The organism is Sphingobacterium sp. UBA3549, from assembly GCF_002376635.1.
Taxonomy (GTDB): Bacteria; Bacteroidota; Bacteroidia; order Sphingobacteriales; family Sphingobacteriaceae; genus Sphingobacterium.
This window is the reverse complement of record NZ_DFOE01000037.1, coordinates 1-230,686: the sequence shown is the minus strand read 5'-3', so window position 1 is coordinate 230,686 and position 230,686 is coordinate 1. Positions and strand designations below refer to the sequence as shown.

The following is a 230,686-nucleotide window of genomic DNA, read 5'->3' as shown; positions in this document are numbered from 1 at the left end:
AGAAGTCTACTTCTTACGTGCCGAGGCGGCTTTAAGAGGCTGGAACAATGCAGGGGGCACAGCACAATCACTTTATGAGAAAGGAGTGGAGACTTCCTTCACGCAATGGGGTGTAACGTCAGGGTTGAGCAACTATTTGAATGATAATACAAGTACTGCCGCAGACTATGAAGATCCAGTCAATAAAGAAAACAATGCTAAATCGCCAAGTACATTAACCATCAAATGGAATGAGGGTGCTACCAATGAAGAAAAATTGGAACGTATTATCACACAAAAATGGTTGGCGATCTTCCCTGAAGGACAAGAGGCTTGGAGTGAATTCCGTCGTACCGGTTATCCACGCCTATTCCCGGTTGTGGTCAACAATAGCGGTGGACTGATCGATACTAAAATACAGATCCGTCGCTTACCGTTCCCACAAAATGAATACAACACTAATGCAGCTGAAGTACAATCTGCAATCTCGTTGTTGGGCGGACCTGACAACGGGGGTACCAGACTTTGGTGGGATTTAAATAAGGGTAATTTCTAATCGAGAGATCATCCGGGATAAATTCTCAAACGGGGCTATTCAAGTTTTGAATAGCCCCGTTTTTATATAATTTTTACTGTCCCGTTCAACGCAAGATCCCAATGTGGGAAGCGGGTCAATGATCCAGCGGGAATACTAATATAAAAATCCGAATAACCATAGCGGAATCTTTGCGCCAAAACCTGTTTCTATACCATCTGCCGCAATCAGATAACGATCCGCATTTCGAACCTGCTGACTACCTTTATTTTTACCGCCCACTTCGATATGAACCTGCTCGACTAAAAAGTCGCCAGTCTGCGGTTCGGATACTTCCAGCCCTGCATGAAGCAATTGATTCAATAAAAAAGTTTCCCGTAGATTTCCTTGGTTTGGATCTGGGTGAATTGCATAAGAAAGGTTGGTATTTTCCAAGAAAAGTTTGTCCGGCTTTTGTAGCCGCGATACGCCTTTCCCTTGTGCGGATAAAACATTTAAGAGTCCTGCGTCCTTCAATTGATAGATGTATTCTAATATGCGATCTCTGGAAATATCCATTTTGGCTGCTAAGGCGGAAATATTAGGCTTGAAAGGAGCGGATTCTGCTATTACTGCTAATAAGCGTTTTACTTTCACAGCCGTACCAGCATTGTAAGATGCAATGTAAGCAAGATCAATATCAACGACCGCATCTATAATTTGCTCTAGTTTAGGCAAATATTCGTTTTCACCTTCGGTAAATATAGGCAGATAACCCGATCGCAGATACTTTGCAAATAGTGGCAGCGGTCTTATGGAGGAAGTAATATTCACACTGATCTCGCGATGTTGCTTTTGAATGTCTTCAAATGTCATCGGAGAGAATGAGGCCACTCCCGAGAACTGGAGATATTCTCTAAAAGAAAGTCCTGCCAATGTATAGCTCACCACTCGCCTGCTTAAATCGGCTTGACCACGATAGATGTCTAAAGCCGATGATGCCGAAAATATAACGCGCATACCGGGAATCCCATCATAAATATTTTTGAGTTCCCTGGACCAGTTAGGATACTTATGTACTTCATCAATCAGAAGGAGTTGCCCCCCCTGTTGATACCAATCCATTGCGGTATCTAATAAACTATGGTTGTAAAACCAGGTATGATCAGCGGTAATATAGAGACTTTTATCTTTTAATGCGCCCACGTCATATTTCATATGCTGCAATAAAATCGTCGTCTTACCTGCCCCACGTGCACCTTTGATCCCTATCATCCGTTGATTCCAGTTAATTTTTTCATGAAGGTATCTCCTGAAATCATTGTTGATGCCCTGCAAAAGAATATCTTGAAAATTGATCAAAGTTTCCATATTGTCGTTTCTATATTACAAAAATAACTAAATAATGTTGTTTTAAAACTACATTTTTACTAACATATTGTTGTTTCAAACCTACAATCTAATGAAAATTATGCGCAATAGAGTTCAAAATCAAATTTCTCTTGACAAAAACTTAATGGAAATCCTTTGTAGCAAAGACCAAGAATTACCCGTTTGATTAATAAAACCAAGAAGAAGATTATGAAAAATCTCTCCATTTTGAGTATTACGACCCTATTGGCATGTTGCATGCTATTTGTTGTTTGTAAATCGGAGTCACATTTAGAAAATCCTTACAAGGATAAAACAGAAAAGGAACTTGAGTCGCTTTCCAATGAGAAGTACAGCAAAATCGTTGCCTTTGCTAGCCCAAAATCATGTACTGACGCCACAGAATGGGAAATGATGGAAATACGGACAGTATGTGGGACAAGTTACCTTCCCTATCACAAATCCGTTGACAAAACAACCTTGCAAAATATGATCAATGACAACAACCGGTTGATGGAGATATACCAGCCAATGGTGGCTCCCCAAATAAATTGTATACCTTATCGCAAACCATTGGGCGTGATCTGTAAAGAAGGAAAAGCAGACATTAAATATGAAGAATCTGCTTCAAAATAGTCACACTAGCCCAAGAAACGGCTCCATAAACGCATAAATTTTTCGTAATTTAGCCATTCAAGAAGAATGGCTGAATTAAGTTTAATTACCCCCATAGAATACCTCAAAGGTGTAGGTCCACAAAAGGCAGATGTGCTCAAGAAAGAGTTACAGGTATTTACCATTGGTGATCTACTGACGCAATATCCTTTCCGTTATATCGACCGTACAGAGTTTCATAAAATCCGGAAACTTCATCCCGATATGATGGCGGCACAGGTACTGGGGCGATTGGTTTCGCTACAACTCGTGGGCGAGAAAAGAACGAAACGTCTTGTCGGTTCTTTCAAAGACGAAACGGGCTCCATGGAGCTGGTCTGGTTCCAGTCCATCCCATGGCTCCAAAAATCATTAAAAGTCGGCTCAGCCTATATTATTTACGGCAAGCCGAGCGAATTCAATGGGCAGCTTTCCATTACGCATCCCGAAATGGATTTATATAATCCGCAGGTTAAACAGATCGGCAACATGAGTTTGCAGCCGGTGTATTCGTCGACAGAAAAACTCAAAAAGTTCAATCTGGATACCAAAGGGATCCAACGCTTGCAGCAGACTGCACTGGAAACCGTATTCCGTGGTATTGACGAATTGCTTCCTCAGGATGTCATCATTAAGCATCGTTTGATTTCCAGACAACAAGCTTTTGCATCCATACATTTTCCAAGCGATCAAAAGGAGCTGAACCAAGCGATTAAACGCATCAAGTTTGAAGAGCTATTCTTTATACAGCTCAAGTTGCTCAACAACAAACAGCTCAATACCCAGAAGTTTAGAGGCCAGCGCTTCAATAAAGTCGGTGAAAAATTCAACACGTTCTTTAACGAGCGCCTTCCATTTCCTTTAACAGGAGCGCAGAAACGCGTTGTGAAGGAAATTCGCCTGGATACCAACACAGGCGCGCAGATGAACCGCCTCGTACAGGGCGATGTAGGATCCGGGAAAACTGTTGTTGCCCTGATGAGCATGCTGCTCGCTGTAGACAATGGATTTCAGGCCTGCATGATGGCTCCGACAGAAATCCTGGCGACCCAGCATTATCATGGACTTAAAGATCTTGTTGGCGAAGATATTGTTACGATAAAGCTTCTCACTGGCTCCACCAGTACGAAAGAACGTCGTCTGATCCACCAGGCCCTGGAGGATGGTAGCCTGGATATTTTGATTGGCACCCATGCCCTGATCGAGGATAAGGTAAAATTCAACAACCTAGGCTTCGTAGTAATTGACGAACAGCACCGTTTTGGTGTAGAACAGCGGGCAAAACTCTGGCGCAAGAATGTCATTCCACCGCATATGCTGGTTATGACAGCGACACCAATCCCACGGACACTAGCCATGACCATGTACGGCGACTTGGACATTTCCGTCATAGACGAATTACCTGCAGGACGTAAACCAATCAAAACTGTCCACTTTTTTGAAAGTTCGCGTTTACGAATGTTTGGTTTTATGCGTGAGGAGATTGCCAAAGGCAGGCAGGTCTATGTGGTGTACCCGCTCATCAAGGAAAGCGAAAAACTTGATCTGATATATTTAGAAGCAGGCCTAGAAAATTTGCAACGTGAATTTCCGCTACCACAGTATAAGATCAGCATTGTCCATGGCAAAATGCCCGTAAAAGATAAAGACTTTGAAATGCAGCGCTTTGTCAAACACGAAACGCAGATCATGGTTGCTACCACCGTTATTGAGGTCGGGGTCAATGTCCCGAATGCTTCGGTCATGGTCATTGAAAATTCCGAACGTTTTGGGCTATCCCAGCTGCACCAATTGCGTGGCCGCGTAGGCCGTGGTGCCGAACAGTCTTTCTGTATCCTGATGTCGGGGAATAAACTGAGCAAAGAAGGACGGTTGAGACTGGATACCATGGTGCGTACCAACGATGGATTTGAAATTGCAGAAGTGGATCTGCAGCTCCGTGGGCCGGGCGATATATCCGGGACACAGCAGTCGGGTGTTCTTGATCTCAAAATGGCAAATCTGGCCACAGATCAAGCGCTGCTCACCGAGTGCCGAAATACCGTTATCGAAATCTTCAAAGAAGACCCGATGCTCCAAAGCGAAAAAAATCATTTGCTCCGAAACTTCCTCGCAAGAAAATCAGATGGTATCGCCTGGGACAAGATTTCTTAACCGCATGTCATTTTCGCTAGGAAAATTGATCCATCAGGGCAGGGCTTCCTAAAAGCCCCTTATCTTTTTTGTATATAAAACCAAATTTATTTACTTTTGCATCATTATGAACATGATATAGAAAATATCCCTTCTTTTACTAGGCAAAAGATGGCGACCGAACGCTTACATATTTTGAGTTGCCCTGGTAAGCAAATCACAGGAAATTTATTGGTTAATGGAGAATTATGTCATAATCGGCATCAGTCTTGTGTGGTGTACAAATACATAAATTCTTAAATTTACCTTTTCAAACAAACATCGAGCTTTCGGGCTCATTGAACAATAATTAAAAAAGTGAATGAATAACAAGAGTTAGGTAATAAATAGTTTGCAGAGCACTGCTCAATGACCTTTCGATTTCACTTAAAAGACTTAATAGTACAAAATGGCCAGATTTAAAATACACGATACAGCTATAAAACCCGAAACAGCCGTCTTGGTGAGTGTCATCACCCCAAGCGTAACGGAAACAAAAGCAAAGGAATACTTGGAGGAACTTGAATTTCTTGTGCAGACTGCCGGTGGGGAGACCAAAGGCATGTTTACACAAAAGTTGGGTTTCCCAGACCGTGCCACATTTGTCGGCAGCGGAAAGCTGGAAGAAATAAAAGCTTATGTTGAAGCTGAAGAAATTGACATCGTTGTTTTCGACGACGAGCTTTCACCTTCCCAGCTGCGCAATATTGAAAAAGAACTCAAACGCAAGATACTGGACCGTTCCAATCTGATCTTGGACATCTTTGCCCGTCATGCCAAAACTGCACAGGCAAAGACACAAGTAGAATTGGCCCAATTGCAATATCTTTTACCACGTCTGACCCGTATGTGGACCCACTTGGAACGTCAGCGGGGGGGTATTGGTATGCGTGGTCCGGGTGAATCACAGATTGAAACCGATAGACGTATAATCCTGGACAAAATTTCTTTGTTCAAAGAACGCCTAAAAGCAATCGACAAGCAAAACGAGACGCAACGGAAAAACCGTGGTGAGATGATCCGTGTAGCTTTGGTAGGTTATACCAACGTAGGAAAATCGACGATTATGAATATGATCTCCAAGTCTGACGTACTGATCGAGAATAAACTTTTTGCTACACTGGACACCACAGTACGCAAAGTTGTGATCGACAACCTCCCCTTCCTGCTTTCAGATACGGTCGGATTTATCCGTAAACTACCGCACCATTTGGTGGAATGTTTCAAATCGACATTGGATGAAGTTCGCGAAGCCGATGTACTGATCCATGTAGTCGACATCTCACACCCCAACTTTGAGGACCATATCCAAGCAGTAAATGAGACATTGAAAGATCTTAAGGCATTGGACAAACCAGTGATTACGGTATTTAACAAGATTGATCTTTACAAACCGGCTATTGAAGAAGGGCATGATGGCGAAGAGATCGAGGTCACATTGGATGATTTCCGTAATTCATGGATGGCAAAAAATGCAGATCCCGCAATCTTCCTATCAGCAACAAATAAAACGAATATCGAAGAGTTCAAACAAAAACTGTACGATATCATTGTGAAGATGCACAATGAACGTTATCCATACAATAACTTATTGTATTAATTTTGACAAACAATGCTGTGAATGGGCCTTATGCCCATTCACAGTTTAAAAAAATACGAAATGAACAAAGAGGTGCAGTTTCAAGATTGGGGTCTTGTCGATTACCAAGAAGCATGGGACAGACAAGAATCCATCTTTAAGGGAGTATTGGATATCAAGCACGACAATAGGGTCAATGCGACAACGACCATTACCCCAAATTACTTGATCTTCACAGCACATCCGCATGTTTACACCTTGGGGAAAAGCGGGCACGAGGAATACTTGCTATTAGATGAAAAAGGGCTCGAAGAGAAGGAGGCCAAATTCTATAAGATCAACCGCGGTGGTGACATTACGTATCACGGCCCCGGGCAGATTGTCGGTTACCCGATTCTGGATCTTGACAACTTCTTTACGGATATCCACCTTTATCTGCGCACACTGGAAGAAGCGATCATATTGACCTGTGCTGATTTTGGTATTGAAGCCGGAAGATATCCCGGGTTTACGGGTGTATGGATTGAACCGGATAAGCCAACAGCGCGCAAAATATGTGCGATGGGAGTACGCGCTTCACGCTGGGTGACCATGCATGGCTTTGCCTTCAATGTCAATACAGATCTTGACTATTTTAGCAATATCATTCCTTGTGGCATAGACGATAAAGATGTTACGTCATTAAAGCGGGAACTTGGCAAAGAAGTCGACATGACAGATGTGAAAGAAAAACTGAAAGGCCATATTGCGAAACTCTTTGAAATGCAAATAGTGTAATTTAAGTTTTCAACAACATACTAAGGCCCTTTGAAAGCGGAATTTTAATTTCCCTTCAAAGGGCCTTATTTCTGAGCATCCCCATTCCTCCTGTTTAATAAAACTCCTGCTAAGGACACAGACGAAGGACATTTTCAGACACTTAATGGTCTTTACGTGCCCCCGACGCTATTTTCGAATATTAACAGTAAAACATACATTCGTAGCTGGCGAGTTTCCCATCGGCAAATCTGAAGATAAATAGCCCAGCATCGCCGTTCTGGATATAATATACATGCGGATCAGTGATCCAATTCGCCGAAAGCAGGTCGCCAAAGTGGTCTACAAAGTCTTTTTCTGCATAATTAGCATCCATCCGCTCACTCCCCATGACAATGGTTTCGCCTTCACTAAAAAATAGCTGGTACAGACTACCCACCACTCGCCCTTTATTATTTTTTTCAAAGGCGACGATCATATTGGGTGTTTTATAATAGTACTGTGGCTCCCACCCACATTCGGGCATATCCGGAATTTCGGAAACCCGTTGTAAAGCCAGTTGCTTCATTTGGGCATCTGTGATCTTTCCGTCAAATAAAGACACGCCTTTCCACTCGAAATGAGTGTTTAAAGCTTTTAGTTTCTTTGCATATACTTCAGACTGGAGTTCATTGTGAAACTTATCGGCCAAGACCAATTCAAAATCGATATCAACTTTGGGATCCACTACTCCTGCTTTGGTGTAGGTTTCCTTCCAGTAAGTAAGGGCTTCTTTCAATTTGGAATACTTGGTCCAGCCTATTTCCCGTAGACGGCCTACCGCCGCCAGCTCCTTTTCCTGATCCTTTCCTTTGACGTCCAAATAATCTTTTAAAACCTTTTCATAGGTGAGTTGGGCCCCCAGATATTTCATCTGAATATATTCAGGTCGCTCATGAAAGTGATCGCCAATGTACACCCATCCGTCAGCATACAGCGGTACATAATCGATGCACACCATTTCATTGAGACCTGCCCTACGCACAGCGGTACTTGTTGTATTGGGTGCCTTACGCACGCGCAATTGCGAGACCTGTATATAGAAATGTGGGCATTGAGCACCCGTTGTTCCGCGATAGAAATATTGCTGCGGCTCCCCGGCCGACTTCTTTCCATACATAGCGCTTTTCAGGGGCTGACGGTCTATAAAACCAATATCGCCATTACTCACCTGCACCTTATACTGTGTATTGGTGGAATCTAGCAGGTAGACAGGTGCCTCAGTCGGGAAAACTCCCAAGAGATCTTTATTATTTCCTGCTTCACGGTAAAGGTGCCCCCATGTTGAGGTATACATTGGTCGCTGACCTGCTGGCTGTGCTACTGCGTAATTGATAAACCAACTAACAAAAAAGCAGAGTATAAGTAATCCTTTTTTTGACACAAATTAATTCTTTGAATGCATGACTAGTTGCCGTTCCATTGCGATCAATAGCAGGTAATACCTTTTCTACAAATGCAATTGCAGCCTTCATTGATGCTGGTTAAACAAACACCATTTCGATAACCAAATTAAACAAAAAAGGGGCCAATGAAATCACCGGAATCAGGTATTTTTTGAGCTAGGGAACGATCAGATGTATAAACTACCGGATGTCACTATTTGCGTTGCAGTAAACTCACCTGACCTTCCAATGAGAGGATTGTCTTTTCTTGTGCTTTGACCGTTTGCTCTAAAGCATTGATCAACTGCTTATAAATTCCGAGGCCCTCGGCTGTGGCTGGAGTTGTTTCGACAGGCGGTGCACTTACCTCTACTTTCTCATACTTCCGCATCATGGTTCCTTCGCCCATCAACAACCATGCGGGACTAATATCGGGATGTTTGGACAATATAGCGATCATGGCATCCGAACTAAGTGCGGTATTCTTCTGCCCTCCTTTAAAGTTTGCATAGGAAAGTTGCACATCTCTGAAAAATTCGGTTTTACTGATGCCTTTGGTTTCGGCGATCAGCAGCACGCGTTCCTTTACATTCACTTTTGCCCCTTTTTTAAAAAATGTTTGTGCTTTATTTGTTCCTTAAAGATTTTATTTCTTGCTCTTGTATCGACAATAATCGCTCTAACGAAATAATTGTCTTTTCTTGAGACTTAATAGTGATATTTTGTGACGATATAACCTGTTTTAATGAATTGACTACTGCATTGGTTATGCCATCTATTTCATTAGTTACATAGCCTCTCTCGTCCTCCTCCTGAGCAAGAGCGGGTTTTAACATCTCACCTTCACCCTTTAATAACCATTCCGAAGAGTACGCTGGAAATTTTTCAACAATACTCACTAACCACTTTGCCTGCACATCAGTGTTATTGCTTAAAGCACGTGTAAATACACCCCTACTCGCTCCTACTGCAGTTTCAAAGGCTGTTACACTCAGTCCTTCTCTATCTGCAATAACTTTAATTCTCGTTAAAAAAGAACTCATAATCAATAATTATCAATATAAAATTTGTTTAATCGAAAATTAGTGTTTAAATTAGCTTTACCATTGATAATTATAAACACAACATTTAATCAAAAACCTTAAATATGAAACCGAAAAGGCTTTAGATCAGTGCACGGATCAGTATTTGCCCTAGTAGCAGTTTCATCAACTAAAAAAATATAATCTGATGAAAAATACGCAAAAGAAACTAAAAGCGAAACATTTTCGCTATTTAACCCAAGAACACATCGACGATCCGATGAAATATCTTATAGAGTTCTTTGAAAGCGAAACGTCCATACGGGACTGGTTAGCAGACTTAAATATGTTAATCAACGCGGCTTCAAACGCAAAGATGAGCCCACCGCGTTCCTCTAACGGATATCTCACCAAAAAATTAATTGAACAGGTAGAATTGGCGTATGTCATTTTTAGGAGATGTAAACTAAAAACAATAGAACAACCGTTGAAGTTCAATAAACGTGTTTCAGACTACTGGAGTCAGCTATTAGCAACAGACTCATCGACACGTAATATTGACACAGCAGCAGACAGCATTAGTCGATTTTTTTCCTATCAGTCTTTGCAAAAATGGTACGACATTCTTGATGATTTATGGATAAGTTTAGGAGACAGGTATAATGATTTTTTAGGCAATAACGGCCATGCAATACTTGCTGTAAAAGAATTCTTAATGCGTCTGGCGGCTTCTCTCGGAAAGATTTATGAAAATAAAATACTTCCCGACAATGTTATAGAAAATCAAGAAGACATTGCAAATGAGCAGTGCCAAACCCAGCAATCTTTGGACGAAACGGAAGACGAAATACTTCACACCAAAAAATGCATCATATTGCCTGACTGGCTTGCTTCCCAACCTTATTCCATCTCAGCATTAAAAGATTTCTTTGATAGAGACGATCTAAATGGTTGGCGAGAAGACATCCGATATTGGTACCAAACGGTCATCGACGAAAAAGAATTCTGGTCGGCGGACCACAAAAACAGTAAATTTTCTGGCGCAAATTTACTCTTTAACTATACCTGCGTTTACGCCTTATTGGAAATGTTATCCAATAAATCTGAGGAATCACCTATTCTTCCAGTCGGCATGGACGATTCATTTTCGATATTGCCCGAATGCCAATCAGTTTTGATTGGGCACATGAATAAAGAGATCGTGCTTTATTATGTTTCAAATGAAGAACTGGACAATCCTTTGTCAGCACTATTGGCAACAGTTAAATTATACGATCAGCAAGAGTGGAATGAAATCTTGTTTGAATGGATCAACTATGGGCTCGCCAAAAACCGATATACCGGCGCCTATTCAGATTACAGTACACGAATTTACCAGACTATGATCAAAATAATAGAACTCGCCTATTTAACAGCTTTTTCTGAAGAGATAGAATCTCTCAATCAAAAACAAACAGCTCCTCTAGAAACAGAAATATAAAGCCCATTTATTCAATCCATATTATGAACACCGATATTAACCCTATTATTGAGGCAATCCTTCGTGCCGTTGCTGTCGATGAAATCTACCATTGGACTTTTGACCACGATAATAAAAAGTTTCAGATGCTACAGATTAATATAGCATCAAATAAAGGAATGCGACATTCGGATCCGAGTAGCCTGATTAACAAAATTGTCAAAAACCGCCCATCAGACTTATATATCAAAGTGTGCCTTACGCACGAAGCACAAAAACAACTGGATCTCGGACAGGCTCGCACTCATCTTATCTACCAGCCTAAAAACCGCGTTTATCAAAATCCGGCGCAAGAAATCCCACTGATCTTTCCGGATTATACAGCTACAGAGATTATCGAAAAAACAAGATCATATATCGACAAAGAAAAAAGTAAAATCAGATCGTTTATAGATGGACACTTTTACTATTTGGATAGTAACAACCATGCTCACGCAGCCTTTATGCTACATCAGGCCATCGAACTATCCCTGAAAACTGCAGAACATATCCTTTTGAATGATGATCGAAAATCACATTCGCTTACAGGTAGTATGGGCTACCTTAAAAATTTTGATTCTAAACTGGCGATACTAATCGACAACAAAGAAGAAAAACAAGCCTTAGCTAAAATCGATGAAGCTTATATTGGTTATCGCTATAATCAAGATTATCTTATCGATGAAGATGTATTAGAAACAGGCTATCAGATTGCTATCAATACATTAAACTGGATATACGATTATTCGAATATTTTATTCAAAGAAATTAAGTCAAAACTTAACTCGCCTGCAGTCAATAACTTCGAAGTTGAAAATTGCAAAAACAACAATGAAATATACAATCAAAGTTACTGTAACGCTAATTATCGAGACCTCATTTTAAACGCTATAGAGCGCTATTGCACTCCTGCGCTGGTCGTATGTTTCGGTTATGATTCTGATCATCACAACTATCATAATGCGCTGAAAAGGGTAAAAAATGATTGCATCACGCATGCTTACTATATCTTAGTCGCTTATGATATTTTAAGCATCGAGATCAATAATCTAACGCAGCTCATAACAGGTATGCTTCCCAAAAATGTATCGCTTACGATGGTCGCGGAAAACACGAAAGCTTTCACCAAACAGCTCTCAAACGGGCATCCATTTTTTGTGTCGCTCCTCAAAGTGGGCGACATCTGGTTTCAGAATCCATCCATAGCCAATATCGATCGGGAAAGCATTGCTGCTCCACAGTTACATCTTGAATATGTATGTCAACAATGGAAGACGCGCTATAATAACGCGCGTACATTATACTTACCTTATGAGGAAGACTGGTCGTCAATAAGCGTAGAGGCCATATATTATATGCTATCGCAGGCGTTGGAGCAGACTTGTCTCGGTGTAATCAATAGCGTACTTCAATACAAACCGCAACGGGTCAATCTCACTTTCCTCATGCAACTCTGCAAATTGATAGTTCCTGATGTCTACGCCACATTTTGCTTAGATCATGAAGAGCCGCTTAAGGCCTTTAAAAACATAACGGAAGCACAACAACAATTTACGCACAATGCAAATTATAAAGGAGATCCATTAGCAGTTATAGAATTGCAAAAACGCACAAAAACTTTTATAGAAAGGTGTAACCAAGAGATGGAAAGCTATTTTGAGAGGATTTCTAGCCAACAGCTGGTCGAACAAGTTGAATAGAAGAGATTATTAAAAATAGAAGCCTGAGACCCCTTATTTCAACGATTATTCAAGACCAATAAACGCTCTAAAATTATCCTTTGAGATTACCTGAACATCTGCGCTATAGGCTTCTACAAAATTTGACGGTATTTTTGCTTTCGCCTTAGGGTTCCATTTAAATTCGTAACCGGTTATTTTGCCGTCCGCTTCTTCTACATAATCGATTTCTTGCTGCTGTTTAGTCCGCCAGAAGTATTTATTGACAAAGCGCCGGCTATAACTGTTGTGTTTTAAGCGTTCTGAAATCAGAAAATTCTCCCAGAGTGCCACCACATCATCCCTTAATTCGATTGGATTAAAGTTTTGTATCACAGCATTGCGGATTCCGTTGTCATAAAAATATATTTTTCGATTTGTCTTTATTTCATTACGCAGGTTTCGGCTAAAGGAAGTCAAGGGGAATATAATGTAAGAAATTTCCAAGAGATGAATATAATTGGCAACAGTGTTTTTATCAACTCCTGTAAGCTGGGCAATTTCATTATAGCTCACTTCGGATCCAATTTGAAAGGCTAAGACTTGAAGGATCTTCTCGAGAACTTCTGGTTTTTTTATATTCGCTAAGGTCAAAATATCCCGATACAAATAACTTTGAGAGATCTCATTGAGTACTTCCCGTTCGTCACCGCGGCTAGTAATCGATTCTGGATAAAATCCATAAACCAGTCTAGTTTCCAGATCGCCTGCAGCATTAAGAAAGCCAATACTATGCTCATATTCTGCATAAGAAATAGGGAAAAGATTGAACTCTCTCTTACGTCCTGTCAATGGCTCATGTGTATGGGTTTTCAACTCAAGCGCCGAGGATCCGCTGAGGATAAGCTCGACATCTTTAAATTGGTCATGTATAATTTTTGCTGTTAAACCAATATTTTCGATACGCTGTGCTTCATCAATAAATACCACTTTAGCTTGACCAATAATTGTTTCAATCTCTTTTGTGTTAGGACTGTTGAGATAAGTCCTTACCAAGGGATCATCCCCATCCAAAAATAAATAATCGTCACCAGAAAGTATCTCTTTGATCAGGGTAGTTTTACCTACTTGCCGCGGACCAATTAGTAGGATAGTTTTCGCCTTAAAAAGTGCTTGCTCCAACTTATTTTTGATTAATCGCTGTATCATAGTACATTTTGTATTCACCAAAAGCAATGCTTTTCGGTGAGTATATTCACCAAAAAGCATTACTTTTGGTGAATTATAATATCATATAACTTTTGTATACTATTAAATACTGCCTTAAATACGATGGGACCCCCAGAATTCATCAGTCGAAGCCTTAAAGAAATCACCAAAATATTTATCGAAGAATGTAACTAGGAGATGGAAAGCCACCATTTCTTCATCTCCCTAAACAAAACTGACCAAGAAGCCTCGCAAAGCAAGGGCGGCAGAAAAATGAGAAAGATGACATCCGGATCAATCGTAACTACGGGTAAAGTGGGAATAGTGTAAAGATCTCAAATGGAAATTACAAAAATCACAGGACAACCTAATTTTTTTCTGTACCCCTATTTTAACGGCACTCTGTACCTAAACAGCATCCTGTACCCTTCTTAAATTAGCAAAAAGATTTATTCTTATGGCGACAACTGCACATCAACCGTATCTGATCAGACAAGTGGAACTTTCTGATTTAGCGCTTATCAAAGAAATGCAAAACAAAAAGCAGGTAGATACAGCACGCATAAGCATGCCTTTCCTAGTGCTCGACCAAGGCAATCAATTAAAAGCCTTTTCATCTGTAATACTCTGCAAAAAGAATTTACTGTCGGTCGAAATGACCTACGAGGGTCCTATTTCGGATACGCTTTCCATCGTATTTATGGACAAAGCGCAATCCTTCTTTGAGCAGCAGTTGATGGACCTATTTGGTTCGGAAGAATCGCTCAGAAAAGGAATCCACCGATATAATAACTGGTTAAATCAAAACAGAAACAGTAAATTAGCATAAGGATGGAACAGCAACTGTTATATAAAAAAATAGCCAATATTGTCGAGAACCAGATCAAAAATGGTTCTTTGGTCTATGGCGATCGTTTGCCTTCTGTCCGCAGCGCTCAGAAATTATACAATGTAAGTTTAAATACGGCAAAAAGTGCCTATATGGAACTAGAGAGTCGATCGCTCATTGAATCACGGCCAAAATCAGGCTATTTCGTTAGCCGGTCTGGGCTTCGTCGGATGGCGATTCCCTCCATTTCTACCTTCAAAATCGACGAAAAGAAACAAGATCCCGCGGCATTGATCGATAAAGTTTTCCACTCCTTGGAAGACAAGGAAATTACACGCTTTTCACTGGGTTTACCGAGTGCATCATTACTTCCGATTCAGAAACTCAATCGATGCATTATAGAGTCGGTTCATGACCTGCATGATTATGGTGATCAATATGGACAGGTACAGGGAAGTCCGAGCTTGCGGAAAGAAATTGCCAAATGGTCATTGGTACTTGAAGGAAAAATAAGTGACGAGGATCTTATTATCACGTCGGGTGCCATGAATGCCATCTACAGCTGCCTTCGTGCCGTCACTAAACCCGGCGACACCATAGCGGTGGAAAGCCCCCTTTATTTTGGTTTTATTCAGGCCTTTCAACTACTGGGTCTCAAAACCATCGAGATTCCGACCCACCCTATTACGGGAATTGAATTAGATGCCCTGAAAAAAGTTATTCATAAAATTGATGTCTGTTGCTTCGTTACCAACTTTAGCAATCCACTGGGTGCGCTCATGCCCGATGAGCATAAAAAGGAACTCGTCAAACTGCTCGCACACTACCATATTCCATTGATTGAAGACGACCTGTATGGAAACATCTATTTCGGTTCGTCACGGCCCAAGCCGTGCAAATATTTTGATGAAGAGGGACTGGTGATGTGGTGTGGATCATTTACCAAAGTATTGGCGCCAAGTTTTCGGCTTGGATGGGTTGAGCCCGGGCAATACAAGGATAAAATCCTAAAACAAAAACTCATACAGACGATTTCGCAGCCTGCTATTTATCAAGAGGCGGTTTCCAAATTCTTACAGATCGGCAGGTACGACCATCACCTCAATAGCTTCAGAAAAAAATTGTACAGCAATTATGTCAATTTTAGAAACAGCATTGAGGCCCATTTTCCGGAAAACACAAAAATGTCACAGCCTGAGGGCGGATTTGTACTTTGGCTAGAACTAGATGCTAAGATTGACTCAACGATGCTCTACGATTATGCCCTCAGACAAAAGTTGAGCTTTGCTCCCGGAAGAATGTTTACACAGCACGATCAGTTTAAGAATTGTATTCGGCTCAACTATGCCGTAGACTGGAACGAAAAGACGGCACAGGATCTGATGCGCCTTGGGCGATTTTTCAAGGCCGTATTGTAAGAGGAATACCATTGGGACCTTCTTTGGGAAATATTACCACTTTTCCATCTCGGCTCAACTCCGTATCAAATATTTCCGCGATCATCAGTTTGGTATCATTGGATAAGAATTGTTCTGCGCCGTGAGTAGTTTATCTACCAGGATCTGACCTTAGAGGTATTTAACCCGTATCCAATACACGTTTCAAGGGCACTTTGTGAGCGCGCTGAAAATTGAAAAAACGAAGTATATTTACTCGCAGAGAAAAGAACCCTTGCTAACGAATAGTTTCAAAGAATTTTTTGGTCTTGTTATAGGCGATTATACCAATAATACCTATCATAAGCCATAAAAAATCGACGACAAAAATATCACGTTGTCCATTGTGAAACGTATCCCAAATCCAGCTTCCGGTCATAAAACCGTTGACTAATGGGATAAAAAATGCTAAGACACTTCCAATCAGCAAGGTTTCGCGATTGGTTCTTCTAATGCTTTTTCGAAGTATATAGTACAGAGAAAACAGCAACCAACTGTAAAAATACACCCGATAGATAAAGTCCTGATTGACTGCTGGGCTCAATTTGATTGCAATGAAAGCCAAGGCTGTGACAGGCAGCATCGTCAGACATATAGCGGTAAAGATATTGGCTGCCCAGAAATTGAATTTTCGTTTTCGTGGAATTACATTGTTTTTGTCACGCGCAACTAACCAGATTAATATACCTGAGATAATGACCAGACAACCCATAGCTCCCAAAATAAAGTACACCATCTTAAGCGGATAGCCTCCATAATCGCCATAATGCAGCCGATATATAATGCTGCGGACCCCGTCTGCATAGGTAGCTTCGCTTACAGGGGATTTTTCGGCAACAATTGTATTATCGGCAACTCTAACGGATAATATACCCGATCCGGCAAAACTTTTATTAAAATGCGGCTCAAGCTCCATGACAACATGCATATTGGAATCTGCGTAATTTTTGATCGTGATGCGCTGAAAATCGGATTCTGGCCATTTATATTTTGCCAAATCCAAAAATGGAGCGATCTTAACATGTGCATCAAGGGGCTTATAGGTATAGGGGAAATTTATATCCGCACTAACACCTATATCTTGATACATTTTTTGTTGATCACCGTCATAAAGCAGCTTACTAAGTGGTAAAGCCAATACCGAATTGATAATCAAAAAGGTTCCGGTCACGGCAAAGATAAATTGAAACGGGAAACCAATAACACCTAAGGCAGTGTGCATATCGGTCCATACTGTTTTCCATTTGCTAAAAGGCCTGAATACAAAGAAATTTGACACAATCTTGTCCCAATGTAGCAGTAACCCAGTGATAAGAGCAAATAGAAAAATAAAAGCTGTTATGCCTGCGATAAGATAACCAAATGGTGCTATGCCTACCCTAATCGGTACTTGATTAAGCTGGGCCAAGAAATGTAAACGGAATAAAAACTCTCCCATATCATAATTCTGTACATAATCACCATATTTTTTATTGGCGAAATTGTAGGTAAAGTTTTTCGAATCATCCTCTCCTCCTCTTCTTCGGCCATTTTTCTTTGCAGCTTTTTGTTCGGGCGTTATCTTGGCTAAATTTTCTTTGTTTATGATTGTGTCGTTAGATGCACTCAGTGCTACGTAAGCTGCTGTGCCTTCGCGGTGCATATAAAAGGTAATATCACGTCCGTGTAAATTGGTCTGTCCCTTAAGTGAATCTAGCAATCGGTCAAAGTTTTGATGATCTTCACGGTAGGTTTTATAGGATGTATTATTCTGCCAGGCAGCAATTTCATGTCTAAAAAATGCAAATGAACCCGCAAAGAATATCACATAGAGGATAGCACAAATGGTAATGCCACTGATGGTATGTGTATTGAAGTAGATATTATAATTTCGGTTATTCATGACGAATTACAGTTTAAAGAAATAAGGCAAAGAGAAAATTACTGCCAAAAGCAAGTATATCCCCCATATCTTCCATCCGCTCTTAGCAAGGAAAGCCAATAAGAGCAGTACCGCCCATAATAGATAACCGGTGAGACACGCTGTAGCAACAACATCTTTTTTTTCAAAAATATGTGTGACTAAGACATGAAATGAGAGCATCACAATATAACCACCGACAAAACCGGCTGTAATTTTCAGGAACCGTTGAAAGGGTGTACTGAGGTATTTTTTATTAGCAGGCATATTTTATCGGTTAGGAAATCAACAATTCAACACAAAGGCTAAATAAATAGAGGCCCAAAATCGGATACAATTTAAAATAGCGATATGGATTCAATAAAACCACGAGACTCATCATACACATGAAATAAGCAAAAAAAGCAAAAAAGCCTGCTCCGAAACCTTGCAGATAAAGCAAGGCGGCAAAGGGAATGAGTAGCAGCAATATGCTTAAAATGCGCACAAACTTCGTTTGTGCGCACATTTTTTCTAGCCATGGTGGTCTAGGCCCAAACTTTACTTTTTTACTTGAACTGTAAAAAAGATAGGTTCCACAGAGTATCACGATTAGCAATGTACTATACATCGGTTCTATATTTTATCTAGATCGTTTGTTTAAAACTTATAGGTAACTCCCATACGGAAATTACGTCGCGCTTCTACGATATAGGTATAATAGCTCACACTTTCTGCTATTTTAGCATTTTTTGCAGTGATAGAGCCTGCTGTAAGCAGCTTTCTATTGTCCAACAAGTTATTAACCATTACAGAGATATTATATCTCCCTTTTTGGTAACTAATACCACCATCGGTTCGCAAATAATTCTTGAAATTACTTTCTTTTGTGGTTCCGATAGCACGATCAAACATTCCTTGAACGCTACCGACAAAGCCAAGACCACGAACCATTCCTTCTTGAATACGATAGGAGACAAATGCATTGGCAGTATGTTTTGCGGTATTTGGCGTAATATCCCCAATCTTCTCTTCTCTTGAATCTTTTGATATTTTAGAGTCAGTCAACGCATAGTTGGCATTCACATTCAATCCGGGTAGCACTTCGCCAGTTACATCAAATTCGATACCTTTCGATGTTGTCTCACCTATAGCTATTTTGAAGAAACTATTTGTGCTTCCTGGTATTGGATGGTCAAAATCGTCAGCTAGGGCATTTTTTCTTTTTATCTGATAGGCACTTAATGTCGATATCCACTTTCCACCTCCCCATTCTTTTTTCACACCAGCTTCAAAATCGTTCCCACGAACCGGTTTGAAAGGATTTCCATCCCAATCAGAACCAGCCTGTGGAACAAAAGATTGATCAAACAACCCATAAACACTTGTAGATTTGTCAATAGAATAACTCAACCCAACGCGTGGAGAAAATGCCTTATCATTTTGGTCTGGTATTACCTGCGTGCCTACTGTTTTTCCCAGCGTCTCAGCCACAGTATAACGTAATCCTAAAGAAAGACGTAACTTTTCATTTAAAAAAGCCATCTCATCATGTGCGTAGAAAGACATATAGCTAGTTAAATTCACATAGTTGGAACCTCCGGCGCGCACCTTGATATTCTTTGAGCGGTCAACTACAGGAAAAACTGTTCCAGGAATATTATATTGTGGATTATAGACGTTCAATGCCGTACCTGGAATTTCAGCGAGTAAAGTTCCAAAATCGCCCCAAAACTTCTTGTTACCGTAATCTGCGCCCACTAAGATTCGGTGACGAACACTACCTGTATATTCTTCTCCATTTAAAGAAACCTGACCGAAGCGATTTTCACCATGCTCGTCCGCAATACTGTAATAACGAGGCATATCACCATTCGCAGTCATGTAGTTCAACCAAGTGCTCGTCGCCTTCATATCAAAATTGAAATAAGCCATTTGCGCATGTAATTTCCAACGGTCGTTCAGCTGACGGTCTAAATAGACATATGCACTGTGGTCCTTCAGCTTACCTGGTTCCATCGAAGGGTCACCATAGAAAAAATCATTGGAAATATCTGGATCAGCAAATCCCTTAGGCGAAAAAGTATAATTACCATTTGCCAGATAGGTAGATCCCTGATAGGTGTATTCAAATGTTAAACTCGTCAAAGAATCGACCTTATACGTCACAACTGGAGCCACAACAACACGATTGTTGTAGTTGTATTTTGTAAAATAATCCTTTTGCTGCGCAGCCATATTTAAACGGTATAACAACTTGCCATCTTTCCGTAATTTACCATCAAAATCGACCGCAGCGCGATAGGTACTGAAACTTCCCACATTAAATGTTGCCGACCCTTTAGTATTCCCTGTTGGTTTCTTGGTAACAACATTATAAAACCCTCCTGGCTCACCATTCGCTAGCATAAAACCTGCTGGTCCTTTTACAAACTCGATTCGTTCGATCATGCTCGCATCTTCGGCAGTTGGTCCCCAAGAGGCCTCGATATTCATACCGTTACGAAATGCCGGAATCTTAGATCCGCGCATGCGTATGTTAGCGTACTGATTGTCCCAGTGACCTTGGCGTGTAGCCCCGCTAATATTCCGGGTGATACCATCGACAATATCAAATACTTGCTGATCGGCCATTAAATCGGATGAAATAACCTGTATATTCTGAGGCAACTCCAAGATTGGTGTTTTAAGACGCAAAGATCCCGATATACTATCGAATTTATAGTGTTCATAGTATTTACCATAGACCGTTACCTCATCTATCGACTCGAACTGATCCTTCATCCTAATTTGCCCCAACTGTATACGCTCATCATTCAATACAACTTGCATGGTATGCTTGCTATAACCGATCGCTTTAATCTCCAAATGGTAGGTCTTCGAAGCAAGCTTATCGAAGATGAAGTGTCCCTCACTATCCGTACTTGTCGTGACACCAGTATTCGTCAATTTTACGGTCGCCCCGGAAATGGGCTCAGATTTTTCATTGATAAGAAATCCTTCAATAACTTTGTTCGTCTGTGCCTGCGCAACAGAAAAAACCGAACTTATCAAAGGAATGGCTAAAAAGGATAAAGATTTATTCATGAATGTAGTATGGTAGATGTTTTTTTTAGATCTTCTTTTTTCAAAAGGATCCATTACTGTTTCGATGTTTCAAATGGATCCTTTAATTATTCAGTATATTTCAGGCCTGCAGCTATTTCACGGTAATAAAAGTCGTACTACCCTGCCATGCTGATGCATAGGGTTTCCCTTCATGTTCACCCGCAACCTCAACAAATGTACTTGCTTCCAAAACATAAGGACCCGACCAGAGGGCATCAAATGTTAGCAGGCCATTCTCATCGGCAACAAACTCTTTCCCCCAACCTGTCGCAGAAAAAACGGATACTTTGGCTTGAGGCACAACTTTGCCGTGGCTAGTAATCTTTGCTTGCAAGCTTTGACCTTTTTTTAAGTTATTCGCTGTAAGCAGTTCAATCTGCAATGGATTTTTTACGACGCTATAATCAAGTACTGTCGGTTTTCCAACGATAACCGGTACAAGCGAAGAAAATTCATATTTCGTTTTACCACCCAAATCTTTAGGTGCCTTGACAATGGATAGAAAATAGGTTCCCGCTACGACAGGTTGAAATGACCCGCTAAAGTGATCACCTTTATTCGTCAGCTGTAGTTTGATGGGCTCCTTTCCAGGAGTATGCAACATTAGTGAGAAGTCCTTCACGTCGGAGTACCATTTGTCGACCTGATCTCTTTCGTTTGTTGCAAATTCACCGTAATATACTTTTACTTCATGGGCTTGGTTGAGTGTCCCATAAGAAGATGTTTCAATCCAGAGTGCGTGTGCATAACCATTATTACTACACAGCAGTACCGCTAAAAAGGTAAAGAATGAAATTAAAATTTTCATAATATGTTGATTGATGTTTAGTTTTTCTTCAACTTATTATGGGAGAATTCCAGGTTTGTTGGAGTCCAACAACGAATAAATGATAAAATTCGTTATCTTGTAAATTCTTCCATATCGTATATCGGGAGTAACTGATACAGCATACTGTTTCAGTCACCTACATGCAGTTGCCGCTGTATGTAGATTTGTACCATGTAATAGATTGCCGTCTATTGCATGGTATTTGTTAGCCGTCTTTTATTACACCGATGTAATTTAGACTGATTAAAAACAGAGCAAATATAACAGGAAATCTTTTTAAATCAAGTATATTTTTTATTTTACAGTATTTTATCTTCTTGGGTTAAGAAAAACTGCGAAGCGAATGGAGTTAAAGTTTAAGAAGAAAGAGCCACAGGCATTGAAAACGCAGCTAAATGTTGTTCGAGCACATGTTTCAGATCGAACAATTCAGTTTCCTGATATCGTGTTGCGACATGGAGCTTGATGCGTTCGCAATGCGGTTCGAAAGTTTGCTGTACAAGATCAACCGTATTGTTTTCACCGGAGAGGTGAGTGAGAATAAGATGTTTAAGACGTTTTGTTTTATGGGCATTAAACAGTTCAACGGCGACCCGATTTGAAAGATGGCCCCATCCACTACTAATCCTGTTTTTAAGAAAATAGGAATATCGGCCTATCCGCAACATATCTTCATCATAATTTGATTCCAGAAGCAATACATCCGAATGCTGGATAACATGTTCTACATTTTCACAGGGCCGTCCTATATCGGTCAATATACCAATATTGTATGTGCCATCCGAAACAAGAAAGCTGCACGGTTCTTTGGCATCGTGATATTTGGGAATACCATACACTTTGAGCCCTCCTATTTCGACAACTTCATCGTGATTTATGATATGTACCAAATGAGATGGAAGTTGCAACCTGGTACCCTCATAACTACCTTTAGTGATATAAACTGGTAGATTATACTTTTTAGCGAATACGGATAGCCCCCTTATATGATCAGAATGCTCGTGTGTAATGAAAATTGCTTTGATCTGCGTGGGTAAAATACCCAAATTATACATCCGAAGGTGAATATGTTTACTGTTGATACCAGCATCTATCAAAATGGCAGAATCGTCTTTAGCGACATAATAACAGTTCCCATTACTTCCGGAGGCGATTGCGCAATATTTCATTCGTGACTTTATTTATAAGAATATATATTATCGCCTCAAAGATACAAAAAACAAAAAGACTCAGACAATCATTAACATTCCGGCAAACTCAAAGGAATATTGACGGCAAGTCCGCCATCGGCTGTTTCTTTATATTTAGCGTTCATATCAAGAGCCGTCTCCCACATCGTTTTAACCACAGTATCCAAACTAACCTTTGCTTTATCCGGATTCGATTGTAACGCCAACTGTGCTGCAGTTATCGCTTTAATAGCCCCCATCGTATTGCGTTCGATACATGGGATCTGAACCAATCCGCCGATTGGATCGCATGTCAATCCAAGATGATGCTCCATGGCAATCTCGGCAGCCATCAATACCTGGCGCTGCGATCCACCCAGCACTTCGGTCAACGCTCCGGCAGCCATGGCCGAGGAAACGCCGATCTCTGCCTGACAGCCTCCCATTGCAGCAGAAATAGTTGCATTTTTCTTAAAAATTGAACCAATTTCAGATGCCGTAAGGATGAACTGTATAATTTTATTTTCACGCATTCCGTCGTGGAATGTAATATAATACTGCAATACAGCCGGTATAACACCTGATGCACCGTTAGTAGGAGCTGTCACCACACGTCCGAAAGATGCGTTTTCTTCATTGACGGCAAGTGCAAAACAACTTACCCAATCCAGAATATATTGAAAGTTTTGTCCTCCTTCGCGAATTGCGCCTACCCAAGATGTATAATCTTGATAGGTACGCCCTTGCATTAACTTCTTATTTAGCTTAGCCGCTCTTCTTTCAACATTTAGTCCCCCGGGCAATGTCCCTCCTGTATGGCAGCCCCGGTAGATACACTCCTGTATCGTTTGATAAATAGTTAATACCCCCGCCAGCGTTTCGCTTTCTTCACGCCATGCACATTCATTTTCGAGGACCAGCTCGGAAATTTTCAATCCGGTTTTCATCGTCCAATGCAGGAGTTCCTGCGCAGTATCTACAGGAAATGGAAGGTCTACTTCCGATAAAACACCTTCGGTATCATTTTCTTGCACGACAAAACCGCCACCTATAGAATAATAGGTTTCACTAATTGCTTTCCCATTGGATAGAAAAGCCTGAAAAGTAACAGCATTCGGATGAAAAGGCAAGCTTTCAGCATATAAAAAAAGTAAATCTTCTGGGTAGGAAAATGGAATGGTTCGTTCCCCAGCGACTTGGAGTTTACCGCTTGCCTTGATATGGTCCACTTTAGGCGTAACTTGATTAACATCAAAGGTGACAGGATCATCTCCGCTCAATCCTAATAGAACAGCAATATCAGTACCGTGCCCAGCCCCCGTCTTAGCTAAAGAACCATAAAGCAAAATTTTAACCTGTTCGACCTCGTTTAATACACCATTTGACTTGAGCACAGCTGTAAATTGCTGCGCCGCACGCCACGGTCCTAAGGTATGCGAACTAGAGGGTCCTATACTAATCTTAAACATATCAAAAACGGATATTTGTTCTTTGCTCATAATTTTTTTTATTGCGGTCAGCCGATCAAGTCACTGCTTTATTAAAAACCGCATCTAAATTAGTACAAATAAAGTACAATGTTACCTGCAATTGCATTATTATCAATTTCAAAACCAAGCTCACGTTCTTTTAGCAAGTATCCAACAAACATCTTACATTTTTTAGCGAAAAAGTAAGAAATGCTTCCCTATCTTTGTTGGCTATAATTTATAGGATGACGGGAAAAACAGTTTTATATTCTTTTTTTACATTTTTTATTTGTTTCTTTTCGATTAGATCGTATTCTCAGCAGCTCCCTAAGCGGGAGTTTCGCGGTGTATGGGTTGCAACGATAGGTAACATAGACTGGCCCTCCGTAAAGGCTGGCAATAATGTGGCAAAGCAAAAACAGGAATTCATTGATTTACTGGACCAACATCGTAGTGCGGGACTGAATGCGATTATTCTGCAAGTGCGTCCTGCGGCAGACGCCTTCTATGCAAAAGGCAGAGAGCTTTGGAGTAGATACTTAACTGGAAAACAGGGATTGGCGCCTTCTCCATTTTATGATCCTTTGGAATTTGCAATCAATGAGGCTCACAAGAGAGGAATGGAACTTCATGCCTGGTTCAATCCGTATCGTGCTTCAACTACGTTAAATCCCGCTCATTTTTCGGAAGACCATATTACCAAGCGTCACCCTGAATGGTTCTTCACTTATGCCGGCAAAAAACTTTTCAATCCGGGGATTCCCGAAGTACGTAAATACATTATTGATGTGATTATGGATGTGGTTAAGAACTACGATGTAGACGGGATCCACTTCGATGACTATTTCTACCCCTATCCTGATAACAGAAATACACCCGTACCGGATCAGATTACTTTTGGTCAATATAATAATGGGATTGAAAAAATTGACGACTGGCGACGTAACAACGTCAACCTGTTGGTACGTGACCTCGGTCTCGCTATCAAAAAGGTAAAGCCCTATGTCAAATACGGTATCAGTCCTTGTGGTGTATGGGACAACAAAGAAAACAATAGTGCTGGCTCGGAGACCCGTGGACTGAGTGCTTATCGGGAATTATATGCTGATGGTGTCAAATGGATGCAGGAAGGTTGGATTGATTATATCAATCCGCAGATCTACTTTCCTTTCAAAAATCGAGCAGCGGCGTATGAGATCTTAGTTGACTGGTGGCAGAAACACACCTATGGCCGCCATTTTTATGTGGGCCATGGAGCTTATCGTGTTACCGAAAATAAGATCGGCTGGACAGACCGAAGTCAAATTCCGAGACAGGTACGTCACTTAAGGGCGGAACACAATGTGGAGGGAAGTATTTATTTCAGTTCCAAATCGCTTACTGATAACCTTGCTGGATTGCAGGACTCTATGCGGAATGACCTATACCGAAGCCCTGCTTTACCGCCTGCGATGCCCTGGTTAGACAGTATTCCACCGAATGCACCTTTTGGTCTTTTAGTGAAAAAATCGCCCAATGCTAAAATGAACACCCTATTTTGGCAAAAGCCAGATATGGCAAGCGATGGGGAGTCTGCTTATGGTTATCTAATCTATCGATTCAACCTCGATGAAAAAGTCGGTATCCAGGATCCGGGAAAAATTATTTTTATCACCTTTGACGGAGATAAGCTTCAGTATACCGATGACGACATCAAACCGCACCAACAGTATAAATATGTCGTGACGGCAATAGACCGAATGAAAAATGAAAGTAAGCCGTCTGATAGTAGGACAGCCATCGAAGAGAATTAAACCAACCCTTAAAAAAACACCTCTTCCTAAATGGTTTTGCTTTGCAGGGAGACCATTTTGGGAAGAGGCGCTTTTGGGTGTGATGCTATAAACTTTATTTGCCCTGCCCGTATTTAAATTTCTTATTAATTGTTACAGGGAGCTTGCCTTTGGGGATATTTTGCCCTAAAATCGTTTTTACTGCTGCTTTCTGCATGAATGCATCATTCTGATAGGCAAGCAAAATGGTCTTCGCCTTTTTCGCTGCTTCAAAACCATCTAATGCATAAGCGTTAGTGAATAAGGTCAAGATTGATTTTTTTGCAAATTTCTTCATCAACCCTTGCACATCTTTATTCAACAGCATCGTTGGGCGTGGACGAAGTCTTGTATCGTGTACAGCGATAATAAACTGCTTATTCTTTTTAATTTCTTTTGTCAAACGCTTAATGTCATCTTTACTCATGCTATCGGTAATGAAATATTGTGTTTCATTGGTCAGCGCAGCTCCTAATTCATTTTGAAAAGTTTGGTTGGCGGTGATTCCGATATTAATAATAGCAGTGGGTAAATCATTTTTGAATGACTTCAATTTGTCTGTTGAGTTCAATGCGGTTATTGCTGCATTTGAAAGTTCATCAATAAGCTGAACTGCCGAGGCACGGTGTAATTCACTATATAGATTCTGTAAGGCAGTCGCCTGGTATTTATCTAAACCAAGCCATAGTTTAGCGGCGAGCACTCTTTTGACGCGCGCATCAATATCCGCCTGAGCAATACGTCCCGCTTCAATCGCTTTTATTATTAAATCGATTGCGCGTTTGCTATTTTCCGACACTTCAAGTAAATCATGGCCTGCAATAATGGCCTGTACATCGGCTTCACCGTTTGGAAAAAATTTCTTCACGCCTTTCATGTCCATTGCATCTGTAACCGTTAGCCCTTTGAAGCCAAGTTCATTGCGTAAAAGATCGGTAACAACTTTCTTGGAAATAGAGGATGGCATATTAGGAGTGTCGTCCAAACTCGGAATATTCATGTGAGCCACCATAACAGCGGGAGCACCAGCCTTGATCAACTCTTTGAAAGGATACATTTCAAGGCTATCCAATCGCTTTTTATCAAAAGGAAGCTGCGGCAGATCGTAATGTGAATCCACGTCGGTATCACCATGGCCAGGGAAATGTTTGATGGAAGCCAATATTCCGCCATCCACCATACCCTCCATATAAGCCTTTGCCTTTTGCGTCACATTATATTTATTATCACCAAAAGAACGGATACCTATTACTGGATTTTTGGGGTTATTGTTGATATCTACGTCGGGCGCAAAATTAAAATGCATCCCTATGCGATGGAAATCTAAGGCAACCTCACGTCCCATACGATAGATTAACTTATTATCCTGCACGGCGCCTAATGTCATTTGATAAGGGAAAGACAAGGTAGAATCCGGCATGCGCATACCCAAACCCCATTCGCCATCAAATGTCATCATCAAAGGAACCTTAGCTAGTGACTGATACCGATTAAACATCTCCACATGTCGTACTGGACCGCCCTGAAATACGACCAGTCCCCCCAAATGCTCGTCTTGTACCACTTGTGCGACGGAGTCAATATACTTTTGCCCCAGATTGGTGTGTGCACGAACTAAAAATAACTGAGCAACTTTTTCTTTTGGGGTCAAAGTATTGAATACCGAATCGACCCATTCATGCTGAGAGTTAATATAGCGCACAAAATCTTTTTTATCCTGAGCTTTCAAAAAAGGAATTGTGCCGACTAGTGCCAATATTGCCAGACCGAATTTTTTGAACATAAATTAGTTTGTATAATGTATTTAAAAGTACTAAGAACGCTATTATTTTGGAGAATAAGAAATTGTTTTTGCAATATTTTTATATAAAAACGCATAAAACGGCATTTTTATTACATAACTGGCTGTAAAGAACTTCTCAAGATTTGGAAGGGGCAGCAAAAGTACTGACGCTACGGATTAAGGGAGCAAAACGCGGGGCGGCAATTGATTACCGCGATTAACGAAACAGTTCTTTGGCAAAAACCAATCACTGAATCTTGTATGCTAAATAAGGTTATACTTTTTCTCTAAAAACAAGGTCAGTTCCATGGTATTCTCCAATTCGCCGATAGCTTCTTTTTTCCATAAGGTATCTATAATCAGCAATAAGAATTCGGTTTCAAACTCAGGACTTTCATAACCTAACTCTTTAAAAGCACGATGAATAATGGGCTGAACCGGTTTCATAAACTGTTCATGCTGCTGTCTTGAAAATGGATGATGAGACAAACGCTCCTGTAATCGCCAAAATATGGGTTCTGCACTCACCAGCTTACTTGGGAGATTGATCATTGTGCGCAGAAATTCTTTTGGTTCACGATAGGTCATCATGCCGCGGTGATGGGTAAGCACTTTGCGATATCCTGATTTAATCAAATAAACCAGCAACGCATCTTTGTTTCCAAAATGTTTAAAGATCAAGGCTTCAGAAACTCCAGCATTTTGGGCAATCGTTTTGGTAGAGGTATTCGTATAGCCTTGATCTGAGAAAAGCAGCAATGCTTCTTTCATAATACGCTCTTTTCTACTCAAAACACTTTCTTTCATCTTTTATTCCTTTTATCAAAACCTTATAACACTACATCTGCTATACGGTTTTGTTTAGCTGACTTTTAATTCCACTGCAAATATATCTAATCTTTCCATTCCCTTGGGGGTATTGTAACCAAAATGATAATAATTCGTAACAAATAGTACCCTATTTTTGACAAATCAATTTATGTAACCATTAACCGAATATTAAAACACATTCGCTGCTCAATCAATGAAGATCAACTTGTGGACTATCTCGCTCCTAGCGATCAGTATGTTGTTATTGGGAAAAAATGTCTTAGCCCAGCACTATATTATGGGCACGCTGCTGGATGATAGAACATCACGCCCTATCCAGGCTGCAAGTATCACGTTCATCGCGGTGAAAGATTCAATTAAATTTCAGGTTCCTACAGATATTTTAGGGAAGTTTAGCAGCAGCAAACTTTCCGACGGCGACTATTTGGTTACAGCACAAGCGATGGGCTATACGACAGACCTTCGGCGCGTTAAGCTGCTTGGTAAAACCGTTGACCTTACGTTTAAACTCAGTAGCACTGAAATTGTATTGGATGAAATCAGTATCGCCGCGAGCAGTATACAGGTTAAAGGAGATACGCTCGAATTTGATACGAAGAAATATGTTACACAAGATTTTGCAGATGCCGACGAATTGATCAAACAGATTCCTGGGGTTGAAATTGATGACGATGGCAATGTTAAAGCTCAGGGTGAGTCCGTCAATAAGATTATTATTGATGGTCGGGAGTTTTTCAGCACAGATCCTAAAGTGGCGTTGAAAAATCTTCCTGCCGATGTCATTGCTAAGATCCAAATTATCGATGATAAAACAGAACAAGCGAAATTTAGTGGTTTTGATGATGGAAAACGGATGAAAGTGATCAATATTGTCACCAAACCCGATAAAAGAAAATCCTATTTCGGTAAGCTCTCTGGGGGGGCAGGTCCTGACCGAAAATATGCCATCAATACACAGGTAACCAAAATGAATCCTAAACGGCAATATTCAATTGACATTAATACCAACAATGTCAATCAGCCCAATGGTTTTGCCCCTCGCGGAAACACAAGAGGCCGCACCGGACAGGGAGTGACCACACGTTTCAATGCGGGGTTTAATTATTTGGACCGTTTTTTTGATGACCGGATGGACTTCAATGCAAATTACACCTACAACTATACTGACAACAATGTACTCAGCCAAAGCAAAACAGAATATACTGCAGGCAACCGGGCCAACCAAATCAACAACCAGAATCAATTTAACAATACTTACAGCAACAGCCATGCGCTGTCGGTCCGCGCGAATTGGAAGATAGATTCTATTCAAAAGCTGGACTTTCAACCTAATTTCTCCTATCAAAATAATGACAGGAACAGTAGCTCGACGGGCAATACCTTATTAAATCTTGCCGAGATGCTAAATAGTTCTGACCGCAGGAATAAGAGCTTTGTAGAAAATTTCAACTGGGGCGGAGACCTCACGTATATGCGAAGACTTAACAAACCCGGTCGCACGATCAGTTTTAATATCAATGGCTCATTTAGCAGCAATAAAAGCCATGCTGAAAATTTCGCGCTAAATTCGTATTATAAAGATGGGCTATTCAGCCGGGTCGATACGGTCAACAATAGAAATTATTCCCTTGGTGACAATAATGGTTTTCGTTCCAAAATTGCCTATACAGAAATGTTAGGTAAATATTCCCGAGTGCAGGGGAATTATACTTTTCGGAATACTGCACGTTATTCGGACCGGAAGACCTATGAATTCCTAGCTGAAACAGGTCAGCTCGGGGAATTAAAAAACCGTCTTTCCAATGAATTTCGAAATGATTTTGTCTACCATAGCGGTGGTGTCTCCTACTTATTTAGCAAAAAAGACAGCATAAGGTTTCAGATTGGCTTAGATTATCAGACTGCAGCGCAAGTCAATGACAAATTATTCCCCAATACGCTGACAACAAAAAGTCACTTTACCAGTCTGCTGCCTAATCTGAACTTCCAGTATAATTTCAATAAGGACACACGGGTTGAGTTTCGGTATAATACAAAGACAAACACACCTTCAATCGAGCAATTGCAGGATTTTATAGACAATCAAAACCCACTTCGTATCAGCTCCGGAAACCCAAATCTCAAACAGGAGTATGACCATAACCTTGTTTTGCAATTCAGATCAATCAATAAGGGCACGGGGAAAAGCTTCACCTCTGATTTTACAGCAGATTTCATTCAACATAAAATCTCCAACACCATTTTCACCATAGATTCGGCATTCACAATTACGGAGGACGTCGTATTGGGACCAGGAGGACAGTATATCAGGCCAGAAAACTTCGATGGAGTTTATAACCTGAAATGGCAGAACAGTCTTGGGTATCGCTTTGAACCGTTGAAGCTCAACTTAAACCTGAACAACAATATGTATTTCAACCAAAATTACACTTTGTTAAATCTCGAAAAGGTCAACGCGCAAACATATGGAATGGGTCAACGCGTTGGCGTCAATACAGCATTCAGTAAAGACGTTATCATTGGATTGGATTACAATGGAAATATAGCATTTTCCAAGAACTCAGCGACCGAGAAGTCCAATTATTCAGTCTATAAGCATACCATCGGTAATTCTATCGCTTTAACCCTGTTAAAAACCTGGACGCTCAATTCAACGTTCAACTACCTCTACAATGGTAGTATCCTGAATTCACCGAGTACAACAAGTTTGCTATGGAACGTTTCTGTGGGCAAAAAACTATTTAAGCGCAGGAACGCTGAAATCAATCTTACGGTATTTGATCTATTTAATGACAATAAAAATATCAATCAGCAGGTCAACGATCTTTGGATACGCGTTTCGGAGTCCAATGCCATAACGCGCTACGCGGTATTAAGTTTCATTTATCATCTTCGGGGTCTTGGCGGAAAAGGAGAGATGAAAACTCGTCGTTAGCCTAAAATGCCCATTAGATCAATCCACGTGGAACACTTCGGTCAATCAACGGTAAGCATATAGCCAACTCCCCTGACATTGATAATCTTGATCCGTTCATCTTGACTGAGGTATTTTCGTATCCGGCTGATAAACACGTCCAGGCTACGTCCTGTAAAATACTTATCATGGCTCCAATAGGCCCGCATGATATCCTCCCGTGGAATGACTTTATCCTTCTGTTCGTATAGCTTCCGCAGTAGTTCACTTTCGCGGAAAGACAACTTGAGTACCTCCCCCTGATACGTTAACTGATGTTTTAGGCTATCGAGGCTATAGTCTCCGATCATAAGTTTCTGACCGAAGAGCATCTTTGGGCTATTTTTTAATAAGGACTCTATACGCACAACGAGTTCTTCGATCTTAAATGGTTTTTTGACGTAATCGTCTCCGCCCAGACGAAATCCCTTCACAACATCCTCTGTCTGCACTTTGGCGGTCAAAAATATAATGGGTATTTGGGTATCTGATTCCCTTATCTTTGTTGCCAATGTAAAGCCATCCATGACGGGCATCATCACATCAACAACCAAAATATCTGGCCGAGTCGCTGTAAATGCTTCCAGGGCTTCGTGCCCATTGCTGCAATGGGTGACATGAAACCCATTTGCTTCTAGGCTATCGGCAACAATCATTCCGAGACTCGGCTCATCTTCTACATATAAAATTTCAATCATAGCGTAAATGATTCAATTAAAATATATTTTTTCCTCGTTTCAAAAACCATTTGGTGCAATTCACTTGTTAACAACTCACTATATAATGGCATTTGCTTTCAGACGTATATATCACTATTTATTAATGAGGTAAGAGAATACGAAAGGTACTTCCTTTGCTAAGCTCACTTTCGACAGTAATTTTCCCATCGTGCCTTTTTACCACCTGCTTGACATAGGCAAGGCCCAAACCAAATCCTTTTACATCGTGTAGATTACCGGACGGGACCCGAAAAAACATATCAAAAATCTGATTATGGTATTCGGAGCTAATCCCTTTGCCATTATCTGTAATACGAATATGGACATTTTCCTTCATTTCCTTTACTTCCACCTCAATATAAACTTCCTGTCCAGCATATTTTATCGCATTTTCAAGCAAATTATTGACCACATTTTTTAAATGGGCTTCATCGCCATTGATCATGATCTTATCCGGTATCGTAATAAGGTTAAAATCCACTTTTTTGGCTTTATTCAGTTGGGCAACTTGAATAGCTCCTTCCACCATGGCTACAAGATCGAAATCCGAACGTTGTAAAACAATCCCCCTGTTGGCATCAATATCCATCTGAAGAACCTTTTCGATCATATTGGACAGATGTTCCAGCTCTCTTTTAGAAATATCCAGATACCGATTCATCTTTTCCTTATCATCCTTTACACCATACATTTGTATAGCTTCTATGGCTGCCATGACTGTAGATACTGGTGTTTTAAGCTCATGTGTCATGTTGTCGACAAAATTCTTACGGAGCTCGGCCATTTTATTTTGGTTTAGAATCGTTTTCATCAGATAGAAGAATGTGCCCAGCAGCAGCCCTATCAATAGCAACGAGATGAGTAGCTGCCAGCTCAAGCTATACAAGAGATACTTCCAATCCTCCTGAAATTTGATAACAAGAAATTCATTTTTTTGCGGATTGACCATCATCGGCCTCGTCCAAGCGAGATTTGCTTCACGGTACTTGCGGCGCACGTCTTTGATTTGATCATGAGGAATCGTAACAATAGCCATTTCAAATGGCACTGATATGCTCTTATTATTTAAAGATTCTTTGAATTTTCTTTCGATCAAATTGAGATTAGCTGTATTCATATCAAAGTCACGGAACAAAAAGGGCGGAATGATTGCACCCTGTCCTTCGCGATCTTTAGGAAATATTTTTTCTCGTTTGTTGTGGCTCTCACGTTCAAAACGCTCGTTTTTAGGCCGTTCGGCATTTACTCGTTGTAAAGCCCTATCGAGCTCTGAAGCGGGCAATAATCCCGAAAGCTCTCGTTTTACATCTTGTAGGAGGCGATTCCGATCAGCCTCCCGCCCATCCAATTGCCGGTCTCCATTGCGAGCCTGGTACGCCTCCTGAACTGCGTTGAATAGTGAACGCTCAGCTGTGGATAGAAATAGATCCCGCCGATTGGTATAACTTCCATAAAGCCAAATCCCCAGAACTACAGTAATTCCTACCCCGATTAAAACGATCAAACTGATCAGTAATTTAAATCTTCTACCCATAACTAAAACAAATTTAAATTACTAGATTTGCAATCGCTGTGGTAATTAACCATATTTAACAAAATATAACACTGATTAACAGTTGTCATTGATTACTTTTGCACTATTCAAAAATTAATATGATTAAAGACTTTAAGAGACGTAGTATACAATTTTTACTTCCACTTTTTACATTGGCCGCTTTTGTTGGTTGTAATAAAGACGTTTCACTCTCCTTGGATAGTTCGAGAAATGAAACAATCGGCTTAGTACCTATTGATAGCGTTTCCGTCAAAGTTTCTACTTATCAATTGAATATCGTCCCATCGTCTGCTACCGGGATGATTTTAGTCGGGAAGAATAAAAATGATGTCACAGGAAGCGTGAAATCGACTTCTTATATGCGTTTGGGAATCGGTACGATTAACAGTGCTACCTTACCGGATGATGCGGTACTGGATTCTGTTTCATTGGTGATGCCGCTCAACAAATATTATTATGGTGATACGACTCAAATGCAAAAAATTTCGGTTCACCGTGTTTCGGAAGATATCACGCAAACTCAGCTCGACCCTACTAAACCTATTTATGAGCGTCCTTATTATCTGCCTTCACTAAGTATTGCAAGCACGAAAAAATTTGCTTACGAGACTAATAATCTAGCGGAAATTTCATTCAGACCCCGTGTTAGATCGATTGATTCACTTCATTTTAGATTCAACGATATGATCAGTAATGAATTGTTTTCACTGATCAAAAATAAAGATAATAGAGTTTCTACTAGTTCAAGTTTTCAAGAATATTTTAAAGGTTTAGCGCTCGTTCCTGATGCAGGGAACACAACAATGATCGGACTTAAAGATACAATTTATCTACAGGTACATTACTCCTTCATGAATGCGCAGGGCGCAAAGACTTCAGGGAAACAATATTTTAACATTGATAATAGAGGTTTTCAGTATAATCATGTTGAAGCGGATCGTTCAGCAACCAAGTTTGCTTCAATGACTTTATCAAACCCGGAGATAGCTAGCGGCCAAACAGATGGTTATACCTTTATAGAAGGATCTACAGGGGTTGTAGCAAAAATAGAATTTCCTACGTTACTACAGTTAGTGAATGATCCGACGATTGCAATCAATAAAGCTGAATTAGTCATTGAGGCAGAAAATAGCGCTCAAACGAATTTTGCCCAACCAAGAAGTTTGGTACTCATGATTGCAAATAGTTTAGGTAACCCAATTGGTCTACTGCATCCACCTTTCGGTAATCCTAATGAAGTTCAACAAGCAGTTGCTGTCTCCGACAATACAAATTATGGTAAATATACTTTTAATTTGATTGAATATTTAACCAGATTTAAGACAACTTATAAAAATACGTCGTTATACGTATCTCTACCGTTGCAGAATCTTTTTGCAACAGGCGACAGATTGATCTTGTCCAAACAGGGTAATGAACCAAAAATTAAATTAAACATCCTTTATACTAAATTTCAATAATTTATGAACAAGAAAAATTGGCTACTCATTCTATCAGCTCTTGTATTGACCGTTTCATCTTTTTCTTCTTGTAAAAAAGATAACAACGATGAAACCGACAAAACTACAGAGTGGTCTGCTCAAGCAGCATTTAGTGGTGATCCTAGATCTGGTGCTGCGAGTTTCGTGATCGATAATAAGGTATATGCAACGACTGGATTAATCAACAATAAGGTTAGAGCAGTTGATGTGCAAAAATTTGACGCAGATAAAAAATCATGGATATCTCTTCCAACTTCGTCTAATTTCCCGGGTATCGCAAGAAGTGGCGCAGTGGGGTTCTCTATAGGAAAAATTGGCTATGTCGGTAGCGGAACTGATGATGGTACAAACGCTTTAAGTGATTTTTATTCATTTGACTCCGCAACAGAAACATGGAAGAAAATAGCTGATTTACCAATCGCATTAAATGGTGCAGTTGCTTTTTCGGTAGGTGGAAAAGGATATGTAGGTACTGGTGCCACAAACGGTACGCAGGGTGGTTCAAAAAATGAAAATAGATTTTTTGAGTATAATCCAGCAACCAACGTATGGACAGAAATTGATGCTGTCACTTTTCCTAATAAAGTAACTGGTGCATTTGCTTTTGTAATCAATAACGTAGCTTACGTAGGTGGTGGTGTTTCTTCTTATGGTTATGGAGAAGCTCTTCGCCAATTCGATGGCAAAAGCGGATGGATTACTAGAAATTCACTTAAACGTTCGGACGGAACTTATTCATACGATTTGACGCGTTCTAATGCTTCTACATTTGCGATTGGTGGCAATGGATTTTTAGTAGGTGGATTGAAGAACTCTGTTGCTCAAAACACAACATATAAATATGTAGCAAGTGGAGATTATTGGACGACAGAAAATACTGCTTTAGCTGGCTCCGCAAGGTATAACGCAATCAGCTTTGCTATTGGTTCAAATGGATTTATCTCTACCGGATTAAATGGTACAAATCCACTTGACGACACATGGATGTTTACACCTGTGTACTAGTAAATAATTAGGAATCAAAAGAAAAAAGGAATGTGGTCTATCTGCATTCCTTTTTTAATGTCGGTACGTTTTTACATTAGCTTTACCTATCAAGTGGTATATAGACGACTTTTTAGGGGAATGCATATATCAAATGGTGAATGCAAAACTTCTCGAAGTAAAAGGGGTTATCAAATGCCATTTGGATAACCCCTTTCACTTTTATTAAAACCACACCTCCATTCCGTTTTTATAAATTGATTGCATCACATGATGTTTATGAGGAAAGTATATTGTTGGAACGCTATTTTTCAACGGTTTTGATTTCATACAACGTATTCCATAGCTTACCTGTTACAAATAGGCGTTTGCCCACCTCATCATAAGCGATGCCATTCAATTCATTATCGTAAGCAGACGTATGCTCATAAATGCCCACCAAATTAATCCGCTCCTCTACTGCTCCTGTTTGTGGGTTGATGATAACAATAACATCTTTCTGATAGACATTTGCATAGACTTTGCCGTCTATATACTCCAGTTCGTTAAGTTCATCCACTGGCCCGGCTTCGTCGTAAACTCCGATAGCATTCAACTCCTTACCGGTTGTTGCATCTAAAAAGTATAGCTTATTGGAGCCATCAGATTTAATCAAGTGCTGACCATCGTAGGTTAGACCCCAACCTTCTTTACTATTTTCATATTTAAAGGAACTTTCCTTTACAAAAGAGTTTTTATCAAAGACATATCCTTCTCCTTGTTGCCAAGTTAACATAAATAACTTATTACCAACCAAGGTCATTCCTTCTGCGAATGTCTTTTCATCAAATTTAATCTCTTTCAGTACTTTACCTGTTTTTAGATCAACTTTTCTCAGGTTAGACTCGCCATAGCGCCCATTCGATTCATAGAGAACACCATCTGCAAACTGTAGACCTTGTGTAAATGCTGTCGTATCGTGCGGATATTTGTTCACTACCTCAAAACCATAGTTTTTTGCGCTTGCGGGTACAACGTAAAAGGTACTGGAAACAGAATCAGGTTTTCCGGCGTTGTATACCAAAGCGGAAATATTCCGTGTACCATAAGCCATGTCCTTTGTATCTACGGTAATCGCCGTGGTGTCGGTTGATGAGCCCACATGTTTATCGTCTACAAAATAAGCTACAGAGTCCATTGTCACTGATTCAAATTTCAGTTTCAATTGCACTTGAGCACCTTTTAAAACAGCTTGATTTGCTCCAGGAGATGCAAATTCCAAACTGGATTTTTTTGACTTACAAGAAGCAAAAGCAAGTGCTGCAATTGCCATAAAATAAGTAATTTTTCTCATCTATGTATAATTATTTATAAGTACGTATTCAACTATCCCAAAACGCATCTTTGATATAATTGAGTTCAACTTTGGGGGATCTCGTTATGGAGACAACATCAAATCGAAGCTCACCGGTGTAATGGGTTTTAAGGATATAAGCCTGGGCAGCACGAATCAGTCGACGTTGCTTTTTTACATCTACAAATTCGTAAGGTTCGCCGAAATCAGTTCCCGACCGTGTTTTAACTTCAACAAATACAAGTGTATCCTTGTCCCTCACGATCAAATCTACCTCTAAATTCTTAAATCGCCAATTTCTTAACACTATTTTATAGCCTTTCTCTACGAGGTATTCCATCGCAATTTGTTCACCCCAATTGCCCGTTTCAAGATGCTTGGCCATAACAGTTGATCACTTTACAATAGTATTTCCCAGAAACCCACCCAACAACCTTTCAGCTTCTTTTAGCTTCTGATATTTAAAAATAAGGACTTCCAAATTTGCCTCATCTTTTTCGTGTTTCATCTCTTCACGAATATGATGCATTTCGGTTTCAATTTTACGTTTTTTAATTCGATAGATCGCCGTAACAACAAGCGGTTTTAAATGCTCATATTCTTGCGTTACATAAATTTTACGTTTATCGTCGTTCCAATTTTCACTGAGCGAATATTTACTGGCAACACTATTAATTGCCAAATCCGAGATTGACGGATCCGGATTGGAATAGAACTGCTTGGCATCAGGAATCTCGTACTTTGCTGCAGCCTCTCGATACACTTTCAAAATATAGGCTGCGGCTTTGTCTTTAAACTCAATATCGCTTATATTTCCCAATAATACGCCTGCTACAGGAATATCTCCATCGCCTTCCCAAGTAGCTAGATAGTCACCATAGTTGATTAAAATACGTACAATCTCACGTTCCTGGAGAATTTCCGATGTCAGCTGTGCCGGCTGCTCAATGGACTCCATAGGGGCAACTCCGCCTCGCTCATCGTCAGTCATAAAGAAATCCGGAGGCGGACCATCCATTCCAACATGCGACACGCCGGCGTTTGGCAGTGAGCTTTGAGGTTTCCGTGCTGCATCCTTATCTGCTTTTCTTGCCCGATTTAGCCGTATTTTATTGAGCTCGGCCAATAAAATCCGTTCTTCGATATCCAAAAGGCTGCTACATTCCCGAATAAAAACAGAGACCTTAATCTCATCTGGAATCAATGCAATACTTTCGACCACATCACGAATTACCTCAGCCCTCTTTATTGGGTCATTATTGGCATCGCGAAGTAGAATATTAGTTTTGTAAAAGATAAAGTCCTGCTGCTTGGATTTCACATAATCCTTAAAGGCTGCAGCACCAAACTTCTGCACGTAAGAATCGGGGTCATTGCCATCAGGAAAAAGCAATACCTTGACGTTTAAACCTTCCTCGAGCAGCATATCTGTACCGCGTAGAGAAGCTTTAATACCCGCTTCATCTCCGTCATAAAGAATGGTCACATTTTTTGTAAACCTAGAAATAAGCTTGATCTGACCGGTTGTCAATGACGTTCCAGAGGAGGAAACAACATTTTCTACTCCAGCTTGATGGACAGAAAGAACGTCTGCATAGCCTTCTACCAAATAGCAATTATCCTCCTCCATAATTGCCTTTTTTGCAAAATTCAATCCATATAGAACATCTGATTTATGGTAGATTTCGCTTTCCGGAGAATTTACATATTTGGCAATCTTTTTATCGGTCTTTAGCGTCCGCCCCCCGAAGCCAATGATGCGCCCCGTCAAGTTATGTATAGGAAACATAACCCGACCACGAAATCGGTCATATAATGATTTATCGTCACGTTCAATGGCCAAGCCACTTGCTGCTAAATAATCGGCATGAAAGCCGGCTACTTGTGCCTTGTCGACCAATGCGGTCCATTCCTCCGGCGAATAGCCCAATTCAAATTTTTTAATGATATCCTCAGTGTAGCCCCGCTCTTTAAAATAGTTGAGTCCAATGACCTGCCCCATTTCAGTTTTCCAGAGCTGTTCGGCAAAAAACTTACCGGCCCACGCACTCAGTACATACAGACTTTCCCTTTTATCTTGTGCTGCCAGCTGAGCAGGAGAACGCTCAACCTCTTCTATTTGAATCGAATATTTATCGGCTAAATAACGGATGGCCTCCGGATAAGAAAACTTTTCCAGTTCCATCACAAATTTAAGGGAATCTCCACCAACACCACATCCAAAACACTTATAGATACCCTTCGAAACAGAGACGTGAAAGGACGGTGTCTTTTCATGATGAAAAGGGCAATTTCCTATCAAAGACGTCCCCCGTTTCTTTAAATCAACGAAGTCGCCCACCACCTCTTCTATCCGTGCTGTTTCCAGTACCTTGTCAATAACTTCCTGCTTTATCAAACCGTTTGCTTTTTAATGTAAAATTAGATAAAAATGTTTTAAAAAGCTATGCCATTATATTGAATGGCACCATCTATCTGCTTAAAAATTGATACTTCGGAAACATACAAAGAATTATAGATATAAATAAGAACCCTCAGGATATATCCGCATGAACTTATGCAAGTATAACTGAGGGTTTTGTTTGTGCCTGTTGTCAACGCATAAGGAAAGAGAGATGAAACACAAGCGATGCAACAGGACTTTTTATCTTAATTATTCAGCATTCCATAAAACTCATTCATATAATAAGATTCTTGGAGTGCGTCTCGAAAATTTTGCCATTGTTCTTCGTCAAAAGAAAATACAATATCTGGATAGGGTGTCTTCATGATTAATCGAAATTCGCCGTCCGGAAAAGAACTAAAAAAGAGCTCATCACCCGTGCTTCGTGTCATGTTCAAAAAATCAACAAACTTATTCTTTGTAAATGTCAGTACAAAACTTTGTTGCCAGATATAATAGGTTTGACACTTGAGACAAACACTGATATGGGTATCCCCTCTTTGGCTTAGTATCTTCGTATCACACATATTTATTTATTTAGACTTGTTATAAATAATATTCAAATGTAAGAATAGTTTTTATAATAACAAGTACATCAACAAAAAAAAGGCGATATATTTCTATATCGCCTTTTAGTCATTAAAGATTAGTTTAAACCTCTCTTCTTCAATAGATATTTTGGATCTGGGTCCGCACCCCTAAACGTGCGGTACATTTTGGCAGGATCATCTGTACCTCCTTTTTCAAGAATGTTTTTGCGGAAAGAATCTGCTGTTACCTGATCGTATAATGATTTTTCTTTGAAAGCTGCAAAAGCGTCCGAGTCTAATACTTCAGACCAGATATAGGCGTAGTAACCGGCTGAATATCCACCCGCGAAGATGTGCTGAAAGTAGGTACTTCTATAGCGTGGGATAATCGCATCAATAATACCTATTTTCTTCATTGCAGCTTTTTCAAAGCCATTGATATCTTTTGAAATCTGCTTTGTCGTAGCGTGGTAATCCATATCTAACAATGCTGCCGAAAGGTATTCAACTGTTGCAAATCCCTGGTCAAAAGTACCAGCTTTCTCCATCTTCTGAATCAATGAATCTGGCATTGCCTCTTTGGTTTTAAAATGTTTTGCATACGTTTTGAGCACCTCAGGATCTGCAGCCCAATTTTCCATCACCTGCGAAGGCAGTTCAACAAAATCACGTGGTACGGAAGTTCCGGCCATCGATCTGTATCTCACATTGGATAGGAGCCCATGTAAAGCATGCCCAAATTCGTGAAACAGCGTAGTAGCCTCATCAAATGTTAAAAGTGCTGGATTCTTTCCTACTGGCTTTGTAAAGTTACATACGATGGAAATTACCGGCGCGACACGTTTTCCGTCTTCTGTCGACTGGCTACGGTAAGAGGTCATCCAAGCTCCACCGCGTTTAGACTCGCGCGGAAAGAAATCAGCATATAGAAGACCTAAATGTGAACCGTCTTTATCTTTGACTTCATATACTTCCACATCTTTATGATAAGTTGGGACATTGTTTAAAGCGACGAATGTCAAACCGTATAATTTATTAGCTACACCAAATGCGCCTTCTCGGACAGCAGGCAAACTTAAATATGGTTTAATCTCATCCTCATCCAAGGCAAATCGCTTTTTGCGAATAATCTCTGTATAATATCTCCAATCATAGGGTGCTACTGCAAAATTCCCACCTTCAGCGGCTATTTCTTTCGCAATATCTGCTTCCTCACCTTTCGCTTTCGCCAACGCTGGACTCCATAACTTATTTAACAACGCATACACATTGGCTGGATTCTTGGCCATGGACTCCTCCAGGACATAGGCTGCATGGGATGAATAGCCCAACAATTTTGCCTTCTGGAGACGAAGGTTGACAATTTTTTGAATAATTGCTTTGTTATCGTTTGTATTATCTTGATTCCCACGAAGCTGATATGCTTCCCAAAGCTGCTTTCTCAACTCGCGATTTTTTGAATATTGTAGGAAAGGCATAATTGAAGGATTCTGTAAAGTGAAAACCCATTTGTCCTTCTTACCTTTTGCTATGGCCTCCTCAGCAGCCGCTGTTTTCAACGACTCTGGCAATCCTTCCAATTGACTAGCTGAATCAACTACGAGCATATACGCATTTGTTTCAGCAAGCAAATTTTGTCCGAATTGGGTTGTTAATGTTGAAAGTTCAGCATTAATCTTTTTCATTTTTTCCTTATCGGCATCCTTAAGATTTGCTCCAGAACGTACAAAGCTCTTATAAGTTTCCTCCAGGAGCTTATTATCCTGTTCATCAAGTGCCAATGTATTTCGGTTACTCCATACGGTTTTAATACGGTCGAATAATTTACTATTCATCGAGATTTCATCTGAATGACTCGATAAAATAGGCGCCAGATCTTTTGCTATCGCCTGAATACTGTCATTTGTATTGGCGCTATTTAGATTATAAAATACAGTAGATACATTGTTCAACAACCTACCTGCATTTTCAAGTGCAACTATCGTATTTTGAAATGTTGCTTTATCCGAATTATTGACTATTGTGTCAATCTCCAAATTATGTACTTTTATAGCTTCATCAAAAGCTGGCCTAAAATCCTCTGTCTTGATCTTGTCAAAAGGAGGGACGTTAAATGGGGTCTCATAAGCCAATAAAAGAGGATTATCTGTCATCACTTTTTTTTCCTCACAACCAACAAATGCAGTTGCCACTATCGCAAAGAAGGGCAAAAGTTGTCTTTTCTTCATATTATCTGATTATTCCTGTTATTTTTCAAAGATAATAAAATTAGACAAATGAACGGCTTTGAACTGGCACTGTAAAATTAGAACGGTAAAACGTCATCCTATTGTAAAACAAAAACTTATTCGCAATCTTGTTAAAAATAATCTGTCAATTTGAGTAAAAATATTTTAATGAGCGATATTAACCGTTTCTTTTGGAGATGTGCCGGAGTGCATCAAGAAACTCTTGAAAAATATCCAGAAGAACATAGTAAGTACACAGCCATAGGTGCTACTATTTTTTTCACGGGATTATTTGCCAGCCTTTCTGGCGGCTATACCATGTATTTTGTATTTAGTGGGGGAGCTTTTGACTGGCTTTTAGCACTTGTATTTGGTATTATTTGGGGATTAGCGATATTTAATATGGATCGCTATATTGTCCTAAGTATAAATAAATCGAAAAGTGGCTTTATGCAACTTCTGCAGGCTCTCCCTCGCATTCTATTGGCTATTTTGATTGGATTGGTAATCTCAAGGCCATTAGAATTAAAAATCTTTGACAAAGAGATCCGGGAAAACCTCCGAGTTCGATTTCTCGCCGATCAACGTGCTAAAATTGATACGCTTAATAGTACATTCAATAAGAAATATGCCAATGAGGTGGCCCTTTTAAAATCGATCACAACCGAACGGGATTCGTTGGAATCTAGCATAAAAAATGACCGAACAAAATTGAATTATGAAATTTTTGGAAACAAAACGACCGAAACATCGGGTGTAATGGGCTATGGTCCTTATGCAAAGATGAAAGAAGAGGAATTGAAGAAAAAAGAGGGCTACTTGGACACGCTACGCAACAAAATAACACTCCAGCAGAACGCGATACGCCAAAAGCAACAATTTGAAGGTATATTGGATCAAAAAGTTTTATCGAACGCTTCGCTGGATAGCGCCGTGAATGTAGCTGGTTTTGCCGATCGCAACTCGGCCTTAGGCAATCTCCGGTATGATGCCAATGGTAAAGTCAACGAGTCAAATGCGAACGCTGTATTTTTTATTGCTTTGCTTTTTGTCTTTCTTGAATGCTTGCCGGTAATTGTAAAACTGTTAGCAGGGAAAGATCCCTATGATAATGAACTCCAAAACCAAAGGACTATTCATGATTATGAGTCAGACACCAATGTAACGGTTCAGAAAGAAGCTATTGACCGATTAAAGGATACATATGTTGATGTTTCCATCAATAAGCGAATGAAAGAGTTCTAATGAAAACCACTATTATTAGTAGACAAACAGATTTTAGAACTGACAGATAAAATTATAAACGGGCTTACTATTTGTTAAGCCCGTTTATGTTAATCTTCTTCGTCCAGGAATTTAGCATCTATTTGTTTATTTGCTTTAGCCCCCAGCCGTTTTAATTTCTCCACTTTACCAATCACATTCCCTGCTCCGGTGGACAGTTTTTTGGTCGCATCTTCATGGCTTTTTAATGCACGTTCCAACTGGTTTTGTACCTGTTCCATATCATTTAGGAAGCTTACAAATTTGTCATAAAGACTTCCTGCTTCTTTGGCGATTTCAATCACATTTCTAGTTTGACGTTCTTGCTTCCATATGCTAGCGATGGTACGAAGGGTTGCCAATAACGTTGAAGGGCTAACAATGACGACTTTGCGATCCCAGGCATCACTAAACAAATCTGGTTTCTGAACCACTGACATACTTAAAGCTGATTCGATCGGCATAAATAACAATACAAATTCCGGTGATTCAATACCATATAACTCGTGGTAGTTTTTTGCGGAAAGTTCTTTCACATGGTTTTCTACGGATTGTATGTGCTGTTTTGAAAAAATTGCTCGATCTTCATCTGTCTCGGCATTGACCCAACGTTCGTAGGCAACCAATGAGACTTTTGAATCTACAATTAAGTGTTTATCTTCGGGGAGATCAATAATTGCATCCGGCTGCATTCTCCTTCCCTCAGCATCCATAAGAGATACCTGTAATCTAAATTCACGATCGCGCATAAGTCCCGAACGTTCCAACACCCTTTCTAAAATTACTTCGCCCCAATTTCCCTGTTTTTTGGTATCTCCTTTTAAGGCTTTGGTCAAGCTATTGGCTTCATCCTTGATTTTCAGACTCTGTTCAACCAGCTGGAGAACAACTCCCTTTAAAGAATTCCTTTCTGCTGCTTCTTGATTGTAATTTTTTTCAACTTTTTCTTCAAAAAGTTTGATCTTTTCTTTCAATGGGTCCAAGATCAAGCCCAGTGAACGATGGTTAGTTTCTGTAAATTTCTGCGTCTTTTCTTCCAATATTTTATTGGCTATAACCTGAAATTCATTATTGAACTGCCGTTTGATTTCGGCGATTTCATTTTTTTGCTCTTGGTATTTATCAAGCTGCGCTTCATAAAATGAACGTGTACTTTCTAAAGAACGTTCGGCAACCAAAAGATTTTCTCGTTCCTTTTCCAGTTCATTTCTTAGCATCGAACGCTCTTCCAACAAGCTTTGCTCCCGCTGTTGGGATCTAGCGAGCTCAATTTTCAGTGTTTCCACTTCTTTACTATACCCAGGCTCAATAGTGGCTTGGTTATTCTTTTTGAGCACCAAGACTATCAAAATGACTAACAACAGGACGATTCCTGCAAAGAAAACTATTTCCATGATTTGTATTTCTTAAGATGGCTAAAATTATCCTTGATGATATTTTGCCATTACGTTTAATTACATATAACTGACCATATTTTAAGGGTGGAGCACGATTCTAAAGAGCAATAAAGTTTAATCCTTTATCGGCGCACACAGCATGTCAACACTCCTCTTAATCTAAAGCTACCCTTTATGGGAAAGTATAACAGCGAGATTTCATTCAAAGCCACATTATTGTAACTTTTGATGTGTTTTCCACCACAGGTCAGGCATTTCGCCAGAAATCGCCAATTGGTAGTCCTCATAACGGCATGGGACGAGATAATAGCGCTCATTGACCGATTTTGAACCAAAATAGGGAACTTGGATCCACCAACGGTCTGATTTTTTACTCTTCACAAAGACCAACTCGTGAGCTTCGTGTTCCAGTGTTGTACGATAGATGATATAAGATGATTTGGGATACAAAGGCGTATCTTGCTTACGGTTATAGTAGCCATCAATAAAGCACCATATCATTTGAGATACTAACATCGCTGTCTGCTCCATTGGATCAAATGTTGGATTGAATTCATAAAAACCAATGGAAGAACATTTATCCGACATCCCAGCATAACGTGCAAGTTGGCAAGCTTCATCGCCATATAAGCCATTCGGAATTGCATTGGCATTTCCTGGCGCTTCGGAAGATCGAATGGCACCAATGTCAAAGCTAATGAGGTCGGCTGCGCGAATGAGCGGTTCTGACTGATCCATTTTACCAGCAATCATACCTACTCGTGTTGCGTTGAAGAATAGCTTATCATACATATTGATAGATTCCTTACTGACGAGGTAGGTTTGATAGGCTATGGAATTCAAATTGAACAAATAGTCTGGCTGATGTAGGATAATATGATTCACATAAGAGCGAGACGTCAAGCTTACATTTTCAGCATTTTCCTGATCAATATCAAAACGTGCATCGATAACCGCTAGCTCTATTTTCCGTTCCAAATTTTGATACCCCAAATATTGTGCATAAGTAAGATCCTGCCCTCCTCCAATGATAATAGGGACAATATTTTCTTTCACCAGCTCTTCAACTACGGATTTTAAAGCAATATAGGTATCTTGAATTGTATTGCCTGCTTTGATATTTCCCAGATCAACAATATTCATCTTGTAATCCCCCTGATACAGCGCATATAGATGTTTTCGTACGGCATCTGGCGCTTTATCTGTTCCGTTATTATTCAGAGAAGCCCGGTCTTCTTCTACCCCGACAATCGCTAAGTGAGGCTTTTTATCTCCTTCCCAGTTTGGAAAGTCTGTTTCATAGGCTTGAATAACGTTTCCTAGTTGAGAATTTAAGAAGCCATGCTCGGGCGCAAAACTTATAACTGAAATTGGACGAAAGAATACGGACAGTGATGACATAAGCTATAATTTGTAAAATATCTTATTTTTCAAGATACAATTCACACAAATATCCATTTATTAACTAACTTTTGAAAACATTATTTTTAACAGTATCTTTATAAAGTGATATTAATAACTGGAGGAACAGGTTTTTTAGGGTCTACACTAATTAGGCAGTTGATAGACCAAGGAATTGACGTAATTGCCATTAAAAGAGCTCAATCGACTATTCCCACCCCGTTGTTATCTTCTTCTTTGATTCAGTGGGTCGACGCAGATATCAACAACTATTTTGAACTCGAGGATGCTCTCGAAGGGGTCACCAAAGTGTATCATTGTGCTGCAATGGTTTCCTACCAAAAAAAGGATGCTAAATCACTGTTTAAGGTGAATGTTGAAGGAACGACAAACGTAGTCAACCTTTGCCTTGAAAAGGGCATTCGTCTCTTACATGTAAGCTCTATTGCCGCTTTGGGTACAAATAGGGACAACATTCCAGTATCCGAAGAAGATCAATGGGAACACAATTCACTGACATCTAACTATTCGCTATCCAAATATCAGGCAGAGATGGAGGTGTGGCGCGGTATAACAGAAGGTTTGAATGCAGTTATTGTCAATCCTTCTGTAATTTTAGGGGCCTCAGCTAGCGATAAAGGCTCTGGAGCTATATTTTCGATGATCGATAAAGGCTTACGATTTTACCCAACAGGAAGCGTTGGCGTTGTTGATGTAGAAGACGTTGCTTCCATCATGATTCAGCTGATGGAAAGAGAAGATGTTACTGCGGAACGCTATATCATCAATAATCTCAATATTAGCAACAAAGACCTTTTGAGTGTTGCGAGTGTATTAATGAACAAGCCTGAACCGACAATCGAAGTGTCAGAGACCATGCTTCAAATTGTGTCTACAGTATCCAGCTTGCTTTCTATATTTAAAAAATCAAATGCAACCTTAACAAAAGAGACGGCAGTTGCTTCCAGTGCTAAATTGCACTATTCCAATGCTAAAATCCAAGCACTTCTTAATCACAGTTATCGTCCTTTGGAACAAACCTTAAAAGAAATTGCAGCATTATATAACAAACAGTAAACTATAATATATTAAACAACCAAACCTTGATTCATCGTGCGTAACAGTCATTCTATAACGATCCCTTAACTAGTTCTTATTTCCCTTAATCAATATGTTTTTAAGGGAAATGCCGATAGGGAAGATCAGTATTTGGATGCATTATTCACCATTGTTTCATAAAAAAATAATACAATGAAAAACTATTACATCATTGATTTTGATAGTACATTTACGCAAGTAGAAGCACTTGATGAACTTGCACGAATCTCTTTGGAACATCACCCCGATCGCGAGGCTATCTACCTCGAAATCGAGCGGTATACCAATCTCGCGATGGAGGGTAAACTATCTTTTCGCGAAGCTTTGGCTGGCCGCGTAAAGCTCTTAAATGCGAATAAAACTCATCTGGATAAACTTGTTTCACATCTTAAAAAGAAAGTATCCACCTCTTTTTCGCGAAATCGTGAATTCTTCAAAAAAAACGCTGACACCGCATGGATTGTTTCAGGAGGTTTTAAAGAGTTTATTACACCTGTCGTTACCCCTTACCATATAAAGACGGAAAATATCTATGCCAACACATTCAGATTCGATGATGAAGGCAATATTATCGGTTTTGACGAAGAGAATCCACTGTCAAATGAAGGTGGAAAAGTGCAATTATTGAGACAATTAAAAATTGAAGGAAGGTTATTTGGCATTGGCGACGGATATTCCGATTTCCAATTAAAAGAGTCGGGGTTGATTGAAAAGTTTTTTGCATTCACTGAGAATATCCAACGTAAAAGCGTGACTGAAAAAGCCGATTTCATTACACCAAGTTTTGATGAGTTCCTCTATGTCAATGATCTTCCCCGTGCAATATCCTATCCCAAGAATCGTATCCTATGTTTGATCGTAGGCGATGTACCAGAAATAGCAGCTCATATCTTAAAAAGAGATGGCTTTTCAATCCGGATAAAGGATACCATTGAAGAAAAGTACATCAAAGATGTCGGTATGCTACTATTGGGCGGCAATATTGATATCAGTGATGAGCTGCTTCAGCAAGCTGACAAATTAAAAACGATCGGGTATTTGGGCGATATCAAAGGTCACATCAATAAGGAGATCTGTAACGCCAAAGGTATTGTCGTTTTCGACGACAAGAAAAATAAAAAGAAGAATTCAGAGTTTATTCCTCGTCGAATGGCTGAATTCATTAATAATGGCGACACGTACCTTAGCCGTAATTTCCCGAATCTGATTTTACCCAAAGTGAAACAGGTAACCAGATTGCTCCATATCCATAAAAACGTTCCTGGAATCATGGCTCAAATCAATAAGGTATATGCTCAAAATAATATTAATATTGTTGCCCAATTTCTAATGACCAAAAGCGATATCGGATATGCGGTAACAGATATACAAGGAGAATACGATAAAGATCTTTTGAAACAACTCAAACAGATCGAGAATACAATAAAATTTAGAATCTTATATTAAACGATTGCTATAAATCAGGCTCCCCATAGCGGTGCCTGATTTATATTTCAATCGCTCTCTTTCACACAAAAAAACGCGTTATGTCCTTACATCAGGATCCCGAATTAAAGAAGGCTGTCCTAGACTTGCCCCAAAAGGAGAAAGACAAGCTTCTCGTACGTCTGATAAGCAAGGACAAAATGCTGATCAAACAATTGCATTTCCAATTATTGGAGAATGCAGATGACTTAGAGGAACGTATTGAAAAACTACGCAAGCAACTGGCACACCTGTTCGATACTAGTATAAGCCAGATTGGTAATACGCCACATCACAGTAATTTTATTGCGCTTAGTAAACTTGTCAAACAGGCGAGTGGCCTGGTCAATGAACACGAGAAAGTCACTAAGGATAAAGTTAGTGAGGTGGAATTTAGAATCTATATCCTGAAAAGAACGATCGTGGATTACGACAGACTTTTTGATTCCTCTTATCAATCTGCTGCGCACAAATTACATAAATATATAACAGGACGTATAAAGCATGCGGTAGGCAAATACAGCAAACTTCATGAGGACTTTCAGTTCGACTATCGGGAAGATTTCCAAAATACATTGGATAGCTTTGGTAATACGACGCTAAAAAGCTATATTAGTGAACAGAAGATTGATATCGACCTAAATTAATTATGAGAAATAGCAAAAACCGCGTTAAAATTGGATCCTTTCATGTTACTGCTTACGAGCAATATAAATTAATTTACCTAGCTACATTGCTAGTTTTACTCGCTTTCGCCTATACCTTTTACCTAGCGAGATAAATGTCCGCCTGCAGTCATCGGTTATACACTTCAGTCCATACAAAAGCCACACCTTTCATAACGAGCAAGTCTGCTATTTTTTTTACCAAAAAATTTAGCACTTCATACCCAATACTTAATAGTATTTCGCTAAATTCGCAATTATTCGAAATTTTTGCTCGTGGGAATTCAAGAAATATTAGAAAAATACAGCCAAAGCGAATCCATCCAGTCGCTAACCAAGGCTATGCAATCCAAAAATCCGAAAATTCAGCTTAAAGGACTTATTGGATCATCGGATGCATTTATAGCCGTATCTTCTTACAACTTACAGGAACGTCCAATGGTGTTTATCTTACCGACCCATGAAGACGCATCTTATTTTTTAAGCGATCTGGAAAGCCTACTGGATAAACAGGTCCTTTTTTTTCCTTCGTCTTATCGAAAAGCATTTGATTTTACACAGACCGACTCTGCCAACGTATTACAGCGTGCAGAGACGTTAAGTTCACTTAACCACACATCCGAATTGCCTAAAATGGTGGTTACGTATCCGGAAGCTATTGCGGAGAAAGTAATCAACCGAAGTGATTTGGATAAGAATACATTGGAGATAACAGAGAATACCGCTTTAAGTATTGATTTCATCAATGAATTCTTGATTGAATATGATTTTGATCGTGTAGACTTTGTGTATGAGCCTGGGCAGTTCGCGATACGAGGAGGCATCGTCGATATCTTTTCTTTTTCGAACGATCTTCCTTACCGTATTGAATTCTTTGGCGACGATATTGAAAGCATACGGACATTTGACATTGAGTCGCAGCTTTCCGTCAAAAAGATCCACAAAGTAACCATTGTTCCTAACGTTCAGGCCAAGTTCTTGACATCACAGCACATTTCGCTGCTAGAATATATTGATCAGGGCGCCACGATCTGGATAAAAGACGCTCAATTCACCTTAGATATTGTTAGAGAGGGCATAAAGAAGGCGGAAAAATTATGGGCAGGATTGAACGATAAGCAGAAAAAAGACAACCCCGAATGGCATAATCCAGCCCACGAATTTACAGACGAAAAAAACCTCAATGCGCTGTTTTTTGAGTTCCCAATTATTGAATTCGGCAAACAATTCTTTTATAAAACGGAGAATACATTCAAGTTTGATATCCATCCGCAACCCTCTTTCAATAAAGATTTTAATCTTTTAATCCATAATTTCAAGGAGAATGAAGACCAACGCATCCAAAACCTTATCTTTTCAGATTCAACGAAACAGGTTGAGCGTATTTATACCATTCTAGAAGATCTCGACAAATCGGCAACATTCATCCCAATTCATAAAGCTTTACGCGAAGGTTTTAGAGATGACAGTTTAAAGTTGGCCTGCTACACAGATCACCAAATTTTTGACCGCTATTATAAATATAAACGCAAGAAAGCTTACGAACGTTCGCAGGCAATTACACTGAAGGATTTACGGGATCTCAAACCAGGCGATTTTATTACCCATATTGACCACGGTGTCGGCCGATATGGAGGTTTGGAAAAAGTGGATGTCAATGGTAAATCCCAGGAAATGATCCGTCTGATCTATGCAGATAACGATCTTTTGTATGTGAACATCAATTCTTTAAACCGTATTTCCAAATATTCCGGTAAGGAGGGTACGGTTCCCAAAATGAACAAACTCGGGACCGATGCTTGGGACAAACTGAAGAAGACGACCAAGAAAAAGGTAAAAGATATTGCGCGTGACCTAATCATGCTTTATGCCAAAAGAAAGGCACAGCACGGAAATGCTTTTTCACCGGACAGCTACTTACAGAATGAATTGGAGGCCTCCTTTATTTATGAGGATACACCCGATCAGGAGAAAGCTACTGCCGATGTAAAAAAAGATATGGAATCTCCACATCCAATGGACCGATTGATCTGTGGGGACGTTGGATTTGGAAAAACGGAAGTTGCCATCCGTGCGGCTTTCAAAGCTGTAGCAGACAGTAAGCAGGTTGCCGTACTCGTACCGACGACAATTCTTGCATTGCAGCATTTCCGTACATTTTCGGAGCGACTAGAAGGTCTTCCATGCAATATAGACTACATCAACCGTTTTAAAACGACCAAACAGATTAAAGATACCTTAGCAAGGCTTGCCGAAGGAAAAATAGACATTATTATCGGTACCCATCGTCTTGTCAGCAAAGATGTTAAGTTCAAAGACCTCGGCCTGATGATTATTGATGAAGAGCAGAAATTTGGCGTTGCGGTAAAGGAAAAATTGAAAGTTATGCGTGCGAATGTAGATTCGCTAACACTGACAGCAACACCAATTCCCAGGACATTGCACTTCTCATTGATGGGTGCCCGCGATTTAAGTATTATCTCCACTCCTCCCCCCAACCGGCAGCCTGTACAGACAGAACTGCACGTTTTCAATGAAACATTGATCGGCGAGGCAGTCAGCTACGAACTTGATCGAGGTGGGCAGGTATTCTTTATCCATAATCGTGTGGCGGATCTTCCGCAGCTGGGCAATTTAATCCGTAAACTGGTCCCCGGAGCCCGGGTCGGTGTGGCTCATGGCCAGCTTGAAGGCGATGAACTTGAGGATGTAATGCTCAAATTTATCAACCATGATTTTGATGTCTTGATCGCAACAACGATTATTGAGGCAGGTCTTGATATTCCAAATGCCAATACGATCATTATCAATCACGCGCATATGTTTGGTCTGAGCGATCTACACCAAATGCGCGGTCGGGTTGGTCGTTCCAATAAGAAAGCATTTTGTTATCTCCTCAGTCCACCATTGTCAACCTTAACACCGGAGGCTTACAAACGACTTTCGGCGATAGAAGAATTTTCTGAACTGGGCTCTGGATTTAATGTTGCCATGCGCGATCTGGATATACGCGGTTCGGGAAACCTCCTAGGAGGCGAACAATCGGGTTTTATTGCCGAAATCGGTTTCGAAATGTATCATAAAATCTTAGACGAGGCCATTCAGGAGCTGAAAGAAGACGAGTTCTCGGAAGTATTCGCCGATGAAAAAGAACGAAAATATGTGTCTTTTACACAGATTGACACGGACCTCGAGGTATTGATTCCCGACGAATATGTGACAAATATTACGGAGCGATATAATCTGTATACCGAACTCTCCAAACTGGAAAACGAGCAGCAATTGGCAGCCTTTGAGCAGGAGCTTGAAGATCGCTTTGGCCCTATTCCACGTGAAGTGTTTGAATTATTCAATACACTCCGTCTGCAGTGGTTTGGTAAAACGATCGGCTTCGAAAAAATAGCTTACAAAAAACATACGCTGAAAGCTTACTTTGTCAGTAATCCTAAATCAAGCTACTTTGAGTCAGATCAATTCGGCCGCGTACTGTCTTTTGTACAAAGCCATCCAGAGATTAGCAACCTGAAAGAAGTTAAAGGCCAGCTCCGTTTGGCGTTGAACAATGTGAATACCATTGGATATGCACTGAACCTCTTGAGAGAAATGTTATAAGATATTTAAATACCCCGCGTATAAATAAAATCTACTCCATCTGTAGATTTTATTTATATTTGGTATGCAGGAAACACCTTATTCGTTCCGAATAGTACCAAAAGTACTTCCACACAAATGGGAATTTACTTACTCTCGCTATTGAGCAATCTTGTTATGGAGGAATAAGGCATCATAAGCATCAATAAACACCATTAGCATGACAAGCAATACTGAAACGATCCTCGTTCATGAAGGACAGCAATTCAACCAGACATCTGCAGTAACCACTCCAATTTATCAGACATCAACCTACGTTGCCGACCCAGATCCAATGGAGTATATTAAAGCCGCTACCGAACCAAAGCATCCTTATTTTTATCATCGCCATGGCAATCCAACGAATAGTCAAGTGGCTACCATCTTAGCGAAGTTGGAAAAAACCGAGGATGCACTGTTATTTGCAACTGGTATGGCAGCGATCAGTACGGCCATATTGGCCATCGTTAAATCGGGAGATCATATTGTCGCCCAACATGCACATTATTCCGGAACGGCTATTTTCTTTAAGGAGTTCTTAACGGATTATGGCATTACAGTTACTGCTGTGGATCAAACAGATGTTTCAGCTTTTGAAAAAGCTATTCAGACAAATACCAAGCTGATATATATAGAGACTCCATCCAATCCCAATCTCTATATCACGGATCTAAAAGCGATCGGAGAACTCGCCAAAAAGCATGGGATTCAGAGCATGGTCGATAATACCTTTGCCTCCCCCATTAACCAAACACCGACAGATTTTGGAATTGATGTCGTTGTACATAGCGCTACGAAATATTTGGGTGGACATAGTGATCTCACTGCAGGTATCGTGTGCGGCACACGAGACTATATTGCGCGTGTATGGAAACGGTCTGTCGCTTTAGGGGCATCACTTGCACCGCTTGACTCCTGGTTATTGTTACGCGGATTAAAAACGCTAAGTCTACGGGTCAAACAGATCAATACCAATGCGCTGAAGCTGGCCGAATTTTTGGATCAACATCCAAAAATCAAAAAAGTCAGTTACCCTGGATTAGCCAACCATCCACAACATGAGCTTGCAGCCCAACAAATGAAAGGCTTTTCGGGCATGCTTTGCATCGATGTTGATGGTAAAGATGAGGAGAAGGCATTTTTAAATGCACAGAAACTCATCAATGGCTTGCACATATTTATCAATGCTGCCAGTTTAGGTGGTGTTGAATCCCTTATTGTACACCCTGCGAGTATGTGGGGACGCCATCATACAAAGGAACAGAAAGAAGCTTCGGGAATCACACTTGGAATGCTACGCATCTCCGTTGGGATCGAACATATCGATGATTTAATCGCCGACTTAAAACAAGCCTTGGACCAGATTAACTAGGATCTATCCATTAGATCGTTATCGCGGAGAACAAAAAAGGGGGATAACATGAACTTGCTATCCCCCTCTTTAATACTATCCAATCACAGTACACGAGTACCATCCGCAATCCTGACCTGAATCACAGAGAGTTCTTTATCAAATTTCTGTTTGTACTCCTTTTCGAGTGTTGGCAAAATTGAAGGTAATACACCTTCTTTAACGATATTGATCGTACAGCCGCCGAAGCCGCCGCCCATCATTCGGGCTCCGATCACTTCGGGAAACTGCTTGACATAATCCACTAAATAATCCAGTTCCGCACAACTGACTTCATATACTTTGCTTAAACCTTCGTGGCTTTCGAAAATATATTGCCCCAACTGAACAACATCGCCAGAACGTAGTGCATCGCATGACTTTTCGACGCGCTCATTCTCACGGACAACAAAGCTTGCTTTAGCGTAAATATCGGCATCTTTTTCTTTCACCAATTCATCCAGCATCTCGACAGTTACGTCACGTAAGTTTTTGACTTCAGGGTATTTCTCCTGTATCCACGCAGAGGCCTGCTCGCACTGCTCTCGGCGTGTATTGTAAGCGGTAGAAGCCAATGAATGTTTTACGTTGGTATTCAATAATACAACTTCATATCCTTTCAGATCAAGCGGAACATACTCAAACCCTAACGTACGGCAATCCAGCTTAATAACATTTTTTTCTTTACCAAAAGCAGACGCAAACTGGTCCATGATACCACACATCACGCCAGCGTAAGTATGTTCAGCTTTCTGCGCGATCTGGGGAATATCAAGTCGTTCTACCTGCAGATTGAACAATTCGCTGAGGGCCAAGGTAACCGCACATTCAACAGCCGCTGAAGATGACAAGCCTGCTCCTAGCGGCACATCACCATCGATATAAAGATTAAATCCACCTAATACTGCTCCGCGTTTCTGATACTGATCGACCACTCCGAGGATGTAGTTTGGCCAATGTTTTTCCGAAATAGCAATCTCTGCCATTTTCACCTCGTGCCGTTCCTGATAGTCTTCTGCATACAATACGATCGTATCATCCGATCGCTTACTTACAGCAACATAAATTGCCTTATCAATCGCTGCAGGCAATACAAAGCCATCATTGTAATCGGTATGTTCGCCGATAATATTAATGCGTCCAGGCGAAGAAACCACAAGCGGCTCTTCTTGATAGTGCTCTTTAAATTTATTTACTATTGTATCCTTTGTTATCATCTTGTTTAGATTTATAATGTATTGTCGAACAATTTCGCAACTGTTCAGCGGCAACTTCTGGTGTAATATCACGTTGGGGGTTTGCTAACATCTCATAGCCGACCATAAATTTTTTCACCGTTGCAGAACGCAGCAGTGGTGGATAGAAGTGCATATGCCAATGCCACTCGGGATGTTCGCCGTCATTCACTGGAGCCTGATGCATTCCAGCGGAATAAGGGAAAGATGTCTTGAAAAGATTGTCGTAACGTGTCGTCAAAAGCTTGAGTATAGCCGCAAAATCGGCCTTTTCTTTATCGTCAAAGCCAGCAATATTCTGAATAGCCCGTTTGCTGACGATCATCGTCTCATAAGGCCAAGCCGCCCAAAAAGGAACCAAGGAAACAAATGAATCATTTTCATCGATAATTCGTTCTTCCTTACTTAGTTCAGCTTTAACATAATCTGACAGGATGGTGCGCTGATATTTATCGAAATACTTCTGTTGCTGAACACATTCTTTTTGAATTTCTACAGGCAAATGGTTTTGTGACCAAATCTGTCCATGTGGATGTGGGTTACTGCATCCCATAATTGCACCTTTATTCTCAAAAATCTGAATGTATTTGATCCATTCAACCTTGGAGAGATCCACAAATTCCTTTTGCCAAAGATCTACCACAGCTTTTATTGCCTCTTGATCCATTTCTGGCAGAGTGAGGTCGTGGCGGGGCGTGAATGCAATTACTTTACAGATTCCTCTTTCGGTTTCGGCTACAAATAATTCATCTTCATTAAATTCTTGCTGGCTTGTATCTTGGAGTAAAGCAGAAAAATCATTCACGAAGACAAAACTTTCTTTATAATCTGGATTAATATCGCCATCTGCCCGTTGATTGGTGGGACACAAGTAACATTTTGGATCATATTCAGGCCTATTATCTCCCGGAAGACCCTCCACTTGTCCTTGCCATGGTCTTTTACTACGATGCGGAGACACAAGTACTTTTTCCCCGGTAAGAATATTAACGCGTGTGTGGGGAGAGTCCCCAAAGTTTAAAGTTGATTGCATGTCATGTATAACTGGTGTACAGAATACACAATTATAGCTATATTAACTGAAAAGTCAAAGGGGATTTTTTATGCTTTAAACTTCGGGTCCTGCGCTTTTAACAATTCGAATATGGTAATTTCAGGAAGAATACCAACACGTCCCGGATAACCTAAAAAGCCATAGCCAACATTGACATAAAGTCGTTTATTCTGTTTTGCACGGTACAATCCCGCCCATTCTTTATAGATGTATTGTACCGGGCTCCATTGCAACATTTCAGACCTGACGCCAAATTGCATACCATGCGTATGACCGGCAAACATCACATCCACATCTGTGTCCAATACCTGAGCGCGCCAATGAGAAGGATCATGCGACAACAATAACTTAACAGGCTGTTCTTCGGTGCCCATTAAAGCTTTCTGAATGTCACCATGCTTCGGAAAACGGCCTGTACCCCAATTTTGAACGCCTACGATACAAAGTTCTTCCCCATCTACTTTAATTTTACGATTTTCATCCATTAAAAGATCCCAGCCCATGATTTTATGAACATCGATCACATTCTGGAGGTTCTTGCGCTTTGCAGGAGAATCTTCTTTACCATAATAATAGTCGCCATAATCATGGTTACCCAGTGTAGAAAATACGCCTAAATCAGATTTTACACGTGCAAAAATATCTTGATAACCGCGCATTTCGGAAGCTTGTGCATTCACAATATCACCAGTAAAAAACGTCACATCAGCCTTTTCTTTCAATAGCATATCAATCCCTCCGTTGACAGCTTTCTTATTGTAAAAAGATCCAGAGTGCACATCCGATATCTGCGCTATCGTCATACCGTGAAATGCCTTCGGCAAATTAGGCAAATACAAAGGAACTCTTCTGACACGATAATCGTAAGCTCCTGAAATAATACCCCAGCTCAGCGGTATCAAGGGCGAGGCGCCAACTAGAATACCTGCTTTGGTCAAAAACTCCGATCGGCTAATTCCTTTGACTGGATTTTCTGGTAAAGGGTCCCCGGCATCTTCGACCAAATCCTCGACTGATTTCTTCCTTGCAAAAAGACGTTTTACCCATACACCACCACGTCGGATATCATCAATTAACAAAATCAAAAAGAAAAATATCTTGGATGCCGCCGTTAGAAAAAAGGCCACCAAGATAACCGACCTTACGATTAAAGGAATACTATATTTTGCGGAGATAAAGACACCTAATAGAAGCAAAGCAGAATAAGACCACCACAAGATCGAAAATACTTTTGTTTTGGGGAACTTAATCTTCGTTGCACGGAGCGCAAAGAAAATATAAAAATCTAATAGGAGTAATACACACGCGTTTATTAACAACATCTTTTACCTGTTTTAATTTTTGGCATTGAGTGCCATTTGTTTTAAAGATTCAATCCATTTGGGATCATCATTAAGACTTTCTACCAAACACACTTCTTCTCCGCCCAACTGCTTAAATTCATTAGCATATTCCACGCCAATTTCATCAATGGTCTCGATACAATCTGCCACAAAGGCAGGACTGAAAATTAATAATTTCTTACATCCTTTGGCGGCAAGATCATGCAATAAATCGGAAGTATAAGGCTGTATCCAGGGTTCTTTACCCAGACGGGATTGAAAGCACTGCGAATATTGCTCCTTTCTTAAACCTAGTTTGGTAGCAATAGCACGTGTTGTTGCATAACATTGAGAAAGATAGCAGTATGAATTAACTGTCGCTTTACAGGACTCGCAGCCTGATTCGGGACATTTTAGCTGACCTGTAGGATCAACTTTTCCAAGTTGCCGCACAGGAAGGCCATGATAACTAAAAACAAAATGATCAAAACTTTCTAAATCATGCCTGCGGGCATGATCTGCGTAGGTCTCTACCATTAAATCATTCGTACAAAAATTGCTCACAAAACTGATTTCTGGCAAATAATTCCATTTGCGAATCAATTCCATAACACGGTCTATCACTGATCCCGATGTTGCTGAGGCATATTGAGGGAATAAAGGGATGACCCGAATAGATTCCAACAATAGACCTTCCATATTTTTCAAAGCAGACTCAATCGATGGATTCTGGTAGCGCATCGCCAATTCCACATGGTACTCATCTCCCAACGCTTTCTGAAGCAGGTCACGCTGCAAGATACTATAATGCATCAAAGGTGATCCAGTTTCTTTATCCCAGATTGATTTGTATACCTTTGCGGATTTCGGAGCACGTGTCAGTGCTATAATTCCTTTTACCAACAAGGTTCGTTGGACGTAAGGAATATCAATTACACGCGAATCCATTAGAAATTCCGTTAAATATCTTCTAACATCAGGAGTAGTGGGACTATCAGGTGTACCCAATTGTACCAAAAGAATACCTTTTTTGCCTTTATTGCTCATAGCTTACAAAGCTACACAAAAAGAATACACCAAGAACACACCCGGGATCTAAACCTTGGAATTATGAAATATCTGTGACGGGTAATTGCTCTTATAAGGCTTCTAAAGTTGCCTTTACATCTTTCATCAACCACATTGGCGTTGAAGTGGCACCACAAATACCAATACGATCGTTCTCAGCGAAGACCGATGCATCCAATTCGGCTGGATCAGAAATAAAATAACTTGCTGGATTTGCGTTTTGACAGACTTCAAACAGCACTTTTCCATTGGACGATTTTTTGCCTGACACAAAAACGATTTTGTCATATTGTTTCGCAAAAGCACCCAGATCTTCATATCGATTGGAGACCTGGCGACAAATAGTGTCATTTGCCTTCACTTCATACCCACGCTTGATAAGCTCGTCTTTGATCGCATAAAATTTATCCACACTTTTTGTTGTCTGGCTATATAGCGTAAATGAAGATGGCAACGCGACTTGATCCAGCTCAGAAAGATCCTGAAAAACCAAGGCTTCATTATTCGTCTGCCCCTGTAAACCAATCACTTCAGCATGTCCATGCTTACCGAAAATCAAAATCTTCTCCTTTTGATCGAAGGACGTCTTTATACGGTTCTGCAATTTAAGGACTACTGGACAAGAGGCATCTATCAAAGTAATATTATTTTGCAAAGCAATACGATAGGTATCTGGCGCTTCACCGTGGGCACGGATCAATACCTTTTCATTGCTCAAAGTGGGCAGAGCAGCATGATCTATAATTCGTAAACCTTTTGCTTTTAATCGAGCAACTTCCTCATCATTATGAACAATATCACCCAAACAATAAAGATAACCATCCTCTTCCAAGATCTCTTCCGCCATATCAATAGCGTATACTACTCCAAAGCAAAAGCCTGAATCCTTATCGATGTCTACTGTTAGATTTAATGCCATAATATCACAAAGTTACATATTCATATTGAACTTAGATCAATTGTTCTTTTACTTTTATACAATCGATAAAATGTAAAGCTTGTTACCGTCTGCACAAAAAAAGTCAATTGTAACGGATCAGAAAGAAACATTTATCTAAACATCAATAGCGATCGGAAGTGAAACAGAAAGATTTCACCCGTAAGAGCCTATTAAGTTTATCAAGAATTGTGTGTATATGAATCGTAAGGATATTGCATATGAAATGCAATTTATCTAATTTTGCATAAAAATTAAAATAATGGCAACTAACAGAACTTTTACGATGATCAAACCTGACGCTGTAGCGAACGGTCACATCGGTGCAATCTTAAACGATATCATTGCTGGTGGTTTTAAAATCATCGCAATGAAATACATTCAACTTTCTAAAGAGACAGCTGGTGCATTTTACGCAGTACACAAAGAGCGTCCTTTTTATGGTGAATTGGTGGAATTTATGACCTCAGGTCCTATCGTTGCTGCCATCTTGGAAAAAGACAATGCTGTTGAAGATTTCCGTACACTGATCGGTGCAACTAACCCTGCTGACGCGGCTGAAGGCACAATCCGTAATAAATATGCAAAATCAATCGATGCAAACGCTATTCATGGATCTGATTCAGATGATAATGCTGCTATCGAGGGTAACTTCTTCTTCTCGCAATTTGAAAGATTTTAATCTTTAGAACAACATAAAAAAAGGTCTTTACANNTGTAAAGACCTTTTTTTATGTTTTGCCCTCCACTCTCTCGACAAGCTCCAGCGTTCAATTCCGTTCTCATACCAGTAGTCGCAGTTTAAAAAGCCGCGTAGGAATCTTTAAAAGTTTCTTTTATCAAGATACTCATCCTCTTTGGCGGTCATCTTGGCTTTATCTGCCGGTTTTTTATCGGGATAACCGCACAGGTGCATGACACCATGAATAATAACCCGGTGAAGCTCGTCACGCACATCAACCTTAAACTTTTCAGCATTCTCCTGAATACGCTCCACACTAATAAAAATATCGCCGGCGATAGTGTCATCATATTCGGAAGAATCAAAAGTAACGATATCAGTATAGGTGTCGTGATTTAAATATTGCTTATTGATTTCAAGCAAGTAAGCATCCGAGCAAAGGATAAAGCTCAATTCGCCAACACGTTTAAATCCTTCTCCTTTGATGGCATCAGCAATCCATTGGCGAATCTTTCCCTTTTCTTTTAATTTGAAATCCGTATCCTCGGTAAAAAATAATATGCTCTTCATCCTTCTATTTTTTATTCATTCTTGTTTGACGTATTAGTCGTTGTGTATCTAAAAATTGCGGCTATCCATGTAGCTTTGCAAAATGATTGTTGCAGACACGGTATCAATCAACCCTTTCTGTTGACGGTCCTTCTTTTTTTTCCCACTTTGCGCGATCGCTGCAGAAGCCATTTTAGAAGTAAAACGCTCATCTATTTCAGCGACAGCAATGGCTGGATAAGTCTTTTTAAGTTTTCGAATAAAACCGACAACATGCTGTGCGGATTCAGAGTCGGTACCATCCAACTGACGCGGCTTGCCGACAACAAAAGTTTCTACCTGCTCTGTCTGTAAATACGCTGCTAGAAATGTCCAGATATCCTCCGGATGTACAGTCGTCAATGCCGTCGCAATAATTTGCATTGGATCGGTCACTGCAACCCCTATTCGTTTTGTACCGTAATCAAATGCCATCAGTCTCATGGATATGTTTTTTTACAAAAGTACAATTTAGATATGAGTATTGGGAGATATATGCATGAAGTTCCATTTATACGTTAACATAATCGGATTAAATTATTTACACTAAAATAACGTTCTTTTGTGTCCTATTTAGTTCCACGTTTACTTAGGTTTAGTTTAGGGTTTAGTTAGGGTTAGTTTAGGTATAGTATAGGTAAAACCTAAGTAAACCCTAACTAAAATCTAACTTATAGCTATACAAATCCTAAGGTAATGTAGGAACATACAGATCTTTACTATATCATTGTATACCTCATCAAATCCCAATGACGATTTTAAGCTTGAAGACATTGATCTTGAGAGCGAAATTTACTCACTGGGCAAATGAACACAGCTATTGCATGGAAATGGATGGTTGAATACGTCAAATTTCAACTCATTAAGATTGGGCACAATGGTGTTAAACAATGAAAAACAACGTTTTGAATAATCGAAATCAAGTAATAACTTTGATTGTCGATTTTGCTACGACAAAAGATATTGATTTTTGAAACTATAATCTCTTCCTTTACGCTTTGTCACATTCTAATGTTGGCAAGAAGTGGCACAGTATTAAATCATAAAAATCGGACAGAAAGATATTTAAACAAATGAAAAGAACACTTGTAGCCAGTTTCCTGTTGGCCTTATGCTTGAATACACATGCACAAACTAAATACGAGCAATACATTACCACTCTTCGTGAAGAAAAAGCCGCTGAATTGGCGAAAGAACAATATGGCCCATTGAAATCAGATCAAGTGGCATTTTTGGATTACTTTCCTGTAGACGTCAGCTACAAAGTCAAGGGCAAAATTGATGTTCTGTTTGATGAACCAGTTTTTCGGATGCCGACCTACGACGGCACAAGCAATGAATACAAAAGATACGGAATCATAACATTTATCCTTCAAGGTAAAAAACGTGTACTGAATGTCTACCAAAGCGTCGCATTATTTCAAAACCCAGCATACAAAAAGCATTTATTTTTGCCATTTCTAGATTTAACAAATGGCCAGGAAAGTTATAGTGGTGGCCGATATATTGATCTATCCACAGACGATATAAAAGGAGACAACGTTGAGATAGATTTTAACAAAGCATATAACCCCTATTGCGCTTATAGTAACGGTTACCGTTGTCCGGTTCCCCCAGTTGAAAACAATTTAGAAACAAAAATTATGGCAGGAGAAAAAGCATTTCAAAAGTCAAAAAACGAAAGGCCGGTCAATCTTAATGCAGGCCAGGAATTCAGTGCTGCCGACAAGAAAATCATTTCATCTGGAGGTGAAAATGCAATTCTTCGTGTATTGCAGACAACGGACGAAAAAGATCTGAAAGTTTTAAAAGCGACAAGCACTGATGTCAAATACAACGACCCATTGATTGAATCACTTTCCAAAAGAATGTTTGCGACGGTACGTGATCCCAATCACCCGGGTGTAGGCATCGCTGCGCCACAAATCGGTATAAATAAAAATCTAATCTGGGTACAGCGATTTGACAAACCAGATCAACCTTTTGAGTTCTATATCAATCCTAAAATTCTATGGCGCTCCAAATTAAAACGTATGGGTGCCGAAGGTTGCCTTTCTATTCCTAACCGTAAAGAAGACGTATTGAGGAGTTACGCGATCCGCTTGCAATACATCAATAAAGAAGGGAAAGTGATCGAAGAAAATATCGAAGGCTTTACTGCTGTTATTTTTCAACACGAAACCGATCATCTCTTCGGGATCTTGTTTCCGGATCGACTCGAAGAGCAAAGTCAAGAAGCATACTCCCCATTAAATGATAAGATTGAGTTTTCTATCAAGCCCAGCACATTGATGCCGTAATCTTTTAGGACACGATTCAGAGTCAACCAGTAAGTGCCCTAAATTATTAATCGCTTATAAAAAAGAGCCCCCATGAACGTCATCATGAGGGCTCCATATTTATTATGGAATCTACTTGAGTTAGATCAATCCTTTTTCAGCTAATAACTCGGCTACTTGAACGGCGTTGGTTGCAGCACCTTTACGTAAGTTATCCGCTACTACCCACATGTTAAGGGTATTTGGTTGAGATTCATCGCGACGGATACGTCCTACAAACACTTCATCTCTACCATGTGCATCTTTCGGCATCGGATATTGCAGTGAAGATGGATCGTCAACAACGATACAACCGCTTTGTGCCGCTAAAGCTGCACGTACATCTTTCAAATCAAAGTCATTTTCAAATTCGATATTCAACGACTCAGAGTGTCCACCCATTACAGGAATGCGCACTGTCGTTGCAGTGACTTTAATAGAATCATCACGCATGATTTTATTTGTTTCAAGAATCATTTTCATCTCCTCTTTTGTATAGCCGTTTTCTTGGAAAACATCAATATGAGGGATTACATTGAGATCAATCTGATAAGGATAAGCTTTCTCACCATCTTTTCCGGCACGCTCATCCATTAATTGGTTGACGGCTTTTACACCCGTACCTGTCACAGATTGGTAAGTCGAAACTACCACACGCTTAATTTTATATTTATCGTGTAATGGCTTCAATGCCACTACCATTTGTATCGTCGAACAGTTTGGATTTGCAATAATCTTGTCGTCAGCAGATAACACATCACCGTTTACTTCCGGAACCACCAGTTTTTTTGTAGGATCCATACGCCAAGCAGAAGAATTGTCGATCACCGTAATTCCAGCTTCAGCAAATTTAGGAGCAAATTCTTTCGATGTATCACCGCCAGCGGAAAATAACGCAACATCAGGTTTCAAAGCAATAGCCTCAGATGGTGTAACCACCTTATACTTCTTTCCCTTGAATTCAATTTCCTTACCCTTACTACGCTCTGAAGCTACCGGAATTAATTCTGTTACTGGGAAATTTCGCGCCGCCAACACGGTTAGCATTTCAGTACCTACAAGGCCTGTTGCGCCGACTACTGCCACTTTCATTTTTGTCTGTGTTTAAATTGTGTATATAAAATTTGTTATTTGATTTTGTTTTAGTTGATTCTCGAAGAATGAATTCTTCAAATTTAAAAAATATTCGGCAATTTCACTATTAAAATAACAAAATATTAGTCCCTCTACTAAAAATGTCACAACATTTAGAGTTTATTGGCGCTAATTGCCGAAGAACGATCTCTACATCACGGATCAGCCGATAAAATTTAATATTAAAGCAATTCAAAAAAAGTAAAAATTTTCGCTGCTTATTCAAAAAAAAAGAACAAACGATTGAAACAGTTTAAAATCTCATAAAAACAGCCCCAAGAGTCTATAAATTAACGTTTTTTACACACATCATCCAGCATCCCACAGTTGATAGATACTGAAAAGCCTTTATATTTGCATCATAAACCGCCATGGTTGAAATTTCATTTTCATTACACGATGAAACGTAAATTATGTCAGGCTAGATCCTGTCCTAATCGATGGGAACAAATGAGCGGAGCGATTCCTTTACACTGTTGAGCATGGACACTCAAGATGGTAAAAGTAGTAGCTTCATAAATTAAACTTACAAATGAAAGAAAGCATTATTATCATTGGTGCAAATGGCCAGATCGGCACAGAATTAGCTATCGCATTGCGCAAAAAGTTTGGTGCAGAGAATGTTGTAACCACTGACATTAGAGAACCACAGATTAAAAGCCCTGACGAAAGTTTCGAAATCGCTAATGTTCTTGACAAAAATGGACTTGAGAAATTATTTCAACAATATAAACCTACTCAAGTATACCTACTAGCGGCTATGCTTTCGGCTACAGGAGAGAAATACCCTGAAAAAGCTTGGGAATTGAATATGAATGGCTTATTAAATGTTCTTGATTTAGCTGTGAGCTATAAAGTTTCGAAGATATTTTGGCCAAGCTCAATTGCCGTTTTCGGACCACATTCTCCCAAAAATAATACCGAACAATATTGTGTAATGGATCCAAACACAATTTATGGAATCAGCAAACTTGCAGGCGAGCGCCTCATAGAATGGTATCAAGAACACCGTGGTCTTGATATTCGCAGCCTCCGTTATCCCGGTATCATTTCTTGGAAAACAGAACCAGGAGGTGGTACAACGGATTATGCAGTAGACATTTTTTATGAAGCATTAAAAACCGGTTCCTATGCTTGCTTCCTATCTGAAAACACAGCATTACCGATGTTGTACATGGAGGACGCCATTCGGGGTACACTCGAATTAATGGATGCACCAAAAGAAAGACTAAGCATTCGCCACAGTTATAATCTTGGAGGTATCACATTTACTCCAAAAGAACTTGCACAAGAAATTAAAAAAATTCTTCCTAATTTTGCAATCTCTTACGTAGAGAACGATCCGAGACAACAGATTGCCGATTCATGGCCTGCTAGTCTAGATGACTCCTATGCAAGAAAAGACTGGAATTGGACGCCAGAATTTGACATCCAAAAGATGACGGTCGACATGATTGAAAATCTTAAAAACAAAATATAACAATGGGAAGAGCTTTCGAATTCAGAAAAGAGCGGAAATTCAAACGCTGGGCCAAAATGGCCGTTCAATTTACACGTTTAGGTAAAGAAATCGCTATGGCGGTTAAAGAAAGCGGCCCTCATCCCGAAACCAACTCCAGACTTCGTACAGCAATACACAATGCCAAGGCTGTTAATATGCCCAAGGATCGTATTGAAGCTGCAATCAAACGTGCTTCAGAGAAAGATTCCAAGGGTTATGAAGAATATGTATACGAAGGCTATGGCCCTCATGGTGTACCTGTTTTAATTGAAACTGCGACAGATAATACCAACCGCACTGTAGGAAACATTCGCAGCTATTTTACGAAAGCTGGCGGTTCACTGGGAAAAACAGGATCACTGGATTTTATTTTTAACCGCAAATCCATTTTCCGTTTTGCTGCAACAGAAGAACTGGACTTAGAAGAGTTGGAATTAGAGTTGATCGATGGAGGCTTAGAAGAATTATACGTGGAATCTGATGAAGAGGGAAATGATGTTGCTGTCGTTCAAACTTCTTTTGAAGACTTTGGTAATATGCAAAAATTACTGGAAGAGAAAGGAATTGAGGTGAAATCTGCGAAATTGGAACGCATCGCCTTATCGCATTCAGATATTACCGAAGAACAAGCAGCGGATGTCTTAAAGATGATTGATAAAATCGAAGAAGATGATGATGTTCAAGCTGTTTACCATAATATGGCATAGTTAAGGAATCTGTCAAATAACAAAAAAGAGCGCTCGTCGCTCTTTTTTGTTTAAAACACCGTCTAGCCCCGTCAGAAAAATTACTACATTTGTAATAGACTAAATCAAACTCGTATCAGAATGACTTTTGAAGAATTTTTCATAAAAAAGAAAATTGATTTAAAAGCTTTACAAGCTGCAGATAAACCCTTATTTGAGGAGTTCAAAGCACATTATTCTGCGATGGGAGAAAAAAGCTTTGACCACAGCAAGAAGTTCTGGTTCAATAAGCTTCGAAAAAGCTTCCATCTGAAAGAGGAAGAAACTCCAGCCGCAAAACCTGCAGTAAAACAGGCCGTGGCTGATACTCCAACGGAGACTTCTGGTTCGAAGGCGATAAAACCCGCGGGCTTCAAACCTCGATTCAAAGCTACAATTACACCAGCAGTTGATGAGGCTAAAACCACCGAAGCACCAGATTCTGCTAAAACTGAGACCGCCTCTGCTCCTACAGGATTTAAGCCGAGATTCAAGGCCGGAGTCACTAAAGCCCCTGACGCAGCAGCAACTACTCCTGCAACTGACGAAACTACTCCATCGGCGCCAAAACCAACAGGATTCAAACCGAGGTTTAAAGCCGGAGTCACTAAAGCTCCTGACGCAGAAGCAACTACTCCTGTATCCGAAGAAACAACTGACAAAGCTACTCCATCGGCACCAAAACCAACAGGATTTAAGCCGAGGTTTAAAGCCGGAGTCACTAAAGCTCCTGACGCAGCAGCAACTACTCCTGCATCCGAAGAAACAACTGACAAAGCTACTCCATCCGCACCAAAACCGACAGGCTTTAAGCCGAGGTTTAAAGCGGGGGTGACGAAAACAGAAACTTCCGAACAAGCGCCGCAGGCCGCACCAATAGATAAAATCAGTTCAGAATCAACTATAAATGCTGAACCAGAAAATAACAATCCGGATACCCAAGAACCTGTTGCCAACAAGCCTACAGGCTTCAAACCACGGTTTAAAGCAGGCGTGACGAAAATAGAAACTTCCGAACAAGCGCCGCAGGCCGCATCAATAGATAAAATCAGTTCAGAAACAACTATAAACGCTGAACCAGAAAATAACAATTCAGATACCCAAGAACCTGTTGCCAACAAACCAACAGGATTCAAACCGCGGTTTAAAGCAGGTGTGACGAAAATAGAAACTTCCGAACAAGCGCCGCAGGCCGCACCGAAAGCCGCAGTCAAATCAGAAGAAGTCGTAAATGCGGAACAAAAAAACGAAGATTCAGACACACAGCAAACTCCGGCAATAGCGCCCGAAAACCATAGCATTGACGAACAGCAAACTGCAACCAGTAAACCCACGGGCTTCAAACCAAGGTTCAAAGCTGGCTTAACAAAAATTGACAAAAAGGAAGAATAATTTTCACTACATTTAGAGTGATTTTTTCAATTAATTTTTAAATTCCGATTAAAAACCACAGACCAATGTTAAAGGAAGAAAGACAAGCATTCATTATACATCAGATTAACCTACATAACAAAGTTTTATCTTCAGATCTAAGTGTCCAGCTGAATGTATCTGAGGATACAATTAGACGAGACTTAAACGAACTTGCAGAGAACGGTAAAGTTTTAAAAGTCTATGGTGGAGCATTATCCAAATCTTTTCAATTTCCCTTCCAGGATGGGAATGTGTATGCCAAGGAAGCAAAAAAAGAAATTGCTAAGAAAGCAAGCACATTAATCTCAAATGGCATGACAGTCTTAGTCGGCGGCGGGACAACATTAATCGAATTGGCAAGAACAATACCTGATCACCTTCAGTGTACATTTTTCACTATAAGCCCGTTAGTTGCATTAGAACTGGCAGAAAAACCAAATCTGGAAGTCATTTTGGTCGGCGGAAAGCTTTCACGCAACACAAACATTGTTTCTGGAGCTCAAGTGGCCAATGAATTGGCCGATCTTAAAGTCGATCTTTGTTTGTTGGGAACAAATTCTCTTTCCGTAGAAGACGGGGTTACTGACTCGGACTGGGAGGTCGTACAAATCAAACGCGCTATGATTAAATGCTCGAAAAAGGTAGCTATTCTGAGCATTGCGGAAAAACTTAATTCAGTTCAAAAAATGAAAGTAGTTCCGTTACGTGATATTTCCTATTTGATTACCGATGTCAATCCAACTGATGTTTCCCTAAAAGAATTTGCGAATACAATTGCAATACTTTAATATTGCCGCTCATTTAATTTAGCATGTCATCGCAAACGAAAAATGACTCTTTAAAATCAAAAACAACAAAAGGACTGCTATGGGGTGGTATGGCCAGTATCATCCAGCAGTTTTTGGGCTTCGGCTTCGGCATCCTTCTAAACCGTAAACTAACAGCGGAAGATTACGGTTTAGTAGCGATGATCACTATCTTTTCCGTTCTAGCTTCTGCCTTTCAAGAAAGTGGGTTTGTTTACGGTATCGTGAATAAAAAGCAGGTTGAACATAAGGATTATAACGCTGTTTTCTGGACAAGCGTCGGGATTGGAACATTCATCTATATCGTCTTATTTTTCGCAGCTCCTCTTATCGCTCTATATTATAATCAACCAGTACTTATAGAACTAAGCAGGTTTACCTTCTTGTCCTTTTGGCTAGGAAGTTTTGGTATCGCCCATAACGCCTACCTCTTCAGAAATCTAAAAATAAAAGAACGCGTTATTACGGGCACTTTTGCACTTATTGTATCCAATTTGGTCGGGGTTTATCTTGCTTATAAAGATTATGCTTATTGGGCATACGCTATTCAAATTGTATCCTACAGTGGCTTTAATATGCTCGGATTCTGGTATTTTTCCAAATTTAGGCCAACTTTTCAATTCGATTTCCGCCCCATTCGTGACATTTTAGGATTTAGCAGTAAAATACTGGTTACCAACATCTTTATCAACCTGAATAAAAATATCTATGCGGCAATCTTAGGACGCCATTATACTGCAGAAGAATTAGGTTACACGGTTAATCCAAACCGCTGGAGCATCATGGCCCAGAATATATTAACCAATATGGTCAATAATGTGACCCAGCCCATTTTAAAGGAGATAGAAGATGATAAAGACAGGCAAGTAAGGGTGTTTCGCAAACTGATTTCTTTTACTGCTTTTTTGGCATTTCCCATGTTATTGGGTTTAACCACTGTAGCACAGGATTTCATTTCGATTGCAATCACCGACAAATGGGCGCAAAGTGCCATATTTCTTCAAATATTTTGTATTGGAGCGGCATTTGATTCTGTTAGCAACGTTTTTTCTAACCTCATCATTAGCAAGGGAAAACCTCAAGTTTATATGCGGAATATAGTCATTTTTGGTTTGCTCCAAATCGCTATTCTCTTCTTTGGCAAATCATTAGGTTTAGAACTGCTCATTGGATTAACCTCGGGATTAAACGCGCTTTGGATATTCGTTTGGTATGCATCAGCCAAACCGTATATGAACTATTCATTCCGTTACCTTCTAGGGGATATTTTTGCTTATGCACTATTGGCAGCGATAAGCTGCTTAGCAGCCCATTATGCCACCGCAGCCATCGCCAACCTCTATCTTCGGTTTGTCAGTACAATTGGAGCTGCTGTATGCATCTACATCATCGTTAATAGAATCTTTAAACCAGGTATTCTATTAGAGCTCTCTCACTATTTCATCAAAGTTATCCGAAAAAAATAAATGGCTAAGATACTCTCGATTATCGTTTCTTATAATTTTGAGCCCTGGATCCACAAGTGCTTACCTAGCCTTGTGGCATCGACTTATCCAACAGATATTCTAGTTATCGATAATAATTCTGCAGATAATACAACACAGATCATCAAAGAAAATTATCCAACAGTAAGGTTAATAGAAAGTACTGAAAATTTAGGGTTTGGAAAAGCTAACAACATAGGCCTCGAAATTATTTTGAAAGAAGAATATGATTATGCTTTTTTGGTCAACCAGGATGCCTGGGTGGATCGGAACTGTCTCGCCAATTTAATCAAGGTAAATACAGACAATATCGGCATTATTTCACCGATTCACTACGACGGTACAGAAACCACACTGGACCATGGCTTTGCTGAGTACACAAAAGATGCCATCACCAAAAATTCCTATCGGATCTGTCCTTTTGTCAATGCCGCCTTTTGGTTGATCCCCAACACAGTTATCAGAAAAGTCGGTGGTTTCGCACCGATCTTTTTTCATTATGGGGAAGATAAGGATTATGCCAACCGCATCAATTACTACGGATTAAACATTGTTCTGGCTGAAGAAGCCAAGGCTTATCACGATAGGCAGCAACGCAAAACAGACCGCAAAGCTTTTATGAAAAGCGAATTTGTCTATCATCTGACTGAATATTGCAATATCAATTATACTTTTGTAAAAGCTTTTTCGATGGCGGTATTGGCAAGCCTAAAGAAAATGGCATCTTCATTTTTTAAAGGAGATCTTTTTGAAGCAAAGAGCTATTTAACTATTGTTTTTAGATTACTTGGAAAAACGAGTGCTGTTTATCGGACTCGTCAGGCCAACAAGAAAGCATTCAACACAATCTTTTGACACATGAACAGTATTGCTCCAGTCATACTTTTTGTCTATAATCGTCCTGATCATACGATAAGAACGCTTACAGCATTAGAAAAAAATAAACAGGCAGACCAAACTATACTTTACATCTATTCGGATGCTGCAAAAAATGAAAAGTCTGTTCAAGCAGTTGATGAAGTGCGAAAAATTATCAATAGGGCCTGGAAATTTAAAGAGGTGATTATCGTAGAACGAAAAGAAAATTGGGGTCTGGCAGCGAATGTAATTGACGGTGTTACGAAAGTGGTCAATACGCATGGAAAGATTATTGTCTTAGAAGACGATCTAGAAACTTCAGTTTTTGCCCTGGATTATTTTAACAAAGCATTGGAGCGGTATAAAGATCAAGAACAGGTCATGGAAATCAGTGGCTACAGTTATCCGGTAAAGGATTTAAATAAGCTGCCAGAGACGTTCTTTTTCCGAGTGGCAAACAGTTGGGGTTGGGCAACCTGGGATCGCGCCTGGAAATATTTCAACCCAAACATTGATGAAATTGTATCGGATTTTACAGCAGCGCAGATCCATCAATTTAGTATAGAGGGTAAAGAAAACTTTTGGAAACAAGTACGGGAATTGAAGGCGGGAAAGATCAACTCTTGGGCGATACGCTGGTATGCTTCCATATTCAGAAAAAATGGATTAGTTTTGTATCCTAGGAATTCGATGACCCAGAATATTGGGAACGACGGTTCGGGCACACATACAGCTTCTGAATCAACTTATCAGGTTGCACTAGCTGAACATCCTGTAGCGTATTTTCCAACGGAAATTTCAGAAAACAAACAAGCTTACGAAGCTATCAAGCATTTTTATGCACATCGCAAAGGATCATTGTTCAACCGTGCCATCCGATTCTTTAAAAAGAAAATAAACACATTCAATACATAAAGAAACATGTCTGCTCATCCTAAATTCTCGATTATAACTGTCGTTTACAACAATCTTCGTGACATAGAATACACCCTTAAATCTGTTGTTAATCAAAGCTATGACAATATAGAGTATATTGTGATAGACGGACAATCAACCGATGGTACATTAGATGTCATCCAAAAATATAGCAATCAGATCTCTGTCGTGTTATCCGAGAAAGATAAGGGCATCTATGATGCGATGAATAAAGGGTTGGCCCTAGCAACAGGTGATTATGTTCTTTTTCTAAATTCCGGTGATGAAATATATGATCTCAACAGCATTGAGAACCTTGCTAAACTGAGTGACAACGCCGATATTCTTTATGGCGAAACTATACTTGTAGACGAACATCGAAATATTGTTGGTGAACGGAGACATAAAGTCCCAGCTTATTTTAACTGGAAAAGCTTTCGCTATGGTATGAATATATGCCATCAGGCCATCTATATCAAGCGTGACATAGCCGAGTCATACGATCTCAATTATAAATTATGCGCCGATATTGACTGGGTTATTCGCTGTGCCAAAAAGTCAAAAAAATCCGTTAATGCACAGCAATATGTGGCCCGCTATCTTGTTGGTGGAATGTCAAAGCAAAAACATAAGGAATCTTTGAAAGAGCGTTTTGCTATTTTCAAACACTACTATGGGGCTATTCCTAATCTATTCAACCATGGGATTATTGCACTAAAAGCCATATGGCACCGTCTTAATTATGGAAAACCTCAAGACTAATGTTAAATCCTGAAATTTTAACCGAGCTTGTTACAGTCAAGATGCCGTTTGGCAAATACCAAGGCTACACCTTATGTAATCTTCCTGAGCCATATTTGGTCTGGTACAACCAAAAAGGTTTTCCGAAGGGAAAACTAGGTCAGCAGTTAGCGACACTCTACGAAATAAAACTCAACGGTCTGGAGTATCTTCTCGAACCTTTGAAGAAAAGGTGACGAGGGTCATTTTATTCCATTTATTATTTTTCGTAGCTTTGCAAAGAATTTATTTTTAGCATTAAACGCCGTTTGCAGCGGTATCAATGAATATCATGACACAATATCAAACTTTGCTGTACTATTGCTACAGCCCTATCGAGGATGCCGAAAAATTTGCATCAGATCACTTAGAATTTTGTAAATCACTGGGCCTAGTCGGTCGTATCATTGTCGCTGATGAGGGTCTTAATGGAACTGTTTCCGGCACTATTGAAGCGTGTAAAAGCTACATGGATGCAATCTATGCGGATGGACGTTTTAACAAAACAGAATTTAAAATTGACGATGTCGAAGAACCGTCATTCATTAAAATGCACTGCCGATATAAAGCCGAGATTGTTCACTCTGGGTTGCGTGATCCGAAAGAAATTGACCCCAACCGTCAAACAGGTGTTCACCTCGAACCCAAGGATTTCTTGGCGATGAAAGATCAGGAGGATGTTGTTGTTTTGGATGTACGTTCAAATTACGAGCACAATGTCGGTCATTTTAAAAATGCTGTTACTTTAGATATTGAAAACTTCCGCGAGTTCCCGGAAAAAATCAAAGAGCTTGAAAAGTATAAAGGCAAAAAAATATTAACCTACTGCACAGGAGGAATTAAATGTGAAAAAGCATCTGCTCTTTTATTAAAAGAAGGATTCGAGGATGTTTATCAATTACATGGTGGTATTATTAAATATGGGAAAGAAGCTGGTGGCGAGGATTTCGAGGGCCAATGCTACGTCTTCGACAATCGCGTTACTGTCGATGTAAATTCTGTTAACCCATCCGTGGTATCAACTTGTTTTAACTGTGGCAAGCAAACCACCAAAATGATCAACTGCGCCAACCCGACCTGTAATGAGCATTTCACACAATGTGATGAGTGCGGCTGGGAGATGGATGGATGCTGTTCGCCAGCATGTAAGGAAAATCCCAATAAACGTGAATATGACGGAACAGGATATTATGTCAAGGTACCTCAACCCGTCAATATTGACAAAATCAGCAAAAGAAAACATAAAAATTTCCCACCGAAAGTGTCGGTCGAAAATTAATACGAATTGGACAAAAAGTATGAGGTCGGAAGTGTAGAACTTCCGACCTCATACTTTTTAAGATCTGCATTATCCTAACTTAATCCCATACGAGCTTTTTATCAAAAAAACTAATAGCCTAACACAGCTTACTTCCCAAACATACCGACGATCGAATCAAGAATATTTCCCTTCGCCTGTCCATCGTTATTTTTATCAAAAAAACTGCCTGCTAGTCCACCCAACATGTCCGTAATGCTACCGCCCGCTGTGGGCTGCTCCGTTGTTTGCGCTTGTTCTTCTTGACCACCGCCCAAAAAAGAGCCTAAAATACCCCCCAACATACCGCCACCTGCATTCTGTTGTGTTCCACCTCCTAGCACAGAACCGATCAGATCGCCAATACCACCGCCACTTGAAGCCTGCTTTTGTTGCCCTAAATATCCCATTACGATAGGAGCCAGCGTGGCCAGTACCCCTGTTACCTGTGAGGAACTCAAGCCTGCTTTATCCGCAATATTCTGGGTTACTACTTCGGTATTTTGACCAAACATATGGTTAACAATTTTATTGCCATCTTCAGAACCATTATGCCCCGCTCCTCCTTGTCCAAATAGATCGCCAATTTTATCGAGTATCCCGCTATTGCTATGCTGATCAATAGCCCTATCAATATTATCCGCCTGGCCTTTGTTTTTTGCGTTGTAATTCAGTGCTGCAATCATCAAGGGAACTGCTGCCGCTACAATCCATTTTGCTTTAGATTCACTGACACCAGTTATTTTTGAAATAGTCTCTATCACTTTGGAACCTACTCCACCTGTAACTAAATCTGTTAAATTCATAAGTCTTCGTTTATAGTTATATAATGAAGATAACGATTTTTTCGGTGAGTTAAGAAAATGCATGATGATAAGAAAGCCGCTAACAATAACTATTAACGGCTTTAAATGTATTTATTACAAATCGAATTATTCAACTAGCTTTGTCGACAACTCATTTTCAACCTCCTGTAGTTTAGACTCTTTTGTTAACAAAACATTATTTTGCACGCGGGATTTTGTCCACCTTCCTAGTGTCATATTAAATTCCCCATTTAATTGAATAAAGGTATCCGCCGACGGAGATGCGTACACAAATGCCTTGGTATTATCTCCATTTCTATAGAATGGCTGATTAGTTAAGGTAACCGGGTTAACAATATCATAAAAATCAGTGTTAGCGATACGATACCCAGCATTGGCACTTACTAGAGACCCTCCTGTACTCACAAATACCAAATCCTCTGGAATAGTTGTAGCTGTTACTTGAATTGTTGAAAAAACAGCTACTCCAAAAGCATTTCCGCTATTGGCGAGTAAATTGCCAGTTTTCGTCCCGAAGTCATATCCCGCTTTGTTAGCATAATCGTAATTGGCAACCCAATGTGCGTCGGATATACTCGTAGATTTCTCACCAGCAATTAACTTATTTGTGCCACCTACATAGAAAAACTGTCCTTTTTTTACAGAACCAACTATCAGATTAATTTTGTAAGTCCTTAAGCCACCTGTGGCCCAACCGTTAATTGGTATACCGGTAGGAGTTGATGCATTTGCATTATTTGTTGTAACAACACTGAACGGTGTTTTGGAAAAATCAATATCCTCCGTTGCTAAAAACTGCATATACTCATAGTTTGCATCTGTTGAGCCGCTAGGATCATTCAGAAGCCCCGTTACAACCACCTTAGGTGTTTTGTATTCCGACCTAATCTGTACAAGATCAGATTTTGTTCTAAGGGACTGATAAGGAATAAGACTATCTCCTGATACCTCATTAAATAATATTCCCAGATAGTTCGCCATTTTATATTGAGGCAAATTCGCCAATTCAGATTCGGGATTAGTTCTTACCGTAATAAAACCGAAACCGTCATTTATTTTTTGATCACCAGAAAGTATTTGACCTTCCCTTGGGGTATAACTAAATCCCCCCTTGACAAGAACAATTAAAGTACTTTCATATTTTGTTGGCTCTTTCAAAATTTGATCAGCGGTAACGCGGAGCGCCTGATAGCGATTTCCATCAGAAATTTTTTCAATTTTATTACTGGAAATATCTGTTATCTGCAATATTCCATTTAACCGCTGCAATTTTCCTCCTATCAAATCTACTACAATAGAATCGCCTGGAGAATACTCGTTGGCTTTTTCTCCCATTTGAATTGAAATTCCGCGCAATAAATCCAATCTCCTACGATCCTGAAGCACTAACACACCATGCGGTAAATTACCTGCGCTATGATCTGAAGTAACAATCCCTGTTATTTTTGAAGATCCACCCAGAGTCTCTAAATTCAACTCAATTGGAGTTCCCTTGAATAGTGTACGCACGTCATAAATCCCAATGTAAGCGCTAACTTCACCTCCAGGGTAACTAGGACTGTCTTTTTTACAGGAACTGAAGCTGAATACTCCAAAAACTACTATTATCAAAAAAAATATATGCTTTGTCATGTCTTCTTAATTAAGGTTTTTGCCACCAAACTTTGGTATTAATTTCGTCTGGTCCTTGTTGCTGGACAGCAAGTTTATAATTCGTCGGATTAGCCGATTGCACAATCACTGGATAATACATCCTTGCTGGCATTTCTCCATTATTTTGTAACCCCTTACCTTTTGGCAATATAGGATGTCCTGTTCTGCGATATTCATACCACTGTTGCATATCAGCCATAAATAATGCTTGGTATTTTTGAAAGTGAATTTGTTCCATCTTTTCAGCAAACGGTACGTTATCTTTCCATTCTCTATCTGATTTCTCTAAATGCTCTTTCGCAGTTACTGTCCAAGTTGGTATCCATAATTTTATATTATTTTCAACCCCACTGTAAAAATAATCTTCTATATTCCCTTCAATCCATCCCTTTAATACCGCTTCTGCTTTGATAAATTGCAATTCAGCAAAAGGCATGATCATACCAGTTATTGGCTCCGTCTGCAAACTATTAACCCCATTGTTTTGATCAAAAGAATAGAAATAGGACATTTTTGAATAATCTTCTGATCCAGCTGCATATCCACTAGGAACACCCACATAATTACCTGAGACAGGAGCAATTCCCATTCGATTAATTCCTGCTGTTCCATAGGTTGGAATATCAATACGAGGATCGTTTGTATCCCTTAAATAATCTAAGAAAAAAGAGCACAACGCAACTGCTCTAAAATCCTGTGCGCGGGTTGACTTGAAAGGCGAGACATATGCTCCATCGTTCGTCCATCGTAAAATTGCAGAGTCATCGTTGCTAGCCATGATGGGATAACGATCTTTTTCAGTCGAAAGAATTGTTTTAATTTTGTCCAACACATATTCCTGATGAAGGCTTTTTTTATCAGCAACACGCAATAACAACCTTAAAAACAAAGAGTTATTAAACTTCCTCCATTTAACCAAATCACCTCTATAAATTGGGTCATTAGTCGCATCAATTGTTTCGGTAGTCGCTTTTATTTGAAGTAACGTATTTGCAGAGTCCAACCTTTGCAACATATCAAAATAAATATCTTCTTGTTTGTCAAATTTCGGCTCTACTATCAGTGAATCTCCCGCCAAGTTAGACTGCGAATAAGGGATATCCCCATACATATCTGTCAAAATAGAATAAAGCCATACTTGGCCAATAATGGCGATAGCCTGATAGGATCTATTGAAAGTGACCGGCTCTATCGCCTTTTTATACATTTCCTTGAAGTTTGTAATCTCCGAATAATGTGCGCCCCAGATGTAGTCTGCCCAACTCCTTCTAAAGTCATAGCGGAATACTTTTCCATCCCCATCCCCAATTGAAACAGTAACCTGCATTAATTCGTTATTAAATGACCTATTTCTGCTCATATTTGCAGAAACCGAATTAATAAATGCGCTTGCCATAAATTGGTAAGGATATGCATTTTCTGTTTCATTCGGGTTCGTATTGGTCTCTATGAAATTCTTTGTACAGGATTGCATTAATCCTACTACAAGAATTGCAATTAATATTATTTTAAAATTCTTCATGACTATCAGATGTTAAAAACCAACAATTAAGTTAAACCCATAAGTTCTGGTGGAAGGAAATTGAGCAATCTCAAATCCTTTGACGATATCCCCATTATCCAAGGTTCCAAATTCAGGATCAAAAGCGGGCCACTTAGACCATATAAATAAGTTACGACCATACAATCCTACTGTCACGCGCTGTAAGCCATATTTTGATATAATTTTCTTGTTGAAAGAATAATCTAGCCTCGCTTCTCTGAATTTAATAAAGTCAGTTGGATAGGTACTTCCTTCTGCATTATCCTGCCCAAAATGAGAGCGATAATACTCGTCAATATTAGTGGCAATAACATCATTTTTTCGATATGTTCCATCGCCGTTATCAATAACGCCATTGCCAATTATCCCACTATAACGACCTGGCAAGGTATTCTTGGTTTTACCCTGTTCTGCTAATTTGTAGTGGGTAAGTGAATGTCCCACACCCCCCCATTGCGTGTCAAAAAGAACATTTAAATTGAAGTTTTTATAGCCAAAAGTATTACCAAAACTAATTTTACCTTTGGGTAGTGTGTTACCTAAATAAATAATATTACTCGTTAATTTGGCATATCCCGTCGATGGATCGTAGATAACCTGACCATCGGGAGCTCTCTCGTAGCCTATCCCATAAAGATCCCCCATACTCCCACCTTGTTTTGCAACGATCTGCCCTGAACCTACAGACCGATATTGTAATACCAATGACGAATCCGGTAAATCAACTATTTTGTTTTGATTCGCTGTATAGGTAACTAAACTTGACCACCTGAAACCATCTTTTTGATTAATCTGATTGGTATTCACCGACACTTCAATACCTTGATTTTGAACCGCCCCCATATTAGTCTTAAACGTCCTGTAACCGGATGACGGATCTAATGAACGATTTAGTTGCTGATTAAAGGTTTTTGAACTATATAATGCTAGATCAAAGTTTAATTTATTCTTGAAAAGCTTTGCTTCAGTCCCAACCTCATAAGACCTCGTTTTTAATGGTTGTAAATTGGGATTCTTCAATAGACTTGACGAGGTAACAGAACCAGGTAATAATCCATTACCTCGTTCATACAATTGCTGTAGCATATAAGGATCTTGACCTCCGTTTCCAACTTCAGCAACTGAAATTCTCAATTTTGCATAATTAATGACTTTGGGCAATTTCACAACTTCAGAAAGAATAAAACTACCATTTAATGCAGGATAGATTAATCCCAATTTTTTTTGCGGGTTAACCGGTGTAGCCATAGTACTATTCCAATCCATCCGTCCAGTCGCATCTAAGTAAAGAAAATTCTTATAAGAAGCTGTGACCATTCCATACGCACTATTAGTGACAAACTTATAAAACTTTTGATCGGAGATTACGCCATACTTGCTATTGGCCAAATTATATACCCCTGGGTAGGTCAGGCCATCAGCAGTATATGCCTCCCTCTTATAATGATTGTGTAGTGTACTCCCGCCAAGCGTAGCTGAGAATTTAATATCTCTTTTTAGATCCTTTTCATACTTTAATAGAAAGTCCAATACTGTTTCCTTTGAGAACAAAGATTGCGAACGATAACTACCTTCAGGCAGCTTCGTCCCAGAATCATACGGTCTTTCTTGCGCACGATCTTCAACAAAGAAATCTAATGATGAACGCACCATTAAACTGAGCTCTTTGTTAAATTGATAGTTGGCCGATGCATTACCTGTAAATGTATTACGATCATTCCTGTTAATAAACTCATGAGATATTGCAAATGGATTTTCAGGATATGAACTAAATGGATATTGGATGGCTTTGTCTTCCAATCCCTGCTTCCAATAATTGCGCAGCCAGTTATAGTCAGCATTAGGTTGCCAAAAAATAAACCAATACATCAGTGATTGATTGCCATATCCAGCTCCAGGCAAATTATCAGACCACCGTCTATTGTAATTAATCTTTGCATTTATGGTTAACTTATCTGAAATTTTTGAAGTTGCCGATAGTGCGAATGCAGTCTTATCGAAACCCGTATTTGGAGTGATCCATTTATTTCGAACATCAGTATAAGAAAACCGTGCAGATGTTTTTTCCGAACCTCCGTCTATTGTTAGTGAATTTGTAAATGTTCTTCCTGTTTGGAAAAACTCTTTACTATTTGAATAGGGTTGCCATAACGTACGTTCGGTACCTTGGGCTTGCGTTAGCGGATCATACTGAAAAAAATATTGCCCATCAAATTTTGGACCATAAGCGGAGCTAGTCCCCCCCGTACTATTTCCATCAGCTGAACTTCCGAAGGAATAATAATTAGCTCCGCCAGTACCTTGCCCATATTCATACTGAAAATCTGGCCAGCGGTTGACCGATTCAAATGCTGTATTACTATTAAGAGTAATACCTAATCCCTTTCCCTTCTTTCCAGACTTCGTAGTTATAATAATTGCTCCATTCGCCCCACGCTGACCGTAAAGTGCCGCAGCGCCCGGACCTTTCAGAACGGTAATATTTTCAATATCTTCCGGATTTATGTCATCCATACCTGACCCGTAGTCGGCGGGCATGTTATCTGAACCTGTGCCGTAAACAGAGCCCGAAGATCCTCCTACCCGTCTACCACTTCCCCCATTTATCACAATTCCATCTACAACAATTAACGCTCCAGCATCACCATTTAGATTTGCTTCCCCACGCAAAATAATTTTTGTCGAACCTACTGGTCCTGCATTAGATCGCATTAGATTAACACCTGCAACTTTACCTGACAATGCATCCATCCAATTGTTAGAAAGTGCTCCTGTCAAGTCATCGCCTTTTAGTACTGTTGCTGAGTATCCCAAGGCTCTTTCTTCACGTTTAATCCCCAAAGCAGTGACAACAACCTCATCAAGTGCTTCAGATGTTGCGTTTAACCCAATATGGACATTGCCTTGAGCAGCCTCGTAAGTTCGCGTTTGAGCTTCATAACCGATCATCTGAAAACGGATCTTTCCCCCTACTTCAATATCTACCTCAAAATTTCCGTTACGATCCGTAGACCCCTTCGTCACTCCACCTGAAAGTATCGATACAGATGCTAGTGGCTCCTTCGTTTGATTATCGACAACTTTTCCTTTAATCTTAATCTTCCCTTGATTAAAATCATGAAAAACACGATGGCCTCGTTCTAATGGAACCATCGCCTTAGCTACATCCATATTGCACGCAATTGCTAAAGCCGCAAATAGCACTTTCGAGGAGGCGTGCCGCAGATTAATTTGGATAGGGTTAATACTAAACATAGTTATTGGTGTAAATTGTTAATTTTCAATTTGGCACAAAAATATATCCCTAACAAAAAGTTTGCTTTAACTTAATGTTTTCTTTTTGTTAACAATTATTTCGAATAGCATTTCTTTTCATCACACTATTATGGTTTCAATTGTAATTAAAATGCTTTGAGATCCACTTTGAAGGAATTTTCATGCATTAGGCTCGCTTTAATGCGACATCTCGTTGGTTATTTTTAATTTTCAAATCGAAAATAATTAATAATATTTACAAAACGAAATAAATCGAAATTATTTAAGTTGCCATCGAACAAAAAAAAGGGCCTCTAAAAAGCCCTATAAATCAATTTAAAACCAACAAACACAGCAATAAGTCATATCGCCACTAAACAAAAAAAGTCTAAACTTTCGTTTAGACTTTCTATTATGTAATAAATTCGTTCATTAGCTTTTTTCGAAACTCCATTTCACATAATTGATATTCTTATCATCAGCTAAATACTTTTTTTCATAGTAAGTTTTGATTGATAGAACATTATCCACTAAATCCGAATGGTAAAGATCGGTAGTCTCTTTATATTTTTTTAGATTCTGTAAATCGATCTGCTCCAGCGTATACGCATAAAAGCCGTCGTTATCTGTTTTCAGATTCATTATCCCATCAGGTTTCATAATGAATTTATAACGCTCCAAAAACTTTGGGCCTGTCAGCCGCTTTTTCTCTCTGCTATCTTGAGGCTGAGGATCCGGAAAGGTAATCCAGATTTCATCAACTTCATTTTCGGCAAAATATTCAAGGATTGTTTCAATCTGTATCCGAAGAAAAGCAACATTCCGAATGCCATCCTCCAAAGCTGTTTTAGCACCACGCCAAATACGATTACCTTTAAAATCAATACCAATGAAATTTTTCTCCGGAAACAGTCGCGCCAGATTAACAGTATATTCTCCTTTGCCACAAGCAAGTTCCAAAACAACCGGATTATTATTACCAAACTGTTTCTCGGCCCATTTCCCTTTATATTCTTTGCCTGCATCAAGTTGGATTACATTTTCAAAAGTAGCAACTTCAGCAAATTTACGTAGTTTGTCCTTTCCCATTTTCAATAAATATCCCGCAAAAATAACCTTATATTCCCGCTTAAAAAAATAAATCTTATCCTAGGAAATATACCATTGATTGGCGAATAATCATGAAGCCAATGGACTAAAGAGAGAGCAATCAATAAATCACTTTCATACGGGCGATTTATATTGCATATAAAAAGCAATTTATCTAAGTTTGCAGGACTCAATAACTTATCGTGGAAAAAGGCGCTAAAATTTACATAGCAGGCCATCGAGGAATGGTCGGATCAGCAATACATCGCAAATTAATAGAACTTGGATACAGCAACATCGTGACCAGGACATCTCAAGAATTAGATCTGCGCAATCAACAAGCAGTAGCTGACTTTTTCAACGAAGAAAAACCTGATTATGTTTTTCTCGCTGCCGCTAAGGTTGGTGGGATTATGGCAAACAATACCTATCGCGCAGATTTTATCTATGAAAATATAGCCATTCAAAATAATGTCATCAAATCATCCTACGACAATAACATTAAAAAGTTAATGTTCTTAGGATCTAGCTGCATCTATCCGAAGATGGCTCCCCAGCCTTTAAACGAAGACATGTTACTGACGGGCACCCTAGAACCAACGAATGAACCCTATGCAATCGCCAAAATTGCAGGTATAAAAATGGCAGAAGCCTTCCGGGACCAATATGGTTGCAATTATATATCCGTAATGCCAACAAATCTATATGGCATCAACGATAATTATCATCCTCAAAATTCGCACGTCTTACCAGCTTTGATCCGTAGATTCCACGAAGCAAAAGTCAATAAGCAAGATGATGTTGTTATCTGGGGCACGGGGACTCCTTTAAGAGAATTTCTTTTCTCTGATGACCTAGCAGAAGCTTGTATCTTTTTAATGAATCATTACAATGAAAAGCAATTTGTCAACATCGGTATAGGTCAAGATATAAGCATAAAGGATCTCGCAGAATTGATTAAAGATGTAATTGGTTACACAGGTAATATCACTTTTGACAGTTCCAAACCCGACGGCACACCACGCAAACTCATGGATGTATCAAAGATACATGCACTCGGATGGAAACACAAAGTTAACCTTCGGGAGGGCATTCAACTCGCTTATACTGACTTTTTGAAAAAAGAAGTAGCTGAATAGCGAAAACAATATCACATTAATATGTCTCGCTATAAGAAGGGATGCCGTATTCATTTACTTCGTCCTTTATAGCAGCATTTTCCGTTTGGGCAAATTTATTTTTCTTCTTCTTCTTAGGTCGAATAAAACTCGTTAACTTTCCAATAAGACCACTGATCTTATCTTGATTGATTTGCCCAACCGCACGTTCTGATAACAGCAGCATGAGCGCCTTTTTAAAAACCCCTGTATTTTTCAGAAACAATCTGTTCATTATAAAGGGTACGCCAATACGTAAAGTCTTTGTTAACCAATCAGAATCTGGATTATTACTCTTGGCAAACATCTGCTGTATAATATTCGCTCCCGGGATATTATTTTTTAAGGTATTGAAAAAACGAATGGGGGCCTCTATTTTATTATTAAGCAACGTAAATTGAGCCTTTAGGTATAGCTCCTGTTCATTCTTTAGCGTTTTTAAGCGCAATATTTCAGCTTTAAGCTCCTGTAAATTACGTATTTTGGTCTGTTTATTGTTCATTTGTAGCCCTTTCTCTATCAAGTTTTTCTTTATGCAGTTCTTCCTCTTCTTCCTCAATTTCATCGTTCCATTTAGCCAAAAAACGTCGAATGGAAAGATCCATAAATTTTGCTTCCAGCATAGGCTCAAAAACGCGTATTAAGATAATGATCACTAAAAAGATACCTGCTGTTGCCAAAAAACCCAATGAATAACTGCCCAATAACTCTCCTAGCCAAAAACCTAGAGCTAAACATAAGAAAAACAGAACAAATAAGGTAAAAATAAGCTTAGTTGCATCTACCACTAAGCTTGCAATTAAACGAGAAGACCGTTCAATGGTTTTTAATTTGACAAGTTTAAATTGGGAGTCAATATACTCCTTAGTCTTTTGAAACGTACCACTTAGTGAAAATTTTTCTTCTTCCATGCATCTAAAATTTATTCAGGCTATTTCAGCCCATAACTAACAAAACGAAAACGCTGTATCTTATAACCGCAACACAGCACTACTCTACACACATGAAGAGCGCGCAGCTATCGTAAAACAGCTATCTCGCGAAATAGCCTGATAATATGTACTCTACACCAATTACTCTTTTGAATAATCTGCGAACTATGCATGTTCGATGATATCATCATCCAGCACTTCTTCTGCCTGATTTAACTTACCCTTCAATGTAGAAACAATTTTCTCTTTGAAATCATTCAACTGATCAAATTGCTCCTCCGCTCTTTCCCGAATAGCATCACTCAAATCACTTAGTGAATCATTTATTTTATCTCTTGTATCCGACCCTTTATCCGGAGCAAACAAAACTCCCAAAGCTGCACCCGCGGCAAGACCGGCCAATAACGCCAAAGCTACTTTACTTGTGTCATTCATTTCTTTTTCTTTTAAAGTTCTAAATCTATTACGACGAATATAGTCCTCGTTAATAATACAATTACCAAAGCAAATCGTTTGCCAAACAATGCTTTTTATCCATTATTAATAAGGAACTATATTAACAATATAATCATTTTTTTCGGTAATCTTGGATCCGCCATCAATATCTCACCCAACAATTATTAACTTACTCAATTTTTTAGTATCTTTAAATCAATCGATTATGAAAATTATGCTAAATAAAACCTATTGCAGCGCCGTCTATGGGATAAATGCCTGCACAATTACCGTCGAGGTAATCGTATCTACTGGCCTCCATTATTATATCGTCGGCCTGCCTGACAATGCCGTTAAAGAAAGCTTAAGACGTATCGAAAGTGCCATTAATTCCTGTCAACTTCACATGCCGCGCCAAAAGATCGTTGTCAACTTGGCACCCGCAGATATTCGTAAAGAAGGTTCAAGTTACGACCTATCAATCGCAATAGGCATATTAGCATCTTCCGGGCAGATCACAAATATCCGTCTGGAAAACTATCTTATCTTAGGCGAGCTATCATTAGACGGAAGTATTAAGCCCATACGTGGTGTTCTACCAATTGCATTACAGGCGCGCAAAGAAGGATTTAAAGGAATAATATTACCTAAAGCCAATGCAAAAGAAGCAGCTATCGTCACCGAAATCGATGTTATTGGTGTAGAAAATCTGACCCAAGTAGTGGAATTCCTCAACAATACAGTAACAATCAAGCCTACAAAAGTTAACATACAAACGTTTTTTCAGGATGATACGGCCATTTATGACGTCGATTTCTCTGATGTACAAGGACAGGAGAATATCAAACGAGCGCTGGAAATCGCAGCAGCTGGTGGACATAACCTTATTTTAATAGGTCCGCCAGGCGCAGGAAAAACCATGTTGGCAAAAAGACTACCAACGATCCTTCCCCCGCTCAATATGGCCGAATCGCTGGAAACGACCAAAATACACTCTGTGTCTGGAAATCTAAAGGCGAAAGATTCCCTCGTCACTGCACGGCCCTTTCGTTCTCCACATCATACAATATCCGATGTAGCCATGGTAGGCGGCGGCTCAAATCCATTGCCGGGTGAAATATCTTTATCCCATCATGGCGTATTATTCCTTGACGAATTGCCAGAATTTAAACGGAGCGTCCTCGAAGTCATGCGTCAGCCGCTGGAATCGCGTCAAATTACGATATCAAGAGCTAAACTTACCGTCGAGTACCCCGCAAGTTTTATGCTCATTGCTGCTATGAACCCCTGCCCTTGTGGTTATTTCAATCACCCCGAGAAAGAATGCATCTGCGGCACTAACACCGTCCAGCGTTATCTAAGCAAAATATCAGGACCACTTTTAGACCGTATAGACCTGCACATCGAAGTCACCCCCGTGCTATTTGACGAATTGAGTACGACACGCTCTGTAGATGATAGCCGCACGGTACGCCGTCGGGTCATTCAGACACGCGAAATCCAGAAAGAACGTTTTAAATCTTTCCCAGACGTGCATTGTAATGCACAAATGAGTACCCGATTAACGCGAGAAATATGTCAGATTGACGAAGCCGGAAGGAAATTGCTCAAAACTGCAATCGAGCGTCTCAGCCTATCCGCAAGAGCATACGATAGAATACTGAAGGTTGCCCGCACAATCGCTGATATGGAAAATAGCCCAACAATTGATAACCACCATATCGCTGAAGCAATCCAATACAGAAATTTAGATCGGGAAACCTGGAACGGAAAATTTTAGAATTGTGCCAGACAATGTTTGATAACCCATGGAAAACAGATGATCGTCAGGATTAGTCCCGACAGCGCACCAAAGAAATGGGCATCGTGATTAATACCATCCTGTCCCTTTTTGGACGCCCATACACAATAACCTAAAAACAGAAATGCAAATAAGTAAGCTGGCATAGGAATAATCATCATTACCCCAATGGTCACTTTAGGGTCGAAAAGAATATAACTAAACAGCACCGCACAGATGGCACCTGAAGCACCCAAACTATAGTAACCTGGATTATTTTTCTGCTGTACGATGGTTGGAATATCGCTCAGGATCAAGCTGCCTACATAAATAACAGCAAATAAGATATGGCCATAGGGACTTGCAGCAGCAAGTATACGTTCTAAACCAAACCCAAAATAGTAAAAGGTAAGCATATTGAACAGCAGATGTCCCCAATCCTTGTGCACAAAACCACTTGTCAGGATCGTAAAGACATTGCGGTTGCGTGCAATACTGTAGGGATGCAACATCAGTTTGCCGAAAAGTTGTTCATGTGAAAAAGTATAGACGCTGACGGCGATCGTAAAAAAGAAGATAATACTCGCAACAGGCGTTTCGGTTAAATAAGTTAATAGCATAATAATTTCTAAAATCTATCCTCTAAAAGTAAAACATAAAGTTCTTTTGGCCCATGTGCTCCCAAAACCAACCCCTTCTCAATATCAGCCGTTCTGGACGGGCCGGTAATGGTGGAAATCATCGTCGGAATCTCCTGACCGTAACGTTTCTGCATATAAGCCAAAGCATCTTTCAAATCCCAGACCAATTGCGAAGCCTTGGCAACGACAATATGAATGGGGGGATATATACTCAACCGCCGTCCGGAAGCATTTGCATTACTCACCATAACACTTCCATTACGAGCTATTAAAGCCTCACAAGAGGTGATACTGGCATTTGCCAATTCAAAATCCTTCTCTGTTTTCAAAAAGGGAAAACCATAGGGACTGAGTAAGTTTTGAATACCTTGTTCCCAAGCATAGATATTTTTAATGCTATTTACTTCGGTCAATGAAATCAAATTTTCAATCAGACCAATCTCGCCATCACAATATAGAAATTTGCCTCCCGCAGCGGTCAATTCACGCACAAAAACAAGATCCACTAATTCATCTTCATCATGGTAAAGAGCAGTTTCCTTAAAATTCGGATGGGGATTATCATTTTTTTGTAGTAATGCCTGACGTACCCGTTTTAACATTACCTCCTTCGCAGTTGCGTTCTTCACGTTCATGGCGCAAATATATAAATGCAGCGCTAGATAATTCTAGCGCTGCAACATTCAAATTAATTCAAATTATTGGACGGATTGTCTGAAATCGGACCATCGCTGGATCGCGCTTCATCCGGATGAATATCTAAGGGTAAATCAGTTTGTGGTACACCACCACCGTCGGCACCATTCACAAACTCCTCGTAAGTAGTCTTGGTTTCAAATGGACGCTTCCCTAGTATCTCTTCCAAATCCGATTGAAAGAGGATTTCCTTTTCCAATAGCTTCTCCGCTATTTTGATCAGTCCTTCACGTTTATCCAGCAATAACTGTTTAGTACGTGCATAAACATCACTGATCAAGTTACGGACCTCTGCATCAATCAACTCTGCCGTTTTGTCAGAATATGGCTTCTGGAACGATGCCTCCGAGCTGTCTCTGAAAGAAACATTTCCCACTTTGTCATTCATACCGTATATCGCGATCATTGCATACGAAAGCTGCGTAATACGCTCCAAGTCGTTTTGAGCACCAGTTGAAATTCTTCCAAAAGTAATATCTTCAGCTACACGCCCTCCCATGGTCATACATAAGCTATCGATAAGCTGCTCTGTCGTATATAAAAACTGCTCTCGGGGAAGATACTGCGCGTATCCCAAAGCAGCCACACCGCGGGGCACAATAGATACTTTAACCAAAGGATCTGCATGTTCCAAAAACCAGCCAGCAATAGCATGCCCAGCTTCATGATAAGCAACAATACGTTTCTCTTCCGGAGAGATAATTTTATTCTTTTTCTCAAGACCACCGATCACACGATCAACTGCGTCCTGAAAATCTTGCATATCAATTTCTGGTTTATTTTTGCGGGCAGCAATAAGTGCGGCCTCATTACATACATTGGCAATTTCTGCTCCTGCAAAACCAGGAGTCTGTGCAGATAATTTTTTTGCATCAACCTCAGCCGACAACTTCAGTGGTTTAAGATGCACTTTAAAAATTTGCTCACGGCCGATCAAATCTGGTTTATCAATCGAAATTTGACGGTCGAAACGTCCCGGACGCAGCAATGCCGTATCTAATACGTCGATACGGTTAGTAGCTGCTAAAATAATAACACCCGAATCCGTGCCAAAACCATCCATCTCCACTAACAATTGATTCAACGTATTTTCACGCTCGTCATTTCCACCCATCATTGAATTCTTACCCCGGGCACGGCCAATTGCGTCAATCTCATCAATGAAAATGATACAGGGCGCTTTTTCTTTAGCTTGTTTAAACAAATCACGAACACGAGATGCACCTACCCCCACAAACATTTCCACAAAGTCGGATCCCGATAGTGAAAAGAATGGAACTTGAGCTTCACCAGCCACAGCTTTTGCTAGCAATGTCTTACCTGTTCCTGGAGGCCCTACAAGCAATGCTCCCTTTGGAATTTTACCTCCAAGATTTGTATACTTACGCGGATTTTTCAAGAAATCCACAATTTCCATAACTTCCTGCTTCGCCTCTTCAAGACCAGCCACATCGTTAAATGTAATATTGATCTGAGCCTCTTTATCAAATAATTGAGCTTTCGACTTACCAATATTGAAGATAGCACCGCCACCACCGCCGGCACCGCCGCCCATACGGCGCATCAAGAAAATCCAGATCGCAGCCAACACCAATAATGGCAACATAAAGGTGATAAACCAGCTCGCCCATGGATTAGAACGGTCATCATACGTTAACTGTACCTTTGGTGTACCAGGCGCTAACTCAGCTTGCGAAGCAGCTAACTTTTTCTCCAAAACATCGGGAGAAGCGTCTTTAAAAATATATTGTGGTCCTTTGTCCTCTTGCCCAGATAAACTTGGTAAAGGATCGGAGGTCTTTACAGCATCCTTAAAACTAGGATTATCTTTCCAGCCCTTCTTCAGATACACCTCAACCTCTACAAGATCATTTTTCTTATAAGCGACAAGGCGCTCTACAGAGCCTGTGTTCAACATGCGTGTCTCAAAATCGCTATAGCTAACTTCCTTAGCTGGGTTTTCTCCAAAAACGTACTGTAAGGCAAAAAAACCTAAAAACATGGCAATCATAAGCCACACAAAATTAAATTTTGGCGGTTTTGGGCTTACCTTACTACTCGGGATTTTTTTCATTATATCGTAATTATATTTTCTTGATAAATTTTAATTGAAGACAATTAGGCGCTCTGGAAATGCTGAATCTCTGCATCTCCCCATAAATCTTCGATACCATAATGCGCTCGTTTTTCGGTCTTAAAGATATGTACAACCACATCCACAAAATCCAAAATCAACCACTCACCATTGGATTGTCCTTCTTTATATTGGGGTTCTTGACCAAATGTCTTGTAAACTTCGTCTTCGACACTTTTTGCTATCGCATTGACCTGAATGTTGGAATCAGCATGACAAATAACAAAATAATCAGAAACAGAACTGTGAAGATCTCTTAAATCCAAACGAACAATCTCGTTTGCTTTCTTTTCTTGCATACCGTAAACGATAATTTCTGATAGACGTTGGGACAATTCTGTACTTTTATTTTTACTCATTAAAAAATATGATAGTTTTGACTTAATATTTATTTAATACTTTCAGTTTGCAAAATAACAATATTTCGGGACTTATCATCGGCCAAAATACAATATATCTTGACAAAGTCGCCTCTACAAACGATTATCTCAGGGAATTATTGTCAAAATTCAAGCCACTAGCGGAAGGGACTGCCATTTTAGCAGAAGAACAGTTCCAAGGTAAAGGCCAGCGAGGAAGCTCATGGATCAGTGAACCGGGGAAAAATCTCACGACATCTATCCTTTTGAGGCCCTATTTCTTACCAATAGCGCAACAATTCTCACTTTCGGCTACCATCGCCATTGCAACCGCCAACTGGTTGAAAACCAAAGTTGAGCATCCTGTTGCCGTAAAATGGCCCAATGATATCTACGTCAATTCAAAGAAAATAGCCGGTATTTTAATAGAAAATACATTAAAAGGCCATAATATCAATAGCGCTATCATAGGAATCGGTATAAATATCAATCAAACTAATTTTGACACAACATCAACAATAACCTCTTTAGCATGCCTAACCGATCGAACCGATTACGACATAAAGAACTTAGCGGATGAGCTGTATCAAAGTATACACCTGGAATATTTGAACCTCTTTCACAAGGGATCCCACTATCAGCTAAACAAATACAACGAATTATTATTCTGGAAAGGCGAAGAAAAACCATTTTTAATCGCTGGCACCAAGCAAACGGGCATTATTCAGCAGGTATCTGCCGAAGGTAAACTAAAGATTTTATTAGATAACCAATTACAAGAATTTGATATCAAAGAGATTACGCATCTCATTTCTTAATCTTTACAAAAAAAGCAGAACCCATTTTTAGAAATATCAAAGCTTTGTTCTAACTTTGTCAAAGCGTGATTAAACCTTTATTCACCCAACGTATCTAATAAAAACAACACACTGCAATAATTGTAGCGGAAAAAGAAAGAACAAATTAAAGTCTGATGAAAAAATTAATACTGTTAATGACTGCAGTGATTTTTGCAGTTACGGGAGCATTCGCTCAAATTCACAAACCAGTAAAATGGACAGTGGCCAGCAAAAAGCTAAATAGCAAAGAAGCTGTCGTATATGTAAAAGCTACCATCCAAAATGGATGGCACATTTATTCACAAAATATAAAGGATGGTGGACCAATCCCAACTTCTTTCACTTTTGCTAAAGCGGCTGATTATACCTTAGTTGGTAAAACTGCTGAGCCAAAACCAAAAGTGAAACATGAAGACGTATTTAAAATGGATGTAGGTTACTTTACAAATGAAGTGATATTTCAACAAAAAGTAACGTTAAACAAAGGTACTGCAACAGTTAAAGGTACAGTCGAGTGGCAAGCATGTGATGCTTCACAATGTCTTCCTCCAGATGAATATGCTTTTGCTGTGACAATCAAATAGTAAAAATGATTCTATAAGGATAAATTAATAAGGCGATTCTCATCGCCTTTTTTTATTTTTGAACCTAACATCTGAAATACATACGCATGTTAAAAAATACATTCATTTTACTTCTGATTGCTTTTTTCAGTCTTTCTTTAACAACAGCGACGCTTGCATCGACACAAGATAGCTTAGCAAGTACAGAAGGACTTCAATTTGAATCATCACCGGACACATCTAATGCAGTTGAAGCAGTACCGGAAGACCTTAATTTTACAGCCTCGCCCGACACGATGGTTAGCCAGGATAGCAGTAAAACCGCTCCAGCTAAAATAAACGCCTCCTCAGGCAATCCAGAAATGGGAAAGAAATCACTTTGGAGCATATTTATTGCCGGATTAGTAGGTGGTTTTGCAGCACTACTTATGCCCTGTATATTTCCAATGTTGCCCCTAACGGTGAGTTATTTCACGAAGCAAGCAGGAAGTCGGACTAGTGGTATCAGCAAGGCACTACTTTATGGCCTCTTCATCATTGTCATCTATGTCGCTTTAGGAATGGTCATCACCATTTCCTTCGGCTCCGACGCGTTAAATGCTTTATCAACAGATGGGATATTTAATTTCTTATTCTTCCTGTTATTGGTTGTTTTTGCCGCGTCTTTTTTTGGTGCCTTTGAAATCACTTTACCGAGCTCTTTCGTCAATAAAATGGATGCCAAATCTGATAAAGGCGGCCTAATAGGCCTCTTCTTTATGGCCTTTAGCCTTTCGCTGGTATCGTTCTCCTGTACCGGTCCCATTATTGGAACGCTATTGGTAGAAGCTGCCTCAAAAGGAGAGCGCCTAGCTCCCGCAATCGGTATGCTCGGTTTCTCCATAGCGCTTGCCATTCCTTTTGGTTTATTTGCGATGTTCCCATCGATGCTAAAATCCCTCCCCAAATCGGGCGGATGGCTAAATTCGGTAAAGGTCGTACTCGGCTTCTTAGAACTCGCACTAGCATTAAAGTTCCTTTCAAATGTAGATCTGGCTTACCATTGGAATTGGTTAGATAGAGAAATATTCTTATCACTATGGATTGCTATCTTTGGCCTGATGGGGTTATATCTTATTGGAAAAATTAAGTTTTCCCACGACAGTGAACTAAAATTTCTTTCTGTACCGAGAACTATCTTGGCCGTCATTGTATTCGCTTTCGTCATTTATATGGTACCCGGATTATGGGGTGCACCATTGAAGTCCATTTCGGCATTCCTTCCCCCTACGGCAACTCAGGATTTTGACCTGTCTACTGGAGTAGGCGGTTCACCAGCGCATAGCGATGGTAAGGTCAAAAAATACGCTGAAATCTTTCATGAACGGGGCACGCCAAAAGGATTTGATCCTTATTACGATTATGAGGAAGCTCTAGCAGCTTCAAAAGAGCAAAATAAGCCGGTACTTATTGATTTCACAGGCTGGAATTGTGTCAATTGTCGGAAAATGGAAGCCAATGTATGGACTGATCCCGCAGTTGCCAAACTATTGAAGGAAGAGTTTATTATGGCTGAATTATTTGTCGATGACAAAACTAAATTACCAGAAAGTGAGCAGTTTATTTCAAAATACAGTGGGAAAAAGATAAAAACGATAGGAAATAAAAACAGTGATTTCCAAGCCTCGACTTTCGACAGCAATTCGCAACCACTATACGTGATCGTCGATTCATCCGGAACCGTATTGGTCCCGAAAACAGGTGCAAACTATAACGTTACAGAATATATTGCTTTCCTTCAGAGTGGAATTGACGCTTTTAAGGCAAAGAAATAGTCCGTATACGATTGGAGACATTCGACAAGAATAGCATACATGAACAATATAGGTAATTATTAAATTTGCATTATCTTTAGCTTAACCTGAAATAAAGTGGAGTAAAAAAGCCATTACCAGTTGCCAATAGCATTATTGGCGATAGCTAATAAAGGAAATATAATTGTATATACGCTTGAAAAAAGCTAAGTTTGAGTACGTATGAGTAACATTAAAAAAATTGCTGTTCTGACATCTGGAGGAGATGCTCCAGGAATGAATGCTGGTATCCGCGCTGTTGTTAGGGCGGGAATCTACAATAATCTTGAGGTATTTGGTGTAAGAAGAGGTTATGATGGTCTTGTTAATGGAGAGATTGTCCCTATGGATGCCAAATCTGTAGCGAATATCATACAACGTGGCGGCACTATCCTTAAAACTGCCCGTAGCGAAGCCTTTAAAACGATAGAAGGACGTAAACAGGCTTATGAAAACTTACGCAGCCACGGTATTGATGCCATGGTGGTTATCGGCGGGGATGGTACATTTACGGGCGCATCCAAATTTATTGAAGAATTTGATTTTCCTATTATTGGCCTTCCAGGTACAATAGACAACGATTTGGCCGGTACAGACTTTACTATTGGCTATGATACAGCCATTAATACTGTTATCCAAGCTGTAGACAAAATTCGCGATACTGCCGAGTCTCACGATAGGCTATTTGTGATTGAAGTAATGGGACGCGATTCAGGTCTTATTGCCGTCCGTTCAGGAATCAGTACCGGCGCAGAAGCAGTCTTGGTTCCTGAGTTTGAAGTGGACTATGACGCAATCATGAAAAGGCTCGACAAGACGCGTAAAAATAAATCATCTCGTATCATTATCGTTGCTGAAGGTGATAAAGAAGGCGGTATGGTTGTATCAGAAAAAATCAAGGAAAATTTCCCACATTACGATGTTAGGCTTTCTATTTTAGGACATATTCAACGTGGTGGAAGTCCAACATGTATGGATCGTGTCTTAGCAAGCAGGCTTGGCGTAGCCGCCGTAGAGGCTTTACTACAAGGCCGCAGAGGTGAAATGGCCGGACTAATCTGCAGTGAGGTAAGATTTACTCCTTTTAAAAGCGCCATTAAACACCATGTGAAAATGAACGAAGATCTGCTTCGTATCATCGAGATCCTTTCGCTGTAAAAGATATCGTTTAGTCTCAACTTCATATAAAAAAACGTGGATTGTCCAACCTTTTGGATAGCCACGTTTTTTTTTTACTTTATACAGATCTCCCCAAAACACTATTGCAGCTATAAAGGAAACTGACTTGACTTTTAAACTCTTTCGCTTTATTAGCACAAAACGAACTATAGCACACGATCTTATAAAAACTACTACTTCAGCAAATTATTTAGGTATTGCTCAGACACAGGGGGCAATTGTATTGCCTGACCTGCTTTTGCCATCGAGTCAGCGAAATGATTCGTATTACTGATAGCCTGTTCATAGGCTTTAACCACCTGATCAGATAAGTGTAAAACCTCAGGGCTTTTAAGGTTAATGCGATATTGATTATCTTCTAAGGTGACATGCTGATAAAAGCGATAGGCAGCAGCTTTTAGTTTTCCCAGTTCTTCTTGGGAGAGCTGATCGATTCTGGCATTTGGCGGAAGCGTAACATCAATAAAGGTAGTGTCCTTCGCCAATTGATCAATAGAATGATCCAGAGGAATGGCATGAAGTGCTTCTAAGTTCACAACAGGAATACCCTTATCGTCATCACCACTACACGAGGCAATCACACTCCACAAAAATATACTCAGAAATACTATTTTATTCATTATTATAATTTTTTGTTCCCTTAAGAAGAAACCCCTAATTGCATCCTCATATCACATGAGTTGAACAATTAGGGGCTATTAAAGGCCTAATGGCGGCCGAAAACGAATTGAGTTATTTCAGCAATTCAGCCAGCTTCGCTTCCAAAGCTTCACCTCTTAAATTTGATGCGACAATTTTGCCTGACGGATCGATCAGGAAGTTTTGTGGAATACCACGCACTTCATATAATTTGACCGGAGCAGATTTCCACCCCTGTAAGTCTGAAACATGTGGCCATTGCTGTAAATTATCATCATGGATGGCTTTCACCCATGCATCCTTTTTACCAGGATTATCTAAAGATACACCAAATACCGTAAACCCTTTATCTTTAAACTTATTGAAAGCTGCGACCACGTTCGGGTTCTCGTGACGGCAAGGACCGCACCAGCTCGCCCAAAAGTCCAACAAGACATATTTACCTCTTAAAGATGATAAGGAAATATTTTTTCCTGTGGTATCCGGCAACGTAAAGTCCGGTGCTATTGCACCAACAGCCACGGCTTTCAATTTCTGAATGCGATCAGCCAACTCCTTCCCTTTTTCGGAACTTTTCAATTCAGGAGACAATTTCTCGAAAGAAGTTACATATTCAGTAACATTCTCTCCATTGAGATTGTCAGACAATAAATCCAATGTATACCAGCTCTTCGGGTTTTTGTTTATAAATTCTGCATCTGATTTTTCCATTTTTTCAGAAATCTCAGCAGCTTGCTTTTGCAAACCTTCGATGAAACTTGGATCCTGTTTTTGAGTATCAGAAGCAGCATAATATTGTTGATTCAACGCTTCGAATGCGTCCGAATAAGGTTTTACAAAAGCCTTATATTGCATCAGATCGTCGTTAAGCGTTGTACCCGAAACAGTTGCATCTTTAAACCCTTTGGTTGCATCGACTTTGATAACTCCTTTCGAAAGATATAGCTGTGCCGTTTCGGGCTGCTTTTGACTATTTCTAAGTTCAGCGAAAGATAAGCCTTCTGGTGAATAGATCATCATACCTTTGGTTGGTGAGGTCACCTGCCCATTGAACTTAAACTCACCTTTTACGACCATCGCAGAATCTGTCTGCCGGGTTGCATTGGTAATGTATTGCATAAACACCTTCGCTTTGTCCGACGTAGCGTTTACTTTCCCTGTCACGGTGTAGCTTTCTTGCGCCATTAATAAGGCTGGTAAAAAGCTTAAACCCATTAATATTCTCTTTTTCATAATTATATACTCCACATAAATGTAAAACATTTCCAGTTCATGGAAGCGCTATTTAACATTTTTTAGCAAAGATGTTACCAACGGCCAGATGCACCGCCACCACCAAAATCACCACCGCCGAAACCGCCAAATCCACCGCCCGATCCGCCACCGAATCCGCCGCCACCACTTCGCCCGCCACCGCCGCCAAGGCCACTCAGCAATGTCCACCAAAACACATCAGAAGCACCGCGCCCATTCATGACACGCCGGCCACCGCCACCGCCGCCGCCGCGATTCGAGAAAATAACGATCAAGATAATCACAATAATGATCACAAACATAACAGATCCCGAGCCCTTTCCTTTTGGTTGCTTTGGATCAGCTCTGTATTCACCTTTGGTATAGGATATTAAGGAACTGGTCGCATCATCCACTCCCTTGTAATAATCTCTTTGACGAAATGCAGGCTTAATATCATTCTCGATAATGCGGTAGGCAATCGCGTCGGGAACAGCTCCCTCTATCCCATATCCAGTCTGAATGGTCACCGCGCGATCCCCAAGTGCGACCAACAATAAAATACCGTTGTTGTATTTTTTATTGCCAATCCCCCATTTCTTCGCTAATTGTACTGCGTAATCAGAAATATCATAGCCTCCCGTAGAATTCATCATAACCACCGCGATTTGCGTGGATGTAGAATCCTCAAAGGCCAGTAGCTTTTGTTCCAATAATTGCTTTTGATTCGCTGTCAACGTATTGGTATAATCATTGACAAGTCTGTTTGATGCTTCTGGGAAATCTTGGCCCAATACTGAGGCTATCGACAACGTGCAAAGCAATATTGCCATAGCAGGTATTCGAATCAGGGAAAATAATTTCAATACAAATTTCATCCTATTATTTTTTTGTCCGCCTTAAGCAATTCTTCCTGCTTCTATAGGCAATCGGTAAACCTCGAAGTTTCGCGGCTATTTATATTTATTCATTTATGCCACAAGCAGTAGCTGCGTTGCTGTTGCCTGCTAATTGACGATTAACGATCCCCAAACACCACATCATTGGGCAGTTCATTGATATCATCATGCTCTCGGGGAAAGAATTTTGCCAACTGTTTGCCCGCATGTTCGATCCCTCTAACCAAGCCCTCAACAATACGATCCTCCCTAAACTCAGCCACCATCAGATCTTTGGTACTGTTCCAAAAATCACTTTCCACGCGCTGGTGGATTCCTTTATCTCCAATAATGGAAAACTTGTGATCTTCCAACGCGATATAAATAAGGACACCGTTTTTCAATACTGTTTTATGCATGCCTAATTTGGAAAAATAATAAGTTGCGCGATCATGTACCTCATCGGGGCAATGATTTTCTACTACCACACGAATTTCACCGGAAGTCTCATTTTCGGCCACATTAATGGCGTGGACGATTTTGTCTTGTTCTTCAGAATTTAAAGCCATAATCTATATATACATGTGTATTCTTTGACGAGTCACCAAAGGGTTGATCGATGTCCAAAAAATATTTCTTAATTAAAAAACGAAAAAAAATGGATGATGAGCTTCTACGAAAGCCGCATCATCCATCATCCCATTCATTGCTGTCAATTTGCTTAGAATGATACCGTTGGTGCTTTATCCGAACCTGGGGCAGCAGTAAATGTACCTTTTGCCTTAAATCCAAACATGCCGGCCATTAAATTGTTGGGAAAGCTACGTACTGTTGTATTATATTGCTGTACAGCTTCATTATAGGCTCTACGTTCTATCGAAATACGATTTTCAGTACCTTCTAATTGCGCTTGAAGTTCCAAAAAGTTTTGGTTCGCCTTTAAGTCAGGATAAGCTTCTACAGAAGCCAAAAGGCGACTCAATGAGCCACTGAACTCGTCTTGAACTTTTTGAAATTTAGCGATATTTTCTTCAGACAGATCATCAGCATTAATCGTTACAGAGGTTGCTTTAGCTCTTGCCTCGACAACTGCGGTCAAGGTACTTTCTTCATGCTTTGCTGCCCCTTTTACGGTATTGACCAAATTCGGAACAAGATCCGCACGACGTTGATACGCATTTTCAACTTGCGCCCATTTTCCTTTAACATTCTCATCCTGCGAGACCATTGTATTATAGCCGCAGGAGTTTAAGGATACTAATGCAAATAAACCACATAGGGCGACCAAAAATCTTTTAATTTTCATTGTTCAAAGAATTAAATACTATTCAAATTATACGGTTACACTATCAAAGCATATACCAAGCTCTTACTAAGATAAGAATATTTTTATTTCCAAATCTTCAAATAGTCAATATTCATTAACTTTGTATCGGTTTTGGGATAAAAACCCAGCCCCTTATACTATGCAAAAAGAAATCGAAATTGCGATACCACCTGAAAAAATGGAGGATGAACACTATATTCTACAACAAGGTATAAAAACCCTACGCGTTCAACCCCAGCAAATCAAAGGATACAAAATCAGAAAACGTTCAATTGATGCCCGCAGTAGGCAGGTAGTCTACCGCACCCGCATTATTTACTACATCGATGAACTGCCTATTCCTGAAATCTACGAAAATAATTTCAAGTCGGCCAAAGATGGAAAATCGGTTATCATCGTAGGCGCAGGGCCTGCTGGTATATTTGCTGCGATCCGTTGCATCGAACGTGGCCTCAAACCAATTGTCATTGAGCGTGGTAAGAAAGTACAGGACCGTAGACGTGATCTTGCGAAGCTGAACCGTGAAGGCATTGTGAATCCCGAATCGAATTACTGCTTTGGTGAAGGTGGCGCAGGGACATACTCGGATGGAAAACTATATACACGTTCCAATAAAAGGGGGGATGTAGAAAAAGTGCTCAAGCTTTTCGTCTCTCATGGTGCCACCACAGATATTCTGGTCAATGCCCGACCACACATTGGCACAAACAAACTACCGCATATTATTGAAGCCATGCGCGACAGTATCCTTGAGTTTGGTGGTGAATTTCACTTTGACCAGCGCGTGGACGACATTTTAGAATCTTTTGGGCAAGTTCGTGGCGTCAAGTTAGCCAGTGGCGAACACATCAAAGCCAATCACGTTATCGTAGCGACAGGGCACTCTGCTCGCGATATTTTCGAGCTTTTCCACCGTAATAATTGGCTGATTGAAGCCAAACCATTTGCTTTAGGAGTGCGCATCGAGCATCCACAGACAATTATTGATCAGGCACAGTATCACTGTCAGGTTAGAAGCGAGCATTTGCCGCCTGCCTATTACAGCTTGGTGGAACAGGTTAATGACCGTGGTGTATTTTCTTTCTGCATGTGCCCTGGAGGGGTCATTGCTCCCTGTGCGACCGATTTAAACGAAATTGTTGTCAATGGGTGGTCACCATCTAAACGAAATAACCCGCACGCTAATTCAGGCACTGTTATCCAGATAAACCTCGCGGATGTTGCCAACGCACAAACGGATCCGTTTGCATTACTCAATTTTCAGAAGGAGATTGAACGAAAAGCTTTTGTGATAGGCGGTGGCAATCTGGTCGCTCCAGCACAACGCATGGTTGATTTCGTCGAAGGACGAGTGTCTTTCGACCTACCAGAGAATTCTTACAAACCCGGAACAGCCTCTGCAGACCTGACCGAAGTATTGCCGTCTTTTGTTCACAAAGCATTACAAGGTGCCTTGCCTATCTTTGGCAAAAAGATGAAAGGTTATTACACCAATGAAGCTATTTTAGTTGGAGTCGAATCCCGTACGTCTTCACCGATCCGTATTCCTAGAAATAAAGAAGATTTACAACATCCTCAGGTCAAGGGACTTTATCCGTGTGGTGAGGGTGCTGGTTATGCCGGAGGTATCATTTCCGCTGCAATAGATGGAATTAATTGCGTTGATGCGATCGATTTAAGTTAACATTTTTTGCTTTTTCTCTTGCAGAATACGAATGAATGCGTTATTTTTGTAGCATCAACGCGAAAGTAGCTCAGTTGGTAGAGCACAACCTTGCCAAGGTTGGGGTCGCGAGTTCGAATCTCGTCTTTCGCTCTAAAAAAGCTTCCAAAATTTGGAAGCTTTTTGCGTTTAATAATAGTCTCCTTTCCCTTCTATTTACATCCAGTAAAGCTTTATCGTTTCTCTCCGTGCCAAATTTGAGTTTAAAATTTACGAAAGAAGTATTAGCACAACTTCGACTAGATACCAAAGAAAGTATAAATTTCAATTGTGATTCTATTTAGGGAAGAAAGAAAGACCTAAAGGGGATCAGATTCTACACTTCTTCGGCACTTGCTCGGTGCTTCTTCGGTACTTGCTCGGTACTTGCTCGGTGCTTCTTCGGTTACAAGCGAACGAGTAACGTTAAAACTCCGACTAAGATCCGTTGTAACACCGTGAGAAGGGCGAATTTGGTTCCTATGGATCATACCATATATACCCCGCGATGTACAACATCTTTTGGGCATTTCTTCTCAATACAATTAGAAAATCTTCCATCTAACTAAAAACAACAAAAAGAAAAATGTCAATTGATATAATGACTACGATTCCATCGGTCGCATAAAAAAAATATGGCGTCTACTTCATTAGTAAACGCCATATTTTAAAAGCGATATAATCCAATATGGATTTAACTTGTTCTCAGACTTTCCTCTACAAGCTCTTCAACATATTTCCGAACAACTTCGTTAGAGAAACGTGTGGTTACATCAAATGCAAAGGCATGAACCAACAGGATACGCGCAGATTCTTCACCAATCCCTCTTGCTCTTAGATAAAACAGCGCTTCGTTGTCAAACTGACCAATCGTACATCCATGCGAACATTTTACGTCATCTGCAAAGATCTCCAATTGAGGCTTAGTGTACACAGTGGAATTATCTGACATCAACATGTTATTGTTCTGTTGAAAAGCATTGGTTTTTTGAGCATCTTCGCGAACGAAAATTTTCCCATTGAAAACCGCTACAGATTTATCCTGCGTAATATTCTTATACCATTCGTAAGACTCGCAGTGCGGCTTAAGATGATCTACAACGGTATGATTATCGACCAATTGATCTCCAGCAGTTAAGTTAATGCCATATAAATGGCTTTCCACATTTTCTGCATCCAAACGTACATTGATATTGTTACGAATAAATGGTGCTCCGGGGAAATTACAATTGTAATTATTATAAAGGCTATATTTTTCTTGGTGTACTTCTGTATGATTAAAGTACCGGCTTACAGATCCAGCGAGTTGCAAATAATAATGCTGCATCTTTGCATTCTCTTTGACAATAATCTCAGAAACCTTGTTTTGAACGTTATTTGCAGTACCTTCTGCAGTGATGAAGCTTTCGATCAACTCTAGCTCTGCATTTGGTTCGACAACAATCAAATTACGTGTTTGTGCAAAGAAATCCTCCTTGCCTGTTGCGACATGAATAATCTGAATTGGTTTATCAATTACGGCTCCTTTCTTTACATGGATAAAAACACCATTCGTGAAAGCAGCGGTATTTAACGCAACCATAATATTGTCTGACTTATCGGCATATTTGGCAAAATGCGCTTCAAAAGCAGGGTCCGACACGGCTTCATCCATAGGAACAACCGAAAGTCCTTTCACACTTTCTAGTTCGCTTACTGCCAATACATATTGGCCATTTACCAAGATAATGCGATAGGCATCCAGCTTAGGGATCTCACCAGCACCAAAATCTAAGCCTTCGATATCCACATCAACATCAAGCGCATAGGTCTTATTGATAATACTGTGGATGTTTGTATATTTCCATTCTTCATTCTTAACGGTGGGAAAGCCTGCTGCTTCGAAACGTTCGAATGCAAGTTGACGGGCTTGTACAAAAAACGAAGGTTCGTCCGAAACGCCTTGCTCCTTGTATGCTCCCAACACTTGTTGAAGTAATGATTCTGAAACTAATGTACTCATGTTATATTTTAATCAAATCGCCAAAATTCTCTTCCAATCCTAATAACTCAGGTAAAAGATTAGGCGTTTTGTGCATCATATTCTTTTAACCAATCGTATCCTTTTTCTTCAAGCTCCAAAGCCAATTCTTTAGGTCCTGATTTCACAATGCGTCCATTATAGAGTACGTGAACAAAATCTGGAACGATATAATCCAACAAACGTTGGTAGTGTGTAATAACAATGAAAGCATTGTCTTTGGAGCGCAATTGATTCACCCCATTTGCAACGATACGAAGTGCATCGATATCCAAACCAGAATCGGTCTCGTCCAAAATAGACAATTTTGGATTTAACATGGCCAATTGAAAAATCTCGTTACGCTTTTTCTCACCGCCGGAAAACCCTTCATTTAAAGAACGGTTAGCTAAATTAGCTGAAAACTCTACTAATTTTTGCTTGTCTTTAACCATCTGTAAAAATTCCTTTGCTTCCATAGGAGGAAGTCCTTTGTATTCGCGGATATCATTTACAGCTGTTTTCAAGAAATTGATATTCGATACACCCGGAATTTCAATAGGGTATTGAAAAGCCAAGAACAGCCCTTCACGTGCACGATCCTCGGGCGAAAGATCCAATAAATCTATACCATCCAATAGTGCCGAACCTTCACTTACTTCATACGATTCACGTCCCGCCAATACATTGCCCAAAGTACTTTTACCAGCACCATTAGGCCCCATAATCGCGTGAATTTCTCCCGCTTTTACTTCTAGGTTTAACCCTTTTAATATTTGTTTGTCTTCTACAGACGCATGTAAATTTTTAATGCTTAACATTTTATTCGTATTGAGTATGGTGCAATGCAGTGTTATAAAACTACATTTCCAATGATTTTTTATCTATCCTACTGAACCTTCTAATGAAATTGCCAATAATTTCTGAGCCTCTACCGCAAACTCCATCGGCAACTGATTTAATACTTCCTTCGCATAACCATTGACAATTAGACCAACAGCTTTTTCTGAATCTATACCACGCTGATTCAAATAGAATACTTGGTCTTCACCAATTTTAGAAGTAGTCGCTTCATGCTCTAACTTAGCCGTCTTATTTCTATTTTCGATATAAGGGAACGTATGCGCTCCACATTTATCACCAATCAATAAGGAATCACATTGTGTAAAATTACGCGAGTTGTCTGCATTCGGCCCAATCTTTACCAAACCTCTATAACTGTTGTGGCTCTTACCGGCAGAGATACCTTTAGAGACAATTTTAGATTTTGTGTTCTTACCCAAATGAATCATTTTCGTACCTGTATCGGCCACCTGATAATTGCGCGTCATGGCCACAGAGTAAAATTCGCCAATCGAATTATTACCTTTTAAAATCACCCCCGGATATTTCCATGTAATGGCAGAACCAGTTTCCACCTGAGTCCAGGAAATTTTACTGTTGTCTCCTTTACAGATTCCACGTTTAGTCACAAAATTATAAATCCCGCCTTTTCCATCTTTATCACCAGGATACCAGTTCTGTACTGTTGAATATTTAATCTCGGCATCGCGTTCTGCAATCAGTTCAACGACCGCAGCATGCAGTTGATTTTCATCACGCATAGGCGCTGTACATCCCTCCAAATAAGACACATAAGCTCCTTCATCTGCAACGATCAACGTACGCTCAAATTGTCCCGTATTTTGTGCATTGATACGGAAATAGGTCGATAATTCCATCGGACATCTCACTCCTTTTGGGACATAAACAAATGAACCATCGGAGAAAACAGCAGAATTCAAGGCTGCATAGATATTATCGGTCTGCGGGACAACTGTGCCTAAATATTTTTTCACCAACTCTGGATGCTCTTGCACAGCTTCACCAAACGAACAAAAGATGACTCCTTGTTCTTTTAACTTCTCACGAAATGTTGTTTTGACGGAAACGGAGTCAAAGACAGCATCTACGGCAACAACACCAGCTAATATTTTCTGCTCGTCCAAAGGAATCCCTAATTTTTCAAAAGTAGCAATCAACTCAGGATCAACTTCATCTATTGAATTCAGCTGTGGTTTTGCTTTAGGAGCCGCGTAGTAAGAAATCTCTTGAAAATCAATTTCAGGAGCTTTAAAGTTCTGCCAAGTAGGCATTTTCAACGTCAAAAAATGACGGAAAGCTTTTAATCGCCACTCCAATAACCATTCAGGCTCATTCTTTTTTGCCGAAATAAAACGCACCGTATCCTCACTAAGGCCTTTGGCTGCAATTTCCATTTCGATATCTGTCGTGAACCCGTATTTATATTCTTCGAGCTCTAGCTCTTTTAACAAATCGTCGTCTTTAGTACTCATATTGCGCTCTCACGGTTTAACTAATTTGGGAGGGCTTCACCTCCCCACCTATCGAACTGCAAAGTTACAATTTCAAAGCCAATAAAACAGCATTTTATACGGCTATACGCTGGTATTTTTAATAAAAAATGATATTTGTCACTCTATTTAATTAAAATGAACACATTTCAAACGATTATGACAGTCAAATGATTTTTCATCAATTAAAGCTATAAATACGCATCAATGATATAGCTAAAATCTATTAATCGTCAATAATTTCGTATATTTTTAAATTTCCAAATTTAATTTTGTATATTTACAAATAGTATTGATTATTAAGACTTAAGATATGCCCTTTGCACCGGACAAAACAGATTTAAAAATTCTTAAACTATTACAAGAGAATGGTCGTATAACTAATTTGCAGCTCGCTTCCAGCATTGGACTTTCTCCCGCTCCAACATTAGAACGTGTGCGAAAGCTGGAAAATTCAGGCTTCATCAAAAGTTATCATGCATTTGTAGACGAAGAGAAGCTAGGTCTTGGAATCAAATCGTTCATCCAAATTTCACTCGACTTCCATACACACAATGCGATACCGGAGTTTGTTGCCGCAGTAAAAATGATACCTGAAGTAACCGAGTGCCACCACGTTACAGGAAATTGCGATTTCATTCTCAAAGTTTACGTGAAAGATATCAAAGCTTACGAAGGTGTTATTATGGAAAAAATATCCAAAATACCTTTTGTAAAGACATTCCAAACCATGATGATTATGTCTACAAGCAAAAAAGAGCCTATTATTCCTTTGGAATATTAAGTGGTATATGAATTATTAGGCAAAGACACCTAGTCTCTATCAAAAACATCTTTACCGGCAGCTTACCTTTAGAGAACATTTACTCTTCCCGGCGAACGCCGGCGATGGTATAATAAACTTCTCGCAAAATTTAAACCAGGCGCCAATCAATTGGAGTTTTACCCTGTGCAACCAAGTATTGGTTTGCTTTCGAAAAGTGTTTGCTGCCAAAAAAACCGCGATAAACAGATAAGGGTGAGGGGTGTACCGCCGTTAGGATAAGGTGTTTTTTCGCATCAATAAGCACATTTTTCTTTTGGGCATAACTTCCCCATAATAGAAATACTACGTGATCGCAATGCTCCGAAATGGCGTGAATAATGCTGTCTGTAAAAATCTCCCAACCTTTCTTTTGATGGGATGCTGCGCGATGTGCTTCTACGGTCAATGTCGCATTCAATAGCAGCACTCCTTGTTTGGCCCAAGAAGTCAAATTGCCAGATTGTGGCTCAACAAAACCAGGTATGTCATCTTGCAATTCCTTGAAAATATTTTTTAAGGACGGCGGCACCGCAATTCCTTCCGGAACAGAAAAAGATAGACCATGCGCCTGTCCATCATTATGGTAAGGATCCTGCCCTAAAATGACAACTTTCACTTGATCGAGTGGTGTGAGTTTAAAAGCATTCATCACAAGACCTGCCGGTGGAAACACTTTCTTTTGTCGACGCTCCCCTTGTACAAAAGTAGACAACTGTTTCATATAGGGTTGGGCGAACAACGGCTTTAACACAGGCGCCCAAGAATCATCATATTGCTTTTCCATAATTCAAACATAGATAAAGTTCAATACAAAGGCAAATTTATCCGCCCCCCCTCCTTTCTCTTTCGATATGCAAAACTAGTTTAAGGGCAGCTGACTTCTATAAAAATACATTTTTACAAAATAACCACCTGAACAAGTTGCTTAAACGGTGAAATTAACGGATATTTGCAAGATTAAATTGAATAAAAATATTTTAAACAAAGATTTATGTCAAATCTCGTTAGAATCATTATTTGCAGTGCATTGCTTATCGGAACAGTTGCCTTATTCTGGACTGGGAACTGGGGCTGGGGAATATTAGGTATTTTCGTCACGATTTTAGGCTTCGTTACTGTATTTTTCCATGAATATATGCTGATTGCGCAATGGCATATGCGTAAACAAAATATGGTCGCAGCAGAAAAATGGCTAGGAAAAATCACCAACTACGAAAAGCAATTGATTCCACAACAGCACGGTTACTACAATATGCTGATTGGGCTGATCGAATCACAACGTGCACCCATGCAATCTGAAAAATATTTTAAGAAAGCATTGGCGCTGGGTTTACATATGGACCATAATATTGCTTTAGCAAAATTAAGCCTGGCCGGGGTAGCAATGGCAAAACGCAATAAGCGTGAAGCAGAAAAACTTCTTCAAGAAGCGAAAAAAGCAGATAAAAACAAATTATTGGCGGACCAGATCAAAATGATGAAAGATCAGATGGGCATGATGGACAGGCAGCAGATCCGATATAATCGATAATATTGAATAAATAAAAAAGCTTCAAAGTTATAACTTCGAAGCTTTTTTTTAAACGATACCTCAATCAACTAATTCTTTAATGGAATAGGAACATCCAAAAACTCGCCTTCTTCTGTACTGCTCTCGAACACCAGCTTGATCATAAGTGGCTTATCCGTTTTCTTCCAATCCTTAACAACCACCTGTATATCCACAGGCTTATCTTCTTCTAATAAATAATGCAGATAATTCTGTTTATCCTCGAACTTAACTAAAACATTGCCCATTTGGATCCTTGAAAAAAAATGGGACTGTTTTTTCTGATCCAACACTTGCGTGGAAAAGGTATTCATTTTATATTCCCTCGGATCAGTACTGTACGATATAGCAAATAGATTAACCACCAATTCTTTCTTAGATTCATCTACATAATATCCCTTGACATCAAACTGAATATCGTCAACAACCAGCAACGAATCTGCAGACTGCGCATGTACTATTGTGCCACCAAGGAAAAGTATGAAGATGGACATATATCGAACAAAAACATTCATATCATATATACTTAAAAAAGCCACGAAAACCGTAGCTTTGACTATTATTGTATTATTATTTTAAAATTATGCCCGTAAGCGATCCGCAGATCGGATTAACTTTTCATCTTTTCGCACGCCTCCCATGGCTAACGCACAGAAAATAATCGAAATTGGCAATAAAAAGAATCCTACTCCGATATTTCCAGCACCCAAAAATTGGCTTACTGTAGCTAAATGGGTACTTGCAGATGAATATAACCATATTGCAAATAATATAATCGCCACGATCTCTACCCAGATAAGCAAAAGTTGAACTTTACGTTTTTTAAACTTAAATATCGTAAATATCGGAAGCCCTCCTAATAAAACGGTTGCTACAGTCTGAAGGATATACCCAAATCCCCCTTCATGTACAGCCTGGCCTGCAGCCACACCATACACGCCAGTTACTTTTACATTTTTCCCTAACCCCACTAAATCGCTATAATTAACATAGGGAAATAGAAACAAGCCGAATATGACTAATCCTGCTATCAGCAAATAAACAGTTTGGATACGTTGAATCATAGTTTAATTTTTGTACAGCAACAAACTTAGATAAATTGATCTTTATATGCAATATAATTGCTTCCGAAAAAACAATCAACTTTATAGCTCTTTAAGTAGAAAAACAATCAAACCAACATTTTGTTGCAATTTTTTACCGGATACCAAAGGGCATCTTTTTTAGAAAGCTTTATCTTTGCGAAAAAAAAACATGTTATATATATACGGTGCAACTGCCCACGCAAAAACTGCAGTCGATGTAGCAGAAGACCTCGCGATTGATATTGGTGGCCTTATCGACAAATCGCTGCTCATTGAAGATGTATTCGATTATGAGGTTCAACTTCATCATCAAGTTAAAGATACGGAAGAAGAGTTCTTTATTGCAGTCAAAAATCCGGGTCTTCGCCAACGGATTGTATCGGAAAATGCTGGATCGAACTACAAGACGCTCATCCATCCGAAAGCTTTCGTATCGAAGAGGGCAGAAATTGGAGAAGGTACCATTATCCTACCTGGCGCTTCTGTCGCCCCTGATGTGCAGATAGGTGACCACTGCATTATCTCGGGCTCTGCTGTTATCGAAAGTAATACCATTATTGAAGATTTCGTTAATATCGGACCAAATGTTTCAATTGGATCAAATGTTCTTGTAGGACGGGGTTCCGAAATTAAAGCAAATACACGTATTGAAGATGAAGAAACTATTCCTAAAGAGAGTATTATTGCTTAATTAAATTCCTGCGGAATGAAATTGCAAGTCGTATAGTTTCTTATAGTAACCATCAAAAGATAACAATTCCTGATGTGTTCCGATTTCTTTTATTTCGCCTTTATCCAACACAATAATCTTGTCCGCCTTCTGAATGGTGGACAAGCGGTGAGCAATGACAATTGATGTTCTTCCCTTCATTAAATTGTCAATTGCATGCTGGATTAGCTCTTCCGTTTCGGTATCCACCGAAGAGGTCGCTTCATCCAAGATAAGAATCCGGGGATCGTGCACCAGCGCCCGTATAAAAGAAATCAACTGTGCCTGTCCAGCAGACAAAGTTGCACCCCGTTCTTTCACATCATAATCATAGCCCCCGGGCAGCCGCATAATAAAATTATGCGCTCCTACTTCCTTCGCGGCTGCGATTACCTGCTCCCTAGAAATCGTTGGATCACCGAGCGTAATATTGTTGAGCACACTATCCGAAAAAAGGAATACATCCTGCAATACCGTTGCTATTGTATTTCTCAAATAATCAAGGTCATAATCGCGGATATTACGGCCGTCCAACAGAATTTCACCTTTATTTATTTCATAAAACCGGCTCAGAATGTTGATCGTCGAAGACTTTCCGGCACCAGTAGCTCCCACTAAAGCCAAAGTCTCCCCTGGATTGACATTGAAGTTCACATCTTTCAGCACCCAGTTTTCTTCATTATAGGCAAACCAAACGTGCTTAAAAACAATTTCTCCGTTGATATGACGGGGTTTCAAGGTGCCTAAATTTGGTGTCTTTTCGTCAGTGTCCAGGACTTCAAAGATGCGCTCAGCGCTCACCATCCCCATTTGAAGGGTATTAAACTTATCTATAAGCTCCCGAATGGGTCTAAAGATCATATTGATATACATGATAAAAGCGACCACGACACCAGGAGAGATCACATCCCCCATAATCTGCTTGGAACCGAACCAGACCAATAACCCCAAGGCAATGGCCATGATAATTTCCAAAACAGGAAAAAAGATGGAGAAGTACCAATTCGTCCGGATATGTGCATTTCGATGTTGTGCATTAATCTCCTTAAACTTATCCATTTCTTGGTTTTCGCGCGCAAAATACTGGATAATACCGACTCCCGTAATGTGTTCTTGTAGAAAAGTATTTAAGTTGGAAACCCATTTTCTCACATCAATAAAAGCAGACTTCATCGCCTCTTTAAACACATAAGTCGCGCCCACCATCAAAGGCATTGGAATTAAAACAATCAATGTCAGTTTCCAGTCGGAGTAAAACATGACAACCAGAATAACAACCAGCTGCAATAAATCACCAATAATCTGGATCAACCCTTCAGAAAAAATATTTGAAAGGGTTTCCAGATCAGAGATGGTACGTGTAATCAATTTTCCCAATGCCGTACGATCAAAATATTTCAGTCTGAGTTGTACGATGTGATTAAATACCTGAATTCGAATATCGCGAATTACGGACTGCCCCAGGGTATTCGTCATTAGGGTATGATAATAACGGATCAAAGTCTGTAGGATGACCAGGGCCAACATCGCTATCAACATAAAAGATAATCCGCTTGTATCGAAGTTTAAGATATAGTTATCCAGTGTGTGCTGAATTAGCATGGGCAAAGCGGGCGCCACAGCAGCTAACAATATCGTTAGAACGACCGATATCCAAAATGTGACATGATACGGCCGCATATAGCGACTCATGCGCTTTACCAAATTGATATCGTAGGTTTTACCAGTTATTTTATCTTGACTCACGTTAAATTCTATATCTATTAAACACTATAAATAAGGATATGCTACTTCTGTTAAATACAAGCCATGTGCCGGCACGGAAACGCCAGCTTTCCCTCGGTTCTTGCTATGAATTACCTCCTGCATAAACGAAATTGGCTTGCCTTTTATTCCGATTTCCAACGATGTGCCCACAATAGCACGTACCATATTACGCAAAAACCGATCTGCTGCAATGTGAAAAACCAATTGTTGCTCACTATGCCATACCCACTCTGCTCTACGAATATCGCAAATATTTGTAAACACCTGCGTATGAGACTTACTAAAGCATTCGAAATCTTGCTTACCCAGTAAGAATTGTGCCGCTTCATTCATCTTTTCTACATCCGGGCGATCGCGCATAAAACATGAATAGGGATATAGGAAAGGATCTTTATGAAAATGAAGATGGTACTCATATGATCTTTGTGTCGCATCAAAGCGTGCATGCGCTTCAGGCCCCACTTCAATCAAGCGCTTTACTGCCACATCAAAAGGCAATAAGGCGTTAAGTGAATGAATAAATCGATCTGCTTTTTGCAAAATGCCTACAGGAACAGCATCAAAATGTGCATACAATTGTTTCGCATGAACACCGGTATCTGTGCGGCCAGCACCAGTTGTTTCGATGGGTTCCCGCAATAGGATTTCAAGCGCATTATTCAGTACTTCTTGCACGGAAATTGCATTATTCTGAATCTGCCAACCATGATAAGCCTGCCCAAAATAGGCTATTTCTAAAAAAAAACGTCTTTTATCCATTATATGTAACAAAGGTACGTTTTTCCAAATGAGCATCATTTCTCCGTAGAACGAATTTGCTCATTTTACTCATTATTTAATTCTTACATGACAAAACTGTTTGTTTTGCACTTCCTTTTTACTCAAATTTGCCTGATGGGTAATTTGGTATTCAGCGGCACCAAAGCCACAGTAAACACCTACTATCTTCGCCATGCGACCACGGTAAGTCCACCATGAGTCCACGTTGAGTCCACCTTTTAACGTAAATTCAATGCGGGAGCACCATGGTCGCAATATGGTTGCACGCCAAACTTATCCCCTAGTTGTGCATAACACAAAGCTAAAAAGGCTATAGTAATTCGACTAAATTTTCAAACGCCATGCCCCTTGAGGCTTTCAGTAAAACCGTGCTGTTCATTACTGGCGTTTCACGGATGGCTTGTTTTGCTTCGGCAGTAGTTTCATAAAACTCTCCCCCCTCGTATCGATGCACAAAAAACTCTTTTCCAACAAAGATCTTGCGATCAGCTGGGATAGATCTTACGTTTTCGACAATTTTTTTATGCTCTTCAAAAGATTCTTCTCCCAATTCGAACATATCTCCCAATACAATTGCTTTCTTATCCGCATCAATAATACGGATATTTTCTAGTGCAGCGGACATGCTCGTTGCATTTGCATTATAATAATCGCAGATCAGTGTATTATGTGCAGTTTTCATCACCTGAGAACGATTGTTCGTTGGGGTGTACGCTTCAATCCCCCGATTGATGGCAGCAGCAGAAATGTCAAAATGCAACCCTACGGCAATAGCAGCTAGAAAATTTTCGGTATTATAAGATCCTGTTAATTGGGTATTTACTATATAAGAGTCGGTCGTACCCTTCTTTTGCCATTCAATTTGCAACAGAGGATTTGCTTTAAGAAGCTTCCCTATGACCTGATTATTTTCCGAAAAACCATAAGTAACAATATCGGTTATCTGGCGGGCGGCAGCCATTTCCTTGAGATGTGGATTATCCGCCTGCAAAAATAATACACCTTGATGGTCCTGCAACCAGTCGTACAGTTCGCCTTTGGTTGTCTTTACACCTTCAAAAGATCCAAACCCCTCGAGATGTGCTTTACCAACATTAGAAATCAAACCATGTGTCGGTTCGGCAATTCCACATAAAAAAGCAATTTCTTTCAAATGATTTGCTCCCATTTCTATGATTGCCAGTTCGATCGAATCGTCTATTGCTAATAAAGTTAACGGAACTCCAATGTGGTTATTTAAATTTCCTTTCGTTGCATATGCCTTGAACTTTTGTGAAACCACCGCATATAACAGCTCTTTGGTTGTCGTTTTTCCATTCGTACCAGTCACGCCAATAATGGGAATATGCAATTGATGCCGGTGATAATTCGCAAGCTGCTGCAATGTACTAAGAACATCATCAACAAGAATATACCTTTCATCTTTTTGGTAAATATCTTCGTCAATAACAACATATTTAGCGCCCATTTCAATCGCGTTTTCTGCGAAAGTATTGCCATTGAAATTAGCCCCTTTTAAAGCGAAAAAGATACTATCTTTTCCAATTTTACGTGTATCTGTTGTAATATTCGGATACTGTTTATAAATCTGATAGAGTGATTGGATATCCATGTTGAGCAATTTGTTGAACAAACTTAGAGAAATTGCTTTTTATATGCAATACAATTATCTTTCGTCTAAACAATTTAGTATCTAACACCTTTCCGCAAACGTGACCGATAACGTTTGCGCATTTATTTTGAGGGATTTTCTTTAACGAAGGCTTTAATATTGGTAATTTCATTGACCAATTAAACAATCTGGAATGCGAGCAACTATACTTTCTCTTTTTTTTATCCCTTTTTTTCTTTTTGCTGTGGACGTAAAGCGTTATGACTTTACCGTGGCCGCGGATGGTACTGGAGATTTCACCACGGTTCAAGACGCCATCAATGCTGTCCCTGATTTTCGAAAAAAGGAGACTAAAATATTTATCAAAAATGGAACCTATCGCGAAAAAATCATTGTGCCGGGAAGTAAGCAGTTTGTCACCTTGATTGGTGAAGATAAATTTCAAACGGTTATCAGTCACGATGATTACGCACAAAAGAAAAATCGTTTTGGCGAAGAAATGGGTACCTCTGGCTCTGCAACATTCTATTGTTATGGCGATGACTTTACAGCTATAAATCTTTCTTTTGAGAACGTATCTGGCCCGGTGGGGCAGGCTGTTGCAGCCTGGATAGCAGGCGATCGCAACCTGTTTCTCCATTGTCGCTTCTTGGGTTTTCAAGACACCTTGTATACCTATGGGAAAGGTGCGAGGCAGTTTTATTTTCAATGCTATATCGAAGGAACGGTGGATTTTATATTTGGCGCGTCCACAGCTTGGTTCGAGGACTGCGAACTACATTGCAAAAACAGCGGATATATTACCGCCGCCGCAACTCCAGAGCAAGCAGACTTTGGCTATATTTTTAACAACTGCAAGGTAACTGGAAATAAAGACACAAAGAGTTTCTACTTAGGTCGGCCTTGGCGGCCTTATGCCAAAGTAATCTTCATGAATTGTAACCTACCAGAATTTATAGAAAGCAAAGGGTGGCACAACTGGGGAAAGGAATCGAACGAAAAGACAGCCTATTTTGCAGAATATAACAGTAAAGGAGCAGGTTCCATGTCACAAAGTCGTGTCAAATGGAGTCATATCCTAACTGACAGAGAAGTAAAAAACTTTACTATTCAGCATATTTTCAAGGATTGGACGCCAAATCTGTCATTCGATAGCGTAAGTGATGGCCGGTAACGATTGCATAAGTTTTTCATCTAAGTTACGAACAAAGAATGTACAATTGCTTTTGCAAATAACCGTTTTTAAACCAAAATGTAAAAAAATGACTCCGTTTAAAAGGTACTATTCCCGTACATTACAATTCGCACTCGGTTTGCTTCTTATGCTGCCACAGATTGGCATGTCACAAGAACCGGCTCGTCCAATTATACAGCAGGTCGAATTTAAAAAAGACACTTTAAATATTAGTAATTATGGAGCCAAAGGAAATGGTCAATTTCTGAATACGGCCACTATTAACCAAACCATACGCACGTGTAGTGAGCGTGGTGGGGGCGTGGTATTGATCCCTTCAGGAATTTGGCTAACAGGCCCTATTGAGATGCAGAGTAATGTAAATTTACACCTTAAACGAGATGCAGTCTTGCTATTTACCAAGGATTTTGATCAGTACAAACTTGTTGAATCAAATTGGGAAGGAGAGCCAGCATGGCGGAATCAAAACCCAATATCGGGTAAAAATCTAAGCAATATTGCTATTACAGGTGATGGTATTATTGATGGAAGCGGCGATGCTTGGCGGATGGTCAAAAAAAGCAAACTCACAAGCTCTCAATGGAAAAACCTTGTAGCATCTGGCGGGACAGTCGATAGCGATGCAGCAATATGGTACCCCTCGGAAAGTTCTCTTAGAGGTTCAAAACAAAAGAAGGCGGGCGTAATCCGTCCTGGTACGACCGCCGAAGACTTCAAAGATGTTAAAGATTTTTTACGCCCCAATCTTTTGGTATTTACAAATTGTAAAAAAGTATTAATAGAAGGGGTTACAATCCAAAACTCCCCAGCCTGGAATATACATCCCCTTTTATGTGAAGACCTTACCTTACGTAAAGTATCTGTCCGCAACCCTTGGTATGGCCAGAATGGGGATGGTGTAGACGTTGAATCTTGTAAGAACGTCCTCATTGAAGATTGCACTTTCGATGTTGGTGATGACGGCATTTGTATTAAGTCCGGACGCGATAAGGCGGGGCGAGAACGGGGTAAACCAACAGAAAATGTCATTATCCGCAACAGTGTTGTTTATCACGCTCATGGGGGCTTTGTGATTGGCAGTGAGATGAGTGGCGGAGCACGCAATATATGGGTTGAAGACTGCTCATTTATTGGTACTGACATTGGACTTCGTTTCAAAACAACAAGGGGCAGAGGTGGAATTGTTGAAAATATATTTATCAATAACATCAACATGGTTGATATCCCTGGTGAAGCGATTTTATTCGATATGTATTATGCTGCTGTAGATCCGGTACCGCTTGCTGGAGAAAAGAGACCGGCGATAAAATCAGTCAACATTCCAGTCACAGAAGAGACACCACAATTCAAGAATTTCTATATCAAAAATATTGTAGCTAAGGGAGCTTCAAAAGGTATTTTCTTCCGAGGTCTTCCTGAAATGCACATTCAGAACATCTGGATTGAGCATGCAACACTGCAGGCAAATAGAGGAATTGAAATCATTGAAGCTTCGCAAATCAATCTTAAAAACATTGTATTAAAAACACAGCAAAGGAATCCTCTCATTAGTATTGAAAACAGCAGCGGCATACATTTGGACAATATCCAAGCACTGGATGCTCCTGAGGTGTATGTCCAAGTATCTGGCGATAAAAGTGACAATATACGACTAACAAAATCCAATACTTCCTCGGCTAAAGTTGTCAGTCAATTTATTGCAGGAAGTACAGAAAAGTCCTTAACAATTAAAAATTAGGAATGTGATGAGAAAGTTATTTTTATTTTTTTTAGTCCTGCCGATGTTTATTCCATTCGCAGGATTTGGACAACAGAAACCTCTTTCTGAACAAATGGCCAACACAGTACTTGAAAAACTTTATCCAGATTCTTTATTTAATAAGACGGACAAGTTTCCAAAATGGTCGTACGATATGGGGGTTATTTTTGAAGGCTTAACAGCGGTATGGCGCAATACAGGAGATGCAGATTATTTTAACTATATGCAATCCCGCATGGATGCTTACCTGAGTATACCTGATTCTATTAAAAATTATGATGTCAAAGACTTCAATATTGACAACATTAAAAACGGCACAACCCTATTAATGCTATATAAAGTAACAGGCAAAGAAAAATATCTTCAAGCATGCCATCGGTTATATGCACAACTTCAAAAACATCCACGTACTCATGAGGGCGGTTTTTGGCATAAGAAGATTTATCCTTATCAGATGTGGTTAGATGGCCTTTACATGGCCCAGCCTTTCTATGCTGAATACGCTAGCCTTATGAATATTCCATCCGCTTTTGATGATATCGCAAACCAATTTGTTTACATGGAAAAAAATGCCCGTGATCCAAAAACTGGGCTTTTATATCATGGTTGGGACGAATCAAAGAAGGAACGCTGGTCCGATCCAAAAACAGGTCTATCACCACATTTTTGGGCCCGCGGTATGGGCTGGTATGTAATGGCTCTGGTAGACGTATTGGATTATTTTCCGGAAGATCACCCGCGCAGACAAGAACTGATCGCAATCTTAGATCGAACCCTATCAGCCGTTGTTAAATACCAGGACACCAAAACTGGTGTTTGGTACGACATTGTGGATTTGGGAACGAGAAAGGGAAATTATTTAGAGTCTTCAGCTTCCAGTATGTTCGTATTTGGATTAGCGAAATCATTACGTAAGGGGTATATTCGATCATCGTTTCAGAAATATTTGGATCGGGGCTATCAAGGGATCGTAAAGGAATTTATTAGCGTTGCTGGAGATAACCGTGTAGACCTCAACAAAACGGTACAGGTTTCTGGTTTAGGCGGAAAAAAATATCGCGACGGTAGTTTTGCATATTACATGAGTGAACCCGTTGTTACTAACGATCCAAAAGGTATTGGTGCCTTTATCCTTGCTGCATCAGAAGTTGAATTTGCGCAGGGAAAAAAAGGCAAAAAACAACATGTCGTCACACTGGATAATTATTTCAACAATGAGTATAAAAAGACGGCATCAGGTGAGCTTAAACCCTATCACTACCTTTGGGATGGTGATGACAACAACGGTTTTTCCTTATTGGGCAGGATATTTGAAAAAAATGGAGGGAAGTTAAATACTTTAAAGACAGCACCTACATTAAATAATCTCTTGCAATCCAATATTTACATTATTGTGGATCCTGACACAGAGAAAGAAACCGAACAGCCGCATTTTATGAACGAAACCCATGCACAGCAGATTGCTCAATGGGTGGACAGGGGGGGCGTACTTGTTCTTTTCTTAAATGATAGCGGTAATTGTGAGATTAAGAAATTCAATATGCTTGCGCAAAAGTTCGGCATTACATTCAATGAAGATAGCCGTAATCGCGTAAAAGGAAATGAATTTCAAACAGGCGCAATACCTATCCCGAAAGGTGATATCGTATTTCCAAATACATCCAAAATATATATCAAGGAGATTTCAACATTACAGGTAAAATCTCCCGCTCAGACATTGATTCAAGACCATGGTGACACGATCATTGCTACAGCAAAATATGGAAAAGGAACGGTATTTGCCATCGGAGATCCCTGGTTGTATAACGAGTATACAGACGGGCGAAAGTTACCGAAAGAATACGAAAATTTTACTGCGGCCAATGACTTAGTACAGTGGTTATTTAAACAGGTCAATAAATAAGGACTATGAAAAGAATCGCTATTGTTAGTTCCATCGCGGCTTTCTTATTGGGTAGCCCATGCGTTGCACAAGGCCTGGCTGCCAAAGATTCACTTGCAGAGAAGATGCTTGTATATCAGCTAACAAATGGTGCCTGGCCTAAGCAGTTGGTCGACAAAAGCGTCGTCGACTATAAGCTTCCACTTACAAAAGAGCTGCTTCGAAAGATCAAAAAAACGGATATTAATCATGCCACGCTTGACAATGGTGCGACAACCCGGGAAATAAATGGGTTAATAAACGCTTTTAAGGAGACAAAGAACGACGTTTACCTGAAGGCTGCCGAAAAAGGCATTTCCTATCTCCTATCAGCTCAATATGACAACGGTGGGTTCCCACAGTATTATCCCAATAAATCGCTTTATAGAGCTGAGATCACCTATAATGATAATGCGATGATCAATGCATTGATGGTTCTACACCATGTGGCCAATAAGCAGCTTGGTTTTGACGCTGTTAATCCTACCTTTATATCCAAAGCTCAACACGCCATAGCGAAGGGCATAGCATGTATCCTAAAAACTCAGGTCATCCAAGACGGAGAGCGGAGTATATGGGCTGCCCAATACGATGAGCAAACATTAATACCTGCCCAAGCCCGAAAATTCGAACCCCCTTCATTGAGTACCAGTGAATCGGTTGCTATCGTCCGTTTTTTAATGCTGCAGCCTGTAACGCCCGAGATTCAACAGGCCATTGAACAGGCAATAAATTGGTTTCAACGAAATGATATCGAAGGTTACCGTTTTGATCACGTTAAAAACACGTTGACAGGCAAGAGTGAACGTAAACTTATCGCTGATAGTTCGTCCACGATATGGGCCAGATTTTATCATCTAAAGGACAACCGTCCCCTTTTTGGTGATCGAGATAATACGGTCAAATACCGTTTCGATGAAGTATCCGAAGAACGGAGAAATGGATATGCATGGTTTGGAAATTGGCCCGAAAAACTTATACAAAAAGATTATCCAAAGTGGAAAAAACAACATCACATTCAATAAATAAAAATAGCATCACATGTTACTAACGCAACATACTATACAAACGATTAATGCTGATCTGGTGCACAAGCCCACAGCAATTTCTTTCTCCTATCCGGAAAAGATCCTCCAATTTGGTACGGGTGTATTGCTCAGGGGTCTACCTGACTATTTTGTTCATAAGGCCAATCAGCAGAACTTGTTCCAAGGAAGAGTGTTGGTTGTGAAGTCGACCGCATCCGCTGGCGCCGATGCCTTCGAACAGCAGAATAGTTTATATACATTATGTATCAAAGGTATAGAAGACGGGATGGAAGTTGCTCATTACGAAATCAACAATGCTATTTCTCGTGTGCTATCTGCAAATCAGCATTGGGAAGAAATATTGAAAAGCGCAGAAAATCCAGATCTTGAAATTGTCTTTTCCAACACAACGGAGGTTGGTATTACCATGAGCGACGACAACGTCAATGCCATGCCGCCGGCCTCTTTTCCAGGTAAACTTCTCGCCGTTCTATACCGGAGATTTGTCTATTTTAATGGCGACACAAACAAGGGTTTAACTATAGTTCCTACCGAATTGATTACCGAAAACGGGAGTAAACTAAAATCTATTATCACGGCGCTGGCGAAACTTAACGAGTTACCCGATTCATTTATGGATTGGCTTGACACCGCCAACGATTTCTGCAACACCTTAGTCGACCGTATCGTTCCTGGAGCGCTCCCCTCAACAGAATATGCGAAAACCTGCGAGCTATTAGGTTATGAGGATCAATTGATGATTATGGCAGAACCCTTTCGCTTGTGGGCAATCGAATCATTGTCTGAGCGTGTGAATCAACGACTTTCTTTCGCTTTAGCAGACTCCAATGTATTATTGGTTCCGTCGATTGAAAAATACAAGGAAATCAAGCTTAGACTGCTCAATGGGACACATACATTGAGTTGTGCTCTTGCGCTTCTTTCAGGCTTCAATACGGTAAAAGAAGCGATGAAAAATTACGCTTTCCATCAATTTGTCAGTTCCTTAATGCGCGATGAAATCGGTCCAGCTATCGTAAGCGAAACTATCTCCGTTTCAGATATTAACGATTTTTCATCCAAAGTGATTGATCGCTTCGCTAATCCACATCTTGAACACAAATGGGAATCCATTGCTTTGAATTACAGTTCAAAAATGGCCATGCGGAATATCCCTTTATTAAAAAAATGGTATGCGAAGCATCATGAAGCACCGCAGCTTTTTGCGCTTGGTTTTGCAGCCTATCTTTATTTTTTAAAATCCGAGCAGAAAGATGATCATTATATCCGTGTAATCAATGGGCATACCATCGAGCTTCAAGATGAGTTGGCTCCAAAAATATACGCCGCATGGGCGAATCAGGATCAGATTGTGCATACCCTACTTTCTGCAATAGACCTATGGGGTGAAGATTTAACGGAATTTGCACGTTTTGAAGAAACAGTTAAAGAAAAATTACAACTGATCGCTGAAAATGGAGCTTTAAAAGCAATTGAGCTTTCATTAGCCTTTGATAATAAGAAAGTATAACAAGTTACCACATGAAATACGCTCGCTTGAAAATCCAATACGCTATTCAAAACAACCGTGTATTTCAAAGGGGACTTAACAAAAAGAAGCTTTAATGAAAAATAAAGTATTACAAATACACCCCAAAGACAACGTCTTAGTTGCCTTACAAGATCTTAAAAAGGGTGATACGATCTCGTTTGAGGGAAATCATTATATTTTGCAGGAGGATATTCCTGCCAAGCATAAATTTTTTATGCAAGACATGCACTTTGGTGATGAAATCTACATGTATGGTTTACTGGTAGGGAAAGCGCAATTTGATATCCCGCAGGGAAGTATCATGAATACGGACAATACCAAACATGCTGCGGAGCCCTATCATTTCAGACCTTCAAATTATCATTGGGAAAAGCCCGATGTTTCCAAGTTCGAGGGTCGAACTTTCCAGGGCTACTTACGTTCAGATGGTCGTGCCGGAACTGCAAATTACTGGTTATTCATTCCGACTGTCTTCTGCGAAAATAGAAATCTTGATGTGATCAAAGAAGCACTGTATAATGAACTTGGGTATTCTGTGACTGGAAAATATAAAAACTTCACTCACCAGTTATTAACAGCCTACGAAAAAGGGGAAGAGTTATCTGTCGCCTCTATGGAGCGGCTAAATAGTACAACAGATCAAAGTGATCGCATTTTTAAAAACGTTGATGGTATAAAATTCCTAAATCATCAAGGTGGTTGTGGTGGAATACGCCAAGATGCAGCCATATTGAGCAAATTATTGGCTGCCTATGCTGATCATCCAAATGTGGCCGGTGTGACAATCTTGAGCTTGGGTTGTCAGAACCTTCAACTCAATGACCTTGTTAAGGATATCAAATTACGCAATCCTGCCTTCGATAAACCCCTCTTTGTATTTGAACAACAACAATCCAAAAGCGAAGAACTGCTCATTAAAGAAGCGATCTTGCAGACTTTTGTTGGACTGACGGAAATCAATAAATTCTCGAGACAGCCTGTTCCATTGAGTAAATTGACCCTAGGGGTAAAATGCGGCGGCAGTGACGGATTTAGCGGTATCTCTGCCAACCCTGCCGTTGGTTACACAGCCGATCTTCTGGTTGCGCTGGGCGGCAAAGTTCTCTTAGCTGAATTTCCGGAGTTATGCGGAGCCGAGCAGAATTTAATAGACCGTACTATCGACCCCAAAGCAGCGAATAAATTCATTGATCTGATGACGGCCTATAGCCATGCAGCCGAAGCTGTTGGTTCTGGATTTTACATGAATCCCTCTCCAGGAAATATTCGTGACGGTCTTATTACCGATGCGATCAAAAGCAATGGTGCAGCAAAAAAGGGCGGGACATCTCCCGTGGTTGATGTTCTGGACTATACAGAAGAGGCGACGAAGCCAGGTCTTAATCTGGTTTGCACTCCAGGGAATGATGTGGAAGCTACTACAGGAAAAGCTGCCGCAGGTGCAACACTTATTCTGTTTACTACAGGCTTGGGCACTCCTACTGGTAACCCGATATGCCCCGTCATCAAAGTGGCGACAAATAATGTCCTGGCAACTAAAATGGCTGACATTATCGATATCAATACCGGTCCTATTATAGATGGAGATAAATCGATCCAAACGATGGGAGAAGACATATTAGAATATTGTATCAAGGCAGCCAGCGGGGAAGTAACTCCTAAAGCTGTGTTATTAAATCAGGATGACTTTATACCTTGGAAAAGAGGTGTAAGCTTATAAATCAGCATATAGCATGAAAACTTTTTTAGACGACAATTTTTTATTGAACACGAATACAGCGGTTGAGCTGTATCACAATTATTCAAAACAGCTGCCCATCATTGATTACCATAATCACTTGATTCCGGAGCAGATCGCAAACGATGTTAAATTTGAAAATATCAGCCAGGTTTGGTTAAATGGTGATCATTATAAATGGCGGGCCATGCGCGCAAATGGGGTCGATGAGCGTTTTATCACTGGCGATGCCCCAGATGAAGAAAAATTTGCGAAATGGGCAGAGACAGTACCTTATACTTTGCGTAATCCACTCTATCATTGGACACATCTTGAATTACAGCGATATTTTGGAATTACGGATATCTTATCGCCAAAAACCGCTTCTAAAATATATGCAGATACTGCTTCCAAATTGAGCCAAGACAGCTATTCTGTACGTGGTCTGCTTAAAATGATGAACGTAGAAGTTGTCTGCACAACAGACGACCCGATCGATAGCTTAGCATTTCATCAACAGTTTGCAAAAGAGCAAGAATCGTTCAAGATGCTACCTGCTTTTCGCCCCGACAAAGCAATGAACTCGGACGATATTATCGCTTTAAATCAATACATTGATAAACTTGAAGAGGTAAGTGACATTCAAATCAATAGCCTAGGAACATACTTAGAAGCATTAAAATCAAGACATGATTTCTTTGCGGACCATGGATGTAAAGTGTCGGACCATGGTTTGGAACAAATCTACGCGGAAGACTATACCGAGACAGAAATCGTAGCGATCTTTGATAAGATTCGGATAAAAAAGGAAATTTCTATCTCAGAAAGCTTAAAATTTAAATCTGCGATGCTGATTTATTTTGCCGAATGGGATCATGAAAAAGGATGGGTTCAGCAATACCATCTGGGCGCACTACGCAATAACAATGCGCGCATGCATCGTCTGATAGGTCCAGATACCGGATGGGATTCTATTGGAGATTTTAGTCAGGCACGTGCATTGTCAAAATTTTTGAATAAATTAGACAATCAAGATAAGCTAACCAAAACCATCTTGTACAATCTTAATCCTGCAGACAACGAACTTATTGCCACCATGATCGGTAATTTCAATGACGGTTCTATCAAAGGGAAGATTCAATTTGGCTCAGCTTGGTGGTTTTTGGACCAAAAAGATGGCATGACAAAACAACTCAATACGCTATCAAATATGGGGCTACTAAGCCGACTTGTGGGTATGCTGACCGATTCCAGAAGTTTCCTTTCATTCCCTAGGCATGAATATTTCAGGAGATTAGTCTGTGACATATTTGGGGAAGACATCGAAAAGGGAGAAATACCAAATGATATCGAATGGGTAGGGAAAATCATACAGGATATCAGCTATAATAATGCGAAAGAATATTTTGAATTTTAATGAACATGCAGGGTAAAGTTTTAAGCTTTGGGGAATTGCTGCTAAGGATCTGCCCCGATATCGAACAGGATTGGATCGAACAACATCAGTTGCCGTTCTATGTGGGCGGTGCAGAGTTGAATGTAGCCACAGCTTTGGCATTGTGGGATGTGCCATCAGCCTATCTTTCTGCTGTGCCCCAAAATGCCATCTGCGAGGGTATTGACAACTACCTAAAACGTAGAAATATCGACACATCGGCAATGCTATGGGGTGGAGAACGATTGGGCATCTACTATCTTCCCAAAGGGAAGGATTTAAAAAATGCAGGAGTAATTTATGATCGCGCAAATTCATCGTTTTCCAATCTCAAAGTAGGCAGTGTCAATTGGGATGAGGTCTTTGTTGACGTCAAATGGTTTCATTTTTCTGCGATATGCCCTGCAATCAACCAAGATATTGCCGACCTGTGTTTAGAAGCTGTAGCAAAAGCACAAGAGAAGGGTATTTTTGTGTCACTAGACCTGAATTATCGTGCAAAGCTTTGGAAATACGGAAAATCTCCGAAGGAGATTATGCCTGCCATTGCCAAGTATTGCAATTTAATCATGGGAAATATCTGGGCAGCACATCAAATGCTTGGTACCCCACTAGATGAAAGGTTTCTTAATTCTTCTTCGGATTATTTAGAAGAAGAGTTATTGGCGCAAGCGGATCGTACAAGCAGAGAAATCATTGTCACTAATCCGATATGTCAATATGTGGCCAATACTTTTCGTTTTGACCATCAAAATAAAGGAATAAAGTATTATACAACACTGTTTGACAAAGACAGCCTCATTAAATCAACAACATATATTGCGGACGAGATTTTGGATAAAGTAGGCAGCGGCGACTGCTTTATGGCAGGTCTGATTTATGGGCTATACTCCAATCTTTCTCCAAAAGCGACATTAGAGTTTGCCACGCTTGCCGCATTTGATAAACTATTTATTGCAAGCGATGCAACAACGAGTTCTGTAGACGATATAAAAAATAGAATGACAGCATGAATTTAAAAGAGATTGTATTAGATAAAATCATTGAACAAGGGATGCTTCCCCTGTTCTTCCATCACGATAAAGCAGAAAGCATCGCGATTCTACGCACATTATACCAAGCAGGAATACGTGTTTTTGAATTTACAAATCGAGGTCCCGAAGCTTTGGCTGTTTTCGAGCGCTTAGTTGCCACAAGAGACCTGGAGATGCCAGATCTTTATTTAGGTATTGGGACGATTAAATCCGTTAACGAAGCACAACAATTTCTACAAATTGGTGCGGATTTTATCGTTTCACCACTGGTCAATCCGCTGGTTGGATCGTTAGTGCACGAGCAGCGTAAGCTATGGATTCCCGGATGTATGACACCGACAGAAATCTATACGGCTCAAGAACAAGAGGCAGCACTTATCAAATTGTTTCCTGCAAATATTTTAGGCCCAGCATTCATGTCATCAATCCGGGACCTATTTAAAGGTCAGAAATTTATGCCGACGGGGGGTGTAGAAATCGAAATGGATAACTTAAAGGCATGGTTCAAATCAGGCGTTTGTGCTGTGGGCATGGGGAGCAAGTTAATTGACCCTAAAGACACCAGTAATTTAGTCGAAAATACACAAAAAGCGCTTGAATTCGTTGCAGAAGCAAGACAATAAAAACTCGGGTGTTACCCTTAAAAAGCGGGCGTACTAATCGCGTATACTGGCAGGGGCAAACAGACTCGTACATTAAAAATAAACTATTAAACCCATTATGATTAACACGGAGAAAAAGGGTAATTACCGTTGGGTAATATGCTCGCTACTATTTTTTGCCACTACCATCAACTACCTGGATCGTCAGGTGCTTTCCTTAACGTGGAAGGATTTTATCAGTCCTGAATTTCATTGGACAAATACCGACTATGGCAATATTACCGCATTATTTTCGATTTTTTATGCAGTCAGTATGCTTTTTGCAGGTCGATTTGTAGATTGGATGGATACAAAAAAGGGATTTTTATGGGCGATCGGGATCTGGTCCATTGGCGCGATATTACATGCATTTTGTGGTATCGCTACTTCAGGCATCGTGGCTGGAGAATGGTTTGTTGGTTTTGAAGGGGCAAAAGAGGCTATATCTCATGTGAACAACGTGGGTTTGGTATTGAGCGTCAGTGTCAATCTATTTATCTTCGCCCGGTTTGTTCTTGCTGTGGGTGAAGCTGGTAACTTTCCGGCGGCGATTAAAGCTACGGCAGAGTATTTTCCTAAAAAAGATCGGGCTCTATCCACCAGTATTTTCAATTCAGGAGCAACCATTGGGGCATTAGCTGCTCCATTGACCATCCCGATTATCGCAGCCCATTGGGGCTGGGAAATGTCCTTTATCATCATCGGTGCATTGGGATTTATATGGATGGGTTTTTGGATCTTTCTTTATAAAAAACCACATGAAAACCCGAAAGTAAACGCTGCCGAACTGGCTTACATTCACCAGGATGATCATGAACATGCGTCGGAGCAGACTGGTCTAACAAAGCAACCACGAACTACGATATCTGAATGTCTAAAATACAAGCAAACCTGGGCTTTTGTCTTTGGTAAATTTATGACGGATGGTGTCTGGTGGTTCTTCTTATTTTGGATGCCAGCCTATCTTTCGGCAGTATACGATATAAAATCATCAGATACTGAAGGTCAGCTCGCCATTTTTGTGCTTTATGCCATCACCATGTTATCTATATATGGGGGCTGGTTACCCACCTATTTTGTTGACAAAAAGGGTATGAATGCTTATGAAGGACGTATGAAAGCTATGTTATTGTTTGCCTTTGTCCCTTTAGTTGTACTTTTTGCTCAACCTCTGGGTCACATATCTTATTGGATACCTGTCATTCTAATCGGTTTCGCAGGAGCAGCACACCAATCTTGGTCTGCCAACATTTTCTCAACCATAGGCGATTCTTTTCCCAAACGTGCTATTGCGACTGTTACAGGCATCGGAGGCCTTGCTGGGGGCATAGGCGCATTTATAATTAACAAAACATCAGGCTGGCTATTCGATTATGCCAATGAAACGCAGCTCATTTTTATGGGCTTTAAAGGCGAGGAAGCAGGATACTTCATTATCTTTTCTTTTTGCGCTATAGCATATCTAATTGCATGGGTTGTAATGAAAACACTAGTACCTAAACTAATTTTAATAAAAAATTAACATATATTGCAAAATTTATATTATATTAGCAATATCTTTATAAATATCAATCTAAACCATTTTTAAAAACAATGAGCTTAAACTTAGAAGGTATCTTCTACGAGGAGAATAACATTCCCGCAGAATTTACGCTAGACGAACAGGTCGATCAAAGAGAGTTCCTTTCCAATGGAGAAATGATTTCTTGGACGGGTCAGGTAAACGAGGTTTTTTCACCAATATGTGTAAAGACTAAGGATGGCTTGAAACGTAAGCGCATCGGTAGTTTTCCTGTTTGTACAGAAAAAGAGTCCATGGAAGCCTTGGAAGCTGCTGTAAAAGCATACGACAACGGCCGTGGAGAATGGCCGACAATGAGCGTTGCCGATCGTATTACCTGTGTTGAAAATTTCACACAAAAGATGATTGCCAAGAAAGACATTGTTGTCAAGCTTATTATGTGGGAAATTGGCAAATCCTATGCAGACTCGGTAAAAGAGTTTGATCGTACTGTAGAATATATTTACGCAACGATCGACGCATTGAAAGATATAGACCGCGACTCTTCACGTTTCCAAATCGAACAAGGTATCGTTGCGCAAATCAGGAGATCTCCTTTAGGAGTAGTACTCTGTATGGGCCCATTCAATTATCCGTTGAATGAGACCTTCACCACATTGATCCCAGCATTAATCATGGGAAACACCATGTTATTCAAACCACCTAAACATGGTACGTTATTACATTATCCTCTATTAGAGGCTTTCAGAACAAGCTTCCCGAAAGGCGTTGTCAATACAATTTATGGCCGTGGGAATAAGATTGTTCCTAGTTTAATGCAATCTGGTAAGATTAACGTATTGACTTTGATCGGTTCGAGCCGTGTTGCTGATGAACTTAAAAAATTGCACCCGAAAGTTAACCGTCTTCGTGCTATCCTTGGGCTGGATGCAAAAAATGCAGCTATCATTACGAAAGATGCGGATTTGAATTTAGCGGTTTCGGAAACCGTTCTAGGCTCTCTTTCTTTCAATGGTCAACGCTGTACAGCACTTAAAATTATCTACGTGCACCGAAGCTTAGCACAGGAATTTTTAAAACGCCTTTCGGCAGAAGTGGCAAAATTAAAATATGGGATGCCTTGGGAAAAGGGTGTGTCGCTTACTCCTCTTCCAGAAGTCAATAAACCTGCTTATTTAACGGAATGCATCGAAGATGCAAAAGCCTATGGCGCAAAAGTGATTAATGAGCACGGGGGGCAGGTTGCAGAATCATTCTTCTACCCGGCAATTGTATACCCTGTTAACTCACAGATGAAACTTTACAGAGAAGAACAATTTGGGCCAGTGATCCCTGTTGTTCCTTTCGATGACCTCGAAGAACCTATTGAATATTTAATTGGTTCCTCTCATGGCCAACAGGTGAGTATTTTCAGTAACAATGCTGCTGTTGTATCTTCATTGATTGATCCATTAGTCAATCAAGTAAGCCGTGTTAACATCAACTGCCAATGTCAGCGTGGTCCAGATACTTTTCCTTTCACCGGCAGAAAAGATAGTGCTGAAGGAACATTATCGGTAGTCGACGCATTGCGTTCGTTCTCTATTCGTTCGCTAGTGGCAACAAAGTTTACTGAGGAAAACAAAAAGTTGCTGAACGATATCGTTAGTGAAAATGAATCCAATTTCTTAAGTACGAAATACATTTTCTAGTCTCTTACGACTTCGTTGAAAAAGCGACATCGATCTGCCTGGCATTAGTCAGCTATCGATGTCGCTTTTTTTTATGAAAATCCTCTCCCTATCTATCCAATTGATTTGCGTCTACGTTTTTTCTGCTCTTGTAACACCCTTAGGTTACTTCAGAATCAGATTTTTTTGGATAGGCAGTGCTAATTCCCGAATTCCGTCGACCACGAGCTTCGCCACTTCGTCTGCTCCAAAAGTGTTTAGATGCGTATCATCTTTCTTGCCGTGGGGGTAATTTCTATCGCCGCTATTTACATATAAAAACAATTGCCGGCTCCCTTCCTCTCCATATTGCGTTAAAAGTTTCGTTGTTTTACTTTCCATATCAATCCATGCGGTGTGCGTATGATCGGCTACCTTACGTACAATGGCAGGATATTGTCCATGGGTATTCATGAGCGTGCCATTTTCAAACTTACGTCTTGCGATTGGTGTTAATAGAATTGGGACGCCTCCTTTCTCGCGCGTTTGATCGATATAAAAAATAAGATTTTGTTCGAACTCATCCAGCGATGTTCCCACGTTAGGCTTATCGATCTTTTCGTCATTATGCCCAAACTGGATGAATACATAATCTCCGCTTCGGAGATGCTCAAAGATAGGTTTCCAATGATTCACAAAGCTTCCATCTTTGCCCACATCCCGTTTAAAGGATTTTGTACTGCGCCCATTTAGAGCTCGGTTATCGACTTTAACCTGTTGATTGAACAGCTTTGCAAAGGCCATTCCCCATCCAGTTTCAGGAAAGGTACTACTGTCTTTGTTGGCAGCCGTAGAATCGCCAATAATATAGATCGTAACTGGTTTTTCGCGCTGGAAAGCAAATAGAAAAATGAGAATAAGCCCTCCAGAAAATAGTAAAAATTGTTTTTTCATTACATCGGTCAAAAAAACACTCGCCTTCTTATTATCGAAGGCGAGTTGTCCTAAATTTTACTCAAACCCTTTATTTTACCCACCTCGGGTCGCCAATACCATTCTCCTTTAATGTCTGGTTTGTTACTGTGAAATCTCCCTTGGCAGCGTCCTTAAATCCAGGGTCCAAGAGTGTATAGCCGTTGGCTACTGCATCGTTTTTCACTCCAGAGGCAGAACTGTTGTAGAAGTTTACCGCATCAAAGTAATTATTGCTTTTGCGCTCGACCAGATTAGTAGCAGACTGATTAGCAGTCATTGCCAGCGACTTCACCATTAAATTTTTGGAGAATGTAATTTCATTCTTTGCTAAACGGACATATAAAAAGCGTTTAGAAGCATCTTGTATGACGTTATAAAAAGTATTATTGTTTACTTTAAGGATACTCGTAATAGCCGGGTAAGCTGTAGATCCACCTGCATCCATGCGAATAAAATCACGCCCTGACAAAAGAGCATTAGAAACGGTATTATTTGTAAATTCAAGTGTTTTGGTAATCGCGTTTCTAAAATCAATGAAATCATTTCCATTACCGACGATATTATCAAAAATAGTATTATTTATGCTTACGCTCTCAATCACAGCATTGACGCTACCAGAAATGATTCCTTTCGGATAATTTATCAATTTACTATCTTCCAGGCGGATATTTCCGAATGCACCTGTCTGCAAGTTAATGAAAGAGTTTCCCCCCGCCTTATTTTCTCCATCAAGTATCAGATCTTTTAATGCCAATGAAGCGCCCTTATCCAAATTAAAATAAGCAGATTTTACAATTGGACGATCGGTGGGTTTTGCCCCTTTGATGGATATCGCCTTGTCGATTAGTACATCCGCCGCTAGCGAATAGACCCCCGGCATTAGAGCGAGCACATCCCCCGCTTTGGCTGTACCGATCACAGCCGCTAAATTATCTGTAGGCTGCACAACAACTGCATCACCCAAGTCAAGCAATGTCATAAATGTGACGGACCCGCGGATTTTGTTTCCTTTCAATAATGTCGCTGTATAGCTTGTTTCTGCGGTTAGCCCTGTGACGGTTGCCTCCCCTGCTGCAATCTCTTGCGGAGTGACGGTATGGATGATATTCCCGGGGTTAACACTTATTGTCGTAGCCTCTTCCCCTGGGGTCCAATTAAGACGAACTGAAGTGGCCTGTATACCCTCTGGGCTGACAGCTTTCATAATCTGTTCTTCGTTTGTCTTAAAAGTAATGGTACTCCATTTGGAGTCTGCAATCGCCGTTCCGATAGCCTTGATGCGGACAGAATAATTTGTTGCCCCATCCAGTCCAACAATAGTATAGGGAATCTGGTCATTGGTAATCCCTTCAATTTTTTTGACCGGGCTACCTTCAAAATTGAGTTCACCATTCGCAAATAGTTCTAAGGTATAACTCTCGGCTGCTGAATTCTTCTTCCAGGTCAATCGGACTCCTGTTTGATTGACTATTTGGGCACTCATTCCCGTAGGAGAAAAATAACGGTCTGTCGTTAATTCCGTTAATTCTTTTACGCGATCATCGGAACAGCTTATGCCTGTCACTATGAGCCCGAGGCCGAGATATAGCAATATATTGATTCTTTTCATGCGTATGCTTATTTTTCTATTGAAAACTAAAACCATTGTTTGTCAACTTACCGTTGCTGTTATCCAGAAAATATTGCCAAATAGGCCAAAATTGCTGTGTATTGGGATCACGTAGATACAAAGCATCCCAAAAGGTTGCTAGGTCGCTACTCGCAACCATTGTCCATTTTTTCGATGAAGGGTATCCTGCTACGGCACCTGCTGCATCTGTATCGCCATAGTTTAAGCCATATATTTCCACTTTTTCCCCATCAGCGGCTGTCTTGTAGTAAATATTGGCCGGCAATGTCGCATATTTACCCTGCCTATTTTCCAGCTGCTGTAGTTTTTGTTTAGCTTCAGCCAATTTGGGCCCCAGCAGATTCCATCGAATCAAATCCCCTTTACGCAACATTTCTCCCGTAAATTCCAGTGCACGTTCATTGACAATTGCATTAAAGAAAACATCCTTACCTGCGGTAATCTGCTGCATGTAGGCTGTCACTTTCTCTGGATTGTTTGGATATGCTCGATCACGGATCATTTTAAAGTAAGGGGCAGCAGCACTCGGACCATCCAATTCATTAATAGACTCTGCCGCCATGAGAAGTACATCGGCATACCGCATATACATCCAATTTAATCCATCGTCATTTGTAGAAGTAACAAATCTAGACATCCACTCATAGCGGTACTTTCCAAAATACCATTTACCAAGATTTGTTGGCACCTGCACCCCGCTCGTCCATTCATAAGGAACACAACTCACATCCCGGCGCACATCTTCTTTCTCATACTCATAGAACATGATTGGATTAGGTCCATTTGTCCCACCTTTATTTTGTCCGGTATACTTATCTGTTGTGGTATGTTTAACGCCAAGGTCAAATATAACGCGGCCACGGCCTTCACTAAACGGAATTTCCCATAATGATTCTAAGCCAGCCTGACCTTTTTCTTGACACAATGTTTTAAAAACTTCTTCAAAACCCAGAAGTTTTGCAGTGCCACTAGTAATAATATCCAAGCATTCTTGTTTTGCTATCGCATACATCTTTTTTGAATCCAGTTCTGGATCATTACTTTTTCGAATTCCATCTGCACGTTGCGAATAACCTCCGGCGGCCAAAGCCAAACGAGCACGCAGCCCCTTAGCGAACGCTTTATTGACATGCTCAACATTGGCCGTTTTAGTACTTTGATTTGGCCAAGGCAAATATTTTTGTGCTTCCTCCAAATCGGCAAGTAATTGCTTGTAAATTATGTCTCGGTCACTACGCTCGATATAGATGGTTGCTGTACTAAGCGGTTCAAAACGGGCTGGTACATCTCCCCATGCCTTGATGAGATCGTTGTACACAACAGCTCTTAAAGTTAGTATCTCCCCTAGAATATAGGCCATTTCTGGACGTTGTTCTATGTCGCCGTACTTACGCAACCCTCTAATCGCTAAATTCGCTCGTTCTATTCCTTCATAGAACTTCGCCCAGGCATTATTATCGGTATTCATCTGGGTGTTATTCACGTTTGTGTTATAGTTTGACAATCGTGATTTTTCATCGCCAGTATTCTTTAAGCTATTATTGACTTCTGTGTCTGTATTGATGCCATAAAATACGAGGTACCTCCCCCGATAAGAGTTTGTTTCACCAAAAGATTGAATAATTCCTGCAACTGCTCCCTCCGCAAGATCTTGATTGGAAAAGATAACCGACTCATCCAATGCAGATTTAGACGGTGCTTCCAATATTTTATTGCAAGAAGATACGGATCCAGCAAATATTAAAGCCATTGTTATATGCAAAAGTGTTTTTTTCATAAGACTAGAAGTTTAAATTAAGACCTGCTACGAAAGTTCTGCTTTTTGGATAAGCCGAATAATCCACCCCCGGAGTAAGGTTTGTCCTCCTTCGTGTAGAGACTTCAGGATCAAAACCACTATAATTTGTCCAAACGGCAAGATTATATCCAGACACATATACTCTGAAGTTCCGGATTTTCAACTTTTCTGTAAATGCCTTAGGGAGCGTATATCCTATTGTAACAGTTCCCAAGCGCAAAAACGAACCATCCTCCACAGCCCAGTCGCTGAATACAAATTTATTGGTAAGAGGAGACCAGAGACTTGTATTTTTATTCATATCTTCCAATTGGTTAGCATCGTTACTGATTGTTCCATCGGGAAGTAAATTGGTCCAACGTTGTCCTTCTTCCATCACATTAAGCATGTTTCGGTTATTATATTTGCTCGTGGATGTGTATTCAATCTTATTTGCATTGTAAATATCATTTCCATAGCTCCAGTTAAATAATGCCGTCATATCAAAGTTATAGATGCGTGTATTGATTGAAAATCCACCAGTGTGCAAAGGGTTTGCATCGCCAATAATCGTTTGATCACTGGCGTTTATCTTGTTATCGTCACCGGCTAAATTTTTTAATTTCATCGTTCCTGGTCTTATGGTACCCACAACCGCAGAGGCATCAGCTACACCATCCTTTAAAATCCATTTGTTTGCGGTAGCATCATAGGCTTTAAAATCACCGACTTCGTAACGTCCGTCGCTCATATAACCATACATTTTACCCACTCGACCGCCAGTCTCCACAATGTAATCCGTTCCAATTTCTGTTGAAGCCCACCCCGAAGCCATTGGAATCGAAGCCAGAGTCCCCAAAGAATTGACTTTCGTTTGATTGAAACTAATATTACCGCTAAAATTAAGATCAAAGTTTTTCTTATTTATTGCAGACCAGTTTAGCGTAAGCTCAATACCTTTATTTTGGGTCTCCCCCAAGTTGCGGTATTGATCATCATAGCCTGATCCGGCAATTGGGAAAAGGATCAGAAGGTCTTTCGTTTTGTTTTTATAGACATCAATCGTTCCCGATAGCTTCTTCTTGAACAGGGTAAAGTCCAGCCCTATATTCCTTGAAATGGTCGTTTCCCATTTTAAATCTGGATTAGACATTGTTTTTGACGTCGCCCAATAATTTTTATACCCATTAACCCATTCCGTATTCTTAACCGAAAATATGGGATAGATCTGCTCTAATGGAATATTATTATTTCCGGATGTACCCAAACTTGCCCTAAGCTTCAGGTCATCCAGCCAAGATTGCGTGTTGTTCATAAATCGTTCTGATGAAATCCGCCAAGCTGCTGCCATGGATGGGAAATATCCCCAATAATTATCTGCAGAAAACTTCGACGAACCATCTGCCCGAAAAGTTGCATTAAATAAATACTTCGAATCTAGATCATAATTTACCCGGCCAAAAAATGATAGTAATTTTTCGTCAGCAAACATATAATTGTTTATCGTACTGGAGGCGCCTTGTGGCGTTAATCTGCGGGTATCATCCAGTTTAAAGCTTTTCGGAAAACCGTGTGTTGTATTCGTATTTAATGTTTTTTGTGTAAACAAATATTCCTGGCCAACCAACACACTTAAACTATGTCCTTTCGGGAGAAAATCTTGAAAGTTATAGTTCAGTGTGTTTGTTGAACGTATTCCCTGGGTAGAAGTATTCAATGAGATAAGAGCGGGCTTATTTTGTTCTAACGCAGCGGGAACATTCCGTACATAATAAGTGGTTGTGCCGTAAAACCGATCGTTATAATTGCGGTAATCATCAAAGCCAAATTCTGTCCTAAACCGTAAGTTTTTAACAATATCCCAGCTAAATGCCGCATTTAGGTTATACGTTCGTCTTCGCTGCAACTGATCATTATCGACCAAGGACTCTAGTGGATTATATAAATTGAATTCATCATCGGTTTCATCACTATTTGTCAAACCTCCCACCGGAAAGGGAGGATAAATCATTGCGAATTTTAATCGGGAGTCTGCTGATGAGGCTTCATTCTGTTCATTCATGCCTCCACCTGAAATGCGAACGTCAGAAAATCGTGCTCCTAGATCTATTGAAGTGCTTTTAGATGGCTTATGGTTCAGCTTGAAATTAATATTTTGTCTCTGAAAGCCTGACATTTCCATAATTGCCTTATCTTTTACAAAGGAATGTGAAATAGAATATTTCGTTTTATCAGTGCCTCCGGACAGGTTGAAATTCTGATTGAAAGTATTTCCTGTTCTTCCGAATACAAGTTCCTGCCAATCGTTTGGTTTGACGTCTTTATAGAGATCTATATCCTGAAAGTTACCGAAGTATTTGACATAGTTATCCAGGTTATTTTCCAATAAGGCCTGTTCGTATTGCCATGTTACATAATCGTATGGAGACAATACATCAAGTTTTTTTGCCAAATTTCGAATTCCTCCAAACGCACTATAACTAATTGATGTTTTCCCAGATTTGGCACTTTTAGTGGTTACGATGACAACCCCATTTGCACCCCGGGAGCCATATATAGCTGCAGAAGATGCATCTTTTAATACATCAATCGATTCAATATCAGCAGGTGCGATATCTGATATCGAAGACATCGGAAATCCATCCACGATATACAAAGGAGCATTATCTCCCGTAACGGAGCCACCGCCACGCACACGAACCTTCATCTCGGCATCAGGGGAACCTTCTGTTGAAGAAATCTGTATGCCCGCCATTCTTCCTGCAATCGCTTCAAGAGCAGATGACACTGGCGCTTTGGAGATCGTTTCTGCACCTACGGAGGTTACAGCCCCCGTCAGATCTTTTTTCTTAACGGTTCCATATCCGATATTAACGGTTACTTCCTCGAGCGCATTAGACTTTTCCTCTAGAACAATACTAAGCATCTTCTGATTCGTAGGAATTGTAACTTTTTTAGTCTGAAATCCGACATAGGTAAATTGAAGTTCGTTATTGTTACCAGGTATCTCGATGCTGAACTTTCCACGTTGGTCGGTCACAGCAACAATTTTTGTCCCAGACACGGTCACACTCACACCCACCAACGCTTTTTGATCTGTACCAACGACTGTGCCTTGGACTTTTCGGGTTTGAGCGTGCGCATTTAATGTGAATAACGAAGCACAGATAGCAGTAGAGATTACTAAGGCTTTACTCATATTTTTAGGGTTTAAAATTTTAATGATTAAATTGCTGTTGCAGGAACTGCATCAAAATTTAATTGGTTATCATACAATCAAGTTTACAAAGTATATTTCACTTGTTCATGCAAGTATCATTAAAAAGTTATGCAAACGTTGCCGGCAACGTTTGCATATCCTGATAAATTAGGTTTTGTAATTTTTTTTGATTAATATTATAGTTTATTTTGCCGATTATGAGATTCGAAAACTATACAATTAAAGATATTGCTAAAGCGCTTAATTTATCCACTTCCACGATCTCGAGAGCCTTAAGAGATAGTTATGAAATAAGCCCCGAAACAAAAAAGATTGTATTGGAATATGCCGAAAAGATAAACTATCGCGCCAACCCTATCGCTAGAAGTTTGAAAGAGCGTCGAAGTCATTCGATCGGTGTTATTGTTAGCGAAATAGCCAATAATTTTTTCTCACAGGTCATCAATGGTGTAGAATCTGTTGCTTATGATAAGAACTTTCAAATTATAATATCGCAAACGCATGAATCGTCTGTACGCGAACGACTAAATGTTGAATATTTAACTTCCAGATCCATCGACGGACTATTGATTGCATTATCTTCGGAAACCGAAGATATATCCTATTTGCAGCAGCTGAAGGAGCGGGGATTTCCCATTGTCTTTTTTGATCGCGTGCCGCAGCAGTTTGACACCTACAAAGTCGTTGTAAACAATCAACAAGGAGCCTATGATGCCACACAGCACCTTATAAAACTCGGAAAGAAAAAAATTGCCCATCTGACAAACTCCAAATCATTGTCTATAACGAAGGATCGATTAATTGGCTATAAAAAGGCGCTCATGGCGAATCATATCGATTTTGATCCAAATTTGGTCAAGTATTGCCAACATGGCGGGCTACACTCAGCGGAAATTGAGCAAGCTGTCGAGGAACTTATCCGCATTGGTTTTGATGCTATTTTCATTTCGGGAGACAAATTAACCACAGGATATCTTCATGTAATAAAAAAAAGGCCTTTAGCAGCACAACAAGATATCGCTATTGCTGGATTTACAAACTCAAATGTTGTAGATTTATTTTCTTCCAAAGTAACTTCTATTAGACAGCCTGCTTTCGAAATGGGGAAAATCGCGACAGAATTGCTTATTAAGTTGATAGAAACCAAATATCCAATCGCTGAGTTTGAAACTCGTGTATTACCTACTGAATTGATCAACAATGATTAAATCGATGGGGTACTGAATTCACATCAAACAAAAAAACCGTAAGAAATGATACTCTTACGGTTGGATAATAAGACATTCATGTCCTATTGCGCCCTTTCCTTTTCTTCGTTACTTGTATCTTTCTTACGGTAATTATTTTTTAAATTTCCAAATTTATACGAATAGGTTAATCGGACCACACGACGATCTTGGTATTGTCTAATACTGGAATCAAAGTCTCCGAAATTAGTTTTCAGGTTCTGATTTCCTGTATTAAATAGGTCGCTCACGGCCAACTTTAAAGAATTACGTTGATCTTTAAACGTTTTTGTCGCTCCAACCTCCATATCCCAACGGCCTCTCATATCGTATACGTTGTATTTGAAGGGAGAGAAATATCTTAAGTTGACATTTGCCGACAGGCTTTTCGCCAGCTTAAGATTGTGCATGGATGTAGCTTGCAAAAGAAAAGATTTTCTTTTTAGTGGGTGGCCGCTCACCATGCCATTAAAGTCAAAATAGATACCAGTAACATTGTTATTCATGCTCCAAATATTGGATACTGTAACCGGAATGTTCAGATTCAGATAAGCCGTTAAGTTCTTACCTAAATTTTCACGTATAACCCAAGTTTGTTTCAGTACCGAATCTTGTCCCATGCTTTCTACAATAGCATCCCTTACATCGTTAATACCCAATGTCACATTATAACGCTGCATCAACGTATAATTGAAGGTAAATTCATTGGAATATTGCGGATTTAGATACGGATTACCACGCTCAAAGGTTAGTTTATCAATGAAATAATCAAAAGGATTGAGCTGACGGTAATTGGGGCGGGTGATTTTCCTTGCATAACCCAATGAAAAAATATGGTTTGCATGGAGGGTATACGTTAGGTTTGCATTCGGAAAAAGCTTAAAGTAATTCCGTTTCACCTGCTTATTTAATGTTAATGAATTTCCGTCGGAAAACGTATATTCCCCTCTTGCTCCTACCTTCATTCCCCATTTTCCAATCGTATTGTTATAGTCTATATATGTCGCGGCAATCTGCTCTTTATAGACAAAATGATTTGTACGCTTTTCATTGCTAATCCAAGAGTTGTTCAAAAAGTCTTCAAACGTTAAATCATTATCCGACGTAACATTGGAGTATTTAGCTCCCATTTCAAGCTTGGAAACCTTAGATAGCGGTTGTTCATAATCAAGTTTGGCGACATAAATATCGATTCCGATGGGCATTCTACTTCGTTGGATCTCCTCAGGCGTAATGGCGTCCATCTGACCATCAAAATATTGATTATTGTAGCTGACACGTTTACTGCTATTGAATTTACTCCAATCCAGATCGAAAGTGAGTTTTCTGCCATTAGAATCAATTCGAAACTCGTTGTTCAAATTAGCAGAGTAACGATCAAATAATTCTTTGAATGCAGACGTCGAAATCAAAAGGGAATCCAATGTTGTAAAAGACTTTCCTACATTGGTCTTACTATCGTTATCATTGTATTCGACATTATTTGATCCATTAAACTGTACCGTGACTGTGTTTCTAGCTGATGTCTTTTGCTCTATCCCAAAACGATAAGAATGGTTTCTTTCCTTTTCATGTAATAGTGATCTTTGATTGAAATAAGTCTTTACTCCTTCATTCTGTATGATACGGTCGAGCAGAAGCTTGCGGTAGCTTTTTTCATCAGAATAGGCATACGATCCGAATAGGGTTGTATTGTTCTTTTTATAGTTTAACGACAAGGAGCTATTCCCTCTGAATTTTTCCCCCCTCCCTGCCGTCATGTTAAAGGTGCCATTAAATCCTTCCATCCGATTCTTTTTTAGAACGATATTTATAGTTCCCACTGCCCCCTCAGCATCATCCTTAGCTGCGCGAGTGGTTATCACTTCGACTGACTTAATCTGATTGCCATCTGTACTCTTCAAGAAATTCACCAACTGCTCACCGGACATATAGGTCTGCCGTCCATCGATAGTAACGGAGACACCAGATTGCCCCATCAACTGTAAATTATTGTTGTTATCCAAGCTTACTCCCGGAGCTCGTTGTACAATATCTAGGGCATTATTCCCTGCTGCTAAGGGAGAATTTTCCACATTTAGCACCAATTTACCGGGCTTGCTTTCAACCATCGGCCGCTTACCTTCAACAGCAACTTCCTGCAGTTTTCGTGTATCGGTGTTCAACAGAATTATGGGCGCATTGTAATCTGACGTAGCAATATCAAAAACATTACTTTTATTGCTTATATACCCGATCATCTTGATGTGGACATAATAACGTCCAGGTTTTATATCTGAAAACTGGTATTTTCCATTTTCATCTGTAACGCCTGTTTTCAACATAACGTCCATCTTGGCGCTCATGAGGTAAACCGTTGCAGAAGCCAAAGGCGCGTTGTTTTCCAGCTGTACTTTCCCTGTGACTTTAACTTGCGCACAGGCAAAGGAAGCAATCAATAAATTTAAGAGTAAGAGGTAAAAATATCTTTTCATTCGTTTATAAAATAGATGCAAAAGCAGTTACGTTGATGGTATTCAATAGGCTTATCACACGAGGTTGCGTACTGACTTTCGATTGGCTAAAGCTACCATACCTTGTCTTCCGCCCGCAGGCAGAAGACAAAGTATCGATTATTTCTTTTTTGTTTCTACTGTGACACCATCTTTTTTCACCTTGATAATGGTATCACGACGGATGACGATAGACGTATCATTTGCGGCTACTTCACTGTCTTCCGCATCTACTTCGTCGTTGTCATCAGATTTTTTCGGTGGCAGGGCGCATTTCAACCCGAGTGAAGTGACCATAAATTCGACATCCTTTACGTCACTTAAATCCTCACTGTACCGGTCACGGCATTCATAAAATGAAATATCTCTTAATTTATCTTCCAGTTTATCGTTAATGATCAGTTTGGTTCCGACTGGAAGAAACAAGGTTATATTGACTTCTTGGTCCCGATAGAGTTCGCCTTCATTTAATTGAAAAGCATTGTCAAATACTAGAGATGTACTATCTTGCCTCAACGTATAATGAATGTTACTTGCTCTATCCGTTGCAACTTTATAGGAGTTTCCTTTAGCCGAATATTCATAACGCACGTAAGGTTCTTGTAAGGAGTCGATACGTTCAATGCGGATGCGAATATTACGTCTTAAATAGGTAGACAGGTTTTCGCTTTTTATGCCCAGACCGCTTTTTACACCGTTCTTTAAGCGGATCACCCGAATATCATTTTCATTTAAGTAATAAACAGCTTGCTTTTGCAGCGGCTTCTCTTCAACAATTGTACTTGACTCTTTGAATTCTTTCGCTACGGATGTAGAATAGTAAATAATAGCACCTATCGAAGCCAACCACACCAAAAATAATGTTGTCGTCAAATAATTGCTCATTGGCTTTTTCTCGAAAAGAACACGGAGAAGTAAATAGAACAATCCAGCAAACGGGATAAAAATGGCCAAGAAACCTGCTATCAACGCAAAAGGTACATCGCTCGGATCCATTAAATAAAAAGGTCCAGAGTTATCCATAACGTCTGGAATGACGTTTAGAATAGCTAATGCAAAGAAAATAAGTCCAATGATCAAACCAATGAGGGTCAACCCAACGATTATAACGAAGAATACGCCAATGACTTTTACAATAATCTGCAATAATTTAGCAACACTATCGCCTGTCCGATCCATACCTCTTGAAAATGAGTCACGTACTCCACTCATTTCTTCGTCGAACGAACGTTTAAAATTATGAATATTTGGGGCCTCACCACGCATCTCCATTTTATCTGCACGCGTGATAGCCAACGGCATTACAATCCACAGTATGACATAGACCAATACGCCTGATCCACCGATCACAACAAATAAAGCAAAAAGTAACCGTACCCATTTAGCCTCAATGCCAAAAAAGTGCCCAAGCCCGCTACATACTCCACTAAAAACCTTGTCATCAGGGTCGCGCATCAATTTTTTCCCCACTTTAAACCCGTCTGCATTCGACTGTTGCTGGAAAGACGAATAACCATCCTGATCTTCGGATTCAAAATCGCTGACGCTTCCCATTTGCTCGATCACTGCATTAACGTCATCCATATTAAGCACTTCTTTGCTACCTGCCTGAATCTTCTCGGTAAACATTTCAGCAATACGGTTCTCGATATCTTCTAAAATTTCGCGACTATCTTCTGATTGTCCAAAGTGCTTCTTTATATCAATCATGTAGGAGCGAAGCACCTCATAAGCATCCTCTTCGATATGAAAGACGATACTATTTATGTTGATAATTATTGTCTTATTCATCGTTATTATCTTTAACTGGTTTAGTTGAATCATTGTTTCTACCTACCAATGAAGTGTTTACAGCAAACACCAACTCATTCCAGGTAACATCTAATCTAGAAAGGACTTCCAATCCTTCTTGTGTGATTTCATAATATTTTCTAGGCGGACCTGAAGTTGACTCTTTCCATATATAGCTTAACAGCCCATTGTTTTTTAGACGGGTCAAAAGCGGATATAAGGTGCCTTCTACAACCAATAATTGAGCTTTCTTCAGTTCGCTGATAATATCGGAGGCATAAATTTCTCCTCGAGAAATTATGGATAGGATACAGTATTCAAGTATCCCCTTCCTCATTTGTATTTGTGTATTTTCAGCTATCATAACAATACAAAGATATATGTATTTTATGGTACCATGCAATACATAGTACCATACAAAACAACATGAATTACATAAAAACCTGATTTACAGTCAAATAATTTTTAAATAAATAATAATTTAATTTCTATCAGGAAATTTTTGGATATTTATTGCCATGATTAAAATCTTGCTAGACTATAAATGGTGTTTTATTTGGGCCATCATAGTTATCGTTTTATGCACACTCCCGGGCAACAATTTCGACGCAGTTCCTTCTTATCCCGGTATGGATAAATTAGTCCATTGCGGTATGTTCTTTGTTTTCTGCACGCTGCTATATAATGGGGTGATCCAACAATTCAGCGGCAAACCGACACGTTGGGTTCCTTTCTTTATTGTATCTATACTCGGATTCTTATTTGCAGGGCTGACCGAATTACTTCAGCTTTACATTTTTACTTATCGCAGTGGCGATTGGTGGGATTTATTTGCTGACACTATCGGAATAGGTATGGCAGGGTTTGCTTATCTTCTGAATTATGTTAACCGAAGGTCATAGATGTTGTTGGATTTATCTCTATGACTTACTTATTTTTGAAATATGAGAAGATCGGACGATTTACAGCCTAAATTATCCGAATCGCAGTTAAAGAGGTAGGTGTAGGTGTAGATTTTAGTTCTGATAGTTTGCCCCAATAAGCTAAGCTTGGCGAATGAACTAGGCCCTAGCCAATGTGGCGACAGAAATCCGACAGTCAAAAGACGCGAAAAGCATTAACGCTGCTGAAATAACTGTTGCGCCTGTTGTCAACACATCGTCCACCAATAGTATGTGCACATTATCCATTAAAACAGTGGTTTGACAATCAAAGATATCACTTACGTTTTCATAGCGCTCGAGCCTTCCCTTTCCCGTTTGACTGATGGTTGCTTTCTTTCTAACCAAAATATCTTCCCGCAATGGAATTTCCATCGCTCTGGCTATTCCCCTTCCAAAGTAGGTAGATTGATTATACCCCCTTTTCCGTAATTTACTACTATGTAAAGGCACAGGAATAACAAAATCGATATCTTGGTACGCCTTTACTTCGATTAATTTTAAGCCATATTGATAGCCAAAGTATTCCGCAAGAAAAGGTTGGTTATTGTATTTAATCTGATAGATTAGACGTTCTACACGGCTATCCTTTTGCATGAACAAGAAAGAGCATGCTTCTTCCAACGGTGCTTTTCCCCAGAGCTGTCTCGCGGTATCATTATCTGAGTATTCGTGATAGTTCGTATAAGGCAAATGAAAATCGCATGCAATGCAGATAAACTTTTCCTGATATTTTAGCACACACCCGCAACATCCACATTCTCTCGGAAAAAATATAGACACGAAATCGCCAAAAAGCTTATTTAGTTCGGACTTCATCTGGTTAACTCCTATTAAAGATAGGAACAATCCATCAGATTATGCTTCAGATTCCTCTTCTTTCTTATCCTTGATGGCTAATTGCCCACAAGCGGCATCAATATCCTTTCCACGGCTGCGTCTGACATTCGTGATGATTCCTTGACTTTTGAGATAATTTGCAAAAATTTCGATTTTATCTGCTTCGGCATTTAGGAAGTCTGCTAATGCAATAGGATTATATTCAATTAGATTGACCTTACAGGGTACATGTTTACAGAATTTGGCCAGTTCTTTCGCATCGTCCAATTCATCATTGAAATTATTAAAGACAATATATTCAAATGTGATCGGGCTCTTTGTTTTGGCATAGAAATATTTGAGGGCTTCTGCCAGCGCCTTTAGGGAGTTCTGCTCGTTAATCGGCATAATCTCATTTCGCTTTTTATCATTTGCGGCATGCAAAGAAAGCGCTAAGTTGAAACGCACTTGATCATCACCCAATTTCTTAATCATTTTTGCAATACCGGCCGTGGACACTGTAATCCGCTTGGCAGCCATATTCAATCCATCTGGAGCAGTAATACGTTCTACCGATTTCATCATATTGGCATAATTCAACAATGGCTCTCCCATTCCCATATAGACAATGTTTGTCAGAGGCTGACCATAATTCTCCTCGGCTTGCTTGCTGATTAGAACGACCTGATCATAGATCTCATCGGCATTGAGGTTCCTTTTGCGATCCATATAGCCTGTTGCACAGAACTTACAGGTCAGACTACAGCCTACTTGTGAACTGACACAGGCTGTCATACGCTCGGGAGCCGGTATTAACACGCCCTCAATGATATTATTATCGTAGAGCCAAAAACTACTTTTAATGGTTTTATCCGAGCTGATCTGTGATTCTTTAATTGTAACCGCATTGATTGTAAAATGCTCTTTTAGCTTCTCGCGAAGGGATTTACTTAGATTGCTCATCTGATCAAAATCTACACAAGATTTAACCCAAATCCATTCATAAATCTGTTTTGCACGAAAACCTTGCTCCCCCAACGCTGTAAGTTGGTCTTTGATCTGATCCAAAGACAAACTCCTGATATCTATTCTTTTACTTTTTTCAATCACGGTACAAAGATAAGAATAATTAAGTGACAAAAAATCCCGTTCTAAGAAATAGAACGGGACAACTGTTATGTATGTGTTTTAAAATAGGTAGGGGCGATATCCGATTAGCCATGAATGGCCTCTTTACTTCCGTATGACTGAATAAGCTTACCTTCAAAATCCAACCACTCTTTCCAACGCTTTTCTACATCAACATCTATAGTATATTTACGTGCAAAATTTAAAAATGTGGTATAATGATTTGCTTCAGAAACCATTAAATCATAATAAAACTTTGCCAATTCTTTATCTTGAATATTTTGCGACAGCACTCTAAAACGTTCACAACTACGAGCTTCAATCATGGCAGCAAATAATAAACGGTCTATAAAAGCCATGTTACGGCTCCCGTCCTTTTTAGAGAATTTCATCAATTGACCAACATAATCATCTTTTCGCTCACGCCCTAAAGTATAACCACGTTCTTTAATGATATCAATGACCATCTTAAAATGCTCCATTTCTTCGATAGCGATTGCGGTCAATTCATGTACCAAATCCTCGTACTCTGAGTTGTTTGTAATTAAGGATATTGCATTTGAAGCAGCTTTTTGTTCACACCATGCATGATCTGTCAAAATCTCCTCTAAATTACCTTCTGCGATGTTTGCCCACCGCGGATCTGTCAATAACTTTAATCCAAGCATCTTACTCTCTAAAATGATTTATTCCACAAAGGTATGTAATATCTGAACGTTAAAAAAATGATAATATCTCTAAATATCTTTATGTAATACCTTTCTAATTTCTGGTGCTATTTTCTCGCCATAAATCTCTATAGATCGCAACATTTCTTTATGTCCGGGGGCACCTACATCCATATGGGCAGAGAAACGTGTCAGCTTAAATTTCTCCTGAATCTGCAAGATTTTATCTACGGCATAATTAGCATCTCCAACAAGCAGGTGGCCCCTTGAAGACCTTCCGAAATCATATTGCGTGCGTTGATATGGAGGCCAGCCTCGACTTGACCCTATGCGATCCATCTGTGCGGAATAAATCGGATAGTAATAATCTGCAACCTGGGCGCTGTTATCGCCAAAAAATGCATGCATGTGTACTCCAACTTGAAAATTAGCCATATCATGACCATTATCCTCATACGCTTGGCGATACATGTCAAATAGATGATCGAAACTTTCATACATACCACCAATGATAGCAAACATGACAGGCAAACCCAATTTTCCTGCACGGATAACAGAAGAAGTTGTGCCCCCTACGGCAACCCAAATCGGCAGTGATCCGTTCTTAGGCCGAGGGAAAATTTCTTGATTGATTAGGGGAGCTCTAAAATTTCCACGCCATGTGATTGGATTTTGCTCATTCAATCTAAGCAAAAGCGCTAACTTCTCTTCAAATAATTCGGAATAATCTTTGAGATCATAACCAAATAAGGGAAAGGATTCGATGAAAGATCCTCTTCCGGCCATTAACTCGGCCCTTCCATCTGACAACAAATCAACTGCAGCGAAATCCTGAAATAATTTGACAGGGTCGGCAGAACTCAATACCGAAACTGCACTCCCCAATTTAATATTATTGGTCACTGTAGAAGCCGCCGCTAAGACTATCTCTGGTGCTGCTACTGCATAATCTGCGCGATGATGTTCTCCTATTCCAAAGAAATCTAAGCCCACTTGATCCATGAGTTTGATTTCTTCAATAATTTCTTTCATTCGGTCTTGTGCTGCCTGGATCTGACCCGTAACTGGATCTATCCGAGAGTCACCAAACATTCCTATTCCTAATTCCATAATTGTCTATTTAAATTCTAAATCAAAATTACGCCCTTCATTATTTAATTAAATTGATGTAGGACAAGAAATACGAATAACATCGAAGCTTTTACCTATCTTAGCACTATAAATGACCGTTGCTAGCGTATAACCACCGTAAAAGAGAGTCAGCGTATATTAAAGCGGCTCCATTAAAATAGGGCGACAGTATTCTTCGCTACCTGTTCTGCATTTCCACTAAAATGATGTCCGCCAGAAAGGTATACTTTACTAAAATTTTTAAGGGTTATCTTCTTTACAGAAAAGTTGGCTTCATCGTCACCAAGAATAACACTCGTTTTCACTCCATCCATTCGATTGATTTCCGAGACGACATCAAGACTTCGTTTTGCATTACTCCGCCCCAGAATATCTGCAATATGGATCTCGAGATCAGTCGACCCCGAAGGTTCCAAAAGCACTACACTTTTTAAGGTTTTTTTAACGGCAGGATCCAAGCGATTCACAATAAAAGGAACTGCATCTGCACCGAATGAATAACCAACCACAAAAAGGCGGGTATTATGTCGTCCTCCAAGCAAGTTTTTAAGCGTGTTTGACACATCCGCAGCAATTTCATTTGGACTTTTCTTCTTCCAGAAATAGTTTTTTGAATCAATAGCAGCCACCGTATATCCTGCTCCAGCAATCAGCTCACAGAGTTTATTCGAAAACGAATTGAACCCGCCATCTCCACTCAGATAGAGAACCAAAGGTAGTACAGCTTTATTATTCCAATATTTCATGTCAATCAAACGTTGTTGAGCAAAAGCATGAAACGCTATGCTTCCAATTATAAATAAAGTGGCTAATTTTTTCATCTGTATGAGCTCTATATGAAGCTATTCATTTGGCTTCATTACTTTTATCAGTGCTGCAGGAAGTTGTATGAGATCAAAATCGTTATCAAATATAAGGTATTTATTTTCCCAAAATGTCGCATACTTTTCTTTAAAATCGCGCAGGCTATGGTAATGTTTGAAATTGCCTAATCGCTTTGAGGCAAATTTCATAATTTTCTCTGCAGGACTATCCGTTGCTCCTAAACCCGTCATTGGTACCATGCCCAAATTTAAATACGCGTATTTTCGGTCTTTCGCATAAGCAATAAGCTCAACGATCAACGCATCCATACTTCCACCTGGAGCTTCCGAAGACTTCCGAATCATATCATAGGTACACTCATCTTTTGCATAGTCAGGAATAATATTGAGAAAAGCGACCACTTGACTTGCTTCATTTTTCAGCACAATAATATCCTGTGAGACAAGATCTTTTCCATCGAACATACCCTGTGAAAAAACCATTTCCTTTTTATCAAATGCTTTCAACCACTCATCGGAGATCGCTTTCAATTGATCTATAATTTCCTTGTTCTGCGGTGCTGTCAACACTTCCGTGGTAAACCCCTTTTTATGAATTGCATTCAGTCCGTTACGCAGTGACTTACGGTCCTTACCCTCCAGCTTGAATGCCTCGAGTTCTAATACTGCTTCCTGTCCAATCGTAATCTTCTGTTTGCGAAGGGAAGAAAAGTGAACCAAGCTATTTTCATCAACACGATAATAAATGGCTTTCAATCCATTTGCATAGCAATATGCATCAAACTCCCGAATCAGTTCTTCCTTATCCCCTTGTTCACACACAGGTTCATCCAATACAATTGCAAATTCGTTAGCCAAGCGGTAAGCCGTAAATCCTTCTGAAATTTCCGAAAAAAATAAGCTCTTATCTTTTCCGAGTTTAAAAAAATCCATCGGAGACTGTCCAAATTCGAGCAGCAGCTGCTCCGCACGCTCCAATTCAGATTGGTTCGAGTCCTCATCTGCTAGAAGACGGGGACGGGCTAACGCATAGATCAAGAGGAACCAGCAAAAAAGTCCAAGTACCTGAGTGATCCGCAAGAGTTCTTGACCAAAGTTTGTTTGTGGCATCAATTCATCGTCGGCAAACAACAAGAAGCTTCTTGCGGTATGGTAAATGGATTGTCTCCAGGTAAAGTCGACCCCGAAATGTTGCTTATCAATAAAGTAAAAGCTCAACACATCAAAGAGGCATATGGCGATGAGAGCAACAAAAAATGTGATAAACCCAATACGCATCCATCGAATATTACTCTTAATGCGATATTGCTTATAGCTCATTGCCAATAAAACCAAGGTCAATAAAGCCACCGAAGCTTCTTCATAGTCCAGGGCTTTAAAGACATGCCCAAACAGTGATAGTGCGCTGAATACTACAGCTATCCAAAATGCAATACGGAAGCCTTTAATCAAGTAGGCCGAAGTGACCAATAACCCCAGGCCCAACACTAATACCATGAATTTAGATGCGTGAATTGCTTCCAGCGGCAAATAAAATCGATCAAGTTTCATACGATCGGCCAATGGTGGTGTCAATACGGAGACGAGGTTCACTACGCCCAAAAAGAAAATAAGCAAGGCAGGTCCAATCCTCGCCAACAATTGCTTGCCACGCCATGCAAAAGCCAGAAGTCCCAAAATTAAGGGTAGCCAAAATTCGAATGCCCGATATAGGATCGTGATACCTAAACCCTCTGCCTGGGAATAGCCATACGCTTTAAAAATATATAACATGGTCAGTTCGACAGCCCCAAGCCCGCGCAAAAAAGGAGAAACGATCATTAATACAACCGACACAGTGTAAGCAATAGCCGCAGCTTCAAAGGAATGATCCAAACCTAGGGCATACATACTAACAAATGCATGTGCTATACCGCAACATTCCACCACCATGGAGGCAAGCATAGTCCCCAAGAGATATTTCAGTTTGACTTCTCCTGAAAATATTTCGTCAATATTAGAAGAAACAGCAGGAAACTTTGCTTCTACCCAACTGTAGATTCCTCTGTGCGTTCTAAAAGACCAGACTATCCAAAATACAATACCCAACAGCAATCCTAAAATCACCAGTGAAATCCAGGCATCCCCAAAATTTTTGTTGTGCCAGATTGTGTATAATATTACAGGTACGCCAATTATAAAGACCGTCAATAAACCAACATAACCATAAAGAGCGCCAGCCTGATGAATTTGAGTGGTATTTAAATTTCTTTTCCGCAACTGAGTCGTCGTATAGGCAAGCGAACTGATTCCACCTGCGGGCAAAAACACACTGAGTAAATTGCGTTTTAAGAAAAGGTCAATTGCAATGCGCAGATTAATGGAAAGACCAATAGCTTTAAAACTCTGTACATACATCAATCCCTGAAGCACAATATAGATGATGGTTATTGCCACCCCAACGGATACCCAGGTTAAATTGGCCGCACGCAATTGCGGAATAATTGCAGCAAGCTCTTTTCGCTCATTTCTAAAAAAAACAAAGGCTAATAAGATTACCAAAACAGCTATTAGTTCCTTCCAATAGGTTTTTGGTGAAAAATGTCGAATCCGTTGAGCAATAGTTTTGACCATATAGTTGTTTAATGGTGTATAAGCCTACATATTTTATAAACACTGAATAAAGCTAATCGTTTGAAAAGGACTAATTGTTAATTTTTCGTCAATTCTTTTCACATTAATCAGTAATTTTCCGGCATGAAAGAGAAAAAGGTTTTGTTCATCGGACTTGTGTGGCCAGAGCCAACATCTTCTGCGGCGGGCTTTCGCATGATGCAATTGATTGGAACATTCCTTGCGAGCTCCTACCAGATTACATTTGCTTCGGCCGCGGCCAAATCGCCCTACAGTGCCTTTTTGCAATCTCTTGGGATACATGAACAGGCAATTGTGCTTAATAGCAGCAGCTTTGATGATTTTATTACGCAGCTTCAGCCTGACATTGTTGTATTTGATCGTTTTATGGTGGAAGAGCAATATGGCTGGCGTGTTGCACAGCAATGTCCCAACGCACTTCGTGTACTTGATACAGAAGATTTGCATTTCTTGCGCCAAGCAAGACAGACATCTGTTAAAAATAAAGATGATTTTTCCTTTCAAGCATTATTTACCGATACCGCCAAACGAGAACTTGCCGCCATACTGCGAAGTGATCTCTCATTGATTATCTCCGAATCTGAAATGAAGATTCTTATCGAAGAATTTCGAATTTCACCGGATATCCTTTATTATCTTCCGTTCCTTGAAAAGGAGATCACTCCTTCTGAGGTGGTACAATGGAAGCCTTTCAAAGAGCGCAAGAATTTATTATTTATTGGGAATTTTATTCATGAACCCAACTGGCATACCGTGCAATATCTAAAAACACAAATATGGCCACAGTTAAGGAACATGCTGCCTAAAGCGGAATTGCACATTTATGGGGCGTATGCAACGCAGAAAGTACTACAGTTAAATAATCCAAAAGAGCGTTTCTTGATTAAGGGGCGGGCAGAATCTGCTCGTGTTACTATGGAAAACTACCGGGTACTAGTCGCACCAATTCAATTTGGCGCTGGTGTAAAAGGGAAATTTATTGACGCCATGCAGACCGGAACTCCATCTGTCACGACGACTATTGGAGCAGAAGCCATGAAGGGCAATTTGGACTGGAATGGTTTTATCGAAGATGATCCCAAAACATTTTGTGTCAAAACTGTTGAGCTATATGAAAACAAAAAGATTTGGTATACAGCTCAAGAAAATGGCATCCGAATCATCAACGAACGGTATGAAAAACGAAAGTACCAGGCTGACTTTATGACAAATCTATCCTTATTAAAGGTGCAAATTGACAAACATCGCCAACAAAATTTTATTAGTCAGATCTTATTACACCACACGATGCAGAGCACAAAATATATGTCATTATGGATTGAGGAAAAAAACAAATAGATCTTTATTGGACTTCACGCCACCAAGGTGGATATACTTTATCCAATCTATTAAAATACACCAATTCCCCTATTTTAGGCGTAAGCAGATTGATATTTTCTTTATCAGCTATTTCGTAAAATTTCTCCATCGGTTCTTTCCAATCGTGCATAGCCAAAGCAAATTTCGAAGAATGTACGGGTAAAATAGCTTGGGCCTTCAAATCCTTCGTTTCAGCAGCCCATTCATCTGGTAAAGAATGGATGTAATGCCAGGCATCATTATACTGGCCACTTTCCAAGATTGCTAAATCAAATGGCCCAAATTGATCACCTATTTTTTTGAAATGCTTCCCATAGCCACTATCACCCCCCAAGAAAATAGTATACTTGGAGGTTTTTAACACAAAGGATGTCCACAAGGTAGTATTTCGTGTAATTCTTCGCCCCGAGAAGTGCCTTGCTGGGGTAAAGGTGACCTGAAAACCAGGTCCTAGTTGTATGTGGTCGTACCAATCGCCCTCTATGATCTGATCAGCCTTATATCCCCAAGATTCAATATGTGCTCCAACACCAAGACCACAAATAACCTGACCAATTTTATTCCTCAATTTAGCAACAGTGTCATAGTCCAAGTGATCATAATGATCGTGAGTGATAAACAAATAGTCGATTTTAGGAAAAAGCATCATCGCATAGTCAACTGACATCTTAAATGCATTGTTGCTACCTGGCATTGGGGAAGCATTTTCGCTGAAAACAGGATCCACCAATATTAGTTTTCCATCTAATTTTAGCAGATATGAGGAGTGGCCGAACCAGATCAGCACATCGTCTGGGGGGAGATTTTCTAAATCACAGGCAACAACAGGCAACACTTCGATAGGTTTCAAGTGGGGGTTTTTGTTGAAAAGAAAATCCCAAAACAACGCGACCACATTGACATCGCTTTTCAACGATGGTGTTACTTCGAGATTACGAAAAGTACCATTTTTAAAATTTGGAGACTGTTTCATACGCTCAAGTCGAGCTCCCTTGAAACTTCCACCAAAGATAGGATGAATAAAATAATAAATTACGCCGCTGATAAGAATGATCAATAGCGTCGCTAATATAATCCACCCAATCGTTCTCATTAGAAATTATTCTTCCACATCATGGATTCGACCGGACGGATTGTCTTACCGTTATACTTTGCATTTCCTTTGGTATTATAAAATGTTTCGATCTCCCCTTCTACCGCAAAATAGATTAGCTGCCCTATAGGCATCCCCGCATAAACGCGGACCGGCTGAGCTACCGAAATTTCCAATGTCCAGGTATTGCAGAAGCCGACGTCGCCCTTTCCTGCGGTTGCATGGATATCAATCCCTAAGCGGCCAGTACTCGATTTGCCCTCTAAAAAAGGAACATGCTTATGCGTCTCAGTATATTCTTGTGTAACACCTAAATAGAGCGTATTAGGTTCCAAAACGAATCCCTCTTCAGGAATTTCAAAATGTTGGATTTCATTGTGCTTTTTTGCATCCAGTACACGGTCTGCATACGTTGCCAAATATTTTCCCAAATGTACATCGTACGAATTTGTGCCCAAACACTTACGATCAAATGGTTGAATGACAATACTGCCATTTTCAATCTCTTCGAGAATTCTTTTATCAGATAAAATCATGTGTATCAAAATAGCAAAGGCATCAGGCCGTGCTATACAAATTCAAAAATACAGTTCTCCAACTAATTTTACTTCATTTTTCAAAACAAAAATCTGCGATTTGTTTTTAAATTTGGACATGAGTCTAGTATATCTACGTGAAATTGATAGCCAAACCAAATTTGCAATTTGGCGAATTGAAGAATCTGACGATGATTTGATGTCGAAGCTTCAGTTGGATGAACGTGAAAAAGCAATATTGGGTTCCTTCCATATCGGAAAAAGAAGGCTCCACTGGCTTGCAACACGTGTGTTATTGCGAACGCTATTAAATACATCCCGCTATATTGAGTGTCCTTCCGATCCGAATGGCAAGCCTTATCTCGCTAATTTTCCTCAGAAAATATCCCTTTCGCACTCATTTGAGTATGCGGCTGCAATGATCAGTACAAAGGGAGAGGTTGGGATCGATATGGAAATCATCAACACAAAAGTAGAGCGCATCCAACACAAGTTTCTAAAGCCTGAAGAGCTCGCTTTCATCACCCGTGGTGAGAACCAATATGAGCAGCTTTATGCATGCTGGTGCGCCAAAGAGGCTATTTACAAACTTCAAGGGAATGCGGGTGTCTCTTTCCTGAACAACATGACCATACAGCCATTCAACTATCAAACGCAAGGTATATTAAAACTTGAACTAGACAGCAATCAAAAGAAGCATAATTATGATGTGTATTACGAGAAATTCAATGCTTATATGCTTGCTTACGCTGTGGAACAGGGCCTTTAAAAAAATAATTTTTCTCAATTTCAATGAATTAGCATTCCAACTGCACTTTTTTTTTGCGCTTTTTGAAAAAGCTTCTATATTTGCATCATCGAAAACGATATGGCCCGTTCGTCTAGGGGTTAGGACGCAAGATTTTCATTCTTGAAACAGGGGTTCGATTCCCCTACGGGCTACAAAAAGCGACTTCCAAAGAGTCGCTTTTTTAGTTTATGCGCATATCGTCCAATGCCATGCCTGTTTAAACAACTGGGATCCCTTTAAAAATCCATTAATCCGTGTTGATTGCGATTATATGCCGGTCACTAGATCTATATCTTATCGCAAACAAACAATAAACTAATTTCCTGAACGACGGTATAAGGTAAAATGAATTTAACCAGTTGCAACATAATCATTAAAACAGTACATATGAACGGTAATAACAGATCGGAGAAAAGTTCTATTTGAAAGTGACTGAGAAAAAAATTAATGTAACAGTACAAGTTTAAAATGCTAACTCTTCAAGATCTTAGCTTTCTCCAAATCAAATTCTTCTTGATTGATAATTCCTGCGTCTAATAAATCCTTCAGATCAAATAGCGCCTGCTTTTTTTGTGCCATATCCATTCCTGTAGGCATTTCAGGTATTACCTTTTTACTGGCGCTGATCGGCCCATCCCCCACAGCATTGGTTTGCGCACCGAAATCAATTAGTAATGCAGTAATTTCATTATACCCCTGCATATTGGAATAATCTATTGCTTTCTGTTCCAAAACATTCGCTATATCTGTCACTGCTCCGTTGGACAGGAGATACCGCAACACATCTTTTTTACCATAAGCTGCAGCATAATGAAGCGCGGTATTGCCTGCTGCATCCTGTTTATCGATCGTTGCGCCACTATCCAAAAGCTGTTTGACCAAAGATAGGTAGCCCATTTTTGTGGCCGTATGTAACAATGTCTCCCCAGCATAATGTGGTTCAAATCCGAGTATAAAAGTACGTCCACCTGTCCTAGCAATCAACTTCTCCAAATATTGTCCGTCCTTTCCATCAAATGAATCCACGGGACGTGCGTAATCGGCAGAAAGACCTTTTTCTAAAAATAATGCAAGCAACTCCTTTTGATTGCTATTACATACATACCATACTGGAGAAATGCCCTCAGCAGATTCAGCAAAAATATCACTTCCCTGTTCCAATAATTTTTGGGCAAGAATGCGATTCCCATTTTTTACTGCAAGCAGTAAGGGGCCCTCGCTTATGTCATTGAGTATATTGACAGACGCACCATTATCCAACAACATGTTCACAATAGGAACAGAACCCAAAGCCACTGCCAAATTTAAAGCCGTGTTGCCCTCTTTGTCTGTTGTGTCTACACGAGCGCCATTTCCAACAAGCAACTGTACTACGGGAGGATATTTTGCCTGAACAGCTAATAGTAAGGGTGATTCAGCGCTGTTATTTAAAGCATTTACATCCAAGCCATGTGTAATCAGTTTTTCCACCATTTCCTGTTGCCCTGTGCGCGCTGCGATATGAAGCAAGCTATTCCCCAAAAAATCATTGATTAAAATATTGGCATTATTTTCCAATAAATAGACTGCCGTTTGCTTTTGCTTTTGTAACAGGGCAAAATACAAAGGGGTTTCACCCCGATGATCTTCGTAGTCCAAGGTAGCACCTGCCTCAACTAACTTTTTCACCAAATCTAGATACCCCCTATGCGCCGCATAATGCAATGCTGTACGCCCCATTTCATCGGTGTAAGATACATCAACTTGATGCTTCTCCAGTAATATCTCCGCTATCTTACGTTTCCCACTTTCACAAGCAATTATAAATGATTGAGACATAACTCTTTTCTATACTTATTTATTGTTTTAATAACCATTCGACTGTTTTTATCTTGAGATTATCCTCCATAGCGTAATCAACAGCCTTTTTATCCAATCTATTTTCTGATTGAGGGTCAATCCCCTCGCCAACCAAATATTTTACCTTCTTGTACAGCTCACGTGCTTTATTTTCATCGTAATTGAGATTTTCTTGACAAACCTTATGCAATAACGTATTACCTTCATTATCCGTATAATTTAGATCTAAAAATCCTTTGTCCACAAGTTTTTGTATAACCAAAAGTGACTTTTCTGCCAGCCAATCAACTCCTGCTTTTTCTTTCTGGTACCAAACGGAGGCTGACGTCAGATCAGCACCGTGTTCCAAAAGCAGGACTAGAACGGCTAGGTTAGTCTCACTGTCGGTATGCATCCTGCGAAGGAATGCATTGAGCAAGCTTTCACCTTGCTTATCGACGCTATGAAAATCTGGCTTTCCATAATTGAAGAGAGTCAGCAGTAAACCTGGATTAAAGTGCCTAATCGCAGCATAATGAAAAGCACTTTCCCCATGCCAATCCTTTAAGCCTGGGTCTGCTCCAGCATCTAATAATTTAACTACAGCGTCAGTTTTCAACGTATCAACAGCCATATGTAACGCTGTCTTCTGTTCAACATTGGCAATATTCGGATCTAAGCCCTCCGCTAACAGCCAATCTACAAGCTCGCTAATACGTTCGTTGGACTGCATACGTAAACTACACACTTTAAAAAGCAATGTTTGTCCATATTTGTCCATTCGCTGCAAGTCAGCACCCGCATCATAAATAAGTTTTAAGAAAGGAATCGCCACATTTTCCTGCACGGCATATTCCAATAAGGTACTACCGTCTACTTCTTCATCAATATCATCAACCTGAGCCAAATAACTCTTGATCCAATTTAAATGGATGTCAAGTTGTGCTTCGGATGTTATCTGAGGCTTAAATAAGGTATTGATGACAGATGTGCTCAAACGATCGTAATCGTATAGATCAGTTGAGATGAGCCCCTTGTGTAAAAACCGATCCAGGATTTCATAATGCTGAGATCGGATCAATTGGCTCACTAAACTATTCAATTCGTACTCATCAAACTCAATGCTGCTGTTTGCTGCTGCGACAATCTGTTCCATCTCTGCAATTTCATTTTTGCGCGAAAATTCAGCAAGTGCTCTTAGTTCGTTATTTGTCATTTTTTTACTGGTGTTAATCTAAACACGAAACCAACATGGTTCAATTAAAAACGATTTAACAAAAAAAATAGTATGAATACCATTTAATATAAACTACGGAATCAGTATAAAACTGTAACCTGAAAGGATAATAAAAAATGCTTTAGGGCGCTACTCAAAATTTGGAGTCCTTTTCGCTAAAAACGCAGAAACACCTTCTTTGAAGTCTTCTGTACCGAATAAATGTCCAAAGGCATCCATTTCAACTTTGCTTCCATTTTGTTGTTTATCTTCTGCAGCGTTAATCGCAGCTATTGCATTTGCTACTGCTACGCGAGAGCGCGTAAATATTTTTTGAAGTATTTCCTCCGCTCGGGCAATTAGTTTATCCTGTACGACCACCTCGTTTACCAATCCTATTTCATAAGCCTGCTGAGCATCAATCATATCACCAGTTAAAATTATTTGCATGGCCCGCCCTTTTCCGATCAATTTGGGCAAACGTTGTGTACCGCCATAACCTGGAATTAAGCCCAAAGAAACTTCTGGAAGCCCCATTTTGGCATTCTCAGAAGCTATTCGCATGTGACAGGCCAAAGCGAGTTCAAGCCCTCCACCTAAGGCATATCCATTGATAGCAGCAATAACTGGCTTCGGAGAGTCCTCAATAAGATCTGAAAAAATAATATGCCCCCTTTCACTAAGCCATCGCGCCTGAATAACAGACAAATTCAAAAATTCCTTGATATCTGCTCCTGCCGCAAATGCTTTGTCACCAGCGCCAGTCAGGATTATGCCTCGTACTTGATCGTCGGAATTGAAATGTTTGAAAAGATCTTGCAAATCATCCAGTGTTTGCTGATTCAAGGCGTTCAGCTGCGGTTCGCGATTAATAAAGATGTAGCCTATACTATCTTTAATAGCGTATTTTAAACTTGAATATTGAACCATATTGCTAAAAATTAAAATGTAAAGATGCCGTAAAGGTATCTGAAGGTACGCCTTCGCCACCTCTATAGCTTAATCTCTTTTTATACTCTAATCTAATCAATTTAAAGATATTATCCACTCCCACAAGTCCTTCCACATAAGGTTTGTTACGGAATGCCTTTGTTTGAATAATGCCATCTTTATCTGCCTCAAATTGAATGTTTTCGGGAGTAACAAATGGATTATTAGCATCACTCAGCTTTCCATAAAAAGCCTTAAACCCTGTCACTTCACGCCACTTTAACCTCCTGAACAAGGGGATTCTATTGAAAAAGAAACCGTTCCAATTGTGATAATAAGTTAGTTTCAAAAACTGGTCGGAAGCAAATTCCGAAGTCGCCATCAGATCAAAGTTTACCAAAGGTCCCTGCTTATCTTTTGTGACCTCTGGAAGTTCAAGCAAAGTATACGGCAGGTGCTTACCCCAAATTCTTCCTCCTGAAAACTCGAGATCGGCCTGACCTGCCGGAGATAAGAATAATCGTTTGAAAATATTGAACCGCAATGCATCATAACTATAATCTGCTCCCCAAAAGCCTTTCAAACCTTTGTTATATTGCAGGGTAAAGATTGGATACTTATTTTCCACAGTACCCCTGTCAAGATTATGATAGGTAAATTCTTCATTTGGAGCCCAGCGCAAAATCAGCTGCAGATCATTTGTATTTACCCGGCGAACTGTATCAGGTAAAGGTAGACTATTGATATAGAACAAATCACCACGGGGCTGTCTTCTGGTATGCGTAAATGCCGTTCCAACGCTAACATGATTGCCAAATTCGATCAGATGATCTAGTCGATAGATGTCATTAAATTGCCATTTATTAGGTTTGTTTTTCCCAAAAGAGCGGAAGAATCCATCGCCTTTTAAAAAGCCCAAGCCCCGCCCTGGTTCCATCACATCATGCTGTACAGTAAAGCGCAAATAATTTGCAGGAAACTGAACAATGCGTTCTCCATTCAACGTAAAGGCCGTACTCAAGTAATATTTAAGTTCTTTATCTTTATCTCCGTAAGCAGTATATCCTTCAATATAAGCTTTTTCGGAAAATAAACGAGTTGTTCGACCACTTAAGCGGAATCGATTACCTTCATAATTATTACGGCTATAAAGATATTCAAGCGGTCCAAATTCAACTTTCCCAGCATTATAATAGCCCTTTGCCAGTAAATAACCTAATGCAACCAACTGATTAAAAGACCGCATATTTTGTACCGAATCAACTTTTTGATAGGCCCCTAATTCAGCATGGCTTAAGGGACTCGGTCTAATCCGTACTATGGGCACTTGTACCGCAGATTGCAGAAGATATCTTTTTTCAACAGGTACTCCGGCAAAATTCTCACTCGAAATGGAATCCGTACGATGTCCTAAGTATTGGGTTTCCCTGCGTCCATATAATACATCTGACTTACTACCGCCAAATAACATTTTCAGATCTGCATGAACAGGGAGCATACTACCATTTTTAAATTCACGATAGTTCAGCTCTATCTGTACATCATTTATCCAATTGATATTTGCGGCACGTCCTATATTCAATGTCGCGCGATGGACCGCATATCTCGTATCATCCGATATTAGGAGATCACCGTAGAAAAGCAAATCAATCGCAGATTTGCCTTCAAAATGGAGCGCTATATAATCCTGACCATCGATTTGAATGGTATCTTTGATCTGATAGTTATAAAATGCTGTTGCACCCGTAGCAATTGGGCTCAACACACCTTTGTTTGTGATCTGAATCGTATTATCATAGAGATCAACATCACGGAGTATTGTCTGAAAACGCGTCTGCCAATTATCGTTGTTAAAAAAGCGAGGATTTAATTCTGTTTGATTGTGGCTAATGATAATTTTCTTACTTCGGTCTGGATTATGGGAAGAATAGACGTTTGCATAGTTTTCTTCCAGATAGAATGGCGCAATTGTGAGCCCCCGGAAAGCAGTAGAGTCAACATTCTCAAAAAGAAACCGAAATGGTTTTGGAAATTTCTTGGCTTTATCTTCTGGGTTGACAAAACCAAACTGTGTTTTCTCATATTCGTCGAAACGAATTTCAGGAATACGGGTATAATGGTTCTGGGGACGGTTTGCGATCACCTTCTCAATCAGCGCAACGGCAGGATCTTTTGGTTTCTTATTTTTTCTATTGACGACGACTTCCTGTAATGTATTATTAGAGGCAATTAAACGCACAGTCAATATAGAATCTTGCAATCGGCGAACATCAATTGTCCTGCGTTCATAACCCACTGCTCCAAAGATTAACTGGCGATACTTCTTAATATCCTGAATTTTGAAATTCCCAACAGTATCACTACTACCTCCACGATCTTCCCCAAGCCAGTTAATCGAGACCCTTGCAATACCTTTTCCTGTCTGCGCATCCACTACCTTTCCACGAATAAATTCCTGCGCAATTACCCGCCCTCCTATAAAGAGGAATAATAATACACCGAAAAAATGAATAGAAAAAGATTTAACACACACTTTAAACACCATCTGCAAATTGATAGGATTTCTTTTTTACAATATACAATTTGTATGCAAGAGTTATACCAATAAAAGTAAAAAAAGCACAGCGAATCGCTATGCTTAATAAACAACAAGTATTCTAACAGAAATCTTCACTTTTAATCCACGTAATCGCCATGTTGATTACTAAAAGTCGCTATGCGCATTTAAAACATATATGTTTAACAAAAAATTTATATTAATTTTAAAAGACAATCTGGATATACTCCAATAATAATTGTAAGCACGACTGCAAGGAACAGTACAAGTGAATAATTCCACTGCACATTGACACAAGATTCCTCACTATCCCTAAAGTACATCGCAACAACAACCTTTAAGTAGTAATATACGGCAATTGCAGCGTTAACGACGGCTAGCACGAGCAATACAATATGATAGTTCTCCATAACAGAAGAAAACATCATAAATTTACCAATAAATCCGGCAGTCAACGGTATCCCGGCAAGAGATAGCATAGCAACTGTAATTGCAAAGGCGAGCATGGGATTACGTTTACCCAATCCATTGAACGCTTCAAAATGCTCGGAACCGGTCGTCTTTTTGACAAGGATTAATCCCGTAAAAGCAACAATCGTTGCCAGCGAATAAGCAAGACCATACGCAAAGATGCTATTGGCTGACGTGGCACCCACGGCTATAATTGCAAACAACATATAACCTACATGAGAAACACTCGAATAGGCAAGCATTCGTTTGAAAGAAGACTGCATTAACGCTGAAATATTTCCAACAAATAAAGTGAGAATGGCAATCACTAAAAATACGGGTGTCCAAAAATCTTGTAAAGGCAATAGGCTATAACTGAATAAACGCAACAATCCAGCAAAAGATGCTACCTTAACCACCGTACTCATATAACTTGTAATTAAAATCGGAGCCCCTTCGTAAACATCGGGTGTCCAGAAATGAAATGGAACAGCTCCAACTTTGAAAGTCAGCCCTACGATTAGAAATAATATCCCGCCATAAAATAAAGGTGAAATCGACTGAGGATTATTAACAACATATTCTTTCACTTCACTTAGATCAAATGATCCTGTTGCTCCGTATAGGAGGGCAATTCCAAACAAAAGAAAACCGGTAGAAAAAGCACCCATGATAAAATACTTTAGCGCAGCTTCATTTGATGCTTTATCTCTTTTACGTATTCCGACCAAAATATAAAGAGCTACTGACATAATTTCAATGCCTAAAAAGAGCATCGAAAAATTATGATAACTATTTACAAGAACAGCTCCTGTGAGGGAAAATATTAATAGTGAATAATACTCCGCGACTTGTCCTTCTTGGTCAAAATATCCTTTTGAAACAACGAAGATACACAAGGTAACGGCAATACATAAGATTGAAAAAACAATAGCATAATGATCAAAATGAACCATCCCGCTATAAAGAGGACCGCTGGTCGAATTCCAGTCATCCCATAGGAAACCGATAGCGACAAGAAATCCAAGAATAGAAACAGGCAGTAGCATAGATTTTACCTTGAATAAGCCAAGATAAAGGACCACCAATGCTAATATCGAAAGTGTAATTATTGCACCCATACAATTAAATAAATCTATTATCTGCCTAAAAATGTACTTAAAACTTCCACCGAACTTGCAGAAAGGTTCAATAGGAAATTAGGGAATATACCAATGTAAAGAATTAAGGCGGAGACTATCGTTAAAACGACAAGTTCGGTACTTTTCACATCTTCAAATTGCTTCGTTCTTTCGGTAGCTTCCCCTAACATGGTCTTTTGATAAAGTCTAAGGATATAGACTGCCCCAAGAATTAAGGTTAGACCCGCAAAAACAGCAAACCAGAATCCATACTGAAAAACGCCTTTCAGTAGCAAAAATTCACCAACGAATCCATTTGTTAGCGGCAGTCCTACTGCTCCCATACAAATAATCATAAATAAAATGGCCAACCGGGGTGCTCTGCTCGCAATTCCGCCCAATTCCGAAAGACTACGTGTGCGTGTACGCTGCTGTATTATATCTAACACATAAAAAAGCCCGATCACCGAAATACCATGATTTAACATTTGAATGGTTGCTCCACTCAGTCCGTTCGTATTCCACGTAAAGACACCAGCACTAATTAGACCCACGTGGGCTATGGATGAATAGGCAATCAATCGCTTCACGTCATCTTGTTTAATCGCGATGATGGAAGCATACACAATCCCAATCACACATAAGATCATCACGAAATGACCATACAGTGCAACACCAGCCGGCGCAATAGGCAGTAGCCAACGCATTAAACCGTAAACACCCATTTTGAGCATGATACCAGCCAGTAACATTGTACCTGCTGCGGGTGCATTGGTATATGTGTTAGGTTGCCAAGTATGAAAAGGGAAAATAGGAATTTTAATAGCGAAAGCGACAAAGAATGCCCAAAATAACCATCTCTGTGTATTTTCCCCCAAATCTAATGCGATAAACGAGGTCCACTCAAAATCACGGTTAGGTACTTGTTGATAGAGATAAAGAATCGCGATCAGCATCAAAAGACTACCCAAAAAAGTATAGATGAAGAATTTCAAGTTGACACGAATACAATCTCCTTCGCCCCAAAGTGCACAGATAAAGTAGATCGGGATCAAGGCGATTTCCCAACCCACATAAAAGCTAAAGGCATCCAAGGCCATAAATACCAGCAACAATCCTGCTTGCATGAAAGCCATTAGTGCATAGAAGCTTCCTTTATAATCCTTCTTAAAAGTTGTTGCAATAATCAAAGGCATGAGCCCATTGGTCAACAAAACCAGCGGCAGACTGATACCATCAACACCAATATGGAAGTGAATATGCAACGAAGAAATCCATAGCCAATTTTGTTCAAATTGCATCCCTCCATTCGCATCAAAAGCATAAAGGAAGGGAATAGTCAACGCCAAAGATATTAATGATAAAATCAAGGCTATAGACTTTGCAGCATTGGTCTTTAAAAAAGCTAGCATCAACGCGCTTATTAACGGCAATAAAATAAGTAAAAACAAGTTATCCATCGATTACACCAAAATTAAAGACTCAACAATCCATAGATGAAAATGGCAATCACTCCAATTACCATCATCAATAAATAAAAACCAACATTACCATTCTGGAGCAAACGCAATACCTTACCTGTGTCAAAAGTTACTTTACCGGCTCCATTGACAAGGCCATCAATACCACGTTGATCAACTACGTTACCCATGAAAGCCGAAAGCCAATTGATTGGGCGTACGATGATGCTATCATAAAGTTCATCTACGTAAAACTTATTGTAGGAGAGATTAGCCAAGAAACTTCTCGTACCTTCTCCCTCTTCAGGTGACTTTTGTCTTTTAACATATTTATTAAAGGCTAAAGCAACCATAATCAATACACCAACTACCGAAACGGCCATTAATAGGTACTCAGTACTATGTTCCAAATGATGTGTTGCTGGCATTATAGCCTTTCCCTCTGAAAACACCGGTGCCAGAAAATCCTCAAGCCAATGATTACCCCCCAAAACCGCTGGTAAATTGATCACACCCCCTATCACCGAAAGTACAGACAGCACAATGAGTGGTGTGGTCATACTCTTTGGAGATTCATGCAGATGATGCCTTTGCTCTTCCGTACCACGGAAAGTTCCAAAAAATGTCATAAATAACATCCTAAACATATAGAATGCTGTCATTAATGCGCCGATAAACCCTAAACCCCAAAGGACTGGACTTGACGTGAAAGCTCCAGCCAATATTTCGTCTTTGGAGAAGAAACCAGAGAATGGTGGAATCCCTGAAATCGCGATTGTTCCCATCAACATCGTTAAATAAGTAATTGGCATAGCGCTCTTTAGTCCTCCCATTTTACGCATATCTTGTTCCTCACTCATACCATGTATGACAGATCCCGCCCCAAGGAAAAGCAATGCTTTAAAAAAGGCATGTGTCAATACGTGGAAAAATGCTCCTGTAAATGCACCTACACCAAGGCCAAGAAACATATAGCCCAATTGCGAAACGGTGGAATAAGCTAATACTTTCTTTATATCATTTTGTGTTAGTGCAATCGCAGCAGCCAGCAGGGCTGTACAAATAGCGATGACAGTAATAAGTTGTAAGGTGAACGGTGAAAGGATAAATAATATATTGGAACGGGCAATCATATAAATACCCGCAGTAACCATGGTAGCCGCATGGATCAGCGCAGATACCGGTGTTGGTCCAGCCATGGCATCGGGCAACCAAGTAAACAAGGGGATTTGCGCAGATTTACCAGTTGCAGCAATAAACAACAAAATGGTAATGCTAACCACAGTAATATCACCGACAGCGAAGTTCTTGGCCGCTGGAAATACCGTCGAAAATTCTAACGAGCCGAAAGTGCCTAGTATTAAAAATACGGCAAGTAAAAAACCTAAATCACCTATTCTATTCATCACAAATGCTTTTTTTGCTGCATTTGTATAAGAAGTATTTTTATACCAAAAGCCGATCAATAGGTACGAGCATAATCCTACACCTTCCCAGCCTATGAACATGACCAAGTAATTGGAGCCCAACACCAATAACAACATAAAAAAGATAAAGAGATTCAAATAGGAGAAGAACTTACCAAATCCAATATCATGATGCATATAACCAATGGAGTATACATGGATAAGAAAACCGATTCCTGTAACAATCAGAAGCATAATCGCACTAAGCGGGTCTACCAAAAAAGATAATCCTATCTTAAGGTTACCTACGGCAATCCAATCAAATACATGCTGCTCAATGATGCCCGCTTGTCCAGCCTGTCTCGCTTGATATACTTCGGAGAAAAGAATACAGCTACACACAAAAGAAATAAGCACTACAGCACTACCAACAGCACCTATCATACCTTTGGAGAAAGTATTCCTACCCAATCCATTTATTATAAACCCGATTAAGGGCAAAAGGGGAATCAACCAGACTAATTCACTCATCGTATTTATTTCTTAAGTTCTACCAACGCAGTTTATTTAAGGAATCGATATCCACAGATTTCGTATTCCGATATACCATAATAATAATTGCAAGGCCGACGGCAACTTCTGCAGCTGCCAATGCCATGATAAAGAAGACAAAAACCTGCCCGGATGAATCGCCATGCTGCACAGAAAATGCTGCTAAAAGAAGATTCACTGCATTAAGCATCAATTCAATAGACATCATGATAATGATGACGTTACGGCGAATAAGAACACCAATAACACCAATAGCAAAAATAATCGAGCAAAAAATCAAGTAATGATTTATTGGCACCCCTTGCAACTGTTGAATAACTGTTTCCATTAGATTTGTTTAGGTTCTTTCTTAGCTAATAATATCGCTCCGATCATTGCCGTCAATAACAATAGCGACGATAACTCAAAAGGGAGCAAAAATTCGTTAAACAACACTTTCCCCAGATTCTTGACCAATCCGATCTCTGGATTTACGACGGTCAGTGGATTCGAAATATCGAATACACGGTACACGCCGAAAAAAGTCACCAGTAAGCAACAGCCTGCGATAACGCCCATAAATTTGACTAAATTGGATTTCATGGGTTCGGTATCCTTATTCAGGTTGAGCAACATCAGCACGAATAAAAACAAAACCATAATGGCACCCATATACACAATGAAATTCACCACAGCCAAAAACTGCGCATTCAAAAGAATATAATGTATTGTAAATGTGAAAAACGTAATCACCAAATACAATACACTGTGCACAGGATTTTTGGTAAAAATGGTCATCAGCGCAAAGAAAATAGACAAGAAGGCTACAAAATAAAATACTGTCATAATTTCCTGGTTTAGCTCTTTAATTTGGTAATATCAAAAGTCGGTTCAACCAATTTGTCTTTTCCATAGATAAAATCCTTACGGAGATAATCTGCAGTCACATGGGGACCGTCCAAATAGATCGCTTCTTTCGGGCAAGCCTCTTCACATAGGCCACAGAAAATACAGCGCAACATATTGATTTCATATACCGACGCGTATTTTTCTTCACGATAAAGATGTTCTTCACCTTTTTTTCGCTCTGCAGCAGTCATGGTAATCGCCTCCGCAGGACAGGACAAGGCACATAACCCACAAGCAGTACAACGTTCGCGCCCTTCTTCATCACGTTTGAGCGAGTGCTGTCCTCTAAAATTTTTCGAATAAGGTCTTATTTCCTCAGGATATTTAATGGTTGGTATTTTCTTAAAAAAATGCCTTAATGTAATTCGCAAACCTTTTATAATAGCCGGAAAGTAGATTCTTTCGGCGAATGTCATCGGTTTTTGTTCAATTACTTTTTTACGATTGGTTAGTTGCATAAAAAGTCCTTTCTTATGAGAAGTACGTGTCTTTAATCAATGTAAATAAACCTGTAAGTACGATATTGGCAATCGCCAATGGGATCAGCATTTTCCAGCCCAGATTCATCAGTTGATCGTAGCGGAAGCGCGGTAATGTCCAGCGCACCCACATAAAGAAAAAGATAAACAAAAATATCTTGACAAAGAACACAATCACACCGACGATCGTAATCAAATTGGCAGACCATCCCAGATCATTCATAAAAGGGAAATTGTATCCCCCAAAATAGAGTGAAGCCATAAGCGCCGAGGAGACAAACATATTGATATATTCGGAGAACATATAGAGCCCCAATTTCATCGAAGAATACTCCGTATGATAACCACCAACAAGCTCAGTCTCACATTCCGGTAAATCAAAAGGTACTCGGTTACACTCAGCAAAGGCACACACCATAAAAATAATAAAACCTAACGGCTGTGCCCAGATATTCCAATTGACAAAGCCAGACTGCTGCGCAACGATTTCCTTCAGGGAAAGGCTTTGTGTCACCATCAATAAAGCGATTATCGAAAGCCCCATGGCAATTTCATAACTGATGCTCTGTGATGCTGCCCGAATAGCGCCCATCAAAGAAAACTTATTATTCGACGCCCAGCCGCCCAACATAATACCATATACGCCCAATGCTATGACACCAAACATATACAGAATACCGACATTAACATCGGCAACCTGCAAGGAAATTATCCGATCTCCAATCTGTAACTCCTGTCCCCAAGGGATCACGGCGGAACTGATACAGGCTGTTATGATGGCTATAGTCGGACCTACTATAAAAAGTACCTTATGCGCACCTGCAGGAATAATTTCCTCCTTAAAGAAGAACTTCCCCCCGTCGCATAAGGGTTGTAAGATCCCGAAAATACCGGCGCGATCCGGACCATAACGATCCTGCATAAAACCGGCAATTTTACGTTCTGCTAGCGTAGAATACATCGCAATTACCAAAGTAACTACGAAGATAATAAACACCAGTATTAATTTTTCTATGACAAAAGACCACTCCATATTCGTGATTATTTCAATTTTTCTGTTCTAGCTAACTGTTCGCGATTTTTTTCCTGCAGTACAGGATTTTCTTTAACGACTTTAGGTGGATTAAATAACTCGTAGTGATTAGCCGAGATAACCGAATGTGGATCTACTTCTGTTGGTTCCTCCAATATCCAATCACTTGTTTTTTTCTGATCATAGCGGCAGGTATTACAGATAAACTCTTCCACTTCGCCAAATTCATCCTTTCGCGCGGTCACCCGAATAACCTCTTCCCCTTTATACCATAAAGTTACCTTGCCTGAACAAGTGGGGCAATCGCGATGTGCATCAACCGGTTTGGTAAACCATACTCTATTTTTAAATCTGAAGGTTTTATCAGTCAGAGCGCCCACAGGACACACATCAATGACATTCCCAGAAAAATCATTATCGATCACATTTTCGATATAAGTAGAGATCTCTGAATGATCACCTCGTCCTAAGATACCATGTACACGCTGATCGGTCAACTGATTGGCAACATACACACAACGGTAGCATAAGATACAGCGATTCATATGCAATTGGATCTTATCACCCAGATCGATACGTTCAAAAGTACGTCGGTCGAATTCGTAACGCGTATGTGCACTGCCGTGTTCGTAACTAAGATCTTGCAATTTACATTCACCTGCCTGATCACAGATTGGACAGTCCAAAGGATGATTGATCAATAAGATTTCAACAACCCCTTTTCTTGCTTCTATTACTTCAGGAGACGTTATATTTTGCACTTCCATACCGTCCATCACCGTTGTACGGCAAGAAGCAACCAATTTTGGCATAGGTCGAGGATCTTTTTCCGATCCCTTGGATACCTTTACCAAGCAGGTACGGCATTTACCGCCACTTCCCTCCAATTTGGAGTAGTAACACATTGCCGGAGGGACAATATCACCGCCGATCTGTCTCGCAGCATTTAATATGCTTGTCCCAGGAGCAACCTCTACAGGTATACCATCGATGGTGACCTTAAACTTTACATCTTCCGCTTCTGCCATGATATGATTTATTTAGCGTTACAGCTTCTATTATGATACTATTGGTTGTAAAGGATCAGCATAATGCGCCAATCCATAATTTCGTGTCTGCGACTCTTCCGGATGAAGAATGTGCCATTCAAATTCATCCCTAAAGTGCCTTATTGCAGCCGCCACCGGCCATGCTGCAGCATCACCGAGTGGACAGATTGTATTTCCTTCAATTTTTCGCTGGACATCCCATAGCAAATCAATGTCCGACATCGAGCCGTGGCCGCTCTCGATCTTATGCAACACTTTTTCCATCCATCCCGTTCCTTCACGACAGGGCGAACATTGTCCGCAGCTTTCATGATGATAGAAACGTGCAAAATTCCAGGTATTACGCACCACGCATTGATCCTCATCAAATACGATAAAACCGCCAGATCCAAGCATTGTACCGGTCTGGAAGCCGCCATCTGCCAACGACTCATAGGTCATCAATCGACTATTTCCAGCTGCAGTTTTCAAAATTAAGTTGGCCGGTAAAATAGGGACCGAAGAGCCCCCTGCCACAACAGCTTTCAGTCGCTTCCCATTGGCTATACCGCCACAATATTCGTCCGAGTAAATAAACTCTTCCACAGGCAGACCAAGTTCAATTTCATAGACACCTGGTTTTACAATATTTCCGCTCGCAGATATTAATTTTGTTCCTGTACTACGTTCTACACCAATCTTTGCATACTCATCGCCGCCCAAATTTATAATCGGAACTGTCGCTGCGATTGACTCCACATTATTTACCACTGTAGGACAATTATATAAGCCCGCAATCGCGGGAAAAGGAGGTTTAATACGCGGGTTACCGCGCTTTCCTTCCAAGGATTCTAACAAAGCAGTTTCCTCGCCGCAGATATATGCTCCTCCCCCCGGTTGAACGTAGATCTCCAGATCATAACCGGATCCTAAGATATTTTTTCCTAAAAAGCCTTTCTCCTTCGCTTCAGCAATAGCACGCTCTAGGATTCTGATCTGCGGCATCATTTCTCCACGCACATAGATATACGACGTATGAGCCCCCAAAGCGAAGCTGGATACAATCATTCCCTCAATGAGTGCATGCGGAATATGCGTCATTAAATAACGATCCTTGAATGTCCCTGGCTCAGATTCGTCTGCATTACATACCAAATAGCGGGGCACTCCTTCGGGTTTGGCCAAAAAGGACCACTTCATCCCTGTCGGAAACCCAGCTCCTCCACGACCGCGTAATCCCGACTTTTTAACCTCCTCAACAACCTCTTCAGGAGACATGTTCTTTAATACTTTCTCAACAGCAACATAACCACCTTTTTGCCGATAGACCTCAAAGGTATTGATGCCAGGAACATCGATATGAGTCAACAAAAGTTTACGCGCCATATTATTCTGTTTTAGCTTTTAAATTATCAATCAATTCGTCAACTTTATCTTCCGTCAGATTTTCGTAGAATGTATATTCCGGGCCAATCTGTAAGACTGGTCCAAAACCGCAGGCTGCCAAGCATTCGACGCCGCGCCAGGAAAAAAGTCCATCGCTTGTGACCTCCCCTTCTTTCACGCCTAGCTTTTGTTCTAATCGCGCCATAATACGTTCTGCACCAACTAAACAACAAGGCCCTGTGCGACAAATCTCCAGCACGTATTTCCCTTTAGGCTGCAATAGGAACATTGTGTAGAATGTAGCGACTTCATATACCTCGATCGGTAATATATTAAGATACATGGCAATCTTGTCCATCGCATCTGCGCTGACCCAACCATACTCCGCCTGGACCAAATGTAAAATGGGTAATAGGCCTGATTTCTGCTTTCCCTCAGGGTAACGACTGACCACTTCTCCAAACTTGGCCAACAAGTCAGGAGAAAACGTTACATGTTCATTATTTTGTTTTACACTAAGCATCTAGTTCTCCCGCTATAACGTTAAGACTACTCATATTTATTATGGCATCTGAAATCAGCATTCCTGCGCTCATTGGCGCAAATAGTTGATAGTTGACAAAAGAAGGCCTTCTGAAATGAAGACGGTAAGGTGAGCGTCCGCCATCATGAATCAAATAAAATCCAAGTTCACCGTTTGCACCTTCGACGGCATGATAGACATCAGCTTTTGGTGTGTCGACCTCACCCATGACGATTTTGAAATGATAGATTAAGGCCTCCATATTGGTATACACTTGCTCTTTTGGAGGCAAATAGAAATCAGGCACTTCGGCATGGAATACCCCTTTAGGCTCTTTCTCGATTTTGTCCAATGCCTGCTCTATAATCCGAAGAGATTGCCACATTTCGGCATTCCGTACCATAAATCGATCATAGACATCGCCTGTAGTGCCAACAGGCACATCGAAATCAAATTCGTCATAGGAGCAATAAGGATTCTGTACACGCACATCGTAATCTACTCCTGTCGCCCGCAAAATAGGACCTGACCAACTGTAATCCAAAGCTTCTTCTGCCGTTACAGCAGCAACTCCTGAAGTCCGTTCAATAAAAATACGGTTACGAACAAACATTTCTTCAAACTCTTGCAATACAGGAGGATAGCGTTTCAAAAATTCACGTATTTTCTCAAAGGCTATAGCATTGAAATCACGTTCAAATCCTCCAATACGACCGATATTAGTTGTCAAACGAGCGCCACATATCTCTTCAAAGATTTCATAGATAAATTCACGCTCTTGCATAACATATAGAAATCCCGAAAACGCTCCTGTGTCCACACCTAAGATTCCGTTACAAATAATATGATCTGCAATGCGCGCAAGCTCCATAACAATGACACGCATATACTGCACACGCTTAGGAATCTCTATCTTAAGAAGCTTCTCAACAGTCATATGCCAGCCCATGTTATTGATTGGTGCGGAACAATAATTCAGACGGTCTGTCAATGGAGTGATTTGATAAAACGGCCGATGTTCTGCAATTTTTTCAAACGCCCGGTGAATATAACCGATTGTAGACACACCACTCACTATACGCTCACCATCGATCTGAACAACATTTTGAAATACACCATGCGTGGCGGGATGGGTTGGCCCAATATTTAAGGTAATCAACTCATCTTGTGGGTCGTTATCTTCAAAAACGGGTTGATTGGGTGTTATCTTGCTAATAAATTCGCTCATATTGTATACTTTAACGGCCGAAATACAAATCTTTTTTATCTACGCGATTTGGATCTTCCAAAGGATATTCCTTACGCATAGGAAATACCTCCATATCATCAACATTCAAAATTCTTCTCAGATCGGGGTGTCCTATAAAATTGACACCAAAAAAGTCATAAGTTTCACGCTCCATCCAATTCGCACCTTTCCAAACCACAGTCGCAGTTGGAATCTCAGGATTCGGACCTTGTAAAAACACTTTCACCCGTATCCGTATATTATGAACTAGACTATGGATATGATAAACGACAGCAAATTCCTTCTCCAAATGCGGATAATGTACTGCTGTAATATCGGTCAGATGGATAAACTGCAGCTCACTACTCGACTTCAGGAAACGAAGCACTTCGATCAGGTCTTCTTTTTCAACAATGACGGTCAATAGATCGTGAGCATCCGGAATTTCTTGAATCTTTGCGGGAAAATTCTCTTCGAGCTTATCCAATAAAAAACTGTTTTCCATCGTTTATTTATTTGTATGAATTCCGTACTTTTCAAGCAATGCCTTATATTCTGGCGTATTTCTCCGGTTCAAGGATTCATTCTTCACGATGTCCTGCAAACGCAATACTCCATCCAAAATTGCTTCGGGGCGAGGGGGACAACCCGGCACATAAACATCGACCGGTATAATTTCATCGATCCCCTGCAGCACAGAATAAGTATCGAAGATTCCACCGCTAGAGGCACAGGCCCCTACAGCGATTACCCAACGCGGCTCAGCCATCTGCACATACACCTGCCTTAGCACAGGCGCCATCTTCTTTGCAATAGTACCCATGACCAATAGCATATCTGCCTGCCGCGGTGAAAAGCTAGGTCTTTCGGCGCCAAACCTTGCCAAATCATAGGTTGAACCCATTGTAGCCATAAACTCGATACCGCAACAGGATGTGGCGAACGGCAAAGGCCATAACGAGTTGGCTCGCGCCAAGCCGATGGCTTTATCTAAACTCGTCGCAAAAAAACCTGCGCCTTCTACTCCCGGGGGAGCTTGTGCTAATTTTATATCACTCATGAAAAGTCGATTTATAGGTTTAGTATCGTTGGCCAAAAACCAACCATAATGAGGACATCTAGTCCCAGTTTAATGCTTTTTTCTTAATCACATAGATAAAGCCTAATAAAAGCAGTCCCATGAAAATAAACATCTCTATCAAGCCTTGCAATCCCATATCACGAAAGTTTACAGCCCAAGGGTACATAAAAATGACCTCCACATCAAATATCACAAATAGGATGGCCACCAAGAAATATTTGATTGAGAACGGCTGCCTCGCATTTCCGATAACTTCAATCCCTGACTCAAAAGCTCCAAGCTTGTTTTCTGTGCGGACCTTTGGTCCGATAAGATGTGTAATAATTATCGTACTTACTCCAAATCCCACAGCTACTAAAAGCTGTATAAATATCGGCAAGTAGTCTATCGGCATACTATTGGCTTGCTCCATCTCAACTAAAATTTATATTGGTAACTATCTTTAAATATAGAGATTCCATGGTAAAAAACAAAACAAAAAAGGCGTAGATATTACTATCTACGCCTAATTTAGAATGATTTTACTTAAGCTTATTTTAAACCTTCTAAGTAACCTTTAACAGCTTCATTCGCTGGATCTATAGCTAATACTTTTTGGAAACTTTCCTTCGCTTTAGGAAGATCTTGTTTCACGTAATAGTAAAGACCGATATACGTATTTGCGTCTATTAAATAATTCTTATTTTTCTCTTGTGCACCACGTTGATTGATTGTTTCAATCAATTTTTGGAATGAAGCTACGAAATCACCTTTAGGTTGCTCCAGGTTATCTGCTGTTAAAGCAGCAAAAGCTTTGTAATAAAGTGCATTGATCAAATATTTATCTTGCGCTTCTTTATTGTCAGTTGTTTCAATTACTGATAAGAACGTCTGTGCTTTTTGTAAATCAGCTATGGCTTTATCTCTAAGCTCCTGATTAACCACAACTTGCTCCTCGTTTTTACTACCTGCATCTTCTTTAGCACCGATTTGATAGTAAGCTTCACCAGCATAATAATTTGCATCAAACAAATACGTTTTATTATCTGTGTAAGACGCCACTAGTTCAAAAAGAGAGGCCGCCGTCTGCAATTCTTGCTCTTGATATTTAGCAAAAGCCAGCTCTGCAGTTTCGCCCAAAAGCTCTTTGTCTAAATCAATTGCTTTTTTAATATCAGCAATACCTTTTTGAATATTTGCCTCATTCTCAGGCGTCAACACCGGTGCGGCTGTGGCTGTGCTGTCTGCACCACCCTCTACATGTTTTGGACTATTAGCAGCGATTTCAGACATACCCAAATACATATAATCCAATGGAATTACACGATCTTTCTCCATTTTGCTGAACATCTGATTCAAATACTCCAATGCTTTTGGATAATCTTTAGCTTTTTGGAAAGCGATATAACCTAAGTAACGGTAGATTTTTGGATCTACAGAAGGATTTTGCGCTAATTCCTCCGAAACTACCTTCAAATCATCGTACTGACGTGCATATACAAGGAAATCGGCATAGCGGATTTTTGCTTCCAACGAGTTATCGCCAGCAACTTCAAGATATTTCTTATATTGCTCAACACCCTTTTTATTTAACTCAACATATTTCTCATCAGAAGTGCCTGGCAACCTCGACCATTGGTTGTAAGTCTCAGCTAACTCACGATAAGTAGGAGCATAAGTTGGCGTCTCCGCCGCGATAGCTTCTAATTGCGTGATGGCTTCATCAAAAGCTTGTGCACCCCGTACAATTACCGCTTGTCCAACTTTAGCTTGAACCGAATTCGGATCGATATCCGTCGCTTCACCATAGCTAGTATAAGCCAAAGATCCTTCTTTCAAGCCGCGATACGCATCACCTAACGCGATAGGAATAGCAACATCTTTTTTGTTTTTTTCCTTCGCCTGTGTGAGATACTCTAACGCTTTTGCATAATCAGGTTCAGGTGCATTGATATATGCACGACCGATCTCCAACAATGGCTCATAATCCTTTTTACCTAATTTTGCCGTTGCCAAAGCGAATTTAGATTCCGCACTTGCCTTATCCTTTTTCATTAAGTCAACATAACCCAAACCTACATTATTGATTGTAGCCTTTGGATCAGCGGCCAAACCTTGGTTGAAAATCGTAGCGGCAGAATCCGCTCTGTCGTTTACCAAATAAATTTGACCCAAATAGAAATAATTATCTCCATTCTTAGGTTGCTTAGTCACTAACTGTTGAAGGATAGTTTTAGCTTTACCATAATTTTCAGCCTCGATGGCTGCTCTAGCATCTTTCAAACTTTGTGCACTTACTGTGCCCACAGATCCGGCCAATAAAAGACTAAATAATAATTTGCTGTTTGTCATAATCTATTTTTGTACTATTTATTATCTATTTAATATAACTTTCATCTCTAATAATGATCTCACGCCCAGGCATTGTGGCAGGAACCAATCCCGCTTTCAAAACGATTCGCTGTCCGCGATCGCCTGTCAAAAAAGCACTAAAACCCAAACCTAAGCCCATATTTGGCTGATAATTCATAATGTAGACAGGCCTCACAAAAGGGTATACGCCATCAGCTATAGTCGATTGAGATGGTCTATAGAAATTGACCTTTTCACCCCCTTGATCCCTACTTCCGATGCTCAATGTACGAATTTTATCCAATAAATTCGAATTTTTTTCTACAGCTTTCAAATACCAATTGTAGCCAATAACACCCACTGTATTCGCATTATCACTGACGTATTTCATCACTTCCTCACTATCCTTCATTGCTGAAACAGCTTTCGGATCAATTTTGTTTAATTTGAAATAATCTTTCAAATACCGTAGTGTACTCGAATTGGCATTATCAAAGATCAACCGTTGCCCTGCTAAATTACCTTCCAACAAAGACTTAACGTCTTTTTGTGACATAATAGTATCCTTACTATTGCGATTATTGACTAGTACAACTGCATCGGAAGCTATTTGAAAGATTTTCGGCTGAATACCGCGCTTCTGAAAGTAGCTACCTTCCTCGTTTGTCAACTTTCTCGTCAATACAACAACGTAAGCCGAATCAGAAAGCAAAGCATTTACCGCTTTAATCTCGGGCCTAGCGATCAACTCCAAACTTGAATTTGGATAAGAACTTTCAAAAACATCCGCAGATTCTTGGATGATAGGCAACAAAGTCTGATCAACAATAACCGGAAGTTTACCCGTTAGAATATCCTCTCCTTCCTTTGTACTCTTTGTTTTATTTTTGCACGAAACAAATACTCCCATACAGACGCCTAGCATCATAAGAACCATTTTATATTTTCTCATACGATACATCATAAAATAAGACAGTTTAAATAAAGAATAGTTTAACTTTCGAAGAGAGAGTTGGTTAAAACTAAATGAAAGAGGCGCTTAATTAAAATTATTTTGCCAAAGCCGAACAAACCGCATAAATGAATACAGAATCAATACGACGCCAAAAATTGTTTTGTAAGTTGGATTAATTTCAATCGGAAAATTGTCCCAGAATATAATCAAAAGGCCCAAAACAAAATAAAAGCCAAACATAAAAAGTCCTAAAATAGACAGAAACCGCTTCAGAGGCGATTTCTGTCTATAATTTGAACTACTATTTGAATTAAAATTTGTCATTCTAATTTTGAAGGTTCAATCGAATTGGTAAAGTATACGCTACACGAACTGGACGACCATTTTGAATTCCTGGTTTCCATTTCTTCGCTTTCTTAAGCAACCTTACAGCTGCATCACCAGTACCATATTTCAAATCACGTTTGATATTGATGTCTGTCAAGCTACCATCTTTTTCTACGACGAACGATACCTCAACTACACCATTTACACCATTTTCTGTTGCGGCGGCAGGATACTCGTAGTTTGAACCTACCCACGACATAAATGCTTGCATACCACCTACAGGCATTGGTTGGACCTCAATGGCATTAAATGGAAGAATTTCATCTCCATTACCATTAGGATCTCCTTTTTTTGCTCCAGTGATCGCACCATCTTGTTTCTTTGAACCGAATTCACCACGGGCAACCGAAGTACCTGTCGGACTACCTTTCAAGGTAATACGCGCTGGAGTTTTATTTGGATCCTTCAATTCTTCCTGAGAAGCAACTTCTTCTACAACTTTGTTTGCAGGAGCTACTTTAGGTTCAGGGAAACGAACCAAATCTTCTTTCGGTACATCCATGGCCACTTGTTGAGGTTTCTCTTCCGGTTCTTGTGGAAGCGGTTCCTCTTCTGGCGGTTCTGGTGGCTTGATTTCTTCAAGGTCTTCCAACGTAACTTCAGTGACTGCCGGAGGTGCCTCTACAGGCTTCTTCGGGAACAGCTTACTTCCGAAAACGCTAAGGAAACTGGCTATGGCCACAATGCCGATAACGACAAGAAGCCCCCTGTTAGTCGCTTTGGGCGCAAGTTTACGAAGCTCGTAAGCTCCATACTCCCTGTTTCTGCCCTGAAAAACGACGTCAAGCCATTCTTTCTTAAAAATATCTAATTTTGACCCTATCATTTTATTTTAGTTTTATGTGTCAATCTAATAACTAATCATTATAGATATTGTCACGTTTTAACACTTCGACTTCTTCTGGTGTAATCTTTCCGATCATATAGCGTTTAACGTCTACAATTTTCATCTCGTCAAGAATATCAACCAGATTGCGTTGTGTACATTTTTCACTAGGACGTATGATTACAATCATGTCTTTACCGCCTGAAACGCGAGGTACATAAGCCTTTTTCTCCATCAAGACCTTACGGATCCCATCTGCGCCATAACCAGCAACAGTAGGCCCTTCGATCGGATTAGCTACTTGACCATATACCCAAGAGACTTTGTTGTCAGAACCCAATAAAATTGTAAGGGAACGATTATCTGCCGTAAGCAGTTCATCTTTTTGTTCTTCTTTAATTTTATTTTTGTCTGGCATAGCCACATCCATTGCCTGCGGTTTATTTAAGGACGTGGTCAACATGAAGAAGGTGATCAACAAGAAGGCCAGATCCACCATGGCTGTAAGGTCTACCTTACCCCCATTTTTTTTGGATCTTACTTTCCCGCCTTTTCCTTTTTTACCACTATCCTGATTTAATTCTGCCATCGTTTGTTCTTATTAAATCGTCAATTATTTGTCCTCAGCACGCATGCCCGTTATGAAACTAAATTTGTTTTGCTTTTGATTACGCAATGTTTCAATAACTAAATTAACCGAAGGATATTTTTCATTCGCATCTGCTTTGATAGCCATCTTCAAAGGTCCAGGATGCACGAAATTTTTATCCGATGCTTCTTTTTCCTTATTCACTTCTTCAGCTGCGAGGCGAGTATTTTGAACCCAATAATACAACTCATTTGAAGTGTTTTCAGTACTATCAATAGGAATACCAGTTTGCACGCCTTTTTCTGTACGCTTACTTCCGTCTAAGGCCAATAACCCTTTCAATTTAGACATTGGTACACCAAAGTTTTCCATCAATTTGAAACGATCGTAATCTTCTTGCGAAAAGCCAACGCCATACTTTGCTGACATTCTTTCTAGTGCTTTTACACGAACTTGTTGATCAGTCGTACCGAAGAAAACTTTACCTTGATCGCCTATTGTGATCATACCTACATTTGAATCAGGTAACTTATCTTTCGTAGTCGATGCTGGGGTATCCACCGTCAATGCTTCCGGTTGGCGCGCTGTCGCCGTTAAGACGAAGAACGTAAGCAGCAAGAACGATACGTCACACATCGCTGTCATGTCGATCGACGTACTGGCTCTTTTTACTTTTGCTTTACCCATTTTAAATTCTTCTTTTTAAATTAAAAACTCAATCTTCTATCCTATGATGATTTTAATATTTGATTTCCATAAAATAAATTTAAAAAAATCAAATATTTTCATCATAGTTCTTATTTGTGGTTTGCAGCGTATGTTTGTACGATTGAGAAACCAGCTTCGTCGATAGAGTAAGTTAATTTATCGATTTTTGCAGTAAAGATGTTATACAATACGATAGCGAATGTTGATGTCGCGATACCAGTTGCTGTATTGATCAAGGCCTCAGAGATACCGTTCGCCAATTTAGCTGAATCTGGAGCACCGCCTGTTGCCAATGCCGAGAAGGCTTTGATCATACCTGTTACCGTACCCAATAGACCACATAATGTACCGATAGAAACTAATGTAGCGATAACGTTTAAGTTTTTCTCTAACATAGGCATTTCCAATGCAGTTGTTTCTTCGATTTCTTTTTGGATTGCAATAGCCGCTTTTTCAGTGTTCACTTCAGGATCTACGGATACTGATTTGTACTTCAATAAACCAGCTTTCACAACGTTTGCTACTGAACCTTTTTGTTTGTCACACTCAGCAATAGCTGAATCGATGTTTCCACCATTAATCAACGTTTGGATTTTACGAACAAAGTTTCCAACGTTTCCAGTACCAGAAGCTTTGTTGATAACGATAAAACGTTCTACCGAGAAAACCCATACCATTAAGAATAAACCAAGCAAAACAGGTACGATAGCCCCAGCATGGTAAACCATTCCTAAATAGTTACCTGGGTTAGGAGCATTTTCTGGATTGTTATCAACGAAGTTAGTTGGATTACCCATCACAAATTTCCATACACAGAAACCCACGATGAAACAGATGATGATTGCAGCTTGAGCAAAGAAAGATCCTCCGTTGTTGCTCTCTTGTTTTGCAGCAGTTTTAGGTGCGTTTGCCATTTTTCTAATTTTTAGTTTTTTACTGTTGTTTAAATATATAATGTTGTTTAAATTATATGTACTCCTATTCGCTTTTGAAATCAATTTGCAAAGCAAATTTAATATTTAATGTCAAATTTAAAATATTCCTCTTAAATATGTAAAAAAAATCAAATTTGTTTTTTTAAACTGAAACACCGTTAATGTGTGTTATTTTTCTCAGCAGCTCCCGTTATATAATCATTGTTTCTCATTGCTAAATCGCTTATTCGCAATAATTATTTTACAATGAAAGCCATTTTTTTTTTGATATGCAAGAAAATCAAAGATTTTAAATTACAAAAAGTAAGTGATTACTCATATTATCAAACAAACACACAGGTTACACACAAACCATACTTGCCTAATAAACAATTCATTAGATTTAATCTGAATATTCTCGCAATACTTGTTTAACCACCCACTAATTTTACGCGATATCCCTCTTTAAGTAACAACTCGTAGATCTTTTGTTTAAACTCCCCCTGGATGATGATCTCGCCATCCTTTACGGTTCCGCCCACTCCGCACTTCTGTTTCAACAATTTACCTAAAATTTCCAGGTCTTCGGTTTTTCCTACAAACCCTGTGATCAACGTAACAACTTTTCCTTTCCGCATTTTGCGATCAAGCTGTACTTTCAAGTTTTGCTGATTCGTTGGTAAAGTATCCTGTTCCTGAAAAAAATCAGATAATTGATAATTGAAGCTATCATCTGTGGAATAGACAACCCCTTCATAAGACTGTTTTTTATTTTTACTCATGATCTTAGCAAATTATTTTTAAGGCTTTTGGCATAATGGAAATATCCAGTTTATCTCCCAGTTCGATTGGTTCCCCATCGACGTGTACTGGTGAAATCTTATCCACCTCAATCCGTATATTCTTCCCAGGAATGATCTCTACATAACTGGATTGATCTGCCGATTTGTTAAACAGATGAAAAATCATCTTTGGCAATATATAAAGTGGGAATTTGTGCACAATACAGACATCTAAAATACCATCATTCACTGAAGCCTGCGGCGCAATATAGGCGTTATTTCCATATTGAGGAGAATTCGCTACACTGATCATAAAAGCCTGTCTTTCGTACACTTTTCCATCGATGGTTAATTTGTAATGTGCGGGTTGATATTTACTGAGCACATTAAACACTGATTTCATGTATCCCAACGGTCCACGAATATTTTCATTAGCAAAATTTTCGCTCACGGATGCATCGAATCCCAAACCAGCAATATTAAAAAATCTTCTTTCATTGATAACACCACAGTCCACCTCGATTGATTCAAAACGATTAATCCGGCGGATAGCTGCAGCTTCATTCATAGGTACGCCCAAGTAAAGCGCCAAACCGTTGCCCGAACCCTCAGGAATAATCCCCAATGGAATTCCAGACCCAACCAAAGCTGATCCCAATTCATTGATTGTTCCATCGCCTCCCACGGCTATAACCGCATCATATCCTTCTTCAATGGCTTTCAACCCAATTTCATAGGCATGATTCGGTCTAGCTGTCTGTTGAAAAGTAGGATCAAATTTTTGTAGATCAAGCACATCTAACACCTGCTTTTTAAAAGATGTTTTGTGCTTTCCTCCTGAAATCGGATTAATAACAAACAATATTTGTTTACGTTCTGACATATCCCAAAGATAGCGGAAATTACGAATTTCTTAAAATAATGTAATCTTTGTGCATCTTAAAGTATGTGACTATACTTTTTAAATTAAAATATAAATTTGATTTTAAATAATCCTTAAAGTATTGTAGCTTTGTCGCATAAAAAATAGAATGTGGACTGATTTGCGTGCTGTTGCATCACAAAAGCAACGACAAGGAGATTGCAACCACAGTAAAAAAGTGCTAAAACCCTTCGCTATCACGGCGCTTATCACTTTGCTGTTAATTCATTCTAGCGCAAATCCAATATTTAAAATCAGGTAAAGAATGGCTTATTTATTTACGTCGGAATCTGTTTCTGAAGGGCATCCAGACAAAATTGCGGATCAAATTTCAGATGCATTAATAGACAATTTTTTAGCATGGGACGAGGATTCTCGTGTCGCTATTGAAACGTTGGTAACAACAGGACAAGTGGTCCTCGCCGGGGAAGTTAAATCAAACATATACCTCGATGTTCAGAAGATAGCACGTTCGGTAATTCAAAAGATTGGCTATACCAAATCTGAATATATGTTTGAAGCAAATTCTTGTGGCGTATTATCCGCGATTCACGAGCAATCTGCGGACATTAACCAAGGTGTAGACCGTAAAACACGGCAAGAGCAAGGTGCAGGTGACCAGGGGATTATGTTTGGTTATGCGAATAACGAAACCGAAAATTTTATGCCTTTGGCATTGGACCTATCTCATCGCTTACTGTATGAATTGGCGGAGTTGCGTCGCGAAAATAACGAAATCAAGTATTTACGACCGGATGCGAAATCTCAAGTTACACTGGAATATAGCGACGATCACAAACCGAAAAGAATTGATGCCATTGTCATCTCGACACAACATGACGACTTTGATACAGAGCAAGCGATGTTGGACAAAATTACACACGACATCAAAACGATCTTAATTCCTCGTGTCAAAGCACAATTAAAGCCAGAACTTCAAGTGTTATTTAACGATGAAATTAAGTTTCATATCAATCCTACTGGAAAATTCGTTATCGGCGGGCCCCATGGAGACACAGGTCTTACGGGCCGAAAAATAATTGTGGACACCTACGGGGGGAGAGGTGCACATGGTGGCGGTGCTTTCTCAGGAAAAGATCCATCTAAAGTGGACCGGTCTGCAGCATATGCGACACGCCATATTGCCAAAAACTTAGTGGCCGCAGGGGTCGCGGATGAGATTCTCGTACAAATTTCTTATGCGATCGGTGTAAAAGATCCGATGGGTATCTATGTAAATACGTATGGAACGAGCAAAGTAAATTTAACCGATGGTCAAATTGCTGAAAAAATTGCCCATTTATTTGACATGACTCCATACGGGATTGAAACGCGTTTGGGACTGAGAAATCCAATCTACTCAGAAACAGCAGCTTATGGACACATGGGAAGAACACCCAAAAAAGTAATAAAAGAATTTGAAAGCTCGACAGGCGAGAAAAAGCAGGTTGAAGTTGAACTATTTACTTGGGAAAAACTGGATTATATCGAGAAGGTGAAAGCAGAATTTGGTCTATAAGACCACCAAGTTCATTAAAAATACAAAGGGGNNCCCCTTTGTATTTTTAATGAACAGGTCTAATTTTCATGCGCAGAAGAGCCCATTTTCGCTTTCCTTATAATTGATACTTGTGAAATCAGGAACGTTTTGTATCTTCATAGTTCTAAACCGTTTCAATCATGAAAAGACGCAATTTTCTTATGGCACCTATGGTGCTTATGACTGCCCCAACATGGGCTCATCCAGTTCACCCCAGCCAAGATATTCAGACCAATACCATCGTCCACGTGGTTAATTTCTGGCTTAAGAAAGATATCAGTGAAAAAGACAAAATGAATTTTACCCAGTTTTTTGAGGAGCTTCGGAAAATCGACGTAATTCAGACACTCCACTACGGCGTACCTGCTCAAACAAACCCGAGGCCTGTAGTAGACAATAGTTTTGACTACACGTTGATTGTTACATTTAAAGATCTTAAAGATATAACAAGCTATGAGACACATCCAGTCCATTTAAAAGCAATTGAAAAATATCAGCACCTTTGGACGAAAGTTATGGTCAAAGACACCTCGATCATCAAATAAGTCCTCGTGCCTTAATTTCAAGGTATTTATTGATGGAATTGATGGTTAAATTTTCCGGCGCAGTATAAATAGTCTGAAATCCATGACGGATAAGCTCCTGTACAATAAGCTGCTTCTCATAGATAAACTTCTCAGCAATGATTTGATTATAGATATCTATCGTCTTTTTCGGTACACTTTTAGCCAGATCCTCTACCTCCACATTTTTAAATACGACGACGACGATTATATGACTTCTATTCAGCATAGTCAGGTAATTTATCTGCCGTTTAAGGGAATCTAAGGTCTCAAAATTGGTGTAAAGAAAAATTAGTGAACGCTTATTGATATGCGCATTGGCATAACTATACAGTTTTCCAAATTCCGATTCTTCAAATTTAGTCGATACCTTATAGAGTGACTCTGAAATTTTAAGCATCTGATTATTCCTTTTCTCAGCGGGTATAAATGCATTGATATCCTTTGAAAAGGTTAATAAGCCCGCGCGGTCCTGCTTTAATATCGTTGCATTCGAAAGAACCAACGAAGCATTGATAGCATAATCTAATAAGCTCAGGCCGTTGAAAGGCATACGCATTGCCCTCCCTATATCGATAAAAGAATAGATCGGCTGCGACTTCTCTTCTTCATATTGGTTGACCATCAACTTTTTCACTTTCGCAGATGCTTTCCAATTCATGTGACGGTAGTCATCGCCTTGAACATAATCGCGAACATGATCAAATTCCATGGCCGATCCAATCCGTCGAATACGTTTTATCCCGAGTTCATTCAGTCTATTACTTGTCGCCAAAAGCTGATACTTTCTTAACTGTATATAAGATGGGTAACAGGGTATTTCTTCTTCCTGATTAGTGACAAATCTTCTTTTGAAAAATCCAAGACGCATCACTAGTGCCAAACAACGTCCAAACTTATAGATCCCCCGCTGGGTCGGTCGCAGCGAAAATGATATTTCCGATTCCTGAAAGCTGGGTAGATGGGTCATAAAATCCTTATCGCGAATTTGAAGCTGAACAGGAAACTCCTCCAAAACTTCCACCTTTGTTCGGAAAGGATAAAAAGAACGCACAATCAGTCTCATTGGGTTCTCATCTCCGTTGGAGAGCTTTTCAGGATATACCCTTGTGATTTCTATTTTCCCCTTTCCAGAAAATAAGAGAATAAAATCAAAGACCAAAATTGCCAGCCATATCCAAAAAACAATCCAAGCTACAATAAACAACTCCTTAACGAAAAAAGACAATGTAAAGAGTGTTGCTACGCTTAATAGCGAGTAGAAAAATTGATTTGTTAGAAAGAGCTGACTTAATTTCTTCATTATCTTGGAATTTCAACAGAATTAATGATTTGGTCGATGACATAGGCTGTTGTAAAGCCTTCCATTTCTCTTTCTGGCGTCAACATAACACGATGTCCTAATACGGCCGATGCCACCCTTCTAATATCCTCAGGAGTAATAAAATCTCTACCGCTAACCGCTGCTGAAGCTTTCGCTGATTCCAGTAAAGCAATAGAAGCTCTAGGTGAGGCTCCGAGTGTCAAACTTGGATTAGTTCGTGTTTTTATAACAACTTGAGCAATATATGTTATCAGCTCCTCATGAACAAAAATAGACTTGATCAATTTTTGAAATGCTAAAATTTCTGTTGCGGAAACCACTGCCTGAACCTGATCTTCTTTATTGACTTCCTTTTGGGCATGATGTTCTTTTAATATTTCCATTTCCTGCTCAAACTCTGGATAGCTCACATTAATTTTAAACAGGAAGCGATCTAATTGAGCTTCTGGCAGACGGTAAGTTCCTTCATGTTCGATTGGATTTTGCGTCGCAAAAACAACAAAAGGAGCGGGTAATCGATAAGTAGTTCCATCAACCGATGCCTGCTGTTCGGCCATACTTTCAAAAAGCGCAGCCTGCGTCTTTGCCGGAGCACGGTTGATTTCATCGATCAAAACGATGTTTGCGAAAATAGGGCCTTTGCGAAACTCGAATTCATTGCTTTTCAGATCCAATATCGATGATCCCGTCACATCCGAAGGCATTAGATCTGGTGTGAATTGAATACGTTTGAATTCGCTATCGATGGTTTTGGCAATCAATTTTGCAGATAATGTTTTTGCAACCCCTGGCAATCCTTCAATCAGGGAATGCCCAGAAGCCAAAATGGAGATCAGAAGCATATCAATCAATTGATCCTGTCCAACGATTACTTTTTTGACCTCTGCTTTCACCTGAGCCATTTTATCGAACAAAACCGATACATCTATTCGGTTTTCAAAAGGTATATATTTATCGAAGTCACTCATATCATTTTTGCTTTATGTTTAAACTCTTCTATAGTGTCATTAATCAATTTAAGATCGACCAAATCATGTTGTTTAGCATCCTGCATGCGTACAATCAACTTGATCAAAGCTTGGGTCTCCATCAGAGAGACTCCAGACCGTTCAGCCAGTTCTTCACTGAAGTCGTTTTCACGCAACGCCAAGGTATCTAAATGAAAACGGTTCCTAAGGTCGTGAAGAAAGTAATCTATCTTTTTGGCAACCATATTCCCGGGTACACCATTTTCATAATATAAAGTAGCAATCGTTCCACAAAAATCCTTTGAGAGGTTCGGCTCTGGAGCCACTACCGCCACTGCACGCTGTTCACGCCTACTTCTAAACACCAGTAAAAGAACCAGCCCCGCCAACAAAACATACCAGGCTTGCCGAAGACCATCATTCAGAAGCAACACACGCAAAGGCGTACGATATTGGTCCATGTTTGCTTTAAAATCATACCAAGCGAGCGGCTTATCATCTAAATAAGATAATGATTTGGCAACATAAGCATATTGCGACGCCGAATTCAGCAGGTAATAGTTTCCAAATAAATCCGGAGTCAAATGCAGGTAAATTGTTCCTTTACCAAATTGAATCGCCACGAAGTTAGGTAGTGCAAATTCTTTATAGGTAATCGCACCTAAAATAGTTGCATTTTTAGGGAGTTTTTTGAACACTTCACCAAGCTCCGATTTACCGTAATGAATTTTATTATTATCATTCATTAGCCGAACGCGTACTTGGTTTTTTATATTTACCCCTTTTTTGTAACCATAGAAACTATCCGTTTCCACCCCCAAGGAATCCAAAAAATAACGATCAATTTCCTCAGCGACAATCATTGCCTTGCCTCCCCGATTCACATAATCCAGTAATTTATCTTCCGCAGCTTCACCCATTGAAAAATAAGAGGTATAAAAAAACAAGTTAGCGTCCGTTTTCTTTGCGCTGTCTAGATACTCGTACAATGGCCGCTCAATCGTTGTATTCTTTTGATCGATGATATGTTCAAGTTCTTGACGTAACACATAGGCTCCAAAGGGATTTTTGTCTTTTGCATCAAATGTCCGATCCCAGATAATTGGTTTCTTACTTGTAGCGTCGATAAGCGCAATGAGCACCAAAACAATTGCGAATAATATCAATCCAAATTTTACCGATCCTTTCATTTAATTTGATTTTGATATTGGGTAAACAATTGCTGATATTGGGTAAAGTTAGCTTCCGTTAATTCAAACTGACCAAACCAGACATAATCAAATATTCGTGTGCACTCCAAAAATCCCCGACGAATTTCCTCGTCCCTTATTTCCTGCCCAAATTCAGCGTTTGTTTTACTTTGCTTCCACTTGATATGATCAGCATGAGCCAACTTCTGAATATTGAGTAGCTGTAAATACCTAATTCCCAGAGCATAATTTTTATTTTTAATAGCTTCCTGTATATGAGGCTCCAAGTTGCTATTCATTAGATTTCGCTCTACATACGCTAAAACGTCCAGTTCGCTATCTTCCTCACGATGTTTGATAAAATATTGGTTCTTGTTGTAAAGTATTTTATAGAGGATAAAGGCTAGTGCGATAACAGCTAAAAAAGCAAAGACATATCCGAATTCTTCTCGAAATTTATAAGGATTATCTGGGGTGATGCTCCCAATCCAATCCGCGAGCCGGGCAAGAATGCGCTGTAATGCACTTACCCGATCTTTAATATTTTCTGAATAAACAAAATCGTCCGTCTCGTACCTTTTGATGATATCCTGATAAGGGTCCATTCTAAACGAACGCTCTTCGGTATATTTTGGAATTGAGTCAAATAATGTTGGATCCCACAGATCAATTTCATCTTTTTCCTGTTGGCCATTTGGTGCTTTTAAAACTATCGAGTCAATAGCGACAGAATCGGTTGTCACTAAGGTAGAATCTATTTGCACATGGAGCGAATCGGCACTATTGCTGTCGGCATCTACGTTCTCCGGTTTCGGATCACAAGCATACATCATTGACAAACCAGCAATGCAGAAAAAAGACAAGAGTTTATTCACTTTTTCCTCCTATCTCTTCGATCATTCCATAAATCCGTTCTCCGAATTTGAGATCCTTCGCTGTTTCATAAATAATACCGTTGGCCAAAACTCCGGACATATAAAGAAACAACGTAAATAATGTGATAAATAAACCTCCCAATGTCATCAGCAGTTTTCCCCAGGATGAGTCAAAAAAAGCAGCATCTATTCCGAGGAAGTTGAATGACAGTATCCCCATGATAACCAATGGTACAATAGAAATCATCATGACAGCCATTTGGAAAATAAAATTTACGATATAGGTAGCAATACCATACTGAATCAATTTTTTGCTTAGCATTACATAGGCATCTGTAAAACAACTTCCGAGATCCGAATAGCCTTCGCGATAAAATAAAAATGAGCAAAATAACCAAATACCAACCATGGACGCCAATATTCCGATAGCAAAACTTCCGACAAAAGGGATAAATGCACAAATCGCAGCAACAATGGCCAAGGGAATAAACACGACAATCAATGCCAAGATCATGGCAATCAAAAACATAAAGTATTTCCCAAGGTTTGATCTAAAATTCTTAAGCACTTCCACACCCGAAAATGCAGTACTCTTGCGCTCCTTAAGCAGTACAAAATATTCGATAGAAATACCGTAAACGTACAGTCCCAAAGCAATCAGCGCCACAATAAGTAAACCAGCCCAAGTCAGAGCATCGATGTCCTCAAAAGAATCACTATTAGCAGAGAATGTGATTTTTGTAGACAGAAAATAATAAACCAAGGCAATTCCGGCTAGCGGAACAGCAGATAAACCAAAAATAGTAGATACAAAATGCCTATAGATCAATTTAAAAAGATCTATAAAACTTTGCACAAAGTCCCCTACCTTCCGTTCTTTTTGAAATTCAAAGTTTATTTCCATTGAAATCGTTTTGCTAGTCGATATGGATTAATAACATAAAAATAGAGGATTGCCAGTAGAGATAAAACGATAATTAATGCACATAACCAAATTGAAACATTATAATATCTTGTTACAAAGCCTTCCAATGTACCGGCAATAATAAAAAAAGGAATTGTGCTGACCAACACTTTCATCGCAATCTTTGCCGTACGGACAAAAGAAGTTAAACGGGTAAAAGATTTTGGAAATAAGATGCTATTGCCGAGTGCTAACCCGCATCCTCCGGCCACAATAATTACCGAGATCTCGATGGTACCATGAATCCAGATCGCTGACATAGCCTTCCCCATAACGCCATATTGGAAAAACATATGATGAAATGCACCTAGCATAATACCATTGCTAAACAAGACATACCCCGTCCCAACACTAAAAAATAGTCCGGCAGCAAAAGCCATAAAAGCAACACGCACATTATTTATCGTAATCCAAATTGCTGAACCAAAATTGCTTCCCTTTCCGTATACCGCAGCAGGATCGCCTGCTTTTATACTTTCTATCGTTGAATCCACATAGAAGTCGCCTAAAATAAGACGAACAAAATCAATATCGTACACAGACGACAAAAAACCGATAATTGAAGCCAAAACAAAAATTAAGAAGGAGTACAAAAGCGGTCTACGAATACACCAAATTGCTTGTGGTATCTCTTCATTAAAAAAAGATTTAAACTTATTGTTGGAAGCTTTTTGATCTTTATAGATTTTCTGATGCGCATTCACCGCCAATTCATTTAAGTAAGCCTTTACTTTACTCTCAGGATAGAAAGTTTGCGCATAAGCCAGATCATTTGTCAGCTCAATATAATTTGAAGCCAGCTCATCCGGATCAACCGCTGTATTAATTGACAAATTATTTTCAATTAACGTCCATTTTTCTTTATTTCGTTCTACAAATGATGCTTCTCTCATTAATTTTTTTAACTGGCTCAACCAAATATAGGAAATATCCGTGATTGAAAAGCACAAATAACTGCAAAATTGACTTATATATTCTATATTGCCACTAAATTCAAATCATTTTACAGATGAATAAGCTCGAGATAAATACAGCACAAAATGTAAAAATCGAATATAATCTTGCCAGTCTTGGCTCAAGAATGATAGCCTTTGCAATAGACTATTTTATTATAGTCTGCTATTATTTCTTTTGTTTCTTCCTCTTGGACACTTTAAATATCACCAGTAATGATCCCTATCTTTTTTATGGGATCATGATGGCACTGACTTTACCGGCTTTTTTTTATACGTTGATTACCGAAACGGCCTTTGGCGGGCAAACGGTTGGCAAGAAAATAATGAAAATAAAAGTTGTTAAGCTCGACGGTTCACGGGCTAATTTTTATCAGTACTTGTCCAGATGGAGTTTATCTATCGTAGATATTTGGATGACAATGGGTGGAGTCGCCATTACATCAATCGTATTATCAAAAAATGGGCAACGCATTGGAGATATTGCCGGAGAAACGTCAGTTATTAGTCTCAAACCTGCCTTAAAATTGGGCGACACCATCTATGAGGAAACATTAGAGAATCACCCAATTCTATTTCCTCAAGTAATTAAACTGAGTGACAAAGATGCCAACTCGATTAAAGAGATTTATCAGACAGCTTTTGACAGAAGAGATGTGGGAATTTTAACGGCTTTAGTTCAACGTCTGGAAAAAGTCATGGACGTTAAACACCCTGATGTAATGACTCCCAATGATTTTGTCTTACAGGTGATGAAAGATCATTATACGATGTTTAAAGATAAATAACCTAAAACTTCCCGCTTACCAACTTCGCCCTTCACCCGATCCTTCAACGTATATCATACGTATATACAACGGAGCTCGTTCGGTTGCGACCGAACAAACTCCGACCAAGTACCGAACAAGTACCGAACAAGCTCCGAAGAAAGGCCGAAAGAGGTGTCAACTTGATACTTCGCTGTTACAAGAAAAATTCTTACTTTATTTTGTTATTGGCACAAAAAAGTCGGAAGAAAAATCTTCCGACCACGAATGGATCATACGACCCTTTTTTTATCCGATGCTATTCTTAGCCCGTTACTGAAGCCGCAGAAGTCTGTACCTGACGATCGACTTTTTTGACCAATCCTTGTAATACATTACCAGGACCAACTTCAACAAATGCTGTCGCACCATCGGCCAACATATTTTGTACCGTTTGTGTCCATCGAACAGCCCCCGTTAGCTGTGCGATCAAATTTTGCTTGATAACCACTGGATCTGTCTGTGGTTTAGCATCAATATTTTGATAAATCGGACAGCTAGGCGACAACACTTCTACCGCTTCAATAGCTGCTTGCAATTCAACTTTAGCTGATTCCATCAATGGGGAGTGGAATGCACCACCTACATTTAGTTTTAATGCCCGCTTAGCACCAGCCTCGGTCAACAAAGCACAAGCCTTGTCCACTCCTTCGATCGATCCCGAAATAACCAATTGTCCAGGGCAGTTATAATTTGCAGCCACAACAACTTCATCAACCTGAGCGCAGATATCCTCCACCACAACATCTTCCAGACCTAATATAGCAGCCATCGTTGACGGCTGAAGCTCACATGCTTTTTGCATCGCATTGGCACGTTGTGCGACCAATTTCAACCCGTTTTCAAAACTCAATGCACCTGCAGCCACCAAAGCCGAAAACTCGCCCAAAGAATGACCGGCAACCATGTTCGGCTGAAAAGAATCTCCTAATGCTTTCGCCAAAATGACCGAATGCAAAAAAATAGCTGGTTGCGTTACTTTCGTTTGTTTCAATTCCTCATCTGTACCGGAAAACATAATATCCGTGATGCGAAACCCTAAAATATCGTTTGCCTGTTCGAACAAAGCTTTCGTTTCATCATTCAAATTATACAGGTCTTGTCCCATTCCAACAAATTGGGCTCCTTGACCAGGAAATACATATGCTGTTTTCATCCCTTATATTTTTATTCGTTTATTTGTCTGCTACCAGAGGTATTGAATCTGCCTTCGGCAATCCATGTTTGATGAGAACGAATTCCCGTAAACGCAAACTTAGATAAATTGCTTTTTATATGCAATATAAATTCATTTCAGCAAACGATTCTCCGATCGCCACCCGATCTATTTCAATACCATCTATCTCTAAAAGGAGGTATCCCCCACGATAACAATTAGTCCTCGGGAACAAAACTAAGCGACAACATCTTCTTCGGATCAAATACATCTTGTGCAATTCCTAATAGTTCTTTGCTAGTCAAGTCCTGAATTTTTTCAATGATCTCGTCCAATAAGATCACACGATCATAGTCCATCACGTTTTTCGCAGCAGAGATAATCATACTCATACGGTTTTCTTCGGTCAAAGCAATCTGCCCAATAAATTTCTGCTTCGCTCTTTTTACAGCAGTTTCAGACAGCGGTTGCTCGCTCAGCTTAGCGAGCTCTTTAAAGACGAGCCTCTTCGCTTTTTCAACCTTTTCTTCATCTGTGCCGAGGTAAATACTAAATAACCCTGTATCTGAAAAAATAGTATAGTTAGATTCGATGGTATAAGCTATTCCATGTTTCTCCCGTATGGAAAGATTCAGAATGGATCCCATCCCCATTCCACCAAGCATATTATTCAAAAGCAGCAGCCCCGTTTTACGCTCATCACGATAACTATAGGCCAATGAACCGAGCATATAATGCACTTGATTGATTGGTTTGCCTACCGTAACATGCTGCTGAATGAGCGGTCTTACATCATTTCGTATACGTTCTATCGTATTTGAGGGAACCGTGCCGAACACTTTGTGCAGCAATCGCTCCACTTCCTTTAGGGTATAATTCCCCGTGATACCAATGACCATTTCATTTGTATCATAATTCGCCCGCATAAAATCAACGATATCCGTTTTTTGCAGTGCGAGCAGCTGATCTTCCAATCCTAAAATATTATGGCCCAATCCCGATCCCTGAAAAACGAGATCTTCAAAATCGTCTACAATAGACTCTTCAGGGCTGTCTAGGTAGGAAGCCATTTCATCAACAATGACCGACTTTTCCTTATCCATTTCTATGTCGGGAAAAGTAGAATGAAAAAAGATATCTTCAAAAAGATCTAACGCTCGATTTAAATAAGGCTGTAGCATGGAAGCATGTACACAAGTATATTCCTTCGTCGTATAGGCGTTCAGATCTCCGCCAACGGATTCCAAATGATTTATTATCTGTTGCGTAGAACGTCTCTCAGTACGTTTAAATAAAAGATGTTCAATGAAATGAGCCACACCATATTTTCCTGCGCACTCATCCCTCGATCCAGCATTGATGACCATGCAGACATGAGTAACCGGTAAATTTTGATATTGAAATACTACGCGTATTCCGTTTGAAAGTCTAATAATTTCGTATTCCATGCAGTACAAGCTTGCTATTGCTTCTTTTTAGTTTATCTTTTCCTGTGCGCTCCATATTTACGATATTTTGCCACTTTGCTCAATCTGCAAATCGTATGGGGCATGAAGTCGTCACAAAACTAGGCATTTTAAAATGCAAAACGGTCATAGCGAAATCACTATGACCGTTTTTACATCTAATAGAAATCAGGTTACATCCGCGGAGGTCTCATTCCCCCTGGCAATCTGTTCTCTCCTTCAGGATTGCCCATAGCGAATTTTTGGAATTTGTAGGTAAACAAAATCATAAAATATCTTCCTAAACGGTTTGTACGGCTATCAGTAATCATCGATTCACTGAAGGTCCGGGAGACATTCGTTTGCTGATTCAACAAGTCAAATGCCTGTAGACGTACAGTCCCTCGTTGCTGACTTAAGAATTTCTGCTCCAAGTACGTATTTATGACAAAAGGATTTGCATTGATACCAGCACCATACCCATTATTGAACTGTTTAGATAGATCTGCTCCGAAAATGGTTGTTTTTGTAATATTGACCGAACCAATTAAGGTCGGCGTCCAGGACGAAACATTCGTATTGCGATTTGTCACTGAGTTTTCTGTATGATTAAATTGATAGCGAACGCCTGGATTAATTTCTAGGTTTTCCGAAGGGTTATATCTAAACATCAACCCCTGATTCAACACGATGTTGCGTGCAACATTCTTTTGACCGATGTCATCATCTTTCTCCGTAGATACATATCCAATATTTTTGTTATAGGATATTCCCCCCATCAACATAATATTATATGTTTTTTCTTTTAAGGATTTCCCGTAGTGGTAAAAAGAATTCACATTAAATGGTTTATCGCTTGTTTCATTAAGATAACGGGTCTCGGAAACTAAGGTTGAGTTTGTCTGACCTGTTTGATAATCGATTAAATCATCAAAATAGCTTTTGCTCAAACTCACAATTTTATTGTTGGTCAGCCCAGCATTAACAAAAGCGAAGAAATTGTTCCCTTTTTGAAAGTCATTCTTACGAAATCTCACGTTCAGTTGATGACTGAACTCCGGATTCAAATTTGCATTACCGATTACGATACTGGTCCTGTTTGTACTCATATCAAATGGTAAAATCTGCGTAACAGAAGGTTCATTCGGTGTTCCGGAATAATTGACGGTAATATTAGATTGCCTAGAGAATTTATACTCAAAACGTGCAATAGGCATCCAGTTCATATTATTACGATGAATCGGCACCACTAAACCTGAACTGATGGCATCACCTCTCAACTGAGAAGGCTGAGCTGCAGCGCCAATGGAATAAGTTATTTTATCGCCACTATACAAATAGTTAGCCCCAACTTTATGTGTTGTAAAGGAGTAATCATAGTTATAATCAAAATTCAATTTGGGATCCTCAGCAATTAAGTTTCCATCCCGATCAAACCCTTGTTGTTTGTTCGAATTGTCATACTTATTTTTGTTAAAGTCATAGGTAAATTCTATTTTTCCTTTTTCAGAAACAGGCTCCGTATAATTTACTGACGCTCCCCCGTTCCAACTCTTATTATTTGCTTCCAGGATCGTTTTTTCATAAATTGAATCCAAAGGAGCACTTGCATTGTTGGGATCAGCCAATAGCCTGTCTAAAATTGCATTTTGATCTTTCGTTGTTTTTGCATTGTTAAAGTTCATATTTACAAAGACATTCCGCCCCTTATCGTTGAACTTATGGTTGTACAATCCACTAATACCGAATCTGGGTGCACTGGAATTAGCAAAAACATCTTGAATCTGCGAATTATTAAATGCTCCACTACGGTAAGTGAGCGAATTGGTACCTGTTGTTACATCGCTATTGTCATATCCGAACTGGGGTGAAATTTTGATATAATCTTTTGTAGTTGGCTTCCATTCTACATTAGCTTCAAAACGATGGCTATCGCCAATGGTATTCGAATTGGATGTTACACTGTCCGTCTGCATAATATTTGGCAATGTATTTTCCTGAAACCGTTGAGATAGCGTGGTATTATTGCTATGGCTAAAACTATAGCTACCGTAAACAGTCAGTTTATCACTAAAGTCTTTACGGTAATTCAGTCCTATGGAGCCAATTTTCGTCAAACCGTCCGAACCGCCAAACATACCACCACCGCGGCGACCGCCACCACCTTGACCCCGACGCGCACCACCACCTACTGTACTAAAATCGAATAAGGGCGCATTGGTATTGTTCAAGTTTCCCAACACCGAAATTTGTTCACCCTCACGCATACCCATCCACATACCTGTAGCTTGGTAACGATCTTCTGTCCCCACACCTGCCCGAAGAGTGGTCATATGACCTGTATTATATTTGGGGTCAATTTGAATATTCAATACCTTTTCTGAATCACCGTTCTTATTTCCGGTCACATTCGCCATATCGCCATAATCGTCGATGACTTGCATTTTTTGAATAATATTAGCGGGCAAATTCTGCGTCGCAGTCTTTACATCCCCACCAAAAAAGTCCTTCCCGTTAATACGAACGCGTTTGACGGATTCACCCTGTGCTGTAACATTACCGTCCTTATCGACTTCGACGCCTTGCAACTTTTTCAAAGCGTCCTCAGCAACTGCCCCATCACGGAGTTTCAGATCTTTCATGCTATATTCCAAGGTATCACTTTTGACAACAACAGTAGGTACTCCATCAACCACCACTTCCTCCAGCATCTGCGAGTTCTGTTGTAAAGTTAAACTTGGAATAATGTGCTTTGATTCACCTTTAGGAATTGTAAATTCCTGCTCAAAACGTTCGAATCCAAGGTTGGAAACCGTGATTTTAAATGTATCGGCTTTAACTTTATCAAAGATAAAAATCCCCGCCATATTGGATCCTGTAGTCATGGAATCTAACTTCGATGTCAACTTCACCGTTGCACCTGCGACAATTCGATTCTTGTCGTCTTTCAACATACCTTGTACACTTTTCGTCTGGCCATAAACAGTCCACCCCGTCAGCATACTAAACAAAAAAAGCATAAAGCCTCTCATAGTACTTATTTTTATATTGCTATAATTGATAACCTTTTGACTCGACAACTATTGCTCAAGTTTAAGAAACAATAGGGTCAAAATAAGAAACCACCCTTTATTGTATGATTGAAAGTATTACAATTCATAGTATGGTGCTCCAAATTCTTACAAAAAAAGGTATTATTAGTGTTAATTAATGTAAATGGGCGATCTTCACACAGAAGTTACAATAGATAACTCTAAATTTATTTGTACTTTCGGCTATTTTAAAGACTGAACATGCTATTATCATATTATCAGGAAGAGTGGATAGAGGCTGGCTGTGATGAAGCGGGCCGGGGTTGTTTGGCAGGACCTGTTTTCGCTGCCGCGGTGATTTTCCCGACAGACTATCATCACGAGCTGCTTAATGATTCCAAACAACTAAGCGAGAAAAAAAGAATGGCACTACGGCCGATTATTGAACGTGAAGCCCTTGCTTATGCGGTTGCCAGTGTCTCAGCGGAAGAGATCGATCGCATAAATATTCACAATGCGAGCTACTTAGCAATGCACAAAGCTCTTGATCTCTTGAAGACAAAAGCGGAGTATATCATTGTCGATGGCAATAGGTTTATTCCTTATCAGCAAATTCCGCATACTTGTATTGTCAAGGGCGATGGCAAGTACCTATCCATCGCCGCAGCTTCAATTCTGGCCAAAACTTATCGCGATGAGTATATGAACAACATCGCTTTAGCGTATCCAGATTACGACTGGCTCAACAACAAAGGGTATCCAACAATTAAGCACAGAACAGCTGTATTGGCACACGGCTCTACACCGCATCATAGAAAGAGCTTTAGAATAACCGATCCGCAGCTCAAATTATTCTAAAGCTCTAAAATGCTTAAAAAAGGAACAGCTTTAAACCGCTGTTTCCTTTTGATTTCGTTTAAACGTGAGATAAAGCGCTGCTCCTATTCCTGCAACAAGAATGAAGGAGGAGATCAAAGTCAATAGATTCCCCATTTTGTGCGACTCTGGATCAAAGATGAATTCAACTTTATGATTACCTGCCGGCAACTGTAAGGCTCTCAGGATATAGTCTGCACGAATGATAGGCGTTTCCTTCCCATCCACATATGCTTTCCACCCTTTATCATAAAATACTTCCGAAAATACAGCAAATGCATCATTTGTTGCAGTATATTCATATTGCATTTTATCCGGATGGTAAGACGTTAGCTTAATCTGGCCAGTTGTTGAAGCACTCGAAGTCTTCGCTTTAATTTCATTCTGATATTGTTGATTGACGAAAGCCTCTTTACGGGGATCAAAAGAACTGATTGCCTGCATTTCCTCTGCATTCCCTTTTACAAAATTTACCTTATCGACAAACCATGCATTTCCTGCAGCTGTGCTTCTTCTAACGATACGTTGGGACTGATTCTGAGGATCTGTCGTAATCAAATAACGTACGTTAAACATGTCTAGAACATCTTCATTCAGCGCCCCATTAAATTGATTTTCCAAAATTTCCTGAAAGCGCATCAATTTTGCAGCATGATATCCTCCCAGCGATTTATGGAAATAAGAGGGTCGCGCATCCGAAAATGGATCAGACGTCAGATCAAGTACGCGGTAACTTAAATCTTTATCCATTAATATCAATTGATCTACCTCACGTTGCTGGAATACCTGTTGTGCAGTAGTTCCTTTATCCATAAACGATTTATCATTTAAGAAACGTTTATCAATACTCCATAAATCAAACAGGAACAACACCAATAATGCCCCTAATAATATCCCCTCGCTTAACTTTTTCTTTAGAAATACCCATACAAAACCGAATGTTAATAGGATAATGAAAAAAGAACGATAGGCATCTTTGCTCGCAATATCTTTGCGGTCTAGCACTAACTGGTTTGCTAATTCTGTTGCAAAGGCTTTATCGCCTATATTGTGCTCTAACATCTCTATTAGATTGCTATGTCCGGCGTTTCTAAAGTTTAAAAATAGATCGGGCATAATAGCAATCAACAAACAGAACCCACCGACTCCAATAAAGGTATACAGAACTTTTTTATCTAAGTTGGGGATTTCCTTCGCACGTATCAAAAGCTCGTTGACAGCCATAATTGCCATCATAGGCACCGTAATAGAAACCAAAACCAAGATGGATTCAACCGCCCTAAACTTATTATACATCGGGAAGTAATCAAAGAAAAGATCCGATACAAGTGTAAAATTTCTTCCAAATGAAAGCAACAATGCTAGAATGGTTGTTGCCAAAATCCACCACTTAAACCGGTCTTTGACAATAACGAGACCTAAAACAAATAGGAAAAAGATCCCAGCGCCAAAATACCATGGCCCTGAGGTAAAGCGCTTATCGCCCCAATAGGTTGGCATGCCTTCTGCAAACTGCCCCGCCTGGACTTCCGACACCCCGCCCTTTTCCATTAAAAACTTAGCCACATGTGACTTCTCGTTCAACTGCCCGCCAGTCGAACCGCCATAGGCATTAGGAATCAAAAAGGTAATCGTCTCACCAATTCCTTGGCTCCACTCATAAGCATACTCTTTATCAAGCCCTTTCTCTTTGGTATTGGCATTATCCACCTTTGTGATATTGGCATGTCCTCGGGTACTTAATTTACTATACTCCCAGGTAGGCAATAAAATAGAAGCATTGACCATCAAAGCAATGACAACTGCCAAAACCTGCCTCCCGGAGGCAATAAAAAACGCCTTCAGTTGATTTTGTTTCAGCGCATCTATGAATGTAAAAATCACATATACCATAAGGAGCATCAGCAGATAATAGGTCGTTTGCAAGTGGTTGACACGAATTTCAAGAGAAAGAAACAAGGCTAACAATACAGGTCCCCACAGCTTACTTCCGCGATAACACATAATGACCGCGGCGATAACAGGCGGAATAAATGCAATTGCATTTGCACGAGTGATGTGCCCGGCCTCAATATAGATAAAATTGTAGGACGTAAAAGCAATGGCTACAGCGCCAACCGCAGCCAGCCAGGGCTTGATGCGTAACACGCTAAAGAGAAAATAAGCTCCCAACAAATAAAACAGAACCGTATCCATTGGGCTCGGAAAGGCGAACTTAACGGCTTTTAAGAAATAGGTACCAATATTATTTTCATTTTCTTGCCAAATTTGATAGGTTGGCATCCCCCCGAACATGGAATTTGTCCACAAAGGCGCTTGTCCATCCTTCGCTTTAAAATCAAATAATTCCTTCTGCGCCGCTTGTGCTTGTACCACATCCGACTGGGCGAGTGTTTTACCTTGCCAAACAGGAGTAAAATAAAAAAATACCAGCACAATGAATATCGCTATAACAATCAAATGAGCCGAATTTGCCTTAAACCAATTTTTCATCCGTATAAATTTGTCTTTAAAGTTGATGAAGCTATCTAATTTATTCAACTTACGATATAACTGTCCATTCGTCGTTCATATTCCAATGTATGTATGAACGCATTACACGTGATTCTGATAAATCCAGATGATTTCATTTATCCTCTTAGGTTGTTTAAAAGTCTTAAAAGCCAAACTTAGATAAATTTGGCTTTATATACAATTATAATTATCGCGTAGATTGCTAACAAGAGCGAGTTATACCTCTATTAACGCTGAATGCGCAATATGACTTCCTTCAATATCATTAAAAAGCCCTAACATTATTCAGGGCGTTGTGTAGTTAAGATCGCATTTTAACAGCTGTTCCAGTCGCTCCTACCATCATCATGCCCCCTGTTCCAACCGTTTGAAAATCCAGTCGAACTCCAACAACAGCATCTGCCCCCAACGCGCGTGCCCGGTCTTCAAGCTCACGTAGCGCCGCTTCTCGCGTCTCTTGAAAAGCGCGTTCATACGAATTGGATCTGCCACCAAAAAAATCACGAAATCCGGCCATCATGTCTTTTATCGCATTAGCACCTAAAACTACTTCGGAAGAGACAATTCCCAGATAACGTTCAATTTGGTGCCCTTCGATAGTACTTGTTGTTGTCAATAACATATTTTATTCTCCTTTTTGAATTAACTTATTAATATTGGATAGTTCGCCAAAAACAACCAAAATATCGCCTTCTTCCATCATAGTTTCGGATATTGCTATTCCCGAAGCCTCTTTTTGCTCTTTTGTCACGCCATCCTTTTTGACGTCTGTGATCTTGACCGTCGTCAGTACAATCACTTTGTATATGTTGGTCAAGTTCGCTTCACGCAATGTCATGCCCACATAACGGGCCGGCACTTTAGTTTCTACAATAGAATATTTATCCGAAACCTTGAACGAATCAACGATATCAATATTATCCAATCGCATGGCTAGTCGCTCGGCGGCTTCTTCTTCGGGCATAATATACTCGTTGATTTCCATTGCCTCCAGAACAGTTTTTTGAAGCTCTGAAACAATACGCCCAATGATTCTTTTTACTTTCAATTGCTTTAAGAGCGCTACGGTCATAAGCGATGCTCCTTCATCTTCTCCGATAGCTACAATAACAGCATGCGCATCTTTAAGCGGCAATGACGAAACCGCTTCTCTATCGGTTGTATCTAAACAAACGGTGTGTGTTATCTTGTCCTTTAACTGTTCAACGATACTGAGCTTTCGGTCGGCTCCAATCACCTCGTGGCCAAGTTCAGTTAGGTGTACCCCCAAAGAACGTCCAAAGTGCCCCAATCCTAAAACAATATACTTCATATCCCAAACTAAAATAAATTTACTGTTATTTCCAAGCTATATTTCGACATACAGCTTCCTTTCAACCTATAGGCTAATTGCTGGGATAAGTTAATCAAAAGTTCGTCAAAACGCTTTTCAGTCTGATTAAAACAAGATCTTTTCTTCCGGAAATACAATATTTCTCCGCTTTGAATTTTTAATGAACGCGACCAACAAGGTTAGCATTCCCACCCGTCCAATGAGCATAGTAATAGCGATAATTAATTTACCACCCATACTTAATGATGCTGTGATTCCTAAACTTAACCCACAGGTAGTATAGGCCGATAGCGCCTCAAACAGTAATGCTTTCATACTCTTATCCGGATCCGTAAAAATCAAAGAGAAGCAGCTACATCCGACAACAAACAGGGAAAGCAGGATAATTGCAAATGCTTTATGAACAGATTCATTGGCTATCCGTCTTTTGAAAATCTCGATGTATTCCTTTCCCTTAGCCAACGATATAATATTCATCAGTGACACGGCCACTGTTGTTACTTTCACCCCACCTCCTGTCGATCCCGGAGAAGCTCCCACCCACATTAGAACCATAATGATAAAAACAGTAGGGGCAGTCACAAAACTCAGGTCGACACTATTGTATCCCGCTGAGCGTGCTGCATTAGCCATAAAAAAAGAAGTCGCCCATTCGCCTTCAAGCCCCTTTTCGAGAGAAAGTGTGTTTCCATGTTCCAAAAAATAAAAGAATAAAGTCGCTGCTACAATAATAACTGCGTTACATGCTAAGACCAACTTAGAATTGAAACTAAAATTCCAGGCTTTGTGTTTATAGCTTTTCTTTGTCACCCAGCGATGATAATAAAGCAGAATAGACTCTTTGATATAGGTGTAAAAATTTAATACAATTCCGAAGCCCAGGCCGCCAAGAATGAACAAGGCGGACAAAGCCAGTTGAAAAGGGTAGTTAAATTTATAGGTATCATTGGTAATTCCTCCTGATAGGATTGAAAAACCAGCATTACAGAAAGAAGATATGGAATGAAAGATCGAGAAGAAAACCATACTTCCCAAATTTGGAAAATTTGCTCGTTCTAAAGTACTGAAAATGAGTATTGCGCCAAGAAACTCGAACAATAATGTTATAAATATCATTGTCAGTAGTGTCTTAATCACTGAGGCAACCTTATTTTCGCCTAAGATTTCACCAAACATCAACTGGTTCTTATAGGAAAATCCCCCGGAAAAAAAATAGCCAAAAAAGCCTGTGAAGGTCATAATTCCCAATCCGCCCACCTGTATTAGAATAATAACGACTGTCTGCCCGAACATACTAAAATTTGTTGAAATGTCGGCAACGGAAAGACCTGTAATACATACAGCACTCGTCGCCATAAATAATGCGTCAACGAAAGACAACGGAGCTTCCACTGTAGTCCTTGGCAGCATCAGCAATACTGTTCCAATTAAGATTAGCACCAGAAAACTTATGACAAACAGTATGGTTGGATTAAAATAAAAATTATCAAAGAAAAGGGTACTTTTGGACAGCTCGGCAATGAAAATTAAATAGATTCCCAAATAAATCCATTGTTCTCTGGAAAATACTGCGAGCGCTCCAAAACCCGAAAAACGCGCGATGAGAATAAATATAAAATAAGCGAGGATAACTATTCCCGAATAATGCTCCACGGCAATTTTTCGAAGCGCATAAATGGAGGACGATTCGCGTAGAGCGATCATAAAAAAGAGGATAAAAAAAAGATGATGGATAGTTGTGCCCAACAACTCTCCCAGCACTTTGTCAGTGACATATCCCACATTAAAAATGACTATTGCAGCGCAAATCATGCTTGCATAAAACATGATTTTGTCCACAAGACCATTTTTGTACTTGAAAACAAATCGGATAAAACTTAAAATCGAATCTATCATGGTACCGTAAACTAGACAAATCTGCCAAAAAATACAAATCTATCTTCTATGCATGCCATAGCCACTGAATTCTCCATCCAATGAGCGCTTACGAAAGCTTTTCACGTGAAACGGACGATCAATTATCTGTACCTTCTTTTTCAAGTTCTTTTTCAGCCTTTTCACGATTACGCTTTCGTTTCTCTTCAATCTTTGCAGCCGCTTTGGCCTCATCTTCCTTCTCCTCCTGCAGGAGTTCTTCAGGAGTTTTATGTTTTTTAAATATACTTGAAATCATCTTTTTTGCCTTGCTCACTCCACTCACTACTTTTTCAACCTTTCCAGCGGTATTCATCAATTTGGCCTCACGTTCTGGGCCAAGACCGACACATTGTTTGATTCCAACCAATAAAGTCTGCCATAATGCTTTAAAAAACGGATGATTTGGGTCGCGCCGCTTATTAATATGCCCGACCGTATATTTTCCATACAAATCAGGATTACTGGGATTAAACAGCACCTGATTAATCATAAAAGAAAGCAGGCCTTTCTTTTCACGCCGCCCGTCGTCGCCGACCTCAGTCAGTATATTTACCTTGAGGTCGTCATAATCCATTTTAAATGTTCCTTTGCTCCGATAATCATTGGCAAAAATATCAAAACTGATCTGCTTTAGATTTCCAGATTTGACTTCAACATTCAACAATGGGCGAATCATCTTGTTTATTACAGGTAGGTCCATCTTTCCAAGCGTTCCTTTGTAGGTGTAAGCGCCCGCTTTGGACGTCATATCAAATACAAAGTTGGTGTTTAGCCTGCCTACATTCATAAAATTACTGTGCAGATTTGCACGCATCAGCTTCTGCTTTTTCAGTTTGGTCGAGTCGTTCGTAACATTAGATATTGTACCATAAGTGTGGTCGAATGTAATTGTACCAATCTGACTGTATTCATCGCTCATTTCGGAATACGAAATACCCATATTTTCGAGGATTAATGAATCAATTCCCATTCGTGTTGATATTTTCATCAACTTCATGTGCGGAGCATGTCCAATATGGCTGGTCGGCGCGCTTTTATAATGCTTGTCACTATAAATCGAAAGTGTCCCATTTTTGACAAGCGCATGCTTTGTGTATACTTTCTTATCGCGGGAAAGCGCTGCAAAATTGAAGCCTGTCAGGAGCAAGGTATCCATTTTTAATACCACATAACTTCCTCCTTCACCTTTCTTCCTGTAATAGGCAGCTTTATTCAATGTTGGCTGATAGGCAACTTTTGTCAACAGCACATTCCGGCTTTTACTATTGATTTTCAACTGATCAAAGTTCACCTTATAAAAACCATCCGGAGTTTTATACGTAAAACCAGGTACTTGAATATCCACCATTTTACTGTGATAAAAGCGTTGGCTATCTTGTTCGGAAGTCGAATCTATTAATACATCATCTATTCGGACCATTACCTTTTTGATCTCAAAATTCTGACGAACTCCCTTTTGGATCTGCGTATATTTAAAATCAATATTATTGAGGTTAACCGCCTCCACTTGAATTTTTTTAAGATTGTCTTTTATCTTCTCATAAAGCGGCTTTTTGGGCCCGCTGCTGACTGTGTCATTGTAGCTATGCACCTCATTGATCACATGGATCTTTGGCGCCTCCACTGTAATATCATGTAAGAAAAGCTCCTTGTCCATCAGAACCCTCCGGATGCCAAAGCTTTTTATTTTTAATCTATTTACCGCGATCTCAAAGCGATTGTCGGGCGCTTTTTGTGCCAATACGAGTTTTCTATAAACTGTGCTATCTGGGACGAGATGTAAATTATCTATTGTTACATTTCCAAGTATTAAATTGACATGGATATCATCGTATTGTATCGAATACAGACTGTCTGTTGCCTGTGACACCAATTGTTTGAGTTTTGTGTCCAAAAGTGGCTTCCACTTGTGGCTAAAATACCAAATACCGCCAGCCAAAACCAACAGGATAAATGCTATAACACCAAGGATCCATTTTAAAATAGGCTTCATAAAGTCATGATCTCTTCGTAATTTCGTCTTTATTTTATTGAATAACAAACAAAATTAATCGCATTTTGTTTGACATACGACTAAATAAAGCGAATATGCTGCGTAAAACACAACTATTTTTATTTCTTGTACCATCCACATTACTTTTTTTAATATCCTGTTCTAAAACATCGCATGACACAGGTTTTTATTTTTGGAAGACTGTATTTCAGTTAGATACTGTAGAAAATCGCGCGCTAGAGGAAATTAAAGCGCAATCTATTTATGTGAGAATAATGGATATTGATTTTGACCCTTCGGGTGTACAGGCCGTTCCTATTAGTCCAATTACCTTTACCCAACCTGTACCAAAGGAGCAGCAGGTAATCCCCGTCGTGTTTGTCAACCAGCGTATTTTTACGGAAATGGATAGCCTTCAGATTAGGGGATTGGCTAATAAAATTGTACCATTTATTGTAGCCAAGATAAAACAGGCAGGAAAGGAGAATTTCAAGGAACTCCAATTGGATTGCGACTGGACAAAAACTTCGCGTGATAAATTCTTTTATCTTCTCACCTACTTACAGCAGCTACCCGCATTGAAAGACATTCTAGTAAGCTCAACATTAAGACTACATCAGGTCAAAAACATAGTCACGAGTGGAGTACCCCCCGTCCGGAAAGTAATGTTGATGTGTTATAACATGGGAAATCTGAGACAATTTGGCCCTCAGAATTCCATTATAAACCAAAAAGATCTGAAAACCTATCTCAGCGGAACATTACACAATTACCCTATTGAGATGGACATTGCTTTACCCATATTTCAATGGTTTGTAGTCTTTAGAAATAATAATTATATCGGCATTTCAAAACATATCAGTGAAGAAGAGATAAAAGACGCTTCTTTATTCACCCATAACCCCAATACCAATCTTTATATTTTAACAAAAGATCTTCCTAAAGCCAATCTCAAAAAAGATGATATAATCCGATTTGAGTCCGTAAACCAGGAAGATCTCTTACAAACGGCAAAATTTTTGAAGGGAGAATTAAAAGGAAAAGAACATCGGATTATTTTTTATCACTTAGATCAAGCTACATTAGCAAACCATAGCAATGCCGAATTACAAAAAATTATTGCTGCTTTCTAGCACAACACTTGCTTTCTTCTTCGGAGAGATAGCAACTAATATCGCCTGCGGTCCAGAAATAGACCCTTATGATAATCAAACGACCTATTACTTGCCGCATCTTGAGGACAATGGATTTTCGGCTTTTCAATTTATACCGTACCAATTTCTCTATAGTGATGAAGAGCCCGTCAAAGAAAGCCTGATTAATGCAGAGGCTTGGGTTAAGCATCTTGGACCGGCAGTAAAAGTTGGGGATGTCGAACAATTGATGTATAAGAGCAATACTGAAACGGCCAATTTGGCGAGCAATCAACAGAAATCTACTTGGTCAAACTTGCCAGATTCTGTTCGTGGAAACACGTTCTTAAAGGCGTTGATTGATGGAAAACATGAGGCAGAGCGGGCTTATTTTATATTTACCAAAAAACAGGAGCCTATTACCAATATCCAACATAATTATTGGGACCCTGATACACGAAATTTTAAAGAAATTATACAGTTTGCCGAACTTGCCGAACAGCAGATCGCCAAATACCAAAAAAATAGTTTCCTCTACATTCGCTACGCTTATCAGGCAGCCCGTTTATACCTATTCGGGCAAGAGTATACCAAAAGTATGACCACCTATGAAAAGTATCTGCAGCCTGTAAAAGGGAACGATGCCATTCTCAATTGGGCGCTTTCGAATTATGCCGGTGCTGTGCGGAAAAATGGTGATGGAGCAAAAGCGGCCTACCTCTTTTCTAAACTCTTTACCATGAGTCCCGAACGACGTATATTGGCTTACTCTAATTTTCACTATATCACTGCAAGTGATGCCGAGATTTTTCAATACGCCAAAAATGATGCAGATAAATTCAACATTAACGCCATTATAGGCTTCGGCAATAGTGGTCGTGCCCTGAAATATCTAAGCGACTGCTATCAGCTTGACCCAGCGAATACCGTAAATGCTGTTTTACTAGGTCGCGAAGTCAACAAAATAGAAGCTGAAATGAATGAGTCTTTCTATCTCAATAGTGATAGCTATACCTATTATTCAAGAAATGAGGACAAAGGAGAGGCAAAAAAATACCTGGATTCTGTTCGCACATTTGCCTTGCAGCTCTATCGTGATAAAAAATATGTGCAACCGCAATTAGGACTTATTACCGCTGCATACTTAAGCTGGATAAATAAGGAAAACACCTTGGCAAAGGAATATCTTTCAGAAATTAACGAATCCGACCTCAACCCCAAATTGGTTGACCAGCTTCAAATTACTCGTTTACTGACCCAACTGACGGACTGGCAAAATAGCAAGCAACTGGATGAGATCAAGTTGACCCAAACATTAACCTGGTTGGAAGAGAAGGCCAAACTTGACGGTAAAAATGACACTAGAAAACCAAGCTGGAGTTATAATGCTTTTGAACACAGCAACTATAGCTTGATATGCCGCAATATCTTACAAAACCTAGTGGTAAAACATTATCTAAATACCCAGGATACGGCTATGGCAAGCTTGGCAGCGGTGAAAGCTGACATCTTTTACAACTATGGTTTTGCGCAGGATTCACTGGAGGAAAATATGCAATGGTCAACCATGCATTTCTGGGAAAATAGCTTAACGCCCAAAACGTTACTAAAGATCAGAAATTTGCTCACAGATAACGGTCAGCAGCAGACCTTATCCAAATTTTTGCTGAAAGATATCAAGCATTTCAATCGAGACTATCTCACAGAATTATTAGGGACGACGTATTTGCGCGAACTTGACTTTCAGAAAGCCGCTAAAACCCTAGCAGGGCTACCTAAAGATCATAAGGAAATGGAAATTAAGAATTGGTATAGCGAGGAGCAAGAAGACCTCAAGCCCAATCCGTTTATTGTCACTATAAATGACTATCCTAAAAAATATGGGAGCGAATCCACCACGAAACTAAAGTATGCCGAACGCATGGCACGATTGGAAAATGCCCTAAAAACGGAAAAAGACAATCAGAAAAAAGCAGCGTATTATTTCCAGATGGCAACAGGAATCTATCAAACAAGTACCTATGGAAATGCATGGTCGATGGTGTCTTATGACTGGTCGTCTATAGATAATCATGCAGCTTCAACACTTCACTGGCAACGGAATTACCTGCAAACAAAATCAGCAAAAGAATGGTACAACAAGGCCCGTTCGCTCAGTACAGATAGGGATTTCAAAGCTAAATGCACTTTTATGCTCGCCAAATGTGAGCAGAAGGATTTTGTGTATACTAGTGAGTCCCGTTGGCAATACTACGACTCGCCTTTAAAGAATCCATTCTATCGTTTTTCGATGCAAAATAAATATTTCAAGGAATTGGGAACGCAATACAAAGACACACCATTCTTTACAATCGCTTCGAGGGAGTGCACCTATCTTCGTGACTTTTTAAATTTAACCCAATCCATCCGCTAGGCGTTTGTATTGGAATTTAATCACATGAATATAAATGGCTTCCCATCGATGCAGTGTTCCCAAAAAGTTAGCCACTTTTTGGGGCATTTTTTATGAATAAGAAAGAGAAGCCCTTTATGTTAATTACGCTCTGCTATCTTCATTATGGTACATACTGAGGTAACTATCGTAGCGCGAACTTTCGATCCGCCCTTCTTCCACAGCTTCCATGATAACACAGCCAGGTTCGTTGATATGTCTGCAATTATTAAATCGACACTGGTTCATCAAGGCACGCATCTCTGGAAAAAAATGGGACAGCTCTTGTTTCTCTATGTCAACAATGCCCAATTCACGAATGCCGGGCGTGTCAATCAGCTTCCCTCCGAAAGGCAGATCGAACATTTCAGCAAAAGTGGTCGTATGCTTTCCTTTGTCGGACCAGTCGGAGATTTCACCGGTCTTTAATCCATATGCTGGAACAATCGCATTGATTAATGTTGATTTACCAACTCCTGAATGCCCTGACACTAACGTTATTTTATCCTTAAGCAGTTCCTTGACCACGTCTATATTTGTCCCCGTTAACGCAGAGACTTCAAAGCAGGGATATCCGATACCTGTATAAATTGCCTTATAGTCTGCCAAAACCTCCAATCCTTCATCACTAAATAGATCCAATTTATTGAATATTATTACTGCCGGAATACCATATGCTTCTGTAGTCACTAAAAAACGATCAATAAATCCCAAGGAAGTCGGTGGAGAGGCCAAGGTCACCACCAAAAATGCCTGATCCAAATTTGCTCCTATAATCTGGGTTTGCTTGGAGAGATTGACGGACTTACGAATAATGTAATTCCGGCGAGGTTCTAATTCATGAATGACGGCACTTTCCTGATCCGGCTCCACCTCAAAATGAACCCAGTCTCCAACAGCAACAGGATTCGTTGTTTTTATCCCTTTGGTGCGAAACTTCCCTTTGATCCGACAATCGTATCTTCGATTATCTTCGCCCAAAACCTGATACCAACTACCTGTCGATTTAGTTACCAATCCTCTCATAACTCCTGCTGCATTAAATGTGTCATGCTGCAAAAATCGGAAAAATTTATTAAACTTACCCGTTAATGAATTTCTTACCTTTGCAATAGACACTAAAATTCAATTTTGTGAAAAAACTATTTCTTTTAGATGGAATGGCTCTTATATATAGAGCTTATTTTGCATTGAGCAAAACTCCCCGAATTACCTCAAATGGGTTAAATACAGGAGCAATCATGGGATTTACCAATACGCTTTTGGACGTATTGAAAAATCAGCAACCTTCTCATATAGCAGTAGTGTTTGACACCGCAGCTCCTACCGCCCGACATATTGAATTTGAAGCTTATAAAGCGCACCGTGAGTCTATGCCTGAGGACCTTGCGTCCTCTATTCCCTATATAAACCGTTTAATCGAAGGCTTCAATATCCCGATTATTACAATGGATGGGTACGAAGCAGATGATATTATCGGGACCTTAGCAAAAAAAGCTGAAAAACAAGATTTTAAGGTCTATTGCATGACACCGGATAAAGATTTTGGCCAGCTCGTATCGGACAATATCTTTATCTACAAACCTGCCCGTATGGGTAACGGAGCAGAGGTACAAGGTGTCAAAGAGATTTTGGAAAAATGGGAAGTTTCTGATGTCTGTCAAGTCATCGATATCCTCGGCCTTTGGGGTGACGCTGTAGACAATATACCGGGTATACCGGGCATCGGTGAGAAAACAGCAAAAAAACTTGTGCAGGAATACGGATCTGTCGAAGGCATTATTGCTAACGCGGATCAACTCAAAGGAAAAATGCGTGAAAACGTAGAAAACTTTGCTGAACAAGGACTTATCTCCAAAAAATTAGCTACCATTTTATTGGATGTACCAATTGACCTGGACGAAAAATCACTTGAGCTGGAAGATCCAAACAAAGAAATTCTTGAACCACTATTTGCGGAACTAGAATTCAGGACACTTGGAAAACGGGTTTTCGGCGAAGATTTCTCCGTTCTTGACAGAAGCGCCTCCACAACTGGCCAAATGGATTTATTTTCTACAACAGTAACTACCGTGACAACAACAGATGTCACTACTCAAGCAATCGTTGATAATACTGAAATAAATAACATCCATAATACGGCGCATGATTATATTTTGGCCGATACACAAGAAAAACAAAAAGAGCTTGCCGAAAAGCTGTCTTCTTTGAATAGTTTTTGTTTCGATACGGAAACGACAGGATTGGACGCTAATCTCGCGGACATCGTAGGCTTATCATTCTCCTTTGAAAATGCCAGAGCTTACTATATCCCCACTCCAGCAGACCGTGAAGGAGCACAAGCTGTAGTCGATATTTTTAAAACAGTATTTGAAAATCCGAACATCGAAAAAGTGGGACAAAATATTAAATATGATATTTTACTTTTGGCACGATACGGTGTAAAAGTAAAAGGGCCTCTTTTTGACACGATGGTTGCACATTATCTGATTGATCCAGATACCCGTCATGGTATGGACCTCCTCGCAGAAAATTATCTTAATTACAGTCCAGTATCCATCACTGAACTTATAGGGGAAAAAGGCAAGAAACAAGGAAACATGCGCGATGTGGAGATTGAAAAAATAAAGGAATATGCAGCCGAGGACGCAGATATCACATTACAGTTAAAAAATATATTTCAACCTCTCCTTATCGAGACCAACACCATAGAACTCGCTCAGGATGTTGAATTCCCATTAGTATATATACTCGCTGAAATTGAACGAAATGGGGTAAAAATTGACGTTCCGGCACTTGAAGAATTTTCAAAAACTTTGGAGCAGGATATCAAAAATCTAGAGGGATCTATTTTTGAGAAAGCAGGTGTAAATTTCAACATTGCTTCTCCAAAACAACTGGGTGAAGTTTTATTCGACAAACTCCAGTTGGATCCCAAAGCGAAAAAAACAAAAACGGGCCAGTACAAAACGGGAGAAGATGTATTATTAGCATTAGCTCATAAATCAGACATCGTTCAAGATATTTTAAACTTCAGGCAAATGCAAAAACTAAAATCAACTTACGTTGATGCGCTGCCAGAGTTAATAAACCCCGAAACAGGATTAATTCACACATCTTACAATCAAGCTGTTGCTGCAACTGGCCGTCTGAGCTCGACGAATCCGAATTTACAAAATATCCCGATACGTACCGAAAGAGGTAGAGAGGTAAGAAAAGCGTTTATTCCACGATCTGAAGAGCATGTGATTCTATCAGCCGATTATTCGCAAATTGAACTGCGCCTAATCGCCGAGTTAAGTAAAGATCAAAATATGATGGAGGCATTTAGTCAAGGACATGATATCCACCGGGCAACAGCCGCAAAAGTATACCATACTGATTTTGACGCTGTTACTTCCGAACAACGCCGCAACGCTAAAGCCGTTAACTTCGGTATTATATATGGTCAATCGGCATTCGGTCTCTCCCAAAATCTTGGCATATCACGCAAAGAGGCGTCTGATATCATCAACGAGTATTTTAACCAATATACAGGGATAAAAAGATATATGAGTGATGCGATCGAGTTTGCAAAAGAGAATGGTTATGTTGAAACAATTTTAAAGCGAAGACGTTATCTTAGAGATATCAATTCGGCAAATATGACGGTTCGTGGATTTGCAGAAAGAAATGCTATTAATGCACCTATCCAGGGTTCGGCCGCAGATTTAATTAAACTTGCCATGATTGCCATTCAAAATGAAATTGAGCAGCAAGGCTTATCGGGTAAAATGATCATGCAGGTACATGATGAATTGGTTTTTGACATACCTAAAAGCGAAATACAGCTTTTTAAGGAAATCATACAGGATAAAATGACCAATGCAATCAAAACAAATGTACCATTGGTTGTAGAAATTGGAGAGGGTAAAAATTGGCTTGAAGCGCATTAATATTATGATTAAAAAACTCATCCATCTATTGTTATTCATTTCTGTGTGCAGTTTTACAAACCTTCACGCACAGGATGAGAAGCCTGTATTCTACGAAAAATTAGATCAAGGGCTGATTCGTTTTTATTTCGACAAATACTACTATCTGGTTTCGAAAGAGTGCGAGTTTAAATCTATTGAGCGTGTTAGTAAATTCGACTTCACCAAACAGTCATTCGAAGGTGAATTTCGCGATTTTGCGCCCAATGGCAATAGAATACTCGTCGGAACTTACACAGACGGTAAAAAAGAAGGTTTGTTTCAAGCTTATCATCCAAACGGCGTATTAAAATGGGAGGTAACTTTCCGAAATAATTTCCCTACTGGTGACTGGAAATATTACTATCCTGACGGAAAGCCGTTATTGACCGTCACTTATAGCGAGCAAGGCTACTTTATTAAAGATTACTGGGACAATAGGGGAAAGCAAGAGGTAATGGATGGTGAAGGTAATTATGAATTTTCCATTCCCTTTGAAGGCTTTACCGAATTTGGATTTGATTTTTACTTACGTAAAGGAAAGGTGAAAAATGGCAAGCCCCAAGGAAACTGGAATACGTATTTTTACAATGTTGGCCAGCAGCCTGTGTATGCCATGACACAACGGTTTTTAAATGGTGTGCTTACGACAACGTATGATGACAATGGAGATCTTAACAACGAAGATTTTTTGTCGCTAAGCATCCTCCCTTATGACTATTTCATGCGGGCAGAACTATTCAACAGCAAATCGTGTAGCTTCGATGACTATGCTAACTTTTATGCTTTCCTCGCGAAACGTTTTAACGATAATCTCAATAAAAAGGGGATAGAAATTACCCGACAAGTAAACTTCTCTTATTTGGTGGAGGTAAAGAAAACAGGAATGGCTAATCTAAAAAACCTTAAGTTAATTTCGGATTCGGGGAGTGAGTCTTTCGATGGAATCTTAAGCGGAATTGCAAAAGGCATTGATTTCTATTTTCCTACATATAAAGAGAATAAGCCACAGGATGACCTCATTAAAGTGTCTGGGAGTATTACGACGGGGAATGATGGAAAAGTATACAGCCATTCAATTAAAATTGAAAGACAAATAGACAATTCGAGTAAATAACTATCTTTGCAGAAATAAATAGATATGAAATTTCATAAAGAAGGATACACCACATTAGCAATCGCTGTACTTTTTATCTTTATTATCAATGCAGTTGCGGATTATTATGATGCTTCGCAGTATGTCAAATGGTTTATTTATGCGCTATCAGCATTCCTGTTTATTACAGTTGTTCAGTTCTTCAGAAGCCCTAAAAAAGTGTTCAACCCGGAAGACGGCATAATTCTTTGTCCGGCTGACGGGAAAGTTGTTGTTATCGAAGAAACCGAAGAAAATGAATATTTCCACGATAAACGTATTCAGGTTTCGATTTTTATGTCGCCAGTTAATGTACACGTTAACAGAAATCCTATTAGCGGTTTGGTTACATTCTTTAAATATCATCCTGGAAAATTTTTAGTGGCCTGGCATCCCAAATCATCCACAGATAACGAAAGAACAACGGTCGTTGTCAAAGATAAAGCAGGGAGAGAGGTTCTTTTCCGTCAAATTGCAGGAGCCCTCGCTCGCCGTATTGTATGGTATATAAAAGAAAAGGACGAAGTGGTGCAAGGTAATGAGTTTGGTTTTATCAAATTCGGTTCTCGCGTAGATTTATTCCTCCCTTTGGGCACTGAAATTAATGTCAACATTGGTGACAAGGTTATAGGTGCAAAAACCATTATTGGAAAATTTTAACAATTTATTAATATCATTATAAGTAACTTAGGCTCCAAATCAGGGGCCTTTTTTATTCAACAAATGAATTTTAGACAATTATTATTAGCAAACTCAGCAGCGGTTGGTGTTGCAATATCCACGATCAGCTTTTATTATAAACACGAGCTGCAGACAGCATTGATCATTTTCTTTGTCGCGGTGGTAACGAGTTTTCTTCTATTTAACTATCTATTTGAAAAATATATATATCGACGTCTCAACACGATGTATAAACTCATTCACAATCTCAAACTTGGCAAAGATCTTAAAGATGCTATTGGAGAACACATCAGCGAGGATCCTATTACAGATGCTGAAAACGAAGTCAAAGCATGGGCAAAAGATAAAAAAAACGAGATAGAACAATTAAAATCACAGGAAAAATTTCGAAGAGAGTTCCTATCCAATATTTCACATGAATTCAAAACACCACTCTTTGCTACACAGGGCTACATTGAGACGCTGCAGGACGGCCTTATGGAAGAGGATATGGAAATGGCAAAAAATTTCCTTAACAAAGCTGCCCGAAATCTCGATCGGCTAAATTATCTAATTCTGGATCTTGATGAGATATCCAAATTGGAATCTGGCAAAATGGTCCTTAATATTGAGAAATTTGATATTGTCGACCTGATCAAGGACACGACAGACTCCCTTGAAGACAAAGCTAAACAGCACAACATCAAAATCGAATTCAGACCGAAGGCCGGCACTCCGCACTGGGTGAAGGCAGACCGCAATAAAATACATCAGGTACTGTACAATCTGATAGACAACTCATTGAAATATGGAAAAGAAGGTGGAACAACAAAAATTAAGATTTTCCCATTATTTGAACAGGTTCTAATCGAAATTACAGACGACGGCTATGGCATTGAGGAAAAAAATCTCAGCCGCGTATTTGAACGTTTTTTCCGAACTGACAAAAGCCGATCACGCGATATAGGAGGGTCTGGGTTAGGGTTAGCAATCGTTAAGCACATTGTTGAAGCACATCAGCAAAATGTCAATGTGCGCAGTACGGAAGGTATCGGAACCACTTTTGGCTTTACGTTACAAAAAGTACAAGCTGGTAACTAAACAATGATGACACTTTTGTGTTTAAACAAAATCAATGTTAACATTAACTTAACATTAAGGTATTACTTTTGTAAAAATAAATTTAAGATATGTCTTTAAATAGCATTTTTCAGTACTTCGTTCCAAAGGACAAAAAATTCTTCCCTTTGTTTGAACAAGCCGGCAACAATTTGATCGAGATGTCAAAGTTGTTAAAAGATATTGTTAACTCAAGCAATCCTGAGAAGAAAAAAGATTTTACGCGCAAGATGGAAGATTTGGAGCACAAGGGCGACAATATCACACATCAAATTCATTTGGAGTTAGGCAAGAATTTCATCACTCCTTTCGATCGCGAAGATATACACTCTTTGGCAAGTTCATTGGATGATGTGGCCGACTTTATTCATGGCGCTGCCAACAGAATGGACCTTTATAAGGTGGAAAAAGCCACTGAACCAATGATAGAAATTGCGGACTTATTGGTTGAAGCCACTGAACATGTGTCAAAAGCTATCCATGAACTTAGAGACTTAAAAAACATTCGGAACATTACAGATTCATGCGTGCGTATCAACAGTGTTGAAAACAAAGCAGATTATATCTTTGATAAGGCTGTAGCTGACCTCTTTGAGTTTGAAAAGGATGCAATTTCATTAATTAAACACAAAGAAGTGTTGTCTGCAATGGAAGACGCAACGGATAAGTGTGAGGATGTTGCTAACGTATTAGAAAGCATTCTAGTTAAAAACGCATAATCATTCGATATAAGTGCACAAAAATTCTACGAGATTATGATGTCAACATTACTCGTTGTTGTGATTGTCCTTGCAATTGCTTTTGACTACATCAATGGATTCCATGATGCAGCCAATTCCATTGCGACAGTTGTATCAACAAAAGTTTTAACGCCAGCAATGGCTGTTTTATGGGCTGCGATATTCAACTTTGCCGCTTACTTCTACTTTACAGACCATAAGGTAGCCAATACCATTGCAAAAACAGTATTGGAAGAATACATTACATTAGAAGTAATTTTCGCGGGTTTATTAGCAGCAATTGGCTGGAACTTGTTTACCTGGTATTACGGAGTACCATCAAGTTCTTCACACACGCTTATCGGGGGATTCGCGGGATCCGGTATGGCATATGCATTTATTCTGGGCGCAGATCCAATTCATGCTATCAATATTGACGCTACATTAAAAATTATTGCTTTTATCGTGCTCGCTCCGATCATAGGTATGACGATGTCGGTCATCATTACATTAATTGTGATTAATCTGGCGAAAAACTCCAGACCAAGTGTGGCCGAAAAATGGTTTAAAATATTACAGCTTGTTTCTTCTGCAGCGCTAAGTTTTGCACACGGAGGTAACGACGCTCAGAAAGTCATGGGAATTATCCTGGTCGCCATGGTAGCGGGTGGCTATGTCCCAACGACTGAACACATGCCCGAGTGGATTCCATTAACTTGTTACGCGGCCATTGCAGCCGGAACGATGAGTGGTGGATGGAAAATAGTTAAAACAATGGGAACCAAAATCACAAAAGTTACACCATTGGAAGGAGTTTGTGCTGAATCAGCGGGAGCGGTAACATTAGGTATTACAGAACATTTTGGAATTCCGGCCTCTACCACACATACCATTACCGGTGCAATCATAGGTGTTGGTGTCGTTAAACGTGTTTCTGCAGTACGCTGGGGAGTTACAATCAGTTTGTTATGGGCTTGGATATTAACTATTCCGGTTTCAGCTTTATTAGGTGGATTGTCGCTCTTGATCGTACATTATTTGCTTTAGAAAAAAAAACCTTAATTTTTTTCTTAAACGTATTGAAACAAAACAAAAATTTGGTACTTTCGTAGCGGATTTTTGTTTTGTTGTTTCACATTAAATCCTTAATTTAGTACAAAATATAGCGGAAACAAAATATTTAACATAACTTTAAGACTTTGGCACGGCAATTGTACTGTTTCAAAGTGTTAATACAAGATAATTAAGTTTGAAAACAATTAAAATTAATAATAACCTTAAAAACAAGAGTATGAACTATTCTACAATTAAAAAAACAGCTGTTGCTGCTACATTAGTTGCCGCTTTAGGTTTTGCTGGTACAGCGCAAGCTCAACAAGTATTCGGTGGTAGATCACAATACAGAACTTGGTCTATCGGAGTGCAAGGTGGTATTACTACACCAAACACAATTCTTCCTGGATCAAATGCTTTTGGACAAAAAGTAGGTTACTTCCAAAACAAAGTTGGTGAATACTACGGATTAACTATTCGTAAACAATTCTCTCACACATTTGGTTTAGAATTAGAAGCAAACCGTGGTAAGATTAAAACTTACAACAAAGCGCTTGACGGGTTTAACGGTTTTGAAGCTAATTCTGGTGCAGCCCGTAACGGTGCAGCTAGATCAGCACAAACTGATGTAAACTGGGCAGCAAGCTTGAACGGTGTATTCCAATTGGGTACTATTGATTTCTTGAGAAGAGAAAATGCAGTTAACTTCTATGCTAAAGTAGGTTTGGGAGTTTTAGCCAACAATCCAGTTCAATTTGCGAACGAAGATTTTACTAATGAAGTTTATAACAACAAAGGTAAATGGGGTTCGAAAGTTTTTGGAGATCGTGAGAACACTGGTGACCGTGATAACAAATTAACAGCTTTCGTTCCAGTAGGTGTTGGTGCTAAATTTAAATTATCTGAAGTAGTTGCGTTGAACTTAGGTTACACGATGAACTTCACTGATGATAACTTATTGTATGGTCCAGCTCGTACAGATTATAAAGGTAAATTCTCTACAGTAATGGCTGGTTTAGAATTCACTCTAGGTTCAAGAGACAAACAAAACTTGACTTTTGCTAACCCAGTTGCTACAATGTACGATGAGTTGAAAGACCCTTCATTGAGAAACGAAGTTGAAGCATTAAAACAACGTGTAAGCACTTTAGAAGGTACAGTTAACACATTAAGCGCTGATGCTGATGGTGACGGTGTATCTGATAAATTTGATAAATGCCCTGGAACTCCAGCTGGTACTCCAGTAGATGGTTCAGGATGTCCAATCAAATTCCCAGAGCCAGTTGTTAGCTCTACTACTTCTAACGGTTACTATGCTCCAATTCAATTCGAATTTGATAGCTCAGTATTGAAAACTTCATCTTACTCTACATTAGACAAATTGGCTAAAGAGTTACGTGATAACAATGCATCTGTACAATTAGATGGTTATGCATCTGCTGAAGGTTCTGAAGCTTATAACATGACTTTATCTAAAGACCGTGCTAACTCTGTAAAACAATATTTAGTAAATGCTGGTGTTTCTTCATCAAGCATCACTGCTAACGGTTACGGAGAGAAAAACCCAGTTGCATCTAATGCTACTGAAGAAGGTCGCGTTCAAAACCGTCGCGTTGAGATCAAAAAATAATTGTATACAATATATACCATTATAGTAAAAGCCGGCTTTATAGCCGGCTTTTTCATTTTACACGTATTTATCCTTAACTTTGTGAACGATATCCGATTTGTGGAAAATTAGTTCCATCAAATTAGATAAGAAATTAGTATTTTGAATTAAAGAACAGGATACTGATTTTAAACTTTTGAGAATGGAAGAGGATTTTGAATTTGAGAACCCCGAAGAAAGAAAAATCTCGGTGGACAGATATGAGGAAATGCTTCGAAACGAGGATCAGTATTTTTTTGACTCCAAAGCTTTTGAAGGAATTATTGATTACTACGCAGAAAAAAATGATCCTGTAAAGGCGCTACAGGTCGCCGAATTCGCAATCAGCCAGCATCCCTTTGATATTACATTTCTATTGAAACAAGCGCAACTGTTTTCAACGATTCAGCAATATCAGAATGCGCTCGCTGCATTGGATAAAGCGGAACTATTAGAAGCCTCCGAAGGAGATATATTTTTGATCCGTGGTGGTATACTAGGAAGCATTGGAAAATTCGATGATGCCTTGGAACAGCTGTTTAAAGCTCTTCCTCTGTTGGACAACAAGGATGAGGTGTATTTCCATATTGCGATGATATTTCAGGCCCAAATGAATTATGATAAAGCTATAATTTATCTAAAAAAGGCTCTTGAACTCAATATGGATTACCAAGAAGCACTTTATGAACTGGCTTATTGTTATGACGTATTAGATAGACAGGAAGAAAGTATCTCCTTTTATAAGAAATACATAGATTCAGACCCTTACTCTTACTACGCGTGGTATAACTTAGGAAATTCATACCATAAGATCAGCCGGTTTGAAGAAGCTTTGGACGCCTATGACTATGCGATATTGATCAAGGATGATTTTTCTTCAGCTTATTTCAATAAGGGAAATGCTCTCGTCAATTTAGATCGCTACCAAGAAGCATTGGATGTTTACAAGCAAACATTTGAATATGAGCAACCCAGTGCTGATACCTATTGCGCAATAGGTGAATGTTATGAAAAACTGGAGCAGATGGAAGAGGCTCGAAACTATTATAAAAAGGCAGTCAAATTAGATGCGGAACTTGCGGATGCCTGGTTTGGCATTGGGGTTACCCTAGATTTCGAAGAACGTTACTTTGAATCGCTGCACTTTTATAAAAAAGCATTGGAATTGGAGGATACAAATCCAGATTACTGGTTTGCCATCGCCGATGCACGATATAAATTACAGCAAATAGACCTAGCAGAGGAAGCCTATAAAAGAGTCGTTAGCTTGAATCCAACGGATATTGATGCATGGCTGGATTATTCCTCAATTCTATTTGAACAAAGTAAAATTGAAGAAGCTATTGATGTGATTTCCGATGCTATCACACAGAATCCGAATGCGGCAGAGTTATACTACCGGATCGTTGCATATCTATTCGCCAATGGACAGTATAACGACGCACTAAACTTTTTGGAACTTGGATTAGCAACTGATCCGGAGAAGTATCACATCCTTTTTGATTATCTCCCACAGCTTCAAGGAAATCAGATTATCACTGAAATTGTAAAAAAATATACAAAGCCGAAAGATTAATATAATATAGGCACTTTATCCGGTCATCGCCAAAGGATGACCGGATATCAAAATTGAAGCGCCATTCATATTCCAACAACCTAATTTTCCCACTTTAAATGAAAAAACTAGGGCTAATAGGATACCCATTAGGGCATTCTTTTTCAAAAAAATATTATTTAGAAAAATTCCGCCAAGAGCAAATAACCGATGTCGATTATGACTTGTACCCCATCCCTCAGATAGCTGATTTTTCAAAAATTGCCTCCAACAAAGATTTCTATGGTGTGAATGTGACCATTCCCTATAAAATTGAAGTTATGGATTATTTGGACGAGCTTTCGGAAGAGGCCAGCGCAATTCAAGCTGTCAACTGTATTCGAATTAGCCATACAGCAGATGGCGCAACGCAGCTAAAAGGCTACAATACGGATGCTTATGGCTTTGAGGCGTCAATAAGGCCGCTAATTAATCCCCAAGTAGATAAAAAGGCCTTAATTTTAGGTAATGGCGGTGCTGCAAAGGCAGTAATTTATGCGCTGAATCGACTTGGAATAATGCATTCTCTAGTGAGCAGAACCAAGGGCGCAGACCAGTTGACTTATGATGAATTGGATGCTGCTATCCTAGCAGACCATACGGTGATTATTAACTGTTCACCTGTTGGTACTTTTCCCCATACAGAACAATCGCCAAAAATCCCTTACGAATTTCTAAATGAGAACCATCTTTGTTATGATCTCATTTACAACCCCGAGGAAACTACATTTCTACAAAAAAGTAAACAAATGGGAGCCAGAATCAAAAATGGATATGAAATGTTGGTCCTTCAAGCGGAAAAGAATTGGGAAATTTGGAATAGTTAATCTTTCCATAGTAAGAAATCAATAAAATCTGTAATTTTACCTCTATGCTTACGATCAAATCATTTACTTTCAATCCATATCAGGAAAATACTTACCTACTATACAACGAGTCAGGAAATGCAATTATCATTGATCCGGGCATGTATGGCGAGCACGATCAGCAAGAAGTAGTAAGTTTTGTCGCCGACAATAAACTTCAGCCTAAACTTCTATTAAATACACATTGCCATATTGACCATGTTTTAGGAAATAGTTTTGTTCATGAAAGATATGGCTTGTTGCCACAGTTTCATGAAGGAGAAGTACCTATTTTAGTAGCTGTTCAGAATTATGCCCCTCAAATGGGCATCCGATATGACATCTCCCCAATTGGAGATACATTTTTAAATGACGGCGATACCATTTACTTGGAGAATGACGAACTAGAAGTCATTCTGGCGCCGGGTCATTCTCCTGCTCATATTTGTTTCTATTCTGCTCATCAAAAATTTCTGATTGGAGGAGATGTACTCTTCCGCAACAGCATAGGTAGGACGGATCTTCCAGGAGGCAATCACCAACAGCTTTTAGATAGTATAAAATCAAAACTTTATACTTTGCCCGATGATACCGTTGTATATCCTGGGCACGGGCCGTCCACAACGATTGGCTTTGAAAAAAATTCCAATCCCTTTATTCGACAATAAGAGTCATGAATCTGCCCTTCCTATTTGCTAAAAGATATCTTTTTTCCAAGAAATCTGTCAACGCCATTAATATTATTTCATCCATTAGTGTAATCGGTGTAATGGTAAGTAGTGCTGCATTGATTATATTGCTTTCCTCCTTCAATGGAATGGAGCAACTTATTTTGTCTATGTACAGTAAGTTTGCTCCAGAACTCAAGATAGAACCCTCCAAAGGAAAACTTTTCGATACAAAAAGTACAGCTTTTGATGAATTAAGAACAGACCCCAATGTGATTCATTACACTGAAGTTCTACAAGAAAAGGTATTACTGCAATATTCAAATAGACAATTTATTGCCAATATAAAGGGAATTGAGCCGCAATCTCTGAGTAAAACAACCGGAGACAGTATTATTGTAGACGGTCAATATCAGCTTACACACGATTCTATTAATCTGGCCATTCTTGGCGCAAGTGTGCAGGCCAACCTGGGCATTCCATTACAAAAACCTACTGAGCAGATTCAAGTATATTCCCCGAGAAAAGGGGTAAAGAATTCATCAAACCCTGCTGAGGAGTTCAATATACGGTCGATTACGCCAGGCGCTGTATTGCGTTACCAACAAGATTTCGACAATTTGATCATTACTCCAATCTCATTCGCCCAAGAGGTTCTTGGAGAGTATCAGCGTGTTTCATCAATCGAGTTTTATCTAAAAGATGGCGTAGATATCAATGCGTTCGAGCGGGTATTACAACAGAAAATCGGGCCTGATTATATCGTAAAGAATAGAGAAGAACAAAACCCAACGTTATATAAAAATGTTCGCGTAGAACGATGGGTCGTTTTCTTTATATTGACCTTGATTAGTGTTATTGCCATATTTAACATTGTAGGTTCACTAACGATGCTTGTACTAGACAAACAAAAGGATATGACGATTCTGAAAGGCCTTGGCGGTGATAATGAACTGATTCAACGCATCTTTTTTTATGAAGGCCTTATGATAGCTTTCATAGGTTGTTTGTTAGGGCTATTGATAGGCGCTATATTTAACTATATCCAATCAACTTATGGAATTATTCGTGTAGAAGATGGTGCAAATACGATTATTGACAGTTACCCTATGGTAAATCAATGGAGCGACTACCTTTTGGTATTTGTAACAGTAACTGGAATTTCTGCGCTCGTTTCTTACTTTTCTGCTAAAATAAGCGTCAAAGAATTAGGCAAATTAAAGACAACAAATTAATAATTTGAAGTTTTTCGGCTCTTACTCCCCTTAGTAATCTGCTGGATTAAATTACCCCAAGCAAAAGGATTTAACAACGGATTAGCATATCGTTGATTGATGACCTTATTATTCATCGTATTGAAGCTCTGTGCATTGTTAATTGATCGCATTTCGTTTCCATCACGCGGTATTACTGCAGCCATTGCAGCTAAAGATTCATAAGATAAGGATCTTCTTACTCTCACAATATTATCTTCGGAAACGTCGAGGTTCATAAAAGCAATATTGAACTCTTCGATACTTGCCCAAGGGTATGGGGTAACCATCGGTAGTTCCGTAACGAGATTTTGCATAACGATATTTGCAGTATACTTGTCTCCCTTAACTTCAGGAATAGTGACCACTAAAGGATCAAATCCCACAGATGTAAAACGAATGGTATCTCCGACATGGGCTACAAAAGAAAAGTAACCTTCATTATTTGCGGCAAAAGCTTCATTTCTAAAAGATAAATTGGTGACTGTTGCATAACCTACTGGAAGCCCGGATCCAACGGTTGTGACAATACCGGAATATTGAACAATCTTCCTTTCCTGAGCATGTGATGCGGAAAAGAAAAAAGTTAAAAAGACAATAAGAAATATTGAAACCAGCAACTTCATAGAACAAATTTAAACAAAAGTAGCCGAACTAGCCGTTAAATTGTGTTAAGAGCACAACTAATTAACAGGGGGTAGAGTCGCTTCAGGAGAGTCGGGATCCGTTAAATTAATTGCCTCAACAGCGGTAATTTCAGGAACAGCCTTCCTTATTGCCTGCTCTAAACCAGCTTTGAAGGTCATGATGCTCATTGAACATGAAGCACATGCTCCCAATAATTTTAAACGCACGACATTATCCGCTGTAATCTCTTCGACACTCACATTTCCGCCATCAGTTTCCAAATATGGTCTCAAGGTATCTAATGCTTGCTCAACTTTTTCTTTTAATGTCATACTCTTAATGCTATTCAATGATTGTAATATGTAAAGATAGTCAAATATTTTAAAATGTATATTCTTAGGCCTAACTACCCCCACAAAAACAACAAGTATATGACAATATTTTCATCTTACGCTCTTCGTCGAGTTAAAGTATGTTAATAAGAAATCTTGTTTTTGCGATCAAAAAATTATTAAACTATATTGCGCAATAAAATTTAATTGATTAGTATAACAAATTCACTTATCTTTGTAAAATGTTTTTAAATAGGCGTATAGCGGCTATCTGTGCCGGCATGATGTTTCTATTGGTATTTACTGGCTGTAAGAGTAAATTTGAGAAATTGCGCGCAAGCAATAATATCGCTCAAAAATACGAAGAGGCTGTAAAACTTTATGAAAAAAAGAAATATACCAAGGCGTTAGTTTTGTTTGATGACTTGCGGACGAAATTCCGCGGACAAGCTGAAGCAGAAAATATTTACTATTATTTGGCATTTGCCAACTACCGTCTGAAAGATTATACGTCAGCTGCATTTCACTTTAAAGATTTTGCTGATGTATATCCCAATAGTGCAAGAGCTGAAGAATGTAGGTTTATGCATGCTTATTGCTATTACTTGGATTCTCCAAGATCAACATTGGACCAAGCAAATACACGAAAGGCAATTGACGCATTACAGCTCTTTGTTAATCTTTATCCCGAATCCGAGCGATCTAAAGAAGCTTCCGATCTTATTCAGAAATTAAGAGATAAGCTAGAGCTTAAAGCTTTTGCCAATGCAAGACTGTATTACGACATGGGCCTTAATGATGATTATAGGGCGGCGGTCATTGCTTTGCAAAATGTCCTAAAAGAATACCCTGATACAAAATATGCAGAAGAAATTGAGTTTTTGACATTAAAGGCTCAATACATCTATGCATCCAAAAGTATCTTCCTGAAACAAGAAAGTAGATTTGATGAAGCTTTGGATTATTACCGTAACTTCGCAAGTAATTTTCCAAACAGCAAACATATGAAAGAGGCAGAATCCCTTCGGGAGAATTCTGAAAAAGGCATTAAAACTGCACTCTCCCAAGTGAAAGAGTATAATAAGGCTCTTGCAGAACAGGAAGTATATATCAAAGAACAAAAGGCGAAAAAAGAACAAGAAAATACCCAAAAAGATGAGTCAAAAAAATAATAATTCAATTCCAAATTCTACAGTTACACGTGACTTGAGACAATTGGACAAAGGCACTGACAATCTCTATGAATCTATTGTAGTTATTTCTAAACGCGCGAACCAAATTGCAGTAGATATTAAAGAAGAATTGAACGGAAAACTTGCAGAGTTTGCAAGTAATAACGATAACTTGGAAGAGGTATTCGAAAACCGCGAGCAAATAGAGATTTCAAAACATTATGAGCGTATGCCAAAGCCTACTTTGGTTGCCATCGATGAATTTTTACACGATAAAGTGTATTACAGAAATCCCTCGAAGGAGCAGGACTAATCCTTAAAAAATGGCTTTAGCTGGGAAAAATATTGTAATTGCTGTATGCGGCAGTATTGCCGCATACAAGATTGCATCCCTCATCCGCATGTTGATAAAAGCAGATGCCCAGATTAACGTTATTATGTCAAAAGAAGCCACGGCCTTTATCACCCCGCTTACGCTTTCTACACTTTCCAAAAAACCAGTGCTTATCGATTATTACCAGCCAAATACTGGGGAATGGAATAATCATGTCGAAATTGCGCTATCTGCTGATTACATTTTAGTCGCTCCTGCAACAGCAAATACCATTTCCAAAATGGCCACTGGATTGTGCGATAACTTGCTAACAGCCGTATATCTATCAGCGAAATGTCCAGTGCTATTCGCTCCGGCGATGGATTTAGATATGTGGAAACATCCCTCTACACAATCTAATATCAAAAAGCTAAGTTCTTACGGCAATATCTTAATTCCTCCGGGAAACGGGGAATTAGCTAGTGGATTAATAGGTGAAGGGCGCATGGCTGAGCCGGAAGAAATACTGGATTTTTTAGTTAAATTTTCAGAGCGAGCGCTCCCTTTATCCGGAAAGAAGGCGTTAGTATCTGCTGGCCCTACTTATGAAGCTATAGACCCAGTCCGCTTTATTGGGAATCATTCAAGTGGAAAAATGGGGTATGCCATCGCTGCGCAGCTCAAAGAACTTGGAGCGGATGTCACGCTTGTTTCAGGACCTAGCGCCCTGAAAAGTCCTGAAGGTGTTCTCAAAATTTCAGTGACCTCAGCAGCAGAAATGTTAAGTGCTTGTGAAGAACACTTCCAAGCGGCGGATATTGTTGTGATGAGCGCTGCTGTCGCAGACTACACTCCCATCAATGTAGCCACTCAAAAAATAAAAAAGAAAGAAAATGAATTCTCTATTGAGCTGAAGAAAACAGTAGATATTTTGGCTACTTTAGGAGCTAAAAAGAATGAGCAACAACTGCTCATTGGATTTGCTTTGGAAACCAATAATGAACTGGAAAATGCCAAAGATAAATTGATTCGAAAAAACCTAGATTTTATCGTTCTCAATTCGATGCAGGATAAAGGAGCAGGCTTTGCGACCGACACTAATAAGGTTACTATAATTGAACGATCAGGTAATATCCATGAGTTTAGCCTAAAATCGAAAGAGGAAGTTGCCGAAGATATTTGTTCAATTATCGTCAGCCTTTCTTAGGGAAAACTTTTATAAGAAAGCACGCCCGAAATGCTATTCGTACAAATCTACAAGCAGATCTTATAAATTTACAATCCGAAGTTCTTTGGGGTAATAGTTATTGATTCGGTTAGGTAATACCTTCATCCAGCCCAATCGTTGGCCTTTAAACCTTGCTATTGTCCACCCTTGAATATCATCAGCAAATGTATCTGCAACGATATTCTCCTTTCTAAGGTAGTTTCGCGCGTCCTCAAGCGATAAGTCTACCGCCTTATACTCTACTGCTAAATAATTACTCAAAGCCAATGCATGGCTCGGTATTAGCTCTTTCCTATTGACCTTTCCGACATTAATTCCTGCATTCTTAAGATAGAGTACATTTTGAAGATATTTTAAATCGTTTTCGTACATTTTTGGAAAAACATATACATCTTCATGATGAAGGAAGGTGTGCAAACTATCACTATTTGAAATCCAATCATTTAAAATCCCTTTGGGCACATCTGACTTTTCGGGTTTAATTCTTTTTCTATTGAACGTTTCCTGTTCACCAACTTTGTTAAGAACAGCAATAAAAAAACCCTCCCCCCCTAATTTATGTGGATAAAACCGATAGCCGTGTCCGCGATGCTTTACAGAAAATGTATGATCAATTCCCCAATTATCTTCAACGTTTATTTCAACAGATTCAAAATCGCCGCTATCCAATAGCCAATCAACGATGTCTTCATTTTCCTCTGATGAATAAGAACAGGTCGAATAGAACAGATAGCCCCCCTCTTTCAAGGCGGTCAAACTTTCAGCCAAAATACGTTGTTGCCTTTCACTACAAAGTTTCACATTAGCTTCAGACCACTCCTCTATGGCATCGGCATCTTTTCTAAACATACCAGATCCAGAGCAAGGTGCATCGACTACCATTAAATCGAAATATCCAGGAAGACGATTAAAGGCAGCAGGATCGTTATTTGTTGTTACAGTGTTAGCATTTCCCCATTTCATTAAATTATCCTGCAAAATTGTAACCCTAGCCTTAATAATTTCATTGGCAACCAAGAGCGAATCGGGATGGAGGCTGCTGTTTAATAACGTAGACTTTCCGCCGGGGGCTCCACATAAATCCAACGCCCGAACAGCATGTAGATTTAGCTTCAAACGTTGAATAATATAATCTATAAACATGGAAGAAGCATCTTGTGGATAGTAAGCACCAGCATGAAATAGAGGATCTAATGTAAACACTGGACGATCTTGGAGATAATAAGCTGCATTACACCAGGGCACTTTACCCTTATTGTCAAATGGACATTCTTCCAATTTATTTGGATTAAGGCGTATTGCCGTAGCCCGAATCCCCTCCTCATGTACTTTTATAAATGCGTCTTTATCAAATAACGGATTCACTCCTAATTTTTTCACTAAAGCATTCGGCAGAAAATTACTCATGTTGTCCTTATAGTTTGCGATAAAATTAAGATAAATAAAAATGAAGTCAAAATAAGTGGTAAATTACAAGAAAGCGTAACTTTGCATTATGAAAGAATTCAAGAAATATGCTATTATTCCTGCAACTCCAGAGGAGCTGTATCTCGCATTAACGACTGAAATTACGGCTCGTCTATGGACAGGTGATCTGGTGTCCATAGACGCCACTGTCAATGGAGAATTCTCTTTATGGGACGGAGCTATTACTGGCCGGTTCTTGGAACTACAACCTTCGACAAAAATTGTACAGGAATGGTATTTTGGAGAAACAGACACTCCGTCTATTGTTACACTAAAACTGCATGAACATAAAAGAGGAACGTCCCTAGAAATTAGACAGACAAATATACCCGATGAAGACTTTGAAAACATCTCCGACGGTTGGGAAGATCCTTATATATCGTCATTAATTGATTTTTATACGGAGGAAGGGTAAACTTCCATCCCCCACAATATCTTTTATTAGGTTATTGGCGTTATAAATGACGCCAATAATCTAGTAAACTAAATATCCCCAGCGATTTCCGCTCCAGCTTTTTTTAATAACCTGACTTCATTGTATCTTTTTATATAATCTAAAAACAATTTGTAGCTATATTTTCGCTCAAGTAAAAATTCCTGTAATATGTTAGGTCATCTTTTATTAATGCTGATCATGATTTTGGCCCTTTGTTTCACATCATGCCCTAAAATATCTTTCACGACATCATTCAATTATCTCTCCCGAAGAGCGTTTAATTGCTTATATCCACTTAATGTACTTATTTTAGAAAAAGGTATAATTATACATGCTGTTGCTGCAATCCATGTGGCCCGGAGCGCGTAAGGATGGGAACGGAACATGGCCGATGGACCAGCCCCATCTAT

General features: G+C 39.7%; 192 protein-coding genes and 2 tRNA genes (1 of these 194 cut by a window edge). 79 read left to right on the top strand and 115 right to left on the bottom strand.

Annotated features, from left to right (window positions below):
* A protein-coding gene (locus tag B2W36_RS19820; protein WP_293889343.1) for a SusD/RagB family nutrient-binding outer membrane lipoprotein crosses the window boundary here: on the top strand, positions 1 to 535 show its 3' end. 1,142 nt of this gene lie to the left of the window's left edge; only the last 535 of its 1,677 coding nucleotides appear in the window; the start codon falls outside the window, past its left edge; the stop codon is at positions 533 to 535.
* 135 nt (positions 536 to 670) lie between these two features.
* On the opposite strand, the gene B2W36_RS19815 is transcribed toward B2W36_RS19820, so the two are convergent.
* Positions 671 to 1,864, bottom strand: a complete 1,194-nt coding sequence (locus tag B2W36_RS19815) for an ATP-binding protein (RefSeq protein WP_293889342.1) — start codon at positions 1,862 to 1,864, stop codon at positions 671 to 673.
* A 210-nt stretch (positions 1,865 to 2,074) separates the two neighbouring features.
* Between B2W36_RS19815 and B2W36_RS19810 the strand changes: the two genes are divergently transcribed.
* From B2W36_RS19810 to lipB, 4 genes are all read left to right on the top strand, one after another.
* A complete protein-coding gene (locus B2W36_RS19810) occupies positions 2,075 to 2,500 on the top strand; it encodes a hypothetical protein (protein ID WP_293889341.1) in 426 nt (141 codons plus the stop codon).
* A gap of 66 nt (positions 2,501 to 2,566) precedes the next feature.
* On the top strand, positions 2,567 to 4,672 hold the full coding sequence (gene recG / locus B2W36_RS19805) for an ATP-dependent DNA helicase RecG (protein WP_293889340.1): 2,106 nt from the start codon (positions 2,567 to 2,569) through the stop codon (positions 4,670 to 4,672).
* A 427-nt stretch (positions 4,673 to 5,099) separates the two neighbouring features.
* Complete coding sequence (gene hflX, locus B2W36_RS19800; RefSeq protein WP_293889339.1) at positions 5,100 to 6,290, top strand: GTPase HflX; 1,191 nt, start codon at positions 5,100 to 5,102, stop codon at positions 6,288 to 6,290.
* Positions 6,291 to 6,350: 60 nt separating this feature from the next.
* Positions 6,351 to 7,046 (top strand): lipoyl(octanoyl) transferase LipB, encoded by a 696-nt coding sequence (gene lipB, locus B2W36_RS19795; protein ID WP_293889338.1) that lies wholly within the window; start codon positions 6,351 to 6,353, stop codon positions 7,044 to 7,046.
* A gap of 181 nt (positions 7,047 to 7,227) precedes the next feature.
* Here lipB and B2W36_RS19790 read toward each other — a convergent pair whose 3' ends face one another.
* From B2W36_RS19790 to B2W36_RS19780, 3 genes are all read right to left on the bottom strand, one after another.
* Positions 7,228 to 8,448, bottom strand: coding sequence for a hypothetical protein (locus tag B2W36_RS19790; protein WP_293889337.1), 1,221 nt, complete (start codon positions 8,446 to 8,448; stop codon positions 7,228 to 7,230).
* A gap of 215 nt (positions 8,449 to 8,663) precedes the next feature.
* Positions 8,664 to 9,044, bottom strand: coding sequence for a hypothetical protein (locus B2W36_RS19785; RefSeq protein ID WP_293884212.1), 381 nt, complete (start codon positions 9,042 to 9,044; stop codon positions 8,664 to 8,666).
* Positions 9,045 to 9,075: 31 nt separating this feature from the next.
* The gene (locus B2W36_RS19780; protein ID WP_209578481.1) at positions 9,076 to 9,492 is read right to left on the bottom strand and encodes a hypothetical protein; all 417 of its coding nucleotides are present in this window, start codon (positions 9,490 to 9,492) and stop codon (positions 9,076 to 9,078) included.
* Positions 9,493 to 9,679: 187 nt separating this feature from the next.
* Here B2W36_RS19780 and B2W36_RS19775 point away from each other — a divergent pair, with 187 nt between their 5' ends.
* Both B2W36_RS19775 and B2W36_RS19770 read left to right on the top strand, forming a co-directional pair.
* Positions 9,680 to 10,951 carry a hypothetical protein gene (locus B2W36_RS19775; RefSeq protein WP_293889336.1) on the top strand — a complete coding sequence of 424 codons (1,272 nt, stop codon included), beginning with the start codon at positions 9,680 to 9,682 and terminating at the stop codon, positions 10,949 to 10,951.
* A 23-nt stretch (positions 10,952 to 10,974) separates the two neighbouring features.
* On the top strand, positions 10,975 to 12,669 hold the full coding sequence (locus B2W36_RS19770) for a HEPN domain-containing protein (RefSeq protein WP_293889335.1): 1,695 nt from the start codon (positions 10,975 to 10,977) through the stop codon (positions 12,667 to 12,669).
* 45 nt (positions 12,670 to 12,714) lie between these two features.
* Here B2W36_RS19770 and B2W36_RS19765 read toward each other — a convergent pair whose 3' ends face one another.
* Positions 12,715 to 13,836, bottom strand: coding sequence for an ATP-binding protein (locus tag B2W36_RS19765; protein ID WP_293889334.1), 1,122 nt, complete (start codon positions 13,834 to 13,836; stop codon positions 12,715 to 12,717).
* 457 nt (positions 13,837 to 14,293) lie between these two features.
* On the opposite strand from B2W36_RS19765, the gene B2W36_RS19760 reads away from it, so the two are divergent.
* Positions 14,294 to 14,665, top strand: coding sequence for a hypothetical protein (locus tag B2W36_RS19760; RefSeq protein WP_293884220.1), 372 nt, complete (start codon positions 14,294 to 14,296; stop codon positions 14,663 to 14,665).
* Positions 14,666 to 14,667: 2 nt separating this feature from the next.
* Entirely contained in the window at positions 14,668 to 16,083 is a 1,416-nt protein-coding gene (locus B2W36_RS19755) for a PLP-dependent aminotransferase family protein (RefSeq protein WP_293889333.1), read from the top strand.
* Positions 16,084 to 16,339: 256 nt separating this feature from the next.
* Here B2W36_RS19755 and B2W36_RS19750 read toward each other — a convergent pair whose 3' ends face one another.
* The 6 genes from B2W36_RS19750 to B2W36_RS19725 all read right to left on the bottom strand — a co-directional run bounded on the left by B2W36_RS19750 (position 16,340) and on the right by B2W36_RS19725 (position 24,585).
* A complete protein-coding gene (locus tag B2W36_RS19750; protein ID WP_293884224.1) occupies positions 16,340 to 17,983 on the bottom strand; it encodes a PepSY-associated TM helix domain-containing protein in 1,644 nt (547 codons plus the stop codon).
* Positions 17,984 to 17,989: 6 nt separating this feature from the next.
* Positions 17,990 to 18,268, bottom strand: a complete 279-nt coding sequence (locus B2W36_RS19745; RefSeq protein WP_293884226.1) for a hypothetical protein — start codon at positions 18,266 to 18,268, stop codon at positions 17,990 to 17,992.
* A gap of 372 nt (positions 18,269 to 18,640) precedes the next feature.
* The gene (locus B2W36_RS19740; protein ID WP_293889332.1) at positions 18,641 to 21,067 is read right to left on the bottom strand and encodes a TonB-dependent siderophore receptor; all 2,427 of its coding nucleotides are present in this window, start codon (positions 21,065 to 21,067) and stop codon (positions 18,641 to 18,643) included.
* Positions 21,068 to 21,179: 112 nt separating this feature from the next.
* Positions 21,180 to 21,896, bottom strand: a complete 717-nt coding sequence (locus B2W36_RS19735; RefSeq protein ID WP_293889331.1) for a DUF4198 domain-containing protein — start codon at positions 21,894 to 21,896, stop codon at positions 21,180 to 21,182.
* Positions 21,897 to 22,273: 377 nt separating this feature from the next.
* The gene (locus B2W36_RS19730; protein WP_293884232.1) at positions 22,274 to 23,086 is read right to left on the bottom strand and encodes an MBL fold metallo-hydrolase; all 813 of its coding nucleotides are present in this window, start codon (positions 23,084 to 23,086) and stop codon (positions 22,274 to 22,276) included.
* 71 nt (positions 23,087 to 23,157) lie between these two features.
* Complete coding sequence (locus B2W36_RS19725) at positions 23,158 to 24,585, bottom strand: L-serine ammonia-lyase (protein ID WP_293889330.1); 1,428 nt, start codon at positions 24,583 to 24,585, stop codon at positions 23,158 to 23,160.
* A 215-nt stretch (positions 24,586 to 24,800) separates the two neighbouring features.
* On the opposite strand from B2W36_RS19725, the gene B2W36_RS19720 reads away from it, so the two are divergent.
* Positions 24,801 to 26,348, top strand: a complete 1,548-nt coding sequence (locus B2W36_RS19720; RefSeq protein WP_293884236.1) for a glycoside hydrolase family 10 protein — start codon at positions 24,801 to 24,803, stop codon at positions 26,346 to 26,348.
* Between the two features lie 94 nt (positions 26,349 to 26,442).
* On the opposite strand, the gene B2W36_RS19715 is transcribed toward B2W36_RS19720, so the two are convergent.
* Together B2W36_RS19715 and B2W36_RS19710 are read right to left on the bottom strand one after the other, a co-directional pair.
* A complete protein-coding gene (locus B2W36_RS19715) occupies positions 26,443 to 28,149 on the bottom strand; it encodes a glycoside hydrolase family 3 protein (protein WP_293889329.1) in 1,707 nt (568 codons plus the stop codon).
* Positions 28,150 to 28,413: 264 nt separating this feature from the next.
* Positions 28,414 to 28,956 (bottom strand): TetR/AcrR family transcriptional regulator, encoded by a 543-nt coding sequence (locus B2W36_RS19710; protein WP_293889328.1) that lies wholly within the window; start codon positions 28,954 to 28,956, stop codon positions 28,414 to 28,416.
* 217 nt (positions 28,957 to 29,173) lie between these two features.
* Here B2W36_RS19710 and B2W36_RS19705 point away from each other — a divergent pair, with 217 nt between their 5' ends.
* A complete protein-coding gene (locus B2W36_RS19705; protein WP_293889327.1) occupies positions 29,174 to 31,915 on the top strand; it encodes a TonB-dependent receptor in 2,742 nt (913 codons plus the stop codon).
* Positions 31,916 to 31,956: 41 nt separating this feature from the next.
* Here B2W36_RS19705 and B2W36_RS19700 read toward each other — a convergent pair whose 3' ends face one another.
* Positions 31,957 to 32,631: a response regulator transcription factor gene (locus tag B2W36_RS19700; protein ID WP_293889326.1), complete on the bottom strand. Its 675-nt coding sequence runs from the start codon at positions 32,629 to 32,631 to the stop codon at positions 31,957 to 31,959.
* Between the two features lie 121 nt (positions 32,632 to 32,752).
* On the bottom strand, positions 32,753 to 34,186 hold the full coding sequence (locus B2W36_RS19695) for a sensor histidine kinase (protein WP_293889325.1): 1,434 nt from the start codon (positions 34,184 to 34,186) through the stop codon (positions 32,753 to 32,755).
* Between the two features lie 119 nt (positions 34,187 to 34,305).
* Here B2W36_RS19695 and B2W36_RS19690 point away from each other — a divergent pair, with 119 nt between their 5' ends.
* Positions 34,306 to 35,667: a DUF4270 family protein gene (locus tag B2W36_RS19690; protein ID WP_293889324.1), complete on the top strand. Its 1,362-nt coding sequence runs from the start codon at positions 34,306 to 34,308 to the stop codon at positions 35,665 to 35,667.
* A gap of 3 nt (positions 35,668 to 35,670) precedes the next feature.
* Complete coding sequence (locus B2W36_RS19685; protein WP_293889323.1) at positions 35,671 to 36,693, top strand: Kelch repeat-containing protein; 1,023 nt, start codon at positions 35,671 to 35,673, stop codon at positions 36,691 to 36,693.
* A 283-nt stretch (positions 36,694 to 36,976) separates the two neighbouring features.
* Here the strand turns inward: B2W36_RS19685 and B2W36_RS19680 are convergent, their stop codons facing one another.
* The 5 genes from B2W36_RS19680 to B2W36_RS19660 form a co-directional block, all read right to left on the bottom strand.
* Positions 36,977 to 38,005 carry a glutaminyl-peptide cyclotransferase gene (locus B2W36_RS19680; RefSeq protein WP_293889322.1) on the bottom strand — a complete coding sequence of 343 codons (1,029 nt, stop codon included), beginning with the start codon at positions 38,003 to 38,005 and terminating at the stop codon, positions 36,977 to 36,979.
* A 28-nt stretch (positions 38,006 to 38,033) separates the two neighbouring features.
* Positions 38,034 to 38,390 carry a YraN family protein gene (locus B2W36_RS19675; protein ID WP_293889321.1) on the bottom strand — a complete coding sequence of 119 codons (357 nt, stop codon included), beginning with the start codon at positions 38,388 to 38,390 and terminating at the stop codon, positions 38,034 to 38,036.
* Positions 38,391 to 38,399: 9 nt separating this feature from the next.
* Complete coding sequence (dnaG, locus tag B2W36_RS19670) at positions 38,400 to 40,403, bottom strand: DNA primase (RefSeq protein ID WP_293889320.1); 2,004 nt, start codon at positions 40,401 to 40,403, stop codon at positions 38,400 to 38,402.
* Between the two features lie 251 nt (positions 40,404 to 40,654).
* Positions 40,655 to 40,975 (bottom strand): hypothetical protein, encoded by a 321-nt coding sequence (locus tag B2W36_RS19665; protein WP_293889319.1) that lies wholly within the window; start codon positions 40,973 to 40,975, stop codon positions 40,655 to 40,657.
* Between the two features lie 119 nt (positions 40,976 to 41,094).
* The gene (locus B2W36_RS19660) at positions 41,095 to 43,206 is read right to left on the bottom strand and encodes a M3 family metallopeptidase (protein WP_293889318.1); all 2,112 of its coding nucleotides are present in this window, start codon (positions 43,204 to 43,206) and stop codon (positions 41,095 to 41,097) included.
* A gap of 168 nt (positions 43,207 to 43,374) precedes the next feature.
* On the opposite strand from B2W36_RS19660, the gene B2W36_RS19655 reads away from it, so the two are divergent.
* Positions 43,375 to 44,451 (top strand): DUF4407 domain-containing protein, encoded by a 1,077-nt coding sequence (locus B2W36_RS19655; protein ID WP_293889317.1) that lies wholly within the window; start codon positions 43,375 to 43,377, stop codon positions 44,449 to 44,451.
* An 89-nt stretch (positions 44,452 to 44,540) separates the two neighbouring features.
* Here the strand turns inward: B2W36_RS19655 and rmuC are convergent, their stop codons facing one another.
* Together rmuC and B2W36_RS19645 are read right to left on the bottom strand one after the other, a co-directional pair.
* Positions 44,541 to 45,863, bottom strand: coding sequence for a DNA recombination protein RmuC (gene rmuC, locus B2W36_RS19650; RefSeq protein ID WP_293889316.1), 1,323 nt, complete (start codon positions 45,861 to 45,863; stop codon positions 44,541 to 44,543).
* Positions 45,864 to 46,079: 216 nt separating this feature from the next.
* Positions 46,080 to 47,267 (bottom strand): formimidoylglutamase, encoded by a 1,188-nt coding sequence (locus B2W36_RS19645; RefSeq protein WP_293885139.1) that lies wholly within the window; start codon positions 47,265 to 47,267, stop codon positions 46,080 to 46,082.
* Between the two features lie 105 nt (positions 47,268 to 47,372).
* Here B2W36_RS19645 and B2W36_RS19640 point away from each other — a divergent pair, with 105 nt between their 5' ends.
* The 5 genes from B2W36_RS19640 to B2W36_RS19620 all read left to right on the top strand — a co-directional run bounded on the left by B2W36_RS19640 (position 47,373) and on the right by B2W36_RS19620 (position 55,496).
* Complete coding sequence (locus B2W36_RS19640; protein ID WP_293889315.1) at positions 47,373 to 48,344, top strand: NAD-dependent epimerase/dehydratase family protein; 972 nt, start codon at positions 47,373 to 47,375, stop codon at positions 48,342 to 48,344.
* A 174-nt stretch (positions 48,345 to 48,518) separates the two neighbouring features.
* Positions 48,519 to 49,811: an HAD-IB family phosphatase gene (locus tag B2W36_RS19635; protein WP_293885141.1), complete on the top strand. Its 1,293-nt coding sequence runs from the start codon at positions 48,519 to 48,521 to the stop codon at positions 49,809 to 49,811.
* A gap of 80 nt (positions 49,812 to 49,891) precedes the next feature.
* Complete coding sequence (locus tag B2W36_RS19630; RefSeq protein ID WP_293889314.1) at positions 49,892 to 50,476, top strand: hypothetical protein; 585 nt, start codon at positions 49,892 to 49,894, stop codon at positions 50,474 to 50,476.
* 294 nt (positions 50,477 to 50,770) lie between these two features.
* A complete protein-coding gene (gene mfd / locus B2W36_RS19625) occupies positions 50,771 to 54,106 on the top strand; it encodes a transcription-repair coupling factor (RefSeq protein WP_293889313.1) in 3,336 nt (1,111 codons plus the stop codon).
* 199 nt (positions 54,107 to 54,305) lie between these two features.
* Positions 54,306 to 55,496 carry a trans-sulfuration enzyme family protein gene (locus B2W36_RS19620; RefSeq protein WP_209578436.1) on the top strand — a complete coding sequence of 397 codons (1,191 nt, stop codon included), beginning with the start codon at positions 54,306 to 54,308 and terminating at the stop codon, positions 55,494 to 55,496.
* A gap of 83 nt (positions 55,497 to 55,579) precedes the next feature.
* On the opposite strand, the gene galK is transcribed toward B2W36_RS19620, so the two are convergent.
* The 5 genes from galK to B2W36_RS19595 form a co-directional block, all read right to left on the bottom strand.
* Positions 55,580 to 56,731: a galactokinase gene (gene galK / locus B2W36_RS19615; RefSeq protein ID WP_209578434.1), complete on the bottom strand. Its 1,152-nt coding sequence runs from the start codon at positions 56,729 to 56,731 to the stop codon at positions 55,580 to 55,582.
* Complete coding sequence (locus B2W36_RS19610) at positions 56,703 to 57,782, bottom strand: UDP-glucose--hexose-1-phosphate uridylyltransferase (protein ID WP_209578433.1); 1,080 nt, start codon at positions 57,780 to 57,782, stop codon at positions 56,703 to 56,705. Before B2W36_RS19610 ends, galK begins: the two co-directional genes overlap by 29 nt.
* A gap of 68 nt (positions 57,783 to 57,850) precedes the next feature.
* A complete protein-coding gene (locus B2W36_RS19605) occupies positions 57,851 to 59,125 on the bottom strand; it encodes a metallophosphoesterase (RefSeq protein WP_209578431.1) in 1,275 nt (424 codons plus the stop codon).
* Positions 59,126 to 59,137: 12 nt separating this feature from the next.
* Positions 59,138 to 60,172: a ferrochelatase gene (gene hemH / locus B2W36_RS19600; protein ID WP_293889312.1), complete on the bottom strand. Its 1,035-nt coding sequence runs from the start codon at positions 60,170 to 60,172 to the stop codon at positions 59,138 to 59,140.
* 91 nt (positions 60,173 to 60,263) lie between these two features.
* Positions 60,264 to 61,112 (bottom strand): 4-hydroxy-3-methylbut-2-enyl diphosphate reductase, encoded by an 849-nt coding sequence (locus B2W36_RS19595; RefSeq protein ID WP_209578428.1) that lies wholly within the window; start codon positions 61,110 to 61,112, stop codon positions 60,264 to 60,266.
* 280 nt (positions 61,113 to 61,392) lie between these two features.
* Between B2W36_RS19595 and B2W36_RS19590 the strand changes: the two genes are divergently transcribed.
* Positions 61,393 to 61,812 carry a nucleoside-diphosphate kinase gene (locus B2W36_RS19590; protein WP_209578426.1) on the top strand — a complete coding sequence of 140 codons (420 nt, stop codon included), beginning with the start codon at positions 61,393 to 61,395 and terminating at the stop codon, positions 61,810 to 61,812.
* Positions 61,813 to 61,953: 141 nt separating this feature from the next.
* Here the strand turns inward: B2W36_RS19590 and ybeY are convergent, their stop codons facing one another.
* Positions 61,954 to 62,382 (bottom strand): rRNA maturation RNase YbeY, encoded by a 429-nt coding sequence (gene ybeY, locus B2W36_RS19585; protein WP_209578424.1) that lies wholly within the window; start codon positions 62,380 to 62,382, stop codon positions 61,954 to 61,956.
* Between the two features lie 48 nt (positions 62,383 to 62,430).
* Positions 62,431 to 62,844, bottom strand: a complete 414-nt coding sequence (gene ruvX, locus B2W36_RS19580) for a Holliday junction resolvase RuvX (RefSeq protein WP_209578422.1) — start codon at positions 62,842 to 62,844, stop codon at positions 62,431 to 62,433.
* A 629-nt stretch (positions 62,845 to 63,473) separates the two neighbouring features.
* Here ruvX and def point away from each other — a divergent pair.
* Positions 63,474 to 64,700, top strand: coding sequence for a peptide deformylase (gene def / locus B2W36_RS19575; protein ID WP_293889311.1), 1,227 nt, complete (start codon positions 63,474 to 63,476; stop codon positions 64,698 to 64,700).
* 120 nt (positions 64,701 to 64,820) lie between these two features.
* On the opposite strand, the gene B2W36_RS19570 is transcribed toward def, so the two are convergent.
* Positions 64,821 to 65,810, bottom strand: a complete 990-nt coding sequence (locus B2W36_RS19570; RefSeq protein WP_293889310.1) for an aspartate-semialdehyde dehydrogenase — start codon at positions 65,808 to 65,810, stop codon at positions 64,821 to 64,823.
* A gap of 574 nt (positions 65,811 to 66,384) precedes the next feature.
* Between B2W36_RS19570 and B2W36_RS19565 the strand changes: the two genes are divergently transcribed.
* The 10 genes from B2W36_RS19565 (at position 66,385) to B2W36_RS19520 (ending at position 75,613) form a co-directional block, all read left to right on the top strand.
* The gene (locus B2W36_RS19565; protein ID WP_293889309.1) at positions 66,385 to 67,332 is read left to right on the top strand and encodes an NAD-dependent epimerase/dehydratase family protein; all 948 of its coding nucleotides are present in this window, start codon (positions 66,385 to 66,387) and stop codon (positions 67,330 to 67,332) included.
* 2 nt (positions 67,333 to 67,334) lie between these two features.
* On the top strand, positions 67,335 to 68,060 hold the full coding sequence (locus B2W36_RS19560) for a YebC/PmpR family DNA-binding transcriptional regulator (RefSeq protein ID WP_209578414.1): 726 nt from the start codon (positions 67,335 to 67,337) through the stop codon (positions 68,058 to 68,060).
* Between the two features lie 120 nt (positions 68,061 to 68,180).
* Positions 68,181 to 69,470 (top strand): hypothetical protein, encoded by a 1,290-nt coding sequence (locus B2W36_RS19555; protein WP_293889308.1) that lies wholly within the window; start codon positions 68,181 to 68,183, stop codon positions 69,468 to 69,470.
* Positions 69,471 to 69,535: 65 nt separating this feature from the next.
* Positions 69,536 to 70,279, top strand: coding sequence for a DeoR/GlpR family DNA-binding transcription regulator (locus tag B2W36_RS19550; RefSeq protein ID WP_046673148.1), 744 nt, complete (start codon positions 69,536 to 69,538; stop codon positions 70,277 to 70,279).
* A 23-nt stretch (positions 70,280 to 70,302) separates the two neighbouring features.
* Positions 70,303 to 71,763: a lipopolysaccharide biosynthesis protein gene (locus B2W36_RS19545; RefSeq protein WP_293889307.1), complete on the top strand. Its 1,461-nt coding sequence runs from the start codon at positions 70,303 to 70,305 to the stop codon at positions 71,761 to 71,763.
* Positions 71,764 to 72,636, top strand: coding sequence for a glycosyltransferase family 2 protein (locus tag B2W36_RS19540; protein ID WP_293889306.1), 873 nt, complete (start codon positions 71,764 to 71,766; stop codon positions 72,634 to 72,636).
* 3 nt (positions 72,637 to 72,639) lie between these two features.
* On the top strand, positions 72,640 to 73,554 hold the full coding sequence (locus tag B2W36_RS19535; protein ID WP_293889305.1) for a glycosyltransferase family 2 protein: 915 nt from the start codon (positions 72,640 to 72,642) through the stop codon (positions 73,552 to 73,554).
* 6 nt (positions 73,555 to 73,560) lie between these two features.
* A complete protein-coding gene (locus B2W36_RS19530) occupies positions 73,561 to 74,316 on the top strand; it encodes a glycosyltransferase family 2 protein (RefSeq protein ID WP_293885155.1) in 756 nt (251 codons plus the stop codon).
* Positions 74,316 to 74,531 carry a DUF3820 family protein gene (locus tag B2W36_RS19525; protein WP_046673143.1) on the top strand — a complete coding sequence of 72 codons (216 nt, stop codon included), beginning with the start codon at positions 74,316 to 74,318 and terminating at the stop codon, positions 74,529 to 74,531. The genes B2W36_RS19530 and B2W36_RS19525 overlap by 1 nt, the downstream gene beginning before the upstream one ends.
* 95 nt (positions 74,532 to 74,626) lie before the next feature.
* Entirely contained in the window at positions 74,627 to 75,613 is a 987-nt protein-coding gene (locus B2W36_RS19520) for a rhodanese-related sulfurtransferase (RefSeq protein WP_293889304.1), read from the top strand.
* A gap of 128 nt (positions 75,614 to 75,741) precedes the next feature.
* Here the strand turns inward: B2W36_RS19520 and B2W36_RS19515 are convergent, their stop codons facing one another.
* The 5 genes from B2W36_RS19515 to trmB all read right to left on the bottom strand — a co-directional run bounded on the left by B2W36_RS19515 (position 75,742) and on the right by trmB (position 83,998).
* The gene (locus tag B2W36_RS19515; RefSeq protein WP_293889303.1) at positions 75,742 to 76,437 is read right to left on the bottom strand and encodes a DUF937 domain-containing protein; all 696 of its coding nucleotides are present in this window, start codon (positions 76,435 to 76,437) and stop codon (positions 75,742 to 75,744) included.
* Positions 76,438 to 76,563: 126 nt separating this feature from the next.
* Positions 76,564 to 78,090: a DUF5689 domain-containing protein gene (locus tag B2W36_RS19510; RefSeq protein ID WP_293889302.1), complete on the bottom strand. Its 1,527-nt coding sequence runs from the start codon at positions 78,088 to 78,090 to the stop codon at positions 76,564 to 76,566.
* 10 nt (positions 78,091 to 78,100) lie between these two features.
* On the bottom strand, positions 78,101 to 79,633 hold the full coding sequence (locus B2W36_RS19505) for a SusD/RagB family nutrient-binding outer membrane lipoprotein (RefSeq protein WP_209578402.1): 1,533 nt from the start codon (positions 79,631 to 79,633) through the stop codon (positions 78,101 to 78,103).
* Positions 79,634 to 79,645: 12 nt separating this feature from the next.
* Positions 79,646 to 82,909: a SusC/RagA family TonB-linked outer membrane protein gene (locus tag B2W36_RS19500; RefSeq protein WP_293889301.1), complete on the bottom strand. Its 3,264-nt coding sequence runs from the start codon at positions 82,907 to 82,909 to the stop codon at positions 79,646 to 79,648.
* A 432-nt stretch (positions 82,910 to 83,341) separates the two neighbouring features.
* Positions 83,342 to 83,998, bottom strand: a complete 657-nt coding sequence (gene trmB / locus B2W36_RS19495; protein WP_293889300.1) for a tRNA (guanosine(46)-N7)-methyltransferase TrmB — start codon at positions 83,996 to 83,998, stop codon at positions 83,342 to 83,344.
* A 203-nt stretch (positions 83,999 to 84,201) separates the two neighbouring features.
* On the opposite strand from trmB, the gene fcl reads away from it, so the two are divergent.
* Positions 84,202 to 85,137: a GDP-L-fucose synthase gene (gene fcl, locus B2W36_RS19490; protein ID WP_293889299.1), complete on the top strand. Its 936-nt coding sequence runs from the start codon at positions 84,202 to 84,204 to the stop codon at positions 85,135 to 85,137.
* A 16-nt stretch (positions 85,138 to 85,153) separates the two neighbouring features.
* On the opposite strand, the gene B2W36_RS19485 is transcribed toward fcl, so the two are convergent.
* The 3 genes from B2W36_RS19485 to B2W36_RS19475 form a co-directional block, all read right to left on the bottom strand.
* Positions 85,154 to 85,657 (bottom strand): hypothetical protein, encoded by a 504-nt coding sequence (locus B2W36_RS19485; protein ID WP_209578399.1) that lies wholly within the window; start codon positions 85,655 to 85,657, stop codon positions 85,154 to 85,156.
* On the bottom strand, positions 85,647 to 86,066 hold the full coding sequence (locus B2W36_RS19480; RefSeq protein ID WP_293885163.1) for a hypothetical protein: 420 nt from the start codon (positions 86,064 to 86,066) through the stop codon (positions 85,647 to 85,649). Before B2W36_RS19480 ends, B2W36_RS19485 begins: the two co-directional genes overlap by 11 nt.
* 186 nt (positions 86,067 to 86,252) lie before the next feature.
* A complete protein-coding gene (locus B2W36_RS19475; protein WP_070561440.1) occupies positions 86,253 to 86,522 on the bottom strand; it encodes a YtxH domain-containing protein in 270 nt (89 codons plus the stop codon).
* A gap of 235 nt (positions 86,523 to 86,757) precedes the next feature.
* On the opposite strand from B2W36_RS19475, the gene B2W36_RS19470 reads away from it, so the two are divergent.
* Entirely contained in the window at positions 86,758 to 88,302 is a 1,545-nt protein-coding gene (locus B2W36_RS19470) for a YifB family Mg chelatase-like AAA ATPase (RefSeq protein WP_293889459.1), read from the top strand.
* Here B2W36_RS19470 and B2W36_RS19465 read toward each other — a convergent pair.
* Genes B2W36_RS19465 through rsfS form a run of 4 tightly spaced genes read right to left on the bottom strand, consistent with a single transcriptional unit; the run spans position 88,299 to position 92,132 of the window.
* On the bottom strand, positions 88,299 to 88,922 hold the full coding sequence (locus tag B2W36_RS19465) for a rhomboid family intramembrane serine protease (protein WP_293885164.1): 624 nt from the start codon (positions 88,920 to 88,922) through the stop codon (positions 88,299 to 88,301). The two genes, B2W36_RS19470 and B2W36_RS19465, sit on opposite strands and share 4 nt — an antisense overlap.
* Positions 88,923 to 88,930: 8 nt before the next feature.
* Positions 88,931 to 89,578: a LutC/YkgG family protein gene (locus B2W36_RS19460; protein WP_293889298.1), complete on the bottom strand. Its 648-nt coding sequence runs from the start codon at positions 89,576 to 89,578 to the stop codon at positions 88,931 to 88,933.
* Positions 89,579 to 89,631: 53 nt separating this feature from the next.
* The gene (ftsH, locus tag B2W36_RS19455) at positions 89,632 to 91,713 is read right to left on the bottom strand and encodes an ATP-dependent zinc metalloprotease FtsH (RefSeq protein ID WP_293885166.1); all 2,082 of its coding nucleotides are present in this window, start codon (positions 91,711 to 91,713) and stop codon (positions 89,632 to 89,634) included.
* A gap of 44 nt (positions 91,714 to 91,757) precedes the next feature.
* Positions 91,758 to 92,132, bottom strand: coding sequence for a ribosome silencing factor (rsfS, locus tag B2W36_RS19450; protein WP_209578394.1), 375 nt, complete (start codon positions 92,130 to 92,132; stop codon positions 91,758 to 91,760).
* Between the two features lie 47 nt (positions 92,133 to 92,179).
* Between rsfS and B2W36_RS19445 the strand changes: the two genes are divergently transcribed.
* The 4 genes from B2W36_RS19445 to pfkA all read left to right on the top strand — a co-directional run bounded on the left by B2W36_RS19445 (position 92,180) and on the right by pfkA (position 96,524).
* Entirely contained in the window at positions 92,180 to 92,950 is a 771-nt protein-coding gene (locus B2W36_RS19445; RefSeq protein WP_293889297.1) for a biotin--[acetyl-CoA-carboxylase] ligase, read from the top strand.
* A gap of 155 nt (positions 92,951 to 93,105) precedes the next feature.
* Positions 93,106 to 93,555 carry a protein-disulfide reductase DsbD N-terminal domain-containing protein gene (locus tag B2W36_RS19440; protein ID WP_293889296.1) on the top strand — a complete coding sequence of 150 codons (450 nt, stop codon included), beginning with the start codon at positions 93,106 to 93,108 and terminating at the stop codon, positions 93,553 to 93,555.
* An 86-nt stretch (positions 93,556 to 93,641) separates the two neighbouring features.
* Positions 93,642 to 95,348: a protein-disulfide reductase DsbD family protein gene (locus B2W36_RS19435; protein ID WP_293889295.1), complete on the top strand. Its 1,707-nt coding sequence runs from the start codon at positions 93,642 to 93,644 to the stop codon at positions 95,346 to 95,348.
* Positions 95,349 to 95,549: 201 nt separating this feature from the next.
* On the top strand, positions 95,550 to 96,524 hold the full coding sequence (gene pfkA, locus B2W36_RS19430; RefSeq protein ID WP_209578388.1) for a 6-phosphofructokinase: 975 nt from the start codon (positions 95,550 to 95,552) through the stop codon (positions 96,522 to 96,524).
* Positions 96,525 to 96,718: 194 nt separating this feature from the next.
* On the opposite strand, the gene B2W36_RS19425 is transcribed toward pfkA, so the two are convergent.
* From B2W36_RS19425 to B2W36_RS19405, 5 genes are all read right to left on the bottom strand, one after another.
* A complete protein-coding gene (locus B2W36_RS19425; RefSeq protein ID WP_293889294.1) occupies positions 96,719 to 97,165 on the bottom strand; it encodes a hypothetical protein in 447 nt (148 codons plus the stop codon).
* A 112-nt stretch (positions 97,166 to 97,277) separates the two neighbouring features.
* Complete coding sequence (locus B2W36_RS19420) at positions 97,278 to 98,417, bottom strand: TlpA disulfide reductase family protein (RefSeq protein WP_293889292.1); 1,140 nt, start codon at positions 98,415 to 98,417, stop codon at positions 97,278 to 97,280.
* Between the two features lie 74 nt (positions 98,418 to 98,491).
* Positions 98,492 to 99,295 (bottom strand): TPM domain-containing protein, encoded by an 804-nt coding sequence (locus B2W36_RS19415; protein WP_293885173.1) that lies wholly within the window; start codon positions 99,293 to 99,295, stop codon positions 98,492 to 98,494.
* Between the two features lie 140 nt (positions 99,296 to 99,435).
* Entirely contained in the window at positions 99,436 to 99,864 is a 429-nt protein-coding gene (locus tag B2W36_RS19410) for a TPM domain-containing protein (protein WP_209578383.1), read from the bottom strand.
* A 152-nt stretch (positions 99,865 to 100,016) separates the two neighbouring features.
* On the bottom strand, positions 100,017 to 100,595 hold the full coding sequence (locus B2W36_RS19405) for a LemA family protein (RefSeq protein WP_293885289.1): 579 nt from the start codon (positions 100,593 to 100,595) through the stop codon (positions 100,017 to 100,019).
* A 166-nt stretch (positions 100,596 to 100,761) separates the two neighbouring features.
* On the opposite strand from B2W36_RS19405, the gene B2W36_RS19400 reads away from it, so the two are divergent.
* The gene (locus B2W36_RS19400) at positions 100,762 to 102,306 is read left to right on the top strand and encodes an NAD(P)/FAD-dependent oxidoreductase (RefSeq protein WP_293885174.1); all 1,545 of its coding nucleotides are present in this window, start codon (positions 100,762 to 100,764) and stop codon (positions 102,304 to 102,306) included.
* Between the two features lie 59 nt (positions 102,307 to 102,365).
* Positions 102,366 to 102,438, top strand: a tRNA-Gly gene (locus tag B2W36_RS19395).
* Between the two features lie 580 nt (positions 102,439 to 103,018).
* Here B2W36_RS19395 and sufD read toward each other — a convergent pair.
* From sufD to sufB, 3 genes are all read right to left on the bottom strand, one after another.
* Entirely contained in the window at positions 103,019 to 104,326 is a 1,308-nt protein-coding gene (gene sufD / locus B2W36_RS19390) for a Fe-S cluster assembly protein SufD (RefSeq protein WP_293885175.1), read from the bottom strand.
* Between the two features lie 59 nt (positions 104,327 to 104,385).
* The gene (gene sufC, locus B2W36_RS19385; protein ID WP_293885176.1) at positions 104,386 to 105,144 is read right to left on the bottom strand and encodes a Fe-S cluster assembly ATPase SufC; all 759 of its coding nucleotides are present in this window, start codon (positions 105,142 to 105,144) and stop codon (positions 104,386 to 104,388) included.
* Between the two features lie 63 nt (positions 105,145 to 105,207).
* Positions 105,208 to 106,659, bottom strand: coding sequence for a Fe-S cluster assembly protein SufB (sufB, locus tag B2W36_RS19380; protein ID WP_209578376.1), 1,452 nt, complete (start codon positions 106,657 to 106,659; stop codon positions 105,208 to 105,210).
* Positions 106,660 to 106,990: 331 nt separating this feature from the next.
* Here sufB and B2W36_RS19375 point away from each other — a divergent pair, with 331 nt between their 5' ends.
* Positions 106,991 to 107,461 carry an Lrp/AsnC family transcriptional regulator gene (locus B2W36_RS19375; RefSeq protein WP_046673117.1) on the top strand — a complete coding sequence of 157 codons (471 nt, stop codon included), beginning with the start codon at positions 106,991 to 106,993 and terminating at the stop codon, positions 107,459 to 107,461.
* A 130-nt stretch (positions 107,462 to 107,591) separates the two neighbouring features.
* Here B2W36_RS19375 and ung read toward each other — a convergent pair whose 3' ends face one another.
* Positions 107,592 to 108,266, bottom strand: a complete 675-nt coding sequence (gene ung, locus B2W36_RS19370) for a uracil-DNA glycosylase (RefSeq protein ID WP_209578374.1) — start codon at positions 108,264 to 108,266, stop codon at positions 107,592 to 107,594.
* A gap of 207 nt (positions 108,267 to 108,473) precedes the next feature.
* Between ung and B2W36_RS19365 the strand changes: the two genes are divergently transcribed.
* Positions 108,474 to 109,013 carry a DUF2892 domain-containing protein gene (locus tag B2W36_RS19365; RefSeq protein ID WP_209578373.1) on the top strand — a complete coding sequence of 180 codons (540 nt, stop codon included), beginning with the start codon at positions 108,474 to 108,476 and terminating at the stop codon, positions 109,011 to 109,013.
* A gap of 68 nt (positions 109,014 to 109,081) precedes the next feature.
* Here the strand turns inward: B2W36_RS19365 and B2W36_RS19360 are convergent, their stop codons facing one another.
* Positions 109,082 to 109,546 carry a hypothetical protein gene (locus B2W36_RS19360; RefSeq protein WP_293889291.1) on the bottom strand — a complete coding sequence of 155 codons (465 nt, stop codon included), beginning with the start codon at positions 109,544 to 109,546 and terminating at the stop codon, positions 109,082 to 109,084.
* Positions 109,547 to 109,612: 66 nt separating this feature from the next.
* A complete protein-coding gene (locus tag B2W36_RS19355; RefSeq protein ID WP_293885179.1) occupies positions 109,613 to 110,095 on the bottom strand; it encodes a DUF4293 domain-containing protein in 483 nt (160 codons plus the stop codon).
* 190 nt (positions 110,096 to 110,285) lie between these two features.
* On the opposite strand from B2W36_RS19355, the gene B2W36_RS19350 reads away from it, so the two are divergent.
* Complete coding sequence (locus tag B2W36_RS19350) at positions 110,286 to 110,807, top strand: hypothetical protein (protein WP_293889290.1); 522 nt, start codon at positions 110,286 to 110,288, stop codon at positions 110,805 to 110,807.
* Here B2W36_RS19350 and B2W36_RS19345 read toward each other — a convergent pair whose 3' ends face one another.
* The 3 genes from B2W36_RS19345 to B2W36_RS19335 all read right to left on the bottom strand — a co-directional run bounded on the left by B2W36_RS19345 (position 110,808) and on the right by B2W36_RS19335 (position 114,984).
* Positions 110,808 to 112,571, bottom strand: coding sequence for an ABC transporter ATP-binding protein (locus B2W36_RS19345; RefSeq protein ID WP_293885181.1), 1,764 nt, complete (start codon positions 112,569 to 112,571; stop codon positions 110,808 to 110,810).
* Between the two features lie 24 nt (positions 112,572 to 112,595).
* On the bottom strand, positions 112,596 to 113,351 hold the full coding sequence (gene truA / locus B2W36_RS19340) for a tRNA pseudouridine(38-40) synthase TruA (protein ID WP_209578365.1): 756 nt from the start codon (positions 113,349 to 113,351) through the stop codon (positions 112,596 to 112,598).
* Positions 113,352 to 113,682: 331 nt separating this feature from the next.
* Positions 113,683 to 114,984: a UDP-N-acetylmuramoyl-tripeptide--D-alanyl-D-alanine ligase gene (locus B2W36_RS19335; protein WP_293889289.1), complete on the bottom strand. Its 1,302-nt coding sequence runs from the start codon at positions 114,982 to 114,984 to the stop codon at positions 113,683 to 113,685.
* A gap of 193 nt (positions 114,985 to 115,177) precedes the next feature.
* Between B2W36_RS19335 and B2W36_RS19330 the strand changes: the two genes are divergently transcribed.
* From B2W36_RS19330 to B2W36_RS19280, 11 genes are all read left to right on the top strand, one after another.
* Entirely contained in the window at positions 115,178 to 116,158 is a 981-nt protein-coding gene (locus tag B2W36_RS19330; RefSeq protein ID WP_293889287.1) for a pectinesterase family protein, read from the top strand.
* An 88-nt stretch (positions 116,159 to 116,246) separates the two neighbouring features.
* Complete coding sequence (locus B2W36_RS19325; RefSeq protein ID WP_293889285.1) at positions 116,247 to 117,917, top strand: glycoside hydrolase family 28 protein; 1,671 nt, start codon at positions 116,247 to 116,249, stop codon at positions 117,915 to 117,917.
* A gap of 7 nt (positions 117,918 to 117,924) precedes the next feature.
* On the top strand, positions 117,925 to 119,841 hold the full coding sequence (locus B2W36_RS19320) for a glycoside hydrolase family 88 protein (protein ID WP_293889283.1): 1,917 nt from the start codon (positions 117,925 to 117,927) through the stop codon (positions 119,839 to 119,841).
* Positions 119,842 to 119,846: 5 nt separating this feature from the next.
* Positions 119,847 to 120,884, top strand: a complete 1,038-nt coding sequence (pelA, locus tag B2W36_RS19315; RefSeq protein ID WP_293889281.1) for a pectate lyase — start codon at positions 119,847 to 119,849, stop codon at positions 120,882 to 120,884.
* A gap of 16 nt (positions 120,885 to 120,900) precedes the next feature.
* Entirely contained in the window at positions 120,901 to 122,418 is a 1,518-nt protein-coding gene (locus tag B2W36_RS19310; protein ID WP_293889279.1) for a tagaturonate reductase, read from the top strand.
* A 94-nt stretch (positions 122,419 to 122,512) separates the two neighbouring features.
* Positions 122,513 to 124,159, top strand: a complete 1,647-nt coding sequence (locus tag B2W36_RS19305) for a UxaA family hydrolase (protein WP_293889277.1) — start codon at positions 122,513 to 122,515, stop codon at positions 124,157 to 124,159.
* Between the two features lie 13 nt (positions 124,160 to 124,172).
* On the top strand, positions 124,173 to 125,573 hold the full coding sequence (gene uxaC, locus B2W36_RS19300; RefSeq protein ID WP_293889275.1) for a glucuronate isomerase: 1,401 nt from the start codon (positions 124,173 to 124,175) through the stop codon (positions 125,571 to 125,573).
* 5 nt (positions 125,574 to 125,578) lie between these two features.
* Positions 125,579 to 126,604, top strand: a complete 1,026-nt coding sequence (locus B2W36_RS19295; protein WP_293889273.1) for a sugar kinase — start codon at positions 125,579 to 125,581, stop codon at positions 126,602 to 126,604.
* Complete coding sequence (locus B2W36_RS19290; RefSeq protein ID WP_293885190.1) at positions 126,601 to 127,248, top strand: bifunctional 4-hydroxy-2-oxoglutarate aldolase/2-dehydro-3-deoxy-phosphogluconate aldolase; 648 nt, start codon at positions 126,601 to 126,603, stop codon at positions 127,246 to 127,248. Before B2W36_RS19295 ends, B2W36_RS19290 begins: the two co-directional genes overlap by 4 nt.
* Positions 127,249 to 127,345: 97 nt before the next feature.
* Positions 127,346 to 128,788 (top strand): MFS transporter, encoded by a 1,443-nt coding sequence (locus B2W36_RS19285; RefSeq protein ID WP_409530096.1) that lies wholly within the window; start codon positions 127,346 to 127,348, stop codon positions 128,786 to 128,788.
* A 71-nt stretch (positions 128,789 to 128,859) separates the two neighbouring features.
* Entirely contained in the window at positions 128,860 to 130,479 is a 1,620-nt protein-coding gene (locus B2W36_RS19280) for an NADP-dependent glyceraldehyde-3-phosphate dehydrogenase (RefSeq protein ID WP_209578345.1), read from the top strand.
* A 144-nt stretch (positions 130,480 to 130,623) separates the two neighbouring features.
* Here the strand turns inward: B2W36_RS19280 and B2W36_RS19275 are convergent, their stop codons facing one another.
* The 4 genes from B2W36_RS19275 to B2W36_RS19260 all read right to left on the bottom strand — a co-directional run bounded on the left by B2W36_RS19275 (position 130,624) and on the right by B2W36_RS19260 (position 138,018).
* Positions 130,624 to 131,391, bottom strand: a complete 768-nt coding sequence (locus B2W36_RS19275) for a rhamnogalacturonan acetylesterase (protein ID WP_293889271.1) — start codon at positions 131,389 to 131,391, stop codon at positions 130,624 to 130,626.
* A gap of 70 nt (positions 131,392 to 131,461) precedes the next feature.
* A complete protein-coding gene (locus B2W36_RS19270) occupies positions 131,462 to 133,021 on the bottom strand; it encodes a DUF5123 domain-containing protein (protein WP_293889269.1) in 1,560 nt (519 codons plus the stop codon).
* A gap of 16 nt (positions 133,022 to 133,037) precedes the next feature.
* Positions 133,038 to 134,819, bottom strand: coding sequence for a RagB/SusD family nutrient uptake outer membrane protein (locus tag B2W36_RS19265; protein ID WP_293889267.1), 1,782 nt, complete (start codon positions 134,817 to 134,819; stop codon positions 133,038 to 133,040).
* Between the two features lie 4 nt (positions 134,820 to 134,823).
* Positions 134,824 to 138,018 (bottom strand): SusC/RagA family TonB-linked outer membrane protein, encoded by a 3,195-nt coding sequence (locus B2W36_RS19260; protein ID WP_293889266.1) that lies wholly within the window; start codon positions 138,016 to 138,018, stop codon positions 134,824 to 134,826.
* 218 nt (positions 138,019 to 138,236) lie between these two features.
* On the opposite strand from B2W36_RS19260, the gene B2W36_RS19255 reads away from it, so the two are divergent.
* Entirely contained in the window at positions 138,237 to 139,247 is a 1,011-nt protein-coding gene (locus B2W36_RS19255; protein ID WP_293885200.1) for a LacI family DNA-binding transcriptional regulator, read from the top strand.
* A gap of 83 nt (positions 139,248 to 139,330) precedes the next feature.
* Here B2W36_RS19255 and B2W36_RS19250 read toward each other — a convergent pair whose 3' ends face one another.
* The 3 genes from B2W36_RS19250 to B2W36_RS19240 all read right to left on the bottom strand — a co-directional run bounded on the left by B2W36_RS19250 (position 139,331) and on the right by B2W36_RS19240 (position 143,912).
* Positions 139,331 to 141,739 carry a TonB-dependent receptor gene (locus B2W36_RS19250; protein WP_293889264.1) on the bottom strand — a complete coding sequence of 803 codons (2,409 nt, stop codon included), beginning with the start codon at positions 141,737 to 141,739 and terminating at the stop codon, positions 139,331 to 139,333.
* Between the two features lie 138 nt (positions 141,740 to 141,877).
* Positions 141,878 to 143,548, bottom strand: a complete 1,671-nt coding sequence (locus tag B2W36_RS19245) for a PspC domain-containing protein (RefSeq protein WP_293889262.1) — start codon at positions 143,546 to 143,548, stop codon at positions 141,878 to 141,880.
* Complete coding sequence (locus B2W36_RS19240) at positions 143,541 to 143,912, bottom strand: PadR family transcriptional regulator (RefSeq protein ID WP_046673104.1); 372 nt, start codon at positions 143,910 to 143,912, stop codon at positions 143,541 to 143,543. Before B2W36_RS19240 ends, B2W36_RS19245 begins: the two co-directional genes overlap by 8 nt.
* 154 nt (positions 143,913 to 144,066) lie before the next feature.
* On the opposite strand from B2W36_RS19240, the gene B2W36_RS19235 reads away from it, so the two are divergent.
* A complete protein-coding gene (locus B2W36_RS19235; protein ID WP_209578335.1) occupies positions 144,067 to 144,450 on the top strand; it encodes a VanZ family protein in 384 nt (127 codons plus the stop codon).
* Between the two features lie 159 nt (positions 144,451 to 144,609).
* Here B2W36_RS19235 and B2W36_RS19230 read toward each other — a convergent pair whose 3' ends face one another.
* From B2W36_RS19230 to B2W36_RS19205, 6 genes are all read right to left on the bottom strand, one after another.
* Entirely contained in the window at positions 144,610 to 145,308 is a 699-nt protein-coding gene (locus tag B2W36_RS19230; RefSeq protein WP_293889260.1) for a ComF family protein, read from the bottom strand.
* A 39-nt stretch (positions 145,309 to 145,347) separates the two neighbouring features.
* Complete coding sequence (rlmN, locus tag B2W36_RS19225; protein ID WP_414712090.1) at positions 145,348 to 146,418, bottom strand: 23S rRNA (adenine(2503)-C(2))-methyltransferase RlmN; 1,071 nt, start codon at positions 146,416 to 146,418, stop codon at positions 145,348 to 145,350.
* 104 nt (positions 146,419 to 146,522) lie between these two features.
* Positions 146,523 to 147,104, bottom strand: coding sequence for a tRNA-(ms[2]io[6]A)-hydroxylase (locus B2W36_RS19220; RefSeq protein ID WP_209578331.1), 582 nt, complete (start codon positions 147,102 to 147,104; stop codon positions 146,523 to 146,525).
* 69 nt (positions 147,105 to 147,173) lie between these two features.
* Positions 147,174 to 148,214, bottom strand: coding sequence for an LLM class flavin-dependent oxidoreductase (locus B2W36_RS19215; RefSeq protein WP_293889258.1), 1,041 nt, complete (start codon positions 148,212 to 148,214; stop codon positions 147,174 to 147,176).
* Between the two features lie 173 nt (positions 148,215 to 148,387).
* On the bottom strand, positions 148,388 to 149,056 hold the full coding sequence (locus B2W36_RS19210; protein WP_293889256.1) for an AcvB/VirJ family lysyl-phosphatidylglycerol hydrolase: 669 nt from the start codon (positions 149,054 to 149,056) through the stop codon (positions 148,388 to 148,390).
* A gap of 21 nt (positions 149,057 to 149,077) precedes the next feature.
* Entirely contained in the window at positions 149,078 to 151,672 is a 2,595-nt protein-coding gene (locus B2W36_RS19205; protein WP_293889254.1) for a phosphatidylglycerol lysyltransferase domain-containing protein, read from the bottom strand.
* Between the two features lie 123 nt (positions 151,673 to 151,795).
* Here B2W36_RS19205 and B2W36_RS19200 point away from each other — a divergent pair, with 123 nt between their 5' ends.
* Positions 151,796 to 153,031: a glycosyltransferase gene (locus tag B2W36_RS19200; protein ID WP_293889252.1), complete on the top strand. Its 1,236-nt coding sequence runs from the start codon at positions 151,796 to 151,798 to the stop codon at positions 153,029 to 153,031.
* Between the two features lie 4 nt (positions 153,032 to 153,035).
* Here B2W36_RS19200 and B2W36_RS19195 read toward each other — a convergent pair whose 3' ends face one another.
* On the bottom strand, positions 153,036 to 154,145 hold the full coding sequence (locus B2W36_RS19195; protein ID WP_293889250.1) for an MBL fold metallo-hydrolase: 1,110 nt from the start codon (positions 154,143 to 154,145) through the stop codon (positions 153,036 to 153,038).
* Complete coding sequence (gene dcd / locus B2W36_RS19190) at positions 154,145 to 154,681, bottom strand: dCTP deaminase (RefSeq protein ID WP_209578319.1); 537 nt, start codon at positions 154,679 to 154,681, stop codon at positions 154,145 to 154,147. Before dcd ends, B2W36_RS19195 begins: the two co-directional genes overlap by 1 nt.
* Positions 154,682 to 154,799: 118 nt before the next feature.
* Between dcd and B2W36_RS19185 the strand changes: the two genes are divergently transcribed.
* The gene (locus B2W36_RS19185) at positions 154,800 to 155,450 is read left to right on the top strand and encodes a 4'-phosphopantetheinyl transferase family protein (protein WP_293885215.1); all 651 of its coding nucleotides are present in this window, start codon (positions 154,800 to 154,802) and stop codon (positions 155,448 to 155,450) included.
* A 101-nt stretch (positions 155,451 to 155,551) separates the two neighbouring features.
* A tRNA-Glu gene (locus tag B2W36_RS19180) sits at positions 155,552 to 155,623 on the top strand.
* A 319-nt stretch (positions 155,624 to 155,942) separates the two neighbouring features.
* Here the strand turns inward: B2W36_RS19180 and B2W36_RS19175 are convergent.
* From B2W36_RS19175 to B2W36_RS19050, 26 genes are all read right to left on the bottom strand, one after another.
* Complete coding sequence (locus B2W36_RS19175) at positions 155,943 to 157,289, bottom strand: ankyrin repeat domain-containing protein (RefSeq protein WP_293889249.1); 1,347 nt, start codon at positions 157,287 to 157,289, stop codon at positions 155,943 to 155,945.
* 19 nt (positions 157,290 to 157,308) lie between these two features.
* Positions 157,309 to 158,505: an ankyrin repeat domain-containing protein gene (locus B2W36_RS19170; RefSeq protein ID WP_293889248.1), complete on the bottom strand. Its 1,197-nt coding sequence runs from the start codon at positions 158,503 to 158,505 to the stop codon at positions 157,309 to 157,311.
* A 150-nt stretch (positions 158,506 to 158,655) separates the two neighbouring features.
* Complete coding sequence (locus B2W36_RS19165; protein WP_293889246.1) at positions 158,656 to 159,435, bottom strand: enoyl-CoA hydratase/isomerase family protein; 780 nt, start codon at positions 159,433 to 159,435, stop codon at positions 158,656 to 158,658.
* Between the two features lie 4 nt (positions 159,436 to 159,439).
* A complete protein-coding gene (locus B2W36_RS19160; RefSeq protein ID WP_293889244.1) occupies positions 159,440 to 161,980 on the bottom strand; it encodes a DUF5686 family protein in 2,541 nt (846 codons plus the stop codon).
* A 206-nt stretch (positions 161,981 to 162,186) separates the two neighbouring features.
* Entirely contained in the window at positions 162,187 to 163,563 is a 1,377-nt protein-coding gene (locus B2W36_RS19155) for an NADH-quinone oxidoreductase subunit N (RefSeq protein WP_293885221.1), read from the bottom strand.
* Positions 163,564 to 163,580: 17 nt separating this feature from the next.
* Complete coding sequence (locus B2W36_RS19150; protein WP_293889242.1) at positions 163,581 to 165,023, bottom strand: complex I subunit 4 family protein; 1,443 nt, start codon at positions 165,021 to 165,023, stop codon at positions 163,581 to 163,583.
* A 14-nt stretch (positions 165,024 to 165,037) separates the two neighbouring features.
* Positions 165,038 to 166,960 (bottom strand): NADH-quinone oxidoreductase subunit L, encoded by a 1,923-nt coding sequence (gene nuoL / locus B2W36_RS19145; protein ID WP_293889240.1) that lies wholly within the window; start codon positions 166,958 to 166,960, stop codon positions 165,038 to 165,040.
* A 19-nt stretch (positions 166,961 to 166,979) separates the two neighbouring features.
* Complete coding sequence (nuoK, locus tag B2W36_RS19140; RefSeq protein ID WP_293885225.1) at positions 166,980 to 167,309, bottom strand: NADH-quinone oxidoreductase subunit NuoK; 330 nt, start codon at positions 167,307 to 167,309, stop codon at positions 166,980 to 166,982.
* Entirely contained in the window at positions 167,309 to 167,806 is a 498-nt protein-coding gene (locus tag B2W36_RS19135) for an NADH-quinone oxidoreductase subunit J (protein WP_209578303.1), read from the bottom strand. Before B2W36_RS19135 ends, nuoK begins: the two co-directional genes overlap by 1 nt.
* An 11-nt stretch (positions 167,807 to 167,817) precedes the next feature.
* Positions 167,818 to 168,327: a NuoI/complex I 23 kDa subunit family protein gene (locus B2W36_RS19130; protein WP_209578302.1), complete on the bottom strand. Its 510-nt coding sequence runs from the start codon at positions 168,325 to 168,327 to the stop codon at positions 167,818 to 167,820.
* A 13-nt stretch (positions 168,328 to 168,340) separates the two neighbouring features.
* A complete protein-coding gene (nuoH, locus tag B2W36_RS19125) occupies positions 168,341 to 169,381 on the bottom strand; it encodes an NADH-quinone oxidoreductase subunit NuoH (protein ID WP_293885227.1) in 1,041 nt (346 codons plus the stop codon).
* Positions 169,382 to 169,389: 8 nt separating this feature from the next.
* Entirely contained in the window at positions 169,390 to 170,409 is a 1,020-nt protein-coding gene (locus tag B2W36_RS19120; RefSeq protein ID WP_293885229.1) for a 2Fe-2S iron-sulfur cluster-binding protein, read from the bottom strand.
* Positions 170,410 to 170,439: 30 nt separating this feature from the next.
* The gene (gene nuoF / locus B2W36_RS19115; protein WP_293889238.1) at positions 170,440 to 171,795 is read right to left on the bottom strand and encodes an NADH-quinone oxidoreductase subunit NuoF; all 1,356 of its coding nucleotides are present in this window, start codon (positions 171,793 to 171,795) and stop codon (positions 170,440 to 170,442) included.
* A 1-nt stretch (position 171,796) separates the two neighbouring features.
* The gene (gene nuoE, locus B2W36_RS19110; protein ID WP_293885232.1) at positions 171,797 to 172,318 is read right to left on the bottom strand and encodes a complex I 24 kDa subunit family protein; all 522 of its coding nucleotides are present in this window, start codon (positions 172,316 to 172,318) and stop codon (positions 171,797 to 171,799) included.
* Positions 172,311 to 173,546: an NADH-quinone oxidoreductase subunit D gene (locus B2W36_RS19105; protein WP_293889236.1), complete on the bottom strand. Its 1,236-nt coding sequence runs from the start codon at positions 173,544 to 173,546 to the stop codon at positions 172,311 to 172,313. Before B2W36_RS19105 ends, nuoE begins: the two co-directional genes overlap by 8 nt.
* 10 nt (positions 173,547 to 173,556) lie before the next feature.
* The gene (locus B2W36_RS19100; protein ID WP_293889234.1) at positions 173,557 to 174,051 is read right to left on the bottom strand and encodes an NADH-quinone oxidoreductase subunit C; all 495 of its coding nucleotides are present in this window, start codon (positions 174,049 to 174,051) and stop codon (positions 173,557 to 173,559) included.
* 3 nt (positions 174,052 to 174,054) lie between these two features.
* Positions 174,055 to 174,606 carry an NADH-quinone oxidoreductase subunit B gene (locus B2W36_RS19095; RefSeq protein ID WP_293885237.1) on the bottom strand — a complete coding sequence of 184 codons (552 nt, stop codon included), beginning with the start codon at positions 174,604 to 174,606 and terminating at the stop codon, positions 174,055 to 174,057.
* 58 nt (positions 174,607 to 174,664) lie between these two features.
* Positions 174,665 to 175,039: an NADH-quinone oxidoreductase subunit A gene (locus B2W36_RS19090; RefSeq protein ID WP_209578296.1), complete on the bottom strand. Its 375-nt coding sequence runs from the start codon at positions 175,037 to 175,039 to the stop codon at positions 174,665 to 174,667.
* Between the two features lie 119 nt (positions 175,040 to 175,158).
* On the bottom strand, positions 175,159 to 176,958 hold the full coding sequence (locus B2W36_RS19085; protein ID WP_293885239.1) for a tetratricopeptide repeat protein: 1,800 nt from the start codon (positions 176,956 to 176,958) through the stop codon (positions 175,159 to 175,161).
* 25 nt (positions 176,959 to 176,983) lie between these two features.
* Positions 176,984 to 177,910 carry a PstS family phosphate ABC transporter substrate-binding protein gene (locus B2W36_RS19080; RefSeq protein ID WP_293889232.1) on the bottom strand — a complete coding sequence of 309 codons (927 nt, stop codon included), beginning with the start codon at positions 177,908 to 177,910 and terminating at the stop codon, positions 176,984 to 176,986.
* 328 nt (positions 177,911 to 178,238) lie between these two features.
* A complete protein-coding gene (locus tag B2W36_RS19075; protein WP_209578293.1) occupies positions 178,239 to 179,126 on the bottom strand; it encodes an energy transducer TonB in 888 nt (295 codons plus the stop codon).
* A 31-nt stretch (positions 179,127 to 179,157) separates the two neighbouring features.
* Positions 179,158 to 179,715, bottom strand: a complete 558-nt coding sequence (locus B2W36_RS19070) for an ExbD/TolR family protein (RefSeq protein WP_209578292.1) — start codon at positions 179,713 to 179,715, stop codon at positions 179,158 to 179,160.
* Between the two features lie 24 nt (positions 179,716 to 179,739).
* Entirely contained in the window at positions 179,740 to 180,402 is a 663-nt protein-coding gene (locus B2W36_RS19065; RefSeq protein ID WP_209578291.1) for an ExbD/TolR family protein, read from the bottom strand.
* Between the two features lie 110 nt (positions 180,403 to 180,512).
* The gene (locus tag B2W36_RS19060; protein ID WP_209578290.1) at positions 180,513 to 181,337 is read right to left on the bottom strand and encodes a MotA/TolQ/ExbB proton channel family protein; all 825 of its coding nucleotides are present in this window, start codon (positions 181,335 to 181,337) and stop codon (positions 180,513 to 180,515) included.
* Positions 181,338 to 181,768: 431 nt separating this feature from the next.
* Complete coding sequence (locus B2W36_RS19055) at positions 181,769 to 182,119, bottom strand: translation initiation factor (RefSeq protein ID WP_293885243.1); 351 nt, start codon at positions 182,117 to 182,119, stop codon at positions 181,769 to 181,771.
* A gap of 4 nt (positions 182,120 to 182,123) precedes the next feature.
* Positions 182,124 to 183,002, bottom strand: a complete 879-nt coding sequence (locus B2W36_RS19050; RefSeq protein ID WP_293885244.1) for a diacylglycerol/lipid kinase family protein — start codon at positions 183,000 to 183,002, stop codon at positions 182,124 to 182,126.
* Between the two features lie 304 nt (positions 183,003 to 183,306).
* Between B2W36_RS19050 and metK the strand changes: the two genes are divergently transcribed.
* Positions 183,307 to 184,560 (top strand): methionine adenosyltransferase, encoded by a 1,254-nt coding sequence (gene metK / locus B2W36_RS19045; RefSeq protein ID WP_209578287.1) that lies wholly within the window; start codon positions 183,307 to 183,309, stop codon positions 184,558 to 184,560.
* Positions 184,561 to 184,721: 161 nt separating this feature from the next.
* On the top strand, positions 184,722 to 185,126 hold the full coding sequence (locus tag B2W36_RS19040; protein WP_293885246.1) for a Dabb family protein: 405 nt from the start codon (positions 184,722 to 184,724) through the stop codon (positions 185,124 to 185,126).
* On the opposite strand, the gene B2W36_RS19035 is transcribed toward B2W36_RS19040, so the two are convergent.
* Genes B2W36_RS19035 through B2W36_RS19010 form a run of 6 tightly spaced genes read right to left on the bottom strand, consistent with a single transcriptional unit; the run spans position 185,119 to position 191,358 of the window.
* The gene (locus B2W36_RS19035; RefSeq protein ID WP_293889230.1) at positions 185,119 to 186,447 is read right to left on the bottom strand and encodes a DUF58 domain-containing protein; all 1,329 of its coding nucleotides are present in this window, start codon (positions 186,445 to 186,447) and stop codon (positions 185,119 to 185,121) included. The genes B2W36_RS19040 and B2W36_RS19035 overlap by 8 nt on opposite strands.
* Positions 186,447 to 187,436, bottom strand: a complete 990-nt coding sequence (locus B2W36_RS19030; protein WP_293885250.1) for an AAA family ATPase — start codon at positions 187,434 to 187,436, stop codon at positions 186,447 to 186,449. The genes B2W36_RS19035 and B2W36_RS19030 overlap by 1 nt, the downstream gene beginning before the upstream one ends.
* The gene (locus B2W36_RS19025) at positions 187,433 to 188,626 is read right to left on the bottom strand and encodes a DUF4350 domain-containing protein (RefSeq protein WP_293885252.1); all 1,194 of its coding nucleotides are present in this window, start codon (positions 188,624 to 188,626) and stop codon (positions 187,433 to 187,435) included. The genes B2W36_RS19030 and B2W36_RS19025 overlap by 4 nt, the downstream gene beginning before the upstream one ends.
* Positions 188,623 to 189,501, bottom strand: a complete 879-nt coding sequence (locus B2W36_RS19020; RefSeq protein WP_293889228.1) for a DUF4129 domain-containing protein — start codon at positions 189,499 to 189,501, stop codon at positions 188,623 to 188,625. The genes B2W36_RS19025 and B2W36_RS19020 overlap by 4 nt, the downstream gene beginning before the upstream one ends.
* Complete coding sequence (locus tag B2W36_RS19015) at positions 189,494 to 190,405, bottom strand: ABC transporter permease (RefSeq protein ID WP_293885254.1); 912 nt, start codon at positions 190,403 to 190,405, stop codon at positions 189,494 to 189,496. The genes B2W36_RS19020 and B2W36_RS19015 overlap by 8 nt, the downstream gene beginning before the upstream one ends.
* Entirely contained in the window at positions 190,396 to 191,358 is a 963-nt protein-coding gene (locus B2W36_RS19010) for a stage II sporulation protein M (protein WP_209578280.1), read from the bottom strand. The genes B2W36_RS19015 and B2W36_RS19010 overlap by 10 nt, the downstream gene beginning before the upstream one ends.
* A 116-nt stretch (positions 191,359 to 191,474) precedes the next feature.
* Between B2W36_RS19010 and B2W36_RS19005 the strand changes: the two genes are divergently transcribed.
* Positions 191,475 to 192,206 carry an RDD family protein gene (locus B2W36_RS19005; RefSeq protein ID WP_209578279.1) on the top strand — a complete coding sequence of 244 codons (732 nt, stop codon included), beginning with the start codon at positions 191,475 to 191,477 and terminating at the stop codon, positions 192,204 to 192,206.
* A 283-nt stretch (positions 192,207 to 192,489) separates the two neighbouring features.
* On the opposite strand, the gene fabD is transcribed toward B2W36_RS19005, so the two are convergent.
* The 3 genes from fabD to B2W36_RS18990 form a co-directional block, all read right to left on the bottom strand.
* Positions 192,490 to 193,380 (bottom strand): ACP S-malonyltransferase, encoded by an 891-nt coding sequence (gene fabD / locus B2W36_RS19000; RefSeq protein ID WP_209582049.1) that lies wholly within the window; start codon positions 193,378 to 193,380, stop codon positions 192,490 to 192,492.
* A 218-nt stretch (positions 193,381 to 193,598) separates the two neighbouring features.
* Positions 193,599 to 194,828 (bottom strand): M16 family metallopeptidase, encoded by a 1,230-nt coding sequence (locus B2W36_RS18995; protein WP_293889226.1) that lies wholly within the window; start codon positions 194,826 to 194,828, stop codon positions 193,599 to 193,601.
* Between the two features lie 191 nt (positions 194,829 to 195,019).
* A complete protein-coding gene (locus tag B2W36_RS18990; protein ID WP_293889225.1) occupies positions 195,020 to 197,857 on the bottom strand; it encodes an outer membrane beta-barrel protein in 2,838 nt (945 codons plus the stop codon).
* 261 nt (positions 197,858 to 198,118) lie between these two features.
* On the opposite strand from B2W36_RS18990, the gene B2W36_RS18985 reads away from it, so the two are divergent.
* Positions 198,119 to 198,715: a ribonuclease HII gene (locus B2W36_RS18985; protein ID WP_209582056.1), complete on the top strand. Its 597-nt coding sequence runs from the start codon at positions 198,119 to 198,121 to the stop codon at positions 198,713 to 198,715.
* Positions 198,716 to 198,745: 30 nt separating this feature from the next.
* On the opposite strand, the gene B2W36_RS18980 is transcribed toward B2W36_RS18985, so the two are convergent.
* The 5 genes from B2W36_RS18980 to B2W36_RS18960 form a co-directional block, all read right to left on the bottom strand.
* On the bottom strand, positions 198,746 to 201,226 hold the full coding sequence (locus B2W36_RS18980) for a YfhO family protein (RefSeq protein ID WP_293889223.1): 2,481 nt from the start codon (positions 201,224 to 201,226) through the stop codon (positions 198,746 to 198,748).
* Positions 201,227 to 201,548: 322 nt separating this feature from the next.
* Positions 201,549 to 201,869 (bottom strand): YbjQ family protein, encoded by a 321-nt coding sequence (locus tag B2W36_RS18975; RefSeq protein WP_209582059.1) that lies wholly within the window; start codon positions 201,867 to 201,869, stop codon positions 201,549 to 201,551.
* Positions 201,870 to 201,872: 3 nt separating this feature from the next.
* Positions 201,873 to 202,559, bottom strand: coding sequence for a potassium channel family protein (locus B2W36_RS18970; RefSeq protein WP_293889222.1), 687 nt, complete (start codon positions 202,557 to 202,559; stop codon positions 201,873 to 201,875).
* Between the two features lie 126 nt (positions 202,560 to 202,685).
* Positions 202,686 to 204,476, bottom strand: coding sequence for a TrkH family potassium uptake protein (locus tag B2W36_RS18965; RefSeq protein ID WP_293889221.1), 1,791 nt, complete (start codon positions 204,474 to 204,476; stop codon positions 202,686 to 202,688).
* Positions 204,477 to 204,594: 118 nt separating this feature from the next.
* On the bottom strand, positions 204,595 to 206,490 hold the full coding sequence (locus B2W36_RS18960; protein ID WP_293889219.1) for a hypothetical protein: 1,896 nt from the start codon (positions 206,488 to 206,490) through the stop codon (positions 204,595 to 204,597).
* A gap of 95 nt (positions 206,491 to 206,585) precedes the next feature.
* Between B2W36_RS18960 and B2W36_RS18955 the strand changes: the two genes are divergently transcribed.
* On the top strand, positions 206,586 to 207,623 hold the full coding sequence (locus B2W36_RS18955; protein ID WP_293885267.1) for a hypothetical protein: 1,038 nt from the start codon (positions 206,586 to 206,588) through the stop codon (positions 207,621 to 207,623).
* Positions 207,589 to 210,036: a hypothetical protein gene (locus B2W36_RS18950; protein ID WP_293889218.1), complete on the top strand. Its 2,448-nt coding sequence runs from the start codon at positions 207,589 to 207,591 to the stop codon at positions 210,034 to 210,036. Before B2W36_RS18955 ends, B2W36_RS18950 begins: the two co-directional genes overlap by 35 nt.
* Positions 210,037 to 210,159: 123 nt before the next feature.
* Here B2W36_RS18950 and rsgA read toward each other — a convergent pair whose 3' ends face one another.
* Positions 210,160 to 211,080 (bottom strand): ribosome small subunit-dependent GTPase A, encoded by a 921-nt coding sequence (rsgA, locus tag B2W36_RS18945; protein WP_293889217.1) that lies wholly within the window; start codon positions 211,078 to 211,080, stop codon positions 210,160 to 210,162.
* A 107-nt stretch (positions 211,081 to 211,187) separates the two neighbouring features.
* Between rsgA and polA the strand changes: the two genes are divergently transcribed.
* The 11 genes from polA (at position 211,188) to B2W36_RS18890 (ending at position 224,683) form a co-directional block, all read left to right on the top strand.
* Positions 211,188 to 213,989, top strand: a complete 2,802-nt coding sequence (gene polA, locus B2W36_RS18940) for a DNA polymerase I (RefSeq protein ID WP_293885270.1) — start codon at positions 211,188 to 211,190, stop codon at positions 213,987 to 213,989.
* Positions 213,990 to 213,993: 4 nt separating this feature from the next.
* Entirely contained in the window at positions 213,994 to 215,124 is a 1,131-nt protein-coding gene (locus B2W36_RS18935; RefSeq protein WP_293889216.1) for a toxin-antitoxin system YwqK family antitoxin, read from the top strand.
* Positions 215,125 to 215,148: 24 nt separating this feature from the next.
* Entirely contained in the window at positions 215,149 to 215,802 is a 654-nt protein-coding gene (locus B2W36_RS18930; protein WP_209582081.1) for a phosphatidylserine decarboxylase family protein, read from the top strand.
* A 63-nt stretch (positions 215,803 to 215,865) separates the two neighbouring features.
* Entirely contained in the window at positions 215,866 to 216,903 is a 1,038-nt protein-coding gene (locus tag B2W36_RS18925) for a sensor histidine kinase (RefSeq protein ID WP_209582084.1), read from the top strand.
* Between the two features lie 89 nt (positions 216,904 to 216,992).
* Complete coding sequence (locus B2W36_RS18920) at positions 216,993 to 217,640, top strand: DUF47 domain-containing protein (RefSeq protein WP_209582087.1); 648 nt, start codon at positions 216,993 to 216,995, stop codon at positions 217,638 to 217,640.
* Between the two features lie 36 nt (positions 217,641 to 217,676).
* Positions 217,677 to 218,687 (top strand): inorganic phosphate transporter, encoded by a 1,011-nt coding sequence (locus B2W36_RS18915; protein ID WP_209582091.1) that lies wholly within the window; start codon positions 217,677 to 217,679, stop codon positions 218,685 to 218,687.
* Positions 218,688 to 218,931: 244 nt separating this feature from the next.
* The gene (locus B2W36_RS18910) at positions 218,932 to 220,323 is read left to right on the top strand and encodes an OmpA family protein (RefSeq protein ID WP_293889215.1); all 1,392 of its coding nucleotides are present in this window, start codon (positions 218,932 to 218,934) and stop codon (positions 220,321 to 220,323) included.
* A 181-nt stretch (positions 220,324 to 220,504) separates the two neighbouring features.
* Positions 220,505 to 221,917, top strand: coding sequence for a tetratricopeptide repeat protein (locus B2W36_RS18905; RefSeq protein WP_293885273.1), 1,413 nt, complete (start codon positions 220,505 to 220,507; stop codon positions 221,915 to 221,917).
* Positions 221,918 to 222,015: 98 nt separating this feature from the next.
* Positions 222,016 to 222,762, top strand: coding sequence for a shikimate dehydrogenase family protein (locus tag B2W36_RS18900; protein ID WP_293885274.1), 747 nt, complete (start codon positions 222,016 to 222,018; stop codon positions 222,760 to 222,762).
* Between the two features lie 44 nt (positions 222,763 to 222,806).
* Complete coding sequence (locus B2W36_RS18895) at positions 222,807 to 223,448, top strand: MBL fold metallo-hydrolase (RefSeq protein ID WP_293889213.1); 642 nt, start codon at positions 222,807 to 222,809, stop codon at positions 223,446 to 223,448.
* Positions 223,449 to 223,453: 5 nt separating this feature from the next.
* Positions 223,454 to 224,683 carry an FtsX-like permease family protein gene (locus tag B2W36_RS18890; protein ID WP_293889211.1) on the top strand — a complete coding sequence of 410 codons (1,230 nt, stop codon included), beginning with the start codon at positions 223,454 to 223,456 and terminating at the stop codon, positions 224,681 to 224,683.
* On the opposite strand, the gene B2W36_RS18885 is transcribed toward B2W36_RS18890, so the two are convergent.
* Positions 224,680 to 225,327 carry a hypothetical protein gene (locus B2W36_RS18885; RefSeq protein WP_293885279.1) on the bottom strand — a complete coding sequence of 216 codons (648 nt, stop codon included), beginning with the start codon at positions 225,325 to 225,327 and terminating at the stop codon, positions 224,680 to 224,682. The two genes, B2W36_RS18890 and B2W36_RS18885, sit on opposite strands and share 4 nt — an antisense overlap.
* A 57-nt stretch (positions 225,328 to 225,384) precedes the next feature.
* The gene (locus tag B2W36_RS18880) at positions 225,385 to 225,660 is read right to left on the bottom strand and encodes a NifU family protein (protein WP_209582127.1); all 276 of its coding nucleotides are present in this window, start codon (positions 225,658 to 225,660) and stop codon (positions 225,385 to 225,387) included.
* Between the two features lie 242 nt (positions 225,661 to 225,902).
* Here B2W36_RS18880 and B2W36_RS18875 point away from each other — a divergent pair, with 242 nt between their 5' ends.
* The 3 genes from B2W36_RS18875 to coaBC are packed head-to-tail and all read left to right on the top strand — an operon-like array spanning position 225,903 to position 228,352.
* On the top strand, positions 225,903 to 226,832 hold the full coding sequence (locus B2W36_RS18875; RefSeq protein WP_209582102.1) for an outer membrane protein assembly factor BamD: 930 nt from the start codon (positions 225,903 to 225,905) through the stop codon (positions 226,830 to 226,832).
* A complete protein-coding gene (locus B2W36_RS18870) occupies positions 226,816 to 227,145 on the top strand; it encodes a DNA-directed RNA polymerase subunit omega (RefSeq protein WP_075990346.1) in 330 nt (109 codons plus the stop codon). Before B2W36_RS18875 ends, B2W36_RS18870 begins: the two co-directional genes overlap by 17 nt.
* A 10-nt stretch (positions 227,146 to 227,155) precedes the next feature.
* Entirely contained in the window at positions 227,156 to 228,352 is a 1,197-nt protein-coding gene (coaBC, locus tag B2W36_RS18865) for a bifunctional phosphopantothenoylcysteine decarboxylase/phosphopantothenate--cysteine ligase CoaBC (protein ID WP_293885282.1), read from the top strand.
* A gap of 60 nt (positions 228,353 to 228,412) precedes the next feature.
* Here coaBC and B2W36_RS18860 read toward each other — a convergent pair whose 3' ends face one another.
* Positions 228,413 to 229,780, bottom strand: a complete 1,368-nt coding sequence (locus B2W36_RS18860; RefSeq protein ID WP_293889209.1) for a methyltransferase RsmF C-terminal domain-like protein — start codon at positions 229,778 to 229,780, stop codon at positions 228,413 to 228,415.
* An 88-nt stretch (positions 229,781 to 229,868) separates the two neighbouring features.
* Between B2W36_RS18860 and B2W36_RS18855 the strand changes: the two genes are divergently transcribed.
* Positions 229,869 to 230,255: an SRPBCC domain-containing protein gene (locus B2W36_RS18855; RefSeq protein ID WP_209582119.1), complete on the top strand. Its 387-nt coding sequence runs from the start codon at positions 229,869 to 229,871 to the stop codon at positions 230,253 to 230,255.
* Positions 230,256 to 230,686: the final 431 nt, after the last annotated feature.

Coding starts and splice junctions, on each gene's coding strand:
- B2W36_RS19815 (WP_293889342.1), bottom strand. CDS start 1,864: ATGGAAACTTTGATCAATTTTCAAGATATTCTTTTGCAGGGCATCAAC.
- B2W36_RS19810 (WP_293889341.1), top strand. CDS start 2,075: ATGAAAAATCTCTCCATTTTGAGTATTACGACCCTATTGGCATGTTGC.
- recG (WP_293889340.1), top strand. CDS start 2,567: ATGGCTGAATTAAGTTTAATTACCCCCATAGAATACCTCAAAGGTGTA.
- hflX (WP_293889339.1), top strand. CDS start 5,100: ATGGCCAGATTTAAAATACACGATACAGCTATAAAACCCGAAACAGCC.
- lipB (WP_293889338.1), top strand. CDS start 6,351: ATGAACAAAGAGGTGCAGTTTCAAGATTGGGGTCTTGTCGATTACCAA.
- B2W36_RS19780 (WP_209578481.1), bottom strand. CDS start 9,492: ATGAGTTCTTTTTTAACGAGAATTAAAGTTATTGCAGATAGAGAAGGA.
- B2W36_RS19775 (WP_293889336.1), top strand. CDS start 9,680: ATGAAAAATACGCAAAAGAAACTAAAAGCGAAACATTTTCGCTATTTA.
- B2W36_RS19770 (WP_293889335.1), top strand. CDS start 10,975: ATGAACACCGATATTAACCCTATTATTGAGGCAATCCTTCGTGCCGTT.
- B2W36_RS19765 (WP_293889334.1), bottom strand. CDS start 13,836: ATGATACAGCGATTAATCAAAAATAAGTTGGAGCAAGCACTTTTTAAG.
- B2W36_RS19760 (WP_293884220.1), top strand. CDS start 14,294: ATGGCGACAACTGCACATCAACCGTATCTGATCAGACAAGTGGAACTT.
- B2W36_RS19755 (WP_293889333.1), top strand. CDS start 14,668: ATGGAACAGCAACTGTTATATAAAAAAATAGCCAATATTGTCGAGAAC.
- B2W36_RS19750 (WP_293884224.1), bottom strand. CDS start 17,983: ATGAATAACCGAAATTATAATATCTACTTCAATACACATACCATCAGT.
- B2W36_RS19745 (WP_293884226.1), bottom strand. CDS start 18,268: ATGCCTGCTAATAAAAAATACCTCAGTACACCCTTTCAACGGTTCCTG.
- B2W36_RS19740 (WP_293889332.1), bottom strand. CDS start 21,067: ATGAATAAATCTTTATCCTTTTTAGCCATTCCTTTGATAAGTTCGGTT.
- B2W36_RS19735 (WP_293889331.1), bottom strand. CDS start 21,896: ATGAAAATTTTAATTTCATTCTTTACCTTTTTAGCGGTACTGCTGTGT.
- B2W36_RS19730 (WP_293884232.1), bottom strand. CDS start 23,086: ATGAAATATTGCGCAATCGCCTCCGGAAGTAATGGGAACTGTTATTAT.
- B2W36_RS19725 (WP_293889330.1), bottom strand. CDS start 24,585: ATGAGCAAAGAACAAATATCCGTTTTTGATATGTTTAAGATTAGTATA.
- B2W36_RS19720 (WP_293884236.1), top strand. CDS start 24,801: ATGACGGGAAAAACAGTTTTATATTCTTTTTTTACATTTTTTATTTGT.
- B2W36_RS19715 (WP_293889329.1), bottom strand. CDS start 28,149: ATGTTCAAAAAATTCGGTCTGGCAATATTGGCACTAGTCGGCACAATT.
- B2W36_RS19710 (WP_293889328.1), bottom strand. CDS start 28,956: ATGAAAGAAAGTGTTTTGAGTAGAAAAGAGCGTATTATGAAAGAAGCA.
- B2W36_RS19705 (WP_293889327.1), top strand. CDS start 29,174: ATGAAGATCAACTTGTGGACTATCTCGCTCCTAGCGATCAGTATGTTG.
- B2W36_RS19700 (WP_293889326.1), bottom strand. CDS start 32,631: ATGATTGAAATTTTATATGTAGAAGATGAGCCGAGTCTCGGAATGATT.
- B2W36_RS19695 (WP_293889325.1), bottom strand. CDS start 34,186: ATGGGTAGAAGATTTAAATTACTGATCAGTTTGATCGTTTTAATCGGG.
- B2W36_RS19690 (WP_293889324.1), top strand. CDS start 34,306: ATGATTAAAGACTTTAAGAGACGTAGTATACAATTTTTACTTCCACTT.
- B2W36_RS19685 (WP_293889323.1), top strand. CDS start 35,671: ATGAACAAGAAAAATTGGCTACTCATTCTATCAGCTCTTGTATTGACC.
- B2W36_RS19680 (WP_293889322.1), bottom strand. CDS start 38,005: ATGAGAAAAATTACTTATTTTATGGCAATTGCAGCACTTGCTTTTGCT.
- B2W36_RS19675 (WP_293889321.1), bottom strand. CDS start 38,390: ATGGCCAAGCATCTTGAAACGGGCAATTGGGGTGAACAAATTGCGATG.
- B2W36_RS19665 (WP_293889319.1), bottom strand. CDS start 40,975: ATGTGTGATACGAAGATACTAAGCCAAAGAGGGGATACCCATATCAGT.
- B2W36_RS19660 (WP_293889318.1), bottom strand. CDS start 43,206: ATGAAGAAAAGACAACTTTTGCCCTTCTTTGCGATAGTGGCAACTGCA.
- B2W36_RS19655 (WP_293889317.1), top strand. CDS start 43,375: ATGAGCGATATTAACCGTTTCTTTTGGAGATGTGCCGGAGTGCATCAA.
- rmuC (WP_293889316.1), bottom strand. CDS start 45,863: ATGGAAATAGTTTTCTTTGCAGGAATCGTCCTGTTGTTAGTCATTTTG.
- B2W36_RS19645 (WP_293885139.1), bottom strand. CDS start 47,267: ATGTCATCACTGTCCGTATTCTTTCGTCCAATTTCAGTTATAAGTTTT.
- B2W36_RS19635 (WP_293885141.1), top strand. CDS start 48,519: ATGAAAAACTATTACATCATTGATTTTGATAGTACATTTACGCAAGTA.
- B2W36_RS19630 (WP_293889314.1), top strand. CDS start 49,892: ATGTCCTTACATCAGGATCCCGAATTAAAGAAGGCTGTCCTAGACTTG.
- B2W36_RS19620 (WP_209578436.1), top strand. CDS start 54,306: ATGACAAGCAATACTGAAACGATCCTCGTTCATGAAGGACAGCAATTC.
- galK (WP_209578434.1), bottom strand. CDS start 56,731: ATGATAACAAAGGATACAATAGTAAATAAATTTAAAGAGCACTATCAA.
- B2W36_RS19610 (WP_209578433.1), bottom strand. CDS start 57,782: ATGCAATCAACTTTAAACTTTGGGGACTCTCCCCACACACGCGTTAAT.
- B2W36_RS19605 (WP_209578431.1), bottom strand. CDS start 59,125: ATGTTGTTAATAAACGCGTGTGTATTACTCCTATTAGATTTTTATATT.
- hemH (WP_293889312.1), bottom strand. CDS start 60,172: ATGAGCAATAAAGGCAAAAAAGGTATTCTTTTGGTACAATTGGGTACA.
- B2W36_RS19595 (WP_209578428.1), bottom strand. CDS start 61,112: ATGGCATTAAATCTAACAGTAGACATCGATAAGGATTCAGGCTTTTGC.
- B2W36_RS19590 (WP_209578426.1), top strand. CDS start 61,393: ATGGCAACTAACAGAACTTTTACGATGATCAAACCTGACGCTGTAGCG.
- ybeY (WP_209578424.1), bottom strand. CDS start 62,382: ATGAAGAGCATATTATTTTTTACCGAGGATACGGATTTCAAATTAAAA.
- ruvX (WP_209578422.1), bottom strand. CDS start 62,844: ATGAGACTGATGGCATTTGATTACGGTACAAAACGAATAGGGGTTGCA.
- def (WP_293889311.1), top strand. CDS start 63,474: ATGAAAAGAACACTTGTAGCCAGTTTCCTGTTGGCCTTATGCTTGAAT.
- B2W36_RS19570 (WP_293889310.1), bottom strand. CDS start 65,810: ATGAAAGTGGCAGTAGTCGGCGCAACAGGCCTTGTAGGTACTGAAATG.
- B2W36_RS19565 (WP_293889309.1), top strand. CDS start 66,385: ATGAAAGAAAGCATTATTATCATTGGTGCAAATGGCCAGATCGGCACA.
- B2W36_RS19560 (WP_209578414.1), top strand. CDS start 67,335: ATGGGAAGAGCTTTCGAATTCAGAAAAGAGCGGAAATTCAAACGCTGG.
- B2W36_RS19555 (WP_293889308.1), top strand. CDS start 68,181: ATGACTTTTGAAGAATTTTTCATAAAAAAGAAAATTGATTTAAAAGCT.
- B2W36_RS19550 (WP_046673148.1), top strand. CDS start 69,536: ATGTTAAAGGAAGAAAGACAAGCATTCATTATACATCAGATTAACCTA.
- B2W36_RS19545 (WP_293889307.1), top strand. CDS start 70,303: ATGTCATCGCAAACGAAAAATGACTCTTTAAAATCAAAAACAACAAAA.
- B2W36_RS19540 (WP_293889306.1), top strand. CDS start 71,764: ATGGCTAAGATACTCTCGATTATCGTTTCTTATAATTTTGAGCCCTGG.
- B2W36_RS19535 (WP_293889305.1), top strand. CDS start 72,640: ATGAACAGTATTGCTCCAGTCATACTTTTTGTCTATAATCGTCCTGAT.
- B2W36_RS19530 (WP_293885155.1), top strand. CDS start 73,561: ATGTCTGCTCATCCTAAATTCTCGATTATAACTGTCGTTTACAACAAT.
- B2W36_RS19525 (WP_046673143.1), top strand. CDS start 74,316: ATGTTAAATCCTGAAATTTTAACCGAGCTTGTTACAGTCAAGATGCCG.
- B2W36_RS19520 (WP_293889304.1), top strand. CDS start 74,627: ATGACACAATATCAAACTTTGCTGTACTATTGCTACAGCCCTATCGAG.
- B2W36_RS19515 (WP_293889303.1), bottom strand. CDS start 76,437: ATGAATTTAACAGATTTAGTTACAGGTGGAGTAGGTTCCAAAGTGATA.
- B2W36_RS19510 (WP_293889302.1), bottom strand. CDS start 78,090: ATGACAAAGCATATATTTTTTTTGATAATAGTAGTTTTTGGAGTATTC.
- B2W36_RS19505 (WP_209578402.1), bottom strand. CDS start 79,633: ATGAAGAATTTTAAAATAATATTAATTGCAATTCTTGTAGTAGGATTA.
- B2W36_RS19500 (WP_293889301.1), bottom strand. CDS start 82,909: ATGTTTAGTATTAACCCTATCCAAATTAATCTGCGGCACGCCTCCTCG.
- trmB (WP_293889300.1), bottom strand. CDS start 83,998: ATGGGAAAGGACAAACTACGTAAATTTGCTGAAGTTGCTACTTTTGAA.
- B2W36_RS19485 (WP_209578399.1), bottom strand. CDS start 85,657: ATGAACAATAAACAGACCAAAATACGTAATTTACAGGAGCTTAAAGCT.
- B2W36_RS19480 (WP_293885163.1), bottom strand. CDS start 86,066: ATGGAAGAAGAAAAATTTTCACTAAGTGGTACGTTTCAAAAGACTAAG.
- B2W36_RS19475 (WP_070561440.1), bottom strand. CDS start 86,522: ATGAATGACACAAGTAAAGTAGCTTTGGCGTTATTGGCCGGTCTTGCC.
- B2W36_RS19470 (WP_293889459.1), top strand. CDS start 86,758: ATGCTAAATAAAACCTATTGCAGCGCCGTCTATGGGATAAATGCCTGC.
- B2W36_RS19465 (WP_293885164.1), bottom strand. CDS start 88,922: ATGCTATTAACTTATTTAACCGAAACGCCTGTTGCGAGTATTATCTTC.
- B2W36_RS19460 (WP_293889298.1), bottom strand. CDS start 89,578: ATGAACGTGAAGAACGCAACTGCGAAGGAGGTAATGTTAAAACGGGTA.
- ftsH (WP_293885166.1), bottom strand. CDS start 91,713: ATGAAAAAAATCCCGAGTAGTAAGGTAAGCCCAAAACCGCCAAAATTT.
- rsfS (WP_209578394.1), bottom strand. CDS start 92,132: ATGAGTAAAAATAAAAGTACAGAATTGTCCCAACGTCTATCAGAAATT.
- B2W36_RS19440 (WP_293889296.1), top strand. CDS start 93,106: ATGAAAAAATTAATACTGTTAATGACTGCAGTGATTTTTGCAGTTACG.
- B2W36_RS19435 (WP_293889295.1), top strand. CDS start 93,642: ATGTTAAAAAATACATTCATTTTACTTCTGATTGCTTTTTTCAGTCTT.
- pfkA (WP_209578388.1), top strand. CDS start 95,550: ATGAGTAACATTAAAAAAATTGCTGTTCTGACATCTGGAGGAGATGCT.
- B2W36_RS19425 (WP_293889294.1), bottom strand. CDS start 97,165: ATGAATAAAATAGTATTTCTGAGTATATTTTTGTGGAGTGTGATTGCC.
- B2W36_RS19420 (WP_293889292.1), bottom strand. CDS start 98,417: ATGAAAAAGAGAATATTAATGGGTTTAAGCTTTTTACCAGCCTTATTA.
- B2W36_RS19415 (WP_293885173.1), bottom strand. CDS start 99,295: ATGAAATTTGTATTGAAATTATTTTCCCTGATTCGAATACCTGCTATG.
- B2W36_RS19410 (WP_209578383.1), bottom strand. CDS start 99,864: ATGGCTTTAAATTCTGAAGAACAAGACAAAATCGTCCACGCCATTAAT.
- B2W36_RS19400 (WP_293885174.1), top strand. CDS start 100,762: ATGCAAAAAGAAATCGAAATTGCGATACCACCTGAAAAAATGGAGGAT.
- sufD (WP_293885175.1), bottom strand. CDS start 104,326: ATGAGTACATTAGTTTCAGAATCATTACTTCAACAAGTGTTGGGAGCA.
- sufC (WP_293885176.1), bottom strand. CDS start 105,144: ATGTTAAGCATTAAAAATTTACATGCGTCTGTAGAAGACAAACAAATA.
- sufB (WP_209578376.1), bottom strand. CDS start 106,659: ATGAGTACTAAAGACGACGATTTGTTAAAAGAGCTAGAGCTCGAAGAA.
- B2W36_RS19375 (WP_046673117.1), top strand. CDS start 106,991: ATGCCCTTTGCACCGGACAAAACAGATTTAAAAATTCTTAAACTATTA.
- ung (WP_209578374.1), bottom strand. CDS start 108,266: ATGGAAAAGCAATATGATGATTCTTGGGCGCCTGTGTTAAAGCCGTTG.
- B2W36_RS19365 (WP_209578373.1), top strand. CDS start 108,474: ATGTCAAATCTCGTTAGAATCATTATTTGCAGTGCATTGCTTATCGGA.
- B2W36_RS19360 (WP_293889291.1), bottom strand. CDS start 109,546: ATGAATGTTTTTGTTCGATATATGTCCATCTTCATACTTTTCCTTGGT.
- B2W36_RS19355 (WP_293885179.1), bottom strand. CDS start 110,095: ATGATTCAACGTATCCAAACTGTTTATTTGCTGATAGCAGGATTAGTC.
- B2W36_RS19350 (WP_293889290.1), top strand. CDS start 110,286: ATGTTATATATATACGGTGCAACTGCCCACGCAAAAACTGCAGTCGAT.
- truA (WP_209578365.1), bottom strand. CDS start 113,351: ATGGATAAAAGACGTTTTTTTTTAGAAATAGCCTATTTTGGGCAGGCT.
- B2W36_RS19335 (WP_293889289.1), bottom strand. CDS start 114,984: ATGGATATCCAATCACTCTATCAGATTTATAAACAGTATCCGAATATT.
- B2W36_RS19330 (WP_293889287.1), top strand. CDS start 115,178: ATGCGAGCAACTATACTTTCTCTTTTTTTTATCCCTTTTTTTCTTTTT.
- B2W36_RS19325 (WP_293889285.1), top strand. CDS start 116,247: ATGACTCCGTTTAAAAGGTACTATTCCCGTACATTACAATTCGCACTC.
- B2W36_RS19320 (WP_293889283.1), top strand. CDS start 117,925: ATGAGAAAGTTATTTTTATTTTTTTTAGTCCTGCCGATGTTTATTCCA.
- pelA (WP_293889281.1), top strand. CDS start 119,847: ATGAAAAGAATCGCTATTGTTAGTTCCATCGCGGCTTTCTTATTGGGT.
- B2W36_RS19310 (WP_293889279.1), top strand. CDS start 120,901: ATGTTACTAACGCAACATACTATACAAACGATTAATGCTGATCTGGTG.
- B2W36_RS19305 (WP_293889277.1), top strand. CDS start 122,513: ATGAAAAATAAAGTATTACAAATACACCCCAAAGACAACGTCTTAGTT.
- uxaC (WP_293889275.1), top strand. CDS start 124,173: ATGAAAACTTTTTTAGACGACAATTTTTTATTGAACACGAATACAGCG.
- B2W36_RS19295 (WP_293889273.1), top strand. CDS start 125,579: ATGCAGGGTAAAGTTTTAAGCTTTGGGGAATTGCTGCTAAGGATCTGC.
- B2W36_RS19290 (WP_293885190.1), top strand. CDS start 126,601: ATGAATTTAAAAGAGATTGTATTAGATAAAATCATTGAACAAGGGATG.
- B2W36_RS19285 (WP_409530096.1), top strand. CDS start 127,346: ATGATTAACACGGAGAAAAAGGGTAATTACCGTTGGGTAATATGCTCG.
- B2W36_RS19280 (WP_209578345.1), top strand. CDS start 128,860: ATGAGCTTAAACTTAGAAGGTATCTTCTACGAGGAGAATAACATTCCC.
- B2W36_RS19275 (WP_293889271.1), bottom strand. CDS start 131,391: ATGAAAAAACAATTTTTACTATTTTCTGGAGGGCTTATTCTCATTTTT.
- B2W36_RS19270 (WP_293889269.1), bottom strand. CDS start 133,021: ATGAAAAGAATCAATATATTGCTATATCTCGGCCTCGGGCTCATAGTG.
- B2W36_RS19265 (WP_293889267.1), bottom strand. CDS start 134,819: ATGAAAAAAACACTTTTGCATATAACAATGGCTTTAATATTTGCTGGA.
- B2W36_RS19260 (WP_293889266.1), bottom strand. CDS start 138,018: ATGAGTAAAGCCTTAGTAATCTCTACTGCTATCTGTGCTTCGTTATTC.
- B2W36_RS19255 (WP_293885200.1), top strand. CDS start 138,237: ATGAGATTCGAAAACTATACAATTAAAGATATTGCTAAAGCGCTTAAT.
- B2W36_RS19250 (WP_293889264.1), bottom strand. CDS start 141,739: ATGAAAAGATATTTTTACCTCTTACTCTTAAATTTATTGATTGCTTCC.
- B2W36_RS19245 (WP_293889262.1), bottom strand. CDS start 143,548: ATGAATAAGACAATAATTATCAACATAAATAGTATCGTCTTTCATATC.
- B2W36_RS19240 (WP_046673104.1), bottom strand. CDS start 143,912: ATGATAGCTGAAAATACACAAATACAAATGAGGAAGGGGATACTTGAA.
- B2W36_RS19235 (WP_209578335.1), top strand. CDS start 144,067: ATGATTAAAATCTTGCTAGACTATAAATGGTGTTTTATTTGGGCCATC.
- B2W36_RS19230 (WP_293889260.1), bottom strand. CDS start 145,308: ATGAAGTCCGAACTAAATAAGCTTTTTGGCGATTTCGTGTCTATATTT.
- B2W36_RS19220 (WP_209578331.1), bottom strand. CDS start 147,104: ATGCTTGGATTAAAGTTATTGACAGATCCGCGGTGGGCAAACATCGCA.
- B2W36_RS19215 (WP_293889258.1), bottom strand. CDS start 148,214: ATGGAATTAGGAATAGGAATGTTTGGTGACTCTCGGATAGATCCAGTT.
- B2W36_RS19210 (WP_293889256.1), bottom strand. CDS start 149,056: ATGAAAAAATTAGCCACTTTATTTATAATTGGAAGCATAGCGTTTCAT.
- B2W36_RS19205 (WP_293889254.1), bottom strand. CDS start 151,672: ATGGTCAAAACTATTGCTCAACGGATTCGACATTTTTCACCAAAAACC.
- B2W36_RS19200 (WP_293889252.1), top strand. CDS start 151,796: ATGAAAGAGAAAAAGGTTTTGTTCATCGGACTTGTGTGGCCAGAGCCA.
- B2W36_RS19195 (WP_293889250.1), bottom strand. CDS start 154,145: ATGAGAACGATTGGGTGGATTATATTAGCGACGCTATTGATCATTCTT.
- dcd (WP_209578319.1), bottom strand. CDS start 154,681: ATGATTTTATCTGATAAAAGAATTCTCGAAGAGATTGAAAATGGCAGT.
- B2W36_RS19185 (WP_293885215.1), top strand. CDS start 154,800: ATGAGTCTAGTATATCTACGTGAAATTGATAGCCAAACCAAATTTGCA.
- B2W36_RS19175 (WP_293889249.1), bottom strand. CDS start 157,289: ATGTCTCAATCATTTATAATTGCTTGTGAAAGTGGGAAACGTAAGATA.
- B2W36_RS19170 (WP_293889248.1), bottom strand. CDS start 158,505: ATGACAAATAACGAACTAAGAGCACTTGCTGAATTTTCGCGCAAAAAT.
- B2W36_RS19165 (WP_293889246.1), bottom strand. CDS start 159,435: ATGGTTCAATATTCAAGTTTAAAATACGCTATTAAAGATAGTATAGGC.
- B2W36_RS19160 (WP_293889244.1), bottom strand. CDS start 161,980: ATGGTGTTTAAAGTGTGTGTTAAATCTTTTTCTATTCATTTTTTCGGT.
- B2W36_RS19155 (WP_293885221.1), bottom strand. CDS start 163,563: ATGGGTGCAATAATTACACTTTCGATATTAGCATTGGTGGTCCTTTAT.
- B2W36_RS19150 (WP_293889242.1), bottom strand. CDS start 165,023: ATGGATAACTTGTTTTTACTTATTTTATTGCCGTTAATAAGCGCGTTG.
- nuoL (WP_293889240.1), bottom strand. CDS start 166,960: ATGAGTGAATTAGTCTGGTTGATTCCCCTTTTGCCCTTAATCGGGTTT.
- nuoK (WP_293885225.1), bottom strand. CDS start 167,309: ATGGAAACAGTTATTCAACAGTTGCAAGGGGTGCCAATAAATCATTAC.
- B2W36_RS19135 (WP_209578303.1), bottom strand. CDS start 167,806: ATGACAGTATTTTATTTTGTAGCCTTCTTGTCTATTTTCTTTGCGCTG.
- B2W36_RS19130 (WP_209578302.1), bottom strand. CDS start 168,327: ATGCAACTAACCAATCGTAAAAAAGTAATTGAACAAAAACCGATGACA.
- nuoH (WP_293885227.1), bottom strand. CDS start 169,381: ATGGAGTGGTCTTTTGTCATAGAAAAATTAATACTGGTGTTTATTATC.
- B2W36_RS19120 (WP_293885229.1), bottom strand. CDS start 170,409: ATGGCAGAAGCGGAAGATGTAAAGTTTAAGGTCACCATCGATGGTATA.
- nuoF (WP_293889238.1), bottom strand. CDS start 171,795: ATGGCGCGTAAACTTTTGTTGACTCATATCGATGTTCCTGGCATCAAT.
- nuoE (WP_293885232.1), bottom strand. CDS start 172,318: ATGCTTAGTGTAAAACAAAATAATGAACATGTAACGTTTTCTCCTGAC.
- B2W36_RS19105 (WP_293889236.1), bottom strand. CDS start 173,546: ATGAGCGAATTTATTAGCAAGATAACACCCAATCAACCCGTTTTTGAA.
- B2W36_RS19100 (WP_293889234.1), bottom strand. CDS start 174,051: ATGGAAAACAGTTTTTTATTGGATAAGCTCGAAGAGAATTTTCCCGCA.
- B2W36_RS19095 (WP_293885237.1), bottom strand. CDS start 174,606: ATGAGTGATATAAAATTAGCACAAGCTCCCCCGGGAGTAGAAGGCGCA.
- B2W36_RS19090 (WP_209578296.1), bottom strand. CDS start 175,039: ATGGAGCAAGCCAATAGTATGCCGATAGACTACTTGCCGATATTTATA.
- B2W36_RS19085 (WP_293885239.1), bottom strand. CDS start 176,958: ATGACAAACAGCAAATTATTATTTAGTCTTTTATTGGCCGGATCTGTG.
- B2W36_RS19080 (WP_293889232.1), bottom strand. CDS start 177,910: ATGAGAAAATATAAAATGGTTCTTATGATGCTAGGCGTCTGTATGGGA.
- B2W36_RS19075 (WP_209578293.1), bottom strand. CDS start 179,126: ATGATAGGGTCAAAATTAGATATTTTTAAGAAAGAATGGCTTGACGTC.
- B2W36_RS19070 (WP_209578292.1), bottom strand. CDS start 179,715: ATGGCAGAATTAAATCAGGATAGTGGTAAAAAAGGAAAAGGCGGGAAA.
- B2W36_RS19065 (WP_209578291.1), bottom strand. CDS start 180,402: ATGGGTAAAGCAAAAGTAAAAAGAGCCAGTACGTCGATCGACATGACA.
- B2W36_RS19060 (WP_209578290.1), bottom strand. CDS start 181,337: ATGGCAAACGCACCTAAAACTGCTGCAAAACAAGAGAGCAACAACGGA.
- B2W36_RS19055 (WP_293885243.1), bottom strand. CDS start 182,119: ATGAGTAAAAATAAAAAACAGTCTTATGAAGGGGTTGTCTATTCCACA.
- B2W36_RS19050 (WP_293885244.1), bottom strand. CDS start 183,002: ATGTCAGAACGTAAACAAATATTGTTTGTTATTAATCCGATTTCAGGA.
- metK (WP_209578287.1), top strand. CDS start 183,307: ATGGCTTATTTATTTACGTCGGAATCTGTTTCTGAAGGGCATCCAGAC.
- B2W36_RS19040 (WP_293885246.1), top strand. CDS start 184,722: ATGAAAAGACGCAATTTTCTTATGGCACCTATGGTGCTTATGACTGCC.
- B2W36_RS19035 (WP_293889230.1), bottom strand. CDS start 186,447: ATGAAGAAATTAAGTCAGCTCTTTCTAACAAATCAATTTTTCTACTCG.
- B2W36_RS19030 (WP_293885250.1), bottom strand. CDS start 187,436: ATGAGTGACTTCGATAAATATATACCTTTTGAAAACCGAATAGATGTA.
- B2W36_RS19025 (WP_293885252.1), bottom strand. CDS start 188,626: ATGAAAGGATCGGTAAAATTTGGATTGATATTATTCGCAATTGTTTTG.
- B2W36_RS19015 (WP_293885254.1), bottom strand. CDS start 190,405: ATGGAAATAAACTTTGAATTTCAAAAAGAACGGAAGGTAGGGGACTTT.
- B2W36_RS19010 (WP_209578280.1), bottom strand. CDS start 191,358: ATGAGAGAAGCATCATTTGTAGAACGAAATAAAGAAAAATGGACGTTA.
- B2W36_RS19005 (WP_209578279.1), top strand. CDS start 191,475: ATGAATAAGCTCGAGATAAATACAGCACAAAATGTAAAAATCGAATAT.
- fabD (WP_209582049.1), bottom strand. CDS start 193,380: ATGAAAACAGCATATGTATTTCCTGGTCAAGGAGCCCAATTTGTTGGA.
- B2W36_RS18995 (WP_293889226.1), bottom strand. CDS start 194,828: ATGGAATACGAAATTATTAGACTTTCAAACGGAATACGCGTAGTATTT.
- B2W36_RS18990 (WP_293889225.1), bottom strand. CDS start 197,857: ATGAGAGGCTTTATGCTTTTTTTGTTTAGTATGCTGACGGGGTGGACT.
- B2W36_RS18985 (WP_209582056.1), top strand. CDS start 198,119: ATGCTATTATCATATTATCAGGAAGAGTGGATAGAGGCTGGCTGTGAT.
- B2W36_RS18980 (WP_293889223.1), bottom strand. CDS start 201,226: ATGAAAAATTGGTTTAAGGCAAATTCGGCTCATTTGATTGTTATAGCG.
- B2W36_RS18975 (WP_209582059.1), bottom strand. CDS start 201,869: ATGTTATTGACAACAACAAGTACTATCGAAGGGCACCAAATTGAACGT.
- B2W36_RS18970 (WP_293889222.1), bottom strand. CDS start 202,559: ATGAAGTATATTGTTTTAGGATTGGGGCACTTTGGACGTTCTTTGGGG.
- B2W36_RS18965 (WP_293889221.1), bottom strand. CDS start 204,476: ATGATAGATTCGATTTTAAGTTTTATCCGATTTGTTTTCAAGTACAAA.
- B2W36_RS18960 (WP_293889219.1), bottom strand. CDS start 206,490: ATGAAGCCTATTTTAAAATGGATCCTTGGTGTTATAGCATTTATCCTG.
- B2W36_RS18955 (WP_293885267.1), top strand. CDS start 206,586: ATGCTGCGTAAAACACAACTATTTTTATTTCTTGTACCATCCACATTA.
- B2W36_RS18950 (WP_293889218.1), top strand. CDS start 207,589: ATGCCGAATTACAAAAAATTATTGCTGCTTTCTAGCACAACACTTGCT.
- rsgA (WP_293889217.1), bottom strand. CDS start 211,080: ATGAGAGGATTGGTAACTAAATCGACAGGTAGTTGGTATCAGGTTTTG.
- B2W36_RS18935 (WP_293889216.1), top strand. CDS start 213,994: ATGATTAAAAAACTCATCCATCTATTGTTATTCATTTCTGTGTGCAGT.
- B2W36_RS18930 (WP_209582081.1), top strand. CDS start 215,149: ATGAAATTTCATAAAGAAGGATACACCACATTAGCAATCGCTGTACTT.
- B2W36_RS18925 (WP_209582084.1), top strand. CDS start 215,866: ATGAATTTTAGACAATTATTATTAGCAAACTCAGCAGCGGTTGGTGTT.
- B2W36_RS18920 (WP_209582087.1), top strand. CDS start 216,993: ATGTCTTTAAATAGCATTTTTCAGTACTTCGTTCCAAAGGACAAAAAA.
- B2W36_RS18915 (WP_209582091.1), top strand. CDS start 217,677: ATGATGTCAACATTACTCGTTGTTGTGATTGTCCTTGCAATTGCTTTT.
- B2W36_RS18910 (WP_293889215.1), top strand. CDS start 218,932: ATGAACTATTCTACAATTAAAAAAACAGCTGTTGCTGCTACATTAGTT.
- B2W36_RS18905 (WP_293885273.1), top strand. CDS start 220,505: ATGGAAGAGGATTTTGAATTTGAGAACCCCGAAGAAAGAAAAATCTCG.
- B2W36_RS18900 (WP_293885274.1), top strand. CDS start 222,016: ATGAAAAAACTAGGGCTAATAGGATACCCATTAGGGCATTCTTTTTCA.
- B2W36_RS18895 (WP_293889213.1), top strand. CDS start 222,807: ATGCTTACGATCAAATCATTTACTTTCAATCCATATCAGGAAAATACT.
- B2W36_RS18890 (WP_293889211.1), top strand. CDS start 223,454: ATGAATCTGCCCTTCCTATTTGCTAAAAGATATCTTTTTTCCAAGAAA.
- B2W36_RS18885 (WP_293885279.1), bottom strand. CDS start 225,327: ATGAAGTTGCTGGTTTCAATATTTCTTATTGTCTTTTTAACTTTTTTC.
- B2W36_RS18880 (WP_209582127.1), bottom strand. CDS start 225,660: ATGACATTAAAAGAAAAAGTTGAGCAAGCATTAGATACCTTGAGACCA.
- B2W36_RS18875 (WP_209582102.1), top strand. CDS start 225,903: ATGTTTTTAAATAGGCGTATAGCGGCTATCTGTGCCGGCATGATGTTT.
- B2W36_RS18870 (WP_075990346.1), top strand. CDS start 226,816: ATGAGTCAAAAAAATAATAATTCAATTCCAAATTCTACAGTTACACGT.
- coaBC (WP_293885282.1), top strand. CDS start 227,156: ATGGCTTTAGCTGGGAAAAATATTGTAATTGCTGTATGCGGCAGTATT.
- B2W36_RS18860 (WP_293889209.1), bottom strand. CDS start 229,780: ATGAGTAATTTTCTGCCGAATGCTTTAGTGAAAAAATTAGGAGTGAAT.
- B2W36_RS18855 (WP_209582119.1), top strand. CDS start 229,869: ATGAAAGAATTCAAGAAATATGCTATTATTCCTGCAACTCCAGAGGAG.